Annotated in this window: 202 protein-coding genes, 1 tRNA gene and 1 pseudogene (2 of these 204 cut by a window edge); 120 read left to right on the top strand and 84 right to left on the bottom strand. The window is 60.4% G+C overall.

Features of this window, described 5'->3' with window-relative positions:
• On the bottom strand, positions 1–436 hold the 5' end (the start) of the coding sequence (locus F6X24_RS04100; RefSeq protein ID WP_151086749.1) for an ABC transporter permease. The gene continues 830 nt to the left of window position 1, outside the view; only the first 436 of its 1,266 coding nucleotides appear in the window; the start codon lies at positions 434–436; the stop codon falls past the left edge of the window.
• A gap of 192 nt (positions 437–628) precedes the next feature.
• Between F6X24_RS04100 and queA the strand changes: the two genes are divergently transcribed.
• Both queA and F6X24_RS04090 read left to right on the top strand, forming a co-directional pair.
• Positions 629–1,678, top strand: a complete 1,050-nt coding sequence (gene queA / locus F6X24_RS04095) for a tRNA preQ1(34) S-adenosylmethionine ribosyltransferase-isomerase QueA (protein WP_151089509.1) — start codon at positions 629–631, stop codon at positions 1,676–1,678.
• Between the two features lie 67 nt (positions 1,679–1,745).
• Positions 1,746–2,444, top strand: coding sequence for a 2-C-methyl-D-erythritol 4-phosphate cytidylyltransferase (locus tag F6X24_RS04090; protein WP_151086748.1), 699 nt, complete (start codon positions 1,746–1,748; stop codon positions 2,442–2,444).
• Between the two features lie 162 nt (positions 2,445–2,606).
• On the opposite strand, the gene F6X24_RS04085 is transcribed toward F6X24_RS04090, so the two are convergent.
• Positions 2,607–3,461 carry a hypothetical protein gene (locus F6X24_RS04085; RefSeq protein WP_151086747.1) on the bottom strand — a complete coding sequence of 285 codons (855 nt, stop codon included), beginning with the start codon at positions 3,459–3,461 and terminating at the stop codon, positions 2,607–2,609.
• 220 nt (positions 3,462–3,681) lie between these two features.
• Between F6X24_RS04085 and F6X24_RS04080 the strand changes: the two genes are divergently transcribed.
• The 4 genes from F6X24_RS04080 to F6X24_RS04065 all read left to right on the top strand — a co-directional run bounded on the left by F6X24_RS04080 (position 3,682) and on the right by F6X24_RS04065 (position 6,245).
• A complete protein-coding gene (locus F6X24_RS04080) occupies positions 3,682–4,338 on the top strand; it encodes a DUF4142 domain-containing protein (RefSeq protein WP_151086746.1) in 657 nt (218 codons plus the stop codon).
• Positions 4,339–4,399: 61 nt separating this feature from the next.
• On the top strand, positions 4,400–5,002 hold the full coding sequence (locus tag F6X24_RS04075; protein ID WP_151086745.1) for a DUF4142 domain-containing protein: 603 nt from the start codon (positions 4,400–4,402) through the stop codon (positions 5,000–5,002).
• Between the two features lie 77 nt (positions 5,003–5,079).
• Positions 5,080–5,550, top strand: coding sequence for a helix-turn-helix domain-containing protein (locus tag F6X24_RS04070; protein WP_151086744.1), 471 nt, complete (start codon positions 5,080–5,082; stop codon positions 5,548–5,550).
• On the top strand, positions 5,547–6,245 hold the full coding sequence (locus F6X24_RS04065; RefSeq protein ID WP_229725176.1) for an IS630 family transposase: 699 nt from the start codon (positions 5,547–5,549) through the stop codon (positions 6,243–6,245). The genes F6X24_RS04070 and F6X24_RS04065 overlap by 4 nt, the downstream gene beginning before the upstream one ends.
• A gap of 70 nt (positions 6,246–6,315) precedes the next feature.
• Here F6X24_RS04065 and ytxJ read toward each other — a convergent pair whose 3' ends face one another.
• The 5 genes from ytxJ to F6X24_RS04040 all read right to left on the bottom strand — a co-directional run bounded on the left by ytxJ (position 6,316) and on the right by F6X24_RS04040 (position 10,214).
• On the bottom strand, positions 6,316–6,669 hold the full coding sequence (gene ytxJ, locus F6X24_RS04060; protein ID WP_151086742.1) for a bacillithiol system redox-active protein YtxJ: 354 nt from the start codon (positions 6,667–6,669) through the stop codon (positions 6,316–6,318).
• Between the two features lie 82 nt (positions 6,670–6,751).
• Complete coding sequence (locus F6X24_RS04055) at positions 6,752–7,057, bottom strand: hypothetical protein (RefSeq protein WP_151086741.1); 306 nt, start codon at positions 7,055–7,057, stop codon at positions 6,752–6,754.
• Between the two features lie 38 nt (positions 7,058–7,095).
• On the bottom strand, positions 7,096–7,803 hold the full coding sequence (locus F6X24_RS04050; protein ID WP_151086740.1) for a hypothetical protein: 708 nt from the start codon (positions 7,801–7,803) through the stop codon (positions 7,096–7,098).
• Between the two features lie 51 nt (positions 7,804–7,854).
• Positions 7,855–9,873: an alpha-ketoacid dehydrogenase subunit alpha/beta gene (locus F6X24_RS04045; protein WP_151086739.1), complete on the bottom strand. Its 2,019-nt coding sequence runs from the start codon at positions 9,871–9,873 to the stop codon at positions 7,855–7,857.
• A 128-nt stretch (positions 9,874–10,001) separates the two neighbouring features.
• Positions 10,002–10,214: a hypothetical protein gene (locus F6X24_RS04040; protein WP_151086738.1), complete on the bottom strand. Its 213-nt coding sequence runs from the start codon at positions 10,212–10,214 to the stop codon at positions 10,002–10,004.
• A gap of 233 nt (positions 10,215–10,447) precedes the next feature.
• On the opposite strand from F6X24_RS04040, the gene F6X24_RS04035 reads away from it, so the two are divergent.
• Positions 10,448–13,234 (top strand): TonB-dependent receptor domain-containing protein, encoded by a 2,787-nt coding sequence (locus F6X24_RS04035; RefSeq protein ID WP_151086737.1) that lies wholly within the window; start codon positions 10,448–10,450, stop codon positions 13,232–13,234.
• A 6-nt stretch (positions 13,235–13,240) separates the two neighbouring features.
• Here F6X24_RS04035 and F6X24_RS04030 read toward each other — a convergent pair whose 3' ends face one another.
• Positions 13,241–14,893, bottom strand: coding sequence for an FAD-binding dehydrogenase (locus F6X24_RS04030; protein ID WP_151086736.1), 1,653 nt, complete (start codon positions 14,891–14,893; stop codon positions 13,241–13,243).
• 159 nt (positions 14,894–15,052) lie between these two features.
• Here F6X24_RS04030 and F6X24_RS04025 point away from each other — a divergent pair, with 159 nt between their 5' ends.
• Positions 15,053–16,291, top strand: a complete 1,239-nt coding sequence (locus F6X24_RS04025) for a M16 family metallopeptidase (protein WP_151086735.1) — start codon at positions 15,053–15,055, stop codon at positions 16,289–16,291.
• 140 nt (positions 16,292–16,431) lie between these two features.
• Here F6X24_RS04025 and F6X24_RS04020 read toward each other — a convergent pair whose 3' ends face one another.
• The gene (locus F6X24_RS04020) at positions 16,432–16,746 is read right to left on the bottom strand and encodes a hypothetical protein (protein WP_151086734.1); all 315 of its coding nucleotides are present in this window, start codon (positions 16,744–16,746) and stop codon (positions 16,432–16,434) included.
• Positions 16,747–16,890: 144 nt separating this feature from the next.
• A complete protein-coding gene (locus F6X24_RS04015) occupies positions 16,891–17,337 on the bottom strand; it encodes a hypothetical protein (RefSeq protein WP_151086733.1) in 447 nt (148 codons plus the stop codon).
• Between the two features lie 213 nt (positions 17,338–17,550).
• On the opposite strand from F6X24_RS04015, the gene pheS reads away from it, so the two are divergent.
• From pheS to rimO, 3 genes are all read left to right on the top strand, one after another.
• Positions 17,551–18,588: a phenylalanine--tRNA ligase subunit alpha gene (gene pheS, locus F6X24_RS04010; RefSeq protein ID WP_151086732.1), complete on the top strand. Its 1,038-nt coding sequence runs from the start codon at positions 17,551–17,553 to the stop codon at positions 18,586–18,588.
• A 41-nt stretch (positions 18,589–18,629) separates the two neighbouring features.
• A complete protein-coding gene (locus F6X24_RS04005) occupies positions 18,630–19,250 on the top strand; it encodes a Uma2 family endonuclease (protein WP_229725335.1) in 621 nt (206 codons plus the stop codon).
• 119 nt (positions 19,251–19,369) lie between these two features.
• Positions 19,370–20,686, top strand: coding sequence for a 30S ribosomal protein S12 methylthiotransferase RimO (gene rimO, locus F6X24_RS04000; RefSeq protein WP_151086731.1), 1,317 nt, complete (start codon positions 19,370–19,372; stop codon positions 20,684–20,686).
• A gap of 158 nt (positions 20,687–20,844) precedes the next feature.
• Here rimO and F6X24_RS03995 read toward each other — a convergent pair whose 3' ends face one another.
• Positions 20,845–24,189, bottom strand: a complete 3,345-nt coding sequence (locus F6X24_RS03995; protein ID WP_151086730.1) for a S41 family peptidase — start codon at positions 24,187–24,189, stop codon at positions 20,845–20,847.
• A gap of 184 nt (positions 24,190–24,373) precedes the next feature.
• Here F6X24_RS03995 and bshC point away from each other — a divergent pair, with 184 nt between their 5' ends.
• Both bshC and F6X24_RS03985 read left to right on the top strand, forming a co-directional pair.
• Complete coding sequence (gene bshC, locus F6X24_RS03990; protein ID WP_151086729.1) at positions 24,374–25,996, top strand: bacillithiol biosynthesis cysteine-adding enzyme BshC; 1,623 nt, start codon at positions 24,374–24,376, stop codon at positions 25,994–25,996.
• A 93-nt stretch (positions 25,997–26,089) separates the two neighbouring features.
• On the top strand, positions 26,090–26,680 hold the full coding sequence (locus F6X24_RS03985) for a 5-formyltetrahydrofolate cyclo-ligase (RefSeq protein ID WP_151086728.1): 591 nt from the start codon (positions 26,090–26,092) through the stop codon (positions 26,678–26,680).
• Between the two features lie 92 nt (positions 26,681–26,772).
• Here the strand turns inward: F6X24_RS03985 and F6X24_RS03980 are convergent, their stop codons facing one another.
• From F6X24_RS03980 to mnmD, 3 genes are all read right to left on the bottom strand, one after another.
• The gene (locus F6X24_RS03980) at positions 26,773–27,273 is read right to left on the bottom strand and encodes a GDYXXLXY domain-containing protein (RefSeq protein ID WP_191906451.1); all 501 of its coding nucleotides are present in this window, start codon (positions 27,271–27,273) and stop codon (positions 26,773–26,775) included.
• Between the two features lie 29 nt (positions 27,274–27,302).
• Positions 27,303–28,574 (bottom strand): DUF2157 domain-containing protein, encoded by a 1,272-nt coding sequence (locus F6X24_RS03975; RefSeq protein ID WP_191906450.1) that lies wholly within the window; start codon positions 28,572–28,574, stop codon positions 27,303–27,305.
• Positions 28,575–28,650: 76 nt separating this feature from the next.
• Positions 28,651–29,364 (bottom strand): tRNA (5-methylaminomethyl-2-thiouridine)(34)-methyltransferase MnmD, encoded by a 714-nt coding sequence (mnmD, locus tag F6X24_RS03970; protein WP_151086725.1) that lies wholly within the window; start codon positions 29,362–29,364, stop codon positions 28,651–28,653.
• A 23-nt stretch (positions 29,365–29,387) separates the two neighbouring features.
• On the opposite strand from mnmD, the gene F6X24_RS03965 reads away from it, so the two are divergent.
• The 3 genes from F6X24_RS03965 to rlmN all read left to right on the top strand — a co-directional run bounded on the left by F6X24_RS03965 (position 29,388) and on the right by rlmN (position 31,868).
• Entirely contained in the window at positions 29,388–29,810 is a 423-nt protein-coding gene (locus F6X24_RS03965; protein ID WP_151086724.1) for an acyl-CoA thioesterase, read from the top strand.
• Positions 29,811–29,871: 61 nt separating this feature from the next.
• Positions 29,872–30,756, top strand: coding sequence for an energy transducer TonB (locus F6X24_RS03960; RefSeq protein WP_151086723.1), 885 nt, complete (start codon positions 29,872–29,874; stop codon positions 30,754–30,756).
• A 35-nt stretch (positions 30,757–30,791) separates the two neighbouring features.
• Complete coding sequence (gene rlmN / locus F6X24_RS03955; protein WP_151086722.1) at positions 30,792–31,868, top strand: 23S rRNA (adenine(2503)-C(2))-methyltransferase RlmN; 1,077 nt, start codon at positions 30,792–30,794, stop codon at positions 31,866–31,868.
• 26 nt (positions 31,869–31,894) lie between these two features.
• On the opposite strand, the gene F6X24_RS03950 is transcribed toward rlmN, so the two are convergent.
• From F6X24_RS03950 to F6X24_RS03935, 4 genes are all read right to left on the bottom strand, one after another.
• Positions 31,895–32,641 carry a hypothetical protein gene (locus F6X24_RS03950; RefSeq protein ID WP_151086721.1) on the bottom strand — a complete coding sequence of 249 codons (747 nt, stop codon included), beginning with the start codon at positions 32,639–32,641 and terminating at the stop codon, positions 31,895–31,897.
• 30 nt (positions 32,642–32,671) lie between these two features.
• The gene (locus tag F6X24_RS03945) at positions 32,672–33,412 is read right to left on the bottom strand and encodes a hypothetical protein (RefSeq protein ID WP_151086720.1); all 741 of its coding nucleotides are present in this window, start codon (positions 33,410–33,412) and stop codon (positions 32,672–32,674) included.
• A 269-nt stretch (positions 33,413–33,681) separates the two neighbouring features.
• Positions 33,682–34,650 carry a YihY/virulence factor BrkB family protein gene (locus F6X24_RS03940; protein ID WP_151086719.1) on the bottom strand — a complete coding sequence of 323 codons (969 nt, stop codon included), beginning with the start codon at positions 34,648–34,650 and terminating at the stop codon, positions 33,682–33,684.
• A gap of 107 nt (positions 34,651–34,757) precedes the next feature.
• Positions 34,758–35,504, bottom strand: a complete 747-nt coding sequence (locus tag F6X24_RS03935) for a DUF3891 family protein (protein ID WP_191906449.1) — start codon at positions 35,502–35,504, stop codon at positions 34,758–34,760.
• A gap of 124 nt (positions 35,505–35,628) precedes the next feature.
• On the opposite strand from F6X24_RS03935, the gene F6X24_RS03930 reads away from it, so the two are divergent.
• From F6X24_RS03930 to F6X24_RS03920, 3 genes are all read left to right on the top strand, one after another.
• Positions 35,629–36,393: a TerC family protein gene (locus tag F6X24_RS03930; RefSeq protein WP_151086717.1), complete on the top strand. Its 765-nt coding sequence runs from the start codon at positions 35,629–35,631 to the stop codon at positions 36,391–36,393.
• Positions 36,394–36,710: 317 nt separating this feature from the next.
• Positions 36,711–37,928, top strand: a complete 1,218-nt coding sequence (locus tag F6X24_RS03925) for an MFS transporter (protein ID WP_151086716.1) — start codon at positions 36,711–36,713, stop codon at positions 37,926–37,928.
• A gap of 30 nt (positions 37,929–37,958) precedes the next feature.
• Positions 37,959–38,852 (top strand): alpha/beta fold hydrolase, encoded by an 894-nt coding sequence (locus F6X24_RS03920; protein WP_151086715.1) that lies wholly within the window; start codon positions 37,959–37,961, stop codon positions 38,850–38,852.
• Here the strand turns inward: F6X24_RS03920 and F6X24_RS03915 are convergent.
• Positions 38,849–40,150, bottom strand: a complete 1,302-nt coding sequence (locus F6X24_RS03915) for a hypothetical protein (protein ID WP_151086714.1) — start codon at positions 40,148–40,150, stop codon at positions 38,849–38,851. The genes F6X24_RS03920 and F6X24_RS03915 overlap by 4 nt on opposite strands.
• A 283-nt stretch (positions 40,151–40,433) precedes the next feature.
• Positions 40,434–41,426: an NAD-dependent epimerase/dehydratase family protein gene (locus tag F6X24_RS03910; RefSeq protein ID WP_151086713.1), complete on the bottom strand. Its 993-nt coding sequence runs from the start codon at positions 41,424–41,426 to the stop codon at positions 40,434–40,436.
• A gap of 118 nt (positions 41,427–41,544) precedes the next feature.
• Here F6X24_RS03910 and F6X24_RS03905 point away from each other — a divergent pair, with 118 nt between their 5' ends.
• From F6X24_RS03905 to F6X24_RS03890, 4 genes are all read left to right on the top strand, one after another.
• Entirely contained in the window at positions 41,545–42,618 is a 1,074-nt protein-coding gene (locus F6X24_RS03905) for a patatin-like phospholipase family protein (protein WP_151086712.1), read from the top strand.
• A 41-nt stretch (positions 42,619–42,659) separates the two neighbouring features.
• On the top strand, positions 42,660–43,277 hold the full coding sequence (locus tag F6X24_RS03900; protein WP_151086711.1) for a hypothetical protein: 618 nt from the start codon (positions 42,660–42,662) through the stop codon (positions 43,275–43,277).
• 46 nt (positions 43,278–43,323) lie between these two features.
• Positions 43,324–44,520, top strand: a complete 1,197-nt coding sequence (gene kbl / locus F6X24_RS03895; protein WP_151086710.1) for a glycine C-acetyltransferase — start codon at positions 43,324–43,326, stop codon at positions 44,518–44,520.
• A 189-nt stretch (positions 44,521–44,709) separates the two neighbouring features.
• Positions 44,710–45,354 (top strand): response regulator, encoded by a 645-nt coding sequence (locus F6X24_RS03890; protein WP_151086709.1) that lies wholly within the window; start codon positions 44,710–44,712, stop codon positions 45,352–45,354.
• A 106-nt stretch (positions 45,355–45,460) separates the two neighbouring features.
• Here F6X24_RS03890 and F6X24_RS03885 read toward each other — a convergent pair whose 3' ends face one another.
• Positions 45,461–45,727: a KGG domain-containing protein gene (locus F6X24_RS03885; protein WP_151086708.1), complete on the bottom strand. Its 267-nt coding sequence runs from the start codon at positions 45,725–45,727 to the stop codon at positions 45,461–45,463.
• A 391-nt stretch (positions 45,728–46,118) separates the two neighbouring features.
• On the opposite strand from F6X24_RS03885, the gene F6X24_RS03880 reads away from it, so the two are divergent.
• Positions 46,119–46,535 (top strand): STAS domain-containing protein, encoded by a 417-nt coding sequence (locus tag F6X24_RS03880; RefSeq protein ID WP_151086707.1) that lies wholly within the window; start codon positions 46,119–46,121, stop codon positions 46,533–46,535.
• Here F6X24_RS03880 and cdaA read toward each other — a convergent pair.
• Together cdaA and folP are read right to left on the bottom strand one after the other, a co-directional pair.
• The gene (gene cdaA / locus F6X24_RS03875) at positions 46,532–47,338 is read right to left on the bottom strand and encodes a diadenylate cyclase CdaA (protein WP_151086706.1); all 807 of its coding nucleotides are present in this window, start codon (positions 47,336–47,338) and stop codon (positions 46,532–46,534) included. The two genes, F6X24_RS03880 and cdaA, sit on opposite strands and share 4 nt — an antisense overlap.
• A gap of 124 nt (positions 47,339–47,462) precedes the next feature.
• Complete coding sequence (folP, locus tag F6X24_RS03870; protein WP_151086705.1) at positions 47,463–48,341, bottom strand: dihydropteroate synthase; 879 nt, start codon at positions 48,339–48,341, stop codon at positions 47,463–47,465.
• 132 nt (positions 48,342–48,473) lie between these two features.
• Here folP and F6X24_RS03865 point away from each other — a divergent pair, with 132 nt between their 5' ends.
• The 5 genes from F6X24_RS03865 (at position 48,474) to F6X24_RS03845 (ending at position 52,660) form a co-directional block, all read left to right on the top strand.
• On the top strand, positions 48,474–49,037 hold the full coding sequence (locus tag F6X24_RS03865) for a DUF1599 domain-containing protein (protein ID WP_151086704.1): 564 nt from the start codon (positions 48,474–48,476) through the stop codon (positions 49,035–49,037).
• 35 nt (positions 49,038–49,072) lie between these two features.
• A complete protein-coding gene (locus tag F6X24_RS03860) occupies positions 49,073–50,215 on the top strand; it encodes a BT_3928 family protein (protein ID WP_229725333.1) in 1,143 nt (380 codons plus the stop codon).
• A 108-nt stretch (positions 50,216–50,323) separates the two neighbouring features.
• Positions 50,324–51,385, top strand: coding sequence for an ABC transporter permease (locus tag F6X24_RS03855; RefSeq protein ID WP_151086703.1), 1,062 nt, complete (start codon positions 50,324–50,326; stop codon positions 51,383–51,385).
• 6 nt (positions 51,386–51,391) lie between these two features.
• Positions 51,392–51,955 (top strand): shikimate kinase, encoded by a 564-nt coding sequence (locus F6X24_RS03850; protein WP_151086702.1) that lies wholly within the window; start codon positions 51,392–51,394, stop codon positions 51,953–51,955.
• A 36-nt stretch (positions 51,956–51,991) separates the two neighbouring features.
• On the top strand, positions 51,992–52,660 hold the full coding sequence (locus F6X24_RS03845) for a sterol desaturase family protein (protein ID WP_151086701.1): 669 nt from the start codon (positions 51,992–51,994) through the stop codon (positions 52,658–52,660).
• Between the two features lie 90 nt (positions 52,661–52,750).
• On the opposite strand, the gene F6X24_RS03840 is transcribed toward F6X24_RS03845, so the two are convergent.
• Positions 52,751–52,939 carry a hypothetical protein gene (locus F6X24_RS03840; RefSeq protein WP_151086700.1) on the bottom strand — a complete coding sequence of 63 codons (189 nt, stop codon included), beginning with the start codon at positions 52,937–52,939 and terminating at the stop codon, positions 52,751–52,753.
• 155 nt (positions 52,940–53,094) lie between these two features.
• Here F6X24_RS03840 and galK point away from each other — a divergent pair, with 155 nt between their 5' ends.
• Positions 53,095–54,258, top strand: a complete 1,164-nt coding sequence (galK, locus tag F6X24_RS03835) for a galactokinase (RefSeq protein ID WP_151086699.1) — start codon at positions 53,095–53,097, stop codon at positions 54,256–54,258.
• Between the two features lie 88 nt (positions 54,259–54,346).
• Complete coding sequence (locus tag F6X24_RS03830; RefSeq protein WP_151086698.1) at positions 54,347–55,387, top strand: UDP-glucose--hexose-1-phosphate uridylyltransferase; 1,041 nt, start codon at positions 54,347–54,349, stop codon at positions 55,385–55,387.
• Between the two features lie 34 nt (positions 55,388–55,421).
• On the opposite strand, the gene F6X24_RS03825 is transcribed toward F6X24_RS03830, so the two are convergent.
• From F6X24_RS03825 to F6X24_RS03815, 3 genes are all read right to left on the bottom strand, one after another.
• Positions 55,422–55,841, bottom strand: coding sequence for a hypothetical protein (locus F6X24_RS03825; RefSeq protein ID WP_151086697.1), 420 nt, complete (start codon positions 55,839–55,841; stop codon positions 55,422–55,424).
• 156 nt (positions 55,842–55,997) lie between these two features.
• Positions 55,998–58,361 (bottom strand): sensor histidine kinase, encoded by a 2,364-nt coding sequence (locus F6X24_RS03820; protein WP_151086696.1) that lies wholly within the window; start codon positions 58,359–58,361, stop codon positions 55,998–56,000.
• Positions 58,362–58,831: 470 nt separating this feature from the next.
• Positions 58,832–61,885, bottom strand: a complete 3,054-nt coding sequence (locus tag F6X24_RS03815; RefSeq protein ID WP_151086695.1) for a CheR family methyltransferase — start codon at positions 61,883–61,885, stop codon at positions 58,832–58,834.
• A 220-nt stretch (positions 61,886–62,105) separates the two neighbouring features.
• Between F6X24_RS03815 and F6X24_RS03810 the strand changes: the two genes are divergently transcribed.
• The 3 genes from F6X24_RS03810 to F6X24_RS03800 all read left to right on the top strand — a co-directional run bounded on the left by F6X24_RS03810 (position 62,106) and on the right by F6X24_RS03800 (position 64,705).
• The gene (locus tag F6X24_RS03810; protein ID WP_151086694.1) at positions 62,106–63,143 is read left to right on the top strand and encodes a chemotaxis protein CheB; all 1,038 of its coding nucleotides are present in this window, start codon (positions 62,106–62,108) and stop codon (positions 63,141–63,143) included.
• Positions 63,144–63,248: 105 nt separating this feature from the next.
• Positions 63,249–64,403, top strand: a complete 1,155-nt coding sequence (gene lepB / locus F6X24_RS03805; RefSeq protein ID WP_151086693.1) for a signal peptidase I — start codon at positions 63,249–63,251, stop codon at positions 64,401–64,403.
• Between the two features lie 71 nt (positions 64,404–64,474).
• Positions 64,475–64,705 (top strand): transposase, encoded by a 231-nt coding sequence (locus F6X24_RS03800; RefSeq protein ID WP_151086692.1) that lies wholly within the window; start codon positions 64,475–64,477, stop codon positions 64,703–64,705.
• A gap of 251 nt (positions 64,706–64,956) precedes the next feature.
• Here the strand turns inward: F6X24_RS03800 and F6X24_RS03795 are convergent, their stop codons facing one another.
• Positions 64,957–66,759, bottom strand: coding sequence for a tail fiber domain-containing protein (locus tag F6X24_RS03795; RefSeq protein WP_191906448.1), 1,803 nt, complete (start codon positions 66,757–66,759; stop codon positions 64,957–64,959).
• A 120-nt stretch (positions 66,760–66,879) separates the two neighbouring features.
• Here F6X24_RS03795 and F6X24_RS18860 point away from each other — a divergent pair, with 120 nt between their 5' ends.
• On the top strand, positions 66,880–67,044 hold the full coding sequence (locus F6X24_RS18860) for a hypothetical protein (RefSeq protein ID WP_191906554.1): 165 nt from the start codon (positions 66,880–66,882) through the stop codon (positions 67,042–67,044).
• Between the two features lie 636 nt (positions 67,045–67,680).
• Here F6X24_RS18860 and F6X24_RS03790 read toward each other — a convergent pair.
• Positions 67,681–67,753: transfer RNA gene (locus F6X24_RS03790), tRNA-Met, on the bottom strand.
• A 195-nt stretch (positions 67,754–67,948) separates the two neighbouring features.
• Between F6X24_RS03790 and F6X24_RS03785 the strand changes: the two genes are divergently transcribed.
• The 13 genes from F6X24_RS03785 to F6X24_RS03725 all read left to right on the top strand — a co-directional run bounded on the left by F6X24_RS03785 (position 67,949) and on the right by F6X24_RS03725 (position 84,014).
• A complete protein-coding gene (locus F6X24_RS03785; RefSeq protein WP_151086690.1) occupies positions 67,949–68,434 on the top strand; it encodes a hypothetical protein in 486 nt (161 codons plus the stop codon).
• Positions 68,435–68,490: 56 nt separating this feature from the next.
• Entirely contained in the window at positions 68,491–69,744 is a 1,254-nt protein-coding gene (locus F6X24_RS03780) for a TCR/Tet family MFS transporter (protein ID WP_151086689.1), read from the top strand.
• Positions 69,745–69,880: 136 nt separating this feature from the next.
• Positions 69,881–70,246, top strand: a complete 366-nt coding sequence (locus tag F6X24_RS03775; protein ID WP_151086688.1) for a BlaI/MecI/CopY family transcriptional regulator — start codon at positions 69,881–69,883, stop codon at positions 70,244–70,246.
• 14 nt (positions 70,247–70,260) lie between these two features.
• Positions 70,261–71,574, top strand: coding sequence for a M56 family metallopeptidase (locus F6X24_RS03770; RefSeq protein WP_191906447.1), 1,314 nt, complete (start codon positions 70,261–70,263; stop codon positions 71,572–71,574).
• A gap of 590 nt (positions 71,575–72,164) precedes the next feature.
• Positions 72,165–75,656, top strand: coding sequence for a DUF4175 family protein (locus tag F6X24_RS03765; protein ID WP_229725332.1), 3,492 nt, complete (start codon positions 72,165–72,167; stop codon positions 75,654–75,656).
• Between the two features lie 183 nt (positions 75,657–75,839).
• Positions 75,840–76,277 carry an ATP-binding protein gene (locus F6X24_RS03760; RefSeq protein WP_151086686.1) on the top strand — a complete coding sequence of 146 codons (438 nt, stop codon included), beginning with the start codon at positions 75,840–75,842 and terminating at the stop codon, positions 76,275–76,277.
• Entirely contained in the window at positions 76,274–76,741 is a 468-nt protein-coding gene (gene ybeY, locus F6X24_RS03755) for an rRNA maturation RNase YbeY (RefSeq protein WP_151086685.1), read from the top strand. The genes F6X24_RS03760 and ybeY overlap by 4 nt, the downstream gene beginning before the upstream one ends.
• Positions 76,742–76,762: 21 nt before the next feature.
• Positions 76,763–77,479: a GNAT family N-acetyltransferase gene (locus F6X24_RS03750; RefSeq protein WP_229725330.1), complete on the top strand. Its 717-nt coding sequence runs from the start codon at positions 76,763–76,765 to the stop codon at positions 77,477–77,479.
• Between the two features lie 198 nt (positions 77,480–77,677).
• Entirely contained in the window at positions 77,678–79,546 is a 1,869-nt protein-coding gene (mnmG, locus tag F6X24_RS03745; RefSeq protein ID WP_151086684.1) for a tRNA uridine-5-carboxymethylaminomethyl(34) synthesis enzyme MnmG, read from the top strand.
• 54 nt (positions 79,547–79,600) lie between these two features.
• On the top strand, positions 79,601–80,536 hold the full coding sequence (locus F6X24_RS03740) for a class I SAM-dependent methyltransferase (protein WP_151086683.1): 936 nt from the start codon (positions 79,601–79,603) through the stop codon (positions 80,534–80,536).
• Positions 80,537–80,618: 82 nt separating this feature from the next.
• Entirely contained in the window at positions 80,619–82,292 is a 1,674-nt protein-coding gene (locus tag F6X24_RS03735; protein ID WP_191906446.1) for an Ig-like domain-containing domain, read from the top strand.
• Between the two features lie 687 nt (positions 82,293–82,979).
• Positions 82,980–83,474, top strand: a complete 495-nt coding sequence (locus tag F6X24_RS03730) for a DUF4385 domain-containing protein (protein ID WP_151086681.1) — start codon at positions 82,980–82,982, stop codon at positions 83,472–83,474.
• A 48-nt stretch (positions 83,475–83,522) separates the two neighbouring features.
• The gene (locus F6X24_RS03725) at positions 83,523–84,014 is read left to right on the top strand and encodes a hypothetical protein (protein ID WP_151086680.1); all 492 of its coding nucleotides are present in this window, start codon (positions 83,523–83,525) and stop codon (positions 84,012–84,014) included.
• Between the two features lie 240 nt (positions 84,015–84,254).
• On the opposite strand, the gene F6X24_RS03720 is transcribed toward F6X24_RS03725, so the two are convergent.
• Positions 84,255–85,658, bottom strand: coding sequence for an inorganic phosphate transporter (locus F6X24_RS03720; protein WP_151086679.1), 1,404 nt, complete (start codon positions 85,656–85,658; stop codon positions 84,255–84,257).
• Positions 85,659–85,943: 285 nt separating this feature from the next.
• Between F6X24_RS03720 and F6X24_RS03715 the strand changes: the two genes are divergently transcribed.
• The 11 genes from F6X24_RS03715 (at position 85,944) to F6X24_RS03665 (ending at position 101,653) form a co-directional block, all read left to right on the top strand.
• A complete protein-coding gene (locus F6X24_RS03715) occupies positions 85,944–87,455 on the top strand; it encodes a glycine--tRNA ligase (RefSeq protein WP_151086678.1) in 1,512 nt (503 codons plus the stop codon).
• A 55-nt stretch (positions 87,456–87,510) separates the two neighbouring features.
• The gene (locus tag F6X24_RS03710) at positions 87,511–87,759 is read left to right on the top strand and encodes a DUF433 domain-containing protein (protein WP_151086677.1); all 249 of its coding nucleotides are present in this window, start codon (positions 87,511–87,513) and stop codon (positions 87,757–87,759) included.
• Positions 87,760–87,824: 65 nt separating this feature from the next.
• Positions 87,825–88,181, top strand: coding sequence for a DUF5615 family PIN-like protein (locus F6X24_RS03705; protein WP_151086676.1), 357 nt, complete (start codon positions 87,825–87,827; stop codon positions 88,179–88,181).
• Positions 88,182–88,185: 4 nt separating this feature from the next.
• Positions 88,186–90,672 carry an efflux RND transporter permease subunit gene (locus tag F6X24_RS03700; RefSeq protein ID WP_151086675.1) on the top strand — a complete coding sequence of 829 codons (2,487 nt, stop codon included), beginning with the start codon at positions 88,186–88,188 and terminating at the stop codon, positions 90,670–90,672.
• 141 nt (positions 90,673–90,813) lie between these two features.
• Entirely contained in the window at positions 90,814–94,206 is a 3,393-nt protein-coding gene (gene ileS, locus F6X24_RS03695; protein ID WP_151086674.1) for an isoleucine--tRNA ligase, read from the top strand.
• A gap of 134 nt (positions 94,207–94,340) precedes the next feature.
• A complete protein-coding gene (locus F6X24_RS03690; RefSeq protein WP_229725328.1) occupies positions 94,341–95,030 on the top strand; it encodes a lipoprotein signal peptidase in 690 nt (229 codons plus the stop codon).
• A 30-nt stretch (positions 95,031–95,060) separates the two neighbouring features.
• Entirely contained in the window at positions 95,061–96,848 is a 1,788-nt protein-coding gene (locus F6X24_RS03685; protein WP_151086673.1) for an ABC transporter ATP-binding protein, read from the top strand.
• A gap of 193 nt (positions 96,849–97,041) precedes the next feature.
• Positions 97,042–99,540 (top strand): ribonuclease R, encoded by a 2,499-nt coding sequence (rnr, locus tag F6X24_RS03680; protein WP_151086672.1) that lies wholly within the window; start codon positions 97,042–97,044, stop codon positions 99,538–99,540.
• A 124-nt stretch (positions 99,541–99,664) separates the two neighbouring features.
• Positions 99,665–100,636 carry a polyprenyl synthetase family protein gene (locus F6X24_RS03675; RefSeq protein WP_229725326.1) on the top strand — a complete coding sequence of 324 codons (972 nt, stop codon included), beginning with the start codon at positions 99,665–99,667 and terminating at the stop codon, positions 100,634–100,636.
• A gap of 6 nt (positions 100,637–100,642) precedes the next feature.
• Positions 100,643–101,284: a rhomboid family intramembrane serine protease gene (locus F6X24_RS03670; RefSeq protein ID WP_229725324.1), complete on the top strand. Its 642-nt coding sequence runs from the start codon at positions 100,643–100,645 to the stop codon at positions 101,282–101,284.
• Positions 101,285–101,380: 96 nt separating this feature from the next.
• Entirely contained in the window at positions 101,381–101,653 is a 273-nt protein-coding gene (locus F6X24_RS03665) for a PLD nuclease N-terminal domain-containing protein (RefSeq protein ID WP_151086671.1), read from the top strand.
• A 108-nt stretch (positions 101,654–101,761) separates the two neighbouring features.
• On the opposite strand, the gene F6X24_RS03660 is transcribed toward F6X24_RS03665, so the two are convergent.
• The gene (locus tag F6X24_RS03660) at positions 101,762–102,409 is read right to left on the bottom strand and encodes a hypothetical protein (RefSeq protein ID WP_151086670.1); all 648 of its coding nucleotides are present in this window, start codon (positions 102,407–102,409) and stop codon (positions 101,762–101,764) included.
• Positions 102,410–102,509: 100 nt separating this feature from the next.
• Between F6X24_RS03660 and F6X24_RS03655 the strand changes: the two genes are divergently transcribed.
• On the top strand, positions 102,510–103,388 hold the full coding sequence (locus F6X24_RS03655; RefSeq protein ID WP_151086669.1) for a glycerophosphodiester phosphodiesterase family protein: 879 nt from the start codon (positions 102,510–102,512) through the stop codon (positions 103,386–103,388).
• A gap of 200 nt (positions 103,389–103,588) precedes the next feature.
• Entirely contained in the window at positions 103,589–103,975 is a 387-nt protein-coding gene (locus F6X24_RS03650; protein ID WP_151086668.1) for a helix-turn-helix domain-containing protein, read from the top strand.
• Positions 103,976–104,347: 372 nt separating this feature from the next.
• Here the strand turns inward: F6X24_RS03650 and F6X24_RS03645 are convergent, their stop codons facing one another.
• The gene (locus tag F6X24_RS03645) at positions 104,348–104,665 is read right to left on the bottom strand and encodes a DUF721 domain-containing protein (protein WP_151086667.1); all 318 of its coding nucleotides are present in this window, start codon (positions 104,663–104,665) and stop codon (positions 104,348–104,350) included.
• Positions 104,666–104,763: 98 nt separating this feature from the next.
• On the bottom strand, positions 104,764–105,891 hold the full coding sequence (recF, locus tag F6X24_RS03640) for a DNA replication/repair protein RecF (protein ID WP_151086666.1): 1,128 nt from the start codon (positions 105,889–105,891) through the stop codon (positions 104,764–104,766).
• Between the two features lie 76 nt (positions 105,892–105,967).
• Here recF and pdhA point away from each other — a divergent pair, with 76 nt between their 5' ends.
• The 15 genes from pdhA to F6X24_RS03565 all read left to right on the top strand — a co-directional run bounded on the left by pdhA (position 105,968) and on the right by F6X24_RS03565 (position 122,917).
• The gene (pdhA, locus tag F6X24_RS03635) at positions 105,968–107,140 is read left to right on the top strand and encodes a pyruvate dehydrogenase (acetyl-transferring) E1 component subunit alpha (RefSeq protein ID WP_151086665.1); all 1,173 of its coding nucleotides are present in this window, start codon (positions 105,968–105,970) and stop codon (positions 107,138–107,140) included.
• Positions 107,141–107,236: 96 nt separating this feature from the next.
• Positions 107,237–108,001 carry a tetratricopeptide repeat protein gene (locus tag F6X24_RS03630; RefSeq protein ID WP_151086664.1) on the top strand — a complete coding sequence of 255 codons (765 nt, stop codon included), beginning with the start codon at positions 107,237–107,239 and terminating at the stop codon, positions 107,999–108,001.
• 161 nt (positions 108,002–108,162) lie between these two features.
• Positions 108,163–108,639, top strand: coding sequence for a 6,7-dimethyl-8-ribityllumazine synthase (gene ribH / locus F6X24_RS03625; RefSeq protein ID WP_151086663.1), 477 nt, complete (start codon positions 108,163–108,165; stop codon positions 108,637–108,639).
• A gap of 189 nt (positions 108,640–108,828) precedes the next feature.
• Positions 108,829–109,212, top strand: a complete 384-nt coding sequence (locus F6X24_RS03620) for a TraR/DksA family transcriptional regulator (RefSeq protein WP_151086662.1) — start codon at positions 108,829–108,831, stop codon at positions 109,210–109,212.
• 172 nt (positions 109,213–109,384) lie between these two features.
• Positions 109,385–111,349 (top strand): pseudouridine synthase, encoded by a 1,965-nt coding sequence (locus tag F6X24_RS03615; RefSeq protein ID WP_229725323.1) that lies wholly within the window; start codon positions 109,385–109,387, stop codon positions 111,347–111,349.
• Between the two features lie 82 nt (positions 111,350–111,431).
• On the top strand, positions 111,432–112,190 hold the full coding sequence (locus F6X24_RS03610; RefSeq protein ID WP_151086661.1) for a type III pantothenate kinase: 759 nt from the start codon (positions 111,432–111,434) through the stop codon (positions 112,188–112,190).
• On the top strand, positions 112,177–113,499 hold the full coding sequence (locus tag F6X24_RS03605; RefSeq protein WP_151086660.1) for a hypothetical protein: 1,323 nt from the start codon (positions 112,177–112,179) through the stop codon (positions 113,497–113,499). Before F6X24_RS03610 ends, F6X24_RS03605 begins: the two co-directional genes overlap by 14 nt.
• A gap of 62 nt (positions 113,500–113,561) precedes the next feature.
• Positions 113,562–114,086, top strand: a complete 525-nt coding sequence (gene lptC / locus F6X24_RS03600) for an LPS export ABC transporter periplasmic protein LptC (RefSeq protein ID WP_191906445.1) — start codon at positions 113,562–113,564, stop codon at positions 114,084–114,086.
• Positions 114,087–114,179: 93 nt separating this feature from the next.
• A complete protein-coding gene (locus F6X24_RS03595) occupies positions 114,180–114,434 on the top strand; it encodes a hypothetical protein (RefSeq protein ID WP_151086658.1) in 255 nt (84 codons plus the stop codon).
• A 114-nt stretch (positions 114,435–114,548) separates the two neighbouring features.
• The gene (locus F6X24_RS03590) at positions 114,549–115,082 is read left to right on the top strand and encodes a SurA N-terminal domain-containing protein (RefSeq protein ID WP_151086657.1); all 534 of its coding nucleotides are present in this window, start codon (positions 114,549–114,551) and stop codon (positions 115,080–115,082) included.
• Positions 115,079–116,674 (top strand): peptidylprolyl isomerase, encoded by a 1,596-nt coding sequence (locus F6X24_RS03585; protein ID WP_191906444.1) that lies wholly within the window; start codon positions 115,079–115,081, stop codon positions 116,672–116,674. Before F6X24_RS03590 ends, F6X24_RS03585 begins: the two co-directional genes overlap by 4 nt.
• A gap of 162 nt (positions 116,675–116,836) precedes the next feature.
• Entirely contained in the window at positions 116,837–118,681 is a 1,845-nt protein-coding gene (locus F6X24_RS03580; RefSeq protein WP_151086655.1) for a tetratricopeptide repeat protein, read from the top strand.
• Positions 118,682–118,869: 188 nt separating this feature from the next.
• The gene (locus tag F6X24_RS03575; protein ID WP_151086654.1) at positions 118,870–119,298 is read left to right on the top strand and encodes a hypothetical protein; all 429 of its coding nucleotides are present in this window, start codon (positions 118,870–118,872) and stop codon (positions 119,296–119,298) included.
• Between the two features lie 1,035 nt (positions 119,299–120,333).
• The gene (gene recJ / locus F6X24_RS03570) at positions 120,334–122,211 is read left to right on the top strand and encodes a single-stranded-DNA-specific exonuclease RecJ (RefSeq protein WP_191906443.1); all 1,878 of its coding nucleotides are present in this window, start codon (positions 120,334–120,336) and stop codon (positions 122,209–122,211) included.
• 94 nt (positions 122,212–122,305) lie between these two features.
• Positions 122,306–122,917, top strand: a complete 612-nt coding sequence (locus tag F6X24_RS03565; RefSeq protein WP_151086653.1) for a 3'-5' exonuclease family protein — start codon at positions 122,306–122,308, stop codon at positions 122,915–122,917.
• Between the two features lie 62 nt (positions 122,918–122,979).
• On the opposite strand, the gene F6X24_RS03560 is transcribed toward F6X24_RS03565, so the two are convergent.
• The 3 genes from F6X24_RS03560 to F6X24_RS03550 form a co-directional block, all read right to left on the bottom strand.
• Positions 122,980–123,813 carry a TPM domain-containing protein gene (locus tag F6X24_RS03560; RefSeq protein WP_229725321.1) on the bottom strand — a complete coding sequence of 278 codons (834 nt, stop codon included), beginning with the start codon at positions 123,811–123,813 and terminating at the stop codon, positions 122,980–122,982.
• Positions 123,810–124,271, bottom strand: coding sequence for a TPM domain-containing protein (locus F6X24_RS03555; protein WP_151086652.1), 462 nt, complete (start codon positions 124,269–124,271; stop codon positions 123,810–123,812). Before F6X24_RS03555 ends, F6X24_RS03560 begins: the two co-directional genes overlap by 4 nt.
• Positions 124,272–124,413: 142 nt before the next feature.
• Positions 124,414–125,031, bottom strand: a complete 618-nt coding sequence (locus F6X24_RS03550; RefSeq protein ID WP_151086651.1) for a LemA family protein — start codon at positions 125,029–125,031, stop codon at positions 124,414–124,416.
• Positions 125,032–125,274: 243 nt separating this feature from the next.
• Here F6X24_RS03550 and F6X24_RS03545 point away from each other — a divergent pair, with 243 nt between their 5' ends.
• Positions 125,275–126,288, top strand: a complete 1,014-nt coding sequence (locus F6X24_RS03545; protein ID WP_151086650.1) for a sugar phosphate nucleotidyltransferase — start codon at positions 125,275–125,277, stop codon at positions 126,286–126,288.
• Positions 126,289–126,308: 20 nt separating this feature from the next.
• On the opposite strand, the gene panC is transcribed toward F6X24_RS03545, so the two are convergent.
• Positions 126,309–127,151 carry a pantoate--beta-alanine ligase gene (gene panC, locus F6X24_RS03540; protein WP_151086649.1) on the bottom strand — a complete coding sequence of 281 codons (843 nt, stop codon included), beginning with the start codon at positions 127,149–127,151 and terminating at the stop codon, positions 126,309–126,311.
• A 116-nt stretch (positions 127,152–127,267) separates the two neighbouring features.
• Here panC and F6X24_RS03535 point away from each other — a divergent pair, with 116 nt between their 5' ends.
• From F6X24_RS03535 to F6X24_RS03505, 7 genes are all read left to right on the top strand, one after another.
• Positions 127,268–128,083, top strand: a complete 816-nt coding sequence (locus tag F6X24_RS03535) for a glycogen/starch synthase (protein WP_151086648.1) — start codon at positions 127,268–127,270, stop codon at positions 128,081–128,083.
• A 219-nt stretch (positions 128,084–128,302) separates the two neighbouring features.
• Positions 128,303–130,138: a glutamine--fructose-6-phosphate transaminase (isomerizing) gene (glmS, locus tag F6X24_RS03530; RefSeq protein ID WP_151086646.1), complete on the top strand. Its 1,836-nt coding sequence runs from the start codon at positions 128,303–128,305 to the stop codon at positions 130,136–130,138.
• 151 nt (positions 130,139–130,289) lie between these two features.
• Positions 130,290–130,673: a RidA family protein gene (locus tag F6X24_RS03525; protein WP_151086644.1), complete on the top strand. Its 384-nt coding sequence runs from the start codon at positions 130,290–130,292 to the stop codon at positions 130,671–130,673.
• A gap of 96 nt (positions 130,674–130,769) precedes the next feature.
• The gene (gltX, locus tag F6X24_RS03520; RefSeq protein ID WP_151086642.1) at positions 130,770–132,317 is read left to right on the top strand and encodes a glutamate--tRNA ligase; all 1,548 of its coding nucleotides are present in this window, start codon (positions 130,770–130,772) and stop codon (positions 132,315–132,317) included.
• Between the two features lie 131 nt (positions 132,318–132,448).
• Complete coding sequence (locus F6X24_RS03515) at positions 132,449–132,862, top strand: hypothetical protein (RefSeq protein WP_151086640.1); 414 nt, start codon at positions 132,449–132,451, stop codon at positions 132,860–132,862.
• Between the two features lie 168 nt (positions 132,863–133,030).
• Positions 133,031–133,813: a TIGR00266 family protein gene (locus F6X24_RS03510; RefSeq protein WP_151086638.1), complete on the top strand. Its 783-nt coding sequence runs from the start codon at positions 133,031–133,033 to the stop codon at positions 133,811–133,813.
• 427 nt (positions 133,814–134,240) lie between these two features.
• Positions 134,241–135,155: a histone deacetylase family protein gene (locus F6X24_RS03505; RefSeq protein ID WP_151086636.1), complete on the top strand. Its 915-nt coding sequence runs from the start codon at positions 134,241–134,243 to the stop codon at positions 135,153–135,155.
• Between the two features lie 101 nt (positions 135,156–135,256).
• Here the strand turns inward: F6X24_RS03505 and F6X24_RS03500 are convergent, their stop codons facing one another.
• The 3 genes from F6X24_RS03500 to F6X24_RS03490 all read right to left on the bottom strand — a co-directional run bounded on the left by F6X24_RS03500 (position 135,257) and on the right by F6X24_RS03490 (position 137,025).
• Complete coding sequence (locus F6X24_RS03500; RefSeq protein WP_151086634.1) at positions 135,257–135,526, bottom strand: CsbD family protein; 270 nt, start codon at positions 135,524–135,526, stop codon at positions 135,257–135,259.
• A 65-nt stretch (positions 135,527–135,591) separates the two neighbouring features.
• Positions 135,592–136,245, bottom strand: coding sequence for a hypothetical protein (locus F6X24_RS03495; RefSeq protein WP_151086632.1), 654 nt, complete (start codon positions 136,243–136,245; stop codon positions 135,592–135,594).
• Positions 136,246–136,278: 33 nt separating this feature from the next.
• A complete protein-coding gene (locus F6X24_RS03490; protein ID WP_151086630.1) occupies positions 136,279–137,025 on the bottom strand; it encodes a hypothetical protein in 747 nt (248 codons plus the stop codon).
• A gap of 242 nt (positions 137,026–137,267) precedes the next feature.
• Here F6X24_RS03490 and F6X24_RS03485 point away from each other — a divergent pair, with 242 nt between their 5' ends.
• Positions 137,268–138,821, top strand: coding sequence for a hypothetical protein (locus F6X24_RS03485; RefSeq protein ID WP_151086628.1), 1,554 nt, complete (start codon positions 137,268–137,270; stop codon positions 138,819–138,821).
• An 88-nt stretch (positions 138,822–138,909) separates the two neighbouring features.
• On the opposite strand, the gene F6X24_RS03480 is transcribed toward F6X24_RS03485, so the two are convergent.
• A complete protein-coding gene (locus F6X24_RS03480; RefSeq protein ID WP_151086626.1) occupies positions 138,910–141,204 on the bottom strand; it encodes a hypothetical protein in 2,295 nt (764 codons plus the stop codon).
• A 147-nt stretch (positions 141,205–141,351) separates the two neighbouring features.
• Positions 141,352–142,962 carry an RNA polymerase factor sigma-54 gene (gene rpoN, locus F6X24_RS03475; RefSeq protein ID WP_151086624.1) on the bottom strand — a complete coding sequence of 537 codons (1,611 nt, stop codon included), beginning with the start codon at positions 142,960–142,962 and terminating at the stop codon, positions 141,352–141,354.
• Between the two features lie 171 nt (positions 142,963–143,133).
• Here rpoN and asnS point away from each other — a divergent pair, with 171 nt between their 5' ends.
• Positions 143,134–144,537: an asparagine--tRNA ligase gene (gene asnS, locus F6X24_RS03470; RefSeq protein ID WP_151086622.1), complete on the top strand. Its 1,404-nt coding sequence runs from the start codon at positions 143,134–143,136 to the stop codon at positions 144,535–144,537.
• A gap of 92 nt (positions 144,538–144,629) precedes the next feature.
• On the opposite strand, the gene F6X24_RS03465 is transcribed toward asnS, so the two are convergent.
• The 5 genes from F6X24_RS03465 to F6X24_RS03450 all read right to left on the bottom strand — a co-directional run bounded on the left by F6X24_RS03465 (position 144,630) and on the right by F6X24_RS03450 (position 149,444).
• The gene (locus tag F6X24_RS03465; RefSeq protein WP_151086620.1) at positions 144,630–145,967 is read right to left on the bottom strand and encodes an alginate O-acetyltransferase AlgX-related protein; all 1,338 of its coding nucleotides are present in this window, start codon (positions 145,965–145,967) and stop codon (positions 144,630–144,632) included.
• Positions 145,968–145,979: 12 nt separating this feature from the next.
• Positions 145,980–147,458: an MBOAT family O-acyltransferase gene (locus tag F6X24_RS03460; RefSeq protein ID WP_151086618.1), complete on the bottom strand. Its 1,479-nt coding sequence runs from the start codon at positions 147,456–147,458 to the stop codon at positions 145,980–145,982.
• 41 nt (positions 147,459–147,499) lie between these two features.
• The gene (locus F6X24_RS18855) at positions 147,500–148,243 is read right to left on the bottom strand and encodes a hypothetical protein (RefSeq protein WP_191906442.1); all 744 of its coding nucleotides are present in this window, start codon (positions 148,241–148,243) and stop codon (positions 147,500–147,502) included.
• Positions 148,244–148,430: 187 nt separating this feature from the next.
• Entirely contained in the window at positions 148,431–148,808 is a 378-nt protein-coding gene (locus F6X24_RS03455) for a hypothetical protein (RefSeq protein ID WP_151086616.1), read from the bottom strand.
• Positions 148,809–149,009: 201 nt separating this feature from the next.
• Positions 149,010–149,444: a hypothetical protein gene (locus F6X24_RS03450; protein ID WP_151086614.1), complete on the bottom strand. Its 435-nt coding sequence runs from the start codon at positions 149,442–149,444 to the stop codon at positions 149,010–149,012.
• Between the two features lie 560 nt (positions 149,445–150,004).
• Here F6X24_RS03450 and uvrA point away from each other — a divergent pair.
• Entirely contained in the window at positions 150,005–153,118 is a 3,114-nt protein-coding gene (uvrA, locus tag F6X24_RS03445; RefSeq protein WP_229725320.1) for an excinuclease ABC subunit UvrA, read from the top strand.
• A 172-nt stretch (positions 153,119–153,290) separates the two neighbouring features.
• Here uvrA and F6X24_RS03440 read toward each other — a convergent pair whose 3' ends face one another.
• Positions 153,291–155,969 carry a glycoside hydrolase family 3 C-terminal domain-containing protein gene (locus tag F6X24_RS03440; RefSeq protein WP_151086613.1) on the bottom strand — a complete coding sequence of 893 codons (2,679 nt, stop codon included), beginning with the start codon at positions 155,967–155,969 and terminating at the stop codon, positions 153,291–153,293.
• A gap of 456 nt (positions 155,970–156,425) precedes the next feature.
• The gene (locus tag F6X24_RS03435; protein WP_151086611.1) at positions 156,426–156,845 is read right to left on the bottom strand and encodes an OsmC family protein; all 420 of its coding nucleotides are present in this window, start codon (positions 156,843–156,845) and stop codon (positions 156,426–156,428) included.
• 77 nt (positions 156,846–156,922) lie between these two features.
• Here F6X24_RS03435 and F6X24_RS03430 point away from each other — a divergent pair, with 77 nt between their 5' ends.
• Both F6X24_RS03430 and lipA read left to right on the top strand, forming a co-directional pair.
• A complete protein-coding gene (locus tag F6X24_RS03430; RefSeq protein WP_151086610.1) occupies positions 156,923–157,771 on the top strand; it encodes a hypothetical protein in 849 nt (282 codons plus the stop codon).
• Between the two features lie 79 nt (positions 157,772–157,850).
• Positions 157,851–158,753 (top strand): lipoyl synthase, encoded by a 903-nt coding sequence (gene lipA / locus F6X24_RS03425; RefSeq protein ID WP_394349942.1) that lies wholly within the window; start codon positions 157,851–157,853, stop codon positions 158,751–158,753.
• Positions 158,754–158,833: 80 nt separating this feature from the next.
• Here lipA and F6X24_RS03420 read toward each other — a convergent pair whose 3' ends face one another.
• Positions 158,834–159,454 (bottom strand): DUF4136 domain-containing protein, encoded by a 621-nt coding sequence (locus F6X24_RS03420; RefSeq protein WP_151086607.1) that lies wholly within the window; start codon positions 159,452–159,454, stop codon positions 158,834–158,836.
• Positions 159,455–159,711: 257 nt separating this feature from the next.
• The gene (gene gcvP, locus F6X24_RS03415) at positions 159,712–162,636 is read right to left on the bottom strand and encodes an aminomethyl-transferring glycine dehydrogenase (protein WP_151086606.1); all 2,925 of its coding nucleotides are present in this window, start codon (positions 162,634–162,636) and stop codon (positions 159,712–159,714) included.
• A 140-nt stretch (positions 162,637–162,776) separates the two neighbouring features.
• On the opposite strand from gcvP, the gene F6X24_RS03410 reads away from it, so the two are divergent.
• Positions 162,777–163,991 (top strand): NAD(P)-dependent oxidoreductase, encoded by a 1,215-nt coding sequence (locus tag F6X24_RS03410; RefSeq protein WP_151086604.1) that lies wholly within the window; start codon positions 162,777–162,779, stop codon positions 163,989–163,991.
• A gap of 8 nt (positions 163,992–163,999) precedes the next feature.
• Here F6X24_RS03410 and F6X24_RS03405 read toward each other — a convergent pair whose 3' ends face one another.
• On the bottom strand, positions 164,000–164,899 hold the full coding sequence (locus F6X24_RS03405; protein WP_191906441.1) for an SMP-30/gluconolactonase/LRE family protein: 900 nt from the start codon (positions 164,897–164,899) through the stop codon (positions 164,000–164,002).
• Between the two features lie 120 nt (positions 164,900–165,019).
• Between F6X24_RS03405 and F6X24_RS03400 the strand changes: the two genes are divergently transcribed.
• The 4 genes from F6X24_RS03400 to F6X24_RS03385 all read left to right on the top strand — a co-directional run bounded on the left by F6X24_RS03400 (position 165,020) and on the right by F6X24_RS03385 (position 168,997).
• Positions 165,020–165,742: a methyltransferase domain-containing protein gene (locus tag F6X24_RS03400; protein WP_229725319.1), complete on the top strand. Its 723-nt coding sequence runs from the start codon at positions 165,020–165,022 to the stop codon at positions 165,740–165,742.
• A gap of 101 nt (positions 165,743–165,843) precedes the next feature.
• Positions 165,844–167,328 carry a hypothetical protein gene (locus F6X24_RS03395; RefSeq protein ID WP_151086601.1) on the top strand — a complete coding sequence of 495 codons (1,485 nt, stop codon included), beginning with the start codon at positions 165,844–165,846 and terminating at the stop codon, positions 167,326–167,328.
• A 36-nt stretch (positions 167,329–167,364) separates the two neighbouring features.
• Positions 167,365–167,763 (top strand): carboxypeptidase-like regulatory domain-containing protein, encoded by a 399-nt coding sequence (locus F6X24_RS03390; RefSeq protein WP_151086600.1) that lies wholly within the window; start codon positions 167,365–167,367, stop codon positions 167,761–167,763.
• 583 nt (positions 167,764–168,346) lie between these two features.
• Entirely contained in the window at positions 168,347–168,997 is a 651-nt protein-coding gene (locus F6X24_RS03385; protein WP_151086598.1) for a hypothetical protein, read from the top strand.
• Positions 168,998–169,034: 37 nt separating this feature from the next.
• On the opposite strand, the gene F6X24_RS03380 is transcribed toward F6X24_RS03385, so the two are convergent.
• Together F6X24_RS03380 and F6X24_RS03375 are read right to left on the bottom strand one after the other, a co-directional pair.
• Positions 169,035–170,150, bottom strand: coding sequence for a type III polyketide synthase (locus F6X24_RS03380; protein ID WP_151086596.1), 1,116 nt, complete (start codon positions 170,148–170,150; stop codon positions 169,035–169,037).
• Between the two features lie 150 nt (positions 170,151–170,300).
• Positions 170,301–171,452: an NAD(P)/FAD-dependent oxidoreductase gene (locus F6X24_RS03375; protein ID WP_229725318.1), complete on the bottom strand. Its 1,152-nt coding sequence runs from the start codon at positions 171,450–171,452 to the stop codon at positions 170,301–170,303.
• Between the two features lie 140 nt (positions 171,453–171,592).
• Here F6X24_RS03375 and F6X24_RS03370 point away from each other — a divergent pair, with 140 nt between their 5' ends.
• Positions 171,593–171,973 carry a T9SS type A sorting domain-containing protein gene (locus F6X24_RS03370; protein ID WP_151086594.1) on the top strand — a complete coding sequence of 127 codons (381 nt, stop codon included), beginning with the start codon at positions 171,593–171,595 and terminating at the stop codon, positions 171,971–171,973.
• A gap of 297 nt (positions 171,974–172,270) precedes the next feature.
• Here the strand turns inward: F6X24_RS03370 and F6X24_RS03365 are convergent, their stop codons facing one another.
• Positions 172,271–173,659, bottom strand: coding sequence for a sigma-54-dependent transcriptional regulator (locus F6X24_RS03365; protein ID WP_229725316.1), 1,389 nt, complete (start codon positions 173,657–173,659; stop codon positions 172,271–172,273).
• Between the two features lie 307 nt (positions 173,660–173,966).
• Here F6X24_RS03365 and F6X24_RS03360 point away from each other — a divergent pair, with 307 nt between their 5' ends.
• Positions 173,967–176,129: a T9SS type A sorting domain-containing protein gene (locus tag F6X24_RS03360; protein WP_191906440.1), complete on the top strand. Its 2,163-nt coding sequence runs from the start codon at positions 173,967–173,969 to the stop codon at positions 176,127–176,129.
• A 102-nt stretch (positions 176,130–176,231) separates the two neighbouring features.
• On the opposite strand, the gene F6X24_RS03355 is transcribed toward F6X24_RS03360, so the two are convergent.
• The 3 genes from F6X24_RS03355 to F6X24_RS03345 form a co-directional block, all read right to left on the bottom strand.
• On the bottom strand, positions 176,232–177,005 hold the full coding sequence (locus F6X24_RS03355; protein WP_151086592.1) for an exodeoxyribonuclease III: 774 nt from the start codon (positions 177,003–177,005) through the stop codon (positions 176,232–176,234).
• 66 nt (positions 177,006–177,071) lie between these two features.
• A complete protein-coding gene (locus F6X24_RS03350) occupies positions 177,072–177,443 on the bottom strand; it encodes a hypothetical protein (protein WP_151086591.1) in 372 nt (123 codons plus the stop codon).
• On the bottom strand, positions 177,433–177,792 hold the full coding sequence (locus tag F6X24_RS03345) for a carboxymuconolactone decarboxylase family protein (RefSeq protein WP_394349941.1): 360 nt from the start codon (positions 177,790–177,792) through the stop codon (positions 177,433–177,435). The genes F6X24_RS03350 and F6X24_RS03345 overlap by 11 nt, the downstream gene beginning before the upstream one ends.
• Positions 177,793–177,924: 132 nt before the next feature.
• On the opposite strand from F6X24_RS03345, the gene F6X24_RS03340 reads away from it, so the two are divergent.
• Positions 177,925–178,626, top strand: a complete 702-nt coding sequence (locus tag F6X24_RS03340; RefSeq protein WP_151086589.1) for a ComF family protein — start codon at positions 177,925–177,927, stop codon at positions 178,624–178,626.
• Between the two features lie 236 nt (positions 178,627–178,862).
• Here F6X24_RS03340 and F6X24_RS03335 read toward each other — a convergent pair whose 3' ends face one another.
• The 3 genes from F6X24_RS03335 to F6X24_RS03325 form a co-directional block, all read right to left on the bottom strand.
• Positions 178,863–180,137, bottom strand: a complete 1,275-nt coding sequence (locus F6X24_RS03335; RefSeq protein WP_151086587.1) for an SUMF1/EgtB/PvdO family nonheme iron enzyme — start codon at positions 180,135–180,137, stop codon at positions 178,863–178,865.
• A gap of 67 nt (positions 180,138–180,204) precedes the next feature.
• Complete coding sequence (locus F6X24_RS03330) at positions 180,205–181,251, bottom strand: PorP/SprF family type IX secretion system membrane protein (protein ID WP_191906439.1); 1,047 nt, start codon at positions 181,249–181,251, stop codon at positions 180,205–180,207.
• Between the two features lie 108 nt (positions 181,252–181,359).
• A complete protein-coding gene (locus F6X24_RS03325) occupies positions 181,360–183,453 on the bottom strand; it encodes an OmpA family protein (RefSeq protein ID WP_151086583.1) in 2,094 nt (697 codons plus the stop codon).
• Between the two features lie 136 nt (positions 183,454–183,589).
• Here F6X24_RS03325 and F6X24_RS03320 point away from each other — a divergent pair, with 136 nt between their 5' ends.
• Positions 183,590–184,786 carry a lycopene cyclase family protein gene (locus tag F6X24_RS03320; protein ID WP_151086581.1) on the top strand — a complete coding sequence of 399 codons (1,197 nt, stop codon included), beginning with the start codon at positions 183,590–183,592 and terminating at the stop codon, positions 184,784–184,786.
• A gap of 17 nt (positions 184,787–184,803) precedes the next feature.
• Here the strand turns inward: F6X24_RS03320 and F6X24_RS03315 are convergent.
• The 3 genes and pseudogenes from F6X24_RS03315 to F6X24_RS03305 all read right to left on the bottom strand — a co-directional run.
• Positions 184,804–185,436 (bottom strand): annotated as a pseudogene (locus F6X24_RS03315) (ABC transporter ATP-binding protein); the annotation flags it as partial.
• Positions 185,437–185,640: 204 nt separating this feature from the next.
• Positions 185,641–185,862 carry a DUF2795 domain-containing protein gene (locus F6X24_RS03310; RefSeq protein ID WP_068339058.1) on the bottom strand — a complete coding sequence of 74 codons (222 nt, stop codon included), beginning with the start codon at positions 185,860–185,862 and terminating at the stop codon, positions 185,641–185,643.
• Between the two features lie 75 nt (positions 185,863–185,937).
• Positions 185,938–187,257 carry a DUF349 domain-containing protein gene (locus tag F6X24_RS03305; RefSeq protein WP_151086579.1) on the bottom strand — a complete coding sequence of 440 codons (1,320 nt, stop codon included), beginning with the start codon at positions 187,255–187,257 and terminating at the stop codon, positions 185,938–185,940.
• 266 nt (positions 187,258–187,523) lie between these two features.
• Here F6X24_RS03305 and ettA point away from each other — a divergent pair, with 266 nt between their 5' ends.
• Positions 187,524–189,191, top strand: a complete 1,668-nt coding sequence (gene ettA, locus F6X24_RS03300) for an energy-dependent translational throttle protein EttA (RefSeq protein ID WP_151086577.1) — start codon at positions 187,524–187,526, stop codon at positions 189,189–189,191.
• A gap of 87 nt (positions 189,192–189,278) precedes the next feature.
• On the opposite strand, the gene F6X24_RS03295 is transcribed toward ettA, so the two are convergent.
• The 5 genes from F6X24_RS03295 to F6X24_RS03275 all read right to left on the bottom strand — a co-directional run bounded on the left by F6X24_RS03295 (position 189,279) and on the right by F6X24_RS03275 (position 192,310).
• Positions 189,279–189,788, bottom strand: a complete 510-nt coding sequence (locus tag F6X24_RS03295) for a DUF421 domain-containing protein (protein WP_151086575.1) — start codon at positions 189,786–189,788, stop codon at positions 189,279–189,281.
• Between the two features lie 2 nt (positions 189,789–189,790).
• Positions 189,791–190,333 carry an inorganic diphosphatase gene (locus F6X24_RS03290; protein ID WP_151086573.1) on the bottom strand — a complete coding sequence of 181 codons (543 nt, stop codon included), beginning with the start codon at positions 190,331–190,333 and terminating at the stop codon, positions 189,791–189,793.
• 231 nt (positions 190,334–190,564) lie between these two features.
• Positions 190,565–191,188 (bottom strand): helix-turn-helix transcriptional regulator, encoded by a 624-nt coding sequence (locus F6X24_RS03285; protein ID WP_151086571.1) that lies wholly within the window; start codon positions 191,186–191,188, stop codon positions 190,565–190,567.
• Positions 191,189–191,581: 393 nt separating this feature from the next.
• Positions 191,582–191,893 (bottom strand): hypothetical protein, encoded by a 312-nt coding sequence (locus F6X24_RS03280; protein ID WP_151086569.1) that lies wholly within the window; start codon positions 191,891–191,893, stop codon positions 191,582–191,584.
• Positions 191,894–191,905: 12 nt separating this feature from the next.
• Positions 191,906–192,310, bottom strand: a complete 405-nt coding sequence (locus F6X24_RS03275) for a carboxypeptidase-like regulatory domain-containing protein (protein WP_191906438.1) — start codon at positions 192,308–192,310, stop codon at positions 191,906–191,908.
• Positions 192,311–192,506: 196 nt separating this feature from the next.
• On the opposite strand from F6X24_RS03275, the gene F6X24_RS03270 reads away from it, so the two are divergent.
• The gene (locus tag F6X24_RS03270; RefSeq protein WP_191906437.1) at positions 192,507–194,594 is read left to right on the top strand and encodes a T9SS type A sorting domain-containing protein; all 2,088 of its coding nucleotides are present in this window, start codon (positions 192,507–192,509) and stop codon (positions 194,592–194,594) included.
• Positions 194,595–194,639: 45 nt separating this feature from the next.
• Here F6X24_RS03270 and F6X24_RS03265 read toward each other — a convergent pair whose 3' ends face one another.
• The 3 genes from F6X24_RS03265 to F6X24_RS03255 form a co-directional block, all read right to left on the bottom strand.
• Entirely contained in the window at positions 194,640–195,137 is a 498-nt protein-coding gene (locus tag F6X24_RS03265) for a GNAT family N-acetyltransferase (RefSeq protein WP_151086563.1), read from the bottom strand.
• A 123-nt stretch (positions 195,138–195,260) separates the two neighbouring features.
• Complete coding sequence (locus F6X24_RS03260) at positions 195,261–195,518, bottom strand: hypothetical protein (RefSeq protein ID WP_151086561.1); 258 nt, start codon at positions 195,516–195,518, stop codon at positions 195,261–195,263.
• 129 nt (positions 195,519–195,647) lie between these two features.
• Entirely contained in the window at positions 195,648–196,085 is a 438-nt protein-coding gene (locus tag F6X24_RS03255) for a hypothetical protein (protein WP_151086559.1), read from the bottom strand.
• A gap of 128 nt (positions 196,086–196,213) precedes the next feature.
• On the opposite strand from F6X24_RS03255, the gene F6X24_RS03250 reads away from it, so the two are divergent.
• The 17 genes from F6X24_RS03250 (at position 196,214) to F6X24_RS03180 (ending at position 215,339) form a co-directional block, all read left to right on the top strand.
• Complete coding sequence (locus F6X24_RS03250) at positions 196,214–198,256, top strand: M13 family metallopeptidase (protein WP_151086557.1); 2,043 nt, start codon at positions 196,214–196,216, stop codon at positions 198,254–198,256.
• Positions 198,257–198,340: 84 nt separating this feature from the next.
• Positions 198,341–199,732: a magnesium transporter gene (gene mgtE, locus F6X24_RS03245; protein ID WP_151086555.1), complete on the top strand. Its 1,392-nt coding sequence runs from the start codon at positions 198,341–198,343 to the stop codon at positions 199,730–199,732.
• 117 nt (positions 199,733–199,849) lie between these two features.
• A complete protein-coding gene (locus F6X24_RS03240) occupies positions 199,850–201,262 on the top strand; it encodes a carbohydrate porin (RefSeq protein WP_151086553.1) in 1,413 nt (470 codons plus the stop codon).
• Positions 201,263–201,511: 249 nt separating this feature from the next.
• The gene (locus F6X24_RS03235; RefSeq protein ID WP_151086551.1) at positions 201,512–201,745 is read left to right on the top strand and encodes a Uma2 family endonuclease; all 234 of its coding nucleotides are present in this window, start codon (positions 201,512–201,514) and stop codon (positions 201,743–201,745) included.
• Between the two features lie 6 nt (positions 201,746–201,751).
• Positions 201,752–201,901, top strand: coding sequence for a hypothetical protein (locus F6X24_RS18850; protein ID WP_191906436.1), 150 nt, complete (start codon positions 201,752–201,754; stop codon positions 201,899–201,901).
• Between the two features lie 71 nt (positions 201,902–201,972).
• Positions 201,973–202,758, top strand: a complete 786-nt coding sequence (locus tag F6X24_RS03230; RefSeq protein WP_151086550.1) for a S1/P1 nuclease — start codon at positions 201,973–201,975, stop codon at positions 202,756–202,758.
• A gap of 640 nt (positions 202,759–203,398) precedes the next feature.
• On the top strand, positions 203,399–204,154 hold the full coding sequence (gene pyrF, locus F6X24_RS03225; RefSeq protein WP_151086548.1) for an orotidine-5'-phosphate decarboxylase: 756 nt from the start codon (positions 203,399–203,401) through the stop codon (positions 204,152–204,154).
• An 88-nt stretch (positions 204,155–204,242) separates the two neighbouring features.
• Positions 204,243–204,866, top strand: a complete 624-nt coding sequence (gene pyrE / locus F6X24_RS03220) for an orotate phosphoribosyltransferase (protein ID WP_151086546.1) — start codon at positions 204,243–204,245, stop codon at positions 204,864–204,866.
• Positions 204,867–204,965: 99 nt separating this feature from the next.
• Positions 204,966–208,010 (top strand): phosphoribosylformylglycinamidine synthase subunit PurL, encoded by a 3,045-nt coding sequence (locus F6X24_RS03215; protein ID WP_151086544.1) that lies wholly within the window; start codon positions 204,966–204,968, stop codon positions 208,008–208,010.
• A gap of 48 nt (positions 208,011–208,058) precedes the next feature.
• A complete protein-coding gene (locus F6X24_RS19065) occupies positions 208,059–208,220 on the top strand; it encodes a phosphoribosylformylglycinamidine synthase subunit PurQ (protein ID WP_229725312.1) in 162 nt (53 codons plus the stop codon).
• Complete coding sequence (locus F6X24_RS03210) at positions 208,187–208,942, top strand: phosphoribosylformylglycinamidine synthase subunit PurQ (RefSeq protein ID WP_229725310.1); 756 nt, start codon at positions 208,187–208,189, stop codon at positions 208,940–208,942. The genes F6X24_RS19065 and F6X24_RS03210 overlap by 34 nt, the downstream gene beginning before the upstream one ends.
• 10 nt (positions 208,943–208,952) lie before the next feature.
• Complete coding sequence (gene purC, locus F6X24_RS03205; RefSeq protein WP_151086542.1) at positions 208,953–209,870, top strand: phosphoribosylaminoimidazolesuccinocarboxamide synthase; 918 nt, start codon at positions 208,953–208,955, stop codon at positions 209,868–209,870.
• A 92-nt stretch (positions 209,871–209,962) separates the two neighbouring features.
• Positions 209,963–211,255, top strand: coding sequence for a phosphoribosylamine--glycine ligase (gene purD, locus F6X24_RS03200; RefSeq protein WP_151086540.1), 1,293 nt, complete (start codon positions 209,963–209,965; stop codon positions 211,253–211,255).
• Positions 211,256–211,258: 3 nt separating this feature from the next.
• Entirely contained in the window at positions 211,259–211,855 is a 597-nt protein-coding gene (gene purN / locus F6X24_RS03195) for a phosphoribosylglycinamide formyltransferase (RefSeq protein WP_151086538.1), read from the top strand.
• Positions 211,856–211,924: 69 nt separating this feature from the next.
• A complete protein-coding gene (gene purF / locus F6X24_RS03190) occupies positions 211,925–213,421 on the top strand; it encodes an amidophosphoribosyltransferase (RefSeq protein ID WP_151086536.1) in 1,497 nt (498 codons plus the stop codon).
• Positions 213,422–213,596: 175 nt separating this feature from the next.
• Positions 213,597–214,694: an AIR synthase-related protein gene (locus F6X24_RS03185; protein WP_151086534.1), complete on the top strand. Its 1,098-nt coding sequence runs from the start codon at positions 213,597–213,599 to the stop codon at positions 214,692–214,694.
• Positions 214,695–214,715: 21 nt separating this feature from the next.
• Positions 214,716–215,339, top strand: coding sequence for a hypothetical protein (locus F6X24_RS03180; RefSeq protein ID WP_151086532.1), 624 nt, complete (start codon positions 214,716–214,718; stop codon positions 215,337–215,339).
• Between the two features lie 70 nt (positions 215,340–215,409).
• Here F6X24_RS03180 and F6X24_RS03175 read toward each other — a convergent pair whose 3' ends face one another.
• The 4 genes from F6X24_RS03175 to F6X24_RS03165 all read right to left on the bottom strand — a co-directional run bounded on the left by F6X24_RS03175 (position 215,410) and on the right by F6X24_RS03165 (position 218,039).
• Positions 215,410–215,889, bottom strand: coding sequence for an RES family NAD+ phosphorylase (locus F6X24_RS03175; RefSeq protein WP_151086530.1), 480 nt, complete (start codon positions 215,887–215,889; stop codon positions 215,410–215,412).
• A gap of 68 nt (positions 215,890–215,957) precedes the next feature.
• A complete protein-coding gene (gene parS, locus F6X24_RS03170) occupies positions 215,958–216,491 on the bottom strand; it encodes a type II RES/Xre toxin-antitoxin system antitoxin (RefSeq protein WP_229725308.1) in 534 nt (177 codons plus the stop codon).
• Positions 216,492–216,546: 55 nt separating this feature from the next.
• On the bottom strand, positions 216,547–216,786 hold the full coding sequence (locus F6X24_RS19300) for a hypothetical protein (protein ID WP_317132510.1): 240 nt from the start codon (positions 216,784–216,786) through the stop codon (positions 216,547–216,549).
• Positions 216,753–218,039 carry a nicotinate phosphoribosyltransferase gene (locus F6X24_RS03165; protein ID WP_317132509.1) on the bottom strand — a complete coding sequence of 429 codons (1,287 nt, stop codon included), beginning with the start codon at positions 218,037–218,039 and terminating at the stop codon, positions 216,753–216,755. The genes F6X24_RS19300 and F6X24_RS03165 overlap by 34 nt, the downstream gene beginning before the upstream one ends.
• Positions 218,040–218,142: 103 nt before the next feature.
• Here F6X24_RS03165 and F6X24_RS03160 point away from each other — a divergent pair, with 103 nt between their 5' ends.
• On the top strand, positions 218,143–218,832 hold the full coding sequence (locus tag F6X24_RS03160) for a DUF1345 domain-containing protein (protein WP_229725307.1): 690 nt from the start codon (positions 218,143–218,145) through the stop codon (positions 218,830–218,832).
• Between the two features lie 57 nt (positions 218,833–218,889).
• Here F6X24_RS03160 and F6X24_RS03155 read toward each other — a convergent pair whose 3' ends face one another.
• On the bottom strand, positions 218,890–219,804 hold the full coding sequence (locus F6X24_RS03155; RefSeq protein WP_191906435.1) for a DUF72 domain-containing protein: 915 nt from the start codon (positions 219,802–219,804) through the stop codon (positions 218,890–218,892).
• Positions 219,805–220,149: 345 nt separating this feature from the next.
• On the opposite strand from F6X24_RS03155, the gene F6X24_RS03150 reads away from it, so the two are divergent.
• Positions 220,150–221,142: a septal ring lytic transglycosylase RlpA family protein gene (locus F6X24_RS03150; protein ID WP_151086526.1), complete on the top strand. Its 993-nt coding sequence runs from the start codon at positions 220,150–220,152 to the stop codon at positions 221,140–221,142.
• A 370-nt stretch (positions 221,143–221,512) separates the two neighbouring features.
• Here the strand turns inward: F6X24_RS03150 and F6X24_RS03145 are convergent, their stop codons facing one another.
• The 5 genes from F6X24_RS03145 to F6X24_RS03125 form a co-directional block, all read right to left on the bottom strand.
• On the bottom strand, positions 221,513–221,749 hold the full coding sequence (locus F6X24_RS03145) for a hypothetical protein (RefSeq protein WP_151086524.1): 237 nt from the start codon (positions 221,747–221,749) through the stop codon (positions 221,513–221,515).
• 110 nt (positions 221,750–221,859) lie between these two features.
• Positions 221,860–223,434 carry a DUF1501 domain-containing protein gene (locus tag F6X24_RS03140; RefSeq protein ID WP_151086523.1) on the bottom strand — a complete coding sequence of 525 codons (1,575 nt, stop codon included), beginning with the start codon at positions 223,432–223,434 and terminating at the stop codon, positions 221,860–221,862.
• A 100-nt stretch (positions 223,435–223,534) separates the two neighbouring features.
• On the bottom strand, positions 223,535–225,253 hold the full coding sequence (locus F6X24_RS03135; protein ID WP_151086521.1) for a DUF1800 domain-containing protein: 1,719 nt from the start codon (positions 225,251–225,253) through the stop codon (positions 223,535–223,537).
• A 279-nt stretch (positions 225,254–225,532) separates the two neighbouring features.
• Positions 225,533–226,684, bottom strand: coding sequence for a S1C family serine protease (locus F6X24_RS03130; protein ID WP_151086519.1), 1,152 nt, complete (start codon positions 226,682–226,684; stop codon positions 225,533–225,535).
• Between the two features lie 102 nt (positions 226,685–226,786).
• Positions 226,787–227,383 (bottom strand): RNA polymerase sigma factor, encoded by a 597-nt coding sequence (locus F6X24_RS03125; protein ID WP_317132508.1) that lies wholly within the window; start codon positions 227,381–227,383, stop codon positions 226,787–226,789.
• A 113-nt stretch (positions 227,384–227,496) separates the two neighbouring features.
• Between F6X24_RS03125 and F6X24_RS18845 the strand changes: the two genes are divergently transcribed.
• Positions 227,497–227,814, top strand: a complete 318-nt coding sequence (locus tag F6X24_RS18845; protein WP_191906434.1) for a hypothetical protein — start codon at positions 227,497–227,499, stop codon at positions 227,812–227,814.
• Positions 227,815–227,911: 97 nt separating this feature from the next.
• Here the strand turns inward: F6X24_RS18845 and F6X24_RS03115 are convergent, their stop codons facing one another.
• Together F6X24_RS03115 and F6X24_RS03110 are read right to left on the bottom strand one after the other, a co-directional pair.
• Complete coding sequence (locus F6X24_RS03115) at positions 227,912–228,958, bottom strand: 5-methylcytosine restriction system specificity protein McrC (RefSeq protein ID WP_151086517.1); 1,047 nt, start codon at positions 228,956–228,958, stop codon at positions 227,912–227,914.
• On the bottom strand, positions 228,955–229,286 hold the 3' portion of the coding sequence (locus F6X24_RS03110; protein WP_191906433.1) for an AAA family ATPase. The gene runs 976 nt beyond the window's last position; 332 of the gene's 1,308 nt are visible here — the last part of the coding sequence; its start codon lies beyond the right edge, outside the window; its stop codon occupies positions 228,955–228,957. Before F6X24_RS03110 ends, F6X24_RS03115 begins: the two co-directional genes overlap by 4 nt.

Genomic DNA, 229,286 nt, shown 5'->3' with positions numbered 1-229,286 from the left:
CGCTCGATATCGTGCGGTAATCGTAGCTTACCCCTTCCAAAGCGCAGTCGCTCACCGAGTTGACGCCCGCCTTCAGCGTGTTGCCGTTTTTGGCTACGAAAATGGCAACTCCCTTCTGGCTGCTGGCCGGCAGCATCTTTTGCAGCTGCTGAAACTCGCGCAGCGTGGGCACGGGGCGGTTGAAGTACTTCCACCAGGGAAAGTTAGACTCGAATACCCAGGGCCACTTGTTGACGTAAATAACCTTGTCGCCCAGGAAGTTCATGCTGCTGCGCACGTTGGCTTCGAGCGAATCGACGACCATGAACACGGCTATAATCGAAAAAATACCCACCGTAACGCCCAGCAGCGACAAGATGGTACGCAACAGGTTAGACCGTAGCGCCTGCCAGGCAAAGGCAAAGCTTTCGAGCACCAGGCGAAAGGTTAGAAGCATAGGGATGAGGCGTAATCTTTAGGTAGTTGCCGACGGGCGACAACCCAAAACCACCCGAAAAGTAGTACGCAAGATGGCTTTTCCCTGAATTTGATAGCCTTAGCCCGACAAGTTTACCCTTACCCAAAAAAAATCCGTACCTTTGCCCCCCGAATTTTCGGTAACTTCCCCCTAGTACTGCCCATCATGGCGATGAAACTGCATGAGTTCAAGTTTGAACTCCCCGAAGAGCTGATTGCCAGTCACCCTGCCCGCCACCGCGACGAATCGCGCCTGATGGTGGTAAACCGCGCCACCGGCCAGATTGAACATAAGATGTTCAAAGATATTCTGGATTATTTTGTGGAGGGCGACGTTTTCGTGTTCAACGATACCAAGGTATTTCCGGCCCGCATGTACGGTCAAAAGGAGCGTACCGGCGCGCAGATTGAGGTATTCCTGCTGCGTGAGCTGAACAAGGAAGGCCGCCTGTGGGACGTACTGGTGGACCCCGCCCGCAAAATTCGGGTAGGTAATAAGCTGTATTTCGGCGACTCCGACATTGTAGCCGAGGTAATTGATAATACGACTTCGCGGGGCCGCACCATCAAGTTTTTGTTTGACGGCACCGACGAGGAGTTTCGCAAGGCGCTCTACGAGCTGGGCGAAACACCCGTGCCCAAAGACGTGCTGAAGCGCGAAACCGAGCCCGCCGATAAAGAGCGCTACCAGACGATATATGCCGAGAACATTGGCGCTGTGGCGGCTCCCAGCGCCGGCCTGCACTTCTCGCGCGAAGTGATGAAGCGCATGGAAATCAAGGGTGTAGAGAAGGCCTACATTACGCTGCACGTGGGCCTGGGCACCTACCGCAACGTGGACGTGGAAGACCTCACCAAGCATAAGATGGACTCGGAGCAGTTTTTCGTGAGCGCCGAGGCCGTGAAGGTGGTTAACAAGGCGATGGATGCGAAAAAGCAGGTGTGCGCCATTGGCACGACGACCATGCGGGCGCTCGACGCCTCGGTGTCGGCCAACAGTCGCATTAAGGTGACGCAGGGCTGGAACGACAAGTTTATCTATCCGCCCTACGACTTCAAAATCGCTAACTCGCTGCTCACCAACTTTCACCTGCCCGAAAGCACGCTGGTGATGATGGCTTCGGCCTTCGCCGGCTACAAGCTGCTGATGGAGGCCTACCAGGAAGCTATCAAAGAAAAGTACCGCTTCTTCGCCTTTGGCGACGCGATGCTGATTCTGTAGCGCCGCTTTGTGATAAGTAGCCGTCCGGCAGCCGTTGCTTGCCGCGCTCCACTTCGGTACGCCTCCCATGACAGACCCTTCTAAGCCAGTACGCTACGCCATTCTGGTGGCCGGGGGCACGGGGCAGCGCATGGGGGCCGACCGGCCCAAGCAGTTTTTGCTGCTGCGCGGCGAGCCGGTGCTGCTGCACACGCTGCGCCGCTTTGCCGAGCCGACGCTGGGCGTGGCGCAGGTGGTGGTGGTGCTGCCGTTTGACCAGCTTGCCTACTGGCAGTCAATATGCAAAAAATATAATATTACCCTGCCGCATACGCTGGTAGCGGGCGGCGCTACGCGCTGGGCATCGGTGAAAGCCGGCCTGGCTGCGCTGCCCGCCGATGCCGCCGGCGCGCTGGTGGCCGTGCACGACGGCGTGCGGCCGCTCGTCTCAACGCCCGTGATTGAGGCCGCTTACCAGGCGGCCGCTGCGCACGGCGCGGCCGCGGCCGCCGTGCCCCCCAAAGATTCGGTGCGGCTGCTGGGGGCGGCCGGCTCGTCGCCGCTCGACCGCCGCCGCTTGCGCCTGATGCAGACGCCGCAGACGTTTGACCTGGCGCTGCTGCGCCGCGCCTATCGCCTGCCCGAGCTGCCAACCTTCACCGACGATGCCAGCGTAGTGGACGACCTGCACCCGGTGCACCTGGTGGAAGGCGACTACCGCAATTTAAAAATCACGACTCCCGAAGACCTGCTGCTGGCTGAGGCGCTCCTGGCCCAGGCTGTCTGAACCGCGGATTACCCGGATTTTGGTGATGCCGCTTACTTTCCCAATCGTACCCAGCTATACCAGTCCCTGATAACAAAAAAGGCTGCTCAGGTGAGCAGCCTTTTTTGTTGATTCACTTCCAAGTAATCGTCACTAAAATCCGACAAATCTGCGGTTTAGCCATTACTTCAGGTAGATGGTGCGGGTATGGCCGTTTACGGTTACGGAGGCGATGTTGTCGCAGGCAGCCGTGTTCGTGGGGTCATAGTTAAGCAGCATTGCTTTTTCCTTGTCGTTGGTAATCTCAACGATGCCGGCTACGAAGTGCCGGGCGCATCCGGGGCTGAACTTCTTAATAAGCGGGCTCTGGATGGTGGCCGCGTAGGTAACATTGCGGCGGTTGGTGCCCGTGAGCGCGCCCGTAATGCTATAGACATCGTCGAGGATGCTGCGCGTGCCGAAGCCCGCCGTACGGGTATAGGTGCGCTCCGACGACCAGGAAGTAGTGCCGCCATTATTGGCGAAGATGATGCTGGCGTTCTGCACGCTCAGGTTAAACGAGCCATTGCCGAGGTTGGTGATGACGCGGGTGCCCAGGTGCTGGTTGTCGTTGACGAAGTAGTTGGTGCGGTTGATGGTAACCACCGCGCCAGCCTGGCGGTAAGGGCCGCTAAACACGGCCGTAATCTTACCCCGACGGTAGCGACCATCGGCGCACAGGCAGTTGGTAGGGCCAAAGTCGAGCGTGAGCGTGCGGGTGCTGGCATCGTAGGTGCGGGTGAGGCAGCCCGAAACCAGCGTTTTAAGCTCAGCAGGGTCAGACACAGTGGGGCTGGCCGAGTCGGTAGCATCCTGAGGAGCGGCGGCCTCGACAAGGTCGGTCGTGGTAGCATTTTCCTCGTCGCCCTGGCCCTGGTCTTCGGCCGAGGTTACGTCGTCGGCTACTACATCGGCACGGTGGCAGCTGGCAGTCAGCAACAGGCCGCTTGCCAGGGCGGCATAGGCTAAGGAGCGAAGGCTGGTAAGGTGGTAACGCATGGGTAAGTAAGGTAAGGGTGAAGTAGCCAGGGTTATAAAAAGCGTTTGTACTAGCTAAGAGCGACAAAGCCACCCAGAGTTTAATGACCGCCTGAAAAAATAATACTTGAACGGCAGTCTGCCAAGTATCCTTGTAGTCAGAAACTTAAAAAGTAAGTGCAACTTTCAGCTAATCTACTCGTATTCAACTACCTTTCTCATTCACTCTTTTTCACTTACCATGCTCCGCTCCACTTTACCCCTGCTGGGGGCCTGCCTGCTCGCTCTGTCATCGTGCGGCTCAAACACCGACACCAGCACTACTACCACCACTACTGCTGCCAGCCCCGATTCGGCTTCCACTGCTAAGGCAACGAGTGCCGATACGTCCAAAATGGCGATGTCATCGCCGGCGGGTGCTGCGGCTACTGCCGGCAAAGCTGACCCTAATGGCCCCACCGCGCCGCATGCCACCGATGCCGAGTTTATGATGTCAGCCGCGCACTCCGACCAGAACGAGATTCAGCAGAGCAAAATGGCGCTGGCTAAAGGCGTTACCGGCCCTGCTAAAGATATGGCTAACAAGATGATAGCCGACCACACCAAGAGCACGGCCGACCTCAAGACTATTGCGGCTAAAAAAGGTGTAAAGCTACCTACCGACATGGACGCCGAGCACAAAGCAATGGCCCCTGCTATGGAGAAGCTTTCGGGTAAGGCTTTGGAGGAAAAATACCTCAGCCAGATGGTAACTGACCACCAGAAAATGGCCAACACGATGGCCGCGCACCAGAAAATGACGAAGGATGCTGACTTGCAGGGTTTCATTACAAAGACGCTGCCCGTAGTGGAAAGCCACCTGCAAATGGCTACCCAGGACAGTCATATGAAGATGTAAGTCCGACCGCTTGGTCAGCCTGACAGAAGTAATACCCTCTTTATCAGCGAACACTGCTTTTATGAAATCTTTTCAGCTTAGTTTGGTAGCCGCTACGCTTTTGCTGGCAACCGCCAGCTGCAACTCCTCAACCGACTCGGTGAAGGAGGCGCAGAAAGTAAACGAGGCGAAAGCCGACAGCACCGTTCAGCCCACTGGGCAGGGCGCCGCTGTAAAAGATGATAAAAAAGATGACTCGGAGTTTATGACCAAAGCTGCCAGCGGTGGTCTGCTCGAAGTGCAGATGGGTACAGAGGTAGCCAAGCGTGCCCGGACGCCCGGCGCCCGGCAAGCCGCCGAGCAGATGGTGAAAGACCACACCAAAGGCAATGCCGAGCTAAAAGCACTCGCGGCCAAAAAGAACATTACTCTGCCCACCGTGCTGGGCGACGAGCAGCAGAAAGTGTACAATGATGTGCTAGCCAACAAGGATGTTTCGCTGGACAAGGAGTACGTCAAGCAGATGGTGAAAGACCATAAAGACGACATCAAGGAGTTCACGGATGGCTCGACCAAAGCCGGCGACCCCGAGGTTCGGGCTTATGCGGCCAAGAATATCCCGATGCTGCAGATGCACCTGGCCATGTTTGAGAAGCTTCAGGCTGAAATGGACGCCAAGAAGTAATTAGCTGTCGGGCAACCAGCTAGTGCTGCGTCAGAGGAAATAATTAACAAACCACTGTGCTCCGGGTTAGGGGCCTTATGTCTCGTCCCCTTACTCCCTTTGCCCTCCCGGCGGCTGACCAAGCTGCCCTCGAAAATTTCACGCGCACCGGTCGTCGGCCCGTACGAGCCGTGCGCCGCGCCCAGGCGCTGCTGGCCTTGGCGACCGGTATCGGCCAGCAGGCCGCCGGCCAAGCCGTTGGCCTGAGCCGCCAGGCAGTCAGCAAGATACGCCGCCGGTACGAAGCGGCCGGGTGGCAAGTCGCCTTGGCCGAGGCCCCGCGTAGTGGTGGGCCACGCCGCTTTGATGGTCCCCAACGCGCCGCCGTCACGGCGCTAGCCTGTACACCGGCCCCGGTGGGCCATAGCCGCTGGACCCTGCGCTTGCTGGCCGATAAGGCGGTGGAACTGTGCCTGGTGGACACTATTTCCCACGAAACGGTGAGCCAGATGCTCAAAAAAACGAGCTGCACCCCCACCGCCAGCAGCACTGGTGCCTCGGGGCGATGAATGCGGCCTTCGTAGCCCGCATGGAGGACGTGCTGGCCGTCTACGAGCGGCCTCACGACCCGCTTTTCCCCGTCGTCTGCTTCGATGAGCGCCCTTGTGTGCTCCACAGCCAGCCCGTCGAACCCCTGCCCCCGGTGCCGGCCCAGCCCGCCGTAGGCGAGCAGGCCGCTAGAGCCGGGCGCCCCCGCCGCGAAAGCAGCACCTACGTGCGCCAGGGCACGGCCTGCCTGCTGGTGGCGTTTGAGCCGGGCACCGGCCAGCGCCTGGTCGAGGTCTCGGCCCGCCGGACCGGGGCCGATTACTGCCGTTTTATGCAGGCCTTGGCCGCCCACTATGCGCAGGCCGAGAAAATCGTGCTCGTGCAGGACAACCTCAACACCCACACCGACGCCGTCTTCTACCAGCACCTGCCCGCCGCCCAGGCCCGCGCGCTGGCTGCCCGCTTCGAGGTGCACTACACCCCTAAAAATGCCTCCTGGCTTAACATGGTCGAACTTGAACTCTCGGCCATCGCCCGCCAGTGCCTGCACCAGCGCATCCCCACCCTCGACGAACTCACCGCCCACGTCGCCGCCTGCGTGGCCCAGCGCAATGCCGCCCAGGTTACCGTCCACTGGCAGTTCACCCTCGAAAAAGCCCGCGTTAAACTCGACCGCCATTACCAGAAAATTAGGGTAACTAATTCCTCTGACTGAGCACTAGTTGCATCAACAAAAAGAGCCGCTCCGGATTTCCCGGAGCGGCTCTTTTTGTTGGGCGGATTTTCTATTTGGCAGCCACTGCGGCCCCGGCTTCGCTGAGCCGGATGCTCATGTGCGAGGCGTGGTAGCGGCACTCACCATCCTGAATGAGCAGCAGCTGCGGCGACTGGTGCTGCACGCCAAACTCGTCGGCAATCTGACCCGAAAGGGGGCGAAAGCGCAGCAAGTCGAGGTAGTAAAGCGGCGTGTCGGCGGGCAGTGAGGCGTCGGGCCACTGGCGCTCAACCTTGGCCTTAGCCGCCGCGCTAATGGAACAGGTGGTGCTGTGCTTAAAAATGAGCACCGGATGCTCGTGCGATTCCTGCACAAGGTCGCGCAGCTGCTCAGGCTGGGTAAGTGGGAGCCAGGGGGTAGCCATAATGGGAAAGGCGGTTTTAATATAGTATTTTTTCTATATTTAACCAGCGGGCAGGCGCCGGTTAGTTCTTTTAACCCTGGAGCTAGGGCTTGGGTTCGCTTTTGGGGTGGCGGCGCAGGCCGGGAAATTTTGGCTCGGTAACATGCGGCGCGCCATCGCGGCCAAACCGGGGCTCGTTGGCCACGCGGGTGAGGGGCGCGCTTTCGCCGCGCCGCAGCGGCCGGTGCGGCGCATCGAGGTGACTGTCTTTGTAAGGCGCTTCGACCGTGTGAGCGGCCCGCCGGGCCTGGCGCTCGGCCGCCCGCTGGCGAGCCGGGCTCACGGGCTCTATCTGCGCCGAGGCGGCCGTAGCCAACCAGAGCAGGCCCAGCGGAAAATAACGAAGCATAAGCACAACGAAAAGAGTGGGAAAGGAAGCGAGCGAAATTACTGGCCCGGAGCCGGCTGCGTAGGGTCGGGCTTGGGCACCGGCACTTTTTTGGCCTTGGTTTTGGCGGGCTTGGGAGCGGGTGCCGGGTCGGGGGCAACACTGGGCTGGGTAGGAGCCGCAGCGGGCGGACCAGGGTCGGGGCCTGGGTCGAGGGCCGGGTCAACAGAGCCTTTCTGCTTGCCGGGCGCGGTATCGCCCCCTTTATCACCCTTGGTATGGCCGTGCTTGCGAATACGGCGGTTTTCGCGGCTGGCTTCGCGGGGCGTCAGCGGGCGGGTATCGTAGTGGTGCAGCTTGCGCCTGTTTTGCAGAATGCGCTCCAGCCAGCTCTTTTTAATGAGCAGGTGCTTATCGTATTTAACTTTGGTGCCGGTGGGCAGCTCGCTGTACGACATCGTTTTCTTCTTCTCTTCAGCAGGCGCGGCACCGGCGGGCGCAGCCGGGGCGCCGGGCTCGGCGCTGCCTGCACTACCACCCGCACCAGCCGCCTCGTCGGTGGTCGTTTCGGCCGGCTTGAGCGAGGTGCCTTTGTGGCGCGCTTTCTCCGCGGCCTTCACCTTCGCTTTGAGCTCGGGGTTCATCTTGGGCGTGGGCAGGCGGTGCGGATGAAAAATATGGTCGTACACCGCGCAGCTGCTCAGCAGCCCCAGCACGAAGGGCAGCAAAAAGACAACGCGAACAGGTAGCTTCTTTAAAAACTTCACAGCAAGATTATTGAGCCCGACTATACGCAAGATACAAGGCTGCCGGCCGGGCTAGTAGTCGCGCAACGCCTTAAGCTGCTCACGCAAACGCTGCTGGGGCAAAAAACCGGCCTCCAGCGGCGGCGCAAACGGCACGGCCGTATCGAGCGAAGCTACGCGCCGCACCGGCGCATCGAGGCTGCTGAAGCAGTGCTCGGCAATCCAGGCGGCCAGCTCGCCGCCCAGGCCGCCCGTGAGCGTGTCTTCGTGCAGAATGAGCACGCGGCCGGTTTTGTGCACGGTGCGGCTCACGGCTTCGGTATCCCAGGGTAATAGGGTGCGCAGGTCCAGAATATCGGCCTTGATAGCCAGCTCTTTGCAGGCAGCCAAGGCCCAATGCACACCCAGGCCGTAGGTGATAACGCTCAGCTCGTCGCCCTCCTGGGCCAGCGCCGCCTGGCCGATGGGCGTGGTGTAGTACGCCTCGGGCACCGGCCCGCTCAGTGAGCGATACAGCAACTTGTGCTCGAAGTACATGACGGGATTGGGGTCTTCAAAGGCCGCGCAAAGCAGGCCTTTGGCATCGTGCGGATTGCTCGGATACACCACTTTCAGCCCCGGCACATGGGTAAACCACGCCTCGTTACTTTGCGAGTGAAACGGCCCGGCGGCCGTGCCGGCACCGGTGGGCATGCGCACCACCACATCGGCGTGCTGGCCCCAGCGGTAGTAGCTTTTAGCCAAGTTATTGACAATCTGATTGAAGCCGCAGGTCACAAAATCAGCAAACTGCATCTCGACCATCGCCTTCTTGCCGCGGATGCTCAGGCCCAGGCCCGCGCCCACGATGGCCGACTCGCAAAGTGGCGTATTGCGCACCCGGCCCTTGCCAAACTCGGCCACGAAGCCTTCGGTAATCTTAAATACACCGCCGTACTCGGCAATGTCCTGGCCCATCAGCACTAGCTCGGGGTAGCGCTGCATGCTCTGGCGCAGGCCCTGCTGAATGGCATCGATAAAGCGGATTTCTTTAGTTGAAAGCTGCTCTTTTTCTTCTGCCGGTGCGGGGCTACCATCTTTTAACTCTTCTTTTTTCACCTGTAGCTGCGGAGCCGGCGCATACATGTCGGCCAGCTCGCGGGCATCATCGGCTACCGGGGCGGGGGCGGCCTCGGTTTCCTGCCAGCCTTTCTCTATCTCCTGCTTGATGGTTTCGCGCATTTGCACGCGGGCCGTTTCGCTGAGAATGCCTTCGGCCAGCAGCCACTTCTCGTAGTTCTCGACGGGGTCTTTGGCGGCCCATTCCTGCATCAGCTCGGCGGGCACGTACTTGGTACCGCTGGCTTCCTCGTGGCCGCGCATCCGAAACGTGAGCGCCTCCACCAGCACCGGGCGCGGGTTTTGGCGCAGGTCGGTCGCCAATGTATATATTTTATCATATACTTCGAGCACGTTGTTGCCATCTACCTGCACGGCTTCCATGCCGTAGGCGGGGCCTTTGTCAACAAACGACTTGAACCGGAACTGCTCATTGCTGGGCGTGCTGAGCCCGTAGCCGTTGTTCTCAATCAGAAATATAACCGGCAGCTGCCACACGGCCGCCACGTTGAGGGCCTCGTGAAAGTCGCCCTCGCTGGCCCCGCCATCGCCCGAGTAGGTGAGCGTGACGCGCGGCTTTTCATCTAATAAATCGGCCAGCGCAATGCCGTCGGCCACGGCCAGCTGGGGCCCCAGGTGCGAAATCATACCCACAATGTGGTGCTCGTTGGTACCGAAGTGAAACGAGCGGTCGCGGCCCTTGGTGTAGCCCGTGGCTTTGCCCTGCCACTGGGCAAAGAGCCGCCCCAGGGGCACGCCGCGCCCGGTAAACACGCCCAGGTTGCGGTGCAGGGGCAATATATACTCGTCGCTATGTAATGCCAGCGTACTGCCCACCGAGATGGCTTCCTGCCCGATGCCCGAAAACCACTTAGTTATCTTGCCCTGACGCAGCAGAATGAGCATCTTTTCCTCAATCAGGCGCGGCTTCAGCAGCTCGCGGTAGAGGCGCAGCAGCACGTCGTTGGGGTAGTCTTTGCGGTCGAATGTCATAGGGCAGCGGGGGCAGGTTGGGGTGGCAAAGGTAGCGGCCAAGCCCAGCCCGCATCACGCAAAAAGCCGGCCCGCCTTTCTGGATAGAAAAGCGGGCCGGCCCAGGCTATGCACCGAAGTGCTGGCAACTACTTTTTGCCGTGCTCTTCGGCGTGGCTCTTGCGCGCGTGGCCGGCATGCTCGGTAGCGTGCTCGGTGTGCGCAGCGGCGGTATGCGCGTGGTGGGCAGCCTTTTCGTGGTTGCCGGCCTCGTGGCTCTTGGCGGCCTCGGTGTGGTGTTTGGCGGCCTCCGTGTGGTGCTGGGCGGCCTGCTTGTGGCTTTCTGCTGCTTTCTTCGACATGGTCGTAAGGGTTAGGCGGGAAATTGTGAGGCTTGTACGAAGCGCAAAATCAATAAGTTACATGAGCTTTTAGTGTCGAGCTGATGAAGATGTATGGCTGATGTGGGCGGCCTGATATGCCCTCGCTAATTCGAGTAAAGCATTGCTCATCGCCTTTCCGCACAACGAGAAAAGCCTGGAGGCTAACATAAGCTGGCTGCTTAGCTTTGCCCCCAAGCTACCTACCTATTCTTATGAAGAATTACTACGCTGTACTTGGGTTGTTGGCAGCGCTACCCGTAGCGGCCCAAACTAGCTCTGCGCCGCTGACCGTGCCGGGCGATACGCTGCGCCCGCCGGTGCTGGGCGAGCTGCCCGATTCGCTGGCCCGTCTTGGCACGTTTCGCTTGCAGGGGCAGGAGCAGCCGGTGCGGCCCTTTCTCACGATTCAGGACCAGCTGCGCACGGTGGCGGGCGTGCAGGTGACGCCTTATGACGGCACGCCCGGCAGCGGCAACGTAGTACGCATCAGAGGAGCCAGTGTAACCCTGGGCCAGGCCCAGCCGCTGTATATCATTGATGGGCTGCCGGCGCTTAATGATGAGCTGACGCCCGACCAGCCGCTGGGGCCATTTACTGCACAAACTCCCAGTATGCGAGGCGATTACCTTTCAGTAGCTGAGCTGCATAGCGAGGTAGGTGGTAACCCCTTGCTGCTTTTGCCGCCAGAGAGCATAGAACGCGTGGACGTTCTGGCTGGGCCGGCCGCTGTGGCGCGCTTTGGGCCGCTGGGAGCCAACGGCGTGGTCAGCATTCGCACCCGACGGGGCCGCACAGGGCGGCCACTGCGCGTAAGCTACTCGGCCTACGCCGGCATTCAGCAGGTTCGGCAACGCTATAGTTTGTTAGATGCCAGCGAATTCGCGGCGGTTGCCAATGAAGCCGCTCGTCACTCGGCCGGGCCGGGCGCCACCCTGCCCTACCCCTCCACTGACCTTGGCACGGGTACCGACTGGCAGGCGGAAACCTACCAAACGGCAGGCTTGCAGCAGCATCAGGTAAGCCTGGAAGGCAGCTCCGCTAAAAGCACGTTTCTGCTTGGTGCCGATTATCGCCAGCAAAGCGGCGTGCTGCGGACCGCCGACCTCACCAGATATGGCTTGCGGCTGGCAATAGGCCACCAGGCTACCAGCCGGCTGGCCTTGCACGGCTCGCTAACAGCGGGTCAGACCGACCAACACCAGCCGTTTGCAACGGGCAGCGGGAGCGCCACCCGCGAGGCTCTACTGGCCCGGCCCACCCTCGCTGTGCGCACCAGCCAGGGTGGCTACAGCGGCTATACGGGAAGTTCGGCAGGGCTAATTTTTGCCAATCCGGTAGCGGTGCTAGCTTATACGTACCGCACTCCGCGCACCCGCCGCCTACTCGCGCAGGTAGCGGCCGATTATCAGCTAGGTGCTCACCTGACGATGCAGGCCACGGCCAACTTTCAGCGTACCTTGCTCGATGCGGATGCGTATGCGCCACTCGTAAATGGCCCCCTGGTAGCCCCCGAAAGCAGCTTGCTGTATGCCAACCAAACGTATCAGTCCAGCCAATGGGCCAGCTCGCTAGCCCTGCGCTACCAGCGGCAGATTGGCCAGCGGCAGCAGTTAGGGGCAGAATTAAATTACCAGTACCAGGGGCAGAATATGACCACTGGCTATGAAGTTAGCTACCAGGGCTTACTGAACCGGGCTACGCCCCCTTCCTACGCTTATGGGTACGTCACGGCAAGTCAATCGGCCAAAAGTCAGCTCTACCGGCCCTGGGCTCACCTTCGCTACGCCTTAGACAGCCTCCTGGAGGTAGAGGCTGGCCTAAGCTATGCGCATTTCAAAGATGCCACGGAAACCTTGTTTTACCCCAATGCACAGGTAAGCTGGCACCCCCAGCTTTCAAGCCGGCAACTGGCACCCACGCTGTGGCTGGGAGCGGCCCGCACGAGCACCTTCGGGTTCGGGTTTGGCACTTTTGGGCCACAACGCATTACTACATCCTCACCGGGCAGCCTGATTACCGCCGGTCATGTGCAATCGCCTCTTTACACCGACCAGGTCGAAGCCGGCCTGCGGCTGGGGCGTCCTACCAGCACCAGCCATTTTAGCGGCCAGCTTGTGGTATATCAGCGCCACACCTCCAATGCACTGATAGCTACCCAACAGCCGCTACCCAGCTCGGCGGGGGGCATTTATACCCAGTTTAATGAAGGCGACATTCGCAACCAAGGGCTGGAGCTGACGCTTACTGCCACCTGGCAAACCGGATATGTGCAAGGGACAACTCACCTGGCTGCCAGTGCCAACCGTAATCGACTGCAAGGCGACGAGTACGCCGTCAGGGCTACGCCGGTAGCCGACAACCAGCCCGTTGGCACTTTCTACGGCTACCAGCAGCAGGGGCTTAACTCCGATGGCTCGCTACACTTTGCCCAGCAAACTTACCTTGACCCTTATAGCGGCTCTCGAAATACGTATTACACCCAGGCTATACTGGGCAGTGGCATACCGGCGCAGCTGCTCAGCCTGAGTCAGCAGCTTTCGCTAGGCCGCCTGAGCCTCGATGCGCAACTCGACGGGATGTTTGGCTACCAGGTTCTTAACTACCAGCGGGCCTATCTGGATACGCCCACTGGCAACACCAATAATGCAACTACGGTGCGTGACCGCTGGACGCCCACGCATCAGGATACAACTATTCCAGCCGCCGGCGCCGCGTCTACCAGTCCGTTCAACCCGGCTCTTCAGGCATCAAACCGCCTGGTCGAAAACGGCACTAACGTACGCCTCTCGTCGCTCACGCTCACGTACCGCCTGCGCCAGATGGCCAGCCAGGAAATTAGTCTTTGGGCCGGGGTGCAAAACCTATTTGTGCTCACCAGCTACCGTGGGTATGACCCCAACGTGAGTAGCGGCGGCAGCGCGCCCTATGCCGCCGGCCAGGACTACGGGGCCGTGCCCATTCCGCGCACCTGGCTGCTGGGCGTGCGGGCAAGTATATAAAAAAACCTATACTACCCCTGCCGCGGCCCTCCCTGCGGCCCGACCCGAAAAAATACAGCCGCCTAGAAACGTGCCTTCCAGCGCCCGGTAGCCATGCAGGCCGCCCCCGCCAAAGCCGGCCACCTCGCCGGCCGCAAACAGTCCGGACACGGGCTGGCCGGCGGCATCCAGCACCCGGCCTTTCAGGTCGGTGAGCAGGCCACCAAGGGTTTTGCGCGTGATGATATGCAGGCGCACGGCGATAAGCGGGCCGTTGGCCGGGTCGAGCAGCCGGTGGGGCCTGGCCGTGCGAATGAGGCGGTCGCCGACGTACTGGCGGGCCCCGCGCACGGCCGTCAGCTGCTGGTCTTTGCCGTAGGGGTTGGTGAGCTGGCGGTCGCGGCTTTCAATTTCGGCCTGAATAGTAGCCAGGTCAAGTAATGGCTCGGGCGTAAGGGCATTCATGCCCGCCACGAGGTCGGGCAGGTTATTTTTAACCACAAAATCGGCTCCTTTTTCCAGAAAAGCCCGCAAGGGCGGGGTACCGCCGCCCCGTACCCGGCCCAGCGTTTGCCAAATACTTTTACCCGTCAAATCGGGGTTTTGCTCGGAGCCGGAAAGGGCAAATTCCTTCTCGATAATCTTCTGGGTGAGAATAAACCACGAGTGGTCGTGGCCCGTGGTGCGTAAATGCGCCAGCGTGCCCAGCGTATCGAAGCCGGGGTAGAGCGGCCCCGGCAGCCGCCGCCCCAGCGCATCGAACCACAACGACGATGGCCCCGGCAAGATGCGTATGCCGTGCAGGGGCCAGATGGGGTCCCAATTTTGAATACCCTCCGTGTAGTGCCACATCCGGTCGGAGTTAATCAGCTGCCCGCCCGCCTTTTCAGTAATGCCCAGCATGCGGCCATCGACGTGGGCGGGCACGCCCGAAATGAGGCTTTTGGGCGGCGCACCCAGCCGGGCGGGCCAGTTGCGCCGCACCAGGCCGGGGTTGCCGCCCAGGCCGCCGGCCGTTACGATAACGGCCCCGGCGCTTAACTCAAACTCGCCCACGGCCACACGGCTGCTGGGCGCCCCCCGCATTACATCTGATTTTTCTAATAGTTCACCCCGCACGCCGGTTACGGCCCCGTTGGTGAGCACCAGCTCATTTACGCGGTGGCGAAACCCGAACGTGAGCAAGCCCCTGGCCTCGGCGGCGCGGGCCTGGGCAATAAACGGCGCCACCACGCCCGGCCCGGTGCCCCACGTCACGTGAAAGCGCGGCACCGAGTTGCCGGGCCCGCTGGCGCCGTAGCCCCCGCGCTCGGCCCAGCCCACCACCGGGAAAAAGCTGATGCCGCGCGTGCGCAGCCAACTGCGCTTTTCAGTGGCGGCCCACTGCACGTAGGCCTCAGCCCAGCGGCGCGGCCAGGCATCCTCAGGCCGGTCGAAGCCCGCCGTGGCCAGCCAGTCGGCCCAGGCCAGCTCGTAGCTATCGCGAATGCCCAGCCGCCGCTGCTCGGGCGAATCGACCAGAAACAAGCCCCCAAACGACCAGAATGCCTGTCCGCCCAGGCTTTGCGCGGGCTCCTGGTCGAGCACCAGCACTTTTTTGCCGGCGGCGGTGGCTTCGGCCGCGGCCACCAGGCCGGCCAGTCCGGCCCCGATAATCAGGATATCGGCGTGAGTTTGCATGGGGCGTTTTTTGCTATGCTTGTTTGTTTTTCGTTGGCTGGAAGCAAATAACGCAGGCAGCCGGCCCGCAAGGGACATTCCGACCAGCTTTAACGTTAGGAAGTTATGACGTTCTTTGCTTGCAGCTACCAAAAGAACGGCTAACAGATAACGTGCTTTATGATTCACTTTCAGGAATTTACCCTAACCAATGGCCTTCGCTGCCTGGTACACGAAGACTTTACTACGCCGCTGGCCGTGCTCAATATCTTGTACGATGTGGGCTCGCGCGATGAAAGCCCAGACAAAACCGGCTTTGCCCATTTGTTTGAACACCTGATGTTTAGCGGGTCGGTAAACGTGCCGAGCTATGACGAGCCTTTGCAGAAGGTGGGGGGCGAAAACAACGCCTTTACCTCGCAGGACATTACCAACTATTACCTATCGCTGCCCGCGGCTAATATCGAAACCGGTTTCTGGCTGGAAAGTGACCGGATGCTCGACCTGGCTTTCTCCGAAAACGGCCTTGATGTGCAGCGTAAGGTAGTGGTCGAAGAATTCAAGCAAAGCTATTTAAACCAACCCTACGGCGATGTGTGGCTGAAGCTCAAGCCACTGGCTTACACCACTCACCCCTACCAGTGGAATACGATTGGCAAGGAAATCAGCCACATTGAGGAGGCCGAGATGGCCGATGTGCGGGCTTTCTTTCGCCAGCACTACGCCCCGCAAAACGCCATTCTGGTAGTGGCCGGGGCCGTGGCCTTTGCCGAGGTGAAGCGCCTGGCTGAGAAGTGGTTTGGCCCCATTGCGGGCGGCCCGCGCTACGAGCGCCAGCTGCCCCAGGAGCCGGCCCAGACCGAAGCCCGCCGCGCTACTGCCACCGCCCCCGTGCCCCTGAGCGCCCTCTACAAAGCCTGGCACATGCCCGCCCGCCTCGACCCCCGCTACCACGCCGTCGATTTGCTGAGCGACGTGCTCGGCCGGGGCAAGTCGAGCCGCCTGCACCAGCGCTTAGTGAAAGACTTACAGCTCTTTAATAATATATCCGCTTCGGTAACCGGCGCCCTGGACCCCGGCCTGTTTGTAGTGAGCGGCAAGCTCAACACGGGTGTAGCGCTCGAAGAAGCCGACCGCGCCGTAGAAGCCGTAGTAGCCGAGCTGCTGCGCGAAGAAGTACCCACCGACGAGCTGCAAAAGGTTAAAAACCAAGCCGAAGCAGGCTTGGTTTTTGGAGAGATTGAGTTATTGAACCGTGCCCTGGCCCTGGCCATCGGCAAGCTGCTCGGCAACGCTAACCTCGTCAACGAGGAGCCCGCCCAGCTGCAAGCCGTAACCCCTGCCGATGTGCGCCAGGCCGCCGAGCTGGTACTGCGCCCCGAAAATTGTAGTACGCTTTACTATCAGGCCGCGGAGTAGCGGCTAATCAGCACAGAAAGGTGCTGTACCCATTACGCAGCTTAGGTCACGTGTCAGCAGTAAGAGCCCCCACCAGAGCCGGCCGCGCTAACTCGCGCCCGGCTCTGGTGGGGGCTCTTAGGTCAGGTATACTTCACCCCTTATTTAGGGGTGGCCAGGGTAGTGTTGGTACGTCCGGCCGGCTTGGGCGCCGGGCCGTCATAGCCAGGAGTTTTCTTACCGTTGTCGGTTACGTTTACGGGTTCGCCGGGGGCGGCGTAGCCATTATTACCTTTCCCGTTGTCGTTGGTACCGCGCAGCGGGTCGGCGGCGCGGGCAGCGGGAGTGGTATTAGGTACCGTTCGCGGCGCTGGCTTGTGGGTCGCTTTAGCGTGGGGCTTGGTTTGGGCTACGGCCGGGAGGGCCAGCAGGGCCAGCCCTAGCAGCGGGAGGCAAAAAGTGCGGTGCGCGGGCATATTAAATGTGCGTAAGTAGCGGGTTAAAACAAAATCCAACCCTTCCCGCAGGAATAAGCTGATGCGGCTTTTACGCAAAGCGGCCACGAAAGGCTACCTTTCGTGGCCGCTGCCAGGCAGAAAAAGAAGCGAGAAAAGCAGCGGTTAGCGCCCGGCGGGCAGCGTGGTATTGGCCGCTGCGCGGTATATCGGGTGCCCATCATAATCGGTGCTCACGCCGTGGGTAACCTGGTTGATGGGCATGCCGGGCGCAACCGAAAGGTTCAGGGTAGGGCGGTGCTGGCCGTTGCCGATATCCTGGGCCTGCGACGTCGACTGGGGCAGGGGCTCGTTGCTCCAGCCATTCCAGTTGGCGCTGGCGGTGGGGCCGGCTACGGCTGGCGCCGGGGCAGCCAGCGCCGCCGCCTTGGCCGCCGCTTCGGCAGCACGCTGCTCACGGGCCGTGAGCACGCGGGGGCGGGCGGCTGGGTGCGCATACAGGCTGGCCGTTGGCTTGGAAACCGGCGAAGCGGTGGGCTGCGTTTGGGCCGAAGCCGCTTCGGTAGCAAGGAAAGCAAAACCCAGCAGCGGCAGGAGGAAACGGCGTAGCATTGGGAGTGAGGAAAAGGGTGAGAAGAGGATTGAAAGCTGAAAAGACTTTTGCAAAGGCGGTGCCAGCTTTTGAGAATGCCCGGGGTAGAGGCCGGCAAATTATTTTTACTTTTTATACTAAAGGTTGATAATCAAGATAATAATTTTCCTGAAATCACTGCGTATGCTGGTATTTTATAAGGGCTTGCTGCTCGCCGTACCTTTGCAGGCACCATGCAGGAATCTATTTTGGGCCTGGCTGCTGAAGTAGCCGCCGCCGACCTCAGCACCGCCGCCGCCCTCGACCAGTTTCGCCTTCTCTACCTGGGCCGCAAAGGCCGCCTGGCCGACTTGTTCGACCAGCTCAAAACCGTGCCCGCCGAGCAGAAGCGCGCCGTGGGCCAGCAGCTCAACGGCCTCAAGCAGCAGGCCCAGGCCCGCTTCGACGCCGCGCAGGAAGCGCTGGAAGCGGCCGCCGCCAACCAGCCAGCCGACGCTGGCTTCGACTACACCCTGCCCGGCGTGCCCCACGCGCTGGGCACCCGCCACCCCCTGAGCCTGGTACGCGAACAAATGCTGCGCATCTTCAGCCGCATTGGCTTTGCGGTGGCCGAAGGGCCCGAGATTGAGGACGACTGGCACAACTTCACGGCGCTTAACTTCCCCGAAAACCACCCGGCCAGGGATATGCAGGACACGTTTTTCGTGCCGGCCGTGGCGGGCGACGACCAGCCCAGCCTGCTGCGCACGCACACCAGCACGGTGCAGGTGCGCGTGATGGAAAACGAGCCGCTGCCCATCCGCCGCGTGATGCCCGGCCGGGTATATCGCAACGAGGCGATATCGGCCCGGGCGCACATGCTCTTTCATCAGGTAGAAGGCCTTTACATTGATGAGAATGTGAGCTTTGCCGACCTCAAACAGACGATTTACTACTTTGTGCGGGAGCTGTTTGGCGAGGATATCAACATCCGGTTCCGGCCCAGCTACTTTCCCTTCACCGAGCCCAGCGCCGAGATTGACATCACCTGCCTCATCTGCAAAGGCGCGGGCTGCAACATCTGCAAGGGCACCGGCTGGGTCGAAATCGGCGGCAGCGGCATGGTGGACCCCAACGTGCTCGAAAACTGCGGCATCGACTCGGAGAAATACTCGGGCTACGCCTGGGGCATGGGCATCGAGCGCATCACCATGCTCAAGTACCAGGTCAAGGATTTGCGCCTGTTTACCGAAAACGACGTGCGGTTTTTACGCCAGTTTGAGGCGCTGTAAGCAGCCGAACCAGCCAGTGCTCACTTTTTGTTTGTCTTGCCATGAGTATCATCCTGCCCTTTGCCCCCGACCAGGAGTTGGAGCCCAGCACGCACATGGGCATGGCCGAGCGTCTGCAGCGCATGACGGAAGCCGAGTTTTTCGCCTTTTGCCAAGCCAACTCGCAGCTGAAGTTTGAGCGCCTCGCCGACGGCACTATTAGTTATATGGCCCTTACCGGAGGCGACACGGGTCGCCGCAACAGCGAACTTATCGCAGACCTGACCATCTGGAACCGCCAAAGCCGCCTCGGCCGCGTGTTCGATTCCTCTACCGGCTTCCGGCTGCCCAGTGGGGCCGTGCGCTCGCCCGATGCGGCCTGGGTAAGCACCGCCGCCTGGCAGGCACTCTCTGAGAGCCAGCGCAGTAAGTTTCCGCCGCTGTGCCCCGAGTTTGTGGTAGAGCTATTATCCGCATCCGACTCGGTAGAGGAGATGGCGCTGAAAATGCAGGAATACATCGCCAACGGCTGCCGCCTGGCCTGGCTGCTCGACCCCAAAGCCGAAACTGCCCGCGTGTACCGCGCCGACAGCTCGGTGAGCATTGCCAAGAGCTTTGAAGAAACCCTGAGCGGCGAAGACGTGTTGCCCGGCTTCAGCTTCGCCCTGAGCTTACTACGCTAACACAGCGGCAGCTAAACAAGCTATTCTCCCTAAAATAACTTAAAAGAAAAAAGCATTGTCTGCTAGCGCCGTTCACAAACTCCGTGAAATCCGCTAAAATCCGTGCTACTCCGTGGTCTATGAAAGTTAGAACTCTTAAACAGAATAAAGTCAACGTTATCACGCTGGGCTGCTCCAAAAACCTCGTCGATAGTGAGGTGCTGATGGGCCAGCTCAAGGCCAACGACTTTCTGGTGACGCACGAGGCGAAGAAGTCGGATGCCAACATCGTCATTATCAATACCTGTGGCTTTATCGACAACGCCAAGCAGGAGAGCATCGATACCATTCTGCGCTACGCGGACGAGAAAGAGGCCGGAAAATTAGAAAAACTCTATGTTACGGGCTGCCTCTCGCAGCGCTACAAAGACGAGCTGGAGGTCGAGATTCCGCAGGTCGATGCCTACTTCGGCACCCTGGAGTTGCCCCAGATGCTGAAAGTGCTGGAGGCCGACTACAAAAAGGAGCTGGTGGGCGAGCGCCTGCTGACTACGCCCAAGCACTACGCCTACTTCAAGATTGCCGAAGGCTGCAACCGGCCGTGCTCGTTTTGCGCCATCCCGCTGATGCGCGGCAAGCACGTCGACCGCCCGATGGAAGACCTCGTGACCGAGGCCAGGCGCCTCGTGAGCATGGGCACCAAAGAGCTGATTCTCATCGCCCAGGACCTGACCTACTACGGCCTGCAAGCCTACGGCGAGCGCAAGCTGCCCGAGCTGCTGGAGCGCCTGAGCGACGTGCCCGGCCTCGACTGGATACGGCTGCAATACGCTTACCCGTCGCAGTTTCCGCTGGCGGCCTTGGATGTGATGCGCGAACGCGCCAACATCTGCCGCTACCTGGACATGCCCTTGCAGCATATTTCGGACAACATGCTGAAAACCATGCGCCGGGGCATCACCAGCCGCCGCACCAGGGAGCTGGTGCGCGAGATTCGTGACCGCGTGCCGGGCATTGCACTGCGTACCACGCTCATTGCCGGCCACCCCGGCGAAACGGAGCAGGACTTTGAGGAATTGTGCGAGTTCGTGAAGGAGTCGAAGTTTGAGCGGCTGGGTATCTTCACGTATTCGCACGAAGAGAATACCCACTCGCACACCCTCGTGGACGACGTGCCCGCCGAGGTGAAGCAGGCCCGCGCTGACCGCATCATGGAGATTCAGCAGCAGATTTCGCTGGACTACAACGAGTCGCGCGTGGGGCAGACGTACAAGGTGCTCTTCGACCGCCTCGAAGGCGGCTACTACGTGGGCCGCACCGAGTTCGACTCGCCCGAGGTCGACAATGAGGTGCTGGTGCTGGCTACCAACGACCTGCACATTCCGCAGGGCAGCTTTGCCCATGTGCACATCACGGGCGCGTCGGACTTCGACTTGTACGGGGAAGTAGTGCGCTAGCTCCTGGTACTGCTGACGCATTACTTTAAAGAGCGTCCTGCTGAGCTTGTCGAAGCAGCTCTACCACGCCGCTCGGGGGTCGTTTGGCAGAAATGCTTCGACAAGCTCAGCAGGACGCTCTTTATCAGTTATATAAATATTTTTATATTAGTCCCTTACTACTCCGCCGCCCGCGTCGGGTGCTGGACCGGAATGGGCAGCGGCTTAAACGACTGTTTCTGCAAATCGCTCAGAATAACTTCCACGGCCTTGGCGAGCTGCGGGTCGGCTCCGTTCTGCGTGTCGGCGGGCCGCACGTCTACTTCGATATCGGGCGGCACGCCCTGATTTTCGATTTCCCACTTGCCATCGGGGCTGTAGATGCCGAAGCTGGGTGAGGTGACGGTGCCACCATCCAGCAGCACGGGGTAGCCCGAAATGCCCACCAGGCCACCCCAGGTGCGCTTACCCACGATGGTGCCCAGCCCGCGCCGCCGGAAGAATGCCGGCAGCGCATCGCCGCCCGACCCGGCAAACTCATTCACCAGCATTACCTTAGGCCCGTAGATAGACGCTCCGGGTGAGGTAAATGCCTTGCCCTCACGCGGGGCCCAGTAGCTGAGCAGCGGCCGATTGAGCAGGTCGAGGATGTAGTCGGCCACGAAGCCGCCGCCGTTGAAGCGCTCGTCTACAATGACGGCTTCTTTATCGAGCTGACTGAAATAATAGCGGTTGAAGAACTCGTAGCCCTCGGCGCTGGTGTTGGGCAGGTACACGTAGGCCACCCGGCCGTGGGTCAGCTCATCGACTTTGCGACGGTTGCCCTCTACCCAGTCGATGCGGCGCAGGGTAGCTTCGCTGGCCACGGGCACCACCGTTACCTCGCGGGCCCCTTGCAGGGTGGGCTTGCTATTGACGGTGAGCGTGAGTTGCTTCCCCACGGTATTCTCAAAGAAGCTGTACACGTTGTCGGTGCCGTGCAGGGGGCGGTTGTTCACGGCCAGCAGGTAGTCGCCGGCCTGCACACTTACGCCGGGGCCGGTGAGCGGGGCGCGCAGACTGGGATTGAAATTCTCGCCGTTGAACACCCGCTTAAAGCGGTAGTGGTTGTCTACTACCTCATAGTCAGCGCCCAGCAAGCCTACCGGGTTAGCTTGCAGCGCGGGCATGTCGCCGCCGCTCACGTAGTTGTGGCCGACCACCATTTCGCCCATCATCTCGGCAAAGAGGTAGTTGAGGTCGGCACGGTGCGCCACGTAGGGCAGAAAAACGGCGTATTTCTTCCTGGTCGCGGCCCAGTCGAGGCCGTGCATGTTGGCATCGTAGAAGTAGTCGCGCTCCAGACGCCATACTTCATTGAACATCTGCTCCCACTCGTGGCGCGGGTCGATGTAAGCATCGAGGGCCGTCATGGCCAGCTTGCCATCACCAGCCGCGGGCTTACCGGCCGTTTCCACAATGCCGTAGCTGTCGTGCGGCGCCGAATAGAGAATTTTCTTGCCATCGGCGCTCAGCGAGTAGTCGCTTAGGTCCGACATAAATACCTCATCCTTACGCGTCTGCATATCAAACCGGTGCAGGCGCCTGGTGGGCAGGGGGGTCGCTGCGTCGGGCCCGGCCGCGGCACCAGCTGGCTGCTGCTCCATATAAAACAGCTTATCGCCATCGGCGGCCTGCACGGCGCTCAGGTCGCCCACGGCCGTGCCGGGCACTACCAGAATGCGCTGCCCCAGCCCGGCCGTGTCGATAACAACTTTTACGGCCGCCGGCTTCTGCGCCTTTGTCTCCTTCACGGCCACTTTCAGGTCTTGCACCGCCACTTTGGGCGTACGATTGCCGACGGGCTTGCCCACTGCAACCGAGTCGGGCTTGCTGGCCGCGCCCTTTTCCTCGTCGCTCTGGGGCGCAAAGGGTGAGGCATCCTGCTTATTGAGCACGGCCACGTAGAGCGTGCGCTTGCTCACGCGGTCGTAGGAAGTCATATCGAGCCAGGTAGTGCGCAGGCCTACATCGGTACTGGCCGTGAAAAACAGGTACTTGCCATCGCGGCTGAAAGCCGGCGTAGTTGCATCGCTGCGGCCATCGCTGATGGCAAAGCGCCGCCCGCTGGGCAGATGATACACGTACACCGTACGCAAGTGGTTGGGCATCAGCTGCGAGTAGGCTATCCACTGCGCATCGGGCGACCACGCCGGGGCCAGTGCGTCGTCGTTGGTGAGGGGGCCGTAGGTATCGCTGGCGATGCGCACGGGCTTCCTGCTGGCCAGGTCGAGGTACCAGAGGGTCAGCTTTTTATCGGTATAGGCAATTTTTCGGCTGTCGGGCGACCACCGCGGGTGGAAATAGAAAGAGGGCGGCCCCAGCGAATAGCTCTGGGCGGGCCTGGTGCCCCGCTGGTCCTGCACCATCAATTGGTATTCGCCGCTGGCATCGGAGACGTAGGCGATGCGCGTACCGTCGGGCGACCACGCCGGGTAGCGCTCGTGCGCGCCGTCGGAATGGGTTAGGTTGCGGCTCTCGCCCTTTTTGGCGGGTACCGTGAAAATATCGCCCCGCGCCTCCACCACAGCCCGCATGCCGGTAGGCGAAATGGCGGTGCTGCGTACCATCGGGGCCACGTTGCGGTACTGCGGGCGCAGGGCCAATACTTCCGGCGAGATGCTGATTTTCAAGTCATTTACCCGCCCATCAGTCGTATTGAGCAGATGCAGCCGCCCGGCCTGCTCGTACACCAGCTCGCTGCCGAAGCCGCTGAGCGCCTTCACGTCGTAATCGGAATGGTGGGTCAGTTGCTCCACTTTTTTCGTGGCCAGGTCGTAGGCAAACACGTTGTTGGTGCGCTGGCGGTCGCTCAGAAAATACACCTTCCCGCCCAGCCACAGCGGGCTGGTATCGGTCGCATTTTCGTGGGGTATCTCTTCCGTAGTCAGCGTTTGCAGGTCGGTAAGCCAGATGGGGCCGGTCTGGCCGCCGCGGTAGTGCTTCCAGGTGGTAGTAGGATTGGTGATATGCGTGTGCGCCAAGCGCTTGCCGTCGGGCGAATAGCTGCCTTTCTCGCCCATCAGCAGGGGCAGCCGCGTGGGCAGTCCCCCCGCCACCGGCACCGTAAAGAGCTGGAGCGACCGCGCGTACGCCTCCTGCGAGCTGCTGAAGAGGATGCTTTTACCGTCGGGCGACCAGTCGCGCACCACATCGGCCGAGGGGTGCCAGGTGAGCCGGCGCGGCTGCCCGCCACTCACGGCCACCACGTACACGTCGGGGTTGCGGTCGTAGTCGCCGGTGTAGGCCAGCCACTGGCCATCGGGCGAGAAGTGCGGGTTGGTTTCGACGCCCGGCCCCACCGTCAGGCGCTGTGGATTAGAGCCGTCGCGGTTGGCCAGCCAGATATCGCCGGCGTAGCTGAAGGCCAGCTTGTCGCGGCTCAGGGCGGGCTCGCGCAGCAGCAAGGTTTCGGCAGTGGGGGCCTGCGCATGTGCTGCACCGCTGCCAAGCAGCAACACCAGCCAAAAGTAAGGTTTGGACATAGAGCAAGAAAAAGAAAGCGTGGGGATAGCCAGCGGCCACCAAAATATTTAGGAGCTTACTCCTGAACGGCGGTAATTTACTATGTTCGCCCCGCTACTTCACTTTGTCCGCCGGCCTGCTTTCCAACTTTTCGGGCCGCGCCGGGTTTTGGGCTGAATTTCGCGCTCACTTTTCCCTGCGCTCATGGCCGCTGCCGACTGTACTACCCTCCCCTACGCTGCTACCGGCGCATTTTCGGGCCTGCTTACCGATTACCTGGCCCGCAAGCCGGCGCTGGCGCCCTTTTACCATCGCTTCCCCGAACTCACTGCTTTTCAGGCGCAAATCGAGGAAAAGCAGGCTGCCTACTCGCCCGAAGCCCGCCAGCGCCTGGTGGCCGACCTGCATGCCCAGTACGCCGAGCTTGGAAACTCTGCGCCCCCGGCCGTAGCCGCCAACCTCGAATTGCTAGCCCGCAACACAACGTTTACCATCACGACCGGCCACCAGCTCAATTTATTTACTGGTCCGCTCTACTTTATCTACAAGATAATTTCGGCCATCAAGCTGAGCCAGGAGCTGAAGGCTGCCTACCCGCTCTACGATTTCGTGCCGGTGTACTGGCTGGCTACAGAAGACCACGACTTTGCCGAAATAAATCACTTTCAGCTGTTTGGCAAAACCTATAGCTGGGCGGGGCCGGCCGGCGCAGCCAGCCTGGGCGGGCCGGTGGGCCGCCTGCCCCTCACGGGCTTCGAGGAAGAATTACTGAGCCAGCTGCCGCCCGAGGTACCGGCTGCCTTCCGCGAAGCATATGAAAATGCTAATACATTAAGCGCGGCCACGCGCCGCCTGGCCACGAGCCTGTTTGCCGACTACGGCCTGGTTTGTATTGATGCCGACCGGCCGGCGCTCAAGCAGGCCCTGCGCCCACTGCTCCGGCAGGAGATTCAGCAGCAGGCTTCCAACCAGGCCGTACAGGCCACTAACGCCCGCCTCACTACGGCCGGCTACAAGCCGCAGGTGTATTCGCGGCCGCTCAACTTGTTCTTTCTCACCGATGAAGGCAAGCGTGAGCGCCTGGAGCCCGACGCCGCGCCCGGTGCCGACTGCACCCAGGTAACGGTGCGGGGCACCGCCCGCTGCCACTCGCAGGCCGAGCTGCTGGCCCTGGCCGAAAGCGAGCCCGAGCGCTTCAGCCCCAACGTAGTGCTGCGGCCGGTGTACCAGGAAATGCTATTGCCCAATCTCGCCTACATCGGCGGCGGGGCCGAAGTGGCGTACTGGTTTCAGCTCAAGGACGTGTTTGCAGCCTTTGGGGTGCCCTACCCGATTGTGCTGCCCCGCAACTCGGCCATGTACCTGAGCCGCGCCAATGCCGGCAAGCTGGCCAAGCTGGGCCTCACCGCCCCCGACATCTTCAAGCCGCTGGCCGAGCTGAAAAAGCAGGTGGGCGCGCAGCTAGGCCAGGAGGAAATAAGCCTGGCAGCCCAGCAGCAGGCGCTGGCCGCCGCTTTTCAGCAGGTACAGGAGCTGGCCCAGCGCCTCGACCCCACGCTGGTAAAAACCGTCGCCGCCGAAGCCCAGAAAGCCGCCGGCAGCCTGGCCGGCCTCGAAAAGCGCCTCAGCAAAGCCGCCGAAGCCAGGCACGAAACGGCTTATGCGCAGCTTTCGGCGCTTAAAGACAAGCTGTTTCCGGAAGGCGGCTTGCAGGAGCGGACAGACAACGTGCTCAGTATTTTGATTAACAACCCCGGCTTTATCGAGCAGCTAATTACCTGCTTCGAGCCGCTGAAGCTGGAGTTTGCGGTGGTGCAGGAAGGGTAGGACTCGTGTGACTATACCAGTAGCGGCGCTCAAGGTGCAAGAGCAAGCCTTTTACTACTTCCGGCTGACCCTAAACGAGGCCAGCATAGACTTATGCCAACTAAAGCCGCCCTGCGCCGCGCCGCGCTAGCCCGCCGCCAGGCTCTGACGCCGGCCGAAGTAAGCCAGCGTAGCGAAGCGCTGCGCGACCAGCTTTTCCAAAATTTTCCGGTAGCTGAGTGGCGCTGGCTGCACCTGTTTCTGCCGCTGCTCAGCAAAAATGAGCCGGATACCTGGCTTATTATTCGCCAGATTTGGGACCAGAAGTTACGTCCGCGCTTAGCAGCGCCCGTAGTGCAGGCCGATAGTATTTCACTGAAGCACTACGAATTAACTTCTGAAACACGGCTACTTCCCAACCGCTGGGGCATTCCGGAGCCGCTGGCCAACCCAACTACCGAAGTGGTACCCGCGCAGCTCGACGCGGTGCTGGTACCGCTGCTGGCCTGTGACCAGCTGGGCCAGCGCGTAGGCTACGGCGGAGGGTTCTACGACCGTTTTCTGGCGCAGTGCCGACCGGGCACACTATTCATCGGGTTGAATATTCTGACTGAGACACCAGTGCCCGCGCTGGCCGACGTGCTGCCCACCGATGTGCCGCTGCACGCCTGCCTGACGCCGAACGGGGTGTGGAATTTTCGGTAAGGCAAGGCGCAGAATAAGTTTATTCGCAATGTTAAAACGGCTTCACGGTTAGCATACGTATTTTAACACTGAACTCTTGCCAGGAAAGCACGCTACTGCCGGAGCAGCCGCACCGACTCAATACGGGCCTGGCCCCAGGGCGCAATGCTGACCTGCACCCGCAGCGCGGGGCCGGTTTTGACGAGGCGCAGGGGGCTGTCGCCGGGCACGTAGTAGCGCTCCAGGTTGTAGCGCAACCCCAGCGTATGAGCGTAAACGTCGGTAACCCAGCCGCGCAGCACGGCCTGGCCGGCGGCGGGCCGCGGCGCAGTATCGTACACGCTGGCCACGGTGGCGAGGCTATCGGCCGCAATATTCAATAAAACATATATTCCTTGTCGAGGCCGCGGGGCGGCAGCTCCCTGCCAGGCCGTGAGGGGCACTTCGGCAGCATCGTAGCGCAGGCGCACGTAGCTCTCGTATGGTATGCCGTGCAAATCGACAGGCTTGGTAGTGAGGGCGATATGCTGGCCGTAGGCCGTGGTGGCGTAGCCGGCAGCGGCCACGCCCAGCACGTAGAGCACCTGCGCAGCCACCAGCAGTTGTAGCAGCAAGCGGTGAGAAGGAGTGTGGCGGCTAGGCATCAGGGCTGGGTTTCGGGGTTTGGGCTGGCGGTAGCAGCGCCGGCCGGCGCGGTTACCGCCGCTACGGTTTCGGCCAGGCGGCTGGCATTGCGACGGCGCAGGTACCAGCTCAGGCTCAGCAGCAGCACGCCGCCAATCAGGAAAAACAGCGACTTATCGAGGAAGGCCCAGGTTAGCTTGAAATAGGCTACCATGGTGGCGATGATAAACAGCACGGTGCCCACAGTCAGCTGCTCGGCATCGGCCGAGCGGTGGGCGCGGGCCAGCATGGAGCCGGCATGCGCATACAGCACCACCAGCGTGGCAATAGCCAGCGGCAGCCCGCCCGGCAGGTAAAAGCCGGGCAGCAGCAGCAGCCAGTCGGGCAGGGTGGCCAGCCGGCCCCGCACCTGCTTACCGGCCACTGATAGGGCCAGCACAGCCGCCAGGGCTCCCAGATACGCCAGCACGGGCGGACGCAGCAGGCCGGCGTACTGGTCGGTTTCGCCAAACAGCGCCAGGCCCAGCGCAAACAAATAGGCGGCTACCAGCGGAGGCCCTTTCAGGGCCCGGCTGGCGGCCGGGTCGGGGTGCCAGTCGCCGGCCGCGTACACGAGCATGGCCGGAATAAAAAACCAGGTAATCTTGGCGTGCGACAGCGCCACCCACAGCGCCGCCTGCCACAGCAGCCCCGCCGCCAGCACGGATGCCACCAGCGTATCGGGCCGGTGCCACCAGCGGTAGCCGCTGCCCAGCACTACCAGCCCCATTGTGGCGTAGCTGAATACTCCCAGCGCTTGCGTGCAATACGTCTGCACCGCCGCACCGATGAGAATGGGCAGCAGCGTCAGACTTTGGCTCTCGTACAAAAAGCTCAGCAGCACGCCTACTACCTCCCAGGCCAGCAGACCACTGACATCGTAACCCACCAGCTGATATAGCTGGCTCGTAAGGATGATGCTCGCCCCGAACGTGACCAGCCCCAGCCCGAGCAGGCCGTGGCCCACCCGCCGGTTGCCCCGCCGCAAAAAGTACTCGCCGCCCGCGTAGGCGGCCAGCAGGGTGCCCAGCAGCAGCCCCAGCCGCAGCGCCTCGGGTAGCGACTGCCAGTTGGCCGCCACCACGCTCAGCGCACTCAGGCCCACCAGAATACTGCCCAATAGCGGCAGCAGCCCCACCGCCTGCACCGCTTCTGATGGGTAGCGGGCCAGCAGCCGCTCGCGCTGGGCCTCCGTAATGAGGCCTTCGCTAACCCAGGCGGGACTTTCCGTTTCTAAAAATTTTCGGGACACTGGGCGTAGGCGTTGGCTTGGCGGGCTGATGGGCAGGGAGCCGCATAAAATTCACTCGTAACCGGCAAGCTACTGCTTAGCTTGGTTTTCGGGCCCGCGTCATCTCGCGCTTGCCGGGCGGGCCGGGCAGCTTTTCGGTGAGCCAGCCCGCGGCCCGCAGGTTGCGCCTGAACTGGCCCTGGGCGCAATAGCTCACCAGCACCGCGCCGGGCGCAGCCAAAACATATAGGTTTTTGAATATTTCTTCTCCCCACAGCTCGGGCTGCTTTTCGGGGGCGAAGGCATCGAAATAAAACAGGTTGTAGTACCCGGCTGGCAAAGCCGCCGCCTGCACTTCGGCCTGAATCTTAGTCAGCTCAAAGCCTTTGGCCAGCATTACCGGCACGCCCCAGGGAGCGGCGTGCAGCTGGCTGAAGGCCTGGCTAAGCACTGGCTCGGCTGCCCATTGCGGGGCTAGCGCTGCCACCATTGGCGGCGGCAGCGGCACGGTTTCGTAGCCAGCGTAGGCAATGGCCGCGCCGATATTTTGGGCGGCTTCCAGCGTCAGCAGGGCGTTGAGGCCGGTGCCGAGACCTACTTCCAGAATGCGTAGCGGCGGGCCGCCCTGGCCGTAGCCTGCCGCCAACAAGGGCCGCAAGCCGGCTTCAATAAACACATGGCGCGACTCCTGGGCCGCGCCGTGGCGCGAGTGGTAGTGCTCGTCGAGGGCGGGCACGTAGAGCGTGGGCGAGCCATCGGCCGTCGTGCGCACCTCTATTTTTGACGCTTCGCCCACTTGTTCGCTGCTCATCGCTAACTGCTCACTACTGAAATATGGCCCGCGTAAAAATAGCCCTGCCCGATGCCTTTTCCTTCGCTGCCACGCTGCCGGTACGCATTACCGACCTTAACTACGGCGGCCACCTCGGCAACGACGCCCTGCTGGGTATCCTGCACGAGGCGCGGGTGCAGTTTCTGGCCCACCTCGGCGCGGCCGAGTTTGACCCCGCTACCAAGCTGGGCTTTATTATGGTTGATGTAGCAATTGAGTACAAAGCCGAGGCGTTTTACGGCGATACGCTGACCATCGACATGGCCGCCAACGACCCCGGCAAGTATGGCTTCGATATTGTGTACCAAGTCAGAAACCAGGCGGGCAAGGAAATTACCCGCGCCAAAACCGGGATGCTGTGCTTCGACTACAACACGCATAAATTGCGGGTTCTGCCGCAGGAACTGGCGGGGCGGCTGAGTTAATTGTTGTTAAATCCACTACTTTGGTTTAAAACTTAATTTTTTTCATTTCCTAATTTTTTTCATGGCTTTCTACTTACATAACTTTTCGATAATAAGAAAATGTCTTTTTATTCCCTTTATACTGATTGCTGCGTCACCTGGTCACAGCCAATCCAGGTTGGCAGCCGAAGGGACAGCGACTTTATTTCACCCGCCTCAAATGCCTGGCAATGATGGAGATGCCGCGATTGTACGGGCTATCCAATTAGGCGTAAAGTATTCAAGGCAAGCGCTTCGGGACGAAGTTCAGGGGCAAGTACTGGTAAGCTTCGCCGTTTCGCCGGGCGGACAAGTATGCTTAATTAAAATAGAGCAAGGAATTCAGGCTGACTTAGACACGGCCGTGGTACAGGCAGTGCGCCAATTGCCACGTCTGCAACCAGCCACGCAGAATGGTAAGTCAGTAGCCTGCTTGCTGCGTGCACCCGTCACCTTTACCATCAGCGATTTACTGCATTCGCCCCGGCGACCGCTACCTGCAGCCGATTCAATTCAATTGTTCACCGCCGTTACAAGAATGCCCCTCTACCAAGGAAAAGTTGGTTATCAGCACTTAGCCGCCGACATAGCTGCCGAATATTTGCGAAGCAACGAAGGCAATGCCCATAGCTTACCTAAGTTCGGGGCGCAGATAGTGGTGACGGTAGAGCCTAGCGGCCGCCTCGATAGAGTGGAGCGTCTACCAGTTGACGAAGCTCAAAAAACGGCGCTGAATGCTCTGTTTGGCGACCAAGTGGCCCAGCGGGAAGAAAATGAGGAAGAAATTTATCAGTTGTCGGAAGCCAGCTTATTGCAGCTAGCTGCAATCATTCGCCGCCTACCCCGCCTAACACCAGCTTACGTGGCAAACCAGCCAGTGGCTATGCGCTTGATTCTGAAGCTCCGTAATCCTAATAGCCCGTATTAGGAACCCAAGCCCTTGAGCAATTGTATCTTTGCCCTATGCTTCTGGAACTTGAACTTGCCCCTGCCAAACGCGACATCCGCAAAACCTCGCCCGACGACCTCAAGGCGTTTATGGTGGCGCACGGCGAAAAACCGTTTCGCGCCAAGCAGGTGACGGAGTGGCTGTGGAAAAACACGGCCGGCTCGTTTGAGGAGATGAACAATATCTCGCTGGCCACCCGCGAGTTGCTGGCCCGGCACTTCGTGATAAACGGCGTGGCCGTGCAAAACCAGCAGCTCAGCAACGACGGCACCATCAAGTCGGCCTTCCGGCTGCACGACGGCAACATCGTGGAGGGCGTGCTCATTCCGCACGACACGCGCATGACGGCCTGCATTTCGAGCCAGGTGGGCTGTTCGCTCACCTGTAAGTTTTGCGCCACCGGCTACATGGACCGCAAGCGCAACCTCGACGCGGCCGAGATTTACGACCAGGTGGTGCGCATCCGCGAGCAGTGCGAGGCCCAGTACGGCACGCCGCTCACCAACATCGTGTACATGGGCATGGGCGAGCCGCTGCTCAACTACGCCAACGTAGTGGAAAGCGTGCGCCGCATCACCGCGCCCGATGGCCTCAACATGGCGCCGCGCCGCATCACCATCAGCACGGCCGGCATTGCCAAGATGATAAAGAAGCTGGCCGACGACGACGTAAAAGCCAACCTGGCGCTCTCGCTGCACGCACCCAACGACACGAAGCGCAACGAGATTATGCCCATCAACGAGGCCAACTCGCTCGCCGCGCTTAAGGAAGCTTTGCAGTATTATCACCAGAAAACAGGCCGCAAAGTCACCTACGAATACATTGTGTTCGAGAACTTTAACGATGGCCTGGAAGATGCGGCCGAGCTATATACCATCTCGAAGTGGCTGCCCTGCAAGATTAACCTCATCGAGTACAACCCCATCGAAAACGCCAGCTACCAGAACGCGGAGGCCGACAAAATCACGGCCTTCCACAAGTTTCTGGCCGACCGGGGCGTGCAAACCAACATTCGCCGCTCGCGGGGCAAGGATATTGACGCAGCCTGCGGGCAGCTGGCCGTGAAGGAGAAGAAGGAAGTAGTGGCCTAGCAGCGAGGTTACCCGCCACTGCCAGCTCAATGACCAGGTGGATTGGGCATGCCTTCGAGTAAAATCAGGTAGCGGGCGCAATCGGGTAGCTGACCCATCAGGCTCATAATTTTTTGGTCGAGCCGCCCGCTACGCAGCTCAGTGTCGATGCGGGCCGGCCCGTAGTAGCGCACCATGGCGTCGGTGTGTGCTTTAAATTCATTGTGGAGCACCTGCATGAACCGCTGGCGCCGCTGCCGTAGCGAAAGCTGGGCCAGTGGCGCGCGGGCGTTAGCGGCGGTAAGTCGGGAGCACATAGCTACTGCCAGCGGCAGCAATACGCGGCGCTCGGCCGGGGCCAGGGCCGGGGCGTGTGCGCTGGCATACTGGCGGGCGCCGGTGGTTTGCGAAAGCGAGGCCGCCAGTAGCCGGCCAGCCGGGCAGCTTTCGTAATTGGCACGCAGCACTTGCTGGTTAAGGCGTATTTCGGCGGCATCGCTTTGGTCATCCGGCTGGCGCTGGCTTTCGGCTACCAGCAGGCGCACGGCGGCCGTATCGGCCTGCAGCACAGTGCTATACTCGCGCAGCCCCAGTGCCTGCGCTGCCTCGGGGCTGAGCGCGGCCAGGGCCGTTTGGCGGCCACGGGCCGTGAGCTGCTGACAAAAAGCGCGGCTCAGGCGCCGCACGGTGGCAGCATGGCCGGGCAGCGTGTCGGCGCGGGTTGTTTGGGCCTGCACCTGACTCACCGGCATCAGGAAGAACAAGAAGCCCAGCCAGCAGTAATTATTTCTCATCAAAAAGGTAACTGTAGTTAGAGATAGGCATCAGGGCCGGTGAATGGGGCTCGCCTTCGGCGCTACCGGGGCCGGGTGGTCGCGGTTGAGCTGTAGCAGATACGCCGGACAAATTTCGAGCATAAGCAAGGCCACTTTTTCTCCAACCTGCTGACTGAGCGTGCTGTCGCGTGCCAGGGTTTCGCCATATTGCGCCAGCAGCGTTTCCTGGTTGCGATGGGCAGCATAGCGCATTGCGTCGCCGGTGAGCGCGGCCCGCTCAGCCGGACTAAGCTGCGCAAAGGGCCGCCGCACGGCAGTGGTATCGAGGCAGCGGCACGCCAGGCGCGCCACCGGCAGCAAAGTAAGTCGCTCGTCGTCGCCGATAGCTAGGTGGGCCTGCTGCTGGTTCAGATGAGCTATCAGGGTGCTAGCCAGTGGGCATTGCTGAGCCATCCGCAACACCGCGTCGGTGGTCAGGGCGTGCTTTAGCGCACGGCCCCGCGCCGGCCCCACGGGCTCTAGCAGCGCAGTCAATGCCGTGGCATTGTCAGCCGTCGCTCCCAGCAGCAGGCGCGCCATCAGCACCTGGCCCTGGGCGGGCGTAAGCGCCGTAAAGGTGGTATGCTGGCTCTCGGCTAGCAGCCGGGTGCAGAGGCTGGCGCTGAGCTGCTGCGTTAGGCGGGCCTGGCCGCGCACGGTGTCGGCAGGCCAGGCCGCAGGGGCCGGCCGGGCCACGCCAAATCGGTTCAGCACTACTACCGTGAGTAGAAAAAGGAAAAAGTGCTTCATCGCTCTAAGGTAGGGCAGGCGGTCAGCTCAGCGCTGCTACCGGCAGCAGTCGTGGAGCGGCCGGGGTCTTTTTTGGTAGCCAACTTAGCCAGAAGATACTTCCCTGAACTCGTTGCGCACGGCATAGACCCGGAGCTGCCCCTGCTGGCTGCGGGCATCGGCCGGCTTCTGGTTGCATTCAGCCAGGCCGGATAGCCAGCTGACTGATAACTTCGGCCGGCGGCAGCGCAGTAGTCGAAACTGCCGGTTTTTTTAGCTCCAACGGGCACCTACCCGCCCCAGCTGCCCGTGCTTGGCGGCCGGCCGGTAGCCTTGTCATTGGCCGACTCGCCGGGGGCTATTTCCTTCAGCTCGACGCGCACGGCGTGGGACTTGGGCTGCACTTTCTGGCCGTAGGCATCGGCAAACTCCTGGGTGAACTCGGCCCCGTAGAAGATGATGAGCGACGAGTAGTTGACCCATACCAGCAGCACGATGGCCGAGCCCGCCGCCCCAAAGGCTGAGCCTGGATTAGCAGTCGATATATACAAGGCAATCAAATATTTGCCCAATATAAACAGCGCAGCCGTGATGAATGCGCCAATACCCACATCGCGCCAGCGAATAATAGCATCGGGCAAAAACCGGTAGATGAGTCCAAACAGCAGCGTCGTCACGGCCAGTGACAGCACGAAGTCGATAAGCTTGATGGCAATCAGCCCTACTTCGGGAATGTAGTGCTGGAGCCAGCCCGTGAAAGTGGTAAGCACGGCACTGACCACGAAAGAGATAAGCAGCAGCAAGGCTACGCTCAAAATGAGCCCGAACGAGAGTAGCCGCTGCTGCAAATATTGCAAAACCCCTATACCTTCGGTTTTTACCTTCAGGTTCCAGATATCGTTAATGCTTTCCTGGAGCGTGACAAAGAAAGTAGTGGCGGCAAAAACGAGCGTACCCACCCCGATAGCCGTGGCCAGGCCACTTTTTTGCTCAAGCGTAAACTTGGCAATACTGTCTTGCAGAAACTTGGCCGACTCGGCCCCGACCAGCCCTTTGAGCTGCCCGTAAATCTGCCCCGTAAGCGCATCGCCGCCATAAATCGCGCTGGTTATCGTGATGACGATGAGCAGCAGCGGCGGCAGCGAAAAAATAGTGTAGTACGAGAGCGCCGCCGCGTGCCGGAACGAGTTGTTGTTGCCAAACTCGCCAGCGGCCGACTTGGCCACGGTAAATATATCGGAAAGCGTATAGCGGGCCATAACAGGTGGCTTGTGATGCGGGAGCAATACGGAGCAGGCAGGCGTTTTGCGCAAAAATGCGCAAAAAAATAATCCGGTGGCCTTTGAGTACCCGCCGGGTGGGCCGGCTAGCCGGCCTGTAGTATCCAGCTCAGGGTTTTGGTGGGCGCTTGGCGCAACGCCGCCGCCAGCTCAGCATCGTCATTAAACTGCAGCTGGTGCAGCTGCTGAGCTTCTACGCTTACTGCCAGCTGCTTGCAGGCAAATGGCCAGGGGCGCACCACTACTGCGGTGCCCGGCCCATCGGGCTGGCACACGTAGTGCGCCGCCCGCCCGGCAGCCAGCGGGGCGCGGTATATTTCCAGCTCGCGCCCCATCTCGGGCAGCTCCTGGCGGCACAGAATAAGCGACAGGCGGTCGCACCAGTGCAGCAGGTCGTAGGCTTGGCGGGCCTGGGTTTTAGTAAGGTGCAGCTCTTTGAGCCAGCGGCTCTGGCTGGCACGCAGCTCATCCAAAAACGCCGTAGTAGCGGGGTTACTACCCCGCAACGGCTCGTACAAGGTGCTCAGGTGCAGGCTGGTAAGCAAGCTGCGCCAGCGCCCCTGAAAGCGCGCCGCGTGCAATACCCCGGTGGCCTGCTCCAGCGAAAAAGCCACCTGCGTAAAGTTGGCCGGGGCGCCGGCGGGCGTGAGGCCGTGGTGCCCCCCGCGCCCGTGCCAGGCCGCCTGCTCATCGTCGTGCTGCATAATGGCCGCCAGCAGACCCACCCAGCGGTCGGCCGGCAAAAATGCGGGCCAGGCCCAGGCCAGCTGCGCCGCCAGCAGCGCGTGCGCCTGCTGGTAGATAACCTGCCAGCCGGTGGGAAGAGGGTTCACTATCATCCGAAAAACTTATCGTGGTTTTGGGAGCTTATTTTGGAGCCGCTTTACGAAAAATGCCGAATTTGGAATGAGGATTTCTAAGCTGGTGACTCCTTTTTCCGAGTAGCTTATTTTCTCTATGTACGCCCAGCTTCAAGATATCGTCGACCATCCGCTGCCCTCGCTGGCGGTAGTCGGCAACCTGATTATTATTGAGAGCCTGCTCTCCGTAGATAATGCCGCCGTGCTGGCTACCCTCGTGGGCGACCTGCCCCGCGAGCAGCGCAAGCAAGCGCTGCGCTACGGCATTTTTGGGGCTTATCTGTTTCGCGGGCTGTGCCTGGTGTTTGCCTCGTACCTGGTAGGCTTCTGGTTTTTGAAGCCGCTGGGCGGGCTTTATCTACTTTATCTGACCTTTAATTACTTCCACACGGCCAAGCCAGCCGACGACGAGGCGCCCGACAAGCAAAAAAGCTGGCTCTACCGCAGCACGCTGGGCCTGCTGGGGCCTTTCTGGGCTACCGTCGCCGTGATAGAGCTGATGGATGTGGCGTTTTCTATCGACAACGTGTTTGCGGTCGTGGCGTTTAGCAACAACCTGATTCTCGTACTCGTAGGGGTGTTTATCGGCATCCTGGCCATGCGGCTGGTGGCCCAGGCTTTCGTGGGGCTGATGGGCAAGTACCCGTTTCTCGAAACGGCGGCTTTCGTGGTTATCGGCATTCTGGGGCTTAAGCTGGTGCTGTCGCTGCTCCGGCACTTCGCGCCTGGCCACCCCGTCAGCGACTTCCTCGACAGTGATGCCGCCGATGTGGGCCTGACCGTTATCACCATTGCTACATTTGGCGGACCGCTGCTTACTTCGCGCCTGCTGGGCTGGCCCCGCCGCCTGGGCAGCCGGTAGCAATTAGTAGTAGCAGTTGGCTATTTTTACGGTACCGCCATCCTCAGTACTACTTCCTTACCCAGCGCCGGGAGTGCCGTTTCGCCATCAGGGGCCAGGGGCGCCGACAGTAGGGCAACTCCGAAAAAGCGCCAGGCTCAATTCACGCGGGGCGCGGCTATAGGGTGGGCTGGTAACTGCACGCAGGCTCTTGGTTGATTACAGCTTAAGTAGCGCACGAAAAAGACTGGCATATGATGGCCTTCCGGCAACTGTTGCCGCACTACTCCCGTCTTCTGCGGCGAAACCTGCTGGCTGCTTGCGTAGCTTTCTAACCGTTGCTTACCGCCTTCCGCTCGCTTGAGCACCGCAATTTTCGTCTGTACTACGCCGGACAGTCGGTGTCGCTCATCGGCACCTGGATGCAGCGGCTGGCCGTGAGCTGGCTTGTGTATTCGGCCACGCATTCGAGCGTGCTGCTGGGCGTGGTTATGTTCGCGGGCCAGATTCCGACGCTGCTACTGGCGCCTTATGGCGGCACGGTGGCCGACCGCTACAGCCGCTACCGCATTCTGGTTTTTACGCAAGTGGCCTCTTTTATTCAGGCCAGCCTGCTGGCGGGGCTGGTGCTGAGCGGCTATTACAACACCTGGGCCGTGGCCAGCCTGAGCCTATTGCTGGGCACCATCAATGCCTTCGACATTCCGGCCCGGCAATCGCTGCTGGTCGAGCTGGTTGATAACCCCACTTACCTGCCCAACGCTATTGCCCTGAACTCGACTATGGTGAACGTGGCCCGGCTGCTGGGGCCCGCCATTGCCGGCCTGCTGCTCACCTATCTGGGGGCAGGGACGTGCTTTGCACTCAATGCGCTCAGCTTTGGGGCCGTGATAGCCTCGCTGCTGCTCATGCGCCTGGTACCGCGCCCGCCGCGGGCACATCGCCCAGGCACCTGGGAGGGCTTGCGCGAGGGCTGGGCCTACCTACGCCAGGCCCCCGGCCTGCGCCGGCAAATCCTGCTGATGGCGGGGATAGCCTGTTGCGCCATGCCCTATGGCACGCTGCTGCCGGTGTTTGCCCGTGAGGTATTTCACGGGGCCGCAGGCACGTTTGGCTGGCTCAACAGCATGTCGGGCCTGGGCGCGCTCGCGGGAGCGCTGTTCCTGGCCTCGCGCCCGGCCGGCAGCCACCAGAGCCGTCATGTCAGCTACGCGGCGCTGGGGTTTTGCCTCGGGCTGCTGGGCTTTGCGCTGAGCGCCCGGCTGCCCGTAGCACTGGTATTTAGCGTGCTGAGCGGAACCGGCATGATGCTGTTTATCGCGGGCACCAACACTTTTGTGCAAACCCACGTGGACGACCGGATGCGGGGTCGGGTGCTGAGCTACTACGTGATGGCGTTTCAGGGCGTGCAGCCGCTGGGGAGCCTGCTGGTGGGCTGGCTGGCGCGGCAGCTGGGGGCTCCGCATACCGTGTTGCTGCAAGCCACGGCCGGACTGCTGGTAGTGCTGGTATTTTGGAAAAGCAAAAAGGCGCTGGCGCCAGCGCCAGCTGCCTAACCCCAGGCCGCGCCCCGCGTACGCTGACCCATGCCCGCTCCTGGTCAAACCAGTCTTACTTCCGACTACCAGACGCGCCTGCGCGTGCGCCTGCCCGATGGCCGCCAGCTGGGCCTGACGCGCTATGGCGACCCCGGCCACCGCCCGGTAGTATTTCAGCACGGATTTGGCACTTCCGGCCTGGCGCTGCCGCCTGTCCCGGCGCTGCTGGCCCGGTTAAAGCTGCAGCTAATTGCCCCCGACCGGCCCGGCGTGGGCCAGAGCGACGTGTACCGGCGCCTCTCGTTTCCGTCGTTTGCGGCCGATACCGTGGCCCTGCTCGATGCGCTGGGCATCGGGCAGCCGGTAGAGGTGATGGGGTGGTCGGTGGGCGGCGTACACGCGCTGGCGCTGGCCGCCCGCTACCCACAGCGGGTGGCGGCCGTGCAGCTGCTCAGCAGCTGCCTGCCCCTGGGCGAGCGGGCCAGCTACCAGCACTTGTCGCGCACCTGGAAGCTGCTGCGCTGGGGCCAGACGCGCTTTCCGTGGCTCAACCGCACTACGTTTTTGTGGCTGAGCCGGCAGTGGGCACGCCACCCCAACCGCACTATCGACTGGTTTATCCGGCTTATGCAGCCCGCCGAGCGGGTCGTAACGGCCGAATTCCGGGCCTTGCTGCGCGATGCGGCCGTGCAGGGCTTCACCCACGGCGGCCGGGGCGTGTACGACGATGCCCAGGCCTGGTGCCGCCCGCCCGGCTTTCGCATCGAAGACGTGCGCGCCCCCTGTACGCTCTGGCACGGCACCGCCGATGGGGTGTGGGGAGCCAGCCATCTTCCTTACCTGGCCAGCCGCCTTACGGCCGCGCACCTGCGCCTGCTGCCCAATCAGGGCCACATGCTCTATCTGGAAAACTGGGAGGAGATTTTGACGCAGCTTACTTAGTTATGGTTATGAGCCAGCTTATCGGGGTTGCGGCCCAGGCGGTAGCTTAGGCCCAGCCGCGTAGCCCATTTACCACCTAAAAAGTTATAGTAAAATATACCTGAATCATTATTACTACGGTATAGCTGGCCATCGATGCTAGCAGTGAAGCGCTGGTAACGCCAGCCCAGCATCAGGCCAGGAATGAGGGTAGGCGAGGCATAGGCATCGCCAGTGGTTTGGGGGTTGGTATTGCTGCTATTTCCCGGTGCCAGGTTTAGGCCCAGCACTTCATTATGCTCGAAGCTAAAGCCCACCATTAGCTGCTGGTCGTGCGGCCGCGGAATAAAGTAGCGCACCCCCAAACGGCCAGTAAGCAGCAGCGCCCGGTACTCGAATATACTATATTGTTGATTGCCATTTGCGTCGAAACCAAGGTAATACACGCCTTTGCTGTGAAACGGACTCAAGCTAAGCTCGCCGTAGAAAGCCGTAATGCGGCTGGGCTGCAGCAGCTCGGCGTAGAGCCCCCCAAACGGGTGAACAGCGCAGTCGGTGCACCCCTCCGTCAGCGACGAAGCCGGGCTTGCGATATTATTATAACGAGCCCCCGCCAGCACCCCGGCCTGGAACGCGCCCTTACGCCGGGGCGCCGCCTGGGCTAGCCAGCTTTGGGCCGACTGCTTGCCAGGGGTGCAGCTAACAGCATAAGCCTGAGCTACTTCGGCCAGGCCGGCCGCCGTGTAGGGGATTCTCTCCGCCAGGCTGGCGGCCGCCGGGCAATCGGCGAAGTACAGCCTCAGCTGATTGCGGTAGTTGTTGCCGTCGATTATCCTGTTTATATCCGGCCCATCGCTGAGGTAGTGGCGCTCGCTGAGGCTGAGGTCGGGCTGGCCGGGGCGCCGCAGCACAAATTGCGTGGCTCCGGGCCGCACCACCCGCAGCAGCTCAACCGGACCGCTCAGCAGCACTTCGGCCAGCACCGAATCGGGCTGCATATTCACATAGTTGCCCCGCTTGAGGTCCTGGAGCCGAACCTCGGCGGCACGGTCCAGGCGCAATACCTCGTGGCGAAAATACCGGCCGCCTTTAAAGCTGACGGCGCGCAGCTGGCGCGCCGGAAACAGCTCGCTCGGGCTCTGGGGCGTGCGCCGGTAACGGATAAACGTGGGTGGCTCCAGCCAGAAGCCGTTTTCGAGCTCGCCCCGCAGCGTATCGCCATTGGTGCGCACCAGCCAGCCCGGCTCGTAGGCCTGGGCCTGGGCATCGCTTGCGTAAAACGACAGCGTAAGCAGCAGGCAAAGTAGTCGTTTCAGCATCGGCAATAGCAATAGAATAAAGCGCAGCAAAAGTAGTCACAGGTATCTGCTTTCTGCGGTCTTTCTGCATCCTAATGCTACTTCGCCTTCCGGCATGAGTTCTTTATAGTTCCGGGTGCCTACCAGGGCTGGCCGAGCGAGCCCCGGCTCGCTTTCGGGGCGCATAGCTGCCATGTATCTATCCAGTAGCCGGTCACCACATACACCTAAAAATCGCCATTCAGGCTAGGCACCGTGCCTGGCCCGAATGGCGACTTGTTCCGGTCAAATGGTAAGCCCCGCGCTATGCCGTCACTGGCTGGCGCAGGTGGGCCAGCATGTCATGGGTCATTTTGGCCAGGTCGAACTCCGGCTGCCAGCCCCAGTCTTTTTGGGCCGCGCTGTCGTCGATGCTGGCGGGCCACGAGTCGGCAATGGCCTGCCGGCCGTCGGGCTTGTAAGTAACGTGAAAGCCCGGCATTTCCTGCTGAATGGCAGCCGTTATTTCTTTGGGCGAGAAGCTCATCGCGCCCAGGTTGTAGCTGGTGCGCACCTTAATGCTGGCGGCCGGCGCGTGCATGAGGTCGAGCGTGGCCTTGAGGGCATCCGGCATGTACATCATCGGCAGGTAGGAGTCTTCCTTTAGAAAACACTCGAAATCCTCACCCGCCACGGCCTTGTGGTAGATGTCAACGGCGTAGTCGGTGGTGCCGCCGCCGGGCAGGCTCTTGTAGCCGATGAGGCCGGGGTAGCGCAGGCTGCGCACGTCGAGGCCGTGGTGGCGGTGGTACCACTCGCACCACTGCTCGCCGGCTAGCTTGCTGATGCCATACACCGTGTTGGGGTTCATGATGGTGAGCTGCGGGGTGTGCTCGCGGGGCGTGTCGGGGCCGAATACGGCGATGGAGCTGGGCCAGTACACCTGCGGCACCTGGTACTGCACGGCCAAGTTCAGCACGTTCAGCAGGCCATCCATGTTGAGCTTCCAGGCAAACATCGGGTCCTTCTCGGCCGTGGCCGAGAGCAGGGCCGCCAGGTGATATATCTGCACCGGCCTATATTGTTGCACCAGCGCCTCCAGCCGGGCTTTATCCAGCACATCGAGCAGCTCAAACGGGCCACCGGCCAGCGCCGCGGGGTTGCGGGGCGGGCGCACATCGGCGGCCACAACTGCCTCGGGTGCGTAGCGCCGGCGCAAGGCGGCCGTCAGCTCCAGGCCAAGCTGGCCGCAGGCCCCGATAACGAGGACGTTGCCGGGTGTTCGAGGGGTATCGGATTCGCTGGGCGAGGTAGTCATGGAATACAAAGCTGGGTGAGGGGTGGGAAGGACAGGCTGCAAAGATACGGCCAGGGTCAGGGGCAAGGTTGGGCAGGCAGTGCCACGAGTAGCAGCTGCCCAGGTATCTTTAAGGTCTATGACTATTCGCTTACTCGTTATACTCAGTCTTTTGACCTTGCCCGGCAGTATCCAGCCTGTGCGCGCTCAGCTTCCTTCGCCGCCTTACCGCAACCTTATTATGAAAGGCGGCGGCATCCGGGGTATCGCCTACGGCGGGGCCTTGCAGGAACTGGCCGCACAGGGTATTCTGAGCCATATAACGCGGGTGGGCGGCACTTCGGCGGGGGCCATTCAGGCGGCGCTGCTGGCGGTTGGCTACTCGCCCGAAGCCATTATCGAAGTCATCAACCGCACGCCCGTGCAGCGGCTCAACGACGGGCGCTTCATCTTCGTGGGGGGTGGCAGCCGCCTGCTGCGCCAGTACGGCTGGTACCGGGGCGACCAGCTCACCAAATACCTCTGCGAGCTGGTGGGCCGCCAGACGCAGCGCCCCAACCTCACCCTGGCCGAGCTGCACCAGCTGGCCCAGGTGCAGCCCGGCCGCTACCGCGACCTCTACACCACGGGCACTAACCTTACGCTGCAACGCACCCAGGTATTCAGCTACGAAACCCACCCCGATATGCGCGTAGCCGACGCCGTACGCATCAGCATGAGTATTCCGCTGTATTTCCGGGCTGTGCTGCTCGATATCGACAATCACGTTATCCAGGGCAAGCCCAAAGCCGGCCAGCCCGTGCAGGTGCTCGTGGATGGCGGCCTGCTGGCCAACTACCCGCTGCATATGTTCGACCAGCCGCGCTACCTGCCCGCCGGCCTGCCACCCGGCAGCACCGCCAACCCCGAAACCCTGGGCCTGCGCCTCGACCGCGACGAGCAGATAGCCCTCGACACCCTGCCTACCGGCCGCCAGGCCCTCGCGCCCTACGACATCCGCGATTTCTCCTCCTACATCGGCGCTCTCTACACCGTAGCCCTCGAAAACCTCAACCCCGCTCTGCCCCCCGACTGGCCCCGCACCATCAGTATCAGCACCAGGGGCTTCGGGCCCAAGGTGCGGCGAATCTCGGCTGAGGAGAAGGAGCAGCTTATTGCAAGCGGCAAGCTGGGGGTGCAATTATTTATGGTACGTCAACGGGCCGACCGCTAAGCCGTTATAGTACTTTGTTAGCCTCCGTAAAACCGGGTTGCATGAGCCAGGATACCGTTGCTTTAATTGGATTGCTAGTAGTTGTAGTTGGCTTGCCGCTGGTGCTTGTCGTGCAGGAGCATTTTAAGGCTGGGAAGCTATCGCAGCCGGTAGTACGCTTTTCCTGTAACGGCTGGCAGGACATTAATTTGCTCTGGACCCTGCTTCAGGCTGCTTTCGGGTTAAGCCTGCTGCTGGTTGCCGGTGCTGCTATCGCAAAGATTGGTGTCAATCTTATGGTGTTGCTACTGGCTACCCTTATGCTACCGATAGCCTGGTCACAGTTTGCTGCCCTACGCCTGTACAGGACGTATTGGCGGCACGATGGACGTGCGCTTTTAGTATTTTATCAGGAGCAAAAGCTGGCAACCTATGTTAATCAGGAATTCAGCCTCAATTTTGCAGCCTCAGATGTAGTTTGCCTATCATTTCATTGCTCATTCCGAAGCCGGGCGGCTAGTGCGCAGTATAGTTATACAGTTATAAAACTTACTAAAGAACGTACACTCCTGGTCACTTCTCTGCTTTGCGATTATCGTAGCTTATGCCTTCTGCTACCTAAAGCCCAAACTGAAGTGGCGGAGCAGCGCATAGCCTGGCTGCCTGCCACTCATACTTAAAAGCTATCAGCCGATTCCTAGTTTACCAGTATTCCTACCCCACCCCATGTACGGCACCCTTCAATCCGACCTTCAGCAAACGCTTCAAGAAATAAAAGACGCGGGCCTCTACAAAAAAGAGCGCGTTATCACCTCGCCCCAGGGCGCCGAAATTGACACCCGGGAAGCCGGCGACGTGCTCAACTTCTGCGCCAACAACTACCTGGGTCTCAGCTCGCACCCCGAGGTAATAAAGGCCGCCAAGGCTACTATCGACTCGCATGGCTACGGCATGAGCTCGGTGCGCTTTATCTGCGGCACCCAGGATATTCACAAGGAGCTGGAAGCTAAGCTAGCCGAGTTTCTGGGCACCGAGGATACTATCCTGTACGCCGCCGCCTTCGACGCCAATGGCGGCGTATTCGAGCCGCTGTTTGACGAGCGCGACGCCATTATTTCGGATGCCCTCAACCACGCCAGCATCATCGACGGCGTGCGCCTGTGCAAGGCCCAGCGCTACCGCTACCAGCACAACGACATGGCCGACCTCGAAAAGCAGCTGCAAGACGCTGTGGCCAAGGGCACGCGCCACCGCATCATCGTGACGGATGGCTCGTTTTCGATGGACGGCACCATTGCGCAGCTGGATAAAATATGCGACCTGGCCGATAAATATAGTGCTTTGGTAATGATTGACGAGTGCCACTCAATGGGCTTCCTGGGCAAAACCGGCCGCGGCACCCACGAGTACCGCAACGTGATGGGCCGCGTCGACATCATCACCGGCACCCTGGGCAAGGCGCTGGGCGGCGCCATGGGCGGCTTCACCTCGGGCCGCAAGGAGATTATCGAGCTGCTACGCCAGCGCTCGCGCCCGTATCTGTTCAGCAATACCCTGGCGCCCGCCATCGTGGGGGCCAGCCTGCGCGTGCTGGAGCTGCTTACCGAAAGCACCCAGCTGCGCGACCAGCTCGAAGAGAATACGCAGTATTTCCGCCAGCAGATGACGGCGGCCGGCTTCGATATCACGCCCGGCGAACATCCTATTGTGCCCGTTATGCTCTACGATGCCAAGCTGGCCCAGGAATTTGCCGCCCGCATGCTCGATGAAGGCATTTATGTGGTGGGCTTTTACTACCCCGTGGTGCCGCAGGGCAAGGCCCGCATCCGGGTGCAGCTCAGCGCCGCCCACACCCGGCCCCAGCTTGATAAGGCCATTGCGGCCTTTACCAAAGTGGGCCATGAGCTGGGCGTGTTAAAATAGACGCGCCTTAGTATCAGGAATAAATACAATGTATTATTAATACATTGTACCGCTTACGCCCCGGCAAATCTGGCAAGCAGGCCGCATACGGCAACAGTCGGGCTAATCCTAACCGTTGCTTGACTCGTAGACATTTTTCTAGCCGGCTTCCCAAGGTTCTGTTACTTGTTGTAGCCGGCACCTTAGCTTATGACCCGCATTTTTCTGGTTGATGACCACACCATCGTGCGCGACGGGCTACGGGCGCTGCTCGCCAACGAGCCTGATATTGAGGTAGTAGGTGAGGCTAATAATGGCCAGGAGCTGCTCAACCGCCTGCCCGCTACCCCGGCCGATGTGGTACTGCTCGACGCCAACATGCCGGTGCTCGATGGCCTGGCCACCACTCAGCGACTGCACACCGAATACCCACAGATTCGGGTGCTTATTCTGAGTATGCTGGGCCACGAGCGCTATATCGGCCAGCTTTTCGATGCCGGCGCATCGGGCTACGTCCTCAAAAGCTCCGAAAAAGGCGAGATTCTGCTCGCTATCCAGGCGGTGATTGCCGGGCGGCAATTTTTGTGCAGCGACCTGGGCATAAGTATGTTACGCAAAGTGTTAGCTAAAGAAGAAGAGCCCGACGCAGCCACCAAGGTCGGCCGCCTCTCGCGCCGCGAAAACGAGGTGCTCCAACTTTTGTCCGAAGGGCTTACTACCAATGAGATAGCCGAAAAGCTATTTACCAGCAAGCGCACTATCGAAACCCATCGGCAGAATATCCTGGAGAAAACCCAGACCAAGAACACCGCCGCCCTCATCAAGCTGGCCGTAACGCAGGGCCTGCTAAGCTAGGGCCGCCTACGGCCTACGCAGGCATCAAAAAGCCCGGCTCCTTTCTTGGAGCCGGGCTTTTTGATGTAGACTCTTGCGCAACGTGCGCGGCCAGTGCCAGCTGGCTTTAGTTAGTTGTCTTGGATTTGCTGGTAGCAGCCTTTGCCTCACCAGCCGGGCGGCTGGGGCCCCGGCGGCTGGTAAGGCCGCCCTTGCGGCCCGCAGCCCGCGCTTCTTCAGCAGTCCACTTGTGGCCCTGGCCACTGGCGTGCGAGGCTTTGCCGCCTTCGCTGGCAATGCGACGCTGCTCGGCGGGGTCCATGCTGGCAAAGCCCCGGCGGCTGGTGCGGCTACCATCGCCGATGCGGGCGGCCGGGCGGGTTTTAAAGCCCATGGGGGATGAAGAAACCAGGGACGACGTATTCACAGCAGGCTTCATAGTAAAAGTAAGTAAGGGAAAAGAGGAATGAGACAGGCACCTAACTACTTCATTTTAACGATTAAAGCATGGCGTAGGATGGGAGTTTTCTTTATAAAGTGTCTGTTTACAAGATAATTACCAATTTATACGGAGCACCTATGCGTATTTGCGCAGCCCTTTCCCGGCCAGCTGCGAGAATATGCGGAAAACACGTAGCTAAACTATAGTCACTTGGTAATCTCCTTCCGCCGGGCACCGCTGAAAACAGGTATTAGTACGTAACCTAAAACCCATTTTCTATGCTATAATTGACTGACTTACACGCGTATATTTGCGGCACGCTACTACTCTCTACCCTTCTGCTATGAATAACGCTTTCTTTTTGTTGATTTTGCCCTCTCGGTCGCTTACCATTCATTTTGGTAGCCACCGGCAATGCGTGGGGCTGAGCCTGCGGGGCAGCTGCACCAGCACTACCGATGCCACGCACTTACTCAGCACGGTGCAGCAGCTGCTGGAGCGCCACCCCACCCAGGCCTGGATAGACACGCAGCAGCTGCACTCGCTAAGCCCGCTGGGCAGGCAGGCCCTGCTGCGGGCCGATGCCTGCTGCCGGCGCGCGGGCACCGAAGTATACTGGTGCGGCATGCCTTCACCCCTGGTAAAAAGCCTGCAAGTCAGTGGCCTGGCCCATAAGCTAAAGCTACGCCCAGCCACTGCCTTCAAAGGCCCCAGCTTTTTATTACCCGAGCGAAAAGCGATTGGCTTGTCGATAGCCTAAGCCGGCTGGGGAGCGGCCAGCAGCCACTCTTGCAGGCGGGCTTTGAGCTCGGTGGCGGCCAGGCCTCGGTATATTTCGCCGTGGCGCACGAGGCTCATCTGGCCGGTTTCTTCGCTCACCACCAGCACCACGGCGTCGGTGGCCTCGGTAAGCCCCAGGGCGGCGCGGTGGCGCAGGCCCAGCGCGGCGGGCACCTCGGGGTTCTGGCTCACGGGCAATATGCAGCGGGCCGCTACCAGCCGGCCTTGCGCTACTATCACGGCCCCGTCGTGCAGGGGCGAGGTTTTATTAAATATAGCAAGTAGCAAGCGCTTGCTGGCCTCCGCATCGAGGCGGTCGCCCGACTCGGCATAGGCGCTGAGGTCGGAAGTGAGCGTAAAGCAGATGAGGGCGCCGGTTTCCTTGCTGGCCAGGCTTTTGGCGGCCTCTACAAAGGCGCCCACACCGGGCGCGCCCGTGGGCTGGCCGCTGGGGCGCCGCCACCAGCCCAGCGGGCCGCCGCCTTCCATCGCTACTTTCCCCACATTCAGCAAAAAGCGCCGGATTTCCTGCTGAAATAAAATAATGCTGGCCAGCACTCCTACGCTCATAAACTGCCCCAGAATAGCCGTCAGCAGCCCCAGTCCCAACGCGCTTACCACCAGGTACACCAGGTACAGACTCAGCAGCCCGAGCGCGACGTTGAGTGCCACCGAGCCGCGCAGCAGCTTGTAGAGCTGGTACAGCATCCAGGTCACGAGCAGCACGTCGGCTACGTCGGCCAGCCCTACGTGTAAAAAGTAAAGGGGAAAAGGAAGGGACAAGTATCGCAGCTAAGAGATGAAAGGAGCAGAGAGGCGGGAGGAGCTTCCGCAAAAGTATTGCGCCTGCTAAAGAAAGCGCGTTTTCATTTTACTGCTTCTCTTGCTGCTTTTTATTTTCACTGCCTTACGCGCCCGTTACCAGCGCAATGGTTTGCCGCGCCTCGGGCACATCGTGCACGCGCAGTAGCCGGGCCCCGCCCTGCAGGGCCAGCACGTGCAGGGCGGTAGTGCCATTGAGAGCAGTTTCGGGGCCGAGGCCCAGCGGCTTATACACCATGGCCTTGCGCGAGAGGCCCACCAGCAAACCGTAGCCCAGGTGGTGCAGCTCGGGCAGGCGGCGCAGCAGCTCGTGGTTGTGGGCCGGCGTTTTGGCAAAGCCGAAGCCGGGGTCGAGCAGGACGTCGGGCAAGGGCTGGCCATTGGCCGCTTGGCGCAGGGCCGCGAGCTGGTCGCGGAAAAAGCGCAGCAGCGTCAGCACCAGGTCGTCTTCGTAGTGCGCCAGGCTACGCATGGTTTGGGGCGTGCCCTTCAGGTGCATAAGGCAGTAGGGCACCCGCAGGCGGGCCACCGTGGGCAGCATGCCGGCATCGAGGGTGCCGCCGCCAATGTCATTTATCAGGTCGGCACCGGTGGCCACGGCCTCGGCGGCTACGGCAGCCCGGAAGGTATCGACGCTGATAAAAGCCTGCGGAAACTCGCGCCGCAGGGCCGCTACCGCGGGCAGCAGGCGGCTTTTTTCTTCATCGGGGCTGATGTCGTCGGCGCCCGGCCGCGAGCTGTAGCCGCCCACATCGAGGGCGGCGGCGCCGGCTGCCAGCATCAGCTCAGCGCGGTGCAGCAGCGCCGCCTCCGAGCCGGCACCCAGCCGGGAGCCGGGGTAGAATGAGTCGGGCGTCACGTTGAGAATACCCATCACCTGAGGCTGGCGCAGGTCGAGCAGCCGGCCGTGAGGACTCTTCAGCGTAGCAGTGAACTGCTGGGGCAGTGCGTTTTGCAGCAACATAGGCGCGGGGTGGGTGGGCAGGGCAGCGAGAGCGAGGGGTTAAATATCCGGCGTTACGGGCGAACTTGCGGAGGTTTCCACTTTGCACAGGCAGTAGCTTGTGCCCAACTGCCTTCGCCCCAGCCGAAGCTTATGCCTTTAACTACCTCCGCGCACTACGACCTTATTCTGAGCCGCTGCCGCGAGCTGTTTCTGGCCAAGACCCACGACTATGGCACGGCGTGGCGCATCCTGCGCCTACCGTCGGTCACGGACCAGCTTTTTATCAAGGCCAACCGCATCCGCACGATTCAGGAAGCTGGCACGCAAAAGATTGCCGATGGCATCGACGAGGAGTTTGTTGCCATTATCAACTACTGCCTCATTGCCCTGATGCAGCTGCGTCTGCCCGCCGAGGCGCCCCTGGACTTGCCCCCTGCGCAGGTGGCCGCCGCGTATGACCACGAAAATGCCCTGAACCGCGAGCTGCTGCTGGCCAAAAACCACGACTACGGCGAGGCCTGGCGGCAAATGCGCGTGAGCAGTATTACCGACCTCATTCTGATGAAGCTGCACCGCATCAAGCAGCTCGAAAACATCGGCGGCGCGGCGCTGGTAAGCGAAAGCGTAGAAGGCGGCTACCGCGACATGCTCAACTACGCCGTGTTTGCCCTCATTTTGCGCGGCGAAGCAGCCCGCACCGACGCTCCCGCGTAAGGGGGCCGGGGCCTCATGACCTTTGTTTTAACGCTATGAAGATTTCGCTGCCAACGCCGATGCGCCAAGTTACCCGCCTGTGCTGGGCGCTGCTGGGCATTTTGTTTATTTTCTCGGGCCTTATCAAGCTCAACGACCCGGTGGGCACGGCCTACAAGCTCGAAGAATACTTTGAGGTATTCGCCGGCGATGTGCCCGCCCTTGGCTGGCTTTTCGACTACCTGCACGATGCCAGCCGCTTCCTGAGCATAGCCCTCAGCTCGCTCGAAGTGATACTGGGCACGGCGCTGCTGCTGCGCTGGTACCTGCGCCAAACGCTGTATGCGCTGCTGGCCCTGCTCGTGTTTTTTGCGTTTCTGACGTTTTATTCGGCCGCTTTTAATAAGGTAACCGACTGCGGCTGCTTCGGCGATTTTATCAAGCTCAAGCCCTGGACGTCGTTTTTCAAAGACCTGCTGCTGCTGGTGTTGTGGGCAGTGGTATTCTTCAACCAGCAGCACCTGCGCCATTCATTTTTGCGCGGCATGCCGGCCCTCATGGCCATGACTTTTGCCAGCGCCCTGGCTATCGGCATTGGCGTGCGGGCCCTGGGGCACCTGCCGTATTTCGACTTCCTGCCTTATAAAGTTGGCAACAACATTCCGCAGCTCATGAAGCCTGCGGAGGCGCCGCGCTACCGCTACACCTTTGAGCGCGGCGGCAAAACGCTCGAAACCGAGCAGTTTCCAACCGACTCGACCTGGAAGTACAAGAGCATGACGGTGCTCAATCCGCAGGCCTCGACGCCCGCCATTACCGACTTTGTCATCTCCGACCCCGACGGCAACGACGTCACCAAGCAGGTGCTGACCGGCAACAAGCTCATTCTCATTGTACAAAACACCAACAAGGCCGACCGCGAGCGCTTTGAGCAGTTCAACCAGCTGTTTGCCGCCGCGGCCAAATCGCGCAAGCACATCGACGTGCTCACCATCACGAGCACGGCGGCCGGCAAGTTCGATTCCTTCCGGCACGATGTAAACCTGGCCACGCCCTTCTACTTTGCCGATGCCACGGTGCTTAAGTCCGTCATCCGCTCCAACCCCGGCCTGCTGGTGCTGCACAACGGCACCGTTGTAGCTAAATACCATTACCACGATATTCCGGCCCTCTACCAGGTCGAGAAAGCGCTTCAGTAAGCTGTAGCGCAGACTCTGCGAGTCCGCGCGTTGGGTTATCGGCACTATCCGCTTCCGCCCTACCTTTCTCACGCGCCGACTCGCAGAGTCCACGCTACGTCATCAACCATGCTCTCCTTTCTTCTGCGCCGTCTGGGTCAGGGCCTGCTCGTGCTGGTGGGCGTGGCCACCACGGTTTTTTTTCTGTTTAATGTGCTGCCCGGCGACCCCGCCGCCCTGCTGGCGGGCCAGCGCTCGGACGTAGCCACCAAAGCCGCAATTTCGGCCGACCTTGGCCTCGACCAGCCGCTACCGGCGCGCCTGCTGGGCTATCTCAACGATGCTTCGCCGCTGGGCGTGCACCGGCGCGACTCGGCCGGCGTGGCGCGCTACGGCGGCGTGGCCCTGCTGCCGCTGGGCCGGCAGCGCGCCCTCGTACTGAAATGGCCTTACCTGCGGCGCTCGTTTCAGAGCAACCAGGACGTGCTTTCGCTGTTGCTCAACCGCTTTCCGGGTACGCTGTGGCTGGCCGTGGCGGCAATGGTGCTGGCGGCCGTGGGCGGCATCGGGCTGGGCGTGGCGGCCGCGCTGCGGCCGCAGTCGTGGCTCGACCGCACCCTGGTTACCACGTCGGTGCTGGGTATTTCGGTGCCCTCGTTTGTGGCGGCTATTCTTATCGCGGTCAGCTTCGGCTTTTACTGGAGCCACTGGACCGGCCTGAGCCTGACCGGCCAGCTCTACGAAACCGACCCGTTTACGGCCGAGCGCCACCTGGTGCTGCGCAACCTGCTGCTGCCGGCCCTTGCCCTGGGCGTGCGGCCGCTGGCTATCATTATGCAGCTCACGCGCTCCAGTATGCTCGATGTATTAAGCCAGGACTATATTCGCACGGCCCGCGCCAAGGGCCTGAGCCCCGGCCGCACGGTGTGGCGCCACGCCCTGCGCAACGCCCTGAACCCGGTGGTAACGGCCGTATCGGGCTGGTTGGCCTCGCTCATGGCCGGGGCCTTTTTTATTGAATATATCTTCAACTGGAAAGGCCTGGGTACTACCACCTTACGCGCCGTTGAAAACCTCGACTTTCCGGTGGTGATGGGCGCTACCTTGTTCGTGGCCGCCATCTTCGTGCTGGTTAATATTGCCGTCGATATGCTCTATGCGCTGCTCGACCCGCGCGTTAGGATAAATTAAGTAAGCATGCACCACCTCTACCTCATTGGCTTGCCGGGCTCGGGCAAAACCACGCTGGGCAGCCAGCTGGCGGCCCGCTACGGCCGGGGCTTTCTGGACCTCGATGCTGAGATTGTGGCGCGGGCCGGCCGGTCGGTACCCGCCATCTTTGAGGCCGAAGGCGAGGACGGCTTTCGCAAGCGCGAAGCGGCTGCCCTGCGGGCCGTGGCGGCCCGGCCCGAGGCCCTGGTAGTGGCTACGGGCGGCGGCACGCCCTGCTTTCACGACAATTTAGCGGTGCTGCGCAACAGCGGCTTTTTGCTCTGGCTCGATGTGCCGCTGCCCGAGTTGGTGCGCCGCCTGGCCGCCAGCAGCAACCGCCGGCCACTGCTGGCGGCGGCGCTTCAGCCCGCCCAAACGCCGGGCGCTGCTCTTTTTGCGCACCTACAGCGAACCCTGGCGGCCCGTGAGCGGTTTTACGGCCAGGCGCATCTGCGCCTGGCCGGCGTGGCCACGGCGGCGGCTACTGCGGCGGCGCTAACTCAGGCCGGCTTCGTACCCGGCCCAACTCAAACGCCGGACAGGGCGTAAATTTGCTGCTTGTTATCAGATACTATTCGCTTTCCTATGGAGATGAACACTGTTACCGACCGGCCCGCTAGGCCGGCTGCTGCGCCGGTTCGACCCAAGCATAAAGGCTCGGCTCAACTGTTTAAAAACCCGGTGCTGGAGCGGCTTTCGCACACCCACATCGCGCTGCCGGTCAGCATTTTCGTCCTGACGGCGCTTATCAGCCTGTACTACGGCTTCACGCACGGCTTTTTGTCGGGCGTGTCGGCACTGGGGCTGTTTCTGGGCGGCTGGTTTCTGTTCAGCTTCGTTGAGTACCTGGTGCACCGCTACGTGTACCACATTCCAGCCACCACGCCGGGGCGGGCCAAGTTTCAGTACACCATGCACGGCGTGCATCATGAGTACCCTAAAGATGAAACCCGTCTGGCCATGCCGCCCATTATCACGGTGTTCGTAGCCTCACTGCTGTTCTTTATTTTCCGGGTTGTCTTCGGCACCTGGGCTTTCGGTATTCTGGCCGGCTTCACGTTTGGCTACGCACTGTATCTGTTTGTGCACTACGCCATTCACGTATACGCTCCCCCGAAAAACTTCCTCAAGGTGTGGTGGACGCACCACGCCCAGCACCACTACCGCCAGGATGAGATTGCCTTCGGCGTAAGCAGCACGCTCTGGGACCACATCATCGGCACCATGCCGACCAAAAGGTCGGAGCAAGGCTAAATATTAAATTTTTTCTATATTTCAAAGCGCTTCAGCAAAAAGGCGCGGCTCCGTTCGGAGCCGCGCCTTTTTGTTGAAGTAGCCAGGCCGTTAGCTCGGGGTGTTGTTGCCGCCGCCCATTTTGCTAACCAGCCACCAGATAATGGCGACTACGATAAAGACGCCGATGGCGCCAATCCACATGCCACCTTTAAAAATATCGCCGGCAATCTGGCAGCCCGTGAGCGTGGAGGCCAGCATGGCAAAAACAAACAGCAGAGAAAGACGGGAAGTAGTCATGGAAACAAGCACAAGGTGAAAGATATAGTGCGCCTGGCGACCTGCCCGGCTTATGGCTGGCTTTACTAGATTGGCCCGAAAAGGTTGGCCGTGGCGGGCGCGGGCGCGTAAAGCCGGTGAGGCAACTTGCACTTTTGTCGCACTTTTGCAGCGCTATGAACTACTCCACCCTTTCCGCCGCCTTCGAGCGGCACTTTGGCGCGGCACCGGCCCTGGTGCTGCGCGCCCCCGGCCGCATCAACCTCATCGGGGAGCACACCGACTACAACGATGGCCTGGTACTGCCGGCAGCCATTGATAAGGAAATCCGCTTCGCGCTGCGCCTTACCGGCACCGACCGGATTCGGCTGCGGGCGCTTGATTTCGAGGCCAGCTATGAGGTGGCTGTGGCCGACGTTGCGCCGCTGCCCGGCGGGCACTGGGCCAACTACCAGCTGGGCGTAGTGGCGGGGCTGCTGAAGCGCGGGGTAAAGGTGCCGGGCTTCGACTGCGCCTTTGGCGGCGATATCCCGAGCGGGGCGGGCCTGTCGTCGTCGGCCGCAGCCGAATGCGGCATCGCCTGGGGCCTGAACCAGCTGCTGCATCTAGGCCTGGATACCATGACGCTGGCCCACCTCTCGCAAACGGCCGAGCACGAGTACGCCAAGGTAATGTGCGGGTTAATGGACCAGTTTGCCAGCTTGTTTGGCCGCGCCGGGCACGTAGTGGAGCTCGACTGCCGCTCGCTCGAATACGCTTATTTTCCGCTCGATACCACCCACGCGCGACTGGTGCTCTGCAACTCGGGCGTAAAGCACGCGCTCGGCGACTCGGAGTACAACACCCGCCGCCAGGAATGCGCCAGGGGCGTGGCGATATTGCAAAAGCACAAGCCGGCCATCAAGTCGCTGCGCGACGCGACCCTGCCCGACATTGAGGCCGCCAAAGCTGAGCTGGGCGAAGTAGTTGAAAAGCGCTGCCGCTACGTGGTGGAGGAAAACCAGCGCGTGCAAACCCTCACCGCCCGCTTGGTGGAAGGCAAGCCGCTGTCGGAGGTAGGCGAGCTGCTTTACGCCAGCCACGCCGGCCTGCGCGACCTCTACCAGGTGAGCTGCGCCGAGCTCGATGTGCTCGAAGAGCTGGCCCACCACGCGCCCGGCTGCTACGGCGCCCGTATGATGGGCGGTGGCTTCGGCGGCTGCACTCTCAACCTGGTGGCCGCCACCGAGGTCGATAAGTTTATCGCCTTCATGACCAGCGGCTACCAGGAAAAAGCAGGCCGCAAGCTGGATACGTACGTGACAAACCTCGCCGATGGCGTGGGTGAATTGAGGGGATAAAGCTGATTAAAATCGGTTGTCATTGCGAGCCTGCGAAGCAATGACAACTCTTCATTTCCTAATTCCAAATTCTACCTTATTAACCCCTATGGACCTCACCTCGCAGCCCCACCGCCGCCACAACCCGCTGCTCGATGAGTGGGTACTTGTATCGCCGCACCGCGCCAAGCGCCCCTGGCAGGGCCAGCAGGAAAAAAACGAGGTGGAAGTACGCCCCGCCTACGACCCCACCTGCTACCTCTGCCCCGGCAATACCCGCACCAGCGGCGCCGTAAACCCGGCGTATGAGCACCAGTTTGTGTTCGACAACGACTTCGCGGCGCTGCTGCCCGCGGGAGAGCCCGGCTCGTTTGCCGAAGGCGGCCTGCTGCGGGCCGAGGCCGAAACCGGGCATTGCCGCGTGCTGTGCTTTTCGCCCCGCCACGACCTGACGCTGCCCGAGATGCCAGTGGCCGAGATTCGCCGCGTAGTGGACGTATGGACCGAGGAGTTTCGCACGCTCGGGGCCGACCCGGCTATTAATTACGTGCAACTATTTGAAAACAAAGGCTTTGTAATGGGCTGCTCAAACCCGCACCCGCACGGCCAGATTTGGAGCGAGCGGACTGTGCCCGACCTGCCCGCCAAAGAAAGCCAGACTCAGAAAGCGTATTTCGAGAAAAACGGCCGAACGCTGCTCAGCGATTACCTCGCCATTGAGGAGAAAACCAAAACCCGCTTCGTGGTCGAAAATGATACCTGGGTGGTGCTGGTGCCTTTTTGGGCAGTGTGGCCCTTCGAAACGCTGGTGCTGCCACGCCGCGCCGTGCAGGACCTTACCCAGCTTACCGACCCGGAGCGCGACGGGCTAGCCGACATCCTGAGCCAGCTTACCATTCGCTACGACAACCTGTTTGAAATCAGCTTTCCGTACTCGGCCGGCTTTCACCAGCGGCCCACCGATGGCAAAGACTACCCCGAGTGGCACCTGCACATGCACTTTTTGCCGCCGCTGCTGCGCTCGGCCACGGTAAAGAAGTTTATGGTGGGCTACGAGCTGCTGGCCAACGCCCAGCGCGACATCACGGCCGAGCAGGCCGCCGAGCGGCTGCGGGCGCTGCCCGGCGTGCACTATAAGGCGAAGGCCTGATTTCTCCGGGCAACGACAACGACGCAGAGGGGCTTCAGCTGCCCGCTTGCCCTTCCATAAACTTGTGCGTGTGCGGGGTCGCCGGCACGGTTTCCTGGAGCAGCGTGGCCGGGCCCTGGTAGGCCGTGGCGGGCAGCATGGTAAGCAGCAGGTGCAGGCCGGTATCGGCCAGCTGGGTGAGCACCCCGGGCAGGAAGCCGCACCAGTAGATGGTGCGGCCAGCCACCCGCGCCTGCTGGCTGACGTTGAGAATGGCCCGCTGTGCCTGCCAGCTCAGATAAGCCAGGCGCTGGCAATCGACCCAGATAAAGGGCAGGCCGTAGCTCATAACCTCCGCAACCGCCTGCTCAAGCTGGGTGGCCGCGGCCGGCGTATCGCAGCGGCCGCGCAGGCTCAGGCCCACCGTGGCCCGGTATGTACTGATGTGAATAGTGAACGTAGCGCTTGTTTTCATAGTAGAAGAGAGTAGAGCAAGTTGATATTCTATAACCATTGGCCATAAAGCACCTTCTACAAAGCTACATCATTTTAATGCAATAAAACAAGCGAAAAACCCTGATTTGCGCGAGCTAACTCTCCGTATATGACCTACGTACTTCGCGCAGCTGCTTTAGGCGGCGGGCACCGGCAGCTGCAGAAAGAAGCCCGTGCCGCGGCCCGGCCGCGACTTGATAGTGAGCGAGCCGCCCAGCAGCCCCACCCGCGTACGAATGCCGGCCAGCCCGATGCCCGCCAGCGAAGCCGGGCCGCCGGCCTCAAACCCCACTCCATCGTCTTCCACCACGATGTATATCTGCTCGTCTTCCTGGCTTACCTCCACAAATACCTCCTGGGCCTGGGCGTGCTTCATGGCATTGTTTAGCAGCTCCTGCACAATACGGTAGATGGCGGTAGCCAACACGCTGGGCAGCGTCTGCGCCAGGCCCTTGAGGTTGAGGTCGACGGCCAGGCTGCCGGGAATGCGGCCCACCAGCTCCTGCAGGGCGGCCGCGAGGCCAAAGTCTTCGAGGATGGTGGGCGTAAGCTCAAACGAGATGCTGCGCGTGGCCTGAATGGCCTCATTGAGTAGCTGCTGGCCGGCGCGGGCGGCCTCGGAGGGCGGCAGCGTATCGAGGTGCAGGCGCGTCGCGTAAAGCAGCTGCCCCACGCCATTGTGCAACGCTTCGGCAATGCGGCGGCGCTCCTGCTCCTGCGTGGTGAGTATGGCCGAGAGCACTTCCTGCTGCTGGCGCAGCTTAAGCTGGGTAGCTTCTTCCTTCAGGCGCTCCGACTCGGTAATATCGAGGGCGAAGATGACTATTTCCTGCTTTTCCTCATCAAAAAACCCGAAGCACTGCAGCACGGCCGGCCGGCCCTGGTGCTCGATAGTCAGCACGTAGCTGTCGCTCCGGCCGGTGCGCAGCCGCTCGAAGTGCGCCGCCGTGGCCGGAAACAGGTCGGCCGCTTTCTGGCCCACCAGCTCATTGTCGGCCAGGCCCAGGCGGCGCAGCCCGTGGCCGGTTTGCTCGCGGTAGCACCCATCGGGGCCAAGCCGGCTGAACACTACGGGCATGTTGCTGAGGATGTTATACAGCAGGCGGTTCTTATAGTCAAGCTCTTCCTGCGCCACGCGCCGGCTCGTTACGTCGCGCACCAGCCCGGTAAGCCGCTGGGGCTGACTGGTGCGCTCATCGTAGCTGAAGCGGCCCATGGCCGACACGTAGGTGACCGTGCCATCGGCCCGCACCAGGCGGTGCTCAAGGTCGAATACTGCGTGCGTGCGCATGGCCTGGTCCAGGGCCTGCTGCACCCCCGCCTGGTCGGCCGGATAAATGGCCTCCTGTAAGCGGGCAAAGGGCAGCGTGTGGGCAGTAGGCGCGGTGCTGAGCCCAAATATTTGCTGGGCGCGGGCATCCTGCTGCAGCTGCCCGGTAGCCAGCTCCCAGCTCCAGACGCCGGTGTTGGCGGCGGCCAGCGCCATCTGGAGGCGGGCCTCGCTTTCGCGCAGCTGCTGCTCGCTGTGCTGGCGGGCCGTGATGTCGCGCCACACCACCGACAGCAGCGCCTGGCCCTGCACGAGCACCGGCGTAAAGGAAAGCTCGTCCCACACCGGCTCACCCGCCGCGTTGTAGCGCATCCATTCGAGGCGGCACCAGCCGTTGCTGCGCGCATGGCTCATGCAGTCGGTGAGCAGCTGAAGCGAGGGGCGGCCGTCGGGCTGCCGCTCGGGCCAGAACTCGGCCAGCCGCCGGCCCTTCAGCTGCTCGGCACTGGCCACGCCCAGCATGCGTAGGGCAATGGTATTGGCATCGGCAAAGGCAAAGCCTTCGAGCAGCAGCGCGGCATCGCGGCTCTGCTCGAAGGCCGCCCGGAAGCGGGCTTCGCTGGCAGCCAGCGCATCGGCGGCGCGGCGGCGCTCGGTTACGTCGAGCACCACCAGCCGACAGCTGGCGGGTGGCCGGTGCTCGTCGGGGCTCTCGGCGGCCACCCCTTCGAGCTGGGCAAAAAAGGTGGTGTGGTCGCGGCGCTGCATCATCAGCTCGCACGACTGCCGCTGGCCGGGCCGGGCCCACAGCCGGGTCATGAAGCTGGCAAACTGGTTGCGCTCGGCGGGTGCTACAAAGAGCGTCAGCCGGCGGCCCAGCAGCTGCTGGCGCTCGTGGCCCAGCTGCTGGCTCAGGCGCAGGTTTAGCTGCTCCAGGGTGGCATTGGCGGCCAGCGTGCAGTAGCCCACCGGGGCAAAGTCGTAGAGGTCGAGGTATTGCAGGCGGTTGTTTTCGGCCTGGGCCTGGGCCAGCAGCAGTTCCTCGTACTGCATCTCAAGCTCTATCTGGTGCACTTGCAGCTCCTGCACCAGGCGCTGCACATCGACCGGGGTTTCGGGCGGCAGGTTTGCCGATACCAGGCGGCGCCGCTCGGCCCGCGCGCGCAGGCTTTGCAGGGCCGCCTGCGGGTCGGCAGAAGCGGCAGGGTCGGTGGCATCGGGCTGGTTCATAGCGGAGAAGAGAAATAGGAAAGCACTTAGCCCCGAAAAGGACGGGCCCCGGCCGGGCCTACCCAGCCCTTACCAGCACACCTCAGCGCAGGTGGCCGCTTCGGATACCCGGCTCGGGCAACTGCCCTCGCGCCCGGCTCCTCGCCAAAAGGGCCGGAAGCCAGCCGACGGGTACCCCGGCCCAGCAACTGCGGGGAGCAATGGTAAAATCAGGCTAAAAATATTATATTTGTTAAATATAGTAAATATAATATATTTTGCACGTATCACTTCTCCCTTAGGTGGAAAGCGTGGGAAAAGGTAAAAAGAAAGCGTTAAAAATTCACGCACCTGATTTTTTAACGCTTTCTTTTTACCTAAAGCCGTTTCCCAATCGGGGTACCAGCCAAGCGCCCGGCCCGGCCGCTTACACTAACAGTCCGCTCTCTAGCCGCAGGCTAGTAGCTAGCGCAGCCCCTAGGCCCCGGCGGCTACTGGGCGGGGTCGAGCGCCCGCACGCCCAGCATCAGCTGGCTGGTGGGCTGCCCCTGCTGCTGCAGGCGGCGGCCGTAGAGCAGCACCCGGCACCGGCACCGGCCGGGCAGGTCGAGGATGAGGGTGAGGTCGCTAAACTCCGACACGGCGGCCTGGAGCAGAGCCCGCAGGCGCTCGAGCAGCGCGGGCTGGCCCCAGGCCCCGCCGTTGAGGGAAGTGAGGGCCCGGCCGTGCAGCGCCGCCAGCGGCTCGCCAAACGCCTCGGCAAAGGCCTGGTTGGCGCTAAGTACGCATAGCTCCGTATCGAGGGCCAGCTGGGGCTCGCGGCCGGTAGCCTGGAGGCTTTCCGAAAAGCGGGCTGTTTCCTGCAAGCGGGCTTCCAGCAGCTTCAGGGCCGTAATGTCGGTGAAGGTGATGACGGCCCCGTCGATGTAGTTATCGAGCGAGCGATAGGGCAGAATGCGCATCGTAAACCACTCGCCCTGGGTGGTCTGAATATTGGTTTCAATACTGGTGAGGCGGTCGAGCACCTGCTGCACGTCGCGCAGCAGGTGCTCGTAGCGCAGGCTGGAGGTAAAATGCGCCAGCGGCCGGCCCACATCGGCCGGCAGCAGGCTGATGATGCGGCCCACGGGCGGGGTAAAACGCTTTATTATCAGATCATTATCCAGAAATATAATAGCTATCTCGGTGGCATCGAGCAGGTTTTTCATGTCGTTGGCCGTCTGGCCCAGCTCCTCGGTTTTGGCCTGGTACTGCATGTTGAGAGTCATCAGCTCCTCGTTGAGGCTCTGCGTCTCCTCCTTGTTGGTCATGGCCTCCTCGTTGGTGCTTTGCAGCTCTTCATTGGCGCTTTGCAGCTCCTCGTTGGTGCTTTTCAGCTCTTCGAGGCTGCTTTCCATCTCCTCCACCGTGGTTTGGAGGCGGTGCTTGGTATACTGCAGCTCTTTGTCGAGGGCGGCCACTACGGCGTCGCGGTGGGCGTCGTCGAGGGCGGGGTTATGCCTGGCCTGGCGCACCCGACGCGTAGTAGGCTGGTCTTCGAACACGACCAGCAGCAGGCCGGCCAGCTCTTCGGGCCCGGCCAGGTGGCGCACCGAGAGGCGTAGCACCTGCAAACCGGTATCTGTGCGCACGCGCACATTGTCGACTACCACATCTTCGCGGCTTTGGGTAGCCCGGTGCACAGCCCCGCTTATCTCAAAGTTCAATTCCTCGCGAGCCATCTCAAAGAGGTTCATGCCGCTGAGGCCGGGGGCCGGCTTGAGGTACTTGCCGGTGCGGCCGTTCACGTAGAGTATTTCTCCCTTAGCATCAATTACTACGGCGGGGGGCACGTAGGCTTGCACCAGTTTTTTTTGGATGAGGGCAGCAAACGAGCTGTTTTGACGGTGGGTAGAGGCAGAGGCAGACATAAGGGCCGTGGGCGGCGGGACAGTGTGCCGCGCCTGCGAAAAGGGAAACTTGATAAGGTGGGGCAGCGAGGCCGCCTGGCTGCTACGCCGCGAAATCTTCCACTTCACGTCAAGCGGCTGAAATAAGTCGTGGTAGCCGTTAATGTTTTCGCTGGGTCCCAGAAACAGCAAGCCCTGGTTGTTCAGGGCATAATGAAACACGGGCAGCAGGCTTTTTTGCAGCTCGGCATTGAGGTAGATGAGCAGGTTGCGGCACACCAGCAGGTCGAGCTTGATAAAGGGCGCGTCCTTGTTGATGTTGTGCAGGGCAAACACCACCACGTCGCGCACTTCCTTTCGAATCTGGTAGCCGCTCTCAGTTTTCTGAAAAAAGCGCTCCAGCCGCTCGGGGCTTACATCGGCCACGATATTTTCGCCGTATTGACCCACGCGGGCCACGGCAATGCCCTCGGCCGAGATGTCGGTGGCAAAAATCTGCACCTTCAGGTGGTGGCCAGGCTCCAGCGCATCCAGGCACTCCAGAAGCGTCATGGCCAGCGAGTAGGCTTCCTCGCCGGTCGAGCAGCCGGGCGCCCATACCCGCACGGTAGCGTCGGTTTCCTTGGCTGCCAGCAGCGGCCGCAGGTGGTCTTTGAGGCTGGCAAACGCCTCGGCATCGCGGAAAAACTTCGTAACGCCAATCAGCAGCTCGCGAAAGAGCTGCTCTACCTCGCTGGGGTTTTCCTGCAGGTAGCGCACGTAGTGGGTAAACTCCTTGATTTGGTGGGCGTTCATGCGCCGCTCGATGCGCCGAAACACCGTATTGCGCTTGTAAAAGCTGAAGTCGTGCCCCGTTTGGGAGCGGATAAGCAAAAAGATTTTCTGCAGCGCGTGGCTGGGTCGGCTGGGCGAGTCGGCCAGGCGGGCGGCGCGCACCTCCAGGGGGCGCCCTGCGTAGTCGAGCAGCTGAGCCGGCATTTGAGCCGGCGGCAGCACGAAATCAACGAACTCGGTGGCCAGGGCCGCGCGGGGCATGGCATCGAAGAGGGCCGTTTCGGGCTGCTGCACCATCACCATGCCGAAGCTTTCCATCACGAGCTTCAGGCCGATGGTGCCATCGGCTCCCAGCCCGGAGCAGATAATGCACACGGCGCGCTCACCCACATCCCGGGCCAGGGTTTGCAGGAAGAAGTCGATGGGCATACGCCGACCGGCCGGCTGGGTCGGCTTGAGCAAAAACAGGCTGCCGTGCAGCAGGCTCAGGTCGTGGCTGGCCGGAATAAGGTACACGTGGTTGGGGCGAACGCGCTGGCCATCCTGAGCCTCGGCCACGGGCATGGGGGTGAAGCGCTGAATAACCTGCACGAGGGCTATACCCTGCTCGGGGCTGGGGCTAGGGTCGGGGAGGCGGTGCAGCACCAGCACAAAGGCCAGGCCGGTTTCGGCCGGCAAGTGAGCGAAAAACTGCTCGTAGGCTTCGAGCGCACCCGCCGAGCCGCACAGGGCCACTACGGCAAACTTGTCGCTGGGGCTGCCCAGGCTGTCGCGCAGCCAGGCCACGCTTTTCGCGGCGGCCGCGGCGGGCTTGGTTGCTGGTGGCGGCGCCCCCGGGGTTTCTAAGCGGGGGGCATCTTCCTGCTCAGCATCAGACATCATAGTGGTAAATGCTTGATAGCGCGCACCTAGCCTGAGCGAGGCACCAGGCCCCGACACCACAACTCAGGCGTAGCGCCAAAAAAAACTGACAATAGGTAACCAAGATAAGGCGCAGGCTGCCTTATCCGCTTTGAAGCCGCTGCCGTACACTCTTTGCCTTGGGCCCGCCGGAAGCACCGGCGGCTCACGTCATTACTTTACTGCTTTTTGCTTTACCGCTGTGGCTAGCCTCACTTACCTTATTGTTATTGGCACCTCGGCCGGCGGCATGCCCGCGCTTACGCGGCTGGTAGCCCAGCTACCCGCTACGCTGCCCGCCGCGGTGCTCGTGGTGCAGCACCTGGCCCCCGACTCCAATGCCGAGGTGTTGGTAAACCGGCTCGCTCAGCACACGGCCCTGCACTGCCAGCTGGCTACTAATAATGCCCCGCTCGAAGCCGGCAACCTCTACCTGGCCCCGCCCGACCGCCACCTGCTGGTAAAAGACACCCAGCTGCTGGTGACCAAAGGGCCCCGTGAAAACGGCTACCGCCCCGCCGCCGACGCGCTGTTTCGCTCGGCGGCCGTCGCGTTCGACTCGTACACGATAGGCGTGGTACTTACCGGTATGCTGCACGATGGCACGGCGGGCCTCGACTTCATTAAGCGCTGTGGGGGCACGGCCGTGGTGCAAGACCCGGCCGATGCTGAGTTTTCGAGCATGCCCGAGAGCGCCCTGCGCAATGTGGCAGTAGACTATGTGGTACCCCTCGACGCAATGGGGGCGCTGCTGACTACCTTAGTGACCTCCTCCGGCAGCTCCTCTTCCGGCAACATGGCCCCTGCTATTCCTCCCGATTTAAAACTAGAAGCGGCTATTGCTGAGCGTGTTGTGGGAACCACTGAACAAGTAGCGCAGCTGGGATACCAGGTGCCCCTCACCTGCCCCGGCTGCGGGGGGTCGTTGTGGGAGCTGCGGCAGGGCAGCGTGCTGCGCTACCGCTGCCACACGGGCCACGCTTTCACGGCTGATGCCCTGGCCGAAAGCTCGCAGCACACGCTGGAAGAAACGCTGTGGGTAGCCCTGCGCATGATGGAGGAGCGGAAAAACTTGCTCGCCAGCATGGCCAGCCACAGCGATAGCAACCTGAGCGTGCACCAAGCCGAGCGCGTGGAAGAAATGAAGCGCCACATCAACCGCCTGCGTGAGTTTATGCTCAACGGCGCCGAGCGCGCCGAGCCAACCGTATCGGGCACCGACGAAACGGGAAAGGGCTAAGGAAAGGGGCTAAGGATAAGAAAACAAGCTGCTTTTACGTTGGGCTTCGTCAGGATTCTTCTGGCGAAGCCTTGCTATTTTTCATCACCTCATTTTCTTCACCCTATGGCTTTCTTTTCGCGCCGGCGGCCCGGTGCCGCACCTGCTCCGGCTCCCAGCCAAGCCCGCGAGTGGCTTCATTCGCTACTGTTTGCCGTAGTGGCAGCTATGCTGCTGCGCTGGTCGGCCGTCGAGGCCTACGTTATCCCATCCGAAAGCATGGAGCACTCGCTGCTGGTGGGCGACTACCTGTTTGTGAGTAAGCTGCACTACGGCCCCATTACGCCCCAAACGCCACTGCAAGTGCCGCTTACGCACCAGACGCTGCCGCTGCTGGGCCTCAAAAGCTACTCCGCCCTCATTCAGCTGCCTACCTACCGTTTCCCAGGCTTCAGCTCGGTGCAGCGCAACGACGTGGTGGTGTTTCATGTGCCGCACGAGCAGCAGCGCCCGGCCGACCTGCGCACCTTTCTTATCAAGCGCTGCGTGGCCATCGCCGGCGACACCCTAACCATTCGCCAGGGCCAGGTATTTGTCAATGGCCGCCCCGAAGCCATTGCCGGCCAGCCCCAAACCACTTATTTCCTGGCCGTGCCCCAGCCCAACGACGAAGTACGCCAGGCCCTGCACGACCAGGGCGTAGTAGATTATACCCAGCCCGACGGCACTCCGGCGATGGGCACCAACCCCGATACCGGCCAGCTGGGCTACCTCATCAGCTGCCCGGCCAGCGTGGCTGCGTACTTTAAAAAGCAGCCCTACGTGCAGTCGCTGACCGTGGTAACGCCTACTGCCCAACTTTTCCCCGATGTGGCCGATTATCCGGTGTCGGGGGCCAGGAGCGCGGTGCCGCGCAAATGGCAGCTCGACGATTATGGCCCGCTGCCGGTGCCGAAAAAAGGCCAGACCATTACGCTAACGCCCGCCAATGCCGCTATTTACTATAAAATCGTGAGCCAGTACGAGCACAATCAGGGCATCAGCTGGCAGGATGGCATGATTCAGCAAAACGGCCGGCCGCTCACCAGCTATACTATCAAGCAGAACTACTACTGGATGATGGGCGACAACCGCCACAACTCCGAAGACTCGCGCTTCTGGGGCTTTGTGCCCGAAGACCATGTAGTGGGCAAAGCCGTGTTTGTGTGGCTCTCACTAGACCCCCACGCCGATTTCTGGCACCGCGTGCGCTGGAGCCGACTGCTGCAACCCGTGAGTTAGCGCTGGCTCAAAATGCTGGACAAAAGAAAAGGCCGTTTTCACTAGGGTGTGAGGACAATTAGCTTTGTGGTATGGGACTTGAAGGCGGCGGATTGAGTGCGGGAGCCTGGGAAAAGCTCGCCCCACATTTGGCGGGCAAGGCCGGGGACGTCGGCTGCACGGCCGCCGATAACCGCCTGTTTTTGAACGCAGTGCTCTGGGTCATGCGCCACGGCGGCACGTGGCGTATCCTGCCCCAGCGCTTCGGCAAGCACGATTCGGTGCGCAAGCGGGCCTTGGGCTGGGCGCAGAAAGGAACTTGACAGCGCCTGTTCACCGCCGTGCGCCTGCCGGAAGTAGAAGCGGTGCTGCTGGACTCGACGATTAGGCGGGCGCATCAGCGAGCCAGCGGGCAGGTTAAAAAAAGCGCCTCGGTCACGAGGCCCTCGGCCGCAGCCGGGGTGGGCTGACGAGGAAGCTCCACGCCGCCGAGAATAAAATAGCCCCGGCCTGGGTAGGTCGGGGCTATTTTATATCACTTGAGAGGCGACACAGACGCTAGCCTGTGTAAGAACTAGCGCTGTACCTGGGCCGTGCCCGCTTCCAACCGCCGCAGCCGGGCCTCGAAGGTTTCTAAGGTGGCCGTGGCCTGGGCCTTGTCGGCGGCAGCTTGGGCTTTAAGAGCAGCGTTCTGCTTTTTCAGCTCCTCTATCTGGGCCTGCTGCTCCTGAATGGCCTGGGTGAGCACCGGCACTAGGGTGGAGTAGGACACGGTGTAGAACTCCCGTCGCTCGTCGGCGGGCTTTTCCACGGCCTCGGGCACCACTTGCAGCAGGTCCTGGGCCACGAAGCCCAGGGCCCGCACCGGCTTATCGTCGGGCAGAAAAGTCACCTGCCCGTCCTGGAGGCGGCGACTGGTGTGGAAGTCGTAGGACACCGGGCGCAGGGCCAGCACCGTGCGCAGGCCCTGGTCCAGCGGGGCGATGTTGGTTTTCACTCGCCGGTCCGACAGAGTCGTGTACACCCCGGTGCTGCCGTTGATAAAGGCAATGTTATTGCTGGTAGTGGGCGTGCCCGTGCCCCCCACCGAAAAGAAGCGGAAGCCGCCGCTGCCCGAGCCCCGGTAGTTGTAGAACTCACTTTCGCCCGCATTCACGTTCACCGCGTTCCAGCCCAGGCCCGTGGCGTTGACGGTGGTGGGTACCGTGCCGCCGCCCACCAGGGCAATGCCATTCACCTGCAGCTTGGCGCCGGTCACGGGCGTGGCAACGCCGATGCCCACGTTGCCGTTGGCCAGCACCCGCAACAGCGGAGCGCCCGCCACGTCCTGGGTAATTCCCTGGCTTACGTCGAGGGCGGCGGCGGTGCCAGTGGCGGCTATTTTGACGGCTAAGCCGTTCGAGTTGGCCGCCGTGCCGGCGTTGTAGAACATGCTCGCATAGCCGGCTTGGTTGGCGGCCCAGGTCAGCGAGCCGGGGTTGCCGCCGGCACCATCGCTGCCGATGATGTTAGTGGCCGTGTTGGCCAGCTGTGAGTAGGGCGTGGTGGTGTTGATACCCACCGCGCCCGCGCTGCTAATGGCAATGCCCGTGCTGCCGCCGTTGCCTACCAGGTAGTACGGGCCCAGGTTGAAGTTGCCGCCGGCTGCCGTAACGGGCGGCAGCGACTGCCACTTGCCGTAGCCGCTGCCGTCCGAGGTCAACACCTTGCCCGCCCCCTGGGTGCCATCGACGATGCGAATGGCCGAGCCGGTGTTGTTGTAGCCCGGGTTCTGGCAGATGCCCACCCAGCGCAGGGGCGTGGTGGTGCTGCCGGCCGAGAAAAAGCCTGCCCACCCGCCGCCGCGGTAAGCCGTGGCCCAGATGCCGAAGTCGTTGGCCGTGGGGGTGCCATCGGGCAGCTTGCCGTAGCCCGAGAGCATGGCGCGCGTGTACTTCGCCCCGAAGGTGCTGCGCGTGATGAGCGCGGCGCTCTGCGTGCCCACGCTGGCGTTAAGCTCGACCTGGGCGGTGGAGTCACCCAGGGAGGTGCCCACGTTGCCCAGCAGACGCTGCGAGTTCAAGTCGAGGGTTTGGGTAGCGGTGTGGTTGCCCAGGTTATCGGCCCCGAGGCGCACCCAGGTCGCGCCGTCGTAGGCGTAGAGGCCGGGGGTGTTATCGGTCTGGTAGATAACCAAGCCCGGCACCGGCGGGGCGGTGCTGCTGCTGGTGAGGGCCGTGCGCTGCGCCAGCGTCAGGCGCGGCAGCAGCAGGCCCTGGCTGGTGCTCTTGATTTCGAGTGCCGCCGAAGCGGTGGGCGTGGTGGTGCCGATACCCACGCTCTGGGCAAAAGCGTAGACGGGAGCAAGTAGTAGAGTGCTGAGTAGAAGTGTTTTCATGTTTCGTAAAGGTATGGAGCAAACGAATCTCCAAGTTACGCCGCTTTCTGCACAGCCTGCCGGGCTTCTCCCTCTTTTACCCATTTCTGGCTCCGTGGGTACACCCGCTACCCTTGCGGCATGGTTCCACTAAACCCCTGTTCCGTCATGGCCAGCAACAAAACCACATCCGCCAAAATGGCTAGCCTCGCCAGCCGAGTGCTCAACGACCCCGACTCCTCAGGTATCGCCCGGCGGCTAGCCGCTACGGCGCTGGCACAGGCGAAACCCAAGAAGCGTGGGTAATGAAAAAGCCCCGCTGGCGAGTGCTGGCAGGACTTTCTATTTAGTTTGCCATCTGTTCAGCGTAGATAGCTAGGCACTTGCTACACTTTACCAGTTCGACTATTGGCCAGCACTGTACATCTTCTGAACTGCCATCTGGCACTCTTATGATAACTGTATGCACCGTATGTGCCTCGCAACGCACAGGGTTGTCATTAGGTCCGTAGTAGTAGGTACTGCAGTAAGAGTATCGTCCGGTCGCGTCGTAAAGATGCGGGTCGCAGCATATTGGAGAATATTTGGTAATTGGGGGCAGTTTTTGCATAGGACTGTTTAGACTACAAAGCGAAACCGTATCGCTCTCCAAGTCAGGAACAGCTCTGCCAGCAAACTGTAAAAACTACTCTCTCAGTTGCTTTGCTAAGCATGACTAGTAAGCCACAAAAAAGGGCCGCCCGTCTTTCGACATAGCGGCCCTTACCGTAGGTTGAGCTGGCAACTACAAACCTTTCGGCTGGGCCAAAGGTACGCGGCGCCTACGTTCAAGCTGAGTTTGCTAACTGTCCTGCGCAGAAAGCCAGTCGTCACATTTTGTCCTAAAAACTGTCCTATGGATAAAAGAAAAGGCCGTTTCTGAATCAGAAACGGCCTTTTTAGTAGCGGGGACTGGACTCGAACCAGTGACCTTTGGGTTATGAGCCCAACGAGCTACCAACTGCTCCACCCCGCAATGTTTGAGAGTACAAAGGTAGCTAAAAAATGTGCCCCCGCAAGCAGCCGCTGGGTAAAAGACCCGGATTTGGGCTGGACTACCTGACAATCAGGTTTAAATTTTTTAGCGGGTTGCTCACTAAATCATTGTTCGTGCCGTCAGAAACCAGCGTCCGCGCGGGCCGGCCATCTACCTTTTGCCCAGTGCCGGGTTATGGCACCGCTTAGCCGCAACGGGGCGGGCGGGTATCTTTGCCCGGCCCGCCGGGCTGCTTTTATGGACCCTACTCACCTCGACGATTTTCTGGCTATCAGCTACCGGGCCGACCTCGACGTGCTGGTGGCGCGCTGGCTGCGTCCCATCGAGCTGGCCGAGATGGCGCGCGGCTACGAGGCCCTGCTCGACGCGGCGGCCTCGGGCCGCCACCGCCGCTGGCTGCTCGACGTGCGCCGCCGCCTCAACACCCATCAGATTGGCGCACAGTGGATGGTGAGCACGCTGCTGCCGCAGCTGGGGCCGCGTCTGGGCGGCCATACCCGCCTGGCGTACCTGCTGGCCCCGCTGTACCTGCGCGATACGGCAGCCGACGCGGCGTTTCCGCCCCCCACTTACTTCGCCGATAAGCCCTTCGTGGCCGACCGCTTCGTGGATGAGCAGCTGGCCATCGACTGGCTGCTGGCGCCCGACCCGCGGGCGTGAGCGGCCGACCGGCCCGGCCGTTTCTTATTTCTGCTTTCTCCTTACTTACGCAGTATATGTCGCCCAAACGCCCGGCCGCGCTGGCCTTCATCTTCGTCACTATTCTCATTGACGTTATCGGGCTGGGGGTTATTATCCCGGTGTTGCCCACGCTTATTGAGCAGCTCACGGGCGAAGGCGTGAGCCGCGCTTCGCAGTACGCCGGCTGGCTGTCGTTTGCCTACGCGGCAGCACAGTTTGCCTTTGCGCCGGTGATTGGCGGGCTGTCCGACCGCTTTGGGCGGCGGCCGGTGCTGCTGGCTTCGCTGCTGGGCCTGGGCTGCGACTACATCTTTCTGGCGCTGGCCCCGAGCATCGGCTGGCTGTTTGTGGGGCGCACTATTGCCGGCATCACCGGCGCCAGCTTTACCACGGCCACCGCCTACATTGCCGACGTGAGCACCCCCGAGAAGCGCGCCCAGAACTTTGGGCTGGTGGGCGCGGCGTTTGGCCTGGGCTTTATTATCGGGCCGGTACTGGGTGGGCTGTTTGCGCATTTCGGGCCTCGCGTGCCCTTTGTGGTAGCGGCCGGGCTAAGCTTATGCAACTTCCTCTACGGCCTGTTTCTGGTGCCCGAGTCGCTGCCCCTGGAGCGCCGCCGGCCTTTTGAGTGGGCGCGGGCCAACGCCGTAGCTTCGCTGATACGCCTGGGCAAATATCCCAAAATATTAGGCTTGGTAGTGGCCCTGGTGCTCCTGTATCTGGCTGGCTCGGCCACGCAGTCGGTCTGGACTTTCTACACCATCCTTAAGTTTCATTGGAATGAGCGGCTTATCGGCTACTCGCTCGGCGCGGTGGGCCTGGGTGCCCTCGTTGTGCAAGGCGGCCTGGTGCGGGTGCTGATGCCCCGGCTGGGCCCGGCGCGGGCAATCGTCATCGGCCTTGTTTTTTATATTATAGGTTTTTTACTATATTCGCTCGCCTCCCGGGATTGGATGATGTTTGCTATCACGGGCATCTACTGCCTGGGCGGACTGGCCGGGCCGGCTTTGCAGGGCAGCATTTCGGGGCAGGTGCCGCCCAATGAGCAGGGTGAGCTGCAAGGCGCGCTCACCTCGCTCGTCAGCGCCACCGGCGTAGTGGGGCCGCTGTTTATGACGAGCTTGTTTGCCTGGTTTACGCGGCCCCGGGCGCCGCTCTATTTTCCGGGGATGCCGTTTCTGGTAGGAGCGGGGCTCTCGGTGGTGGCGCTGCTGGTGGCGGCCGGGCCCCTGCGGCGGCTGCCGCCGGCTATCGCCGCCCCGGCTGCTCCTGAGGGTAGTGGTCATTGAAAAATATTTTTTTATAAAAAAAGCCCTTGCTGGTTGCTGCGAGGGCTTTTTTATGCGCAACTGCTAAAAATAGTCCGGGAAAATAGTTTCTTATTACGAATTATTCGTAGCATTACGAAAAATTCGTAATAAGCTTATGGAACGACTCACCCAACCCGAAGAAGACGCGCTGCGGGCGCTCTGGCACACCGGCCCGGCCTTTGTAAAAGAAGTGCTGGAGCAGCTGCCCGCGCCGCGCCCCCCTTACACCACCCTGGCTTCTACGCTACGCAACCTGGAGCGCAAGCTGTATATAGGTGCCGAAAAGCTCGGGAATTCCTTTCGCTACTCAGCCCTGGTAAGTGCCGAGGACTACCAGCGCCGCTCGCTGGGCGCGCTGGTACGCGAGCACTTCCGCGACTCATACAAGGAGCTGGTTTCCTTTTTTGCAAAGGAGGAAAAGGTCAGCGCCGCCGATTTGCAGGAGATTATCCGCCTTATCGAACAGCAAAAGCCCGAGTAGTGATGGCCAGTCTGATGCTTTATCTGCTGAAAGCCAACGTGGTGCTGGCGCTGTTTGCGGCGGCCTACTATGGGCTGCTGCGCCGGCTCACCTTTTTTGGGCTGAACCGCGCCTATCTACTGCTGGCGCTCTTGTTTGCGGCTGCCTACCCGGCTTTGCCGATGCCTGCGCTGCTGCCGGCCGGGGCCGTGCAGCCGCTGGCCGGGCCCATTAGCCCTGACGCTATAGTGGTGGCAAGCAGCCTGCCAGCAAGCGCTGGCATTGGCTGGCTTAACATAGTATTTTATGCATATTTAGCCGGAGCAGGTTTTCTTTTGCTGCGGCTGCTGGGGCAGCTGCTAAGCCTGGCGCTGGTAGCCGCACGCAGCCGGCCAGGTAGGGTAGTGGGCCAGCCCGTACGAATACTGGCCGGCGCGGCGGGCCCGTTTTCTTTCGGCAGCACCATCTACCTGAGCGAGGCAGCGCTGGCTGATACGGCCGGCCTCCCCGCAGCCCTGCACCACGAGCAAGCCCATGTGCGCCAGTGGCATACAGCCGACGTACTGCTGACGCAGCTTTTTACCGCCCTGGCCTGGCCCAACCCGGCCGCCTGGCTGCTGCGCCGCGCCGTGCTCGACAACCTCGAATACCTGGCCGACCGCGCCGCCCTGCAAACCGGCCTCGACCGCCGCGCCTACCAGTACTGCCTGCTGCGCCAGCAGGCGGGCGGCGTACCGGCCCCGGCGCTGGCTTTTCACTTTTCCTTTCTCACCCTCAAAAACCGGATTACCATGCTGAATCAACCTGCTTCTACTACCCGCCAGCTGGGCCGCTACCTGCTGGCCGCGCCCCTCGTGATGGCGCTGGCGCTGGGCTACACCGGGGCACGGGCCCAGGTAGCGCCTACCCCAGTGCCGGCCCAGAAGCCGATGACCAAAAATGTGACGTATTACCTTGATGGTAAGCTAACAACTCAAGCAGAATTTAACAAAATAAATCCTGACGACATTCAAAGCATGGATGTAATAAAGAATGCAGCACAGCGTAAAGCGTTGGGTTTAAGCAATTCTTCTTCGGATGGCATAGTATCAGTCATAACGAAGGCCAATGTCAACTCACCCGACGTGGCAGCTTTCAACAAGCGCGTGCCGCTGATACCCGCAACTACTGCCCAAAACGCCAGCGTTGCGGCAGTAACCGCTTACGTCATCAAAAACTATCCCAATGCCAGGTTGGAAACCGTTTCAATTGTTAATGGGGAAGCCGACCGTTACAAAGCTATTTTCATAGAGAACAGCCAACGAATGCAGCTGCTATTTGATGGCAAAGGCCAACCTGTGAAGCAGTAGCGCCAGCAGCGCAAACCAACTTAAACGCTCACCGGGCTGCTACCTTCGTAGCAGCCCTTTTTCCTATGGATTACTCGTCGCCCACCGAATTGCTGCACCTGTCGTATCGGGAGGACTTAAAAATTCTTATTGGTCGCTGGGGCTACCAGCCCGCCCCAGCCGCGCCCCCCTCCCAGTACGAGCGCCTGACGGCGGCAGCGCTGGCGCATAGTGCCCGGCACTGGCTGCAAGATATCCGGCGGCGGTCGCTCAACGACCCGCTGATTACGCAGTGGCTTCTCACGGAGTATCTTCCCCGCTACGGCGCACCGTTTGGATGGTCGCCTTTGCGTAGCCTAGCTGGTGGGCCCGGACCTGCATGCGCTTATGATGGCCCAGTTGGGCTTCACATCGGTCGAATCGTATACGGGCCGGCCTTTTGCAGTAGCTTTCTTTGGTGAGGAAGGAGCCGCCGACTGGTTGCAGTCGCCGTAGAGCAGTAGGGTCGCCTTGCTCGCCTGGTTTGGGCCGGCGAACCAAGTAGCACGCCCGGCTCGTTACCCGGCCAGCCGTAACTTGGCTGAACTCGCCCAAAAACGAGGCTATTTTCTATGACAATGGTAGCGGACCGGCCGGCTGCGGCAGCCGGGGTTTCCCCAAACGACTTTCCGGCCCTCGCCCAAGTGCGGGCCGAGCTGGAGGCCTACAAGCGCAAGTTTTACCTGAGCCTGCTGGTGCACGGCAGCCTGGTAGCGGCGGCTTTGCTGCTGAGCCTGTTTGTGGTGTTCAACACCCTGGAGTACTTTCTGTACCTGCCCACGGTGGTGCGGGCGGGGCTGCTGTTCGGCTTTCTGGCGCTGGCCGTGTATGCCATTGGCCGCTGGCTGTGGCAGCCGCTGGCCGCGCTGGCCAACCTGCGCCGCCTACTCGACGACGAGCAGGCCGCCCGACAGGTAGGAAAGCTGTTTCCGCAGGTGCAGGACCGCCTGCTGAACGCGCTCCAGCTGCAAGGTCAGGCGAGGGGCAACGAGCTGCTGCTCGCCAGCCTCGAACAGCGCGCCGCGCAGCTGCAGGGCGTGTCGTTTGCGCAGGGCATTGATATTCAGCAGCAAAGCCGGCCGCTGTGGAAGTATGTGCTGCCGCCGCTGGCCGTGCTGCTGCTGGCCCTGGCGTTTTTCCCGAGCTTTATTACGCAGCCGGCCAGCCGCATCTGGCACTACAAGCGCCAGTACTCGCGGCCCGCGCCGTTCGATTTTATCCTGAAAAACAAGGAGTTGAAGGTGTTCAAAGGCGAAAGCTTCACCCTCAACGTTGCCGTGGCCGGCCGGGCGCTGCCCGCCGCGCTTACCCTGTTGGTGGCCGATGGCAGCGAGCGGCCCCTGACCAGGGTGCCCGGCCACGCCGATGAGTTTCGCTACACCTTCGAGCAGCCGAGCCAGGACGTGACGTTTCAGCTCAGCGGGGCCGGGTTTGTGTCGGATGAGTACCACTTGGTGGTGCTGGAACGGCCCGACTTACGCGATTTTACGGTGCATGTAACCTATCCGGCTTATACCGGCCGCGCCGCCGAAACCATTCGTAACGGCGGCAACCTGACCGTGCCCGAGGGCAGCGAGCTGCGCTGGGAGTTCAGTACGGCGGCCACCGAGGCCCTGACCCTGCGCTTCGACAATCCGACAGAGCTGCTACCGGCTACCCGGCAGGCCGACAGCTTTGTGGCCGAGCGCCGGGCCCGGCGCTCGCAGCCCTACCTGGTGCAGCTGCGCAACGCGGCCAGCGCCAATGCCAACCCCATCAGCTACCAGCTCACGGTGGTGCCCGACGCGCCGCCCAGCCTCACAGTGGAGGCCTTTTCGGATACGACTTCGCTGCGCTACCTGGCCCTGGGGGGCACGGCCACCGACGACTATGGCCTGACCGCGCTGCGCCTGCACTACAGCGTGTACCGGGGCAAGAGCAAAGTGCCGCAGGCTACCAGCCAGAAACCTTTGGCGCTACCTAGCGCGGCGGGTGGAACGTACTCGTACACCTGGAACCTGGCCCCGCTGGCTATGCAGCCCGGCGACCGACTCGAATACTTTGTAGAAGCCACTGATAACGACGGCATTAACGGACCCAAAAGCACGCGCTCGCGGCCCCTGGAGTTTCGCCTGCCCAGCCGGCGCGAGCTGGATAAGCAACTGGCTTCGCAGGCCAACTCGGTAGCCAGCCAGCTGAGCTCGGCGGCCAAGCAAAGCAAGCAGCTGGAGCGCGAGCTGGCCCAAAGCCAGGACAAGCTCAAAACCAAGCGGGATATGAGCTTTCAGGACCGCAAGCAGCTCGAAGATATGCTCGACCAGAAGCAGCATCTCGACCAGCAGGTGCAGCAGATGCAGAAGCAGTTTGAGCAGCTGCAAAAGCAGCAGGACCAGCTCGACCCCAAAAGCGAGGAGCTGGCCAAGAAGGCGGAGGAGCTGAAAAAGCTCATGAACGACCTGCTCGACCCCGAAACCAAAAAGCTTTACGACAAGCTGCAGAAGCTGCTCGACCAGCAGAAGCAGCCCGATGCCGAGATGCAAAAGCTGCTGCAACAGCTCGAAAACAAGGAAAATACCCTGCAAAAAGAGTTGGACCGCGCCCTCGAGATGTTTAAGCAGATGCAGTTTGAGCAGAAAGCCGAGCAAACGGCCGACCGCCTCGAACAGCTGGCCAAAGAGCAGGAAAAGCTGGCCGAGAGAACCGCTCAGAACGACAAGAGCAACCCCGAAAACCAAAAAAGCGCCGAGCAGCAAAAAGCTGATAACCAGCAATTGCAAAAGGAGCAGGCCGAAAAGCGACAGGAGTTTGAGGAGCTTAAAAAAGACCTCGCTGACCTCAAGCAGCAGGACAAGGAAATGGGAGACCAGAATGAGCTGGACGAGCAGAAGCCCGAGCAGCAGCAAACCGACCAGGACATGCAGGACGGCGAGCAGCAACTGGGCAAAAACCAGAACCAGAAAGCCAGTCAGAGCCAGAAATCGGCGGCCCAGCGGATGCAGAAAATGGCCAAGAAGATGAAGGACCAGATGAGCGACGATGAGCAGCAGAAAAAGCAGCAGAACATCGACGACCTGCGCGATATTCTGGATAACCTCGTTACGCTCAGCTTCGACCAGGAAAAACTGATGAAGGATTTTCGGGCTGTGGACCAGACCGACCCGCGCTTTGTGCAGCTCGGCCAGACGCAGCGCAAGCTGCGCGACGATGCCCAGATTATTCAGGATTCGCTATATGCCCTGGCCAAGCGGGAAACCCGCATTCAGAGCTTTGTGACCCGTGAGGTAGGCGAGATGAACGGCCGCATGGATGAGTCGTTTACCCATATCAAGCAGCGCGACGTGGCCCGCGCCACTGCCACCCAGCAGCAGGCCATGACCAGCATCAACAACCTGGCGCTCATGCTCTCCGATGCCCTGAAGCAGATGCAGCAGGACATGCAGCAGATGCAGGGCAAGGGCCAGCCCCAGAGCGGCAGCGGCAAGGGCAAGAAAAAAGGCAAAGGCGGCTCGCCCGGCCCCGGCAGCCTCGGCAAAATGCAGCAGCAGCTCAACGAGCAGATTCAGCAGCTGCAGCAGAGCGGCAAAACCGGCCGCGCCCTCTCGCAGGAGCTGGCCCGCCTGGCCGGCCAGCAGCAGCTGCTGCGGCAGGCAATGCAGCAACTCGGCAATATGCCGGGCGGCGATAAGCCCGGCGGCAAAGAAGGCGGCAAAGATGGTAAAAACGGCCTCAACGGCCCCGACAAAACCGGCCAGGGCGGGGCCGGCAACGCCGCCGAAATGAAGAAGCTGATGGAACAGACCGAGACCGACCTGGTCAATAAGCGCCTCACCGAAGAAACCATCCAGCGCCAGCGCCAGATACTGACGCGCCTGCTCGAAGCCGAGAAGTCGGCCCGCGAGCGCGACCAGGATACCAAGCGGGAGGCCCAGGCTGCCCAAAATCATCCACCGGTTTTCCCGCCGGCCTTTGAAAAATATAAAGCGGCCGCTCCCAGCCAGCAAACAGAAATACTGCGTCGACAGCAACCTACGCTAACGCCTTACTATCAGCAGAAAGTAAGCGAGTATTTCCAAAAGAGCAAGTAACTTTTTTGCAACCCGCCTGCCCTCGTTACGTAGAGGCCGGTTACTGTCTTCAAACTTCGGATTGGGTTGTGCCAAGTGGCCGAAAACCACCCTGCTACGGCCTCGTCTGTTTTTTGGCTATCGTTTTCTACTTTTGCCCTTCTTTTTTGCCGCGTCGCTCTCTTTATACTTTCGAAACCCCTTATGAAGCAGGTTAAAATTCAGATTCCATCGCTCGTGGAAAATATCCGCGTCGTGGAGAGCTTCATTGATAACTCTAAAGACACGTTCCAGATTGAGGACGATATCTATGGCAATATCATGGTGGCCGTTACGGAAGCTGTGAATAACGCTATCCGGCACGGCAATAAGTTTGACAAGGACAAGAACGTGTACCTGTCGCTGTATGTGAACCCCGACCAGCTTAAGTTTGAGATTGAAGACGAAGGCACCGGGTTTGACTACAACAACCTCGACGACCCGACGGCACCCGATAACCTTGAAAACCCGGGCGGCCGCGGCATCTTCCTCATCCGCCACCTGGCCGATGAAGTGGAGTTCAGCAAAGAAGGCCGCCGCCTTGAGCTGACTTTCGCCCTGCACGCTGGCACTAACGGTACTTCTGAGCAAGCCGCGGCATGAGCCTAGCCTCCGTCGCCGGCGTGCGCTACTTTGAGGCCCCCGGCATTGAGTTTGTCGTCGAAGACGTGCCCGAGTTTGGCCTGCGCGATGCCGAGGACCTCGTGGCCTGGATTGAACGCATCGCGGCGGTGCATGAGTACCGTATTGCCCAGCTCACGTTCATCTTCTGCTCCGATGAGTACCTGCACAAGCTGAACATGGAATACCTTAACCATGACACGCTTACTGACATTATCACCTTTGATAATGCCGACGACGCGGAAGTACTGGAGGGCGATATCTTCATTAGCGTGGAGCGCGTAGCCGACAATGCTAAAGACCTGAACCTCAGCTTTCGTGATGAGCTGCACCGCGTCATGATTCACGGCGTGCTGCACCTGCTGGGCTACCACGACAAAGACCTGCTGAGCCAGACTGCCATGCGCCGCAAGGAGGATTACTGCTTGTCGCTGCGCACATTTTAGGGCGCGGAGCGTTTTGCTGGCATGAGTGTCGCGCTATCCCGCCTGCCCGGCGATTTCCTGGATTATTACCTGGGGCAGGGCTATTACCGCATGGGGCAAAACCTGTTCACGTGCGAATTTTTACCGCTCGAAACCGGCCTGTATACGACCCATTGGCTGCGCCTGGTAGTGAGCCGCGTAACTTATGGCCCCAAGCAGCGCCGCTTATTTCGGCTCAACGAGCGGTTTAGCGTTGCCAGCCGGCCGTTTCGGCTCACGCCCGAATACGAGGCGCTGTACGCCCGCTATCACCAGTCGATTGACTTTGAAGCCAATCCTTCGCTGGCCGACCTGCTACTCGAGGGTGGCGCGCACAACGTATTCGATACGAGCATTATGGAAGTGCGCGACGGCGAGCAGCTGATTGCCGCCGGCGTTTTTGACCGCGGTACCGACAGCATCGCGGGCATCGTCAATTTTTATGACCCGGCTTACCACCGGCACAGCCTGGGCAAATACCTGATGCTGCTCAAGCTGGAGCACGCCCGCCGGCAGCAGCTGGCCTACTATTATCCGGGCTACCTGGTGCACGGCTACCCCAAGTTCGATTATAAGCTATTTGCCTGCGCGGCCGCTACGGAGGTTTTCAATGCCCGCACGCACCAGTGGCGGCCTTTCAGCTGGGAGGAAGTAAACCGGCAGGCCGCGGCGCTGCTGGCCGAGCGCCAGGAGCGCGACCAGGCCAGGGAATATAATTAATATTTTTATATATTAATTTTTACTTGTAGAATAGAATACCGCTCCCTTTGGCATTGAACGAGTTGCTCGCTCACCCAGAAAAGCGCCACTCCGTTTTACAGCAACCGGCAGCTAGCCATTTTATAACGAACTTTGTAGCCTGTTTTTGTTGTCCTGAGGAGCAATTGTTCTATCAGGCAATTTTTAGCGCTAGCTCCTATGTTCTCCGATACTGAATACGACCTCATTGTGGTGGGCGCGGGCCACGCGGGCTGCGAAGCAGCCGCCGCGGCTGCCAACCTCGGCTCGCAGGTGCTGCTGGTAACGATGAACCTGAACACCATCGCCCAGATGTCGTGCAACCCTGCCATGGGCGGTGTGGCCAAAGGCCAGATAGTGCGCGAGATAGACGCCCTGGGTGGCCAGTCGGGTATCATTACCGACCGCACCATGATTCAGTTTCGGATGCTGAACCGCTCGAAAGGCCCCGCCATGTGGAGCCCGCGCGCCCAAAGCGACCGCATGCGCTTTGCCGAAGCGTGGCGCCTGACGCTGGAGCAGATTCCGAACGTCGATTTCTGGCAGGAAGCCGTGACTGGGCTTATTGTGGAGAACGACGTCTGCGTGGGCATTCGCACCGCACTGGGCATTGAGTTTCGGAGCAAAACGGTGGTGCTTACCAACGGCACCTTTCTTAATGGCCTGATTCACATTGGCGAAAAGAACTTCGGGGGTGGCCGCGCCGCTGAGAAAAACAGCCGGGGCATCACCGAGCAGCTTGTGGAGCTGGGCTTTGAGGCCGGGCGCATGAAAACCGGCACGCCGCCCCGCGTCGATGGCCGCTCGCTCGACTACTCGAAGATGGAAGTGCAGGACGGCGACGCCAACCCCAGTCGCTTTTCGTACCTCGACACGCCGCCGCTCACGGGCCAGCGCCCGTGCTATATCACGTATACTAACGAGCGGGTGCATGACATTCTGCGCGAAGGGTTTGAGAAGTCGCCCATGTTTCAGGGGCGCATCAAGGGCCTGGGGCCGCGCTACTGCCCGAGCGTGGAAGACAAAATCAACCGCTTTGCCGACAAGGACCGGCACCAGATTTTTGTGGAGCCCGAAGGCTGGAGCACCGTCGAATGCTACGTGAACGGCTTCAGCAGCTCGCTGCCCGAAGATGTGCAGTACCGGGCCCTGCGCGAAATTGCGGGCTTCGAGAAGGCCAAGATGTTTCGGCCGGGCTACGCGATTGAGTACGACTTCTTTCCGCCCACGCAGCTCACCAGCACCCTCGAAACCAAGCCCGTGCGCAACCTCTGGCTGGCCGGCCAAATCAATGGCACTACCGGCTACGAGGAAGCGGCCTGCCAGGGCCTGATGGCGGGCATCAACGCCCACCAGCGTGCCCACGACAAGCCGGCCTTTACGCTGCGGCGCGACGAGGCCTACATTGGGGTGCTCATCGACGACCTTATCAACAAAGGCACCGACGAGCCTTACCGCATGTTTACAAGCCGCGCCGAGCACCGCATCCTTTTGCGCCAGGATAATGCCGACCTGCGCCTGACGCCGCTGGGCCACGCCCTGGGCCTGGCCAGCGACGAGCGCCTGGCGCGCGTGCGCCAGAAAGAAGCTGACACGGCCGCCGTGCTGGACGTACTGCAGGGCTTCGGCATTGAGCCGGCCGCCATCAACGGGTTTTTAGCCGAGCACGGCTCGGCCGAGATTCACGAAAAAACCCGGGCTCTCAATTTGTTGCGCCGGCCTACTATTGAGCTTCCGGCTTTGGCAGCCGCTTTGCCCGCGCTGGCCGAAAAGCTGGCGGCCTTCAGCGTCGAAGCGCAGGAGCAGGCTATCATCCAAACCAAGTACGAGACGTATTTGCAGAAGGAGCAGCAGCAGGCCCAGCGTATGCGCGAGCTGGAAAACTTCGTGATTCAGGGCCGGCTCAACTACGGGGCTATGCCCGCGCTCAGCCACGAGGCCCGCGAGAAACTACTTAAGATTCAGCCCGAAACGTTGGGGCAGGCTTCGCGCATCAGCGGCGTGAGCCCGGCCGACGTCTCGGTGTTGATGGTCTATCTGGGCCGGTAGGCTTCGCAATCGTCCAAATACTGCGAACTTTGCCGCGCTACTTTTTTCGTTATTGTGCCGTTAGAATCTCTCAATACCAGCGAGTTATTAGGTAAATGCCCGGTATGCTCCAGCCCCGATTTGCAGGCCCGGCTTCAGGTCCAGGACAAATCGGTGAGCCAGGAAACGTTTACCATTCAGCAATGCGGTGGCTGCGGCCTGCAGTTTACCAACCCCCGCCCCACGGCCGCGCACATTGGGCGCTACTATGAGTCAGATGCGTACGTTTCGCACAACAGCAAAGCGCAGGGTATAGTAAACCGGGTATATAAGGCGGCTCGCTTTTTCACGGTTCGCCGCAAGGTGGCGCTTATCACGAAGCTCAATGGCGGGCAGGTGGGCCGGCTGCTCGACTACGGCTGCGGTACGGGGCATTTTCTGGCCCGGGCCAAAAGCGCCGGCTGGCAGGTAACGGGTATCGAACCCAACCCGCGGGCGCGGCTGGATGCCGCTTCCCGCGTGGGCCAGCCTATTCTGGATGCTTCGGCGCTCGCCACCTTACCCGCCGCCAGTTTCGAGGTGATAACGCTGTGGCACGTGCTGGAGCACGTGCATCTGCTCAACGAAACCCTTCGCCAGCTATTGGCGGCCCTGAAGCCGGGGGGCCGGCTGCTGGTGGCCGTGCCCAATCCCGAAAGCCTGGATGCGCAGCACTATCGCCAGGACTGGGCTGCGTACGATGTGCCGCGCCACCTCTACCATTTTGTGCCGGCTACTATGCAGGCGCTGCTGAGCCGGCACGGGCTGCGCATCAGCCAGACCGTGCCGCTTTCCCTGGATGCGTATTATGTAAGTATGCTAAGCGAGCGCAACCTGCCGGCCGAGCGGGGCGGGGGGCCGCTGGCCGTGCTCAAAGCGGGGTATCGGTCTAACCAGTACGCGGCCCAGCACGGCGGGCAATATTCGAGCTTGCTCTACGTAGCCGAGCGGACTCTGCCCGCCGCCAGCTAGCCGGCTCACCGGAAGCGGCCTATTTTTACCGAGTTTTTCCGCCGCTATATTGCCGATGAGTTTTCGCGCTGCTTTTTATTTTTTGTTGATTAGTAAATCAAAAGCACGGGCCGGCCGGCGGAGCCGGGGAGCCGAAGCACTACTGGCGCTGACCCTGCTGCTGGGCCTGGGCAGCTGCGCGGCCATCAGCTCGCCGCAGGGCGGCCCGCGCGATAAAACGCCGCCGCGGCTCATTGCCACCTCGCCCGACAGCGCCGCCCGCAACGTGAAGCAACAGTTTATCCGCCTCACGTTTTCGGAGCCGATTCAGGTAAAGGACTTGACTAAGAATCTGCTTATTACGCCCCAGCTGCGGCCCGACAACTCGTACTCGGTGCGTACCGACCGCGACGCCGTATCGCTGCTGTTCAAAAAACCGCTGGAAGCCAATACTACGTATTCGTTTAACTTCCGCAAGGCCATCTCGGATGCGACGGAAAGCCAGCCCGCCAAATACCAGGCCCTGAGCTTCAGCACCGGCGCCACCCTCGATTCGGGCGCGGTGCGCGGTAGTGTATCGGACCTGCTTACGGGCCGCCCGGCCAACGACGTAGTGGTGGGTCTCTATCGCACCAGCGATACCGTGACCGTGCGCCGCGGCCAGCCCTACTACCTTACCCGCACCGACGATAAAGGGCAGTTTCAGCTCCGTTTTATTCGCGTAGCGCCCTACCGGGTATATGCCTGGACGGATAAAAACAATAATAACCGCTTCGACGACGGCGAGAAAATCGCCTACCTGCCCGCGCCGCTCCTGGTAAGCGATACCACCGCACCCCGCGTGCTGAAGCTGGTGCGGCCCGACCGCCTGCCGCCCCGGCGAACGGGTATCGAATCGACTGCCACGCAGGTGCGCATACAGTTCAACGAAGGCCTGCGCACGGCTACCCTGGCGCCGCTGGTCCCGGCAGATGCGGCGGCCACGGCCGCCGTACAGGCCGCTACCCAGCTGGCCGACTTCGGGCATACCCTGGTTATATATAAAACTCCTGCTATTAGCGATGGGCGCTACCTGCTGGCTACTGCCGACAGCGTGGGCAACGAGCACCGCGATACCCTGAACATTCGCTTTCCGGTGCCGACGGCGACTGGCAAAAAGCAGGCCGTGGCCGGCACTACGCTGGCCGGCAACCCGCGCACGGTGTACCGGCAGGGCCAGCTGAGATTCCGCTTTCCGGTGCCGGTGCAGCTGGTGGCTGGTAAAGCCCCCGGCACGCTCACCGAAGACTCGGTTAAAAGCCACCCGTTGCGCGTGCCCGCCGAGGCCACGCTCAGCCCGAACCGCACCGAGCTGGTGGTTAATATAGATACCAAAGCACTGAAGTACATAGAAATTCGACTGGATACTACGGCTATTCTGGCCATCACCGGGCAGTCGCTGGGCCTGAAGCGGGCGGTGCGTCTGCCGGTAGTAGAGCAGGACCCCAGCGGGGTAATTACCGGCCCCATCCAAACCAGCGTGAAGTCGTTTGACTTGCAGCTGCTCGATGAGAAGTTTTTGCTGGTGGCGCAGCTGCACAACCCGCGCGGCACGTACCGCTTCGACCACCTGGCTCCCGGCAAGTACCGCCTGCGCGTGCTCATCGACCAGGATGGCGACGGCCACTGGCGGGGCGGCGACCCCAAGCTGCTCCTGCCGGCCGAGCCGGTGTTTCTCTACCCCAAACTGCTGGAAGTACGCGCCGGCTGGGAAGCCGAAGAAAAGCTGAGCTTTTAAACAGCGGCTTGCGCCTGGCTGCCCAGCCGCCAACCAGCACTGGCTGGGCCTAAACGGTCTCAATCCACGGGTTGAGACCGTTTTTAGTTGGTAGCGGTGGATAACTAAGCTGCGTTTGCAGTTACTGAGGCTGGCTTTCACCATTTATGCACGAGTTATCCACCGGGTTATCCACGCCGGGTGGTAGCCGGGCGCTTTTCTGTGGAAAAGTGTGGGGAAAGCTCCCCGGCACTGGTGGATAAAATGAGCACAAGTTTTTTTGGTAATCCGGGTCGGCTGGCAGCTAAGCCGCGCTGTGGATAAGCGTTGATAACTCGGCGGGCTCACAAACACTATTCACACGGGGCCTACCCTGTGGATTGTGAATTCGTGGATAACCCGTGTGAATAGTGAATAACTAGGATAAATATCTCATAAACAGTTAAATGATATACACACTGCCTGTGAATACCCACTGTATAAGTCCGGAGTTACCCACCGGTTATCCACGCTGTGGACAACTCACCGGGCTTATCCACTTATCCACTGCCCTGATGGATGAAAACAAAAAGGATTTTTTAAAAAGAAATTAATTCATCTTTTAAACTTGTGGAAAACTTCGGCCGGCCAAAGCTTTCGTTCAAGAAGCCACCTCAACCCGGCCCGGCCGGCTGCCGTTGAAAAAAGCCGAACCCGCAAAACGAGCGCATGCCTTTCGACTACAACCTGGATTTTACGCGCACCGACTTCCGGGCGCACCCCGAGCTGTACCGGGTGGGCAGGGGGGAGCAGGGCGTGCTGCTGGTGCAGCCTTACAAGGGCGAAATCCTGCCGCACTGGCGCTTCAAGGATGCCGCCGCGGCCCGGGCGTCGGCGGCGGCCATTTGGGCGCTCTTCGAGGCTTATTTGCAGAATGACGACTTTGTGGGGGCTGACATGGCCCGCAAGTTTTTGCAGATGGGCTTTACCCGCGCCCGGCGCTATGCCAATCATACCGGCGGTAAAAAGTACGCGGGCCCCGTGCCGGCCGATAAAAAAGGCCAGAGCGGGGCCCACGGCCGCCCCGAGCTACCCCGCACCGCCCGGCCCGATGCGGATAAAGTAGAAGCCGCCGCTATTTTTAAGCAGAAGTGGGACGAGGCGAAAGCCCAGCCCGAGTATCAGCGTCAGAAAGCCGCCTTCGAGGCCCGATACGGGAAGTAGTCACTGCCCAACGGGCTACCTTTGCACCAACTTCAACATCCTATACGCATGAGCACCCCTAGCACCACTCCCAGCAGCATCGAGGAAAACGAAATTATCCTGGGCACCGGCATGGGCCCTTTGCGCTTCGGCACTACCATGGACGAAGTGCGCACCCTGGTGGGCGAGCCCGAGGAAATCGATGAGTCGGAAGACGAAGACGAATTTGAGCACCAGGCCTGGAACTACTACGAAGACGACCACTTACTTTCGCTGTATTTCGACCGCGAGGACGACTTCCGCCTGAGCTGCATTGAGACGGATAATCCCAACCTGCGCTTGTTTGGCGAAGCTATTCACGGCCGGCCGCTCGATCAGATTAAGGCCCTTATGCAGCGCAACGGCCAGGCATCGCCCGAAATCGAAACCATGGAAGGCGGGGAGGTTCGGCTCTCCTACGAAAAGTCGATGATTGATATGTACTTCGAAGAGGGCCAGTTGCAGTTTGTCAACTTTGGCGTCTTCATCAACGACGACCTGGAAGTGCAGTGGCCTAAATAGGCCACCTGCCGGAAAGCCTGAAACTTCCCGGCATTGTCCAGTATCTGTCCTGGCAAGTTAAGAGTTATCCACAAAAAAGGCGTTTTTTAGTGTGGATAAGTTGATAACTCGGTGAACCTGGGATTATTCCCAGGTTATCGGGAAAAAACTTAGCCAAGTTACCTAGCAAAAAAGCCAACCCTAACCGGGTTGGCTTTTTGGGGTAAACAACGCCGGTTGGGGCCACAGTGGCTGAGCTATTTACCCGCTGATAGCGCGAAAAAGCAGGAACAAGCCACCGGCCAGCACCATCGTCACGGGTAGGGTAAGTACCCAGGCCAGGGCGATGCTGCGCACCATCTGGGGGTTGATGTTCTTAACGCCGCGGCTGGCTACCATCGAGCCGGCGATAGACGAGGTCAGCACGTGGGTAGTGGAGGTGGGCAGGCCAAACTGCGTGCTTACCCCAATCATCGCGGCCGCCACGAGCTCGGAGCTGGCGCCCTGGGCGTAGGTGAGGTGCTCTTTGCCAATGCGCTCGCCGATGGTTTTAACGATGCGCTGCCAGCCAATCATGGTGCCGCAGGCCAGCGAAAGTGATACCATCAGCAGCACCTGCCAGGGCGCGTAATCGGTAAAGCCCTTCATGCTTTTTACGGCATCGTCGTAGGTATTGCGGTCGGCAGTACTGAGGCTGATATGCTCGGAGCCGAGGAGTTTTTTGCCACGGTTGGCCAGTAGCAGGATGTCGCGCCGAATCTCGAAGCGCGCGTTGGTGGGCAGGTCTTCCACCTTATTCTTGCCTGCAAATACCCGGTCGAGGTCGGCCGTTTGGGCGCGTACTTCCGTGAGCAGCTTCTGGTCGGCGGTGGTTAGCTCGGCGGCGTTCACGCGTTTGATGACGTATTCGACTTTGGCAAGCGAGTCGCGCAGGTCAAGCGGATTCTTCGAATTGTCGAGCGCAAAATGAATAGGCACAATGCCAATGAGAATCAGCATGATAAGTCCTACGCCCTTCTGCCCATCATTAGAGCCGTGAAAAAAGCTCACCAGCGTGCAGGTAGTAATGAGGGTAAGGCGGATAAAGAGGGGCGGCGGCTTGCGCTTGTGCGGCTCCTTAAAAAGGGCTTTGCTCGGCGAGAAGCGCTTGAGCAGAAACATCATCAGAATAGTGAAGCTAAAGCCCAGGATGGGGCTGAGCAGCAGCGCCATGCCGCTTTCGCCGGCCTTGCTCCAGTTCACGGCCGCGCCCTTGCCACCCGGTAATAGCGAAAACGCTATACCTACCCCGAGAATGGAGCCGATAAGCGCGTGTGAGCTCGACGACGGAATGCCGTAGTACCAGGTGCCCACGTTCCAGATAATGGCCGCCACGATGAGCGCGCCCACCATTGCAATGCCGTGGTACACATTTTGGTCGACCAGGCTTTCGACGGGCAGCAGGTACACAATGCCCATCGCGACGCCGATACCGCCGGCAAAAACCCCGATAAAGTTCCAGAAAGCCGACCAGACCACGGCTACCCAGGGCCGCAGCGTGTTGGTGTAGATGACGGTGGCCACGGCATTGGCCGTGTCGTGGAAGCCGTTGACAAATTCAAACGCGCAAGCGGCCAGCAGGCACAGGGCTAGTAGCAGCAGCACATGGGGTTCAAGTCCGAACATAAGGGGAGCCGGAGTGGGAAACCGGCGCACAAAATTAACCCGGTATCATGCTAGCGTCATGTTACCGAATTATGACCACGGATTAGCGCGGATTTAATCGGATTCCACGGATTTTGTGGGCGGCTTTGGGCGGCTTTGAACGCGCTGACTTGCCGGCCGTGCGCCCGATTCGGCTCATGCCACCCACTGTTGGGAACGGCTTGTACGGTGCAGAACCGGTGCCGTCCACAAAATCCGTGGAATCTGATTAAATCCGCGCTAATCCGTGGTCTACCTTTGCTGCTTATGAGCAAGCCCACTACTGCCCCCGAAAGCACCCAGCTAAAAGATATCGTTGCCCACGCCAAGGAATACGGCTTCGTGTTCCAGTCTTCGGAAATCTACGATGGCCTAGCCGCCGTGTACGACTACGGCCCCAACGGCGTGGAGCTGAAAAACAACCTCAAGCGCCTGTGGTGGGAAGCCATGACCCAGCTGCACGGCAACGTGGTAGGCCTCGACGCCGCCATCTTCATGGCTCCGCAAACCTGGGAGGCCAGCGGCCACGTAGCGGGCTTCAACGACCCGCTCATCGATAACCTCGACAGTAAGAAGCGCTACCGCGCCGATGTATTGCTCGAAGAGAAAGCCGCCGAGTACGAAAAGGCCGGCGACCCGGCGCGGGGCGCCGCCCTCACCACCGAGCTGGGCCGCCTGCTCACCGCCAACGACCTGGCCGGCGTGCGCCAGCTCATCATCGATGAGAAGATTCTGTGCCCCGTTTCCGGCACCGGCAAGTGGACGGAAGTACGCCAGTTCAACCTGATGTTTTCCACGCAGGGCTCGGCCGTCGACTCGGACGCGCCGCCCGTGTACCTGCGGCCCGAAACGGCCCAGGGTATTTTTGTTAACTTCCTGAACGTGCAGAAGTCGGCCCGGATGAAAATTCCGTTCGGCATTGCCCAAATCGGCAAGGCCTTCCGCAACGAGATTGTGGCCCGGCAGTTCATTTTCCGGATGCGCGAGTTCGAGCAGATGGAGATGCAGTTTTTCGTGCGGCCCGGCACGGAAGGGGAGTGGTACGACACCTGGAAGGCCGCCCGCCGCCGCTTTCACGAGGCCATCGGCCTGCCGGCCGACAAGCTGCGCTTCCACGACCACGACAAGCTGGCCCACTACGCCAAGGCCGCTGTGGACATTGAGTACGAGTTTCCCTTCGGCTTCAAGGAAATTGAGGGCATCCACTCGCGCTCTGACTTCGACCTGACCCAGCACCAGCACCTGAGCCGCAAGAAGCAGCAGTATTTCGACAACGACATCGACGAGGCCACCGGCAAGCCCTACGGCAACTACGTGCCCTACGTAGTTGAAACCTCAGTAGGGGCTGACCGCCTGTTTCTGGCCACGCTCTGCCAGGCGTTCCAGGAAGAAACCATCACGGAAGGGGAGGGCGACGCCCAAACCACCAAGCAGCGCACCGTGCTGAAGCTGCACCCGGCGGTGGCACCCATCAAGGCGGCCATCTTCCCGCTGGTGCGCAAGGACGGCATGCCCGAAAAAGCCCAGCAGATTTTCGACGACCTGCGCTTCGACTTCCGCCTGGTAATCGAAGACAAGGATGCCATCGGCAAGCGCTACACCCGCCAGGACCTAATCGGGACGCCCTTTTGTATTGTAGTCGATGGCCAGACCCTGGAAGACGATACCGTGACGGTGCGCCACCGCGACACCCGCGCGCAAACCCGGATGCCCATCAGCGCCTTGCGGAGCTACATTGGGGACGCCGTGAGTTTCAAGACGGTGTTTGCCAAGCTGTAGGGTGCACCTTCTGCCCCTGAGCTACGTTACGCTTCATTCTTAGCTGTTTCTCATTATGCTGCGCTACATTCACGACCGTATTACCGTTCACCCCGACTTGTGCGGGGGTAAGCCGACCATTCGAGGCAAGCGCCTTACAGTGCAGACTGTGTTGGAGTTTCTGGCGGCTGGTGATAAGCCGGAGGAGATACTAGAGGACTATGATTTTCTGGAACTGGCAGATATTGAGGCATGTCAGCATTTTGCTTTGAAAACTGCTCTTGAAGCTTTACACCATCGCGTCTATTTGCCAGCTGCGGCTTGAATTCTTCTTGCGGGTGCAGTAACGGGCTCGGCAAAGAAGGCGTATAGGTTGTAAATAACAGATAAATGCCTGAATTTCTGATTGATGCTAATCTACCCAAGCGGTTGCGCTTCTGGCATAACGAATCCTGTATCTTTCTGCCTGATGATGAATGGCACAACAGCTTAGTGTGGAACTATGCTCATGCACATAACTTAACCATCGTAACCAAGGACGGCGATTTTGAGAAACTGGCTTTAGTCAGTGGGCCGCCGGTTGTAATCATTTTGTGTGTGGGTCGGGCCTCACGCCAAGAAATGTGGAGCATTTTGCAACACTGGTGGGCCGCCGCCCGCGATGCTAGCAGGCAGCCTGACTGCCGCTTGGTACGCATCTTTCCCGACTGCATTGAAGTAGTTGAATCTGCTTCGCTAATCTTCTAAGCTTATGTGGGGACATATCGCCCTCTGTATCATCAAGTACCGGCAGTGGCTGCTGGGCCTGATTGCCGTGTTTACCGTGTTTATGGCCTGGGAGGCCAAAGATGTGGAGATGACCTACGACTTTGCCCAGGTGGTGAGCCCGAAGGACCCCGACATGGTGTACTTCCAGCAGTTCAAAAAGACTTTTGGCGAAGATGGCAACATTCTCGTGCTCGGGATGCAGGACAGCTCGGTGTACCAGCTGGCCAAGTTCAACCAGCTGCACCAGCTCACCGATACGTTGGCCAAAGTGGAAGGGGTGAGCGGTGTGCTCGGCATAACGCGCCTTATCCAGATTGAAAAGGATACGGTCAATTCGAAGTTTGTGACCACGCCCATCTTCAAGGCGGCGCCGCGCTCGCAGCACGAGCTCGACTCGCTGATGCGGGTGGTCAACAGCATCGAGTTTTATAAAGGGCAGATTATTGCCCCGCGCACCGGCGCCACGCTGCTGGCCGTCACCCTCGACCCCAGGTACCTGAACTCCAACCGCCGGCAGGCCGTGATGAACCATATTCTGGGCCACGCCGAGCGGTTTGAGAAGAATACCCGCATCAAGATGCACTACGCCGGCCTGCCCTACGTGCGCTCCACGATGACGAGCAAAGTGGCCGGCGAGATGAAGTTCTTCGCCATGCTGGTAGTTATCGTGATGGGTATCACGCTGTTTCTGTTCTTCAGAACGTGGTCGGCCGTGGTTTTTCCGCTGCTGGTAGTTGTCATCGTGATGATTTGCTGCGTGGGGAGTATAGTGCTTTTAGGATATAAGATAAACCTGCTTACGGGCCTCATCCCGAGTATTCTGGTGGTAATCGGGGTGCCCAACTGCACGTACCTGCTCTCGCGCTACCACTACGACTACCGCAAATCGGGCAACCAGATACTGGCCATGACGCGGGTAATCCGCAAAATCGGCCTCATCACGCTCATGAATAATACGACCACGGCCATTGGCTTCGTGGTATTCACTTTTACCGATATTGCCATTCTTTACCAGTTTGGCATGGTGGCGACGATTAACATCTTCATCGCCTTCATCATCAGCTTTATCATGATTCCGGCGGTGTTTACTTATCTGCCGCCGCCTACCGAAAAGCAGCTCGAACACCTCGACTCGAAGCCCTTGCTGGGCATTGTCCACTTTCTCGACCACATTGTGCTGCACAAGCGCGGCACGATTTACCTGGCAGCGCTGGGTTTGCTCGTTATCGCGGGCGTAGGTATTCGTAAGATTGAGGCCGTGTCGTTTATGGTGGATGACCTGCCCAAATCCAGCTCGGTCAATACCGATTTGGATTTCTTTCAGGCGCACTTCAGCGGCGTAATGCCGCTCGAGTTTGTGGTAGATACCGGCAAGCCCAAGGGCCTGCTCAAGCTGCCCAATCTGCAGAAAATCGACCAGTTCGAGCGCTTCCTGCGCACTCAGCCCGAGCTTTCGCCGCCCATCAGCATAGTTACCTTTATCAAGGCGGCGACCCAGGCATTCTACAACGGGCAGCCCGAGTTTTACCGCCTGCCCAATAATGATGATAAGAACTTCATCCTGAGCTACCTGGCCAACTCCCAGGGGAGTACAGCCAAAGCTAGCCCCGACTCGACCAAAACCACGGCCGCCCAGGGCACGGCCGGCAGCTCGATGAACAAGCTGCTCAACAGCTTCGTCGATAAGAACTCGCAAAAAGCCCGTATCAGCCTCAAAATAGCCGACATTGGCTCGCACAAGCTCGATACGCTGATAATGCGCCGCATTGAGCCGGCCATGAAGCGCATCTTCGCCAATTCGGGCATGAAAGTGACGCGCACCGGCACCACGGTCATCTTTACCAAAGGCAACGAGTACGTTATCGGCACGCTGCGCGAAAGCCTGATGTGGGCCTTCGGGCTGGTAGCGGTGGTGGTACTGCTGCTGTTCCGCTCGTTTCGTACCATCTTTTATGCCCTCACGCCTAACCTGTTTACCCTGGCCCTCACGGCCGGCATTATGGGGTATTTCGGCATCGCGCTCAAGCCTAGTACGGCCCTCATTTTCGTGATTGCGCTGGGTATTGATGGCGATAACTCCATTCACCTGCTGGCCAAGTTCCGGCAGGAGATGGCCATGGCCGGCCGCACGGTTACCGATGCCATTACCAATACGCTGAGCGAGGCGGGTACCAGTATGATATACACCAGTATTGTGCTTTTTATTGGCTTTAGCATCTTCGCCTTCAGCGAGTTTGGCGGCACCAAGGCGCTGGGTGTGCTCATGGGAGCGTCGCTGCTGATAACTAATTTCTCCAACCTCGTGCTGCTTCCCGCGCTGCTCGTGACCTTTGAGCACGGCAAGGACGAGAAAATCCCGGACAACGCCCCTATCCGCCACTACGACGATAACTACCACGAGGAAGACGACGACATGGACCAGAATCTGCAACGCCTGAGCGTAGAGCGGGCCAAAGTAAAAACGACTTAGCACTACCTGAATTAAAGCAAAAAGAACGTCATGCTGAGCTTGTCGAAGCATCTCTACCACGCCGTTAGGGTCACTAATCCAACGGCGCGGTAGAGATGCTTCGACAAGCTCAGCATGACGGGCGATGAATAGCTGATAGCAATGACTTACCCCGAATACAAGCAGCCGCTCGACTACGCCAAGCTCGCCACCGATGTGCGGGCCTATTGGGAAGCCAACGGTATCTTTGAGAAGAGCGTGAGCAGCCGCGAGGGCCAGCCCACGTTCGTGTTTTACGAGGGCCCGCCCTCGGCCAACGGCCAGCCCGGCATTCACCACGTGATGGCGCGGGCGGTGAAAGACATCTTCTGTCGCTACCAGACGCAGCTCGGTAAGCAGGTGCCCCGCAAGGGCGGCTGGGACACCCACGGCCTGCCCATCGAGCTGCAGGTGGAAAAGGAGCTGGGCATCACGAAGGAGGATATCGGCCACAAAATCAGCGTCGAAGAATACAACCAGCGCTGCCGCGAAACCGTGATGCGCTTCAAGGCGCAGTGGGACGAGCTGACCCAGCAAATGGGCTATTGGGTGGACCTCGACGACCCCTACATCACCTTCGAGCCCGAGTATATCGAGAGCTGCTGGGCCTTGCTCAAGAAGCTCTACGACAAGGGCTTGCTCTACAAAGGCTACACCATTCAGCCCTACTCGCCGGCCGCTGGCACCGGCCTCAGCTCGCACGAGCTGAACCAGCCCGGTACGTACAAGGACGTGAAAGACACGACCGTGGTGGCGCAGTTTAAGGTGGTGCGTGATGAGAAGTCGGAATGGTTATTTAAGTCAAACCAAGATGACGTACAACTCTCTGGTGAACAATTCCAAACGCCAATCTATGTATTAGCTTGGACGACCACTCCCTGGACTCTTCCAGCTAATACTGGGCTAGCTGTTGGGAAAAATATCGTGTATTATCTGGTTGATACAATCAACCCATACACAAAGGAGAGAATCTATGTAATTCTGGCGAAAGCATTGTTTGATAAATACTTTGCTCATGGTGCAGATGCGCGTGATTTGAAGGGACGTATTGGCACTTGGTTTATCGAAGCCGAATTTACCGGTGCCGACCTAGTAGGCATTCACTACGAGCGCCTGTTCGGCCCCGAAGCTGGTTTCCCGCACTTCGAAGGCGAGGAAAACGCCTTTCGCGTTATCCCCGGCGACTTCGTGACGACGGAAGACGGCACCGGCATCGTGCACATCTCGCCTACGTTTGGCGCCGACGACTTCCGGGTAGCGCAGCTCAACGGCATCCCCGCGCTCATGGTGCCCGACGACCAGGGCAAGCTCGGGCCCATCGTGGACCGCACGGGCCGCTACGTGGCCCAGATGGGCGAGTTTGGCGGCCGCTGGGTGAAGAACTACGACGGCCACGACCAAAGCGGCGCCGACTATAAAACATTGGATGAGAGCATCGCCATCCGGATGCGCACCAACGGCACGGCCTTCAAAACCGAGAAGTACGAGCACACCTATCCGCACTGCTGGCGCACCGATAAGCCTGTCCTTTATTACCCCCTCGACTCGTGGTTTATCAAGACTACGGCCGTGAAAGACCGGCTCATCGAGCTTAACAAAACCATCAACTGGAAGCCCGAAAGCACCGGCACCGGCCGCTTCGGCAACTGGCTCGAAAACCTGGTCGACTGGAACCTCAGTCGCTCGCGCTACTGGGGCACGCCGCTGCCCATCTGGCGCACCCAGGACCGCACCGAGGAACTTTGCATTGGCAGCATCGCCGAACTGAAGGCAGAGATTGACAAGGCCGTAGCGGCCGAAGTCATGACTCACAACCCTTACGCCAACGGCGAAAAAATCGACCTGCACCGCCCGTATGTCGATGATATTTTCCTCGTTTCGCCCAGCGGCCAGCCCATGTACCGCGAGCCCGACCTCATCGACGTGTGGTTCGACTCGGGCGCTGTGCCGTATGCGCAGTGGCACTATCCGATGGAAAACAAAGCTATTTTCGAGAAGAATTTCCCCGCCGACTTCATTGCCGAAGGCGTGGACCAGACGCGCGGCTGGTTCTTCACGCTGCACGCGCTGGCCGTGATGCTGGAAGACTCGGTGGCCTTCAAAAACGTGATTGCCAACGGCCTGGTGCTCGACAAGAGCGGCAACAAGATGAGCAAGCGCCTCGGCAATGCCGTGGACCCGTTTGCCACCATCGCGCAGTACGGCCCCGACGCCACCCGCTGGTACATGATTGCCAACGCGCCACCGTGGGACAACCTCAAGTTTGACCCGGCCGGCATTACGGAAGTGCAGCGGCGCTTCTTCGGCACCCTCTTCAATACGTACTCCTTCTTCGCCCTCTACGCCAACCTGGACAGCTTCCGGCTGGGCAGCGCGCCGAGCGTGCCCGTAGCCGAGCGCTCCGAGCTCGACCGCTGGATACTAAGCAAACTGCAGAGCCTGCTGGCCGAAGTGCGCGGCCACTACGACAGCTACGACCCCACGAAAGCCGCCCGCGCCATCCAGGATTTCGTGACCGACCAGCTTTCCAACTGGTACGTGCGCCTGTCGCGCCGCCGCTTCTGGAAAGGCGAGCTAATCACCGATAAGCAAGCTGCTTACGAAACGCTGCACGAATGCCTGAGCACCGTGGCGCAGCTCATGGCGCCCATCGCACCCTTCTTTGCCGACTGGCTCTACGGCAACCTGACCAAAGGCCAGGTCGCCGCCGAATCGGTGCACCTGACCTACCTGGCCGAGGCCGATACCTCGCTCATCGACAAGGCCTTGGAAGAGCGCATGGAGCTGGCCCAGCGCATCAGCTCCCTTACCCACTCGCTGCGCAAGAAGTCGGTGCTGAAAGTGCGCCAGCCCTTGCAGCGCATCCTGGTGCCGGTGCTCAACGACACGACCAAGGAGCAGGTGGGCAAGGTCGAAGACCTGATTTGCGCTGAGGTGAACGTGAAGCACATCGAGTTTCTGGACGACACCAGCGGGGTGCTGGTGAAGTCGGTGAAGCCCAATTTCAAGCGCCTCGGCCAGGTATATGGCCCGCGCCTGAAAGCCGTGGGTGCCCGTATCCAAACCCTGAGTCCCGACGAGCTGAGCCAGCTCGAAAAGCAGGGCGAGCTAGCTGTAGAGGTGGAGGGCGAACCCCTCACGCTGCACCTCGACGAAGTTGAAATCCGGACCCAGGACCTGCCCGGCTGGCTCGTGGCTACCGACGGCCCGCTCACCGTGGCGCTCGACGTGACCCTTACCGATGAATTGCGTCAGGAAGGTTTGGCCCGCGAGCTGGTCAACCGTCTCCAGAACCTGCGCAAAGACTCGGGCCTGGAAGTGCAGGACCGCATCGATGTTGCATTGGCCGCCACGGCGCCCGCCGAGCTGCAAGCGGCAGTAGCCTCGTTTGGCGACTACATCCGCGAAGAAGTGCAGGCCCAGCGCCTGGAATTCGTGCCGGAAGTAGCCGGCGGCGCAGTGCTGGAGTTTGACGACTTCTCGGTGCCGGCCAAGGTAACCGTAGTAACTACCTGAGTGTAAGAGGCCCGGCTGCATCGGAGGATGCGGCCGGGTTTTCTTTCGTACAAAGCCAATTTTTCGCCGCTTTTAAAGGTTTTGAAACCTTCTAATTCGGTATAAAACAGTACAAAGCAACCCGAGTTTCACCTGTGCCGACCGACTTATCCGTGGATTCCTCTTATCAGCCCCCGCACTACCCGGCGCGCCGGGGTAGCGTTTTGCCTTTTTTCCTGCTGGCGTTGCTGGTTATTGGCCTCGACCAGCTTTCTAAATATCTGGTGCATAAGCATATGCAGCCGGGGCTCGCCGGCGAGATTTCGCTCATCGGCCACTGGTTTAAGCTGCACTATACGCTTAACCCCGGTATGGCTTTCGGGGTCGAGCTGCTGCCCCCGCCCTACGGCAAGCTGGTGCTCACGGCGTTTCGGCTGCTGGCGGCCGGCGGCATCAGCTATTACATCGTGTATTTGTGGCGGCATCGGGCGGCTGCGGGCTTTATTGCCTGCATGGCGCTTATTCTGGGCGGGGCCGTGGGCAACGTAGTCGACTCGGTTTTCTACGGTGTTATCTACCATAATGCGCCCTTTGGCTCGCCCACGCCCTGGTTTTTCGGGCAGGTTATCGACATGATTTATGTCGATATCTACGAGGGCTTTCTGCCCGCTGCCTGGCCGCTGGTAGGAGGGAAGTACGTGTCGCTCTGGCCTATCTTCAATTTGGCTGATTCTTCTATTTTCATCGGCGTGGCACTGATTCTGCTGCTGCAAGGCCGGTTTTTCAAGCAAACGCAGGCGCAAAATGCCGTAGTGGCCCCGGTCGATACTACAGAATTTATATAGAATATTTATTATATAATAAAAATACGCTAAATGCCGCTCCTCTCCGTTCAGGACCTCACCATCGACTTTCATTCGCAGCGCGGCAGTACCCGCGCCGTGGCGGGCGTGTCGTTTGAGGTGAACAGGGGAGAGGTAGTAGCGATTGTGGGCGAGTCGGGCTCGGGCAAGTCGGTAACCTCGCTGGCGCTGCTGGGCCTGCTGCAAAAGCCGGCCGCGCATATCGAAAAGGGCAGTGCCCGGTTCGAATCGGAAAAGCTGGGTGAAGTGGACCTGCTCCAGCTCAGCGAAGCGCAGCTGCAGCAGGTGCGGGGCAACGACATCAGCATGATTTTTCAGGAGCCCATGACCTCCCTGAACCCCGTGCTGACCTGCGGCTACCAGGTGGTGGAGGCCCTGCTTTTGCATACTTCACTGAGCAGGAAGGAGGCCGAAGCCCGCACCATCGAGTTGTTTACCGAGGCGCAGCTGCCGCGCCCGGCCCAGATTTTTAAAGCCTACCCGCACGAAATAAGCGGGGGCCAGAAGCAGCGCGTGATGATTGCCATGGCCATGGCCTGCCGCCCGGCGCTGCTCATTGCCGATGAGCCGACCACGGCGCTCGACGTGACGGTGCAGGCGCGCATCCTCCAGCTTATCCGCGACCTGCGCCGCGAACACGGCACGGCGGTGCTTTTTATCACCCACGACCTGGGGGTAGTGGCCGAGATTGCCGACCGCATTCTGGTGATGTACCGTGGCCGGGTAGTGGAGCAGGGAACAGTACTCGACCTCTTTACCCAGCCCCAACATCCGTACACGCGGGGCCTGCTGGCGTGCCGGCCGCGTCTGTCGATTGGCTGTAGCCGCCTGCCGGTAGTAGCTGATTTTATGGTGGTTGATGCAGCCGGTAACCTGGTAGCCAGAACTGCCGGAGCAGCCCCGGAGGCCCTGCAGCCCGGTGTGACACAGTTACGAAGCAATTCTGACACTGCCAAAGCGTTCCCCGTGGAACAAAATCTATGTTCCACGGTCGCCGCGCCGCTTCTGCAAGTCGAAAACCTACGCGTGTATTTCCCCGTGCGCAAAGGCTTTTTCTCGCGCACTACCGAGTTTGTGCGCGCCGTTGATGATGTCAGCTTTACTATCTATCCGGGCGAAACGGTGGGCCTCGTAGGCGAGTCGGGCTGCGGCAAAACCACGCTCGGGCGGGCCTTACTACGCCTCACGGAACCAACCGCGGGCCGCATCCTGTTTGAAGGCACTGACCTGGCCCGCCTGCCGGCCGGCGAATTGCGTCACCGTCGGCGCGAGTTTCAGCTCGTGTTTCAGGACCCGTACGCGGCCCTGAACCCCATGCTCACGGTGGGTGAAGCCATCCTGGAGCCGCTGCGGGTGCACGGGGTAGGCGGCAGCCGCACCGAGCAAAAGGCCAGGGTGCGCGAGCTGCTGCGCACGGTGGGCCTGAGCGACGATGCCGAGCAGCGCTACCCGCACGAGTTCAGCGGTGGGCAGCGGCAGCGCATCTGCATTGCGCGGGCGCTGGCGCTGCGCCCCAAGCTCATTGTGTGCGATGAGTCGGTGTCGGCCCTCGATGTGTCGGTGCAGGCGCAGGTGCTCAACCTGCTCAACGACCTCAAGCGCGAGCTGGGCATCACCTATCTCTTCATTACCCACGACTTGTCGGTGGCCCGGTTTATGAGCGACCGGCTGCTGGTGATGAGCCAGGGCAAAATGGTGGAGAGTGGTCCCGCCGCTGAGGTGTACGCCCGGCCGCAACACCCGTACACGCAGCAGCTGCTGGCTGCGATTCCGAGCGACGACCCGGCGCGGGTAGGGTAGTAGCGGGGCTTATTTCTGTCTGGCCGCTTGCGCTGCACGGTCTGGTTTAAGCTCGTCTTCCAGACCCTGCGAACATCCTTTATCTATCGCCGTTCATACGGTGAGCGGAGATTAAGTCCCGCTTCTACATTTACCCACGCGTCGCCTTCGTCAATCTTACCCCAAGCTGTCCGGCGGCCGTCTTTTTTACCCCATGAAAAACCCCCAAGACCCCGCCGCCCCCCGCGCCGCTCGCGCGAAGGCGGCTCCCGCTGCCGCGGCCAGCATCAGCCAGGAAATTGTGTACCGGCAGTTTGCCGATAACCCCGGCAAGGTGCTGGCTTACCGCCAGCTTTCGCGCCGCCTCGGCATTACTACCAAAGACCAGCGCGAAGAGCTGTTTGCCCACCTCAAAACCCTGCGCAAAACCGGCCGCCTGGAGCTGCTTCAGAACGACGAATACCGCCTGGCCAACCCAACCGACCTGCAAGTAGCCGCCAGCGCCGCCAAGGGCCGGAAACCGGCTAAAAAAGCGCCAGTTGCCGCCATAGTGCCCGACGATGAGTTTGGGCAGGACCCTATTATTCACCGCCGCCGCTCGGCGGGCTTCGACCATCCGGGCGATGGCCCCGACCGGCGCCCGGTGCGCGATAGCAATACCGTAATCGGCACAGTTTCGTTGGCTACCCCGCGCTTTGCCTTTGTGGTGCGCGAAGATGGGCAGGGCGACGACATCCGCGTGTTTACCGACCAGCTGCGCTACGCCCTGGATGGCGACCTGGTACGGGTGCGGCTGCGCGGCATGCGCGACGGCCGCCTCACCGGCGACGTAGTGGAAGTGCTCAAGCGCCAGCGCTCCGAAGTGGTGGGCCGCCTGCAGGTGCAGGGCTCCATTGGCTTCGTGAAGCCCGATAGCCGCAAGGCGTATTTCGACGTAATGGTGCCACCCCAGGAGCTGCACGACTCGCGCAACGGCGACAAGGTGCTGGTGCGCATCACCGAGTTTCCCGAGCACGAGGGGCAGGGCCGCAACCCGGTTGGTACCGTCATTCGCAACTTCGGCGCGGCCGGCCAGAACGAGGCCGAGATAAACGCCATCATGGCCGAGTTTGGCCTGCCCTTCGAGTTTCCGTCGGCAGTGGAAGCGGAAGCGGATGCCATTCCGACCGAAGTGACCCAGGAGGAAATTGCCCGGCGGCGCGACTTCCGCGCGATTACCACCTTCACCATTGACCCGGCCGACGCTAAGGACTTTGACGATGCCCTAAGCCTGCGCACGCTCGAAAACGGGCATTATGAAGTGGGCGTACACATTGCCGACGTAACGCATTACGTGCGGCTGGGAACCGAGCTGGAGCGCGAAGGCAAGAGCCGCGCCACTTCGGTGTACCTGGTAGACCGCGTGATTCCGATGCTGCCCGAGAACCTCTCCAATGGCCTCTGCTCGCTGCGGCCCAACGAGGATAAGCTAACGTTCTCGGCCGTGTTTGAGATTGATGAGAAAGGCAAGCTGCACGAGTCGTGGTTTGGCAAAACCGTCATTCACTCCGACCGCCGCTTCAGCTACGAGGAAGCCCAGGAGCGCATCGAAACCGGCGAGGGCGATTACGCCGAAGAAATCAACCTGCTCAACCGGCTGGCCAAAAAGCTTTCGGCCGAGCGCTTCCGCAAGGGCGCTATCAGCTTCGAAACCCAGGAAGTGAAGTTCAAGCTGGGTCCTGATGGCAAGCCCCTCGGCGTGTACGTGAAGGAGCGCAAGGACGCGCACAAGCTCATCGAGGAGTTTATGCTGCTTGCCAACAAGCGGGTGGCCGAGTTCGTGTTTGGTCTCAAGAAAACCAAGCCGCGCTTCACGATGGTGTACCGTACCCACGACGCGCCCGACCCCGACCGCCTCGAAAACTTCGCGCTTTTTGCTCAGAAATTCGGCTACAAGCTCAACCTGGCTAATCCGAAAAAAATCAGCACCGAGCTTAATAAGCTCAGCGAAGACGTGGTGGGCAAGGCCGAGCAAAACGTGATTCAGGGCCTGGCCATTCGCTCCATGTCGAAGGCCATTTATACTACCGAGCCGCTGGGGCACTTCGGGCTGGCCTTTGCGCACTACTCGCACTTCACCTCGCCCATCCGCCGCTATCCCGATATGATGGCCCACCGCCTGCTGGAACACTACCTGGAAGGCGGCAAGAATGTAGCTGTGGAGCCCGTGGAGGAAGAGTGCAAGCACTCCTCAGCCCGCGAGAAGCTGGCCGCCAATGCCGAGCGCGCCAGCATCAAGTACAAGCAGGTCGAGTACATCGGCACGCACATCGGCGAGCAGTTTACCGGTGTGGTATCGGGCCTTACCGAGCGGGGCATCTACGTCGAGATTGAAGAGAATAAGTGCGAGGGCATGATTCGCATCTCTGATATTCCGGGCGATACCTGGGAGCTGGATAAAGAAAACTACCGCATAGTGGGCCGCGGCTCCAAGCGCATCATCCAGTTCGGCGACGAGCTGCAGGTTATCGTGACTTCGGCCAACCTGCTCGACCGCACCATCGACATGGAGCTGGTCGATAACCGCCCCGAAAGTGTGAAGCAGCGCGAGCGCGCCGAGCGCGAAGCCGGCCGCGGTGGCCGCAGCGCCCGCAACCGCGACGGCAACAGCAAAGGCGGTAGTTACAAAGGCAGCAAGGGTAGCGGCCGTGAGCGTAGCAAGCCCCGTCGATAGTTTGAACAGGTCATAGCGAGCGCAGCGCGGCAATCGCGCCTGAACGAAGTTCATGTGAGCCGTTCAGGCGCGATTGCCGCGCTGCGCTCGCTATAACAAATATGTATAAACGACCTTTGCCCCCGTGCAACCCGACCTCTCCACTCTCCTGGCTACGGCCCTGCGCCAGCTCGATTATGGCCAGCAGCCGGCCACCCTCTACGACCCCATTCGCTACATCATGAGCCTTGGCGGCAAGCGCCTGCGGCCTCTGCTCACGCTGCTCGGCGGTCAGCTTTTCACCGACGACCTGGTGCCGCTCGTGAAGCCGGCGCTGGCCACCGAAGTCTTTCACAATTTCACACTGCTCCACGACGACCTGATGGACCAGGCGCCGCTGCGGCGCGGGCAGCCTACGGTACATGAGAAGTGGAACGCGAACGTAGCCATTCTGTCGGGCGACGTGATGCTGGTGCGGGCTTATGAATTGTTATTCGAAAACGTACCGCTGCCGCTGCTGCCCCAGGTGCTGCGCCGCTTTTCCCAAACTGCCGCCGAGGTGTGCGAGGGCCAGCAGTGGGACATGAACTTTGAGACTGATACCAGCATTACCATTGCGCAGTATCTCGACATGATTCGGCTGAAAACGGCCGTGCTGCTGGGCTTCGCGCTGGAGCTGGGAGCCGTGCTGGCCGGCGCCTCGGCCGAAGATGCCGAGCACCTGCGGCAGTTCGGCACCGACATCGGCCTGGCTTTTCAGCTGCGCGACGACCTCCTCGATGTTTATGGCGACGCGGCGACCTTCGGCAAGCGCGTTGGCGGCGACATTATCTCTGATAAGAAAACCTTTCTGCTGCTGACGGCCCAGGCCCAGGCCAACCCGGCTCAGCAAGCCACGCTGGCGCGCTACCTCGGGCAGCCCCTGGCCGATGCCGATGCCAAGGTGCGCGCCGTGCGTGGCATCTACGACGAGCTCGAAATCCGCCCTCAGACCGAAGCCCTCATCAACGACTACTTCCAGGCTGCTTTGCAGCATTTGGAGCGCGTGGCGGCCCCTGCCGCGCGCAAGCAGCCCCTTCATCATCTCGCGCTCCAGCTCATGGACCGCGAAAGCTAAGAACCCGTGCTCAACCCCATTCTGATTCTTATCGGCCTCACGGTCGCCATCTCGGCCTACGCCTGGTCCAACGCCGACCTCATGCGCGCCTGGATTATGCAGCCCTACCTGATGGCCCGCTCCAGCGGGCAGTGGTACCGCCTGCTTACCTCCGGCTTCCTGCACGCCGACTGGGCACATCTGCTTTTTAATATGTTTGCCTTTTACTCCTTTAGCCCCGTGGTGCTGGCCACGCTGGCGCAGCGGTATGGCACGGGCGCGGGTTTGGGCTTGTTTCTGCTCCTGTACCTGGGCGGCATTGTTGTGTCGGATGTGCCCACCTACTTTCAGCACCGCGACGACCGCGACTACCGCAGCCGCGGGGCGTCGGGCGGGGTAGCGTCGGTGCTGTTTGCCAGCATCCTGCTTTTTCCGGTAAATACCCACGGCGGCGGCATCATCATTTTCCCGATTCCGGTGCCCATTCAGCCCTTTCTGTTCGGCTTGCTCTATCTCGCTTATTCCTACTACATGGGTCGGCGGCGGGCCGATAACGTCAACCACGACGCACACTTTTACGGGGCGCTCTTCGGGGTGCTTGTTATCATTGCGCTGGTGCCTGGTGTTTTACCCAATTTTTTCCAGCAAGTAGTTGCTTACAGATTTTAAGCGGCTGATAGTCAGTAAGTGGGGTAAATAGCATATCCATATGAGGGCCTGGCGCGTAGAAATCCCACATTCTTTCACCAAACGCCTTTCTTTCACATGAAATCCCTTCGTTCCTTTTCCGAGCGCCTGCCTCTGCTGGCCACTCTCTTGCTGCCACTGCTGTTGCTGGCTACCAGCTGCAACCGCTTCAATGCTAACGGCGGCCTTGCTCCCTGGGGTATTCTATTACTTATTCTGGATATATTAGCTATTTTCAATGTATTTGGTAAGTCCTGGGACATTGGCAAGAAAATAATCTGGGCGGCCATCATCTTCTTCTTCCCGTTCGGCGGGCTGCTCATCTACTACATCTTCGGTCGCAATAGCTAGGCTGCGACCCTATTTCATCAAAAAAGAGTCCCCTGCTTGTTGGCGGGGGACTCTTTTTTTGCGTCTGGCGCATTCAGTGCCAGCGGGCGATTGACTGTGCTTCAGCCGCTATTGGCCGCCCAGCAGACGGTTCTTCTCCAGCCGGGCTACGTACTTCACCAGCTCGCCGGTATTGGTAATCTGCTTGGCCTGCCAGTGGCCATCAGGCTCTTTCAGCAGCTTTACCTCAACTACCATAGTGGTGTCGTAGCGCGGTTGCGTAAACTCCAGGCCAACCAACGCCTCATCGCCTTTATCAGTCGAATACTTCACGCCCTTAAACTTGCTGTCGGGGCTGAACAAGTGACTCGCCAGGCCAAGAAATGAGATACTGACCAGCCGCTTGGGAGCCGCTGCCTGCGCCGCTTCCAGCGAGCCGGTCGCTACGTAGCGCTGTACTTCCTTGTGTGCTGCCTGGGCCAGCTGTGGCTTAAGCAGCCCCAGGCCGCCGCGTAAGGCCAGGCCGCCACCCGGCACCAGGGCAGTCAGCAAATTGCTTTGGCTGGCCACATCGTCTACCAAATGACCCGTCAGGGCATCTACATCCACGTAGCGCTCGAAGGCAGCCAGGTCATGCGTTTGCGTCGCGTTTGCTGCCTGTATCAGCGCGTATTCGGGGCCTTTGCGCAGGGCGCTGAAGTAGTAATAGCCACCCGCCACCAGGGCCAGCAGCGCTACAAGTAGTAGCAGTCGCTTCATATAAACAGGAGTAGCCACGGGCTAAAGCTGGCACGTTGCCAGGCAAGCCAGGTGTGCTAGCTCCTGCAAATTTACTTCGGCGGCTGCCGCCTTTGCCCGGCCTGCGTACAAAGTGCTTATGCAGTTTCCACCTTACCCAGTCGCTCTTTCCGGGGCCGCTTTTCTCGAAGTCCACGGCCATCGCGGGTGCCGGGGCCTACTGCCTGAGAACACCCTGCCGGCCTTTTTGCATGCCTTGGCGCTGGGAGTAGATGTGCTGGAGCTCGATGTGGTTATCTCGCACGACAACCAGGTAGTAGTCTCGCACGAGCCCTGGCTGTCGGCCAGCCTGGGTAGCGGCCCCGCCGGCGAAGCCATCGACCCGCGGCAGCCGCAGCAATTCAATCTCTATAAGCTGACTTATGCGACCATCCGGGAGTGCCGCGTGGGCGAGAAGCCGCACCCCGACTTTCCTTCTCAACAGCCAGTGCCTGCTTACCGGCCGCTGCTACGGGAGGTGTTGCAGGCGGTCGAGCTAGCCTGCCACACCCTTCGGCGCCCTCCGGTTGGCTATTCTGTCGAGGTGAAAAGTAGTCCGGCCGGAGACGATATTTTTCATCCACGGCCGGCCTTTTTCGTCGATTTGGTAGTGGCTGAGCTGGTCGCGGCGCAACTGCTTTCACGTACTACGCTGCTCAGCTTCGACCCGCGCGTGCTACAGTATGCCCGGCAGGCTGCGCCCTTGCTCAGGCAGTGTCTGCTTGTCGAAAGGCCTGCGCAGTCTTTACTCGTTTGCCTCCGGCAGCTGGGCTTTATACCCGATACCCTTGGTCCCGATTTCACGCTCCTGTCGGCGGCGATGGTACAAGAGCTGCGGCTCGCTTATCCGGGCCTGCGCCTAGTGCCCTGGACGGTAAACTACGTGGCTGACTTACGGCAGGTAGCCTGCTGGGGAGTAGATGGCATCACCACCGACTACCCCAATCGCTTGTTGCAGCTGTTGGGTAGAAGTAAATAATGTATGCCCTGGCGTTACAGTCGTGTGTAATACGACCTGTTCGTTACACTGTATCGTACATTTTTTATATGATACGCGGTAACGTTACAGTGCCCGCTTCTCACTGATTCTCTCTTCGCAATAATTAGTGTAAGACAAATTTGGTTTGCAAGGTTACGAATTACATCTTTGCACTGTAACTCATCTAAGCTATACACTTCATGCCGCATCAGGGCGAAATACTGCAGGAAGCCATCAAAAACAGCGGTATTTCCATCACGCGTATCGTGGAAGAGCTCGGCATTACACGTCCGACTATCTATCGTAAGTTTAAGGATGATACACTGGACGCCAATTTTGTAAAGAGCATTGGTCAAATTATTGGGCACGATTTTTCACACGACTTTACGATTGCTGAACAATCTTCTCTGCCATTTGTAACACCTATTGCTCGTTCAAGTGTTACACATAATGTTACACATCGTGTAACACCCGCTCAAAACCCCGATTCTGACCCTTCTAAGCAGCTTTTAGCTTTGCAAACGAAGTATATCGCCTTGCTGGAGGCCTACAATGAGCTTCTGCTAAAAGTGTATGGCCCCAAGTAACAAAAATGTTTCACGTGGAACATTTTTGCCCGAACATGAATCACAGTGTTAAAAACAGCACCTACTGAGCAATATCAGCATCCAGAAACGGCCAGCGGCTGTCAGCTTACGGCTGATGCCTGTTAAGCCAACTGTAAAGCTGAAACGGAGGGCTAGCACAGTACTTGCTTCCTGGGCCCGGAACAAAAGAAGCCTAAGCCAAAGAGGTGGCGCATCATCTTCTCTGGCCGACCCTCCTGCAAATTCTCAAGCCGCCAGCAGGTAGGTGTACGCAGCCAAGCCGTAGGCCAGCGGCCTGCTCTTAGGAAGAACAAGTGGCGCGAACGATGAGCGGACAGCCAAGCCGGCAGTACGCTACGCGCACCAACTCCACTACAGGAAAACAACTTCGGTCACGGTCTGGGCGCCGACTTCAGCGTTAAGCATTTCCAGTACCCGCGTTTTGGCCATGACGAGTTCATGCTTGAGCGGAGCCGAAGTGAGCCGAACGAATAGCTTGCCTTTACTCACGTACACCTCCTTTGTTTTGAGGGCAACGGCCTTGCCCATCACGCGCTCCCAGCTGGCTACTACCGTTACCTCGTTGAGCTTGCCGCCCAGGCGGTAGGCCCGCACTAAAGCCTCCAGGCCCTCCTTCAGCGGGATAATATCGGCCCGGCGTGCAGTGGGAGAGAGGCTGGGCTTTTTCACGAGTGACTAGTAAAATGAGGCGCAAAAATGCCCGATGACCCGGCGGTAATGCTACCTCAAAAGTACGCTCGCCAGCCTCCTAAAAGAGCTTTTCAGTGCTACAATGGCGCGACATTACCACCCTCCACTCGGAAGCGCCGGACATCGCTGCTTACGCCTGCCAAAGCCTGGTCAGTGCGTTCAAGGTTGGTATCAGTGAGGAATACCTGCCCAAAGGTCTGGTCAGCTACCAGCTGCAGCAGGCGGCCAATGCGCTTGTCGTCGAGGCGGTCGAATATGTCGTCCAGCAGGAGAAGCGGCTTGGCCGGAGCTAAGCCACTCGCCGGCTGACGGGCAGCCAGCAGCTCAAACTGGGCCAGCTTCAGAGCGATGGCGAATGACTTTTGCTGGCCCTGAGAAGCATACGTTTTGACGGGCAGCTCATCCATTAAAAATACGAAGTCGTCGCGGTGCGGACCCACCGTGCTGCGCTGCAGTGCCAGGTCACGCCGCTCGTTGGCTAAAAGCAGGTGGCGGAAATTCTGGCCTGGCAGCTGGCTCTTATAAGCCAGCGTAACGGCTTCGCGGCCCTCCGCCAGTTGGTGGTAATGGTTTTGGAACACCGGAATAAACAGCGACAGGAACTCGGCCCGACGCTCCGACAGGCTTTCCCCCAAAGGAGCCAGCTGGTCGTCGAGGGCTTGCAGGTAGAGCGCATCAAACCCATGGCTGCCGCTGCCCTGCTTGAGCGTGGCATTACGCTGCCGCAGCAAGCCATTGTACTGAATAAGCAGTTCCAGAAAGTCGTGGTCGAGCTGCGACTGAAGACTATCGAAGTAGCGCCGACGCTCTTCACTGCCCTGGCGAATCAGGTCGGTGTCGTAGGGCGAGATGAGCACCGCCGGGTAGCGGCCAATGTGGTCGGCCAGCCGGTCGTAAGGCTGCTTATCATGGGTAATGATTTTTTTCTGGCCCGCTCGCAGACTTACCTGAATGGTCTCGGTCTTTTCGGCCAGGGCCGCCGAAAAGCTGCCTTTCACCACAAAGAAGTCAGCTCCTTGCTTAATCGCCTGGGCATCGGCCGCGTTGAAGGCACTCTTGGCCAGCGCCAGGTAGTGAATGGCGTCGAGCAGGTTGGTTTTGCCACTGCCGTTATCGCCGATAAAGCAGTTGATGCCGGGGCCGAATGCCAGGCTGGCTTCGTCGTAGTTTTTGAAAAACAGCAGGTGGAGCCAGTCGAGCGTCATTAGGAGCAGCGGAGTGGGAGTACGGTTGGTATTACGTAATTTCGCCCTCCCAACGCGAAATTATATACCCCGAATTATGGCGGAGTCGAAAGTAAAGGATGCCCCGAAGGCCGGCGCGAACGGTAGCAGCAACCAGACGCCGAAGGTAGCGGATGCTACCACGGGTGTCGAGACCGTGCAGCAGCCGGCCGTAGAAGAGTTACCGGACGCGCACAAAGGTGGCAACCCCGGCAATGAGCCGGTAGCCACCTCACCTGACCAGTTAGAGTTTTCTAAAGAGGTATATATAAATTGGTATGAGCAAATGCAGCTCATGCGGAAGTTTGAGGAGAAGGCCGGGCAGCTTTACGGTCAGCAAAAAATAAAGGGCTTCTGCCACCTCTACATTGGCCAGGAGGCGTGCGTAGCCGGCGCCGTGTCGGCCCTGGAAAAAGGCGATAAGTATATCACGGCTTACCGCGACCACGCTCACCCGCTGGCGCTGGGTACCTCACCCAATGCCATCATGGCCGAGCTGTTTGCCAAGGCCACCGGCTGCTCGAAAGGCAAAGGCGGCTCGATGCACATGTTTGACAAGGAAGTTGGGTTCATGGGTGGCCACGGCATTGTGGGCGGCCAGATTCCGATGGGAGCCGGCATTGCATTTGCCGAGAAGTACAACAAGACGGGTAAGCTTTGCATCTGCTACATGGGCGACGGCGCCGTGCGCCAGGGCGCCCTGCACGAAGCCTTCAACATGGCCATGCTCTGGAAGCTGCCCGTGATTTTCGTGGTGGAGAACAACGGCTACGCCATGGGCACCTCGGTACAGCGTACTTCCAACGTGACCGACCTGCACATCATTGCTGAAGGCTACCAGATGCCCAACGAGCCGGTGAATGCCATGAACGTGGAAGACGTGCACCACGCCGTAGCCCGCGCCGCCGCCCGGGCCCGCAGTGGCGAAGGCCCTACTTTCCTGGAGTTCAAAACCTACCGCTATAAGGGCCACTCCATGAGCGACCCCGCCAAGTACCGCACCAAGGAAGAAGTGGAAGAGTATCGCCACCGCGATACCATTGAGGCCGTGCGCCACACCATTCTGACCCACCAGCTGGCTACGGAAGAAGAGCTGGCCGCTATCGACGAGCGCATCAAGGCCCAGGTGCAGGAGTCGGTGGAGTTTGCCGAAAACTCGCCGTACCCGGATGCCGCCGAGCTTTACCACGACGTGTACGTGCAGGCCGACTATCCGTATATTCACGATTAAGTTTTTATCTTTCATCCCGGCCCCTTGCCTTTGTGGCCGGGTGGCCCCCGCGGCGCGGCTTGGTTCAAGAGCCCTGCCGCCGAGCTACCTCTCCTAATGTCTAAGATTCCTTACACCGGCAAAACGCCGGGTGCCCGCCAGCCCATCCGCCCCGTGTCGTCTGACCCGCTGGCTCCAGCCGAAGAAAGCTACGTGACCCAAAATCCGTTGCTCGAAGACCCCGATGCGCTCGCCGCTCGCCTGGCCGAGTCGGAAGATTTCGTACGCCGCAATCGCAACTTGCTGCTGGGGATTCTGGTAGTAGTGGTAGCCGCCATAGCCGGCGCATTTGGCTACAACTACTGGCGCACCGAGCAAAACACGCAGGCCCAGAATGCCATGTTCAAGGCGGTGGATTATTGGGAAGCTGATTCGCTGGGCAAAGCCACCAAGGGCGACGGCAAGCATCCGGGCCTCGATAAGGTAGCCACGGAGTACAGCGGCACCAAAGCTGGCAACCTGGCCAACTTCTACGCGGGCGTGGCCGCCCTGAAGCAGGGTAAGTTTCAGGATGCCTACAATTACCTCGACAAGTTTAGCTCGGATGATTACCTGGTGCAGTCGCGGGCATATGCGCTCATGGGCGACGCCAAGCTGGAGCTGAATCAGCCCAAGGATGCGGCCGAGCTGTATGCCAAAGCGGCCGACCACAACCCGAATGAGCAGTTTTCGCCCGGCTACGTGCTGAAGCAAGGCATTGCGCTCGAAACCGCCAAAGACAACGCCGGCGCGGCCAAAGCCTACGACCGTATCATCAACGACTACGCAACCTCGCCCGAAGCAGCCGAAGCCCGCCAGCGCAAAGCAGCGGTCGGCCAATAGGCTATTCAGCCAGGCTTAGCTACGCACAACGGCGCTTTCCCGCAACGGGGAGCGCCGTTGTTGTTTACTAAAGCCGAACCAGCTTCTAACACACCCGCAACGCACCAAATCAGCTCGGCCCAGGCTGGCACAATCCGCATTACCTGCATACTCTGCGCTTTATGGCAACTTCTCTCCAAAACCTCAGCACTTACGACAGCTCCGGGTTCATCAACATCAGCGAAAAGCGCTTTGGCCTGGTTGTGGCCGAGTGGAACCGGGAGCTGACCGATACGCTCAGCAATGGTGCCTACGAAACGCTGCTTAAGCACGGGGCCAGGCCCGAAAATATCTTTCGCAATATGGTGCCCGGCAGCTTTGAGCTCACGCTGGGGGCGCAGCTGCTGGCCCAGCACGAGGAGATGGACGCCGTTATCTGCCTCGGCGTTGTGATTAAGGGCGATACCAAGCACGACGACTACATCTGCCACGCAGTGGCGCAGGGCCTTACTACAGTGGGGCTAAAATATAACAAACCCGTAATATTTGGCCTGGTAACCACCAATACGCTTGAGCAGGCCTGGGACCGCGCCGGCGGGCGGCACGGCAACAAGGGCGTAGAAGCCGCCGTGGCCGCCATCCAGATGCTGGGCTTCTAGGCCGAAAAGCCCCTTGGCGAAGCAAAGCCGCTGAAACTAATTACCTTTGCACTACCAGACGATAAGAAGCCGGCAACCGCGACAAGCAAACGCTTGAATTGATGCTAAACTTTTTGGGGCTGCGAGGCGTTGGCCTGCCAGGCCAGCTTAATTGGTGTAACTATCTACTATTCTTTTACCTGCTTTTCGATGACCGAGGAAAACCTCCGCTACTCGCGGGAAGACCTGGCTGAGTTTGACCAGATTATCCAGGAAAAGCTCACCGCAGCCCGCAAAGAGCTTTCTTTTATTAAAGAAACCCTGACCCGCAATAATGAGTCGGGCACCGATACAACGGCCGCTTCCTTGAAAGTGCTGGAAGACGGCGCCGAAACGGCCGAAAAAGAAAGCCTGAACCAGCTGGCCTCGCGCCAGATGAAATTTATTCAGCAGCTTGAGAATGCGCAGCTGCGCATTAAAAACGGGACCTATGGCGTGTGCATCGGCACCGGCAAGCTCATTCCGAAAGAGCGCCTGCGGGCCGTGCCGCACACCCAGCACTCGATAGAGGCGAAGCTGGCCCGGCGCGACTAAGCACGGCAGCCGATTACTACCCGGACCCGTACCCAACGCCTCGGCGGCGGGAGTACGGGTCCGGGCTTTTTTTACCAACTGCCGGCGGTCTGCCGCCCGGGCAGCTAAGAGCACTCACCAGCGCCGGCGGCGCGGGACTATAAGCCAGCAACCAGATAACGTATAAATTCAGATGGGCAAGCAACATTTTTCGGAGGATAAGCCAGGCCGGCGCGGTGCGGCTGGCGGCGCAGGGCGGCCCGGCAGCGACTCGCGCGGGGGCAATTCGCCCCGCAGCAGCGGTGGCTACAAAGGCAGCCGCCCCGATGGGCGCAGCGAAGGCTATTCGCCTTCCCGGCCCACATTTGGGCAGGGGGGTGGCCACCGGGCCGGCGGCCGGCCCGGTGGCAGCGGTAGCTTTGGCAAGCCGGGCTTTGGTGACAAGCGCAGCTTTGGCAGCGGCGACCGCCCCGAGCGCGGTGGCTTTGGTGAGAAACGCAGCTTCGGTGGAAGTGACCGCCCCGAGCGCGGCGGCTTTGGCGAAAAGCGGAGTTTTGGCGGAGGCGACCGGCCAGCCCGCGGTGGGTACGGTGACAAGCGCAGCTTTGGCGGCGACCGCCCCAGCTATGGTGAAAAGCGCAGCTTTGGTAGCAGCGACCGCGAGGCGCGCCCGGCTCGCAGCTTCGATAAAAGTGGGGAAGGCAATGAGCGCCGGGGTAGCGAGGAGCGCAGCGAGCGGCCTGCCTACCCACCCAAGCCCATCTGGCAAGGCCAGCCCGTGCGCTACGAGGGCCTGCCCACGGTGCCGCGCGGCACCAAAGGCGAGCGCAACCGCAAGTTTATAAAAACCAACCCCGACGGCACCCCGCTGGAGGGTGGAGCACCGGCCGATGCGCGCCCGGCCTACACGGGCCGCGATGAGCGCCGCTCGTTTGAGGAGCGGGGCGCGGGCAACCGCCCCCGGCCCGAAGGCGGCAGCTTTGAGCGCCGCGACGAGCGGCCGGCCCGCCGCGAGTTTGGCAGCCGGCCCGGTGGCGAGGAGCGCCGCGGGAGCTTTGGCGACCGGCGGCCGGCCGCCGGTGAGGGCGGCGAGCGCCGCTCCTTTGGCAACCGGGAAGGCCGGCCTTCGGAGGGCGGGCGCGATGAGCGCCGCAGCAGCTATGGCAACGACCGGGGCCCTGGCCGCGAGCGTACCGAAGGCGCCTTTGGCAAGCCGCGCAGCTACGGCGAGCGCCCCAGCAACACCAGCAGCGGCACCTTCCGCGAGCGCCGCGAGGCCCTGCGGGCCGCCGAGAGCGGCCCCCGCTCCAGCACCGGCTACGGCCGGGCCGATAAGCCGAAGTTTGGCGAAAAGCCGGGGGAAGCGCCCGACTACAAAAACCTCAAGCACTACGAGCAGGACAAGACGCGCGGCAACAAGCGCCGTCTCAACGAGGAAGACTTCGGCAATGAAGAGCTTCGGCTAAACCGCTATATAGCAAATGCAGGTATTTGCTCGCGCCGCGAGGCCGATGCCCTGATTGCCGCCGGGGAAATCCGTGTAAACGGCGAGGTTATTACCGAAATGGGCTACAAGGTGCAGCCCACCGACACGGTGCAGTACGGCAAAACCAACCTCAACCGCGAGAAGCTGGTGTACGTGCTGCTGAACAAGCCCAAGGACTTCATCACGACCACCGACGACCCCGAGGGCCGCAAGACGGTGATGTCGCTGGTAGCAACGGCTTCGAAGGAGCGTATTTTTCCGGTGGGCCGCCTCGACCGCAATACCACGGGCCTGCTGCTTTTCACCAACGACGGCGAAGTAGCCCAAAAGCTTTCGCACCCGTCGCACAAGAACAAGAAAATCTACCAGGCCGAGTTGGATAAGCCCCTCACGGCCGAGCATCTGGCCGAAATAACGGCCGGCGTGGAGCTGGAAGACGGCAAAGCCGAAGTAGATGACGTAGCCGTGGTGGCTGGCAATCCGCATTTTGTGGGCATTGAGCTGCATATCGGCCGCAACCGCATTGTGCGCCGCATATTTGAGCACCTTGGCTACGATGTGGTAGCGCTGGACCGGGTGCAGTACGCCGGCCTCACCAAGAAAGACCTGCCCCGCGGCAAATGGCGCTTTCTGAGTGAGCAGGAGGTTATTCGCCTGAAATACTTTATGTAACGAAGTACTGGCTGGTAAGCCGGCCGGAAGTTCGGAATTGCGAAGCCTCCGGCCGGCTTACCAGCCGCTTCACTGGCACACTATGACCAGCCTTGCGCTCGACCTTGGTAATACGGCCTTGAAGTACGGCGTATTTGGGCCTGAAGGCCTGCGCGAAAGCGGCGCGCTGGCCGCTCCGGCCCAACTGCGGGCGCTGTGGCAGCTGCACCAGCCAGCGCACGCCATTCTGGCGTCGGTGGCCGATGAAGCTACTACGCAGCCCTGGCTGGCTGAGCTGGCGGCGGCCGATGGGCTGGGGCGCATTCTGCCGTTTCGGCCGGGCTTTACGCCGGTGCCGCTGCGCAATGCTTACGCCACGCCCCAGACGCTGGGAGCCGACCGGCTGGCGGCGGCGGTAGGGGCGGCCAGCTTGCGGCCGGGCCAGGATACGCTGCTCCTTGACGCCGGCACGGCCCTCAAGCTGGACCTGGTAACTGCTGATGGCACGTACCAGGGCGGCAGCATCGGACCGGGCCTGCGCATGCGCTTGCAGGCCCTGCACACCTTCACGGGCCGGCTGCCCCTGCTCGAATTGCCCGGCCCGGCGGAGGCAGTGCAACTAATAGGCAACACCACGGCCTCTTGCTTGCTGCGCGGCGTGCTGCGCGGCACCGCCGCCGAGGTGCGCGGGCTGGTAGCCGACTACCGCCGGCAGTACCCCCGGTTGGGAATACTGCTGACGGGAGGCGACGCGCCGTACCTTTCGGCAGCGCTGTCCTCGTCGGCTGGCTGTATCTTTGCCGTGCCAGAACTGGTGCTGCTGGGCCTGGATAAGATTTTACGCTATAATGTTGACAACTAAAAAACTATCCGGGGCCCTGCTGACGGCCGCTGCCACCCTGCTCGCCGGTTCGGCGCTGGGGCAAGGGCTGGGCAATTCGCCGTACTCGCGGTTTGGCCTGGGCGATAACACGGGCAACTACGGCGGCGTGCGGCAGCTGGGCATGGGCGGCACGGGTCTGGCCGCGCCCAATACAGTTAACGTCAACGAGTTAAATCCTGCTCTGCTTACCTATACTACCCGTACCACCTGGGAGGCGGGTTTTAACGGGCAGGTCCAGACCGTGCGCAACGCTACCTCGTCTAACCGGGCCGGCTCGGGTACGATTGGCTACCTGGCGCTGGCAGTGCCCCTGAACAAGCGCTGGGCCGCCGCTGCCGGCCTCAAGCCCTACAGCTCGGTTGACTACGAGGCTACCCAGCTGGTGCCCGTAAATGGCGACCCTACATCGCGCGGCTATGCAAAATACACGGGTAGCGGGGGGCTGTCAGAAGCGTATCTGGCCAGCGGCCTTCACGTATTGCGCGACCTCAACCTGGGCGGCAGTGCGGCCTATTTGTTCGGCACTATCAACCAAGGCCAGGGGCTGGCTATTATTGCGCCGAATATTGCCACCCAGCAGCTGGTAGTAGCCAATGAGCAGCTGCGCTATTCCGACTTTCTGTTTCGGGCAGCGGCGCATTACCGCCATCAGCTAAATAAAGACCTGACGCTGAACCTGGCGGCGGTACAAACCTTTCAGGCCAACCTGAAAACGAATCGCCTGCGCACCACCGAGCAGCAGGATGCCAATGGCGCGGTAATCAACGGTACCGTGCAGCTCTCCAACGATAACGGCACCTCAACCTTGCCCGCACTCTCGCAGGTGGGCCTGACCGTGGACAATGGCCGTAACTGGACGGCCAGCTTCGATGGCTCGTACCAGCAGTGGTCGAAGTATCAGCCGTTTAGTCTTCTCTCTACCCAAACCCTGAGCAATACCTGGCGGGCGGCCGCCGGCGGCGAGTTTACCCCCGACCCTGGTTCGGTAGAGCACTACTTTCAGCGCGTGACCTACCGCGTCGGGCTAAGCGTGGCGCAGATGCCTTATGCGCCCCTGGGAACCCGTCTCTACGACCGGGCCGTGCACTGGGGCTTCTCGTTCCCGCTGCCCACGGCTACCCCCTTGGAATCGACCACGATGAGTGTGGCCTTTATCTATGGCATACGTGGCAACACCAACTACCTCTATGGGAGCGGGGGCGAAAGCAATGTGCAGGAAAACTACCTGCGGGTGCAGGTAGGGGCCACTCTCAGCAACCGCTGGTTTATCAAGCGGCGGCTGCAATAGCGGTGGGCGTGGGGTGCTTGAAGCCAGGGCCGGCCCGGAGAGCCAGTATGCTGCTGGCAGGCTTGCTGCTTGCGCTGGCCGGCTGCCAGCAAAAGGATGCCGGGGCAAAGCGCATTGCCTACACCGGCCCGCTGCTGGAAACCGACAACGTTGTCACGCTGCTCAGCGACTCGGCCCGGCTGCATATCCGGCTCACGGCCCCGCTGGAGCAAAGATTTGAAAATAGTGATATTCTTTACCCCAAAGGCGTTTCGGTGACGTTCTACGATAAGCCGGGTAAGCTGGTAATTAATACGCTGAATGCCAGGTGGGGGAAATTTGACAATGCCAAGCAGCTCTATATTATGCGCGGCGCCGTGCAGGTAGCCAACGTGCCGCAGCAGCAAACCCTTCATACCGAAGAGCTGTTTTATAACCGCGCGCAGCAAAAAATATATACTGACAGTGCTATGTTTGTGCGGGTGCAGACGCCCACTGAGGTGCTTACCGGCTACGGCCTCACGGCCAACCAGGATTTTTCACGCTACGGCATTCACCGGCCCGTTGGTACGTTTACCCTCGACCAGGCCCAGACGTTGGGCAAGTAAGCCGGGTAGCTTTAAAGGCGCAAAACGAGTTGTAGCGCCGCCCGCCGGCCACCGGAGCGTTGCTTTGGGCGCGGCCAGACGATTAAATCAGCTATGAAATTCGACAAGTCTCTGCTGCGCACCATCCTCTTTGCCCTGGGCGTGGTGTCGTTCGTAATCGGGGTGTACCAAACGGTGCTGCAAAGCGACCTGGGCCGTAATTACTGGATATTTATGGTGTCGCTGGCGTGCTGGCTGCCCCTCAACTACTGGCGGCAGCAGGATGCCCGCAAGGCCAAGGAAGCCGAGGTAGCCCGGCAGGTGGCCGAGCTAAACAAGCCCGCCCGAAAAAATAAGAAGCGCCGCTAAGGCCGGGCAGGCTGATTTGGGCGGGGTTGGCGGGGCAGCTACTTGATAGTTCGGGCGATTCGTGGTTATTTTGCGCCTCTTTTTGGCTCCGTGCCACCGCATTAGAATTTAGTAATGGCTTTAATTAACACGATTCGGGAAAAGTCGGGGGTGGCCGTGGGCGCCGTCGCCGTCGGGATGCTGCTCTTTATAGTGGGCGGCGACCTGGTAGGAGGGAAGAACCGCCTCTTCGGCCGCGATGGAAACGTAGTGGGCGAGGTAAACGGCAGCAAGATTGAGCTGCCCGAGTTTACGGCCGCCCTGGAGCAAGCCAAGCAAAACTTTGCCAACCAGCAGGGCCGCCAGCCCGACGAGCAGGCGCTCGGCTACCTGCGCGACCAGACCTGGAACCAGCTGCTGTACCGCCGGGCCTTCCAGCCCCAAATCGAGAAGCTGGGCCTGGCCGTGGGCGACGATGAGATGGTGGATATGGTGCAGGGCGACAACCCGAACCCCGCCATTAAGCAGGCCTTTACCGACCCCAAGACCGGGCAGTTTGACAAAGCCCGCCTGGTAGAGTACCTGCGCAACCTCGACAAGCTGCCCCCGAAGCCCAGGCAGCTTACCACAATTTCGAAGCCAGCCTGCGCGAGTTTGACCGGCCCGTGAGCAAGTACAATGCCCTGCTCAAAAACTCGGTGTACGTGACCACGGCCGAAGCCCGGCTGTTTGACCAGGGCCAGAACGCGAAGACGAACTTCCGCTACCTGTTTGTGCCCTACACCAGCGTGTCGGACTCGGCCTTCAAGCCCACCGATGCCCAGCTGCAAGACTACCTCGACCGCCATAAGGGCCGCTATAAGGTAGAAGATGGCCGCAATATCGAGTACATCGTGGTGCCCGAAACAGCGACCAAGGAAGACAGTGCCGCCCTGCGCCAGAGCGTAGCCGGCCTGGCCCAGCAGTTCCGCACTGCGCCTAATGACTCGCTGTTTGTGCGCTCCAACTCCGACCAGCCCTACAACCACGCCTATCTCTCGCCGGCCGACCTGCCCGAGAAGCTGCGCCAGCAGCTGCCCCTGAAAGTAGGCGAGGTGTACGGCCCCTATGTTGAGAATAACTCACTGGCTATCTATAAGGTAACGGGAGCCAAGGCCGGCGCTAAGCCCGCGGCTCGCGCCAGCCATATCCTCATCAAGCCCGCCGGCACTACGCCCGAGGCCAAAGCGGCTGCCAAAGCCAAAGCGCAGGATATTCTCAATAAAATAAAAGCCGGTGCCGACTTTGCTACTATGGCCCGGCAGTTTGGCACCGACGGAACCAAAGACCAGGGCGGCGACCTGGGCTGGTTTGACGAGGGCCGCATGGTGCCGGCTTTCAGCAAGGCGGTATTTGCGGCCAGCGGCCCCGGCCTGCTGCCTAACCTCGTGGAAACCAGCTTTGGCTACCACATTGTGAAGGTGACGGCTCCGAAAACCAACCAGACCTACCAGATAGCTGCCGTAGTGAAAAACGTGCAGCCCAGCGATGCCACCCGCGAAGCCGCCTACAACAAGGCCGAGCAGCTGCAAGCCAGCGCCAGCAGCCTGGAGGCTTTCCGGGCCCTGCCGACCAAAGACAAGACCCTGCAAAAGCAGGAAGCGAAGTTTGTGACCCGCGACGCGCAATCGGTCAATAACCTGCCGGGCTCGCGCGAGATTGTGCGCTGGGCATTTGGCTTCAACCCCGATGGCGGCTCCGAAACGAAAGTGGGTGATGTGCGCAAGTTTGACATCGGCGACCAGCACATCATTGCGGCCGTTACGGATGCGCGCAGCAAAGGCACTGCTACTATCGAAAGCATTCGCCCCGAGCTAACCGCCGCCGTGCGCAATGAGCTGAAGGCCAAGCAAATCATCAGCAAGCTGCAAGGCAAAGCCGGTTCGCTCGAAGACCTGGCAAAGGCCGTCGGCAACGGAGCTGTAGTGCAAAATGCCGAAGGGGTATCGCTCAACCAGGGCACCATTCCGAACGTGGGCTTCGAGCCCGAGGCCGTGGGCCGCGCCTTCTCGCTGAAGCCGGGCCAGAAATCGGCGCCCATTCAGGGCGAGCAGGGCGTGCTGGTAGTAGAGTCTACCGGCGTGTACCCCGCCACGCCCAGCGACCTGAAGACGGTGCGCCTGCAGCTGGCGCAGCAGCGTCAGCAGCGCCAGGATGGCCTCATCTACGAAGCCATCAAGGGCCAGGCCAAAGTGAAGGACAACCGCTCGAAGTTCTTCTAAGCCGCCGCGCCCGCCGAAGTGCCAAGGGGCTGTACCTTCGGGTGCAGCCCCTTCTTGTTAGGGCAGTGGCTGTGATGGGCGGCGCGGGCACGGCTCGTGGCCGGGCCATTGAACAAACCAGCTGACCCAGGGCGTTGCCAGGGTATGAAAATCGTGTTTCGTATGCGCTATTCTTTATTGCTGCTGGCAGCTGGGGGGCTGGCCCTGCCGCTGCACGCTCAGCCTACGCAAAGCGGCCCGCCCCGGACGGGCGTCTGGGCCCCGATTGACGCGCCCACCCTGGCCCGCGACTACGCCCGGCGCGGCGAATATGAGAAGGCCGCCTTTCTTTTTGAAAAGCTCAAAAGCGACGAGCAAACAACGCCCGCAGTGCTGCCCGACTACGTAGCCACCCTGCAAGCCCTAAAGCGCTACAAAGACGCCGAAAAGCTGCTAAAGCGCGCCAGCAAGCAGCACCCCGACGAAGGCAGCTACGGCGTGACGCTGGGGGCGGTCTATGCCGCTGCCGGCGACCAGCCCTCGGCCGATAAGCAGTACCAGCGCGTTGTGGGCCAGCTTACCCCGGCGCAGGTAGAGCCGGTCGCCGCCGAGTTTCAGAAGCGCAGCCTGCCGGCCTGGGCCGAGCGCACCTACCTGCGCGGCCGCGAGCTGGCCAAAAACAACACGGAATATGCCCCGCAGCTCATTCAGCTTTATACCCAGAGCCAGGAACAGGACAAGCTGCTGGCCGAAACCCTGCACCTGGTGGAGCGCGACCCGCAGCAGCTGCCCTTTGTGCGGAATATGCTGCAAAACGCGCTGCATGAGGAAAAGGACTTCGATACGCTCGAAAAAATATTGGTAAGCAAGGTGCAGGCCCAGCCCGATGTGAGCGCCTACAGCGAGCTGCTGCTGTGGCTGCAGGTGCAGCGCCACGACTTTGCGGGGGCCCTGGTGCAGGTGCGCGCCCTCGACCGCCGCACCAATGCCCAGGGCAGCCGGGTACTGAGCCTGGCTGGCATTGCGCAGCGCAACCGCGACTATGCCACCGCCATTGCGGCCTGTGAGTATGTGGTGCGCGAGTACCGCACCGGCCCCAACTATGGCATTGCCCGGCAGCTGCTGCTCCAAACCCGCGAGGCCCAGGTGCGCGATACCTATCCCGTGGACCAGGCGCAGGTGCGCGCCCTGGCCGCCGATTACTCGTCTCTGCTAACCGAGCTGGGCCATACGCCCGATGCGGCCCCGGTGATGCGCCAGCTGGCCAACCTCTACGCCTTTCAGCTCGACGATAAGCCAAAGGCCATGAGCTTATTACAGGCAATAATCGAGATGCCCCGTGCCTCGGCCGATGAGGTAGATGAGGCGAAAACCACCCTCGGCGACTTATTCCTGCTGAAAGGGGAGCCCTGGGAGGCTACCCTGCTCTATTCGCAGGTCGAAAAGGCCCACCCCGAAGCGCCATTGGGTTACGAAGCCAAGCTGCGCAATGCCCGGCTGAGCTATTTTGCCGGCGACTTTAAGCTGGCCCAAAGCCACCTCGATATTCTGAAGGAAGCCACCACCCGCGAAATCGCCAACGATGCCATGCAGCTCTCGCTGCTCATTCAGGAAGGTACGGCCGTAGATACCCTGGGCCTGGCTCTAAAAGACTACGCCGCGGTCGAAGAGCTGGTATTTCAGAATAAGATTCCGCAGGCTGAGGCGGGCCTCGATGCGCTGCTGCGTAAGTACCCCGGCCACGCGCTCACCGACGATGCCCTGTTTTTGAAAGCCAGGCTCCAGCGCCGCACCGGCGACTACGCCGCCGCAGTCACTACCCTCGGCCAGATTACAGCCAACCCGAAATACGACGTACTGAGCGACGACGCCCTGTTTCTGACTGCCGAAATCCTGGACGAAAACCTCAACGATAAGCCCAAGGCCCAGGCGCTGTATCAGCAGCTGCTAACCAGGTACCCCGGCAGTATCTACGTGGCCGAAGCCCGCAAGCGCTTCCGGCGCCTGCGCGGCGACGCCGTGCAATAGGAATTGTTTATGACAGTAAAAGTAGGAAATCACCTGCATTTAGTATTAATAAATCTGAATGTATTTGAAAGAGCGGGTTTATAACGTTTGCTGAACGTTCGTTTAAAAAATGTGACAAGCTCATCTATAACATTAGTCCATCCCTACTAGGTCAAAAGTGGGATTCCGTTGAGCTCTACCTTTGTTAAGTGACTAAGCTTTATTTAGATATCGACGGTGTGCTGCTTACAGCTAAGCATACCCAGGCAGCCCCAGGAGTGGCGGAACTGGTTGACTTTGTGACGAAGTATTTTGACTGCTACTGGTTGACTACGCACTGCAAGGGAGACCAGGCCACCACAATACGATACCTCGCATCGTACTTGTCACCCAGCACCTTAGCTCAACTCGACCACGCCGTGCAGCCCACGAATTGGGATGCGTTGAAAACGGAGGCTATCAACTTAGCAGAAGAATTCTATTGGCTGGAGGACCGACCCTTTCAGGCTGAAATCGCCCAATTGGAGGCGGCAGGCGTAGCGAACCGATTGCTAGTAGTGAATCTTGATGTGCCTCAGGCATTGAGCTTGATTCAAGCCACCTTACAACAGGTACTGTCTAATGAAAAAAGTCATTAGCAAATAGGATTTTTGGTAAGGTAGTGGTCGGCTTCTTTCTCCTTTGGTTCCTTGGAATAGTTGATTAACGTAACATCTCGTCGAAGACACTCCTCGGAAAAGTGGCAGTTTTTGGCCTCCTTCCGGGGCGCGGCCGGCGTGGTACTTTGGATTACCTTAGACCCACCTCTCCGACCAAATTCGACCATCTATGCTTTCCCGCTTGCGCGTCCTCTTTGCCGCGCCACACATTGATGCGGCCGGTCACCGAGTGCTGGTCCTACCTCGTTTCTTTGGCCTACTTGGCGTAGCTAGCGCCGTGGGCGGCGCGACCATTCCCCTATCCGTGCTAGCCTCACCTGGGGCAGTCCACGTCGGGCTAGCTTGGCTGGGCCTACTGTTTTTCACCGTGCCAGGGCTCTATTTGGTCCTCGGTACGTATGTGCACCGCGTCACGCTGACACCAATGGGGCTGCAAGAGCGGGGCTGGTTCGGCGGCGTGACCACATTGCGTTGGGCGCAGTTGCAGGCGATACATTTCCACGCGTTGAGCCAGCGGTTAATCCTATCGGATGGCCGTCACAGGGTGCACTGCCACGTGTACTTACTCGGATTCGAGGTGCTCGGGCAAGCCTTGAGGGACCACCTAGAGCTAACTGGTGAGGATTTTGCACTCCCGTGGCATCGCTTGCCGACTGAATGAGTTTAGCTAAACGGTCTTCCAAATGAGATAAAGCCCTTTTACATTCTGTAAACGACCGTTTCCAATACGTAAAAGCTATAATGCTCCTCAAACACTGCCTTACTCCTGAACGCAGGAATCAGTCAGGAATAGGGAGTGAAGCAGCCGTCGGGCTTATAGCTTAGCTGAAAAAGGTAAACATGAGGGCCAGCGCCACGATGAACACCAGATACATCAAGCCATCGGACAAAATATACTGGCGGTAGCGCTGATAAAACTCGCGGAGGCGATGCATAGGACCGGGGAAGGGGCCCGCCGAAGGTACGTCGGCTAAATTTTGCGTACTTTTGAGGCTATTCCTGTTCGATAAATTAATGGCTGTTATACCGCTCAAGCGCTGGATTTTTGCGCCCTCGCCCGACCCCGCGGTGGTGGCCGGGCTGGGGCAGGCGCTGGGCCTCAGCCCGGTACTGGCCCGCCTGCTGGTGCAGCGCGGCATTGAAACCCCGGCTGCGGCCCGCGATTTTTTTGAGCCCGACCTGGCTAAGCTGGCCTCGCCCTGGCTGATGTGTGACATGGACCGCGCCGTGGCCCGCCTGCGCCAGGCCATTGACGGGGGCGAGAAGCTGCTGGTGCTGGGCGACTACGATGTCGATGGCATTACGTCGGTAGCCCTGATAATCAGCTACCTGCGCCCACTGGTAGATGCGCCCCATACCCCCGAAGAAGAAAGCCGCCTGCAACCCTACATCCCCGACCGCCACCGCGAAGGCTACGGCATCTCGATGCAGGCCGTAGACTATGCCCGGCAGCAGGGTGTAGGGCTGATAATTGCGCTCGACTGCGGCGTCAAGGCCGTGGAGCAGGTAGCGTATGCCAATACGCTGGGTATCGACTTTATAATCTGTGACCACCACCTGCCGGGCGAAGAATTGCCGCCCGCCGTGGCGGTGCTCGACCCCAAGCGCCTGGATTGCAGCTACCCGTACCCCGACTTGTCGGGCTGCGGCGTGGGCTTTAAGCTGTTGCAGGCGTTTACCGAGAAGCTCAACCTGCCGCTTGCCCCACTTTATGCCCAGCTCGACCTCGTAACGGTGAGCATTGCGGCCGATGTAGTGCCCGTAACCGGCGAAAACCGGATTCTGGCCGCTCACGGCCTGCGCCGCTTCAACGTAACGCAGGCCGCGGCCTTTGCCGTGCCGCAGGCCTCGGCCCTGGCCTCGGCCGATACCCTCGACGGCCCCGCCCCGCTGCTGAGCTTACTGTCTGCTACCGCCAGCGAAGGGTTGCGCCCTGGCCTGGCGGCGTTGCACGAGCTGGCCACCCCGCGCCAGGGGCCGTTGAGCCTTAGCTCCCTGGTGTTTGGGTTTGCGCCGCGCATCAACGCTGCCGGGCGCATGGGCGATGCCCATCGTGCCGTAAATATGCTGCTGGCCTCTACCCAGCAGGAGGCCCGCTACACGGCCGAAGTCGTAGACCACATGAACCAGGAGCGCCGCCTCTCCGATGCGCGCACCACCCAGGAAGCCCTGGCGCTGATTGCCGAAGACCCCGCCGGGCCTACGGCCCCCGCCACGGTGCTTTACCAGCCGCACTGGCCGCAGGGCGTGCTGGGCATTGTAGCCTCGCGCTGCCTCGACCAATACTACCGGCCCACCGTTATCCTCACCGAGCGCGACGGCCTGGCTACCGGCTCGGCCCGCTCCGTATCGGGGTTTGATGTGCACGAGGTGCTGGAGGCCTGTGCGCCGCTGCTCCGGCAGTTTGGCGGGCACAAGGCGGCGGCCGGCCTGGCGCTGCCCATCGAAAACGTGCCGGCTTTCCGCGAGCAGTTTATGCGCGAGGTAGCGGCCCGGCTGCCCGTGGGCCAGCTGCCGGTACGCCCCGTTGAAATAGATGCGGAGGTAGATTTTACGCAGCTTACTGAGGAGTTTCTGGGGCAGCTGGGCCGCCTGGAGCCCTACGGGCCCGGCAACCCCGCGCCCATATTTGCCAGCTACGGCGTGCGGGCCGTGCCCGGCTCGGTACGGCCGGTAGGGCAGGCCGGCCATCTTAAAATCAGGCTGATGCAGCCGGGCAAGTCGCCGGGTATGGTGCTCGAAGCTATTGGATTTGGGCTGGGCCACTACCTAACCCGCCTGCTCGAAACCCCCGATACCGAGATTGGCGTGTGCTATACCCTGGAAATGAATGAGTTCAGAGGGCAGCGCACCTTGCAGCTGCGCCTGATTGACCTGCGCTGGGGAGAGTAAATCGATGGTTAATTCGTAAATGGTTAATGATTAATAGGCGTTAAAACACATAGCTATATTAACTATTAATCATTACCCAATTACCCATTAAAAAATGCGCTACCTCTCGCTCGACCTCGAAACCAGTGGCTCCGACCCGCTTCGCCACCAGGTATTAGAGCTGGCTGCCGTAGTGGAAGACACCCGCCGCTCGGCCACAACGCCGCTGGCCGAGCTGCCGGCCTTTCGCCGGGCGCTGCGTTACCGCGAGCTGACGGGCACGCCCGGCGCCCTGGCCCTGAATGCCCGCCTGCTACAAGAGCTGGCTGATAAGGGCAACGCCGGGGCGGCCGACATCTGCCAACCCGAGGAGGTACTGGCGCAGCTGCGGGAGTTTCTGCTGGCTAATGGTTTCAAAACCAATAAGCAGGACTGCGTGAGCGTCACGCTGGCCGGCAAAAACGTGGGCACCTTCGACCTGCTTTTTCTGCGGCAGCTACCGGGCTGGGGCACGCTGGTAAAAGCTGAGCCGGCCGTACTCGACCCGGCCGCATTTTACCTCAATTGGCACAAAGACTCGCGCCTGCCGAGTATGCTCATCTGCCAGGCCCGCGCCGGCGATGCCGAGCCCCACGTAGCCCACGAGGCCCTGGCCGACGCGCTGGAGGTAGTGCGCCTGTTGCGACCCTTCTACGAGCGGCCAGCTTATAAAATGGGTAATGAGTAATGAGAGCAATGAGGGTGCTGTCGTTCCGCTTTATTAAACGACACTACCCTCATTACTTATTTCTACCAGCTGCCGCTGGCGCCGCCGCCGCCACTGCTGCCGCCCCCGAAGCCGCCAAAGCCACCCCCGCCTCCTCCACCACCGCCGAAGCCGCCCCCGCCGCCAAATACGCCCCGGCCACCGGAGAAGTCACCGAAGATGATGGGCGCAATGAAGCCGCCGCCCCGACCACCCCGGCCGCCGCCACCCCGCGAGCGCAGAATGAAAAACAGCACGAGCACCCCGATAATTATCCAGAACCCCGGCCCGGAGCCCGAGTTATCGCGGCTGCCGCCCTGGCGCTGCGCATCGGCCGGGTCGGCCTTGTACTCGCCTTTTGCCAGGGCAATAAGCTGGTCGGTGGCCCGGTCGAGGCCCGCGTAGTAGTTTTTCTGCTGGAATGCCGGCACCAGCGTATTGCTGATGATACGCTTGGCCAGCGCGTCCGGAATGGCCCCCTCCATGCCGTAGCCGGTTTGGATGCGCGCATCGTGCTCCTTAACGGCAACCAGCACCAGCACGCCATTGTCTTTGCCCTTGCGCCCAATGCCCCAGCTTTCGTACAGCTTCTGGGCATAGTCGGCAATGTCGTTGCCATCGAGCGTCGGCACGGTAACTACGGCAATCTGCGACGACGTGCTGTCGTTGTAGGCTACCAGCTTTTGCTCCAGGGCCGTTACTTCCTGGGGTTGCAGCAGCCCGGCCAGGTCATTTACCAGGTGCGGCGGGTCGGGGCGGGCGGGCACGTTCTGAGCATGAGCGCTCAGGCTTAGTGCCAGCCAGAACAAGAGAAGCCCAAGCCCGGCTACCAGGCGCGAGGCAAGGTGCCGTGGCTGCATAATAAGCAGAGAGTTCATTGGCCTGGGGTGGATGGAATATCGCTTCCGTAAGATATATCGTCGTCGAGCTCATTGACATCGGTAGCCGCATCGTAAGGAAATAGCTGCCGCAGCTGCTCGCCCACCAGCCGGATGCCCCGCTCGAGTCCGGTTACGTATTGCTCCTGCCGAAAATGGCCCACCACGGTTTCCTTCACGTCTTCCCAGAAGTCGTCGGGTACCGACGAGTTGATGCCCGCATCGCCCACCACGGCAAACTGCCGCGTTTGCCAGGCCAGGTAAAACAGAACCCCATTGCGGAGCTTGGTGTGGTGCATCTTCAGCTCGGCAAATACCTGCGCGGCCCGGTCAAGGGGTTCCGGCGTCGGGCATTTGTCTTCCAGATGGAGCCGTATTTCGCCCGAGGTGCGCAGCTCAGCGGCCTTAATGGCGGCCACGAGTGCTTTTTCCTGCTCGGGAGTAAGGGGATGAGTCATGGCAGAGAAATAAGGTAAAAGTTAGGAGTTATGAGTCAAAAAAGTAAAAGTTAAGAAGCTGGCGGGAGGGGAGTTGGCAAAGAAATTCTTGGTTGCCTTCTCTGCCCGCAGCTGCTTAACTTTTAACTCACAACTGTTAACTCTACTTGCTGCCGGCCGGCGTGTTGCCGCCGCTCATGTCGCCAAAATCAACTTTGGGCGCCTCCTTGGCGGCAGGGTCGGCCTCAAAATAGCCTTTGGCCGGGAAGCCGAACATACCCGCAAAGAGGTTGTTGGGAAACGAGCGGGTGAACGTATTATAGTCGTTTACGCTCTCGTTGAACTTGTTGCGCTCTACGTTGATGCGGTTTTCGGTGCCTTCAATCTGGGCTTGCAGCTCCTGAAAGTTGGCATTGGCTTTCAGCTCGGGATAATTTTCGGATACCGCCAGCAAGCGGCCCAGGCCGGAGGAAAGCTGGCTTTGGGCGGCCTGAAACTTCTGAATATTCTCGGGCGTCAGCTGGTCGGCCGACAGCTGCACGCTCGTCGCCTTGGCCCGCGCCTCCATAACCCCTTCGAGGGTCGACTTTTCGAAATTAGCGGCACCCTTTACCGTATTTACGAGGTTAGGAATAAGGTCGGAGCGTCGTTGGTAAGCGCTCTGCACATTGGCCCACTGGGCTTTAACGGCCTGGTCGCGCTGCACCATGCCGTTGTAGCCGCACGATGACTGCGAGAGCAGCGTGACCATGGCGGCGAAGTAGAGAAGAAGGCGTTTCATAAGAGAAAGAAAGAAGTGAGGGAAAAAGAACAAGTATCTTAGCCGGCTGTGGCTGCCAACCTGCTGCCAGCGCCGAACTCCGGCCGCCGCTGGTAGTTTAGTAGCTAGCGGCCGGCCAAAGTACGCAAGCTCACCTTTACCGTTGTGCTAGCGGCGGTTTCATGCCCATCTTTCAGCCGGCTTACGCGGGCTTTGGCCCGGTACGCGCTAGCTATTTATCGTCTTTTCTCCGTTTTCCCTCTAGTGAAAGCCATTATTCCTGTTGCTGGCATTGGCTCGCGCCTGCGCCCCCACACCCACACCCAGCCCAAGAGCCTGGTACCGGTGGCTGGCAATACCATTCTGGGCCACATCATCGACCGCCTACGTGGGGCGGGCCTCACCGAGTTCGTATTTATTATTGGCTACCTGGGCGAGAAAATCGAGCAGTACGTGCGCCGCAACTATCCCGAGCTCAACTCCACCTTTGTGGTGCAGGAGCCGCGCGAAGGCCTGGGCCATGCCCTGTGGGTAGCCCGCGAAACCTTCCGCCACGACCCCGACGGTGTGCTCATCATGCTCGGCGATACCATTGTCGATATTGATTTGCGAGCGCTACTTCGCCAGCCCGGCTCGGTGCTGGCCGTGAAAGAGGTGAAAACGCCCAGCCTGTTTGGCCTCGTCGAAACCAACGCCGCCGGCGAGGTCAGCCGCGTAGTGGAAAAGCCCCGCATTCCGAAGTCGAATTACGCGCTGGTGGGCCTCTACAAGATTGCCAATGCCGAAAAGCTGGCCGAAGCCCTGGAGTGGCTGCTCAGCACCGGCCGCCGCACCCATGAGGAGTACCAGCTTACCGATGCGCTGATGCACCTCATTGAGGAAGGGGAGCCCATGCGCACGGCCGCCGTCGATAACTGGTTTGACTGCGGCCGCAAGGAAACACTGCTCGAAGCCAATGCCCGGCTGCTCGACCAGCCCGAGTTTCGGCAGGTGCGCGAGTATCCCGAGTTTCCCGACACGGTCATTATTCCGCCGGTGAGCATTGGCGTAGGCTGCCGCATCGAGCACGCCATCATCGGCCCCAATGTGGCTATCGGCGACCGCACCATTATCCGCCACACCATCGTCAGCGACAGCATCATCGGCTCGTATTCCGAGCTCAGCTCGGCCGTGATGAGCGACTGCATTGTGGGCTCCGACGCCTCGTTCAGAGGGTTGAACCACAGCCTCAATCTCGGCGATAACACCGAAATCGATTACAGCCAGGCCCGGCAGTAGCGCAAAGCGCCGGCTTTGCGCTACACCACTACATTGTCAATCAGCCGCACACCGTCCAGGTGGGCCGCCACGCACAGCACTACGGGGCGGCCGGCCTCATAGTGAGCAAGCGGCTGCAATGTTTGAGCGTCAGCCACTTCAAAATACTCGGTATTGAATTCTGCTGACTGCTGCAACTCAGTATATGCGTTAGTCTGGACTTCGGTTGGCGCCACGCCTTGCCGCACTTGCTGAGCAGCGGCTTGCAGCACTTGATAAAGTACTGGCGCCACAGCCCGCGCCTCGGGCGAGAGGCGGCGGTTGCGCGATGACATAGCTAGCCCGTCGGCCTCGCGCACGGTGGGCGCCACCACTAATTCCAGGTCAAACGACAAGTCAGCAATAAGCTGACGCACAATAGCGACCTGCTGAAAATCCTTCTGCCCAAAATACGCCCGGTGCGGTCGGGCCAGGTGAAAGAGCTTGCTGACCACCGTGGCTACGCCATTGAAATGGCCAGGGCGGTGGGCGCCTTCCATCACGCGCTCCAGGGGCCCAAAATCGAAGCGTAGCACGGTGGGCTGCGGATATATTTCGGCCACGCCGGGCATGAAGAGGGCCGCGCAGCCCGCGCCGGCCAGCAGGGCCGTATCCTGTTCGGGCAGGCGCGGGTAGAGGCGCAGGTCGTCGGGGTTGTTAAACTGCGTCGGATTAACAAAAATGCTGGCGATAACCTCATCGCACTCAGCCGCTGCTGCTTGCACCAGCTGCAGGTGGCCAGCGTGCAGGGCGCCCATGGTGGGCACCAGGCCCAGGCGTCGGCCCGCCCGGCGGTTGGCCTCCGCGTAGGCCCGCAGCTCGGCGGCGGTAGTAAAAATATGCATCAAGCTAAGAGATAATACGATACATCTGAGCGAATTTTATTGAAAATTCGGGAAAAAATGCGTAATTTTGTGGAGCCAATCTATGGCCTGTTACCAAATCCTTTAGTCAATCCGTTATGTCGAAGTTGCGCATTCTGTACGCGGCCACCGAAATAGACCCCTTTCTCCAGACTACGAAGGTAGCGGAGCTGCTGCGCCGCCTGCCGGCCGGAATGCAGGAGTCAGGAGCTGAAATCCGGATTTTTGTGCCGCGTTTTGGCATCATCAACGAGCGCAAGAATCGGCTGCACGAAGTGGTTCGCCTCTCGGGCATCAACATTGCAGTTGGCGACGACGAAAAGCCGTTGGTAATTAAGGTGGCATCCATTCCGACTGCGAAGCTACAGGTTTATTTTATCGACAACGAAGATTACTTCCACCGCAAATCGGCGCTGGTTGATAAAAACGACAAGTTTTACCTCGATAATGACGAGCGCGCCATCTTCTTCTGCAAGGGTGTGCTCGAAACGGTAAAGAAGCTCGGCTGGTCGCCCGACATCGTGCATTGCAACGACTGGATGACCTCGCTCATCCCGCTCTACCTGAAAACGACTTATAAGAAGGACCCGGTTTTCAAGGATGCCAAATCGGTATTTACAGTATACAACAACGAGTTTCTGGACAAATTTGAAGGCAATCTGGTCGAAAAGGCCAAGATGCTCGACATCGACGACCAGATGCTCACCGCGCTCAAGTCGGCCGATTTTTCGGGCTTCGTAAAGCTCGGCATGGAGTACGCTGATACGGTGGTACGCTCCGACGAAGATTTTTCGGATAACCTCAATGGCCTGTTTAAGGAATACGCCCTCAACAACCGCCTGAGCCAGGTAGCGGCCGACGAAAATCTACTGTCCTCGTATCAAGCCCTCTACGATGAATTGGCTGCCAATTAAGCAGTAAGCCAGCTGGCTGCTGGTTGAGCGGCTCCGTCGTAACTTTGTTATCCCCACCGGCCGCTGGCCTCGCTTTGGGCGGAGCCAGCGGCCGGTAGCGCTTTATTAAATCAGCGGAGGTTAAAGGCCAGCCTGGTTTTGAAATTGCCAGACACCCGCGAGTTGGCTGGTACCGGCGAAAAAACTTTATCTTAAACTTACATTTTTGTTCTCCTGCACATGTGCGGTATTGTAGCATATCTGGGTCATCGTGAGGCCTGCCCTATTATCCTCAAAGGACTACACCGCCTCGAATATCGCGGGTATGACTCGGCCGGCGTGGCGCTGCTCAACGGCGACTTGAGCGTGTATAAAAAGAAGGGTAAGGTAGCCGACCTCGAAGCCTTTCTGACAGATAAGGACACGCACGCTACGGTGGGCATGGGCCACACCCGCTGGGCTACCCACGGCGAGCCCAACGACGTAAATGCCCACCCGCACTACTCTACCTCGGAGCGGATTGCCATTATCCATAATGGCATTATTGAGAACTATGCGGCGCTGAAAACGCACTTGCAGAAACAGGGCCACGTATTTCACTCCGATACCGATACGGAGGTGTTCGTCAATCTCATCGAAGATATTCAGACGAACAATGCCTGCTCGCTGGAAGAGGCTGTCCGGCTGGCGCTCCACGAAGTAGTTGGGGCCTACGCCATCGTAGTGCTAAGCAAAGATGCCCCCGACCAGCTTATCGCAGCCCGGAAAGGCTCGCCGCTGGTTATCGGCATCGGCGAAGGCGAATTTTTTGTGGCCTCCGATGCTACGCCAATTATTGAATATACAAATGAGGTAGTATATGTAAATGACTATGAATTGGCGGTGATTCGTGATGGCCAGCTGGCCATTCGCTCGCGCGAAGACGTAGTGCAGACGCCCTACATCCAGCGCCTGGAGCTGGAGCTGGACAGCATCGAAAAAGGTGGCTATGAGCACTTTATGCTCAAGGAGATTTTCGAGCAGCCTCGTTCTATCCTCGACTCCATGCGTGGCCGCCTGGAGCTGGGTGGCAGCCATCTCAACATGGCCGGCTTCCGGGCCTATGAGCAGAAGTTTGTGAATGCCCAGCGCATCATCATCGTGGCCTGCGGTACGAGCTGGCACGCCGGCCTGGTGGCCGAGTACCTGATTGAAGACCTGGCCCGCATTCCGGTAGAAGTAGAGTACGCGTCAGAATTCCGCTACCGCAACCCGGTTATCTCGGAGCGCGACATCGTGATTGCCATCTCGCAGAGCGGCGAAACGGCCGATACGCTGGCGGCCCTGGAGCTGGCCAAGAGCAAAGGCGCTACAATATTCGGTATTTGCAATGTAGTAGGCAGCAGCATTGCCCGCGCGACCGATGCGGGCGCTTACACGCACGCCGGCCCCGAGATTGGCGTAGCCTCTACCAAGGCCTTTACGGCCCAGGTAACGGTGCTGACGCTGCTGGCCATGTGCATGGGCCAGCGCCGGGGCACGCTCTCCGATACCAAGCTGCGCGAGCTGGTAACGGAGCTGCACAACATTCCGACTAAAGTGGAAAAGGCCCTTAAGCTCGATGCCGAGATTCAGCTGATTGCCGAAACTTTCAAGGATGTGCCCAACTTCCTGTATCTGGGCCGGGGCTACAATTTCCCGGTGGCGCTGGAAGGGGCACTTAAGCTAAAGGAAATCAGCTACATTCATGCCGAAGGCTACCCCGCCGCCGAGATGAAGCACGGCCCCATCGCCCTCATCGATGAGAGCATGCCGGTGGTGGTTATCGCTACCAAGGATAGCTCGTACGAGAAGGTGGTAAGCAACATTCAGGAGGTAAAAGCCCGTAAGGGCCGCATCATTGCCGTCGTAACGGAAGGCGACACAACCATTCCGGCTATGGCGGAGTTTGTTATTGAGGTGCCCGCAACCTCGGAAGTGCTGATGCCGCTCGTGTCCGTTATTCCGCTGCAGCTGCTGAGCTACCACATTGCCGTGCTGCGCGGCTGCAACGTAGACCAGCCCCGCAACCTCGCCAAGTCGGTGACGGTAGAGTAGGCTTATTAATGTGAAAATGCGGGGAATGTGGAAGAGGTGAAAATATTTTGGCATAGTTAGCCAGGCATTTTCGCTTCCACATTCCCCTTTTTGCGTTTCAGCCGGGCATTTTCACCTCTTCCGCATTCCCCATATTTTCACATTTCCCAAAATGTCTCACCAAGTTATCCTCACCGACCAGGCGCCCGCGCCTATTGGCCCTTACAGCCAGGCTATTAAAGCCGGCAGCACCGTGTATGTATCGGGCCAGATACCACTAAGCGCCGCCGGCCAGCTCGTGGGCGAAGGCGACGTAGCCGCCCAAACCCACCAGGTGCTGCAAAATCTCACGGCCGTGCTAAAAGCCGCCGGGCTGGCGCTCACCGACGTAGTAAAGTGCTCCATCTTCGTAAAAGACCTGAGTAACTTCGGCACTATCAACCAGATATACGGCACGTATTTCGACGAAGCCACCGCCCCGGCCCGCGAAACCGTAGAAGTGAGCCGCCTGCCGCGCGACGTAGAGGTGGAAATCTCCTGCATCGCGGTAGGGTAGGCTGGGCAGTAAGCTTTAGCCTGCCGTTGGGTTGGTAACGGACTATTCGACCGGCGGCAAGCTAAAGCTTACCGCACAAGCTACCTTTGCGGCATTATGAGTAACCGACCTGTCCGGGTGCGCTTTGCCCCTTCGCCCACCGGGCCGCTGCACATTGGCGGCGTCCGCACGGCGCTCTACAACTACCTGCTGGCCCGCAAGCTGGGCGGCACCATGATACTGCGCATCGAGGATACCGACCAGAATCGGTTTGTGCCCGGCGCCGAAGACTACATCCGCGAGAGCCTCGAATGGGTAGGCATTGAGCTGGATGAAAGCCCCTGGAAGGGCGGCCCGCACGCGCCCTACCGCCAGAGCGAGCGCAAGCCCATGTACCGCGAATACGCCGACCAGCTTATCCGCGATGGCTACGCCTACTACGCCTTCGACACCCCCGAGGAGCTGGACGTGATGCGCGAGCGCCTGCAGGCTGCCAAGGTGCCCAACCCGCAATACAACAGCATCACGCGCGCCCAAATGCGCAACTCGCTCACCCTGCCCGAAGACGAGGTAAAGCAGCTGCTGGAAAGCGGCGCGCCCTACGTTATTCGCCTCAAGGTGCCGCGTAAGGAGGAAGTGCGCTTTCAGGATATGATTCGGGGCTGGGTGGTGGTGCACTCGTCGGCCATCGACGACAAGGTGCTGATGAAGTCGGATGGCATGCCTACCTACCACCTGGCCAATATTGTGGATGACCACCTGATGGACATCTCGCACGTTATCAGGGGCGAAGAGTGGCTGCCCTCGGCCCCGTTGCACGTGCTGCTGTACCGCTACCTGGGCTGGGAAAAGACCATGCCGCAGTTTGCCCACCTGCCGCTGCTGCTCAAGCCCGACGGCACCGGCAAGCTCAGCAAGCGCGACGGCGACCGCCTGGGCTTCCCGGTATTCGCTCTGGAGTGGCGCGGCACCGACGCCGAAACCGGCGAGCCGACCCTCAGCAAAGGCTACCGCGAGGAAGGCTACCTGCCCGAGGCGCTGGTCAATTTTCTGGCCTTCCTGGGCTGGAACCCCGGCACAGCGCAGGAGATTTTCTCGATGCAGGAGCTGATTGAGGCCTTTTCGATTGAGCGCGTGAGCAAGTCGCCCGCCAAGTTTGACCAGGCGAAGGTAAAGTGGTTCAACGAGCATTACCTGCGGGCCAAGTCCGACGCCAAGCTGGCACCTTATCTGCTGCAAGCATTAGCCGAGCACGATATTGCCTGCGACCGGGCCAAAGCCGAGCAGATTGTGGGCGTGATGAAAGAGCGCGTCAGCTTCCCGCACGATTTCTGGCAGGAAGCCAAGTACTTCTTCGATGCTCCGATGGAGTATGACCCGGCGGTGGTAGCCAAAAAGTGGAACCCGCAGGTGAGTGCTGCCCTCCTTGCCTATGCCGATGCACTGCCCGCCAACTCGGAGCCCAGCGCCAATGCGGAGGTGCTGAAGGCATTATTTAACCAGACGATGGAAGCCCAGGCGCTGAAGCCCGGCCAGGTGTTGCAGGCCCTGCGCGTAGCCGTGACCGGCGCCGCCGCTGGACCCGACCTGTTCGAAACGCTGGCAATTCTGGGTAGCGGCGAGGTAGCCGGCCGCTTGCGCATGGCCGTGGAGCGCTTGGGATAAGCCCAGGGGTTGGCTTCGGCCAAAAACCTTTGTTGGAGGCCGCGCCGTATGCGTATACGGCGCGGCCTTCTGTCGTATAAGGCGGTGCTTGCTTTCACCGGTAATTCGTTAACCGCTCTCCGTATTCTGTTATGGCCAAAAAACCCACTAAACCCAAGCAAAAAGCCCCCGAACCCGAAAAAAAGGCGCGCGTCCATAAAGAGCTGGAAGGCTTCGAAATTGGGGTAAATCCGCTGGGTGAGATAACTTCCAACTACTCCATCGAGCAGATAAATCAATTTCTGGGCCGCCACGTGCGCGACAAAAAAATAGTGCACCGCGAAGGTCAGTTTGGCGAAGACGCTCAGGCCAAAACTGCCGCCGAAGCTGCGCGCCTGGCGCAGGAGGACGATGAGGTATTCCCCGTGGCAGATAGCCAGCAGGACGAGCCCGAAGAAACCGACGAGGACTTCATGAAGCGCACCAGCCGCGAAGCCAAGCGCAAAAAGACAGTCGGCAACGAAGCCGATGAAGCCGCCGAAACCCGCCTTGAGTTGCCCGAATAGGCTATAAAGAAGGTGTTTCGCTAGCGTACTAAGCAGCCCGCTCTTCACCGGTTTCTGTGGCGTCTCTGTAGACACTGGGCGGCCATTCCAGCAGGTTCCTATGTTTGCGGGCTCCTACAAATTGGGTGAAGCGCTACATTTGCGCTTCATCCTAACTTGCTTGTACCCGTGCGCTCCCACGACGTTGACTACCGTATTCTTGGCTCCGATATTCAAGTGCTCGAAGTAGAGCTGGACCCGCAGGAAACCGTTATCGCCGAAGCCGGCGCCATGGTGTACATGGAGGAAGCGATTGCCTTTGAAACCAAGATGGGCGACGGCTCAACGCCTGACCAGGGCTTGCTGGGTAAGCTGTTTTCGGCGGGTACCCGGCTCATCACGGGCGAAAGCTTGTTTATGACCCATTTTACGAACCGTGGCAACTATGGCAAGTGCCGGGTTGCTTTTTCGGCCCCTTATCCGGGCACTATTATTCCCGTCGACCTGAGTACCCTACCCAATGGCCTCATTGTGGAGCGGAGCGGCTTTCTGGCCGCTGCCCGGGGTACTCAAATCAGCGTGCATTTCAACCAGCGGCTGGGCGCGGGCTTTTTTGGCGGCGAAGGCTTTATCCTGCAAAAGCTCACCGGCGATGGCAAAGCCTTCGTGCATGCCGGCGGCACCATCATCGAGAAGCAGCTTCACAACGAGCTGCTGCGCGTTGACACGGGCTGCATCGTCGCCTTTGAGCCCGGCATCGAGTTCAGCGTGGCCCGCGCCGGGGGCTTAAAGTCGATGATATTCGGGGGTGAAGGGCTGCTGCTGGCGACGCTACGCGGCACGGGCCGCGTCTGGATTCAGTCAATGCCCGTCAAAAAGCTCATTCAGGCCCTGGCTCCCTGGGGTGGCAATGCCAAAAAAGAAAGCGGCACCGTATTGGGCGGCCTCTTCGGCAGCCTGCTCGACGAATAACGGGCGCTACTTAATACTAACCAGGTAGGCTGCCACTACCACACCAGCTACTAGGGCAATGCTTAATAGGACGATAATCAGCAGGATACGTCGAGCGGGAGCTCGCGCGGCCTCCAGTTGCTTAGCGCCGTTGAAAGAGGAGCGCCGGTAGCGCCGGTAGCGCCGGGAGCTCCGCTCAGTTGATTTGAAGTAAGGAGAGGCCATTGAGGCGCAGTAAGCAGGTGAGAAAAATCCTAAGCAAATGACGGTTAAGTTTAAACTACGGAATAGGTGTAAAACCGGATGGTAGTTGTAAGCTAATGAGCTAGCTTATTGCCAGATGCTTGCCCTATTTAATCGGATTAAAGCCTGCTTTTGAACAGTACCGGGTACTTATGTTAACTTCAGTATAGTACTATTTTTAGCGGTAGCACCGTTTTACCCACGTATGCACATTGCTTTTGCTGCTGATTATGTGCTGCCGCTGCCGCCGGGCCATCGGTTTCCGATGCTAAAGTATGAGCTTTTACCTGAGCAGCTGCTACATGAGGGCACGGCTACTGCTTCCGATTTTTTTGTGCCCGTGCCGCCACCCCTGGCCGATGTGCTGCTGACGCACGAGGCCGACTATGTGCAGCGCTTGCTGCACGGCCAGCTGACGCGCCCCGAAGAGCGGGCCAGCGGCTTTCCGTGGTCGCCGGCGCTGGCCCGGCGCGAGCTGATACTGCTTGGGGGTACCATTGGCTGTGCGCAGCGGGTGCTGGCGGCGGGCGGGGGCGTGGCACTCAATATCGCCGGTGGTACGCACCACGCGTTTGCCGGCCGGCCCGAGGGGTTTTGCCTGCTCAACGACCAGGCCGTGGCGGCCAACTGGCTGCTGGCCCATGAGCCGACGCGGGTGCGCCAGATACTCATTATCGACCTTGATGTGCACCAGGGCAACGGCACGGCCGCTATTTTTCGGCACGAGCCGCGCGTATTTACGTTTTCAATGCACGGGGCCCGCAACTTCCCGGGCCGTAAAGAAGTGTCGGACCTCGACCTGCCGCTGGCCGATGGCACCGGCGATGCAGTATACCTTGCCCGGCTGGCCGATGTACTGCCGCGCCTGCTCGACGAGCAGGTACGGCCCGACTTTGTGTTTTACCTCAGCGGCGTCGATGTGCTGGCTACCGACAAGCTGGGCTACCTCGCCCTCACGCGGGAAGGCTGCCGCCGGCGCGATGAACTCGTGCTGGCCGCCTGCCACCAGCGCGAGCTGCCCGTAGTGGTATGCATGGGCGGCGGCTACTCCGAAAAAATAGCTGACATTGTGGAAGCCCACGCCAATACCTATCGCGTAGCCGCCAGCCTGTGGGATTGAGTGTAATTTTAATATATATTAAAATTTAAATATATTGTATACTAAAGAAGCCCCGTCCTACCCAGGACGGGGCTTCTTTAGTATGAGCCGCAAGCTATTTGCTAGCTACGGTTCTGGTTCGACGTGTTGGTGGTGTTCGTATTGCTGTCCGAGCTGAAGGTGTTGTGAAACCAGCTCTTGATGTCGTCGATGGCGTGGCCGGTTTTCTGCTGGAGCTGGCCGAACCACTCGTCCTGCTTGCCTTCTTGGTAGGTCAGGTCGTCGTCGGTGAGGTTGCCCCACTTCTGCTTGGCAGCCCCTTTAATCTGGTTCCAGTCGCCACGAGCGCGCAGCTCAGTCTGGTCGTTGAGGTTATTATTGTTGAGGTCCATGGGTGAAATGTGGAAAAGGATGGGATGTGCGTCTTGTACGCACCGCCCGCTCAGCAGGTTTTGGCTTAATGGCTCAGGCTCGCCAGCAAGGCCGCGAAAAGTACTACGTATACCCCCGTAGCAGTGCCATAGCCGGCCCAGGTGCGCCCGCGCTTACTGCGGTTGGCCTGCTGCTGGTAGCCGTGGGCATAGTCGGCATCGGCGAGCAGCGGCGGCGCAGCCAGGTTGCGGGCGCGCACCGGCACGCTGCTGATGCCGATGGTAGGCGCCAGACCCAGCAGCGGCCCTAAATAGAGGGTGGTGCCAAATGCTGCCCAGTACGGGCCGCTTTGGTGATAGTAGCGTTGGGCATCGAGCCGGCCCAGCTGCTGCCGCTGCGCCCTGCTGAGGCCCACCAACGGTTCGGTGCCCGGCCGCACCGAAGGGCTGTGCGTAGCCAGCACTTCGTGGGTGCCATTGGCGTAGCGCACCAAAAAAACCGTTGCCACGGGCAGGCGCAGGGTATCGGGCCGGGCGCTGGCCGGGCTTACGGAGTCGGGCCGCGGCAGGTAGCTCACCTCATCGGGCGTAATGGTGAGCACCCGGCCCCGGATTTCCTGGCCGCTGGTAAGCAGAAGTACATCGGTGGGGAGGGCGGGCTGCTGGGCCCGGGAGAAGCGAGCCGCCAGCAGCAGGCTGGCGAGACAGCTCAGGAAGAGAAGAAGATTGCGCAGGCTCATGCGAGTAGTGGTAAGGTAAAACCCGGTCGGTTATTAATTGCGCCGGCTGTTGAAGCCAAAAAGCAGGCTGATGCGCGCCCCACTGTGGCCGGGCACCACGGCCAGGTTGACCGGAAAATTGATGCCATTGGAGTGAAACGACGTGCCCAGCGCCAGCACGATATCGGCCCCCATCGGAGTCAGGTTGGGCCCCAGCCCAAACTCAAAGCCTTTGGGCCCGCGCAGGCCCAGTATCCCGCTCACGCTCGGAATAAACAGGCCCTGCTCCAGGCCCCCTACCAGCGGCACGAACTCGACCAGTCCGCTCGTGCCATTGGGCAGGCGAAACAGCCGCGACTCGAACTGCCAGCCAAACTGCGTCAGGAAGGGGCTGAGGCTGCCTACCTGGTCGCGGGCGTGGCTTAGCACCCCATCGGTGAGCACCGTGAAGCCCAGGCGTGGGCCGCTCAGGTGCACGGGCTCGGCCGTCTGCTCGTCGCCGGGCACGGCAGTAGGGTACCCACTGGCCGGGTTGGGCGGCAGATAGGCGGGCGCCGGTGGGCTACCCAGCTCCTGCGTGCCATTGGCGTAGCGGATGCGAAAAACCTCCGTCTTGCGCACGCTGATGAGCGGCCCGTCCGGATTGTCGGTGCGGCGGTACTTTACCAAGTCGGGGGTTATTTCAACCACCTTCACCTGAATTTCGGTGCCGTCGGTACGGGTAAGCAGGTCCTGGGCCCCGGCTGGGTGGGCAAACAGGGCGGCGAGCACCAGCAGTGCCAGGCGTAGCAATCGGTTCATGGCGAAAGGGCTAGCGGTAAAAGAATAAGCCGAAGCTAGCAGCTTCACCCCAGCCCCTGCCAGCCGACTTTTCACTTTGTCAGACTTTAGCTGGAAGGGCTGCTGTTGATTAATTTTCTGTATATTAGATGATTGTGTTAAGTCGAATTAGATTTTGATAAAAGAATATTGCCCTTCTCGACGCCGCCCGGCGCCGGAGTGTATTTTGCAGGGCTGCGGCCCGTGTAACCCGCCCTTTTTTCATGGATGACCTTCGCCTTACCCTCCAGACCCTGGCCTCCGACGACCGCCGCGACCTGGTGCAATTCATTCAGTGGCAGCGCCGCCGGGCTACCGGCCGGCAAGATTTACGCCTGCTCAGCCTGCTGCTGCACGCCCAGGAATACAAGTCGGACTACCTGATACGCAAGCTCTACCCCGATGAGCCCAACCCCGTGGCTTACTATGCCTTGCGCAAGCGGCTGTTTAAGCACCTTACCGAGTTTTTGCTGCTGCGCCAGCGCCAGCACGATGCCACGGCCGCCACTCCGGTGCGGGGGCAGCTCACGCTGGCCCAGTACCTGTTTGGAGCCGGCGTGCCGCGCCTGGCCTGGAGCGTGCTCCGCAAAGCCGAAAAGCTGGCCCTCGACAACGAGCAGTATGAGTTGCTGAATGCGGTGTACAATGTGCAGATTCAGTACGCGGGCCTGCCCCACGCCGAGCCGCTCGATGCCATTATCGAGCGCCGCCACCGCAACAAGAAGGCGGCCGACGAAGAAGAGCGCGCCGGCATTGCCGATGCGCTGCTGCGCCAGCGCCTACGCCAGGCGCGGCTGCACGGCCGGGGCGCGGTACCCGTCGATGAGCTGGTGCGCAACGTGCTGAAAGAGTATAGCTTGCAGGAGGCATTTGCCCGGTCGCCGTCCCTGCTGTGCCGGCTCCTGAGTATTGCCCGCCACGCCATGCTGGTGCGCGGCGACTTCGCCGCGTTTGCGCCCTTTATCGAGCGCTGCTACCGCCTGATGGAGCGTCGCCACGGCTTTGCACCGGCCCACCGCGAGTACCAGCTGCGCCTGCTCTACATGCTGGCGCATGCGCTTTACCGTGCCCGGCGCTTTGCCGACTCGGTAGTGTACCTGGAGCAGGGCCAGGCCATTCTGGCTACTGCGCCGGGCCGGCAGTTCAGCGACCTGGCCCCGCGCTTCACCTTTCTGCTGGCCGCCAACTACGCTTTTCTACACCGGAATGCGGAGAGTATTCAACTTCTTGAATGTATATTGCGGGCTAAGCCGGCCCTTCTACCTGCGCATCAGCTTACGGCGCGCTTGCAGCTTACTTTTCATTATTTTGCGGAGGGCAACTTTCACAAAGCCAGCCAGACGCTCATCAGCCTCGACCGTACCGACCATTGGCTGGAGCAGAACATGGGGCTGGAGTGGCTGCTCAACCACAATATCGGCGAGCTGCTCATCCAATTGGAGCTCGGCAACCTGGACGTAGCTCTGGTGCGGCTGCGGGCCATTATGCGGCGCCTGCACGAGCAGTTCCCGGCTGCTGAGGCTACCGCCGATACTCCTGCGGTGCCCCTGGGCGGCCCGTACCACGCGGTAGTATGCTACCTGGAGCTGGTGCACGAAATTATGGATGACCCGGCCGTAGTGAGCACCCCAGAATTTGCCGGGCGCGTGGCCACCATGCCCGCGTTTCTTTCCGAAGAGCGCGAAGACCTGCAGGTACTCAGCTTTTTTGCCTGGCTGCGGGCGCGGGTGCTGGGACGACCCTACTACGAGGTGCTGCTGCAGCTGGCTGCGCAATAGCACTACCTAGCAGTTGAGTAGGGCATTTTTACCTGATAAACCCATTTAGGAAGTTGTGAAAACCAACGAAGCTTAGCTCCGCAGCGCCTCACTGGCCTAGCGGATAGCCATTCAGAACCAGCTGGCCTTGCGCGGTGCGCCAGTACACATCCGTATGCAGCGGGCGCACGAGCAGGTCGTCGGCCAGCAGGTCGTGGCCATCGTACAGCACTTCGAGGCGGTTGGCAGTGGGTGGGCGGTGAAACAGCACGGCCACGCGTACCCAATCGCCCTGGATTTCGGTCGTAACTCTGGCATCGGCTACTTGGTGCTCAAGCTCTTCGGTGTCGTGGTAGAGCTTCACTTGCAGGTTGCCCAGGCCATAGGCCGTGGTGGCGTTCACCCACACCGAGGCTTCGTAGCGGCCCGTATCGGCGGGCATGGGCAAGGGGCCATCGTAGAGCGTAGAAAACTTTTCCCGGGGCTCGTAGAAAGCGCCTGGGGCCAGCCGGCCCCGACGGTCGGGGCGCTGGTCGAAAGGCAGGAGCAGCACGCCGCTGGCCGTGGTGGTATAAAGGCCATCGTGCGCCGTGAGCGTGGGCAGCAGCGCCGCCGCTTTGGCCCGCTCGGCGGCCACCGACGTAGCGGCCAGGGCCGCCAGAGGCAGCTCATACAGGCTCACCTCGGGCGTAGCCTTGATGAGGTGGGCCAGGCTCACCAGGCGCTGCTCGGCCGGGTTCAGGCCGGCAGTGACCACCAGCAGAATGGGTTTATTGGAAGGCAGCTTTGCCAGCAAATCCTTGGCTATCAGCGGGCTGCTTAGTAGCTGAGTGAGGCGTAGCGTCTCGCTCACCGACGAGCGCGACATAAACGTAGTAAGGAGCGGCAGGTGCAGATTGAGCGACGCTTTAAAAGCCTGGTAGTGGGCAGCGTCGGTGCCGTCGATGGCTATTTTATCGGTGCCTATGGAAAAATACGGAAGCGGCAAAATGGCCTGAAAGCTTTCCGGCCGGTAGCTGGTCCAGCTCAGCAGCTGGCGGTAGTTACCTTCTTCCCCCACAAAAGCCTCTGCGCCAGGGTTGGCCTCGATAGCCGCCGCTACCGGCTGGATATGCCAGTAGCCCTCGGCCGCCCATAGCAGCAGCAGCGGCGCGAGCCAACTCAGCGCAAAGGCCGGGGCCTGGTGCTGCCGCAAATAGCGCCACAGCCGATAGATATAATATGCTGCATACGTAGCAAATACGTAGTAAAATGGCCAGGCAAAGCGGCCCAGCGCCCGAAACTGCTTGAGCGGCCCCAGCAGCCAGACGAAGTCGCGCAGGCCGGGAATATAAAACGGGTAAGCCATGGCAAAAAGCAGCAGCAGCGTAGCCGCCCACAGGCCCGCCCGTAAGGGCGCCGGCAGGTGGGGTCGCAACACGCTGCGCCACCGGCCGTGGGCCAAGTAGCGCAGCGCCAGCAGGGCGCTGCACACCAGCACCAGTACCCCTACCGTACCCACGTACGTCGAGCCTTCCCAGGCCGGGTCGGTGCTCGGGAAAAAGTACCGCCATACCTGCTGCATTGGCGCATCGCTGGGCGAAAACACGCCCGTGAAGCTGCTGCGCGCAATAAGCAGGCCCCAGGGATTAGGCGGCCGGTCGGTGATGGGGTCGGTAAGCTTCAGCCAGACCCAGAAAACGGCCATGGGCACCAGGGCCGTAGCAGCCAGCCGCGCTAGTAGCGGCGCGCTCCGCCGCCAGCCCTGCTGCCAGCCCAGCACCGGCACAAAAGCCAGTAGCCAAAGGCTGCCAATGCCCAGGTGATACGCCGCCAGCAGCCCCACCAGTAGATTAAATACCCCAAGCACTATATACCACCGCGCCAAGCGCGGAGCGGCCAGAATACGCAGGATACAGTACCATTGCACCGGCACAATGCACGCGTAGCTCAGCGACATGTGCGCCTGAAACCGGGCTATCTGCGGGGCCATGAAGGTGATGAGCAATGCCCCCAGCCCCGCATACCACGCCGGCAGCGGCAGCCGCCGGAGCACCAGGTACAGCACCACGGCCGCCAGCACCAGCGCCAGCAGCATCCCAAAGTTGATGAAGCCGATGCTGTGCGCGGCGAGTGGCAAGCCGGCTTCGCGCGCCCAGGCCAGGGGCACGGCCAGCAGGGGCTGCATATCGGGATAGTTGATATGCTCGCCGCGCGGATAGTTCATGCCCGTAAATTGCTGGCCGCTATCATAGCGGGCATAATAGGCGGCTACATAGTAGTTTTTGATGCCATCGCCCGTTGCATTCAGGTAGGCGCCGGGATGACGCGCCATGCCCGGAAATAGCTTGAGCAGCAGGATGGTAGCAGCTAAGCCTACGAGCAGCGCTCCAACCCAGAGTCGTGGCCGACGTTGACGCAACATAGCTTCTGCTTTTAATCAGGTGAAGGGATAGTTTGGCCGTAAAGCTACTAGGCGCCTGCCTTATGAGGTGGTGCCTGATAGCTTTACGGCCTACTAAACCCAGGAGCCAAAGCCCGGCCGGCCCTGACGGTGCTGCCTAAGACAGCGCTACAACTCCTTGCGCAGCCGGGCCACCGGAATGTTTAGCTGCTCGCGGTACTTAGCCACGGTGCGGCGGGCAATGTTGTACCCCCTGGCATTCAGCATTTTCTCCAGCTTATCGTCGCTGAGCGGGTGGTCTTTTTTCTCGTTGCCAATGAGGTCGCGCAGGATGCTTTTCACCTCGCGGCTGCTGGCATCCTCGCCCGAGTCGGTGGCGATACCTTCCGAGAAAAAGAACTTGAGCGGGTAAATGCCGTGCTCAGTCTGAATGCTCTTGGAGTTGGCCACCCGGCTCACCGTCGAGATGTCCATGCCGATGGCCTGGGCGATGTCCTTAAGAATCATGGGCCGCAGCCTGGAGTCGTCGCCGGTAATAAAAAACTCGCGCTGGCGCTCCACAATGGCCGACATGGTGCGCAGCAGCGTGTTTTGCCGCTGCCGGATGGCGTCGATAAACCACTTGGCCGAGTCCAGCTTCTGCTTCACAAAGCTCACGGCCTCCTTCATCTTCTGGTCTTTCTTGGCGGCCTTGTCGTAGGTCTGCAGCATCTCGCGGTAGTCGCGGCTCACGCGCAGCTCGGGGGCATTGCGGGCGTTCAGGGTCAGGTTCAGCTCGCCGTTGTCGTTGGTGAGAATAAAGTCGGGCATAAGGTACTGTGCCCCGCCCGCGCTGCCCTTGCTGCCGCTCACCGGCCCGCTGCCGCCCGGCTTGGGGTTCAGCTTCAGGATAACGGCCACGGCTTCCTTCAGCTCGTCATCTTCCAAGTCCAGCTTTTGCTGAATACGCGGGTAGTGCTTCTTGGTAAACTCCTCAAAGGTCTCGGTCAGAATGCGTTCGGCATTCTGGGTGGCCTCGTCCTGGGGCCGGCGCTCGAGCTGCAGCAGCAGGCACTCGGGCAGGTCGCGGGCCGCAATGCCCGGCGGGTCAAACTGCTGCACTACGTGCAGCACGGCCTCAATCTGGGCCTCACTCACCTCGATATTCTGGCTGAATGCCAAATCGTTGGCAATGGCCGCCAGGTCGCGCCGAATGTAGCCATCCCCATCAATGGAGCCGATAAGCTGCTCCCCGATAGCCTGTTGCAGCTCATCGAGCTGCGCAAAGTGCAGCTGGTCGAGCAGCGAATCCTGCAACGAGCCGCTGGTGTCGGCCAGCGGCATATCGCGCTCCTCTTCATCGCCGGGGCCATCGCCCTGCATCTTGTAGCCCGCTATCTCATCGTCGTTGACGTAGTCGCTGATGTCGATTTCGTGGTTGTCATTGTCGATACCCAGGGCCTCGGCTTCGGCGGCCGGCTCGGGGCGCTCGTCGGCGTAGTCGTCGAAGCCGGGGCTGTCGTCGGCCGGCTCGCCGGCGCTGAAATCCTCCTCCAACGTGGCGTCGTCGCTGTCGAGCGAGTCGTTGGGGTCGTCGGCCTCGGGGGCTTCGTCATCGGGGTTCTCGTCGCGCTCGTCAGCGTCCTCACTATCACCTTCTTCAAGAGCAGGATTTACCTCCATTTCCTCTTTAATGCGGGTTTCCAGCTCGGCAGTAGGAATTTGCAGCAGCTTGATAAACTGAATCTGCTGAGGCGAGAGGCGCTGAGAAAGAAGCTGCTTTAAATCAAGGCGTTGCATAGAGTAGTGCGAGAAAAGTAACCTGGTGGTGGCAACGGGCGAAACAACGTAATACGGCGTAGCTCATGCAATGGTCATGCGTTACTACTGGCAATTTCCCGTTGGGGTTAGCGGTGCTGCCTGGGCGAAGGCTTTACCTTTGCAGGCTCCACTGTCTTTTGCAACCCGCTTATGCCTGCCGACCAGCTCCGCCGCACCCGCATCCAAGACCTGCTGCAAAGTACCGACCTCAACCGCGAAGTTCTCGTCAAAGCATGGGTTCGCTCGCGCCGGGGCAACAAATATGTGCAGTTTATTGCCCTCAACGACGGCTCCTGCCTCGCCACGCTGCAAGTAGTGGCTGATGCCGAGAAGTTTCCCGAGGAAAGCCTGAAGGACATCACTACCGGCTCGTGCATCGCCGTGCGCGGCCAGCTGGTGGCCAGCCAGGGCAAAGGCCAGTCGGTAGAGGTGCAGGCTACTGAAATAACCGTGCTCGGCACTGCCGACCCCGAAGCCTACCCGCTGCAAAAGAAAGCCACTTCGCTGGAGCACCTGCGCGAAATTGCCCACCTGCGTCCCCGCACCAACACGTTTGGGGCGGTACTGCGCATCCGGCACGCCCTGGCGTTCGCGATTCACCAGTATTTCAACGACCACGGGTTCTACTACGTGCACACGCCCATCATCACGGGCTCCGATGCCGAGGGTGCGGGCCAGATGTTTCGGGTAACCACCCTGCCCCCCGAGCACCCGCCGCGCACCGAAGACGGCTCGGTCGATTTCGGCCAGGATTTCTTCGGCAAGCAAACCAACCTCACCGTAAGCGGGCAGCTCGAAGGCGAGCTGGCGGCCCTGGCGCTGGGCCAGGTGTACACCTTCGGCCCCACCTTCCGGGCCGAAAACTCGAACACGCCCCGCCACCTGGCCGAGTTCTGGATGATAGAGCCCGAAATGGCGTTTTATGACCTCGCCGACAACATGGACCTGGCCGAGGATTTTCTCCAAAGCCTGGTCAAGTATGCCCTGGAGCACTGCGCTGCCGACCTGCAATTCCTGAACGATACCTACGACAAGGAGCTGCTGGAACGCCTCCGGTTCGTGACCGACAATGCTTTCCAGCGCCTCACCTATACCGAGGCCGTGGAGATTCTGAAATCGGCCAAAAAGAAATTTGAGTTTCCCGTCGATTGGGGTACCGACCTGCAAAGCGAGCACGAGCGCTACCTGGTGGAAAAGCACTTCCGCAAGCCGGTTATCCTGACGAATTACCCGAAGGAAATCAAGGCCTTCTACATGAAGCTCGACGACGACGGCCGCACCGTGCGGGCCATGGACGTGCTGTTTCCGGGCATCGGCGAAATCATCGGCGGCTCGCAGCGCGAAGAGGATTTGCAAAAGCTGCAAACCCGCATGGCCGAGATGCACGTGCCGGAAGACGAGCTGTGGTGGTACCTCGACACGCGCCGCTTCGGCACCGCGCCGCACGCGGGCTTCGGCCTGGGCTTCGAGCGCCTGGTATTGTTCGTGACGGGCATGACCAACATCCGCGACGTGATACCGTTTCCGCGCTTCCCCAAGAACGCTGATTTTTAATAATATCTTATAAACGATATATTTTGCAAAAAAGGCGGCTCCCGCACCGGGAGCCGCCTTTTTTATGAGGATGCTAGGAGCTGACGGCCGGGCTAGCGCTGGCGGTCATGCATATAGGCGGCATCCTGCTGGATAATTTCATCCAGCGACTTGTTGTTGTCAGCGGCTTTTTGTGCCAGCCGGGCCAGCCAGTCAGGGTTGCGCCGGATAGTAGCTTCAATCTCGGCGGTTTGCGCCCGGTCTTGGTCCGTGAGCGGACAAAAGACATTAAAGGCTTGGTCAATAAAGTTATAGCCAAGCTTATGGAGGTTTTCCTCATTGGCAACCAGTAGCACCAGCTGCCGGCTGCGTAGCTGCTGGCTTAGGTTCAAATCGGCAACGTTGCGGCTCTCGCCGGGGGTCTGCTCCGGCCAGTAAACGTGCTCATTGTAGTTCCAGTAGCGGGAGGCCGGCGTAAACAGAGTTTGATAGTACGGGTAGAAGCCGTAAAAGCTCTGCGCAAAGCTATCGCCGATAATGAGCGCGTTGAGGCGTTGCTTACCTGCCGGCGGGGCAAATACCACGTTGGGATAAGCCGTGGGGTAGGGCGGAATATCATACAGCAGATTGATAAGCTCGCCCAGGTCGTTATCGGTATAGCGCAGGTCGGCCGTATGGGTGACTACCACGGGCTCACCACGCTGCGTAAAATCAGGCAGGTCGCGGCCAGTAAGGGCCTCAATGCGGCGAAAGAGCGTGTCGGCAACCTGGGCCACCGCGTAGCCGCTCCAATGCGTGCCCGTGCGCGTAAAAAGTGGGTAGCGGGCTCCCTGGTCGCGCCAGCGCGCCAGCAATGCGCTGGCATCAAGGGTATTAACCCCATACTTGGCAAACTGCTCACACACGGTGGCGTAGTTGGTGGGGCCGGGCCAGTGGCCAGCTCCGCAGCTATCGGGCAGATACTGCGGCAGAATGCGCGGCTTGACGGGTGCCAGCAAAAACAGCAGCTGGGTGCCGTGGGCTTGCAGCGAGTCCTGCACGCGGCGCAGGCGGCGGGCGCGAAAAGCTATCTCGTTTTCGCCTAAGTAATGGCGGCCCAGGTAAGCATCAACGGTGCCGCTTTGGTAAAGATTCTGGTCTTTGCCTACAAAAATGCCACTGGCTAGCACCTGGTGCCAGCCGGAGTAAGCCAGTTGATTACGGAGTCGTACCAGCCAGGGCCGAAATCCAAGGTGGTCGTTAACATAGCGCTCTACACTGAGCTGGAAGGAGTTATCCCAGAGCGTAGAGAAGCGAAGGCGAGGCGAAGAAACTTCGTCGGTAAAGCCCCCCAGCGGGCGCACGGGCACCAGCGGCCACAGGGCCTGCAACGGTGGCAGCACCAGTAGCAGCAGCAGTAGGCTAAGTAGCAGCCGCTTACCTAAAGCAGTAGTCCTTGCGGGTGTTGGCATAGGAGCTGCCGGCTAGAAGCGGAAATAAATGAACGGATTGAAGGAGCTGCCAACGATGGAGCTCGCGCTGAGCAGAAACAGCAGCGCGGTACCCAGCGTCAGTACCAACGATTGGCGCAAGGAGTGCGTATGCGCCGCGTAGAGATTCAGATTGCGCCGCTCTAAGGCAGGTAGCGCATTCATAAAGGCAAAAAAGGCCCCCAGGGCCAGCAGCAGCCAGAACTGGCTGCCGAACTGGTGCCAGTCCATGACGGGTACAGTCGGCGGCGGGGCGGCCACCCCTTCCCAGCTTACTACCCGCCGGGGGTGAAACTGTCCCAGCATCCGCCCAATGTAGGCCACTGCCTGCGTTAGGGTTTCGGCCCGAAAAAGTACCCAGCCCACAACGGTAATAAGAAACGTGGGCACAATATTCAGCGCCCCGGCGCGCCGGTACAGGCGCAGCAAAAACAGGCGGTCCAGTATAAGCCAGAAGCCGTGGTAGGCGCCCCAGACAATAAACGTCCAGGCAGCGCCGTGCCAGAAGCCCGACAAGATGAACACCGTCCAGAGGTTGATATAGAGGCGGCTGGTATTAACCCGATTGCCGCCCAGCGGAATATAAAGGTAGTCGCGCATCCAGCGTCCCAGCGTAATGTGCCAGCGCTGCCAGAACTCGGTGATGGAGCGCGAAACGTAGGGCGAGTTGAAGTTTTCGGGAAACTGGAAGCCCATCAGGCGGCCCAGGCCTACGGCCATATCGGAATAGCCCGAAAAGTCGAAATAAATCTGAAAGGTGTAGGCTAGCGCCCCCAGCCAGGCCTGCGCTACCGGCAGAGTAGTGGGGTCGAGGGCAAAAATGCGGTCGGCCTGCTCGCCCAGCACGTTGGCAATCAGCACCTTTTTTGATAAGCCGATAATAAACCGGAACATCCCGGCCAGTTTCTCGTCCACGGTATCAAAGGCCCGGCGGTCGGTGAGCTGCCCGGCTATCTCGTGAAAGCGTACGATGGGACCGGCTATCATCTTAGGGAAAAGCATGATATACAGCATGAAATCCCAGAATGAGCGCAACGGCTTATTCACGCCCCGGTACACGTCAATGGTGTAGGTCAGCTTTTCAAAAGTGAAAAACGAGATACCAATCGGTAATACGACCTTTTCCCAGGTGAGGGGCGGGCCCCCGAAGTAGCTGCGCACCGCGCTGGCATTGTCGAGAAAAAAATTGGCGTACTTAAAATAGAACAGCATGCTGACATTAAGCAGAATGCTGATTATCAGAAATATTTGTTGCTTCCAACGCTCGGCCGAAGCAGCCATGCCCCGAATGAGGAAGAAGTTGACAACTACCGAAGCTAGGAATAAAGCCAGGAAGCTCAGGCCACCCCAGGCGTAAAATAAGAGGCTGGCCAGCAGCGCCACCGTATTCTTGAAACGGACCGGAACCAGCCAGTAAAATCCCAGAAACGCGGGTAAAAAGTAGAAGAGAAAGAGCGTACTACTGAAGACCATACCTAAAAAAGAAGCTGCCCCGGCCGGGGGCAGCTTCAAAACTACAAAGAGAAAAGCAGTTGCTTACCGGTGCCCGTGGTCACCGCCCCGGTTGCCACCGTGGTCGCCGCCGGGGCCTCTTTGGCCACCCTGGCCGGGGTTGCCACCCCCGAAGCCACCCCGATTACCGGGCTGCATCTGAGGCTGCCCCCGCCAAAGCCGCCGCGCTGCACCTGGGGCTGGCCACCGCCGAAACCCCCGCGCTGCACCTGGGGCTGGCCGCCCCCAAAGCCACCCCGGTCATCGCGGCGGCCTTCTAGGTGGGGCTGCTCGACGCGGTAGTCGCGGCCCCGGTCAAAGTCGCGGCCCCGGTTGCGGTCGTAGCCATACACGCGGCCTGCGCCGTAGTCGTGGCCGTAGTACTGGCCACCGCCGCCGTAGCCGCCGCGCCGAAACACGGTAACATACTGCGGATAACGGCTGCGGTAGGTATTGATGTAGAGCCAGGGCTGCGGGCCGGCGTAGCTTATCGGTACTGGGTGGAAATAGTAGGGGTCGTAGCCATCGAGGTAGGGCGTCTGAATCCATTGCCCGTCCTGAAATACAATATATACCCCGTTGTAGATGTCGTAATAGCCGTCAATCTCCGGGATGTAGTAATACTGCGTGCCCTGCGGCACGGGCGGTCCCCAGGCAGGTAAGCCAATGTTTACGCCCAAACTTACTTGCGCCTGGGCGGCGATAGGAGCAGCGAAAGCCAGGCCAGTGCCCAGCGCGAAAGCAAGAAAGCGGAGGTGGAGTTTCATGACAGAAAGAAAAAGTGGGTTGGGTTGCCTGCTACCCACTAGGCAAGTAGAGTGCCGGAATTTGAGTTTGCCGTTATACGGAACATGTTTGCGTACTGACTGGCCAAATGTACCGACTAAGCCCGCCATAGTGCATAAAAAAAGCCCCGCCGGGTAGCGGGGCTTTTCAACCTTGCAGGCATAGTGCTTAGCGACGACCTCTGTCGTGGTCGTGGCGCATGTCTGCCGGGCGGTAATAACGGGCATGGTGGTCGCGATACTGCACCCAGGGCTGCCGGCCGCGATAGTCTACTACCACCGGGTGAAAGTTGGCCGTGTTATAGCCCGGCACTACAGCCATCGGCACCCAGCGGCCATTGCGCTGCACAATGTAGTTGCGGGCAGCCAGGTCGTAGTAGCCATCTATCTCGGGTACGTAGTAGTACTGCGCACCAGCGGGCACGGCGGGCCCCCAGGCGGGGTGGCCAATCTGCACATTAACGCCAACCTGGGCGTGGGCAGCCGGAGCAGCCAATGCGGCGAAAGCGCCAAATACAAAAGCAAAAATCTGCGGGCGGTAGTTCATGGTGGAAATGGGGGAAAAGGTTGAACAGAATACTTGTGTCACAACAAAATGGATGCCTGAAGGCACGCAGATTCGATAAGTCTGGCTATTTTACAGACTAAGCATTTCATTCTGCCGACCAGCTAGGCCAGTCATCCGCTACCAAAAAAAGCGCCTGATGGGCGCTTTTTGAGACTATACAACACGTAAGCTAACGCTTGCCTAGTCGTGGTCGTGGCCCCGGTCGTGGTCTTTGCCGTGGCCATGGTCGTCATCGTGGCCGTGGCCATCACCGTCGCGATACATTTTCTTCGCCTGGCCGGGGGGCAGGCCGTGGGGGTTGCCTCCCCGGTTGTACGTCCAGGGCGAGTCGCCGCGATAGTCGATGTACTGCGGGTGGAAATTGCGCGAGTCGTAGCCTTCGAGGCGCTCGTGGCGCTCCCATTTGCCATTGCGCTGCACGAGGTAGCGGCGGCCCGGCACATCGTAATAGGCATTGGCTTCGGGAATGTAGTAGTACTGAGCGTTGGCCGGAGCCCCAACTACCACCGGCGGGGCGGTGTTGATGTTGACGTTAATCTGCGCCTGTGCCGGGGCGGCGGCAAAAGCCAGGGCGCTCAGCAGGCCGAGCGAAGCCGTTTTGTGAAGTAAGTTCATGAGAAAGAAAATCCAGGTGATGGCGCTGGCCTGGCAAGGAGGCTGCCAGGAAAAGAACATGTGGCTTATACGTAGCCGCCCAGCTTTTGACCTTGCGCAAGAGGTAGCGGAGCAGGTGACGGACTGATTAAGGCCATCTTATATAGTAGCCAGCTTCCGGCCAGATGCCGATAAGCTACTCCAATTCTGCTTGATAAGCAGGCTGTTGTGTTGCAGTTGCGCCCGGTGCTTATCATTGGAAGGGTTAGAGACTCTCTCCAGCGTAATCTCCGATTTGCCTTGAAAAGCCAGCGCTGGCAGTTGCGCCAGCGAGCCAGTAGGATGGCGGGCGAAGCCAAAAAGGAAAGCGCATAAGTGAGGGAAAAGCAGGAAGCAGGCGGTCCGGGAAGAGCTGGCGCCAGCGGCGCAATAAAGAAAGAGAAAAAGCGCCGCACCAAACACCGCCTAAGCTTGTTAGCAGCAATCGGCCTGCCACTCGGGGGCGGGAAGGAAACTTTCGGGTTTCTGCCACCCCCGGCTAGCCGTTCGCGTACCTTTGCTTGTTCCTCCGATTTGCCCGCATGGCTAAAAAAACGGCTGCCGCTCCCGTGGCCCCTGCTCCGAAAAAACCTAAGGCCGCTCCTAAAAAAGCCGCTAAACCGGCCGCCGACGCGGCCCAAGTCCTGACCTCTGCTACCGAAGATAAGCTAGTAGAAGTGGCTGAAAAGCAGGCGGCCGACCTGCGGCACAACCTGCCCGTGGGCCAACTGCCCGCGCCCGCCGGCCTGGCCGTGGCCGAGGTGCATCAGACGCCCGCCGCCTTGCCACCTGCTGCCAGCGCCCCCCTGGTGGGTGCCGAGGCCGAAGCGCCGTTCATTGAGGTGTATGGGGCGCGTGAGCACAACCTCAAAAACGTGTCGGTACGTATTCCGCGGGGTAAGCTGGTGGTTTTCACGGGTATATCGGGTTCGGGCAAGTCGAGCCTAGCCTTCGATACTATTTATGCCGAAGGCCAGCGGCGCTACATGGAGACGTTTTCGGCCTACGCCCGCTCCTTCATGGGCGGGCTGGAGCGGCCGAATGTTGATAAAATCGAAGGCTTGTCGCCGGTAATCTCCATTGAGCAAAAAACGACCTCGCGCAACCCGCGCTCCACGGTCGGCACCATTACCGAGATATACGACTTCCTGCGCCTGCTGTATGCCCGCACTGCCGAAGCCTACAGCTATGCCACCGGTAAGAAGATGATTAGGCAGAGCGATGACCAGATTATCAACTATATCCTGCGGCATTTTGAGAACCGCAAGCTGGTGGTGCTGGCCCCGGTAGTGAAGGGCCGAAAAGGACATTATCGCGAAGATTTTCAGAAGATTGCCAAGCTGGGCTTTACCAAGGTGCGCGTCGATGGCGAACTGCTCGACATCACACCCAAGATGCAGGTCGACAGATATAAAATTCACGATATTGAAATCGTGATTGACCGGCTGGTGGTGAAAGAAGAAGACCGGTTTCGCCTCTCCGGCTCGGTGCAGAATGCGCTCACGCACGGCAAGGGTACCATGCTCGTGCTCGACCCCGACGCGAAGGGCGAGAAGGGCAAGCCGCAGTTTTTTTCACGCTTTTTGATGGACCCCGAAACCGGTATCGCCTACGACGACCCGGCCCCTAACACGTTCAGCTTCAACTCGCCCTACGGCGCGTGCCCACACTGCGCCGGCCTGGGCGAGGTGCAGCAGATAACTGAAGAAACCGTTATTCCGGACCCCAAGCTGAGCATCAGCCGGGGCGCCATCGCGCCGCTGGGGGAGTATCGTGACATTTGGATATTTCAACAGCTTCAGCTCATTCTCAAAAAGCACAAGGCCAGCCTCAACACGCCCATCGAGAAGCTCGATGCGGAGCTGCTGAAGCGCCTGTTGCACGGCATCAGCCAAGACGATGCCGATGATGCCAAGGCCGTTTATACTGAGCCGTTCGAAGGTATTATTCCCTTCCTGCGCCGGCAGATGGACTCGGAGTCGGACAACATCCGGGAGTGGATTCAGCAGTACACCCAGGCCCAGACCTGCCCGGTGTGCGAGGGCTACCGCCTCAAAAAGGAAAGCCTGCACTTCAAGCTGGGCGACCGGCACATCGGCGAGCTTTCGGTGCTGGATATCAACGAGCTGGCGGCCTGGTTCGTGGGCCTGGAAGACCGCCTGAGCGAGCGCCAGAACCTCATTGCCCGCGAGCTGCTCAAGGAAATCCGCAAGCGCATCGGCTTTTTGCTGGAAGTGGGGTTGGACTACCTTAGCCTGCATCGCTCGGTGCGGACGCTCAGCGGGGGCGAGAGCCAGCGCATCCGGCTGGCTACCCAGATTGGTACCCAGCTCGTGGGGGTGCTCTACATCATGGACGAGCCCAGCATCGGCCTGCACCAGCGCGATAATGAGCGCTTAATCAAAGCCTTGCAGCACCTGCGCGACATCGGCAACTCGGTGATTGTGGTGGAGCACGACAAGGATATGATACTGCACGCCGACCATGTGCTCGACATCGGCCCCGGCGCGGGCATCCACGGCGGCCACATCGTGGCCGAGGGCACGCCCGAAGCTATCTTCAACTCCGGCTCGCTTACCTCCGACTACCTGAGCGGCAAGCGCAACATTGAGCTGCGCAAAAAGAAGCGCGAGGGCGAAGGCAATTTTCTGGTGCTGAAAGGTGCCAAAGGCCACAACCTCAAGAATGTAACGGCTAAATTTCCGCTCGGCAAGCTCATCGCCGTCACGGGCGTGTCGGGCTCGGGCAAATCGTCGCTCATTCACGACACGCTGTATCCAATTCTGAATCAGCACTTTTTCAATGCTCACCGCGAGCCCCTTGCCTACGGCAGCCTCGAAGGCCTGGAGCTGATTGACAAGGTGATTGAGGTCGACCAGTCGCCCATCGGCCGCACGCCGCGCTCGAACCCCGCTACTTACACCGGCGTGTTTACCGAAATCCGGCAGCTGTTTGCCGAGATGGCGGAGGCCAAAATTCGCGGTTACGGGCCGGGCCGCTTCTCGTTCAACGTGCGCGGGGGGCGCTGCGAAACCTGCGAAGGCGCGGGCATCCGCACCATCGAGATGAACTTCCTGCCCGACGTGCACGTGCCCTGCGAAACCTGCAAGGGCCGCCGCTACAACCGCGAGACGCTGGAAGTGCGCTTTAAAGGCAAGAGTATTACCGACGTGCTCGATATGACGGTGGAAAAAGCGGTAGAGTTCTTTGAGTTTCAGCCGCGTATCCTGCGCAAAATCAAGACATTGGCCGATGTTGGGCTGGGCTATCTCACACTGGGTCAGCAGGCTACTACGCTCTCGGGCGGCGAAGCCCAGCGCGTGAAGCTGGCCACCGAGCTGAGTAAAAAGGACACCGGCAAGACCTTCTACATCCTCGACGAGCCCACCACCGGCCTGCACTTTGAGGATATTCGCCACCTGGCCGACGTGCTGCACAAGCTCGCCGACAAGGGCAACACCGTGCTCATCATCGAGCACAACCTCGACCTCATCAAGGTGGCCGACCACGTCATCGACATTGGCCCCGAAGGCGGTGCGGGCGGTGGCACCATCGTGGCCCAGGGTACACCCGAGCAGGTGGCCAAAGCCGGCAAAGGCCACACCAGCCGCTTCCTGGCCGAGGAGCTGAAGACGAGCAAGTACGCTAGCGCGTAGTTTGTAGGCCCTGGCACCCCTGGGGTTGTTGTGCTAAGCTTGCGAAGCATCTTATCACGTTTGAACGAATCGTTCTGCGGCGATAAGATGCTTCGCAAGCTCAGCATGACAGGCGGGATTGGCAGTAGCGCGCGCTACTGCCAACTGTCCACTAACCCCAAAACCCCTCTAATTAATCAATCAGCACGCGCTGGCCCGTCAGCGCCAGGTTGGCTTTCAGCACTTTGCCGGCAGCTGCCTCAGCGGCCAGCGGCTGGCCGCCGCCCACAAAAAGCTGCACCTGCTCGGCCAGCTCCACGCGCCGGGCCTGAGCATCGAGGCGCGAAAGCTGCCGCGGCGTCAGCGTAAACTGCACCGTCTGGGTTTGGCCGGGAGCCAGGCTTACGCGCCGAAAGCCGGCCAGCGCGTGCAGCGCCGTGCGGCCCTGGCCGTCGGGGTGCCGCACGTACAGCTGCACCACCTCATCGCCGGCGCGCGGGCCGGCGTTCTGCACTTCCACGCTTAGCGCGATGGGCTGGCCGGTTTGGGGTTTGGATAATATAGTAAATTTACTATATTTAAACGATGTGTAGCTCAGGCCGTAGCCGAAAGGGTAGAGCGGCACGCCCTTGAAATAGCGGTAAGTGCGGCCTTCCATGCTGTAGTTGTCGAAGGCCGGCAGCTGGCTTTCCGACTTGTAAAACGTCACCGGCAGGCGGCCAGCGGGGTTGTAGTCGCCAAACAGCACGTCGGCCAGGGCCGTGCCGGCGGCCTGCCCGCCGTACCAGGTATTAACGATGGCCGGCAGGTTGGCAGCTTCCCAGGGGCAGGCGATGGCGCTGCCGGTCATCATGACGAATACTACTGGCTTGCCCGTGGTATGCAATACTCTCATCAGGTCGGTTTGCACCCTGGGCAACGCAATGCTCGTGCGGTCGCCGCCGCTGAAGCCGGGCACATCTACCTTCATTTCCTCGCCTTCGAGCCGGGGCGAGATGCCGCCCACGAACACGATAGCATCGGCATCTTTTACCTGGGCCAGGATGTTGGCCGCGTTCATCGGCACCACGTGCGCGCCCGTGAACCTGAGGATGCTGCGGCTCACGTTCTGCACGTACTCCAGCTTGACAGCCAATGACTTGCCGGCCGTCACGGGCAGCACGTACTGGTTGGTCGACACCCCGCGCCCGTTCCAGGCATCAATTACCAGCCTGCCATCAATAAACAAGCGGTAGCCATCGTCGCCGGTTATTTGCAGGGCTAGCTGCTCGGTTTTCTCGGGCGTAAACGTGGTGAGGTAGCGCGCTGAGATATTCTCGGAAGGCAAGCCCTTCACAATCTCCATTTTCACGTTGGCCAGGTAGCGGTCGAGGCCGGCTTCCTGCTGCGTGGCCACCGGCGGGCCTTCCAGGTTGGGGTTTTTAAAGTATTCGGCCCGGAAGCCGGGCTGCCCGTTATAAGCCAGATTCTTGTTGATATCGAGCGGCTCATACACCGTATTGCTGGCGTAGTCAACGCCCTGGATGTACGTTACTATCGCGTTCTGGCCCAACTTGTTGCGGATGCCTTCGAGCGGCGTTACGGGGTGGGTAGGGAAGCCGTTATAGTTGCCGAGCTGCACGCTTTCGTTGTCGGCATTGGGGCCGAGCACGGCTATTTTCTTCAGGTCTTTGCGTAGCGGCAGCGTGTGGTTGTCATTCTTGAGCAGCACCACCGACTCACGCGCCATTTTCAGGGCGTGGGCCTGGTGCGGCGCGCTCTCGACCACGCTCATCGGAATTTGGGCGTACCTGACGCGCTCTACCGGGTCAAACATACCCAGCTGAAACCTGATTTTGTAGAGCCGCTTCACCGATACATTCAACTGCTCCTCGGTAATGAGCTTCTTCTGCACCGATTCGAGCAGCGAGTTATAGGTGAATAACTTTCCCGTAGCGCACTCAATATCAGTGCCGTGCAACACGGCGTTGGCGGCGGCAGTCGCCGCGTCGGGGTCGGTCTTGTGGTGCTGCCAGAAGTCGTTGAGCCCGTCGCAGTCGGAGGTGACGTAGCCCTTAAACTGCCATTTCTTATATAAAATGTTGTTCATCAGGATGTCGCTGCCGCAGCACGGCTGCCCGGCGTAGGCATTGTAGGCGCACATCACGCCGGCCACCCTGGCATCCACAATCAGGTCGCGAAAAGCAGGCAGGTACGTGTCCCAGAGGTCGTAGTCGCTGATTTTGGCATCAAATACGTGGCGCAGCTGCTCGGGGCCGCTGTGCACGGCAAAGTGCTTGGCGCAGGCCGTGATTTTCAGGTACTTCGGGTCGTCACCCTGAAAGCCCTTCACCAGTGCCGAACCCAGCTGGCCGGTCAGGTAGGGGTCTTCGCCGTAGGTTTCCTGGCCCCGGCCCCAGCGCGGGTCGCGGAAGATATTGATGTTGGGCGTCCAGAAGGTAAGGCCCTGGTAGATACCGCGCTCGCCGCGCCGCACGTATTCCTGGTGCACGGCCCGCGCCTCATCCGAAGTGATAGTTGCCATGGTCAGCATCGCGTCCTTGTCGAAGGTAGCCGCCATGCCGATGGCCTGCGGAAACACCGTCGTTTTCATACTTGTGCGGGCCACGCCGTGCAGCGCCTCGTTCCACCAGTTGTAGGCCGGAATGCCCAGCCGGTCGATAGCCGGTGAATTATTCAGCATCTGCGATACCTTCTCGGGCAGCGTGAGGCGGCCCACCAGGTCATCAACCCGCTGGTCGATAGGCAGGTCGGGGTTCTGAAACGGAAATTCGGCGGGCCGGGCAGGTAGCGGCACCATCGAATGGACCGCCGGCAGCGTACTGCTGCCCGTGAGTAAGAGCAGGCCGAGAAGGGCGTGGGGGAGTTTCATAGGGGTGAAGAAAGCGAAACCAAACACCCGCATAAGCTCGGAGCCAGCCGGGATACGACTAAAAGTAAGGCGAAACTCCTGCTTGCAACTAATTGTAGGTTAAATAAATGCCCTAATCCAATGCGAAAACGATTGTGATAGCTGATAATAGTGGAATCGTAGTAAATGCCCGGCTGGCCGCACGTAGCAAGTGGGATAAGGCCCAAAAAAGCGCGGCCCGCCTGCCAGGCGGGCCGCGCAGTAGCGGCTGAAAGCCCCGGTGCTTTGCCCGGTGGTTGGGGCAAAGGCGCTCGGCAAGTATAGTTCGGGCGCCACGGCGCTGAGGTGCCGGCCAGTGAGGTGGGGCCCCGGCTTTGTTGCGCCGGGCTAAGCAAGCAGAAATGATTCGGGACTTCTACGCCGGGCAAGGCGCGGAAATCACGAATCATTCATCTTTACCCGTTAGCTATTAACGAGTTACTCGTACACAAACCGAACCTCTTGCCGTATTTCCGGGTTCAGGCTCAGGGCAACCGGGCAGGTGTGCGCCGTTCGCTCCATCAGGGTGCGGTCGGCGGGGCTGAGGGCAGCGGGCAGGTGCAGCTCAACATTGAGCTGCGCAATGCGGCGCGGCGGCTCAGGGCTCATAATTTTTTCCATCTTAAACGAACTACCTACCAGATTTAGCTGATGGCGCTCGGCCACGATAGCCATCGTCGTCAGAATGCAGGTGCCCAGGGCAGTACCCACGAGGTCGGTCGGCGAAAACGCTTCGCCGCGCCCGTGGTTATCAACCGGGGCATCGGTTTGGATAACGGTGCCCGAAGCAGTATGCGTAGCTTCGGTGCGCAGGTGGCCCTCGTAGCGGGCGGTAGCGGTGGTGTGGGACGTGCTCATACTACAAAGCTACCCCGGCAGCGTTAGCAAAGCGCATGGTGGCGAAAGCTGCCCGACAAGGTATTTTTGATTCCTCTATGAACAAGACGCACGTCATTGCCGCTGCTTGCCTGGCGCTCGGTACCGCCTGGGCTCGCCAGGCTCACGCCCAGGCGCCGGCCACTACTACGCCTCGACCGACGGGGCCTGCTATCGAGGCTGCTCCGCAAACCATGCCCTCCGATGAGCAATCATATACAAAAGAAACTATATACGGAATAAATTTTAACACCCAGGGCGGCCTTATTGGCGGCGTGAGTGTGCGCGTGGCCCGGGTGCTCGACGAGCGCTGGCTGCGCTTCTGGAGCCTGGAAGGCGTATCGCTGAAAAACCCCAAGGAAGAAAATTATACCAATGGCGAAACCGGCGGCAGCTTTAAGCGCTTCAAGGCCAACTACGCCTTTGTGCTGCGGCCTTCGGTGGGCATCCAGCGCATCCTGTTTCGCAAGGCCGCCGATGCCGGGGTGCAGGTAAACGGGCTGCTGAGCGCCGGGCCTTCGCTGGGGCTGCTCATGCCCTATGTTATCAGCTACGACTACGATGCGAAGCGCAACGGCAGCTATGGCGTAAATGATGTGCTCACCGATGAGCCCTACGACCCGGCGAAGCACGAAGCCGACAATGGCCGCTGGATATACGACCGGGCGCCGCTCTTCAGCGGCATTGGCCAAACCAAGATTGTGCCGGGTGCACACATCCGGGGCGCCCTCAGCTTTGAGTATGGGCGCTACCGCGATGCGGTGGCCGGAGCCGAGGTGGGGTTTCTGCTAGAAGGCTTTACCCAGCGCATGACTATTCTGACGCCGCCGCTGGTAGACCCCAACACGCTCAACAGCCAGTTTTTCCCCTCCGTTTACCTGACGCTGTACCTGGGGCACCGCAACTGAGGCTGGTGAGGGCTGGCCTGCCCTTCCCTGACCGGCTTCATCCTGAATTCCCAGTTAACTTTACTGTATGGATACCCTGCTGCTCTCTCTGCCCATTATTCAGGCCGAACCAATTGCGCCCGTGGCGCCGGCCCGCCTGCGCAAGCCCGACTGGCTGCGCGTGAAGCTGCCCATTGGCCCCGACTACGCCGCCGTGCGCAAGCTGGTAGATGAGCACAAGCTGCATACGATATGTGAGTCGGGCAACTGCCCCAATATGGGCGAGTGCTGGGGCGCGGGCACGGCCACGTTTATGATTCTGGGTAATGTGTGCACCCGCTCGTGCTCGTTTTGCGCCGTGGCCACGGGCCGCCCCACCGAGCTCGACCTCGACGAGCCCCGGCGCGTGGCCGAAGCCATTGCCCTTATGAAAGTAAAGCACGCCGTGCTTACCTCCGTAAACCGCGACGAGCTGAAAGACCGCGGGGCCAGCGTGTGGCGCGATACTGTCGTCTTCACCAAGCAGCTGAGCCCCGAAACCACCATCGAAACGCTAATCCCCGATGTGAAAGCCAACTGGGAAGCCCTCGACGTGATGATTTCGGGCGGCCAGGAAGTGATTTCGCACAACATGGAAACTGTGGGCAGCCTCTACCGCCTGGTGCGCCCCCAGGCCAAGTACGACCGCTCGCTGGAGCAAATCCGGCGCACCAAGCTGGCCGGGCACCGCACCAAGTCGGGCATTATGCTGGGCCTGGGCGAGAAAGCCGACGAAGTACACCAGGCGATGGATGACCTCGTAGCCAATGGCCTCGACATTCTTACCCTGGGCCAGTACCTGCAGCCCACCAAGCGCCACCTCGAAGTAGCCGAGTTTATCCACCCCGAAGTATTTGCACAATACAAGGAAGAAGGCCTGCGGCGCGGCCTGAAGTACGTCGAAAGCGGCCCGCTGGTACGCTCGTCGTACCACGCCGAGCGCCACGTCAACGTGCCGATTTAACGGGCCGTAGTCAACCTGGCAAAAGCAAAGAAAGCCCCGTCATTCGACGGGGCTTTCTTTGCTTTTGCCAGGTTGACTGCTTAGCGAACGGCCGCCGGGCGGCGCACATCGGTGGGCGGATAGTTGCTCAGCACGCTGTTGACGATGCGGTAGGTTTCCTCCTCCGAGATGCTGTTCTGGTTGAGCTGGGCCTGGCCCGTGCCGCGCCACGCCAGCTCTTTGCGGCGGGCATCCACGATGTCGATGATGACCGTGCCGGCCTTGTAGTTATAGGCGCCCCCACCGTAGGGGTAGCCGCCAAAGCCGCCGTAACCATAGCCGTAGTAGGGGTAGCCGTAGCCACCATACGGATAGCCCGATACCTGCTGCTTGTTCTCGACGCGCACGCTGTAGGCTACGTACACATCGGGGTTGCTCGTTGTTTCGGTCAGGCCCTTGGCCGTGAGGTCTTTGCTCACCGCATCGCGGATGCGCTGGTCGGTAAACGACTCGTAGCCTTTGGCCGGGCCGCCTTCGGTATCGTTGGTTTGCTTGGGGTACCAGGCCCAGGTGTGGTAGTTACGGAAGTTGACAGCGTGGTCGAAGTCGCTCGACACGCCCACGTTGGCGGTAGTAGCGCAGGAGCCCAGTGCGAGGGCCAGCGCCAGGCCCGTTGCCGCAAGTGCAGTCGGCCGGGCCAGAAAACGAGTGATGCGGTTCATAATGCTAAAAAATAGAGAAATAAAACCCTTGCGTGGGAGTATCAGGCTAACGCGGGCGAGCGGGGCAATGTTCCAAAAAAAGTAGGCAAGCCGACTACCTGCGTTAGCTAATCGCCCAACACGCCAAACGCCCGGCCGAGTCGCTTTCGCGTGCTCAGCCGGGCGTTTTTTTGGGTAGCCTGGACTCTGCGAGTCCGCGCGTGGTAATATTAAACAACGTTCCCACGCGCGGACTCGCAGAGTCCACGCTACGGCGCTTAGTACGATGGGCCTTTGTCGGTAGCTACCAGCTGCTCGGCTTCGTCGGCGTATTCTTCCATGGGCGTGCAGCTGCAAATGAGGTTGCGGTCGCCGTAGGCCGAGTCGATGCGGCTCACGCTGGGCCAGAACTTGGCCAGGCGCACGTAGGGCAGCGGGTACACGGCCTGCTCGCGGGTGTAGGGGCGCGTCCAGGCCTCGGTGAGCACCACGGCGGCCGTGTGGGGGGCGTGCTTGAGCACGTTTTCCTTCTGGTCGGCGCGGCCGGCCTCGACTTCGGCAATTTCCTTGCGAATCGAAATCATGGCCTCGCAAAAGCGGTCCAGCTCCTGCTTGCTCTCGCTCTCCGTGGGCTCTACCATGAGCGTGCCGGCTACCGGGAAGCTCACCGTGGGCGCGTGGAAACCGTAGTCCATCAGGCGCTTGGCAATGTCTTCGACCTCGATACCCGCCTTCTTGAAGTGGCGGCAGTCCAGAATCATCTCGTGGGCGCAGCGGCCCTGGTGGCCGGTGTACAGCACCGGGTAGTGCTCCTCCAGGCGGGCCTTAATGTAGTTGGCGTTCAGAATAGCCAGCTCGGTAGCCCGCGTAATGCCATCGCCGCCCATCATCGAGATGTAAGCATAGGAAATTGGCAATATACTGGCCGAGCCGTAGGGCGCGGCCGATACGGCCCCGTGGTTGCGGCCCTCCACCGGCACTACGGCGTGGCCGGGCAGGTAGGGAATGAGGTCGGCCACCACGCCGATGGGACCCACGCCGGGGCCGCCGCCGCCGTGCGGAATGCAGAACGTTTTGTGCAGATTCAGGTGGCATACATCGGCCCCGATGGCGGCGGGCGAGGTGAGGCCCACCTGGGCATTCATGTTGGCACCGTCCATGTACACGCGGCCGCCGTGCTGGTGAATGAGCGCGCAGATTTCGATAATCGTTTCCTCATACACGCCGTGCGTGCTCGGGTACGTCACCATGAGGCACGAGAGGCGGTCGGCGTACTGCTCGGCCTTGGCGCGCAGGTCGGCCACGTCGATGTTGCCGTCTTCGGTGCTTTTCACCACTATTACCTGCATGCCGGCCATAACGGCCGAAGCCGGATTGGTGCCGTGGGCCGAAGCCGGAATGAGCGCCACCGTGCGGTGCGTATCGCCCCGGCCTTCGTGGTAGCCCCGGATGGCCAGCAGGCCGGCATATTCGCCCTGCGCCCCCGAGTTGGGCTGGAGGCTAACGGCCGCAAAGCCGGTTACCTCGCACAGCCAGGCTTGCAGGTCTTTGATAATCTGCTGGTAGCCCAGGGTCTGGTCGGCCGGCGCAAAGGGATGTAGCTGGCCGATTTCGGGCCAGGTCACGGGTATCATCTCGGCCGTGGCGTTGAGCTTCATGGTGCACGAGCCCAGCGGAATCATGCTGTGCGCGAGGCTCAGGTCCTTGTTTTCGAGGTGCTTCATGTAGCGCAGCATCTCATGCTCGGCGTGGTGCGAGTTAAAGACGGGGTGCGTCAGGTACTCGCTGGTACGCTGAAGGCTGGTAGGCCAGCTCAGCGTCAGCTCGGCTTCAACGGTGGGCGCGGTGGAGGTTGCTACTTCTTTGCCGAGCACTTTGGCAAATACATCCACGATGTCGCGCACGTCGTCAAACTCCACGTTCTGGTGCAGGCTGATGCCGACCAGCGTGTCTTCGTAGTAGCGGAAGTTGAGGCCGGCGGCCTCGGCCTCCGTCTTCAGGGCTTGCTGCAGCTCGTGGCTTTCGAGGCGCAGGCTCAGCGTGTCGAAGTAGTTGGCATTCAGCTGCTCTACGCCCAGGCCTTTTAGCTCGGCTTCGAGAATCTGGGTGAAGAGGTGGGTGTTTACGGCAAACTGCCGGATGCCCTTCGGCCCGTGGTACACGGCAAACATGCCGGCCAGCACGCTCAGCAGCACCTGCGCGGTGCAGATGTTACTCGTCGCTTTTTCGCGCCGGATGTGCTGCTCGCGGGTTTGCAGCGCCATGCGGTAGGCTTTGTTGCCGGCCGCATCCACGCTCTGGCCGATAATACGGCCCGGAATGACGCGCTTAAACTGGTCTTTGCACGAAAAGAAGCCCGCGTGCGGACCGCCAAAGCCCATGGGCACGCCAAAGCGCTGCGACGAGCCCACGCACACATCGGCCCCCAGCTCGCCGGGCGAGGTGAGGAGCGTCAGGGCCAGCAAATCGGCGGCCATCACCACAAACAGGTCGTGCTGGTGCGCCGTGTCGATAAATTCCTGGTAGTCGAAAATCGTCCCGTTGGCCCCCGGATACTGCACGATGGCGCCAAACAGCGCCTCGTCGCTCAGGTCGGCGGTGCGGTGGTCGCCCACTACCAGCTCAATGCCCAGCGGGGTGGCGCGGGTGCGCAGCACGTCGATGGTCTGGGGCAGCACCTGCTCCGACACGAAAAACTTGCTGGCATTCTTCTTTCTGGTTTGCGAGTGCAGCATGTGCAGCGCCTCGGCGGCGGCCGTGGCCTCGTCGAGCAGGCTGGCGTTAGCAATGGGCAGGCCGGTGAGGTTGATTATCAGGGTCTGATAATTGATGAGCGCTTCGAGGCGGCCCTGGGCAATCTCGGCCTGGTAGGGGGTGTAAGCCGTGTACCAGCCCGGGTTTTCCAGAATATTGCGCTGAATAACCGGCGGCAGCGTGGTGTCGTGGTAGCCCAGGCCGATATAGCTCTTGAACACCTTGTTTTGGCCGGCAATCTGCTTGAAGCGCTTCAGAAACTGGCGCTCGGTCAGGGCCGGAGGCAGAGCCAGGCCTTTCGAGAGGCGAATGGCAGGCGGCACCGTTTCGGCGATGAGCTGGGCCACTGACTCGGCCCCAACGGCTTGCAGCATGGCTTGCTGGTCGGCTTGGCTGGGCGCGTTGTGGCGGGTTTCAAACACGTCGGCGGGCTTGAATCTAAACGACATAAACGTGGGCTGGGGGAGGGGAGAAGAATGCGACTTTTTCCTTAACAAAGGTAAGCCCGGTTTGGTCGGGGTGGGAGCGTACTTTTGAGCCAAACCTACCTATTCTGTCATTGCTGCGCTTGCAAATGACAAACCATGTTATGCCTTTTCCCACCCTGCTTGGCCTGCTGCGCGAAGGCCGCACGCCGCCCGACCGCCGCGTGGCGCTCACCCCTAAAAAATGCGTGGAGCTGCAAGACACCTACCCCGGACTGCGGGTGCGGGTGCAGCCCAGCCCGCACCGCGCCTTCGCCGACCAGGAGTATCGCGACCTGGGCATCGAGGTCAGCGAGGATATGGCAGGCTGCGAGGTATTGCTCGGTGTAAAAGAGGTGCCCGTATCGGAGCTGATTGCCAATAAAGCCTACCTCTTCTTTTCGCACACTATCAAAAAGCAGCCCCGCAACCGCGAGCTGCTGCAAGCTGTTCTCAACAAGCATATTACCCTGATTGATTATGAGCTGCTAACTAACGCAGCCGGCGAGCGCGTAGTGGCTTTCGGGCACTGGGCGGGCATTGTGGGCGCGTATAATGGCCTGCTTACCTACGGCCGCAAGCACGGGCTATATCAGCTTAAGCCGGCCTGGCAATGCGTTGATATGGAGGATATGCAGGAGGAGTTTTTTAAGGTAAAACACCTGCCGCCCATCAAGATTGCCGTAACCGGCACGGGCCGCGTGGGGCGGGGCGCGGTGGAGGTGCTGGGCCGCATGGGCATCCGGCGCGTGAGCGTGTACGACTACCTGTACCTCAATTTTAGCGAGCCGGTGTATACCCAGCTGGGCAGCTCCGACTACAACCGCCGCCGCGACGGCCGGGTGTGGGACACGGCCAACTTTCACCACGAGCCCGCAGCCTACGAATCGGCGTTTGCGAAGTTCATCCCGGTTACCGACCTGCTCATTGCCTGCGCGTACTGGCATCCGGCCGCGCCGCGCTTGTTTTCGGAGTCCGATACCCGGCAGCCGGATTTTAAGCTGAACACTATTGCCGACGTAACCTGTGATGTCAACGGCTCTATTCCGCTCACCAAGCGCAGCAGCACTATCGAAGAGCCGGCTTTCGACTGCAACCCCAGCACCGGGGCTCTGGAACCGCCGTATTCACGCGCCGAAAACATCACCCTGATGGCCGTCGATAACCTGCCCTGCGAGCTGCCGCGCAATGCCAGCCGCGATTTCAGCCGCCAGCTGCTCGACCAGGCGCTGCCGCCACTTATGAACGGCGACCCGGCCGGCGTGCTGGCCCGCGCCACTATTGCCGCGGCCGGGCAGCTGTGCCCGCGCTTCGCTTACCTGCGCGACTACGTAGCGTAAAGCCGATGTTATTGCTTGGCGGCCGAGCCGATAACCTTGGAATTTCTAACCGAGTCGATAACCGCCGTGTCGGCCGAGTTGGTGGCCGTTGGAGTGTTCGCCAGCGTAGATACCTGCCCGGTTGGGCTGATTTTGCGCAGCGTGCCACTGCCGGTATCCGTCACATATACGGCCCCCGTCCCATCAGTCGCCACGCCCGCCGGAAACTTAAAGCCTTCGGCCAGCAGCGTCACCTCGCCGGTCGGGCTCACCCGCCGGATGCAGTTGCTGTAGGTGTCGGCTACCAGTACCCCGCCATCGGCTTCTACCGCCAGGCCACGCGGGTGGTTAAAGTCATCGGCCAGCAGATGAACCTGGCCGGTAAGACTGATTTCCCGAATAGTATTATTGTCGGTGTCGGCCACGTATACGGTGCCGTGCGCGCTCACGGCAATGCCGGCCGGCTTGTTGAGGCCGCTGGCCAGCGTGCTGATTCCCCCGCGCGGGGTTATTTTTTGCACCGAGCCGGTATTAGGCCCTGCCCCGGTGTCGGCCACGTACACATTGCCTTCGGCATCGACGGCCACGGCGGCCGGATACACCAGGCTATGGCTCTGGACCAGCGTCGTTACCTTACCGGCTGCGCTTACCTGCTTAATGCTGTGGCTGCCGGCATCGGCCACGTACACCAGACCCGTGGCGCTAACGGCCACGCCGGTCGGGTAAGAAAGGTCGGTATTGACTACGAGCGATACTTCCCCGGTCGGGCTTACCTTTTGCACGGCGCCGTTGTCGGTATCGACTACGTACACATTGCCCGCCGCATCGACAGCTACCCCGTCGGGGTAACTGAACGATGGCGGTGCCGCTGGCCGGCCGGCGGTCAGGCCCGCTGCCAGTAGGGCACTCATGAGTAAAGACGTCTTCATAGTCAGGAAAGGATGAGCAAGTAACCACTCCAAAGATACTGAACGTTCCATTCAATTTGCTATTATTTATCACTTTAGTACAATAAGGTGAAACCTCCTGCGTTTCATGCCACATTTTTTATGAACCTGACCGCCCGCTCCACCGCTCCCGAGCTGATGGATGACCTGACCCTGGCTACCGAAGAGCTGCGGCAAAACCTCGACGAGCTGGAAACTATCAATACCTGGCTGGGCGGCTACCAGCCGGTGCTGGGGGCGCTGGCGCGGCTGCGTCCGTGCTTCCCCGCCGGCCGCCCCCTGCGCCTGGCCGACCTGGGCAGCGGCGGCGGCGATACCCTGCGCCACATAGCCCGCTGGGCCCGCCGCCGGCAGGTGCCCGTCGAGCTTACGGGCGTCGATGCCAACGAGTTTATGCTCGGATACGCTACGCAAAAGAGCGCCATCTACCCCGAGATATTGTATAGTAATTTCGATATATTATCGCCCCAATTCACCGCGCAGGAGTATGATATTCTCACGGCCAGCCTGTTCTGTCACCATTTCACCGATGCCGAGCTGATAGGGTTGCTGCGCAGCTGGCAGCAGCAGGCCGGCCTGGCCGTTGTTATCAACGATTTGCACCGCCACCCGCTGGCCTACTACAGCATCAAGTACCTCACTAGGCTGCTGGGCGGCTCGCGCCTGGTGCAAAATGACGCGCCGCTCTCGGTGGCTCGCGCCTTTTCGCGGGCCGACTGGCAGCGGCTGCTGGCCGAGGCCGGCATTACGCGGTATGAGTTGCGCTGGTGCTGGGCCTTTCGCTGGCAGGTAATAATTTATAATAACGATGTCTGCAATGCGTAAGCGACGAATGTGCTGCAAAATTAAAAAAATGTTTAATATAATTTGCAGATTGTATTTTATATTTGCTAAACAAGAGTCTGTTTCTAAAATATAGAACGCGTATGATTTTTTCTACTCACCCCTTGCGAAAGGCTTGGTTGGTACTTTTAGCTGTCTTGGCGCAAGCCTGCTCGCGGCACGAACCTGTGCCGATGGCAGCGCCTCAGATATCTCCTGTCAGCGTTGGTGACGCACAAAAGTGGTATCAGGCCACTTATCCAGCTGCCATCCCCAGTAGTACCCGCCTGCTTTGGCAGCGCGCCGTGAGCATAGGGCAGCATGCTAACCAAGTCCTGCTCGTGCCGATGGCCTACGACCCAGGGGTATTTACTGGCAATCCCTGGCAGGGTTCCCGCTACCTCTTCGTAACGAAAGGTAGCAGCCAGGCCTTACAAGGAAACATAGCTGAGCTATTACTGCAGCCTGGTGCCACGCCACTCGATACCACAGCGCTATTGGCTAGGCTCTACCAGGGCTACCAACAGCAAAGCCTGGCCACGCCGGCGCAAACGGAGGGGATATTTCTGCTTTATTCGGCAAGCTACCACTACCTGGCCGGCCGACGGTTTCACGCTGGACAGCTGGCGCCGGGCCAGGTGCGGCTGTGGTTTCAAGGAGCAGAAAACAATGCGGCTAAACCTACAGCCGGCAGTCCTAAGCAGAAGAGAGCGAGTACTCAACGCATCAATAGTTGCATTTTTTACTATAATGCTATCAGCGGAGAATACTTAGGCTCTTCGGCTGGCTGCGGGCTATCCGATGATAATGGCGGCTATGACGGCGACACTGGCTCACCGACCGGCCCTGGTGACTATGGCGGTACTCCTGGCAATGGGGGCAATAGCACTAATGACCCAGGTAGTGGGCCCCAAGGACCCGCGAGTGGGCCTACAAATAATCTCGTTATCAATACCGCACAGTTGAAGCCATGTGAACTATTGGTAATGAATAATTTGAAAGGATTAACAGGAAATCCCTTACTTACCAATTTGCAAAAACTAGCCGGAAATACCCCAGGTTATAATTGGACAGTAAAAGATGGTCATCTCGCTCCCAACAGCAATGCTTTTACCTCATCTGGATATGACATCAGCACCAATTCTGTTATTACTACTTTCGATTTGCAAAAATTCCCTGATATTACAGACTTAAGTATGGCAAGGACAATGCTCCATGAATCGTTCCATGCTTATTTGGTAGCCTATTTCGCTAATGACCGTAACCTTGCAAATGCAGAATATAGTGCAATGGTTGATGCTTATCAAGTCCAGCATCAAGATATACAAGATATTCATCACGTTGAAATGACTTTTTGGGTGGCTAATATTGCTGATGCTCTTATGCAGTATGGGCAAAGTAAAGGTTATAATCTGCCTGGTCAATTCTATTTGGATATGTCTTGGGCGGGACTGGAGGGAACCCAGGCGTATAAAAATTTGCCGGCTGCTGATAAGCAAAGGATACAAAATACTATTGTAATCGAATTAACTGGACAAGATAGTAATGGCAACAGTGCCACTCAATCCGGTAAAAACCCTGGGTGCTAAGAGAGTGCAAATTTTTGTTATTTAAATTAATCCACAATGGATTATAAAAAAAAGGTAAGCGTCGCTTTTCTTCTTTTATTAATGCTGACAACAGCTTGTATGAAAGTTCCTGCGCGACTTCCTAGCAGCAAGTATATCATTAAGGTATTCCCTAAAAAATATACAAAGAGTAATCCTATAATCTCGGGCCATACTGACGAGTTATATCCGGATGGGAGTTACCGTCCCATTGGCCTAGCTTATATCTCAGTAGGTAAGCAAGGTGTGAAATCGGATAATGATGGAAATTATTCAGCCAGGGTATCACCTGGCAAATACGATGTTTCTGTCAGGATTATAGGTTATCAACCTATAGTAGTGAAAGATGTGCGAATCAGCAAGAAGGATTCCGTCAGAATAGACTTCCACCTTTCGGCAGATACTACAAAACTATGAAGCTGTTTAGGAAGTAGTAAATTAGGACTTACGCAAAAACGTTTGTCCTTGCGAGCGCAGCGCGGCAATCGCCCCAGAACGAGTCGTGCGGGTGTCGTTCGGGTGTGATTGCTTCGCAGGCTCGCAAGGACAAACGATTTTGCGTAAGTCCTATTAAAAAAGGAACGTCATGCTGAGCCTGCGAAGCAGCTCGCTCGCGCCGTATGAATCGTTCAAGGAGGTGGTAGAGATGCTTCGCGGTTTTAAATAGCCTCATAGATAAGACTGTGTTAAGTATTGTCTTTTTATGTATTGGCCTGCTAAATTAATATTGCTACCTGTTTGGTTGGTACTTACCTGCCTGCTTGGATTTACCAAGGAAGCGATAGCACAGCAAGTTGTTATTCGCAAAAAATACGTGTTGCTGGCGTCAGCCCGTACCCGCATTACGCACATCCAAACCGCGCGTACCCGGCTAGGTAAGGTTGAGCACGTAGATATTCTTAATATACTCGCCGACAGCAATTACTTCGCTCACCGCCCTAGTGATAGTAATGGTGAGAGGTTAAACGGCTTTTACGACACCGATAAATTGCTAGTAACCATGGCCGTACTGCCCGATGAGCAGACCGGGCAGGTAACATGGCAGGCAGTTGATGTCGACACCATTAACAGCCGGATAAAGCTTCCTTTGGAAGCGGTGCTGCAGGATGGGGTCACCAATCTTTTGGCGTACAAAAGGCAGCTGCCAAGGATTATCTTTCTGACGCGCCGCCTGGGCTGGCAGCCCGTCATTAAGCGCAACGGCCGCTACTGGACCACTCAGAATGAGGTGCTGACAGAATACTTTTTGGTGCGCACTCAGCCCCTGTGGTTTGCCGCCTTCGCCGACAACGTGACGCTGAACTGCGGAGCCCAGCCCTTTTCGCCGGCCGACCTCGTGGCCCTGCAAAAACGGGTTGCGGCGGCCTTTCCCAATCCAGCCACCAGGCCTAATGTAGCCTTTGAGGTAGCCGGGGCCAAGCTGGTGCTGGCTAGCAGCGCGCAGCAGGTTTATACGTTTTGGTCTATTCCTGTAGAAGTGTTTGATGCGGCACCGGAAATTTTGTACACCGGGGCCGTTGAGCTAAAGTTCAAGCCCGGCGTAGGCGTAATATCAGGGAAATACCCGAAGCATTTTCATATGAGCAACGACAATGGGTACAATACTTTTTTCGATACGGTAAGCACAGAAATTATAAGCAGCCCAAAGTAAGAGGAATGCGCTTAGGGATGCTGTAGCAGCTGGCAGTCTACTCACAAGCGATTTCCAGCAGCATCGCCTCCATCGTCAGCCCAGGCCCGAAGGCGCAGCTGAGCACGGGCGCCCCGTTATCGGCGGGCGTGGCGGCGGCCAGCAGCTCGCGCAGCACAAAAAGCACCGTGGCCGACGACATGTTGCCGTAGTCGCGCAGCACCTGGTAGGCGTAGCGATTGTCGTGCTTGCTCAGGTGCAGGGCCTGCTCGATGGCTTCCAGAATCTTACGCCCGCCGGGGTGCAGGGCGAAATGCTTGATGTCTTCGCGCCGCACGGGCAGGTCTTTTAGCAAATCGGCCGTGAGCTGCCCGATACCGCGCTGAATCAGCGCCGGCACGTAGCCCGAGAGCGTCATCTCAAAGCCGAAGTCGCCGATGTGCCAGGCCATATCCTTGGTGCCTTCGGGCGCAAGGCCGCAGTGAAAGGCCCGCAAAGCCAGGCAGGGCGCGGGGCCGGGCAGCGGCTCGCCCAGCACCAGGCAGGCGGCTGCCCCGTCGGCAAAGAGCGCGTTGCTAACCAGGTGGTCTTCCTCCTGGCTTTTCTGGAAGTGCAGCGTACATAGCTCCACGCTCACCACCAGCACGCGGGCGGCCGGGTCGGCCCGGCAGATGCTATCGGCGAGGCGCAGCGCATTGACGGCCGCGTAGCAGCCCATGAAGTTGACGCAGGTGCGACGCACGGAAGCCGGCAGGCCCAGCGCCGCCACCAGCTCAATATCCAGGCCGGGCGCGTACATGCCGGTGCAGCTGACCGTAATGAGGTGCGTCAGGCTGGCGGCCTCCACGCCGGGCGCCTGGCGCAAAGAATCGTGGGCGGCAGCCAGGGCTAGTGGCAGCGCCTCGCGCCGGTAGGCAGCCATGCGCTGGCTCACGCTCGGAAAAGGCTCCAGGCCCGGCGTATTCGGAAAAAAGTCGTAGTCGCCGTTGGCCCGGCCGTAGTCGGCCAGCACGGAGTGGCGGTGCTCGATGCCCGACACTCGGTACAGCGCCCGAAGCTTGCGGGTGCCACCCTCATCCAATGCCAGGGCCCCGGCCATAAAGTCGGCTATGGTGGGCTGGGCGAGGCGGTGAGCGGGCGTGGCGGTGCCAATGGCACCCAGGTAGCTGGGCATTAGGGGAAGGTTAGAAACGCAAGTTTACACACTGGCAGCACGGCCCCAATTGGGGCTGAGAGAATTTCACTGTTGATACGCCGGGCCGCTTACGTACGATTACCAGGCGTATTCGGAGTGCTCCGCTTTACGGACGGGTCCGGGTCGGGTTTAGGAGAAGGGCTTGCCGTGGGTCTGCCGCATCAGCGTGCGTACGGCCGCGGGCCAGTGCCGCAGGCCGCCTACTGCCAGCTCGCTCAGCACCGGGCCGCCAAATAGCCGCTGCACCGCCCGCCCCACCCGCAGCCGGGTGCCAAACTGCTGCCGCCACGCGCGGGCATAAGCAGCCTCCAGCGCCGGGCGCGGCAGCTGGCCGCGCAGAAAGCGGTCGGCCAGCGGGGCGGCCAGCGCGGCGCCGTGCAGTGCCATGGCCATGCCATTGCCGCAGAGCGGCGTAATGAGCCCGGCCGCGTCGCCCACCATCAGCAGGTGCTGCTCCACGGGCTGCTTGGGCGCAAAAGAAATCTCGTTGATAACCTCGGGCTGCGAATATAGTTTTTTTGCATTATTCAAGATGTCGGCCAGGCGCGGGTTGCGGGCCAGCACCTCGCTTTCAAGCGCCGCAATGGTGCCGCCGGCGGCCTTTAAGTTGGCGCGGGTGGTGAGGTAGCAAAAGCAGAGCTTATCCGCCTCAATGGCCGAAATGCCGGCGTAGCCGTCGCGAAAGTTGTGGAGCTCAATTACATCGCGGGCAAAGCCGGGCAGCTGCAAGTGATATTTTACGCCGAGGTAAGGCGAGCGCTGCCCAAAAAATGGCCGGCCCAGCTGCCGGTCGAGGGCGCTGCGCTTGCCGTAGGTGCCCAGCACGAGCCGCGCCCGCAGCTGGCGCCCATCGGCCAGGGTTACGGTGTGGTGGTCGGCAGCCGCGTCAAACGCCACATCGGCCACAGTGGCAAACAGAAACTCCACGCCCTGGGCCAGGGCCCGCTGGTATAAAAAATGGTCGAGCTCATAGCGACTTATCCCAAAGCCGCCCAGGTCGAGCGGGCTGGCCAACATTCGTCCGACCGGCGACGAAAGCCCAAACCGGCGAATCCCGGCGGGGTTCAGGCTGGCCGGGTCGGCCCCGAGCCGGCGCAGGTAGGGCAGCACCTCATTGCTCACATACTCGCCGCACACCCGATGAAAGGGATACGGCCGCCGCTCTACCACTACCACGCGGTGGCCGCGGCGGGCCAGGTCGAGGGCGGCCACCAGCCCGGCCAGGCCGCCGCCCACGAGCAGCACCGTAAGGCGCGAGGCGGTATAATCGATTGAAATCACAGGTTTACCCGGAAAAAAATCCGGTTTAGAATAAGTAGACGTATAGTAGAACAAAGACAGACGTACTTTTGCGAAACCAAAATACAGGTTCGTCGTTAACTTTTATCCTACCCGGCTACTGTGTTCAGGTTGATAGTATTATGAAAAAACCCTTACTTTTTATTTTTCTGTGGGTTGCCAGTCTGGGCATTATGATGGGCGGCCTTACGCCTGCCCGGGCTATTGGTATTACGGGTGCGCATCAGGCTATTATTCGCCCGGCCCTCGACGACCATACGCTGGTTGTTTATCCGAACCCCAGCACGGGTATTGTACACCTCACCATCAGTGGCCTCGAAGGCCGCAGGGTAGAGGTAAGCGTGCTCAACGTTATCGGCACCGTTATGTACCACGAAACGCTCACTGAGCTCAACGAGCGCTATACCAAAACTCTGGACCTGAGCCGGTTTGCTAATGGGCTTTATTACGTAAAGCTCGAAGCCGATAATTCCAGCCAGCTCTGCAAGCTGGTTATCCGGTAGCTTGAGTAAGAAATAGCGGAGGTTCAGAACAGAAAAAGCAGCCTGACAGGCTGCTTTTTCTGTTCTGGGGCCCGGCTGTAGGCCCTAGGCTGCCGCGTGCGCGGGGCTCACCATGTTACGAACCCGGCGGGCGGTATCCATGGCCAAAAGAGCAGTAGCTACTACGAGGGCAAAAAATAAGAAAAACATAGCGGTAAAAGTAAAAGTCAGGTGAAATGAAAAGTCCGGGCCAGCAGCCAGGGCCACGAGTCTTTTAACCGGCGCAACGCAAGGAGGGTTACACTAAAATTCGGGCATTTAGCCGCGCCCGCCCGGTGGCAGGTGCAAATGCCCGCTCTGAATGAGGCGATAGAGCGTCGAGCGGCCCACTCGCAGGCGGTTGGCGGCCGCCACTACGTCGCCTTGCATCGAGTTGAGGCAGCTTTGCATGATAGCCAGCGTTTGCTCGCGCAGTGAAGGAAATACCAGGGCAGTCTGGTCAGCAGCGCCCGGCAGCCCGGCCAGCGAGCCTACGGGTACCCGCAGCGGGATGTCGCTGGGTTCGAGCATCTCGCCATCGGCCAGCACGGAAGCCAGCTCTACCATCGCTTTCAGCTCGCGCACATTGCCCGGAAAGTCATAGCTCAGCAGGTGCTCGCGGGCCGCCGGGCTGAGCGAGCGCAGCGGCAGCTTATTCAACAGGCTGAACGACTGCACAAACGACTCGGCCAGCAGCAGAATATCCTCGCCCCGACTTCGGAGCGGCGGCAGCTCGATGGGCATCCCCAGCAAGCGATAGTACAGGTCTTCGCGAAAGCGCCCGGCCTGCACCTCGGCGGCGAGGTTGCGGTGGGTGGCTACCACCAGGCGGGCATCGAACGCAATGGCCTGGCTGCCGCCTACCCGCATCACGGCGCGCTCCTGAAGCACGCGCAGCAGCTTGGCTTGCAGCCCCAGCTCCAGGTCGGCAATCTCGTCCAGAAAAAGCGTGCCGCCATTCGCCTCCTCGAAGCGGCCGATGCGCCGGGTAGCTGCCCCGGTAAAGGAGCCCTTCTCATGGCCAAACAGCTCACTTTCGAGCAGCTCGCGCGGAATAGCCGTCATGTTGATGGCAACGAAAGGCTGCCCGGCCCGCGCCGATTGCGCATGAATGGCTTGCGCTACCAGCTCTTTGCCCGTGCCGGTCTCACCCGTTACCGATACGGTAATGGTCGTGCGGGCGGCCTTGGCAATGAGCTCGCGCACCTGCCGGATGCTGGCGTGCCGCCCCAGCAGCTGGCCATCCGGTCTTAGCTCGGCCGTGGCTGGAGGTGGGAGAGCCGGCTGGTGCCGGGCCTGGGTCATCGCCTGCCACAGCTGCTCGGGGCTGCCGGGCTCTTTAGCCAGGTAGTTTGTAATACCCTGGCTTTGCAGCTCGGCTTTCTCTTCTATAGTAGGCTGGCTGGCCACAATGTAGCAGTGGGCCGTTGGCAGCCGCTCGCGGAGCTTACGCACCAGCCGCAGGGGTATCCCTTCCGGCCCGTCGCCATCCAGGATAAGCGCCCCCGGTGTTGCCGCGGTGGGCGGCCGGTAGGCCAGCGCCTGTGCCACCGTTGTGAAGCGCCGAACTACATGGTCCGGGTTCAGGCTCAGGCGGTGGCACAAGCGCATTATATAATTGCTATCGGGCGCAATCAGCCAAATATGAAAAGAGCCAGATGCCGTCATATGCAGGTTAAAGTTAAGAGCAAAGAAAAGACCGGCAATTTGGACAACAATAAAATATTGGTAAAATTATAAATCATACTTGCCTGAACTTTGAATATTTCCTGTAAAATTCCGAGAGAAAGTTTACAGTCAGGCTATTTACGAGCAAAAAATGCAAAATGGATTGCTTTTTTTATTAAAACAGGAATCTTTCCTGGATAACATTATAACATTTGAATTATTATACATTATTAATAATCAGTAATTTGTAAAAATGGCCTTTGACTTGTACTACTCAGCGCATGCTCAACCTTTACAAACTGATGTTATGCTTACTCTCGAAATAATGAAATTTATCCGCATGGCGCGGAGCATTTCAAAAGCTGCTGTATTAGTAGCCCTTTTGCTGGCTTTTTCGTTTGTGAAACAGCAGGCGCACGCGGCCGCCTACTACTCGACAGGTGCTCCTAAAACCTACACGCCGCTGGTTTGCGCAGTAGGATGCAGCGGTGTCAATACCAGCGTGACCACCCCCGCCACTAGCATTGCACTATCGGCTGAGGTGAATATTCCGGTGGCCGGCCCGGCCCGGTTGAAGTATCAGCTCAACGGCGTGGGGCAGCCAGGCTACCGCGCTGGCATTCTCCTTTCGACTACCAGCACGCTGCTCGGGGGCAATGCCCTGGGTACGGTTACCATCCGCACTTACCTAAGCTCGGGTCCCACGCCCACGGTGCCGCAAGACCAGCAGGTGATAACGGGGACGGCCGCTCAGGCACAGCTACTGGCGGGCAAAGGCAGCCCCTCGCAGCTGGAGCTGATTGCGACGGCTCCCTTCGACCAGGTAGAGGTCGAGTTCGGCTCGGCAATCAGCCTGGGCAGCAAGGTTGATATATACTATGCCTACGGTATCGGCCCGAACACGGCCACGCAGGTAACCGGCCTCACGTCAAATTCCAACAGTGCGGCCACTACCAGCCCGTATAGCGTAACCGGCTGCACCGATAAGGTAAGCAACGCCGGCCAGGCCGCCGACAGCGACCCCACGAACTACGCTACTTTCAGCAGTCTGCTTTCGGTAAGCTGCCCGGCCCAGCTCACGGTGGGGCTCAACGGCACGGCACCCGGCAGCTATCAGGCCGGCTTCGTTATCGGGCAGGATAACACGCTGCTCGATGCCAGCGTGTTGAGCCACCTTACCCTGAAAACCTATAAGAATGGCGTGCTACAGGAAACTGCCTCGGGGGCTTCGCTGCTGAGCCTGGGTTTGCTGCCCGATAGCAAGTCGCTGGTAAGCTTCCAGGCAACGATGCCTTTCGATGCCGTATCGATTGAGCGTAGCGATGCCGCGTCGGCCCTCGATAACCTCCAGCTATACTACGGCGTGGGCGTCGCCTCCACTACGCCGCAGCAAACGCTCTCCAGCTTTGCTAGCCCTACTGGCCACTATGCTGCCTCGTCCAGCGGCGTTTGCGTAGCCTGCTCGGTCACCTCACCCGCCAATGCGGCCGGCGACCCTAACTCGGCCGCCAGCATCAACGTGGGGGTAGGAGTAGCCAATTGGGCCGGCCTGCAGCTCGACCTCAATGGTCAGGGCCGCGCCGGCAACCGGGCCGGCATGGTGATTGGCAGCAACACGCCCCTCGATGTTGCCGCGCTCAGCCGCATGACCCTGGTAACCTACGACGACAACGGCAACGTGCTCGAAACGGCGTCCGGCTCGTCGCTGCTCAGCCTGAACGTACTGCCCGACGGCCGCCAGACGGTGAGCTTCAATACAACCAAAGACTTTTCCAAAGTGGGCATTCAGATGGGTGGCCTGGCCACTGCTGCGAGCAGTACCAGCGTCTACTATGCGTTTTCTGACAGTTCGAACGGCTCGCTGAAGATAGTGCCCCCCACCGGCCCGCTGCCCGTAACGCTGCTAAGCCTGGCCGTGCGCCGGCTAGCCGGCACGGGCGCCGCCGAAATAAGCTGGACTACCGCCACTGAGCTCAATAATGCGGGCTTTGTGGTGGAGCGCACGGCCGACCCGGCCACCAGCTTTGTGGCCGTGGGGCAGGTGGCCGGCGAAGGCACCAGTGGCAGCCAGCACAGCTATAAGCTGGGCGACGAGGCTGCTGCTCAGGCTACTGGCACCTTGTACTACCGGCTGCGTCAGCTCGATACCAACGGTCACGCCACGCTCTCGCCGGTGGTAGTGTTGGCCCCCAGTAATGCCCCGGTTAGTTTCTCGCTCTACCCCAACCCGGCCACTACTACTTCACAGGTAACGCTGGGTAGCAGCTCGGCACTTGTGGCCGGCACTTCGGTAAATGTCTATTCGAGCCTGGGGCAGCTGCTAAGCAGCCAGGTACTAAGCCCCGACGCGGCCGCCAGTCCGGTTCATATCTCCACTACTTCGCTGGCACCGGGCCTGTACCAGGTAGTGCTGCGCAGCGCAGCGGGCCTGGCATTGACGACGCAGCGGCTGGTAGTAGCCGGGCAGTAGCCGATAAGCACAAACGTCACCCTTTCTGTAAAAAGTTGAGCCAACAAGCCCCGCCGCTTTCCAGCGGCGGGGCTTGTTGTTAGTAATGAAGCCCAGGCCAGCCTAGGCTCCCAGCTCCAGCCAGGCCGGGCAATGGTCGGAGTGACTGACATCGGGCCAGAGACCGGCACCCTGCAGCCGGGGTAGCAGCGCCTGGTCGAGCAGCAGATGGTCTAGCCGCCAGCCTACGTTGCGGGCCCGCGAGCCGGCCCGGTAGCTCCACCACGAGTAGTGCCCGGGCAGCTCGGGGTGCAGCTCTCGAAACGAGTCGGCAAAGCCATCGGCCAGCATTTCCCGAAACCACTGGCGCTCCTCGGGCGTGTAGCCGGGGCTGTGCTGATTGGCTTTCGGGTTGTGCAGGTCAATCGCCGCCGGGCAGCAGTTGAAGTCGCCGCCAATCACGAGCGGCGGCACGGCCGCATCTTGCCGCAGCGCGGCTACATAGGTCCGGAACCAGTGCAGCCAGGCAAGCTTAAACGCTTGATGCGCCGGCCCGCTCGTGCCCGAGGGCATATACGTGTTCAGCACCGATACGCCTTCAAAATCGAGCCGTAGCACCCGGCCTTCGCAGTCGTAGAGCGCCTCACCGCAGCCCACCACGACCGCTTTAGGCTCGGGGCGGCTAAACGTTGCCACGCCGCTGTAGCCAGGCTTTTGGGCCGGATGCAGATAGGCGCGGTAGCCCAGCGCCGCCAGGCCGCTCACATCGAGCGGAGCGGTGCCGGCCTTTATCTCCTGCACGCACAGCACGTCGGGCTGGGCGGCGGCCACCCAGTCGAGCAGCCCCTTCCCCAGGGCCGAGCGCAGCCCGTTGAGGTTATACGAAACGATTTTCATAAAAAGTAGTCACGCAGGGGGTGGTCATAATATAGTATTTTATATATATTATGGCCGCTCCCTACCTTATTCATCGAGCGAGTCGAAGTATTCCAGGATATGCCATTTCAGCATGCGCTCCTGTTCCTTGAGGTTGGCAAACGGCACCGGCGTAAGCAGCTTATAATGAGGCCAGCCTTCCTCATCGGTGCGCTCCAGCGCGTAGTGCCCGCTGAGGCTGAAGAGCTTACAGGTGGCAATGTGCATCAGGTCCTGCTTTTGCTCCTTGGTAAACTCGGCCACGCCCTGCCCCAGCTCCTGCACCCCAATAAGCAGCAGCAGCGCATTGAGGTCGGGCCGCCGGCCAAAGCGCTCCTGCATCGCGGTCAGCAGCTCGTCCCAGCGCTGGTTGAACTCGGCTTCGCCCTCGCCGGCACCGGCTGGCAGCTTAATGCTCATGGGGAGGGTGGGTTGTGGTTTTAGCGGCCGGGGGGCCAGCCAGGGCCGCCTCGGCCCGCAGCACTTCCCAGTACTCCACAGCCCGTCGAAAATGCGGAATCACGATGCTGCCCCCGATGAGGTTGGCAATCGAGAATACCTCAAATACCTCTTCGTCGCTCAGGCCTTCTTCGTGGCACTTGCCGAGGTGGTATTTCACGCAATCGTCGCAGCGCAGCACCAGTGAGCAGGCCAGGCCCAGCATCTCCTTGGTTTTTACGTCGATGGCGCCCGCGGCATATGTGTTGGTGTCGAGGTTGAAAAAGCGCTTGATAACCTTGTTATCGTAGGCCAGCACGCGCTCGTTCATGCGCTGGCGGTAGTCGTTGAAGTCGGTGGTAAGAGACACTTTAGCGAAAGAAAATGTAAAAAAGATGAAGTAAAAAAGAGGATTTGCCCGTCAAGGGCGAACTTACGGCTTCCTAACCGCTTTGCCTCCGAAATGATACTTTCCCCGCTGCTGGCCGACCTGGCGGCTCTGTTTTTTCCGCGCCCGTGTCTGGCCTGCCGCGAGCTGCTAGTGAGCGGTGAAGCGCACCTCTGCACCAGTTGCCGCGCCGAATTGCCCTACACCGACTACCACCTGCTGCCCCCCGGCCAGAACCCGCTGGCCCGTCGGTTCTGGGGCAAGCTGCCCGTGCAGCATACGCTGAGTTACCTGGTCTTTCTGAAGAATGGCCGTGTGCAGGAGCTGCTGCACCAGCTCAAGTACCGGGGCCAGCAGCAGGTGGGCAGCGCGCTGGGCCAGCTATACGGCGCCGAGCTGGCCGCCGCTGGCCTGGGCCCGGAGTTCGACCTGGTGGTGCCCGTGCCGCTGCACCGGCGCAAGCTGGCCCGCCGGGGCTACAACCAAGCCGAAGCCTTTGCCACTGGCTTGGCTGCCGCATTGCCGTGCCCCTGTGCCGCCCACGCGCTGCGCCGTACCGAGCATACGGCCTCGCAAACCCGTAAAGGACGCGCCGCCCGCTGGCAGAACGTAGCCACGGTGTTCGAAGTAACTGAGCCTGAACGGGTAGCCGGCCGCCATATTCTGCTGGTTGATGACGTACTCACGACGGGCGCCACCCTCGAAGCCTGCGCAACGGTGCTGCTGGCCGCCGGTGCCCAGGCGGTAAGCATCGCCACCATCGCCTGCGCCGAATGACCAAGGATTAGCTCGGATTTTAGCGGATTGCCCGGATTTTGTGGTCGGCGCGGCTGGCGCTGGTTTATTGTTCCTTGTTGTCCCTGCAAACTACTCATCGCTATTCGATAAGCTGGCCGCCTTTTGCCGGCGATTTCCAGATAGCATGAAAAAACAAAAAAGGCTGCCCGGAGGCAGCCTTTTCCGGCGTTCACAAAATCCGTGGAATCCGCTAAAATCCGAGCTAATCCTTGGTCTTACTTGTTCGTGCCAGCGTTAATCATCGCGCAGCGGAAACCGATTGTGGACGTAGCTGAATCTTCGGCCAGGAAGCGGCGGGTGCCCGGCGACAGCCAGTAGGCTACATCGCGCCACGAGCCGCCTTTGTACACGCGAACGTGGTCGTTGATAAGGCTCTGGTAGCCTTTCGTGTCGTAGCCTTTGGCATCGTCACCCACGCCGTTGCGGCGGAAAGGGTTCAGGTCCTCCACGTCCTGGAACGAGAGCGGACGGTAAACGTCCTGCACCCACTCGTTCACGTTGCCCGCCATATTGTACAGGCCGTAGTCGTTGGGCGGGTAGGCATATACGTACTCCGTAATCATGGCGCCGTCGTTCAGGCTGCCCGCAATACCAGCGTAGTCGCCCCGGCCCCGCTTGAAGTTAGCCAGGAACTGGCCCTGGTTTTTGCCGTAAGGATTGCGGGTTGCGCGGCCATCCCAGGGATAAATCCGCTTTTGCTCCTGGTTTTCATTGCCTACTTCCTGGGTACCAATCAGGGCCTGCGCAGCATATTCCCACTCCGCTTCGGTTGGCAGGCGGTAGTTGGGTACCGAGTTGCCATTTTCGATGGAAGCCCCACCTTTGCCATCGGCCAGCGCCCCGGCACCGGCACCGGTTTTGCCACCTTCGGCGGCAGTGCCGGCGTCACCTTTTTTATCTTTCTTCTTGAACAGGCCGCCTTTGCTGCTGCCGCCACCGCCCTTGGCCAGGTTTTCGTTTACTTTGGCCGTGCGCCAGGCGCAATAGCTATCGGCCTGCAACCAGTTAACGCCCACTACCGGGAAGTAGCGGAAGCCCGGATAGCGCAGGTAGTACGTCACGTATGGGTCGTTGAACGACAGGTCGCGGGCCCACACGGTGGTGTCGGGCAGGGCCGCCTTGTATTTCTCTTCCGAGGAATCTTTGCGTAGGAAGTGTAAATATTCAAGCCAGTGAATGTTTGCCACTTCGGCTTCGTCCATGTAGAACGAGGCAATGGTAACGGTGCGCTCGATGTTGTCGTGGTTGTTCGTCACATCTTCCTCCTGCGAGCCCAGCACCGTGCGCCCGCCTTCGATGTACACCAGGCCGGGGCCGGTCGGGATTTTCTTGAAGTTCGCCACCTTCATGCCTTCGTCGGTATTGTACTCAATACCAGTCGTGGACGACGCCTTGCCGGGGTTGGTAGCCGTTGGCGCGCCCTTGTGGCCGCAGCTGGCCAGGGCCAGCGTGCCGGCTGCCAGCAGGCTCAAATAGTTAGTAAATCTCATAACAAAGGAATTTGCCGAAGGCGCTAATAGATTATGACAAGCAATTTGGTTGCAATATTACGAAGAATCAGAAGCTAGGACAAGGGGCCAGGGGATAATTACGACGTTTCAGGCGACGAAACGCGCTTTCTACTCTGTCAAACGCACGTAGCGTTAAAGTTATTTCGTGTGCCCCACCCAAATCGCTGGCTAATTGGCTCACTCCCACGTCGTAGCTGTAGCCAATTCGCAGGTCGCCGAAGGCGATGCCCGCCACTACTGCCACTACGTGCTGGGTACCCAGGTCGGGGCTGCTGAGGTTGCGGTACAGCGCGCCCAGCGTAACGGGGTCGGCCAGAAAATAGGCCCCGGCTTCGGAGCGCTGCGAGCCCCCCTGGCGGGTGTAGCTCAGGGTCGGCGTAAAGCTGATTTCGTGTACCTCGCCCTTGCCCGCGCCGGCCGCCTTTTGCAAAAAAAGCTTGTAGCCGCCATTAACCGACAGCCGCAGCGGCAGGCCGGCCTGGGTGCTGAAGCCTAGGTCGGGCCGATTGAGGTGCTGGCCCGACACGCTCAGCCAAGCCTGCTCAGCATAAAGCACGCCGCCTACGCCCACCGTCACATAGTTGACGGGTGGAAAGCCGGCCAGGCTTTCGGCGCTGGCGCCGGTGTACGTGCCATCGGCGCTGTACTGGTCGCCAAAGGTGAGGTTGTCGTAGCCCACGCGCTGGCGGCCGTAGCCCAGCTGCGCGCCGCCGCTCAGGGCCAGCGTGCGGGTGAGGCGCGTGTGGTAGGCATACTGCGCCGTAGCGCCAAAGCGGGTATAGCCCACGGTGCCGGCGCGGTCCTGGCTGATGAGTACCCCCAGCGCGTGGTGCAGGCCGGGCCGGGGCAGGCGCCAGTCGGTGGCCAGCTGCACGGTTTGGAACGAACCGGCCAGCTGCGGAAATTGGTCGCGGTAGCTCAGCGTGGCGCTGTAGTCGTCCAGCATGCCGGCCCAGGCGGGGTTGTCGGCCTGGCGGTTGGCATAGGCCTGCGAAAAGTACACGTCCTGAGCCCGCGCGGTGCCAGCGGCCAGCAAGGCCACGCTAAGTAGGCCAAGGGGCGACTTCTTACCCAGAAAAAAAACGTTTGTCATGCTGAGTTTACGAAGCATCTTGTCGGATAAGAACGAAGCGTTGGACTGAAAATTCTAACGGCGCGAACGTGATAAGATGCTTCGCAAGCTCAGCATGACAAACAGCTATTACTTCTTAGTAATCGTAAACTCTACCCGGCGGTTGAAGCGCCGGGTTTCTTCCTGCTCATTGCTGGCAATGGGCTCGGTGCCGCCGAAACCCTGCGTAGTAAGGCGCTTGGCGTCAATCCCTTTGCTAACCAGGTATTTCTTCACCTCGTTCACCCGGTCTTCGCTCAATTTCAGGTTTAGCGCGGGGTCGCCCTGGTTGTCGGTGTGGCCGCCAATCAGAATCTCTACCGTGGGGTAGTCGCGCAGGATGCGCACCAGGCGCAGCAGCTCGGGAAAGGAGCTGGGCTGCAGGTAATACTTGCTCTGCGGGAAGAAGATATTGTTGAGCTTGACTTTCTGACCTACTTTGAAGGGCACCAGAAACAGGTCCTGCTGCTTTTCCGAATATTTGTCAGAGGTAGTGGCGTCGAGGCTGGCATTTTCGGCGATGTAGTCGGCCGCTTCGGCGCGGTAGCCGTACTGCACGCCGGCCGGCAGCACAATGGTGTAGGAGCCATCGACCGGCGATGATTCGGCCACGCCGATTTCCTCGCCCGTAATCAGGTTTTCGTAGTGAATGAGCGCCCGGATGGGCTTTTTGGTCACGGCATCCAGCACCTTGCCCTGCACCAGCGTCACCACTTCGGGCTTGAAGGCCGGCGCCAGGGCAATGCGAAAAATGTCTTTCGAGCCGTCGGTGCCATTGCGCGACGACACCAGGTAGGCGTTATCGCCGGCCGCCGACACGGTGTAGTAAGCATCAAAATCGGGCGAATTCACCACCGGCCCCATGTTGCGTGGCGTGCTCCAGTGCGTCCAGGTGCTGTCGAGGCGCTTGGAGTAGAATATATCACTTTTACCATATCCGCCGTGCCCGTCGGAGGCGAAATACAGCGTCTTATTATCCGAGGCCAGGAAGGGCGCAAAGTCGGCCCCCGGCGTGTTAATGGTAGGCCCCAGGCTGATGGGCTTGGTCCACTGCACCGGCTTTTTGGGGTCGTACTGCTCGCCCACGGGCGTGGGCTTGGGAAAACTCACGAAAATATCCTGCCCGCCCTGGCCCTCGGGGCGCTCCACAGCCATGAGCAGCGCCTTGCCCGAAGTTGCCAGGAAGCCGTCGAGGTGCTCCTTGTCGTCGTTGCGGTAGTTGTCAATCTGCACTTTCTGCGGCACGCTCCAGCCACCTGGCGAGTGCCGGCTCGTGCTGAAGCCCTTGGGCTCCATAAACCCATCGACGTACACGCCAATCAGCAGCGCCACCTGGCCGTTGGCCGATACCGAAGCCAGGCCATTGGGGTCTTCGGGGCCGTTGGGCGGCGAGCCCAGGTTGCGGGCCAGGCTCCAGGTCTGGTTTTTGCCGCTCGTCAGCTTCGAGTACCAGATATCCTGCGGGTCGCGCGAGCCGCCCACGTTGCCGGGGTGGCCCTGGCGGGCAAAAAACATGGTGCGCCCATCGGGTGAAATTACCGGATGAGTATCTACGTAGCGGCTGTTGATGTTGGGTCCCAGGTTCTTAAGAGTCGAGTCCATCTGCACCGTCTCGACGTCGGAGCTGGCCGGATTCTTGAAATCCTGCTTCACAATCTGCACGTCCACGTTGGCCACGCCGATAGCATCAATCTGATTGACGCCCGTCACTTTGGCCGTATTCATGGTTACGCGGGCCCCGATAGTGCGATATTTCTCGGGCTTAAACTTGACCTGAAGCGTGCGAAAGGCCTCGGGCAGCGGGCCGGGGTTGGTATTGGTATATACCTGGTGGTGCTCACCCTTGGTGTCAATGAGCTCGATTTTGGTGACGGAGCCAGGGTTAAAATTTTCGATAACCGTTACCTGCTGGGCCTGCACCGAGCGGGCAAAGCGCACCTCAATAAACTCGTTGGGGCCGTCCTTGGCCGGAATCCAGGCCTCGTTGTTGATTTGGCCAAGGGGCTGGGCATTGGGTTCGCCCAGTACTTTTTCGGGCGAAAACGGCTCCTTGCCCTTCGCTTTTTGGGAAGAAACTGCTTCTACCTTGCTGGCCCAGAGTACAGTTTGGGCTTGGGCGGTCGGGGCGGCCAGCAGGCCAGCGGCCACGGCCGGTATAAAAAGTAGCGCCGGATTCAGATTCATACTTCAAGTCAATGGGCTAGTCGAGGAAAAGCACCGGAAAATACTAAAATAGTGCAGCCTAAGGCTGGGCATAGAGTTACTACTACGAACCTAACACTAAATTGGCAAAGCATGTGCCCGGCTGCATCTTTGTGCCATGCCTGAGCCTCCCGATTTTTTGCCAACCCACGACTACCTCATCGTTGGGGGCGGGGCGGCGGGCCTGAGCCTGGCGTACCACCTGGCTCAGGAGCCGCGCCTGGCGCACAAGCGGGTGCTGCTCATCGAGCCCGAGGCCAAAAACGAGAACGACCGTACCTGGTCGTTCTGGGCCAGTGAGCCCACTCTTTTCGACGGGCTGGCTGTGGGCGAATGGGCCAAGATTGCGTTTCGCAGCCCCGGTTTCGAGCGCGTTTTTGCGCTCGGCAAGTACCGCTACCGCACCATTCGCGGCTTGGATTTTTACCAATTCGTGCACCAGGCGCTGGCCGCCCGCCCGGCGCAGTTCACGGTAGTACGCGGCCGGGTGGCCTCAGTCGAAAATCTGCCGGCCGGCGCACGGGTCACTACCCAAGAGGGTGTGCTGTTCAATGCGGCCTATGTGTTTGATAGTCGCCCACCACGCATGCAGCGGCAGCCCGGTAAGCACCGCTATTTGCTACAGCATTTCGTAGGCTGGGAAATCGAAACCGAGCGCGATGTATTCGACCCGCAGGTGGTGGAGTTCATGGATTTTCGGGGCAAGCAGCAGCACGAGGCGCGGTTCATGTACGTGCTGCCCTTCGGCCCGCGCCGGGCGCTGGTCGAGTACACGCTCTTTTCGGGGCAGCCCCTTGCCAAGGAAGAGTACGAGCGCTATCTGCTTGAGTACGTAACGAATACCTTGCAGCTGAAACCCGGCGACTACCAGGTTATAGCGCAAGAGCAGGGGGCCATTCCCATGACCGACCACCCGCTGCCGGCCCGCACCGGGGCGCACGTTATCAACCTGGGGACCCGGGCCGGGCGCGCCAAGCCCAGTACCGGCTATGCTTTTCAGCGTATTCAGGCGCATTCGGCGCGGCTGGTGGCAGCGCTGGCAGCTACCGGCCACCCCCCGCCCGACCCAACCGGCGACCGCTGGCAGTTCCGGCTGTTCGATACGCTGCTGCTCGATATTATGCAGCGCCAGGGCGAAACGACCCGCGACTTGTTTCGCCAGCTCTTCGAGCGCAACCCGGTAGAAAGAATATTTCGGTTTCTGGATGAGCAAACGTCCTGGGCCGATAACCTGCGCATTATGAACTCAGTAGCGCCGGGGCCGTTTATGCGCTCCATTGCGCAGGTGCTACTCGGCCGGCCGGGGCAGCGCTAACGGCGCGCGGCCGCGCACTACCAGGCGCGCGTCGCTGGCTGCTCCAGAAATTCGCGCTCCAGCCCCACGCTTTCAGCGCTGATGGGCAGCAGCTGCGGCTCGGGGCGCGACAAGTTCAGCAAAAAGCCGGGTAAAGCGGGCAGGCTGTCGAGGTCGTGGGTGCTGCACAAAATGGTACGGCCCTCGTCGGCGACCCATCTATGCAGCAGCGAGAATATACGCCGCCGATGATATACGTCGAGCTGCTGGGTGGGCTCGTCGAGCAGATACAGCGGCGCGTCTTGCAGGCTAAGCTGCGCCAGCCACACCAGCTGCTGCTCACCGCCCGAGAGCTGCCGAAAATCCTGCCCGGCCAACTGCCTAGCGCCTACGGCTGCCAGCGCCGCGTCGGCGCGGGCATAATCGGCCGCAGCGTAGGTGCTGAACAGGCCGTGGTGGCGGTAGCGGCCCATCACTACCAGCTCGCGCACCGAGAGGCTAAAGTCGAGGGCTCCGCGCTGCGGCAGGTAGCCCAGGCGCCGGGCCAGGGCCGGGCTGCGCAGGGTGCGCAGCTCTTCGGGCCCGCCCAGCCGTACCGAGCCCTGGTAGGGCAGCTGCCCCGTAAGTACCCGAAAGAGCGTGGTTTTGCCCGCGCCATTGTGGCCCAGCACGGCCACAAAGCTGGGCGTAGCAGGTAGCTGCAACGAAAAATCGCGGAGCAGCACCCGGTTGGGGTACCCCGCGATTAAATTCTCAATGAGCAGTGAGCAATTTGCAGTTATCAATTCCGAAGTAGCCTGTTTGCTGGATGATATGCCAGCCGCAAGTGCTTAACAAGCAATTGATAACTGCTCATTGATAACTGATAACTGACCCTAGTACTCGTCCTCATTGAACATAAAGTCCTCCTTGGTCGGATAGTCGGGCCATACTTCTTCAATGTTCTCGTAAGGCTGGCCATCGTCTTCCAGGCCCTGGAGGTTTTCAACTACTTCCATCGGGGCCCCCGAGCGGATAGAAAAGTCGATGAGTTCGTCTTTGGTGGCGGGCCAGGGCGCATCTTCCAGGTAGGAGGCGAGTTCGAGGGTCCAGTACATAGTAAAAAGGGAAGGCGTGAAAAAAGGTTGCTAAATATAGGCTGCACCGGCGCAACGTAAGCGCCAGGCTAAAGGTTAGCCAGCCAGCGGAAGCTGAAAAAGGGCAATTAACTCGGTTTTAGTCTGAATCTTTCGCTCAAAGGTGCGAATCTTTCCTTGCAACAGCTGCCGAAACTGGTCGTTGGCGGCCGAAGAGTTGAGCTTGCCCAGGTTGTCTTGCAGCACGGCCAGCTCCTGGCGGTCGCTCTCAATAAATTTGCGCAGGGCCACCGTAGCGGCCTGGGCGCGCTCGGCGGGCGGCAGGGGCGGACTGCCCTCGGCCTGGCGCTTGCGCAGATAATAATCAAGGGCGCTCATCTCAAATACCTTGTCGCAGGCCAGCATAAAGCGCTGCCACAGCTGGTCCGACTCGGGGCCGCGCACCGCGCCGCTCTGTTTCCACTCGGCTTGCAGGCTTTTAGCCTGCGTTACGCCCTGGTTGGGCGGCAGGGCAATGAGCGCCTCGGCGCGGCGGGCCAGCTCGCGCTTGCGCAGCAGGCTTTCCTCGGGCGAGCCGGGCGCTGCGCCGGGGCGGACCTCGGCCGGGCGCTGGGTTTCGATATGCTTTTTGAGGCGCTCAAAAAAGTGGTTGTTGGCGGCCCGGAACTTGGTCCACAGCTCGGCCGCCTGCTTTTTAGGCAGCGTGCCATTGATTTCGCGCCAGGCAGTCTGAAGTAGCTTAAGCTGGCGCGAAGTAGCTTCAAACTGGTCAGAGTTTTTCAGGGCTTCGGCCTGGTTCACGAGGTCGCGGTAGCGCTCCACCGTGCGCCGCGCCATGTTCTTGCGGTCGGTCTGGAAGGCTTTACGGCGGTCAAAAAAATTCTGCACGGCACCGTGAAAGCGGTTTTCCAGCTCCTCCGTCAGCGCTTTGTCAACGGGCCCGGTCTTGAGCCAGGCCTGGCGCAGCTCTTTCACGGTTTCGCTGGCCGAAATCCACTCCACCGTATCGCGCAATGCCTCAGCCTGCGCGATAAGGCTGATTTTGGTAGCCAGGTTTTTTTCGCGGTTGCGTGCCACCGATACGTTGAGCTGCTCTTCCGCCTCTTTGAGGCGGCGGTGCAGCGTTGCGTAGTCGCCGAGGCCGTCGTGCTGCTTGGTCTGCTCCTGCAGGTGTAGCAGCTTCATCAGAAAAGACCCCTGGTTGTCGGCCGCTTGCAGCCGCTGAAGCAGCTCATCGATTTTAGCCCGAAAAGCCTCGTAGCGGTGGCCAAAGTAGCGCAGCGCATCGTCGTCGGTGTCTTTAACCTGGCCAATGCGGCGAGCGGGCTGGCCCATCGTCGGGCGCAGCCACACGCCCCCGTCTTCCACGTAGCCATAGCGGCGGGCCTCCGTGAGCGGGTGGTCGGTGAGTTCCATTGGGAAATGGGAAAGATAGAGTGAGGCAAAAACGTCGGAAGGCGCGGCAGCCGGCCCCGAACGTGGACAGGGAATGAAGTACAAGTTTACGCGGAAAATCGGTTTGCCGCCCACTACCTGATACGTGGTACTCGGAATTTAATAACAGGTTTCTGCTTTAAGTCGCCGACATTTGTTGCTTGTGCAGTAACTACCACCCAGGCGCTACTTGGTTTACTAATCAAAATACCCCGTCGCTATTTTTCAAGCCCCAGGCACTACTCCCTATGTCCGACCAGCCCACCATTATTTTTAGTATGGCGGGGGTAAGCAAGATTTACCCGCCGCAAAAGCAAGTTCTCAAAAATATCTACCTTTCTTTTTTTTACGGCGCCAAAATCGGGGTGCTCGGCCTCAACGGCTCGGGTAAGTCGAGCCTGCTCAAAATTATTGCCGGCGTCGACAAGCAGTTTCAGGGCGAGGTGGTGTTTTCGCCGGGCTATTCGGTGGGCTACCTCGAGCAGGAGCCCCAGCTCGACCCCGCCAAAACCGTGCGCGAAGTAGTAGAAGAAGGCGTGGCCGAAACCGTCGCCCTGCTCAAGGAGTACGATGAAATCAACGAAGCCTTCGGGGCCGAAGACGCCGATTTCGACAAGCTGCTCGACCGCCAGGGTAAGGTGCAGGAGCGGCTCGACCAGCTCGACGCCTGGAACCTCGACTCGAAGCTGGAGCGCGCCATGGATGCCCTGCGCACCCCGCCCCAGGAAGCCGTGATTGGCAACCTCTCGGGTGGCGAGAAGCGCCGCGTGGCCCTGTGCCGCCTGCTGCTGCAAGAGCCCGACGTGCTGCTGCTTGACGAGCCCACCAACCACCTCGACGCCGAAAGCGTGCTCTGGCTGGAGCAGCACCTGCAGCAGTACAAGGGTACGGTTATCGCCGTCACGCACGACCGCTACTTTCTCGACAACGTGGCCGGCTGGATTCTGGAGCTCGACCGTGGCAGCGGCATTCCGTGGAAGGGCAACTACAGCTCGTGGCTGGAGCAGAAAACCGACCGCCTGGCCAAGGAAGAGAACTCGGAAAGCAAGCGCGCCAAGACCCTGCAGCGCGAGCTCGACTGGGTGCGCATGTCGCCCAAAGCCCGCCAGAGCAAGGGCAAAGCCCGCCTCGCCAACTACGATAAGCTAGTGAATGAGGAAGCCAAAGACAAAGAGCAGAAGCTGGAGCTGTTTATTCCCGATGGCCCGCGCCTGGGCGCCCAAGTAATTGAGGCTGAAGGGCTGCGCAAGGCGTTTGGCGACAAGCTGCTGTTTGAGAACCTGAGCTTTGCGCTGCCGCAGGGCGGTATCGTGGGCATCATCGGGCCCAACGGCGCGGGCAAAACCACGCTCTTCCGGCTGATAACTGACCAGATGAAGCCCGACGCCGGCACCTTCGTAGTGGGCCCGACCGTGCAAACGGCCTACATCGACCAGCAGCACGATTCGCTGGACCCCGCCAAGTCGGTGTTCGACACCATCACGGGCGGCACCGAAACCATGCTGCTCGCCGGCCGGCCCGTCAACTCGCGGGCTTACGTGAGCAAGTTCAACTTCGGGGGTGGCGACCAGGAAAAGAAGGTGGGTACGCTCTCGGGCGGTGAAAAAAACCGGGTGCACCTCGCCATGACGCTCAAGCAGGGGGCCAATCTGCTGCTGCTCGACGAGCCGACCAACGACCTGGATGTGAATGCCATCCGGGCCCTGGAAGATGCTTTGGAAAACTTTGCGGGCTGCGCCGTTATCATCAGCCACGACCGCTGGTTTCTGGACCGGCTGGCCACCCATATCCTGGCTTTTGAAGGCGATTCGGAGGTGGTGTGGTTTGAGGGTAATTTCTCGGACTATGAGGAAGCCAAGCGCAAGCGCCTCGGCGACGTGGAGCCCAAGCGGGTGCGCTACAGAAAGCTGGCTTAAAGGCCAAACGAGCTGCCTGCGCTTGCGCAGCTGCCGGGACTTCTGAAAAAGAGAAGCAGCAATAGGCAGATTCTATATAGAATCTGCCTATTGCTGCTTCTCTTTTTTTACTACGCTGATGCTGCCATCGCGCTCCAGGTATATGGCCTCGGCCTGGTCGAGGTGAGCCAGGTTGGCATTGGTGTGCAGGCCCTCAAGCAGGTCTTTTTGGCTGAGGTAGGCCTGGCTTAAATGCTCAGGGATGGGACGGCCCTGCTCGGCTAGCAGCAGCGCTTCGCCCTTTACCAGCTTGCCCACCCATTCGCTGTGAAATGACGCCCAGGCCAGCAGCCGGTGCAGGGCCACCAGCACAAAGCTGGCCAGCAGGGTGCCACCGAAGGGCGAGGCGGCCACCACGGCCCGGCTCAGCACCGCGCCCAGCATAATCTTGACCACCATATCGAAGGCCGTGCTGCCGCCAAATGTGCGCTTGCCCGACAGCCGCAGCAGAGCCAGGGCCACAAAAAACACTATAACCGACCGCGTAGTCATTTGCACCGCCGTAATGGTGTGCGAGTCGACCGTAAAGCCTATCAAAAAATCCAGTATATTTTTCATGGCTATTTAGTGAGCGGCTCAAGCATGGCCTGCGCCAGCAAGGCGTGCGCCCGGTCGGGGCCGACGCGCCGCAGCACCCGGATTTCACCACCTTTCACTTCGTTGTAGGAATGGAAGAAGTGCTCTACCTCGTGCAGCATATCGGGCGCGAGGTCGGTGATGGTGTGCAGCGCTTTGTGCTCGCGCGAGTTGGCTGCCACGGCCAGCAGGCGGTCGTTGCGCTGCACGGTGCCATCAGGTTCGCGCTGCTCAATTTCGAGAGCCCCGAGCAGGCGGGCCTCTACCACGCAGCCCGGAAACACCGGCTCATCGAGTAAGAGCAGCACATCGAGCGGGTCGCCGTCTTCGGCCTTGGTTGAGGGCACAAACCCAAAGTCGTAGGGAAAGCTGTGTCCCTCGGGCAGCACCCCTTTGAGCATCAGCACCTCTAAATCAGGGTTAAAGGCTATTTTATTACGGCTGCCTTTAGGCGTTTCAATTACGACGTGAATGCGCGTGTGCGAGTTAGCCACGTGGGCCGGCAGTAAGTGCAGCGGAAGAGCCATAGCAGAAAAGACGCGCGTTTTCGGCTTTCTACGGGCCAGGGGCGGGTCAATGTTATGCCAATGTTACGTATGGTTGAGGCTAATCAGAGTATAGCGAAAATCATATTAATAGTGCCGGCCTTGTTGAGCCAGGCTATAGCCGGCTGCCCGCTACACGCACTAGCATGCCCGCTGCTCCGGCGGTCCTTTTTTGCTTGCCAGGGCATTACCATGTTATTTCCAGAAAATTTACTAGGCCACCCAGCCCTCGCGCACGGCCCGGGCGGCCAGCCCGACGAGCGTGCGGGTGCCGGCTTTCTGCAGCAGCATGCGGCGGTGGCTTTCCACGGTGCGCACGCTGATGTAAAGGCGGGCGGCAATCTCCTCGTTGCAGAGGTCGTCTACTACCAGCCGAAGCACTTCCAGTTCGCGGGCGCTGAAGCTGCTGGCCAGGTCTGGCCTGCGGGTGCGTGCGGGCGGCGGCTCGTTGTCGGGGGCGGGCACCAGCCAGGGGCCAAGCGTAGCCGCCAGCGCCGCGGGAGGGGCCTGGCGCGAGAGTTGCAGCCGCGTGCCGGGCCAGCCCCCGAGGCAGTTGGGCGTCGTCGTCCGGCGCGGGTTGGTCAGCACCACCAGCCGCTGGCCGGGCCGTACCTGCTGCAGTCGGGCTAGCAGGTTGGGAAGCGACAGGCCCGGCAGGGCGTCATCGAGCACAACTACCCTGAAAATGCGGTAGGTAATCAAGTCGGCAAGCTGAGTAGCATCGGCAGTAAGCGTAAGCAGGGCCTGGGGCCAGCGCTGGCGAAATAAGGCCAGTAATCCCTGCCGAAAAATAGTTGGTGCCGCTGCTACCAGCGCAGTAGGGCTAACGCTGCTCATGGCCCCGGCCCCGAAAAAATACTACGATAAAGTGCCCGCCGTAAGCAAAGCCCGACATCGGGCAGGCGTTTAAAGGAGAGGGTATCTGGTGTTTCATAGCCGTAAAAAGACAGTGTGAGGCAAACAGCAGAAGGGCAGCGACCGCCAGCAAACCAGGCAGGCGGTTTACCCAGCGGGTAGGCAGTGCGAAGACCGGCCGCGGCCGGGCAATGGGGAAAGGCAGGCTGGCAGCCGCGCTCCAAGGGCGCGGCCTCCTGCCTACGGTATCAGGGCGGGCAGGCAGTGCGCGGGCTCAGCATAAAGCAAAGCCAGCGGCAGCAAAACGCCCGCACGCCTTTTTTAACTCCTTGACCACTATACTTAAAAGTGATACCAAGGTACATGTTTTTTTTGCTAATGCAAGTATTCAGGCATGTTAGTTAGTAACTCCAGCCACGAACCGATAGCAGGTAGCTTGCCGAGGTCAGCATCGAGCAGCAGGGCCCGTGCCGCGGGCTGCCCGGCATAAGCAATTTCTTCTACAGTAGCCACGAGCAGCAGGGGCGGTGCCGCAGGGCGATGCAGCCGTAGCGCCACCTCTGAATGCAGGGCAGGCGCTGCCAGCCACGCCGGCTCGGGCGCGGCTGGCAGCACCAAAAGGCCGAGCCCCGGCACCCGCCAGCTGGAGGCTATACCAAACGCGTCGGGCACAGTGGGGGTAGCCACGCGGCGGGTGGCTTAGGAGCCCGTTTTCATAATGAAGCCCTTGCGCTTGCCGTGCTGCTTGATGCGCGTGCCCGGCAGTAGCTGCATTTCCACCGTTACGGGGGCGCAGGAGGTATAGGTGTGTTCCTCGGGGCCGTAGCCGGCCGCACTCACCGAAAGAGTCGGAAACTGCGTGACCTGAGCTGGCAGCGTAAAAAAGCCCTCTTCGTTGGTAATAAGAATAATAGAGGTGCCTTTAACAAAAACGCTGACGCCCGCCAGCGGCTTATCGTTGGCCATAACCCGGCCGCTAAACGTATTGCACGGCTGCACTGGTGCCGCAGCTACGCTGCGCGGAGCCGGCCGCACTTGGGCAGTGGCATATTTAGTGGGCGCTAATAATAGGCTTAAGCTGATGTATAACAGAGGGTTTCTCATATAGTAAAGTTCGGCTCGCCCTGGGTAGGGCCGAGGGCGGGCCAGCGAGAGGTGGGGAATAGATGAAGGGTAATACGCAAACAGGTACGAATAGCTTATGTCTTTTTCATAAAGTGTGCCGCAAACACCGCCCGGCCAATACGGCTGTGGCAGCCGGCCGGGCATGAGTTTGACGCCGGCCGGCCTATTTTCGCAAATGCGCGTCTTTATTTACCTGCGGAGCTGGCTGCTGGGGCTGGCTTTTGCCATCAGTGCCGGGCGCGGAATGGCCCAGTCGGCCCCCTTGCCTTGCCTGCTGCTGCCGCTGCCCGCGGCCGAGCGAATGCAAGCCGCCCGCCTCGTGGTAGAAGCGGAAGTGCTGGATGCTCAGGGCGAATGGGACGCTGCCCACCAGCATATTCTCACGCGCCAGCGGCTGCGCGTATTTCGCGTGCTAAAGGGGGCCCTGCCCGATACCCTGGCCCTGCCGCTGCTGGTAGAGGGCGGGCAGGTGGGCCTGGCCCGGCAGGAGCTAACCAATACCCTGCATCCTTTGCCGGTAGGGCAGCAGGGAATTTTTTTTCTGGTGCGGGCACCCTGGCAAGGCGTGGCGCCGGGCTACGCGGCGTTTGCATCCAGCCAGGGTGTCATTACCTATGACTTAACCGCCGGTACGGCCACCGAGCCGGCCCGCACCTATGCCAGCTGGGCCGAGGCGCGGCAGCAAACCCAGCAGCTAAGCGGGCAGGCTCCGCAGGAGCTGCAAGCCAACCGCCGGCTGCTGGCGGCGCTGCCGCGGGTAACTACGCCGGTTGCCCAGCGGGTGCAGGCTGCTGTTATCACGTCGTTTAGCCCCGCTCAAACCACGGCTGGCACCGGGGCGGTGCTTACCATAGAAGGCAGCGGCTTTGGCAGCAGCCAGGGCAGCGGGGGCGTCGATTTTCGCAATGCCGACGATGGCGGCGCTACCACCACCCGCGCCCTCGCCCGCGACTACCTGAGCTGGAGCGACACCCGCATTCGGGTGCGGGTACCCTCACTGGCCAGCAACGGCCACCCTGCCGGCTCGGGCCCGGTGAGCATCACCACTGCCGATGGCACGACCGCCCAAACCGCTACCGCGCTGACGATAGTATATGCTTTAAGCAATATTGATGACGTTACCGGAGCCTTTGTTGACCGGCCCAACCACGTAGCAACTAATGCTACGGGCGGAATTACGTTTCACTTCGGCCCCAATTTTCGAAGCAATGCGGCGGCCGTGGCGGCCTGGCAGCGGGCGCTGGCACAGTGGCGCTGCACCAGCGGCATCAATTGGGAGTTCGGGGCCGATGCCACTACCAATACGATTGCCGCTGATACCAACAACGTCGTGGCTTTCGACGATGGCTCGCTGCCCGCGCGGGTGTTGGGCCGCACAACTTCCTACTACCAAGGGTGTTACAATCCACAAGGCGAGGTAGTATTTTACGTTTCCGAAATCGACCAGCAGTTTTCCAGCAGTCTGCCGTTTGCGTTCGGGCCGGCCAGGCCGGGCGCCGGGCAGTACGACTTTGAGTCGGTGGCTACCCACGAGCTGGGCCACGCGCAGCAGCTGACGCACCTCATCCGGCCGGGGGCCATTATGCACTATGCCGTGGCGCCAGGGGCAATTTTGCGCGTGCTCGACCCGACCTCTGATGTAGCCGGCGGCCGACTGGTGTTGCGCACGCGCAGCTTTCACAACCGGGGCTGCGGCGGCCCGGCTATGTTGCCGGCTCCGCTCACAGCGCTCGCGGCCGGGGGCAATCCGGCCGTGCCCAGCCTGGTTTTTACTACCCGTGCCGAATGCTTTGTAGCAGGCTTTGTGCTGGAGCGCAGCGCCGGCATCGACACTACCACTGCGGGCGGCGGCTGGCAGCCGGTAGCTACCACGGCCGCCCAGGCCAGCGGGCAGTATACCCTGGCCGACCCCCAGCCCCTGGCCGGCCTGCATTACTACCGGCTCGGGCTGCGCCGCCCCGACGGAACCACCGACTATGCGGCCCCGCTGCCCTTTACCACGGCAGCCTCGGCCGATGTGCAGGTTTTTCCTAACCCCATTACTGGCAATGAGCTGCAGCTGGCTTACCCGGCCCCGGCGGCCGGGAGCCTCGTGCTGCGCTTTTACGACGAACTGGGCCGCTACCTCCGCGGGCAGCGCGTAGCCGTGCAGGCTGGCCTCAATGTGCTTACCCTCGAGGTAGCCGACCTTCGGCCGGGCTTCTACATTCTGCAGCTTTCCACCGACCAGGGTAGCCGCAGTGTGCATATAGTAAAGCTATGAGGCGGCCGGGGGCGTACTACTTGCTGTCGTCCACCTGCCTTGCTTTTAGGCTTGCTCGCCCGTTTTTATTTCATAAGCGGCCAGGTCTTCGGCGCTGAGATTACCGTTGAGCCAGTCCGATTCGAGGGTAGCACCGAGCTTTTTGTAGAAGCCAATGGCCGGCTCGTTCCAGTCGAGTACCTGCCATTTCATGCGCTGGGCCCCGGTGCGCTTCGCTTCGGCCACTACGGCGTCGAAGAGCCGGCGGCCATAGCCGCCGCGCCGGGCAGCTTCGGTTATTACCAAATCTTCCAGGTAAAGCATCCGGCCTTTCCAGGTAGAGTAGGCGGTGTAAAAAAGCGCCAGCCCGAGCAGGTCGTCGCCGCTTTCGAGCACGAAAAAGCCGAAAATCGGCTCTGGCCCAAAGCCATCGCGCTGCATCATGGCCAGGGTGTTGGTGACGGCCTCGGGGGCACGCTCATACACTGCCAGCTCCTGAATGAGGGCCAGCACGCGGGGCAGGTCGGTTTCCTGGCCGCGGCGCAGTACGGGAGAATTAGTCATAGTGAAAGGGCCAGGCATGCAAAAACCTGTGCCAATAAGCTGGTAAAACCGCTCATTGGCACAGGCCAGTATTCCCAGCTAAAAAAACTATTGGAGGCTATAAAGTCAGCGAACAGCTGCGAGTTACATCTGCGGCTGCATCTTTTTGATATCTTCCACGGCGTTGGGCGCAGTTAGCTCACGGTTGATGCTGTTGGCAGCGGGCGCGGGGGCCTTTTTGCCACCCGTGGTATCTACGGCAGCCGGCACCGGCGGCAGCGGAGCCGTGGCTATGTCGTCTTCGGTCGAAGTGGGGTTGCCGTCGGGCGAGCTGCAAGCGGCCAGGGTCAGCGTGAGGGCCGCTGAGGCCAGTAGCGCGGGCAGGAAGCGTTTCATCATCATAGGGAAAGCCGGATTTAAGGCCGCAAGTTACGGGTGAATGCGGAATAGGTGCCAGAAGCAGGGAGCAATGAATGCAGTACGACGGCTTGGCGGAAAGGGGTGAGTCGCGAGATTCTATTATATTAAAAATCATATATTATACAAAATCCACCCAAGCAGGCTGGCCCGGGCGGTCCAGGCCAGGGTGCGCAGCCAGTTGGTACGCACGAGGCCATCGAGGGCCACGTAGTCGTAGCCACCGGCCGCGAGGCGGTTGTGGAAAGGCACCGAAATCCAAAACGTAGCGGCCCACACCACCACCACCAGGGCCAGCTGCCCGAGGGCCAGCCCGACGCCCCAGGCCGGGTAAGCCACCCACGCCAGCCAGGTGGCCAAAGCCAGCTCCAGCACCATGGGCGCGGCTACTACCCAGCCCATGCCCCGCGTGTGGGCCGCGTGGTAGCGGGCAAATTCTGCTCGCCCCACCAGCATCAGCGCCGGGTATACTACCAGCTGCACTACCCAGATAACGCCAGTGAGGTAAAGCGTCAGCGCCACATTGAGAAAGAGTAGATGGTAATGCGACATATAGAAAAAATACAATGTTTGGAGTGTGCAACGTTTGGCCGCAAAGTTTCGCCCATGCGGTAATAATTCAACCTTCGGCTTACTATTGCATGGCAAAGCTGGCACTCGGCTGGTCATCTGTTTTTTACATGAAAAAATACGCGTACTTATCGCTGCTCGCGGCCTTGGGCACCGCCTGTCACTCATCATCGACCTCCACGGCCAGCAGTGGCCGGCCCGATATTATCAAGGCGGCGCTCGATACGACGGTAGCGCCCGGCGACGACTTTTTCAGCTACGCCAACGGCAGCTGGCTGAAGGCCCACCCCATTCCGGCGTCGGAAAGCAACTCAGGTATTGGCATTGAGGTACAGAAAGAGGTATATGCGCGCCTGCGTCAAACCAGCGAAGAGGCCGCCAAAGCCAAAGCGGCGGCGGGCTCTAACCAGCAGAAAATCGGCGACTTCTGGGCCGTGGGCCTCGACTCGCTGAAGGCTAATCAGCTGGGGTACACACCTATCAAGCCCGAGCTGGACCGCATCGCGGCCATCAAAACGGCGGCTGATGTACCGGCGGTGGTGGCCCACGAAATTCAGCTGGGCGTGCGGGCCCTCATTGGCCCACGCGTGGGGCAAGACGAGAAAAACAGCGACAAGATGGCGCTGTACCTGCACCAGAGCGGCCTGGGCCTGCCCAACCGCGATTACTACTTCAACACCGATAACCGCACCAAGGGCATTCGCCGCGCCTACGTGCGCCACATGAGCAACATCTTTAAGCTGCTGGGCCAGGACTCGACCACCGCCAACGCCAGCGCCGCGAAGGTAATGGCGCTGGAAACCACCCTGGCCAGGTCGTCGCGCAAGCTCGCGGACTTGCGCGACCCGTACAAGAATTACAACAAGATGACCCTGGCCCAGCTCGACAAGCTGACGCCCGGTATCGACTGGAAGTCGTGGTTTGGTCAGCTGGGTGCCACCAGCGTCGATACCGTGATTGTAGGCCAGCCGGAGTTTTACCAGACCGTGGCCCAGCTGCTGAAAACCAGGCCGGTGGACGACTGGAAGGCTTACCTTACCTGGCAAGTGGCCCGCGAGTACGCCCCAACCCTCAGCCAGCCCTTCGTAGAGGAGAATTTCAAGTTTTACGGCACGCAGCTGCGCGGCGCCAAGGCCATGCGCCCCCGCTGGAAGCGCGTGCTCGATATGGAGGAAGACGCCCTGGGCGATGCCCTGGGCCAGCTGTTCGTGAAGGAGTACTTCAAGCCCGAGGCCAAGGCCCGCTACGATACCCTGGTGAAAAACGTGATGTCGTCGTTTTCCGAGCACATCAAAAACGTGGACTGGATGAGCGCACCTACCAAGGTAGTGGCCCAGAATAAGCTCCACGCCATTATGCCCAAGGTGGGCTACCCGAATAAGTGGAAAGATTACTCGAACCTGCAGATTGACCGCAGCTCGCTGGCTGCCAATGTAATGCGCGCCAACCAGTGGCAGTACAACTACCAGCTGCATAAGCTGGGCAAGCCCGTAGACCGCACCGAGTGGGGCATGACGCCCCAGACCTACAACGCCTACTACAACCCCAGCAACAACGAGATTGTGCTGCCCGCTGCGGCCTTTGCCATCCCCACGTTGCTCGACGCCGACGCCGACGATGCGCTGGTGTATGGCTACGCCGGGGCCAGCACCATCGGCCACGAGCTGACCCACGGCTTCGATGACCAGGGCAGCCAGTACGACGCCCACGGCAACCTGCACGAGTGGTGGAGCAAGGCCGACCGCCAGCGCTTCAACCAGCGCGTGGCGGGCATCGTGCGGCAGTTCAACAGCTACACGCTGCTCGACAGCATGCACATCAACGGCAAGGCCACGGCCGGCGAGAACATTGCCGACCTCGGCGGCATTGTCATCGGCCTCGATGCGTTCAAGAAAACCAAGCAGTACCAGGAAGGCAAGAAAATCGGCGGTCTTACGCCCATTCAGCGCTACTTCCTGGGCTATGCGCTGGGCTGGCAGATGCAGGTGCGCGACGAAAGCCTGGCCTCGCAGCTGCTGACCGACGTGCATTCGCCGGCCCAGTACCGCGTAAACGGCCCGATGGCCGACGTGCCAGCTTTCTACGATGCCTTTGGGGTGAAGCCCGGCCAAAAAATGTACCGGCCCGATTCGGCCCGCGTGAAGATTTGGTGATTTAAAGGTTGGTAATCTGCCAGGTACGGCGATTTGTGGAGGAGTTGCGTATTTGCGGGCGAAATACTGTTTTTGCCCGCCCTTATGGCTCCTGCCTCGACTCTGACTACCGCCGATAAGCTCCGGGAAATGCTCGCCGCGCGCGACTTCCTGGGGCTTAAGACCTTGCTGCCCAGCCTGGCCGCCCCCGACCTGGCCCACCTGATAACCAACCGACCCGAAGCCGAGCTGCTGATTTTGTTTCGGCTGCTGCCGCTGCCGCAGGCCACGCGGGTGTTTGAGTACCTCACCCCCTCGGCCCAAAACCGGCTGCTGAGCCACCTGGCGCCCGAGCAGCTCACCGACATTCTCAACCATATGGCCCCCGACGACCGCACGGGGCTGTTTGAGCGCCTGCCGCCCGAGTTTGTGCGCACCCAGGTGGAGCGCCTCGGCCCCGAGCAGCGCCGCGTGGCGCTGGAGCTCATGGGTTTCCCGCACGACAGCGTGGGCCGGCTGATGACGCCCGACTACATTGCCCTGCGCGAAGACTGGAGCACCGAGCAGGTATTCGACTACATTCGGCAGCACGGGGCCAGCGCCGAAACGGTGACCATGCTCTATGTGATTGACGATAAGGGTGTTTTGCTGGACGATATTCACATTCGGGAGTTTCTGGTGGCTCCACGCACCGGGCACGTCCGCGATTTCATGGACCGGCGCTTCGTGTGCCTGCGGGCTCAGCAAAACCAGGACGATGCGCTGGCCGACTTCCGGCGCCACCAGCGCGTAGCCCTGCCCGTAACCGATGCCCACGGCGTGCTGCTCGGCATTGTGACCCTCGACGACATTGTGGCGCTGCGCGAGCGCGAAGACACCAAGGAAATCCAGAAGCTCGGCGGCTCCGAAGCCCTCGACGAGCCGTATCTGCAGATTCCGCTGCTCAAAATGGTGCAGAAGCGCGCCGGCTGGCTGGTGGTGCTGTTTCTGGGCGAGATGTTTACGGCCACGGCCATGGGCTTTTTTGAGGGCGAAATCGAAAAAGCCGTGGTGCTGGCCTTGTTTGTGCCGCTGGTTATCAGCAGTGGCGGCAATGCGGGCTCGCAGGCTACCTCGCTCATTATCCGGGCCATGAGCCTGGGCGAAGTAAGCGTGAGCCGCTGGTGGCAGGTGATGCGCCGCGAGCTGCTGGCGGGCCTGGCCCTGGGCGTCATTCTGGGTATTGTGGGTACCATTCGCATCGCGGTGTGGCAGGGCCTGCACCTGCGCGACTACGGCCCGCACTGGGTGCCGCTGGCCCTGGCGGTAGGCTTTGCGCTGGTGGGCATCGTGCTCTGGGGCTCGCTGGCCGGCTCCATGCTGCCGCTTATTTTGAAAAAGGTAGGCTTTGACCCGGCCACCTCGTCGGCCCCGTTCGTGGCTACGCTGGTCGATGTGACCGGGCTGGTTATCTACTTCACGGTGGCCTATGCTTTTTTGCACGGCACCTTGCTTTAGCTTCTGCCAAAAAATATGAAAGTAGCCTCTGGGTAAGTAAGCCGCAAAGCTGCTGTCAGGCAGGCAGGAGGGCTTATCTTTGCCGGCCGTGCACTTTGCGGTAATTTCTTGGATTTGATGTTACGCTACTCTTTACGCCCGTTGGGCCTTGCTGCCTGCGGAGTACTACTAGCTGGGCGGGCATTTGCCCAAGGGCAGGTTACCCCGCCGGCATCAGCTACGCCGGCGCCCAGCCAGGTGCCGGCCGCATCAGCCCAGGAGCCGATTCACCGCGAGCAGGAAAAAGATGAGAACTGGAGCGTACACTTTCAGCAGACCATCATTCAGCAGTGGCACAACGACCTGAGCCCCAGCTACGAAGGCCCTTTTAGCCTGAAAGCCCGCGAAAGTGCCAAGCTGTCGCTTACGACCACGCTCTTTATCGGGCGGCGCTTATGGAAGGGAGCGGCAGTTTATTTCAACCCCGAGGTAGCGGGCGGTAGTGGCCTAAGCGGCGCTACCGGCATCGGGGGCGCGCCCAACGGGGAGACCTTTCGGATTGGCGACCCTTCGCCGCAGGTGTATCTGGCGCGGCTTTTTCTCCGCCAGGTGTGGGCGCTGGGCACTATTCGGGAGCAGGACGACGACGACTTCAATCAGCTCAAGGGCAGCCGCCCGGCCCGCTACCTGGCCCTGAACGTCGGCAAATTTGGTATTGCGGACTACTTCGACCAAAACAGCTACTCGCACGACCCCCGCACCCAGTTTTTCAACTGGAGCCTGATGAGCGCCGGTGCCTGGGACTACCCCGCCAACGTGCGCGGCTACACTGCCGGGGCAGTGGTCGAGTACGTAACCCCCGGCCTGGCCCTGCGCGCCAGCTCTTCGCTGATGCCAACGGAAGCCAACGGCCCCATTCTGGATTTCAACGTTCGGAAGGCGCACTCCGAAACGCTAGAGCTAACCAAAGTCTATAAAATGCGCGGCCATACCGGCACGCTGCGCCTGCTGGGCTTTCGCAACCAGGCAGCAATGGGCAGCTATACGCTGGCCGTGCGCGAGGCGGGCCTGGCGCAGCCCGACGTAACGGCCACCCGAACGGACGGCCGCACCAAATACGGCTTTGTGGTCAATGCCGAGCAGGAAATCAGCAAAGAAGTAGGCCTCTTTGGCCGCCTTAGCTACAACGATGGCCATAACGAAACCTGGGCTTTTACCGAAATCGACCATAGCCTGAGTGTGGGCGCTACCAGCACCGGTGCCCGTTGGCATCGGGCCACCGACCGCCTCGGCGTGGCCCTGGTGGCCAATGGCCTTTCGCCCGAGCACCGCGCCTACCTGGCCGCCGGCGGCTCGGGCTTCATTCTGGGTGACGGCCAGCTGGACTATGGTTTGGAATATATAGGAGAAATATATTATAGCATCGATTTTCCTCGCTACCACGCGGCATTGAGCCCTGATTACCAGGTTATTCTTAATCCGGGCTATAACACCAGCCGCCTGCCGGGGCCGGTGCACGTGGTGGCCCTGCGGGTACACGTCGAGTTTTAGCGCCTACGGGTATCCTTACGTCAGTACCATTTGGCGCTCGCTATGGAACCCATCACGCAGTTTTCGCAGCTCGACCTTAATAAGACGTATACCTACACCGATTAGCTGACGTGGAAATTTGACGAGTTTGTCGAGCTTATCAAGGGCAAGGTTATGCGGCCGCTGGTGGGGCCGAACCGATTACATCAGGCATATTCTGGGAATGTATTCAGTACAATTCACCAATATTGACGCCGTAAGCCTTGCCAGGTGTACCACGCTCCTTTGGATGTGCGGCTGGTAAGGTGTGGGGCCAACGGTGACCAGCAAATCCGCAGCGTAGTGCAGCCCGGCATCTACGTGGTATGCGACCCAGCCAAGCTTGATGACCGAGGCTGCTTGGGCGCCCCCGATTGGATTATCAAAATCGTATCGCCTGGTAACACCAGCCGCGATACGAAAACTAAGTTCGACCTCTACGAAGAAAACGGTGTGCAGGAGTAGTGGATTGTGTATCCCGGCCTGAAGACGATAACGGCTTATGTACTTGAAAAGGAGAAGTATAAGCTGGCCGGCGAATGCATCGAGCCCGGCCCTATCCCGGTAGCTGCGCTGCCCGGCCTGGCCCTGGAGCGGGCTGATATTTTTACGGAAGACTAAACCGGCCTTCGGCATACCTTTGCAACCCCCTGACCGGCAAGGTGTCCTTGCCGGTCTTTTATTACTACCCAATGAACAAGATTTTGCTTTCGCTGGTCGTGCTGGCCGCCCTGCCGCTGCGCCTCTGGGCGTGGGGCGTGGAAGGCCACCGCGCCATCGGCAACATTGCTGAACACCACCTTTCTGAAAAAGCCCGCCGCCAAGTAGCCGACCTGCTCGGCACGCAGACGCTCACGCTCGTTAGCACCCAGCCCGACGAGATGCGCTACCTGCCTCAGTATAAGGAAACCGGCCCCTGGCACTACGTGAATACCCCGCTGGGGCTGGCCCACGACCAGTTTATTACGACGGTGAAGGCGCAGACGGAGGCTAATGCCTATAACATTCTGCTGCTGAAAATCAAGGAGATGAAAGACCCGGCCAAAACCCGCGAGCAGCGGGCCGAGGCGCTCATCTTCGTAGTGCACATCGTGGGCGATGTGCACCAGCCCATGCACGTGAGCCGCGCCGAAGACAAAGGCGGCAATGATATTAAAATGACGTACCGGGGCAAGGATACCAACCTGCACAGCCTCTGGGACAGCGGCCTGCTCGACTACCAGGGCCTGACCTACACCGAGATGGGTCAGCAGTATAGTGTAATACCCGAAGCCCTGCGCAAAAACTGGCAGGCTACTGCCGACCCCGCCGAGTGGCTGTTTGAATCGTACACCTTGGCTACTCAGCTCTACGCCGAGGCTGCTCAGAACCCCAACCCCGATTTTCGCTACTTCCCGGCCCACGCCGATATGATGAAGCAGCGCATTCAGCAAGCCGGTATCCGGCTGGCGGCCGTGCTCAACGAGGCATTTAAATAAGTGCTTCAGACCATAATAAGACCGGAAGCCTCCGCCTGGCATTCTATACAAAAAGCTCGCTGCCTCAGACTGAGGCAGCGAGCTTTTTTGTGCGCAATTCACTAAGCGTGAAGGAGTAGCCAGCTGGCCACTTATGCGGAATAAAGAGCCAAAGTTACGGCAGTATTAGGTGCAGGTGCAAAGCCGCTGGGGAAGACAACTTTTTTTAACTCGGCGGCCAGGGGCAAAAATGCGCTAAAATCCTGGCGCAGCGCAGAAAAACACTTTTGTAAAAAGGTGAAAAATAGTTTTTGCTGAAAAGTTAGCCTTGCCCCCCAAAACAGTGCTTGTAATTTTGCAGTGTGAACACACTCAACCACCAGTGGATGATGCGCGGAGCTGGCCAGCCGGCCGTTCTGTGGAAAATCCGGAAGGCATTTGCCACCGTTTTTTCTTCGTTTACTGTTTCGTTTTCTTCATTTTTCCGATTCACCGCCCCAAGTAGTTGAGGCGGTTTTTTTGTGCCCGGCCGGCGCATAAGGCTTTTGTTTTTACCCGGTTTTAAGCAGCGTGGACGCTGCGAGTCCGCGCGTGAGAACGTGGTTCAACGAAGCAACGCGCGGACTCGCAGCCTCCACGCTACCCCCACTCAGCACCTACTATGCAAAAGCTCCTCACCCGCGTTGCCCAGGCCAATACGCTGCTCTGCGTAGGCCTTGACCCTACCGGCTCCGACGAAGACGTGACGCGCCGCTTGCCCCAGGTAGTTGCCGAAACGGCGCCCTACGCCGCCGCCTTCAAGCCCAACCTGGCCTTTTTCCTGAGCCGCGACAACGGGGTGCAGCTGCTGCGCCAGACCATTGCGAGCGTGCCCGCCGGCATTCCGGTTATCCTGGATGGCAAGTTTGGCGATATTGCCAACACGGCCATGCACTACGCGCAGTTTGCCTACGACGTGCTCGGGGCCGATGCCGTGACGGTGAACCCCTACATGGGCGCTGATGCGGTGGTGCCCTTCGCCCGCCCCGGCAAGTTCGTGTTCGCCCTGGCCAAGACCTCCAACCAGTCGGCCGTGCAGGACGCGATTTTGCAAACCGGCGAGCCCGTGAGCGACTTCACCGCCCGGATGCTGGCCGACCTCGACGCCACCCACCACAACATCGGCCTCGTGGCCGGCGCTACCAACGCGGCCGCGCTGGGCCGCCTGCGCCAGCTCTGCCCCACGCAGTGGTTCCTGGTGCCCGGCATCGGCGCGCAGGGCGGCGACCTGGCGGCCGTGCTGAAAGCGGGCCTGCTGGCCGCTGGCGGCGGGCTGCTGATTAATGCCTCGCGCAGCATCTGGCAGGCGGAAGACGCCGGCGCGGCGGCGCGGGAACTGATGAATGAGATGAACGAACACCGAACGATAACCGCCTAACGTAGCGCGGACTCTGTGCGTCCGCGCGTTGCATCGTCCGAGCCTACCCACGCGCGGACTCGCAGAGTCCACGCTACACTTTTCAGACATGACTACCATTCTCACCCCTGGCCTGCCCGCCGCTGAAGTCGCCACCATTCTTGAAGCGCAATTGCGCGCCGAAGGCGCGCTGCTGAGCGGCCACTTCAAGCTCTCGTCGGGGCTGCACTCCGATACCTACGTGCAGTGCGCCCGCTTTTTGCGCAAGCCCGAGTTGGCCGCGCCCGCGATGGCCGAGCTGGCCAGCCGCCTGCGCGAAGCTGGTTTGGTGCCCGATGTAGTAGTAGGCCCCGCGATGGGCGGCGTAGTAGTGAGCTACGAGCTGGCCCGCCAGCTCGGCGTACCCTCACTTTTTACGGAGCGTGACGCCAATGGCGAAATGACGTTGCGGCGTGGTTTTACTCTGACCCCCGGCGAGCGGGTAGTTATTGCCGAAGACGTAGTTACAACTGGCAAGAGCACCCTCGAAGTAGCACGGGTTTTACAGGAAATGGGGGTAAAAGTATTGGCAGTGGTATCATTAATTGACCGCACCAATGGTGCCGCGCAGCTTCCGTTCCCGAACTTTGCGTTGTTGCCGGTGCAGGCGGCCGTATTCGCGGCCGATGCGGTGCCGCAGCACCTGGCCGGAATTCCGGCCGTGAAGCCCGGCAGTCGGCCGGACTCCAAGTAGCGCGGACTTTATAGTCCGCGAAGGAAATTGAATGGGTCGTGGGTCGAAAACCTACGCTACATAACGTTTAACGGGCGGCCCCAGGGTCGTCCTTCCCGTTTGGAAACCAACCAGCATTCCATCCTCCTTACCCTCCAGCCCGGCCGGCACGACGGCGACGGCCAGCGCGTGGCCGCCGACGCGGCCCGCCACCTGGGCCTGCGCACCGGCCAGGTGCGCAGTGCGGCGCTCTACGCCGTGCGCTACCCCGGCCTGAGCGCCCGGCAAGTGGCCAACTTCGCCGCCGCCTGCCTGCAAGACCCGGTGCTGCACACCGTGGCCATCGATGAGGTGGCCGCGCCCGCGGGCTTCCACAGCTACATTCTGGTGGCCAAAGGCCCCGGCGTGACGGACGACGAAGGCACCTCGGCTCAGAATGCGCTCAGCGATTACCTGAACGAAGCCATCGACACCCGCACCCAGCACATTTTCTCGAAGCGGCTGTTTTTCGTGGAAAACGAGCTGCCCGCTGCCGACCTGCGCCGCCTGGCCGAAGAGCTGCTGGGTAACAAGCTGATTAATAGGTTTGAAGTGGGCGCGGTAGCCGACGGCATCCGCGACTACACGCCCCGCCCCGGCGGCGGCGCCGACGCCCGCACCGAAACCATCGTGCTCGGCGGCCTCAGCGACGAGCAGCTTTTGCAATTGTCGAAAGACAACGTGTACGCCCTCAACCTGCCCGAAATGCAGGCCATCCGCGACCACTTCGCCCAGGCCAGCCTGCGCGAGGAGCGGGTAGGGCTGGGCCTGCCGGCCGACCCCACCGACTGCGAGCTGGAAATCCTGGCCCAAACCTGGTCGGAGCACTGCAAGCACAAGGAGTTCAGCGCCGTTATCAAGTATAAGAACCTGGAAACGGGCGCGGAGGAAGAGATTGACGGCCTGTTCAAAACCTTTATCAAGGGCGCGACCAGCGAGGTAGACCGCCAGCTGCGGGCCAACGGCAACGACTGGCTCATTAAGGTGTTTTCCGACAATGCCGGCGCGGTGCGCATCAACCCCGAGTCGCTGTTCGTGTGGAAGGTCGAGACCCACAACTCGCCCTCGGCCATCGACCCCTACGGCGGGGCCATCACCGGCATCCTGGGCAACAACCGCGACCCGCTGGCCACCGGCATCGGCGGCGCGCGCTTGTTGTTCAATACCAACGTATTGTGCTTTGGTAATCCTGATTATCAGGGCGAGTTGCTGACCGGCCAGCTGCACCCGCGCCGCATTTTTGAAGGTGTGCGCAAGGGCATCGAGGACGGCGGCAACAAGTCGGGCGTGCCGACGGTGAACGGCGCCATCATCTTCGACGACCGCTACGCCGGCAAGCCGCTCGTGTACTGCGGCACCGGTGCCGTGATGCCCATGCAGCTGGCCGGCCAGGACAGCTGGGAGAAAATCATCCTGCCCGGCGACCGCATCATCATGGCCGGTGGCCGGGTGGGTAAGGACGGCATTCACGGCGCGACCTTCAGCAGCATCGAGCTGGACGAGGCCGCGCCCGCCACGGCCGTGCAAATCGGCTCGCCCATCACCCAGAAGCTGGCGATGGACTTCCTCCTCCTCGCCACCCGGCGCGGCCTCATCCGGTGCAGCACCGACAACGGGGCGGGCGGCCTCTCGTCCAGCATCGGCGAGCTGGCTACCATCTCGGACGGCGCGGTGGTCGAGCTGGAAAAAGTGCCCCTGAAATACCCCGGCCTGCGCCCCTGGGAGATTTTCCTGAGTGAGTCGCAGGAGCGTTTCACCCTCGCCGTGGAGCCCGCCAAGCTCGACGAGCTGCTGGCGCTGGGCCGCGAGATGGAAGTGGAGCTGACCGATATCGGCTTCTTCAACGCCGAGGGCTCGCTCGACGTGCTGTTTGATAACCAGCCCATTGCCGGCCTTTCGCTGGAGTTCCTGCACAACGGCGTGCCGCGCAAAACCCTGCTGGCCGAGTACGTGAAGCCCGCCGCCCAGGAGCCCGCGCTGCCGGCCGCGCTCGACTACAACGAGGTGCTGCGGCAATTATTAGCTTCTTTGAATATTTGCTCGCGCGAGTCGGTCATTCGCCAGTACGACCACGAAGTGAAGGGCCGCACCATCGTGAAGCCGCTTATGGGCGCCACCGGCCAGGCGCCGCAGGATGCGGCCGTGGTGCGCTTCAACTTCGAGAGCTGGGAGGGCGTGGCCGTGAGCAACGGCATCCTGCCCCGCCTGGGCGACCTGGACGCTTACCAGATGTCGGCCGGCTCGTTTGACGAGGCCGTGCGGCAAATTATCTCGGTGGGTGGCAAACTGCCCAACCTTACGCCCGGTGACGGCATTTTCTGGTCGGTAAACGACAATTTCTGCGTGCCCGACTCGGTGTACGACCCCACCAGCAACCCCGACGGCAAGCAGAAGCTAGCCAAATTGGTGCAGATGTGCCAGGCCCTGCGCGATGCCTGCGCCGCCTACTGCATCCCGCTCACCTCGGGCAAGGACTCGATGAAGAACGACTTCAAGGCTGACGGGGTGAAAATCTCGGTACCGCCGACGGTGCTGTACTCGATGACGGCCAAGGTCGAAGACGTGCGCCGGGTAGTTACCTCCGACTTCAAGCAGGCCGACGACGTGATTTATCTGCTCGGCGAAACCTACGACGAGCTGGGCGGCTCGGAGTTCTACCAGCTCTACAACGAGCTGGGCGCCAACGTGCCCAAGGTAGACTTTGCCAAAGCCAAGGCGCTCTACACGCTCGTGGGTGAGGCCAACGACCAGCAGCTCATCCAGAGCAGCCACGACCTGAGCGACGGCGGCCTGGCCGTGGCGCTGGCCGAGTGCACGTTTGGCCACGAAGGACTGGGAGCCGCGATTGAACTGCCCGAAAGCGGCTTGTCGCCGGTGGCGCAGCTATTCTCGGAGTCGCACTCGCGCTTTGTGGTGAGCGTGGCGCCCGAGGATGTCGAGGCTTTCGAGCGCCTGCTGAGCACGCGCGCCACGCGGCTAGGAGTCGTGACGGACGATGGCCAGCTACGCGTGCGGCGCGGCAGCCATGAGCTGCTGCACGCCGCCACCCACGACCTGCGCGCCACCTGGACCAACGGGCCGGTAAACCAAACGATTGGCCTGGAGGCGGCCACGCTGTTAGGGTAGGGGATACAGGTTAACAGTTATCGGCCAGTGAGGCACTTGACAATGGCAATGCACGAACAACGAACAACGAGCAACGAACAACTCCTTCCCAAAGCCCTCATCCTGACCGGTTTCGGCATCAACTGCGAAGAGGAGATGGCCGCGGCCTACCGCCTGGCCGGGGGGCGCCCACCATCGTGCACCTCAACGAGGTGCTGCACGGCCGGGTGAGCATCCACGACTTTGATATTCTGAATTTTCCGGGCGGCTTTTCGTTCGGCGACGACCTGGGCTCGGGCGTGGTGCTGGCCAACAAGCTGCGCTACCGCCAGACCGGCGCCGCCGGCCGCACGCTGCTCTCGGACATGCGCGAGTTTGTGGCCGCCGGCAAGTTCGTACTCGGCATCTGCAACGGCTTTCAGGTGCTGGTGAAGCTGGGCCTGCTGCCCAACCTGGGTGGCAACTTCGAGCCCGAAGTGACGCTGACGCACAATGCCTCGGGCCGGTATGAGGACCGCTGGGTGCGCCTGGTGGTGAACCCGCGCAGCCAGACGCCGTTCCTGCACGGCCTCACTACCCTGGAAGTGCCCGTGCGCCACGGCGAAGGCCGCCTGGTAGTGCCCGACGCGGCCACCCGCGAGCGCCTCGTGGCCCAGGGCCTCAACTGCCTGACCTACGCCGGCCACGACGACCTCGAAACCGGCACCTACCCGCTCAACCCCAACGGCGCCGACCTCAACTGCGCCGGTCTGACGGACCCGACGGGCCACATTTTCGGCCTCATGCCGCACCCCGAAGCCTACCTGGCCGGCTGCAATCACCCCGATTGGGGAATGAAAAAGCGCCGCGGTGAGCTGAAGGACGAAGGGGAGGGCCTGGCCATTTTCAAGAACATAGTCGCGCATCTGCAGCATCGGGCGCAGGAGGCTGGCGCATCCGTCTCCCACGCTTAAGTTACTTGTTATGAATACGCTTCCGTATTTCGCTACCCCCCAGCTTCAGCTTTTGCACCGCGGTAAAGTCCGCGACAGCTACCGCATCGACGACCACACGCGCCTCATCATCGTCACCGACCGCCTCTCGGCCTTCGACTCGGTGCTCGATACGGCTGTCCCTCACAAGGGCGCGGTGCTCAATGGCCTGGCTAACTTCTGGTTTGAGAAGACCGCCTACATCATCCCCAACCACGTCAAGGCGCTGGTCGATGCTAACGCCATGCTGGTGAAGGAGGCGCAACCGATTAAGGTAGAGATGGTGGTGCGCAACTACCTCACCGGCTCGATGCTGCGCGGCTACCAGCAGGGCCAGCGCACGTTCTCGGGCGTGACCGTGCCCGACGGCCTCACCAAGCACCAGCGGTTTCCGGCGCCCATCGTAACACCGACTACCAAGGAAGAGTCGGACCGCGAAATCACCCCCGCCAACCTCGTGCGGGAGGGCTGGGTAAGCCAGGAGCTATACGATAAGATGGCCGAGAAGGCGCTGGAGCTGTTCAAAGTTGGCTCCGACTTGCTGGCGTCGCAGGGTATCATTTTGGTCGATACCAAGTATGAGTTTGGCCTGCTCAATGGCGAGCTGATGCTGATTGACGAAATCCACACGCCCGACTCGTCGCGCTTCTGGAGTGCCGCCGACTACGCCCAAAACCCCGAAGGCGCCGAGCAGATGGACAAGGAGTACATCCGTCAGTGGCTCATCGCCAATAAGAAAGACGGGGCCTACCCCCGCGCCCTCACCCCCGAAGTAACCCAGGAAGCGGTCAACCGCTACCTCGATATTTACCAGCGCATCGTGGGCCAGCCCCTGGCCACGGCCGATGACAAGGAGGACGTAACCGAGCGCCTGACCCGCAACCTGGTAAAGGCCGGATTACTAAAGTAGCCATATCGTGCAGAGCTAAGAGCGAAAAAAGGGAAGTTTACGGCTTTCCTTCGGCTACTCTGTGAAACTCCTTTTTCTCTCTTTTAAACGCTGTGCGAACTTCCACCACCCAACTCGTCCTCCTCGGCTCCGGTGCCCGCGAGCACGCCCTGGCCACCAAGCTCCGCCAGGATGGCGCGACCGTGCACGTGCTGCCCGGCAACGCGGGCATTCCCGGCAGCGTGGCTAGCATCAGTGCCACCGATTTTCCGGCCATCCAAAACTTCTGCCAGGAGCACGGCATCAAGCTCATCGTAGTGGGGCCGGAGGCGCCGCTGGCGGCCGGCGTGGCCGATTATTTCCTCAATACCGATATCCGCGTGTTCGGTCCGCGCCGGCAGGCGGCTACCCTCGAAAGCTCGAAGGTGTGGAGCAAGGACTTTATGCGCCGCCACGGCGTGGCCACGGCCCGCGCCTGGAGCTTCCGCAGCGACCGCCTGGCCGAGGCCCAGGCCAGGGTGGAGGAGCTGGCCGGCCAGGTAGTGGTGAAATACGATGGCCTGGCCGCCGGCAAAGGCGTGTACGTGTGCAGCTCGGTGGCCGAAGCCACGGCCGCGCTCACTGAGCTGCGCGAGCTGCACGAAGGCTGGTTTTCGGTGCTGCTCGAAGAAAAGCTGACCGGCCCCGAGGTCAGCCTCATTGGCCTGACCGACGGCAACCGCATCCGGCTGCTTGCCCCGGCGCAGGACCATAAGCAGCTGCTGGCGGGCGACGAAGGTCCCAACACCGGCGGTATGGGGGCCTACTGCCCGGTGCCGTTTCTGGACGATAACTGGCTGGCGGCCATCCGCAAGGATATCATCGACCCCACGCTGCGCGGCCTCCAGGCCGAGCCGTTCGACTTCATTGGCTTCCTCTACTTCGGCGTGATGCTGACGCCCGATGGCCCCAGGCTGCTCGAATACAACGTGCGCCTCGGCGACCCCGAGGCCGAGGTGATTTTACCCGCCCTGGAGTCGAGCCTGCTCGACCTCATTACCGCTACCCTGGATGGCAGCCTGGCTCAAACGGTGGTGAAACAGCGTTCCGGCGCGTTTGTGGGCCTGGTGCTGGCCTCGGGCGGCTACCCGGCGGCGCAGTTTCCGACCGGCTTTCCCATTCACGGCATCGGCAATCAGGGCCGGGGTGCGCAGGTGTTCGTGGGCGGCGTGAAGCCGGGCGACAAACCCGGCGAATTGCTCACCAACGGCGGCCGGGTGGCGGTGCTCGTAGCGCACGGCCCCGACCTGCCCACCGCCGTGCAGCTCGCCTATGCCGAGGCCGAGCTCGTTTATTTTCAGGATAAATACGTGCGCCCCGACATCGGCCAGCGCCCCACGCCGCAGCTCACAACGAGCGCTTATTAACTGATGGCCCAACCCCTTGCTCGTCTTGCCATTCTGCTCTCCGGCCGCGGCTCCAACATGCTGGCGCTGGCCGAAGCGGTGCGCACGGGCCCTTTAAAAGGGCTGGCCGAGATAGCGGTAGTGTTCAGCAACGACCCGGCCGCGCCCGGCCTCGCCGCCGCCGCCGCCCTGGGCCTGCCCACGGCCAGCCTCAGCTCGCGCGGGCGGCAGCGCGTAGCATTTGACGAAGAAGTAGTTGAAATATTAAAAAATTACCATATTAACTACGTGCTGCTGGCCGGCTACATGCGGGTGCTGTCGCCAGCCTTCGTGCGGGCCTTTGCGGGGCGCATTCTCAACATCCACCCCGCCGATACGCACCAGCACCAGGGCCTGCACGCCTACGAGTGGGCCTTCGATAACCACCTGGCCGAAACCAAGATAACCGTGCACCTCGTGGATGAAGGATTGGATACCGGCCCCATTCTGGCCCAACGCGTTGTAAATTTGAGAGGTGCCGTTACCCTGGCCGAAGTGCAGCGCCGCGGCCTGGCCGTAGAGCACGCTCTATATGCCGAGACCCTGGCCGATTTAATCAGGAGTACGACTCTTCCCAACTGACCTCTTAAATATTTTATTCTGCTGGCCCTTCCCGGCTCGTAACTTTAAACTCATAATTTCTAACTAGATATGTGTGGCATTGTAGGTTTTCACGGCCCCGAGCGGGTAGTAGCTGATATGATTATCGGCCTCACCGCCCTGCAGCATCGGGGGCAGGATGCCGCCGGCATTGCCACCTTCGATGGCGATGCCTTCCACTTGCACAAGGGGCAGGGTTTGGTGAACGACGTATTCAAGCCCAAGCATATCAAGAAGCTGACCGGCAATACCGGCATCGGGCACGTGCGCTACACTACGCAGGGGGCCAACGACTCCGATCTGGCGCAGCCCTTCACTACCAGCTACCCATTTGGCCTGGCAATGGTGCACAACGGCAACGTCATCAACTTCCGCGACGTGGCCAAGCTGCTGCACGAGAAGTACCACGTGCTGCCCAAAACCACCAACGACCTGGAGCTTATCATGTACACCTTCGCCTCGGAGCTGCGCGTGAAAGACCTCGACCGGCTGTCGGTAGTCGATATTTTTGATGCTGTAGAGACAACCCAGGAGCTGGTAAAAGGAGCCTATGCCACCGTTACCATTATCGCCGGCCACGGCCTGCTGGCGTTTACCGACCCGCTGGGCATCCGGCCGCTGGTGCTGGGCCGCCGCGATACGCCCGCCGGCCCGGTGTATGCGTTCGCTTCCGAAAGCACCTGCTTCGACTACCTCGACTTTGAGTTTGTAGAAGACGTAGGTCCCGGCCAGGCCGTGTTCATTGATAATGAGTTCAAAGTTCATTACAAGAATAAGAATACGGTCCCCAAAGCATTCTGCGTATTCGAGCAGATTTACTTTGCCCGCGAAGACTCTACCATTCACGGCCGCCTGGTGGCCCGCGAGCGCGTGCGCCTGGGCAAAATTCTGGCCCGCAAGGTGGCCGATGCCGGGCTCAAGCCCGATATGGTGATTGATGTGCCGTCATCGGGCTACTTCTCGGCCTCGGGCCTGGCCGAGGCCATTGATGTGCCCTACCGCCGGGCGCTGGTGAAAAACAACCACATGGGCCGCTCGTTCATCGTGCCCACCCAGGCCGGGCGCGAAGATGTAGTGAAGAAAAAGCTCAACCCCATCCGGGCATTCGTGGAAGGCAAGAAGGTGGCGGTGGTCGACGATAGCATCGTGCGCGGTACCACCTCGCGGCGCATCGTGCGCCTGCTGCGCGAGGCCGGTGCCACCGAAGTGTATTTCATTTCGAGCGCGCCGCCCATCGTGTCGCCCTGCATCTACGGCATCGACATGGCCATGAGCACCGAACTGATTGCGGCTAACTATTCGGAAGAAGAGATATGCCGCTACATCGAGGCTGATAAAGTTATCTACCAGGACTTGAGCGACTTGCAGGACTTGTTTGCCGAGGAGCGCGGCCACGGTGGCTCGTGCTTCGCCTGCTTCACCGGCAAGTATCCGACCGGCGACGTAACCCGCTACCTGCGCCACATTCAGGAGGAGCGCCAGAGCCACCGCCCCGCCAAAGCGGCCGCCTCGGTGAGCGCCAAGGCCCCCGCGCCGACCGAGCATTAAGCTAGGGATGAAACGTCCTTACGGGCGCCTCACCCCCGGCCCCCTCTCCAAAAAGGAGAGGGGGAGCCAGCCAGTTTTAAATTATAAGTAATTAACCCTATTACCCTACGCCGTCTGGCTCCCCCTCTCCTTTTCGGAGAGGGGGCCGGGGGGTGAGGCGCCCCGCACGCTCCGCATGAACAACGCCCAAACTCCCGACGCCGGCTATTCCATCGACCTCGGCAATGCCGCCTCGAAAAACGCCTACAACTGGTCGAAAAAAACGTTCGCTACCCGCGCTGGCCTGCCCGGCGAGCCCGCCCGCGACCTCGACGGGGGATTTAGCAACGAAATCCGCTTCGGCCAGGAGCGCCTGGGCATCAGCTCGGATGGCATCGGCACCAAAATTGAGCTGGGCGAGCGCCTCGATAAGTACGACACACTCGGCTACGACCTGGTGGCCATGACCGCCGACGACCTCATCGCGGCCGGCTTCGTGCCCACCAACCTGTCGAATATCATCGACGTGAACACCCTCGACTACGACGTGGTGGACGAGATGATGCGCGGCCTGCACGACGCCTGCCAGTTCGCGAAAATCGCCATCACCGGCGGCGAGATTGCCGAGCTTGGCTCACGCATCGGCGGCTTCCCCGGCGCCCGCATGAACTTCAACTGGTGCTCCACGGCCATCGGCGTGCTGCACCCCAGCCTGGAGCAGCCGCTGAGTGGCGCTCACGCCCAGGCCGGCGATGCGGTGGTGGCCCTGCGCTCACCCTCGTTCCGGTCCAACGGCTACTCGCTGGCCCGCAAGACCTTGCAGCGCCTCTTCGGCGACAACTGGCACACGCAGCCCTACGACGGCCCCGACGCCGACCAGTACGCTACCTGGGGCGCGGCCCTGCTAGCCCCCTCCCTCATCTACTCGCCCGCCCTCACGGCGGTGCTCGACGCGGGCCTGCCCCTGCGTGGCGCGGCCCACATCACGGGCGGCGGCGTGGCCGACAACTTCAAGCGCGTGCTCAAAAACGGCCTCGGCGCGGTGCTCGACAACCTTTTCGCGCCCTTGCCCGCCATGCAGCGCCTCTGCGAAATCGGCGGCATCAGCCCCGAAACCGCCTACCTCTACTGGAACATGGGCAACGGCATGCTGCTCGTCACGGCCCCTGAAGCCGCCGAAGCCCTCGTGCAGAAGCTCGCCCAAAGCGGCTACCAGGCCCAGCTAGCCGGCTACCTCACCGCCGAGGCGGGCGTGACGCTGCGCGTCGCGGCGGGGGAGTTGAAGTACGTTTAGAGTTTTGCTTACATTGCGAGCATGTTTACAAAAGCACTGCTCTCGTTAATTCTGACGTTTTCAGTAATTAGTACCGCTAATGCTCAAGTAATAGCTGGTAGTAATTCTCTTTTCAAATTGTTAGCCGGAAAAATCGATTATGTAATGCTAAAACCAATTAATCCTAAAGAATGGGGAGACCATTGGTTGATACCTGATGATACTATAAGTCATTCGGATGACCGATATGGATATAAGCCCTTTGAGAAATTAGGTGTTGGTGTTAAAATATTACGAGAGATGCTGGCTAACAGTCAGCAGGTTGATACTACGGAGTGGACATTGCAAGAACTTGGTAATGTAGTGTTAATTGAGAGGCGCGATGCCTATTTAAGTATGCGGCAGGTGCTTGCAAACCTTACGCTTGCTAATAAGGCAGAAGTCAAAGATTACCGTAGGCTTATTCGCCGTTTTAATAATACCAATTCTCCCGACCGCGATATTTATCAGGTTTCAAGACCTGTTTTTGATAATTCAGGACGTTATGCAGCCGTGATAGTAAGCCACGGAGCCTCAGGACTTAGCGGTGGTGGGAGATTAGTTATTTTTGAAAAAAAGCAGGATGGTTGGTATCAAATAGGGATGCCCAAGCGCTGGGCATACTAGGTATTTTTCTACGCCGGCCGCACCGGCCGCTTCGCCAGCATGAGCTGCGTGCGGAACTCGTAAAACGATTCTACGGCCGTAACCGCTCATCAAATATTAGTGGCGCCACCGGAACTACCTGCACCTGCGGCATCAATGGGTGCTGCGGGTTGAGCAGGATGTTGCGACTAGGTGAGTTGGGTAATATCACAGAGGGCACGGAGAAGCCGACGTAGGAATTTCCGGGTTGCAGGCGCGGCAGCAGGAAGAGGGCTAATTCTGTGGGGGCGGGTTGTTGCTGCCAGTCGGGTGGTAGGTCGGCTTCAGCTATTACTTCGATGGCTGCATCGGGTACGGAGATGGTAATCAGTACGTAGGGCGGCAGGTCGCTGAATGGCGTGCCATCGAGATGCACCAGTACTTCGAGTAGCGCTAGTTCGGGCGAAGCGGAGGTGTACACCAGCGGTACACCTTCGGGATTCCAGCGGCCGCCGTATAAGCGGGCGCCTTCGCCGCTAAGGGCGGAGGCGGCAAAGCGTTGCGTTTGAATGCGGTAAACGTGCTGCGGCATTAAGCAGAGTAGATTCTACTCAAAGGTAGGTGGTCTTTTTCAGCCGCTTATTTGATGCTGTTAGCTGTCTAACTATACACACCATACGCTATACGCCCCAATAATTGGTCTACTACCCGAAAGCCGGTTACGGTATCCAGCAGCTGCAAAGGCGACTGCTGTTGCAGCAAGGGTAGTGGCCGACGTAGCCAGCGGTTGAATTTACCCTGGTCTTCAAATACCTCTACCCCGTGGTTGGTCAGGGCTTGTAGCAGCAACAACCGCTCCGCCTGGGCTTTGGTAAAGGCCAGCGTTTTCTCAGAGGGCTTGGCACTGAGCTGCCGGGCAAAAGTCCGCTCGGCCGTTGCCAAAACCAGTGCCATTTCGTGCAGCGTCATATCCAGCTTGGCCGCCAGTTGCCGCACATGCTGTTGCCCGGCCTCCAACGACCACCCGGTGCGTACCTGTTCCACAAAGCGCACGCCGGTAGCAGTAGCTACGGGTATCGACGTGACCGTATCGCGTACTGCTGGGGTAGCAGCGATGCGATTATCTGGCTGTGAGCCAGCATGGCCGCCTATAGATGCAGAAGCTCCGCCAATGTGATGCATAGTCTTTGCCAATTAGCGCTAAGGTAGCTGCCAATTGGCAATACAACGCTGACCACTGGAAGATAGTTTACGCCAGCCGCACCGGCCGCTTCTCCAGCATCAGCTGGGTGCGGAACTCGTGGAGCGATTGTTCTAAGCCAACCGGGTAGGTGTGCGGGTTGAGGTAGCGGCGGATGCTGGGGTCGAGGCTGGCCACTTCCTGGCGGGCGTGGGCGCGGCTTTCGGCCAGGGTGGGCAGGGGCTGCACGAGGCGGCCCTGGCGTAGCACCGAGGTTAGCAGGTCGCGGAAGGGGGCGCCGGGGTGCACGGGGCGGCGGCGCGTGAGGTCGGCGGGGTCGATGATGGTCGGGGCGGGGGGAGTGCTTCGGCGGCCACGTTGTAAATCATGTCGGCGCGGGGCTGGCCTGCCTCGCCCAGGTAGCGGCGCACCTGCAAGATGCCGGGGATGCTGGTTTTGGCCTGCTGCTCGGAGAGCTTGATGGTGAAGTCCCAGCCCTGGCCGTCGGCGGTGCGCAGGGCGGCTAGCTTGTACACGCCCCCGAGGGCGGCCTGGTTGTAGGCCGTCACGAGCTGGGTGCCCACGCCCCAGGTATCGATGCGGGCGCCTTGCTGCTTGAGGTTGAGGATGAGATTTTCCTCCAGGTCATTGCTGGCTACGATGCGCACCTTTGTCAGGCCGGCGGCGTCGAGCAGCTTACGCGCCTCTTTCGATAAATAGGCCAGGTCGCCCGAGTCGAGACGGATGCCGCCCAGCTCGTGGCCCTGCTGCCGCATTTCGAGGGCTACTTCGATGGCGTAGCGCACGCCGTCGAGCGTGTCGTAGGTATCGACCAGAAATACCGAGTCGTCGGGAAAGGCGTCGGCGTAAGCGCGAAAGGCGGCTACTTCGCTCTCAAACGTCATCACCCAGCTGTGGGCGTGGGTGCCGCGCACCGGGATGCCGTAGCGCTGGCCGGCCAGCACGTTGCTGGTAGCATCGGCCCCGCCGAGGTAGGCGGCGCGGCTGGCGCCGAGGCCGCCATCGGGCCCCTGGGCGCGGCGCAGGCCGAATTCCAGCACGGCATCGTCGGGGCCGGCGGCGTCGCGCACGCGGGCGGCTTTGGTAGCGATGAGCGTCTGAAAATTGACCAGCGTAAGCAGCGCCGTTTCCACCAATTGCGCTTGCAGCAGCGGGCCCTGCACGCGCACCAGCGGCTCGTTGCCAAAGACTACCGTGCCCTCGGCCACCGCGTCGACATCGCAAGCAAATATCATGTTTTTAAGATATTCGAGGAAATCGTCGGGAAATAGCCGGCTGCCCTTGCTGCCAGTCAGGCTGGCCAGGTAAGCAATGTCGTCGTCCGAGAAGCGCAGATTTTCCAAATAATCGACGGCCAGTGCCAGGCCCGCCGCCACGGCGTAGCCGCCATTAAACGGTGCCTTGCGGAAGTAGAGGTGAAACACGGCTTCACGCTCGTGCAGGCCCTGCTTCCAGTAGCCATAGGCCATGGTTAGCTGGTAAAGGTCGGTGAGCAAGGCCAGCGAGGGCTGATAAAGGCCGGAGAGGGGCGCGTCGTTCATGAGCGCAAAGCACGGCTAAAAATCGCAACTAAAGGCCGGGTGCAGGGCCTGCCGCTACCAACTGCTCATCTCGTTGCCACGCCTTGCACCTTAACTTGGCAGCGTGAATACTTCTTCTAATTCGTGGTCGCTGCTGCGTTGGATAGGCCACCTGCCGGCAACCGGCCGCCTGTTGGCCGCGCTGGTGGTGGGCGCAATAGCCTGGGGCGTAAGTCCGCTCCAATTCCATTCCTTGGCCCGGCTCGTAATAGGATGGGACGCTTTCGGCCTGACTTCCCTGGCGCTCATCTGGATGGGCATGTACACGGCCGATGCTGACCGCATCCGCGCCGTAGCCGCTTCCGAAGATTTGAGCCGCGCCGTGAGCTTTGTGTTTGTGCTGGTAGCCGCCGGCGCTAGTCTATTGGCCGTCATCGTGTTGCTCAGCACCAGCCACGGCCTGAGCCCGGCTGCGCTGGCCCGGCACATTGCCCTTAGTAGTGTGGCCGTAGCCGTTTCGTGGCTGCTGGTGCATACCGTGTTTACGCTACGCTACGCGCATATTTACTACGATGCCAAGCCCGATGGCTCCGATGTGGGAGGGCTGCTCTTCCCCGGTGACGACCAGCTGGAGCCCGACTACCTCGACATGGCCTACTTTTCGTTCGTAGTAGGTATGACGGCCCAGACCGCCGACGTCAGCATCAGCGGCCGGGCACTGCGGCGGCTGGCGTTGCTGCACGGCCTTATCTCATTTGCCTTCAATACGGCATTGATAGCCTTGGTAATCAGTGGAGTAGGTGGGGTGCTTTAGGGATTGCCGGGAGTAATGTCGTTTTGTTGCCCGAACGTCATTACTCCCGGTACTCATTCAAAACAGACTGCCCTGCACCTGTTGCGGAATAAGCTTGGGCGGCGCTACCGCAAGGCCGGTTAGCTCGTGCATACGGGCCAGAAAGTGCTGCGCCCAGCTAGGAGCGTGGCGCACATCTTTTTGATGGATAAAAACATAGGCCGTGCGTAACCCTTGCGCGTACCACGCAGCCAGGCACTCGGCCCAGGCGTCGGCGCGGCTGTAATCGCTGGGTATCAGCCCGTGCCCGTTGAAGCGAAGCAAGGCTGTGGGAGTAGTGAGGCGCTGACGCAGCACGTCACGACGGCCAGCCACATCGGTCATAACCAGCGTCTTGCCCAACGCTTCCAGCGTCGCAAATACGGAGTCGGCCAGGGCCAGGTCCGAAAACCAGCGCGGGTGGCGCAGCTCTACCGCCAAGGGCACTTCGGTGGGCCAGTCGAGCAGAAAGCGCTCCAGGCGTGGCAGCAGCTCGGGGCCAAAATGGGGTGGCAGCTGTAGAAAGCAGGTACCCAGGTTGTCGCCCAGCTCCTGCATGGCGCGGGTAAACGTGAGCGTGAGCGCGTCGGTATTGTATAGCTCGCGCTCGTGGCTGATGCTGCGCGGCACCTTAGGACAAAACTTAAAATCGGGTCCTACTGCCTCGCGCCAGCGCCGCACGGTGGCCGCATCCGGGATGCGATAGTGGGTGGTGTTCAGCTCAATGGAGTTGAACTGCTGGGCATAGTAGCGCAGAAAGTCAGGCTCTTTAGCGCCTAGCGGAAAGTAGGAGCCCAGCCACTCCTTATTGGTCCAGATGGGACAGCCTACGTAAAGTCTGCGGGTAGCGGGCGGCTCCGCTTGGGCCCGCGCCAGCACCAGCGTCGTGTCGGGGTGGGAAGGGGGAAGGCGAAAGTCAACGTAGCGAAGGTCGGGCAGGCGGCCAAAATCCATACCCGAAGGTAAGGCGAAATGTGAAAGTCGTGCGGGCGCGATATACAATAGAGTTAGCATTTCTGCAAACGCCGACTACTTTATGGTTCAGGCAAAATGACAAAATCTTATACCCGCCGGATAATCTAATTTTCATGCGATACTTAAAAAAGTGCAATAACCAGCCATAATGTGCCTTCACTAAACACAATTGCAGGTTAACGCGAAGGCTTGTGAGCAGGACAAATACAACTCCTCTTAAAAAAGTACAATCACTCGTAAATGGTAACGTATTTAGTAAGAAGTGGATGCGGTTTTTAGCTGGTCACGCCTTACATTCGGTTTGTTCACCATCTACCCAAGCGCATGACGCTTACGCGACCAACCTTTCTCTCTACCTCTTTTCTGCTACACTGCCTTTGCTGGCTGGTGCTGGGGGCTGGACTGGTATTGCCGGCAGCCGCCCGTACGCACCGCGTGCATGCCCTGCATCATCGTCACCTGCGTCGTCACATCTACATTTCCCGGATGTTGCCGACCATCATTCCTATTGCCCGTGAGGGCTTTACGACCGTATTACGGGGCCGGGCCTCGTGGTATAGCCGGCGCTTTCAGGGGCGGCGCACCACCAGCGGCGAGCGCTACAATCGCCACGAGTACACCTGCGCTCACAAAACCCTGCCTTTTGGCACCCGTTTGCGGGTAACCAACCTGAATACCGGGGCGTCGGTCGTGGTACGCGTTACCGACCGCGGGCCTTTCCGCCACCAGCGGATTATGGACTTATCAGAAGTAGCGGCCCGGCCGCTGGGTATTGTAGAGGCTGGCGCGGTTACCGTAGTGGCTGAGATAGTGTCGGCCGCCACGCCGCTGGGCGTGGCCGAAACGCCCGATAACCTGGCTGCGCTGCGCGGCAGCGACCCGCACCCGGAAGCCCCGTTCACTGCCTACCAGCTCGCGCAGCCGGCAGCCGCAGCCCCTGCCGCGCTGGCTGCCAGCGCCGCGCCAACTACCGAAGCAGCCTCCGCTAGCCAGCCGGCCCCCCACTTTGTAGTGCAGGCCGGCACGTTTGCCGACGCGGCCAATGCCCGTGCGGTGCAAGCCCATATCTTGTCGCTCGACCAGACCCTACCGGCCCAGGTAGTAACCGAGGTAATTGACGGTCGCACGCTCAGCCGGGTTATCATTGGCCAGCTCGACAGCTGGCTGGCTGCCGAAACCGTGCGCCGCAACCTCCAGCTGTGGGGCGTTGCCGGGCTCGTACGCCAGGTATCATCGCCGGTTAACGACGTTACTGCTGCTACGGGTAGTTCTATCGCCAGCGCTGCTCCGGTTGCCGTTACGGCGCTCCAACACTAATTCGTAAATAGTTGCGGCAGCCAATTTGCTGTTTGCTATGCGGTTAGCACGTGCCTGCTAATGCCTTTCAGCACAGCCGTACAGTAGTCCCCAAGTCGGGGTAGGGGGCGGGCTATCCGCTCGTCGGGCGCGCCAGTTGTTCTTAAGAAGAGCAGCCGGCCCAAAGGCGGCAGCCCGCACCAGCCGACCTACGAACCATTCTGGCTTTGTCAGGCTTGCGGTAATATATGAAAAATAATATATTTTGCCAGTGACGTTTGCCCGTTGCTAAGGTTACGTACCTGGCGGCCTCCATCCAACACAAAAGGGAGTCATTTTCTACATAGAAAATGACTCCCTTTTGTGTTGGGAAACCCAGGATTTCGGCCAATTATTCTTCCGAGGCGCGGTTAATGACCACAATGGCCACTACGGCCAGGGCTGCCACGCCGAGAACCAGCTGAGTAGGCGTAAAATTTTTGGATGCCTTGCGCAGCAGGGTGCCGCCATTTTTGAGCAGGTCATCCATGTGTTCCGATTTGCCCTGAAATACATTCACAGCCGCTTCAAACGTACGGGCAATGTCTTCGGGTAGGATTTTTTCGATTTGTTGCAGCTGGTCAGCCATGAGAAAAGCGAGTGAGTGGTGAGTTGGTTGGCACGGCCGGTATTCAGCCGTTAGGAGCTTCTACGGAAAAAGCCGTTGGGCGTTCCTGTGTAGCTTACTAATTACTTAGCTTATTCTGCCACTACCAGCACCAGCGAGCTGCTGCGGCTGCCCTCGCGCACTACGCAATGATAAGCGCCGGGAACCAGGCCGCGCACTACTACCGGCAGGTGCTGAGGCCCGCGGCCCAGCGTACGGCCATCAACCACGCGGCTTATCTCGCGGCCCAGGCCGTCGAGCACTACCAACTGCACCGGCTCGCCCTGGCTCTCGAAAACGACGGTAGCCTGGTCGACGGCCGGGTTGGGATACACACTGAAACCCGCCACCGGATTAGCACTGACTGTGGCCAGGGCATTTGACTTGATAACCGGCACGTAGGGAAAGCTCTGACCAAACAGTTGGTTGAGCGTAGTGGGCGTTACCTGAAACCAGTCTTTGAGAATACTGGTGTACACGCTACGGAAGTCGACCTGCATGGGCACGTTGTCGTTGACACCGGCGTTGGCGGGTAGCTGCGGATTGGGGCCATACACGATGGGATTGGCCTGCGAGCCAAACACAATGAGCGGCGCCGCCGCGCCGTGGTCGGTACCCAGCCCCGAATTAGCCTTGATGCGCCGGCCAAACTCTGAAAAAGTCATCCCGATTACCCGGTCTTGCACGCCCAGCCGCCGCAGGTCGTCCTGGAAGGCATTAATGCCATCGGCCAGCTTGCCCAGCAGCGTGGCGTGCGCGCCGGTAGTGGTGCTGCCCGTGGCCGGCACCTGTAGCGAGTGAAGGTCGAAGCCGCCGAGCTGGCACACATAAATGCGGGTGCTAAGGCCACCGGCTACGAGCTGCGCCACTATTTTAAGCTGGTCGGCAAGCGTATTCTGGCCGGTAGCCGGGTAGAGTGGCGATAGGTTTTTGGCTTTGGCGGCCGCGGCCTGAATGGTAGTAGTGTACAGTTGCGTCTGGCTCACTACCTCGCGGATAAATGCCAGCTCGTGGCCGGCCGAGGTTGGGGGCACGGCATCCGTGCCCCCGCTAAGGAGCTGATAGAAGCTGGTGGTGCTGGCAATGGCCATGCCCATGTTTACCGTGGGGCCCTGTACGCAGTTGCTCACGACCGAGCCAATGCTCACAGCCAGTGGGTCGGGATTCTGCGCGCTGGGGTAGCCAGTGGGGTAGTTTGGAAACTCGCCGTCGAGGTAGCGCCCGCCCCAGCCGGTAGTCCAGACCACATCGGAGCTGGAGCCCGACGTCCAGATGTCAGTGGCCCGAAAGTGTGAAAAGTTGGGATTAGGATAGCCCACGCTTTGCACCACACCCAGCTGGCCATTCTGAAAAAGCTGCTGCGCCGTAGCCATCGCCGGGTGAATACCCGTCGCGGCTGTCAGGGGTAGCACCTGGTTTTGGGGTAAGGCCAGGTTGGGCCGCGCCGCCATGAGGGCCGGGTACTGGTCGACGGGGATAATCATGTTCAACCCGTCGTTGCCCCCTTGCAGCTGCACGATTACCAATACCTTATCAGTAACCGTAGCGGCATTGGTAAGGGCTGCCAGCTCGGGCGAGTAGCCGTAGGCTCCGATAGGAAAGCCGCTGAGCAGGGCTACGCCCGTAGTGGCAGCGGTAGTAGTATGAAGAAAGTCGCGGCGCTTCATAAAGTAGGAGGTGGGGCTGGCCCCCGCCCGTCGCTAAAACGGTTAAATGGAACGACACTCAGCCGGGTCATTCGCGCGGCCGGGCGGGGCAAGCCACGCCCTACGATAGTTGATACTCAGCCAGGCCAGCGAGCGCCCGCGCCATGGCCGAAAGCCGGCCCGCCACGGTGTTACGCTTGACCGTATTGGTAGGAGCGGCCAGGTACTGGTTCCACTCACTGGTCCACTCAAAATCGGGCAGGCCAGGCAGAAGCGCACTTTTCAGAAAATCCAGCTGATTGGTCGTGAGCACAATAGGAACCATGAGCTGGGCAAACTCGGCAATGACGAGGTTGGGGTTCTGGGCTGTGGCGGCCGGCAAGGCCTGCACCCAGGCTACCAGGTCGGCCTTGAGGGTAAAGCCATTGCGGGTGTAGCCAGCGGTGCTCAGGAAAAGGTCGGTGGCCTGGTTGCGGCGGGGCAGCGTCACGGCATTTATCCACAGCTCGTGGTACTGCGGCGTCTGGTAGTAGGCAGCCCAGCCCGCTACGTTGGGCGGGTCGCCGAGCGGCTGCTGTTGCAGGTAAGCCGTTGAGTACAGCTGCTCCCACATGCCGTACTGGGCTATCGGACTACTAGCTGGTGGAAATGCCAGCTCAAACTGCCGGCATACCCCGACGGTAAAATCCAGCGGGCTTTTAATCAGGCAGCCCACGTTAGCCACATCAAAAAAATGCTGCGAGCCGAGCAGCGCCCGCAGCACCGGAGCAACGTCGAAGTTATTCTGCACCAGCAGTGTAGCCAGGGGCTGAATGATGTCGCTTTCTGTCTGCGCATCAATAACATAATAAACAAACCAGCGGTAGAGCTTGCGTACCAGGAACGCGGCCGTCGAGGACTGGAGGAAAATCAAGTCAATCAGGTCCTGATACTCTGAGGCGCCGTTGGGGGTAATGCGGGCGTTGCCGAAGGCGCTGCTGAACTGCTTGGTGCTGGTATCGTGGCGGCTGGCCGTAAAATAGCCGGCTACGGTGGCAGGGTCGTCGCGCCAGCCGGTCAGGACTTTAGCCGCCGCCTGCACGTCGGCTTCGGTATACGTGGTGTAGTTGCCGGCGCCAATAAGCGGCCCTTTGCCTAGCGTAAACAGCTCCATTAGCTCGCGGGCGAAGTTCTCGTTGGGCGCGCTGGCGGTGCTGGCGTTACCATTAAGGTAGCGCAGCATGGCCGGGGTGATGGTAATAGCTTTCGTAAGCTGCCGGATGTTGCCCAGCGCGTGCTGCCGCAACAGGCGTACGTACTCGTAGCCATACTGTGCGCTGTTGATGGTACTAAACTCGATAACGAAGTGGTTGTGCCAGAATAGCGTCATCTTCTCGTTTAGCGACACCCCCTGCATAAGCTGCTGGCCCAGCCACCAGTCGCGCAGCGACGTTCGGCGCGCGCCCTCCAGCGTCTGGTCGAAGCTCTGCCCCACCCAGGTTTGGCCGATGGGTACAGTGGTGTCGAGCGCATTCACGTTGAGCGGCGCGGCGGGCGCAGCCGGCACAGTCAGGAGGCCATCGAGCACCAGCGCCAGCGTCGAAGCCGCCGCTGCCTGGATTTCGCCCCGCGTCGGCCCAAACAGGCAGCGGCGCAGCAGATGCGCGGCCTGGTCCGGGCCCCAGGCCCCGCTATAAGGGGCCAGCGTAGAGGAAGTAGTGCGAGCCGGCAGCTTTTTATTGGCAAACGGGCTAACGGTTTCGGGGGGGCGGCAATCAGGGCTTCGGCCGCAGAAGCTGGGTCTGGAAGCGGCGAATGTTTTCGGAGAAAAGCTCGGCGGTTCATAAGCAGCGGCGAACATGCGTTTACTGCCTAAAGATACTGGCGACGGTTGAGGGTTTAATCGCTGACTAACAATTTTTTATTTGCCCGCTAGAATGCCCGCGCCCGGCACCCCTGGTGAGGAGAAGCCGAAGCACTCAGGCAACTGAGTGCCCTGGCTCAGCCAGCTTCGGAAGGCCGGCTCCATCGGTAGTGTTACCGCGGTGGCGCCGACCACCGCATTCATCGAATAATACAGCAAAAAAGCCTCACCAAAAGATGAGGCTTTTAGTAACCAGCAGAAAAAAGAGAGAAAAGGTTATTCGTACACTTTTACCACGAACACAAAGTCCTGCAAGCGCTTTACTTGCTGGGCGCGGGCCGCTCCGGTCAGCTGGTTGGTGCGGGGCAGGTGGTAGGGCTGCACGGGCTGCCGGTTTTTGAGCGAATCGACGAGGCGCACCAGGTACGACGACTTGGTAGCGAAGGCGGCGCTCTGAGCGTCATCCTGCCGGCCACTGACTACCCCGATAAGGTTGCCGCGCTCGTCGAGCAGCGGGCCGCCCGAGTTGCCGGGGTTTACCGGAATACTCACCTGGTAGAAAGCCGTGTCGCCGTTGAAGCCCGAGCGGGCGCTAAGCGCACCCTCGCCGTATACCACGTCTTCGCGGGGGTAGCCCAGTGTATATACCTTTTCGCCTATGTCTGCCTGGCCGCCCTTGAAGGTGTAGGGTAGACGGCCAAAGCCATCGAACTTATCATCCTTGATGCGCAGAATGGCCAGGTCGTGCTTCACGTCGGAGTACACCGTTTCGGCGTGGTAGCGCTGGTGGTCGCGGCCTTCAACCAGCAATGAGTCAGCTCCTTGAATAACGTGCGAGCTGGTAACGATATAGCCATCAGCCGTAAGGGCGAAGCCCGTGCCGCTGAATTTATTTTCCCTGACCGCCGCTGCCGGGGCTCCGCCCAGCTTGGCCGTGATATCGCGCTGGCCCTTCTTCAGCTTATCAATCTCGCGAGTCAGCACGGTGTAGCCATACTGTGAGGGCCGCACTTGGGCAGCGCGCCACCACTCCAGCCCCAGCAGCGTGCTGAATACCGCCAGCACGGCCACCGAGGCTGCCACGCCTACCGTGGCGCGGTGCCCGCCCCAAAACTCGCGCAGCTTGCGCTCGGTGCGCGAAATGCGCAGCATTGGGTTTACTGAATGCGTGAGTGGCGCGGCAACCTCGGCAGCCGGAGTAGTTTCGGCGGCCAGCATGGCCTCGTGCAGGGCGCTGATTGTCTGGCGGGTGCGGCGGCGCTCGCCGTAGGCATGCAGGGTGCCCGTCAGCTCCACATACTCGGTGTAGAGCTGCTGCAGCCGGGGCTCGGCCCCAAGCCGGGCTTCCAGGCTGGCCCGCGCACCAGCCGCCAGCTCACCGCGCTGATAAGCTTCGAATAAGGCGTAGTAATCGGCTTCGGTTTGCATTAGGTGGTTGTCAAGTGCCAGCTGTCCGTTGTCCGTTGTTGGTTATTGGTTTCTGAGTTCTGCGAAACTGGTAACCGACAACTGATAACGAGCAACTAACAATCAAGCTTCTTTATAGCTAGCAAAAAATAACTTCTTCAAGCGTGCTAAGCACTTGTATTTCTGGGTTTTGGCGGTATCGGCGTTGGTATAGCCGTGCTCCGCCGTAAGGTCGAGCATCGATTTTTCGAGCAGGTAAAAGCCTTCGAGCAGCGAGCGGCAGGGCTCACCCAGATGAGTAAGCGCCTCGCTCATGGTGGCAAAGCGCCGGTCGCGCTCTTCAGCTTCCTGCAAGTCGTCTTCGGCCCCGGTGTTGAGGTAAGGGCCGTACTCTTCCTCGTCGAGCAGGCGCACACCGTGCAGCCGGCTCTTGGTGGTGAGGCGCTTGAGCCACAGGCGGCGGCACACGGCGTAGAGGTAGGTTTTAATCTGGCAGCTCAGCTCCAGCGAGCCCTCGCGTACCTTCTCATAAAAAACCATCACGCCTTCCTGATACACGTCCCGGGCATCGTCTTCCGAGCCGCTGTTTTGCAGCACGAAATGCGACACCATCGGCCAGTGCAAGCGGTAGAGCTGACTAAGGGCCCGCTCATCGCCACCCTGAATGGCTCGGATGAGGTGGGCATCGGCCGCCAGCGCCGTAGTGCTATCCATGTTCATTCGCTTCGGGGGTTAATGCCACAAGCTGGCATTTGTAACCCAACATAAATTTTTAAAATTTTTTTCGAATGCCTGGGTTACCTGGCAGCCGTTCGAGGATAAAGGGCAGATTTTTGTTAAATCCCTTTCAAATTTACCCCAAGATGAACAACCTGCTGAAAGTATCTGCCCTGTTCCTGGCTGTAGGCCTGGCTTCGTGCGAGTCGAAAACCGCTACGACCGAAACTACTACGACTCCTGCTACCACCGAGGCTACCTCGACCACCAGCACCGACTCGACCGCTACCACCACGGCTCCCGCTGCTGGCGCTGATGCTACTGCTGCTCCTGCTGCTGGCGCTACCACCACTGGTGCTGCTACCACGGCTCCTGCTGCCGGCGCTGCTACCACTACTGGCACCAGCACCACCACGACTGAAGTTAAGAAGTAATTACGGCCGGGCTTAGCCCGGCGTAGTTTCTGGTTTGAAAGGCCTGCGCAGCAATGTGCAGGCCTTTTTTCTGTTGAGTAAGAAATTTTTGCTCAACTCATTCTTCCTGGATGAGCCGCAGCAGCGCGGCCGCTATGGCGGGCCAGGGCTCGTGCAGATTGAGGGTAACAATTCGGACCGGGTGGCCGCCCAGCGTGTAGCGTACATTGACTACTGCTGTGGGAGCGGGACCGGCAGGATAAAGCAGTATGCCTTCGAGCTGTTGGCCAGGGGCTGGCTGCAGGTTTTGCAGATAGGCATAGAGCTGGTATAAATGAGGGGCAATAAGCCGCTGCTGGTCGTAGCGTGGGCGGAGCGCGGCGGCGTAGTACTTGGTATCGAGCACTATTTTGCGGCTAGGGCTATCCAGCGTAGTGTCGGTGAGCATGGTGGGCAGCAGGGCCAGGTCGGGCGTATGGGCCGCTTCGGCCTGCCACCCGATGGTTTCGGCAAACACCCGGTAGCGGCGCTGCTCGCGGCGGTAAAAATTGCGCACCGCCTGCTCAAAAATGCGGGCCATCAGTCGCTCATCGCGGCGAAAATCGGTGAAGCGGCCCCGGCTCCCCGCAGCCGGAGCCGGCAGAGAAGTATCATAAATCAGCTCGCAGATATGCAGTAAAAATGCCTCGGCCGAGGCCAGCCGCTGACGGCGTAACGCCGGAAACAGCGCCGCCGACGGAGCCAGAGGCTGCACGCTCGCCGGCAGGCGGCGGCGTACCCGGCTCACCTCGCGGCGCAGCGATAGCGCCAGGCCGGGGTGCGGGGCCAGCTGCGCCAGCGTGCCGGCGAGCAGCTGGTACACCGGCTGGTTGGCGCTTAGCTCGTCGTAGCTGCACACGGCGCGGCCCTGAGGCAACAGCCCCCGTCCGAGCGTCGGAGCCAGCTCGATGCGCCCGCGCAGCTCACTTACTTCCTGCTGCGTAGTCGTAAATGCCAGCGGCAGGCCGGTGCGCAGCAGTTGGCGGGTGGCGTGCAGCAGCATTTGCGTGAGCAGCTCCAGCGGGCGATGAAAGGGCGCCGCCTCGCTGGCTTGCAGCACGGCCGGCTCGGGCAGGCGCTGCCAGGCGTAGCAAAGCAAGTAATAGAGGGTGGCCAGCGGAATCATGCGGGCAGAGGCCAGTCGTGCAGCAGCTTACGCAGCTGAGTAGCGGCTTTGTCAGGCTGCTCGCGCCAGTAGTCGGCCAGCAAGGGGCCGATTTCCTGCTCAAAAATCAGTCGCAGCCACTCGCTGGCCTCGGCAGGCTGCCTGGGCGGGGTACAGAAATAGCTGTGGCCTACCGCAAAGTCGGGGCCTAGCTCAGGGTCGGTGGCAATCACCTGGTTGAGAGCGGCCATGCGCTCAGTAAGCAAGTCGATAAGGGTTTTCGGAATAGCTGCTTTTTCTACTATACGCCGCAGGGCCTCCCCAAACTGCGGCTGCATGGCCACAAAGG

The organism is Hymenobacter baengnokdamensis (assembly GCF_008728635.1).
Classification (GTDB): Bacteria; Bacteroidota; Bacteroidia; order Cytophagales; family Hymenobacteraceae; genus Hymenobacter; species Hymenobacter baengnokdamensis.
This window is presented reverse-complemented; position numbering and strand designations above follow the sequence as displayed.

What these genes read in the sequence shown, in the direction of transcription:
- F6X24_RS03920 (WP_151086715.1), top strand. Translation starts at nt 37,959, where the DNA reads ATGCCCGCTCCTGGTCAAACCAGTCTTACTTCCGACTACCAGACGCGC.
- recJ (WP_191906443.1), top strand. Translation starts at nt 120,334, where the DNA reads ATGGCTGTTATACCGCTCAAGCGCTGGATTTTTGCGCCCTCGCCCGAC.
- F6X24_RS03180 (WP_151086532.1), top strand. Translation starts at nt 214,716, where the DNA reads ATGTTTACAAAAGCACTGCTCTCGTTAATTCTGACGTTTTCAGTAATT.
- F6X24_RS03885 (WP_151086708.1), bottom strand. Translation starts at nt 45,727, where the DNA reads ATGGGCTTTAAAACCCGCCCGGCCGCCCGCATCGGCGATGGTAGCCGC.
- F6X24_RS03240 (WP_151086553.1), top strand. Translation starts at nt 199,850, where the DNA reads ATGTTACGCTACTCTTTACGCCCGTTGGGCCTTGCTGCCTGCGGAGTA.
- F6X24_RS03480 (WP_151086626.1), bottom strand. Translation starts at nt 141,204, where the DNA reads ATGTTGCGTCAACGTCGGCCACGACTCTGGGTTGGAGCGCTGCTCGTA.
- F6X24_RS03395 (WP_151086601.1), top strand. Translation starts at nt 165,844, where the DNA reads ATGATTTTTTCTACTCACCCCTTGCGAAAGGCTTGGTTGGTACTTTTA.
- panC (WP_151086649.1), bottom strand. Translation starts at nt 127,151, where the DNA reads ATGCATATTTTTACTACCGCCGCCGAGCTGCGGGCCTACGCGGAGGCC.
- pyrE (WP_151086546.1), top strand. Translation starts at nt 204,243, where the DNA reads ATGACTACCATTCTCACCCCTGGCCTGCCCGCCGCTGAAGTCGCCACC.
- glmS (WP_151086646.1), top strand. Translation starts at nt 128,303, where the DNA reads ATGTGCGGTATTGTAGCATATCTGGGTCATCGTGAGGCCTGCCCTATT.
- F6X24_RS19065 (WP_229725312.1), top strand. Translation starts at nt 208,059, where the DNA reads ATGCACGAACAACGAACAACGAGCAACGAACAACTCCTTCCCAAAGCC.
- bshC (WP_151086729.1), top strand. Translation starts at nt 24,374, where the DNA reads ATGGCCGCTGCCGACTGTACTACCCTCCCCTACGCTGCTACCGGCGCA.
- ybeY (WP_151086685.1), top strand. Translation starts at nt 76,274, where the DNA reads ATGAGCCTAGCCTCCGTCGCCGGCGTGCGCTACTTTGAGGCCCCCGGC.
- lepB (WP_151086693.1), top strand. Translation starts at nt 63,249, where the DNA reads ATGGCTTTCTTTTCGCGCCGGCGGCCCGGTGCCGCACCTGCTCCGGCT.
- F6X24_RS03590 (WP_151086657.1), top strand. Translation starts at nt 114,549, where the DNA reads ATGGCTTTAATTAACACGATTCGGGAAAAGTCGGGGGTGGCCGTGGGC.
- F6X24_RS03270 (WP_191906437.1), top strand. Translation starts at nt 192,507, where the DNA reads ATGCGCGTCTTTATTTACCTGCGGAGCTGGCTGCTGGGGCTGGCTTTT.
- F6X24_RS03710 (WP_151086677.1), top strand. Translation starts at nt 87,511, where the DNA reads ATGCTGCGCTACATTCACGACCGTATTACCGTTCACCCCGACTTGTGC.
- F6X24_RS03340 (WP_151086589.1), top strand. Translation starts at nt 177,925, where the DNA reads ATGATACTTTCCCCGCTGCTGGCCGACCTGGCGGCTCTGTTTTTTCCG.
- F6X24_RS03275 (WP_191906438.1), bottom strand. Translation starts at nt 192,310, where the DNA reads ATGAGAAACCCTCTGTTATACATCAGCTTAAGCCTATTATTAGCGCCC.
- F6X24_RS03555 (WP_151086652.1), bottom strand. Translation starts at nt 124,271, where the DNA reads ATGACTCATCCCCTTACTCCCGAGCAGGAAAAAGCACTCGTGGCCGCC.
- F6X24_RS03785 (WP_151086690.1), top strand. Translation starts at nt 67,949, where the DNA reads ATGGCACCGCTTAGCCGCAACGGGGCGGGCGGGTATCTTTGCCCGGCC.
- F6X24_RS03940 (WP_151086719.1), bottom strand. Translation starts at nt 34,650, where the DNA reads ATGGCCCGCTATACGCTTTCCGATATATTTACCGTGGCCAAGTCGGCC.
- F6X24_RS03365 (WP_229725316.1), bottom strand. Translation starts at nt 173,659, where the DNA reads ATGACGGCATCTGGCTCTTTTCATATTTGGCTGATTGCGCCCGATAGC.
- F6X24_RS03355 (WP_151086592.1), bottom strand. Translation starts at nt 177,005, where the DNA reads ATGAAAATCGTTTCGTATAACCTCAACGGGCTGCGCTCGGCCCTGGGG.
- F6X24_RS03115 (WP_151086517.1), bottom strand. Translation starts at nt 228,958, where the DNA reads ATGATTCCGCTGGCCACCCTCTATTACTTGCTTTGCTACGCCTGGCAG.
- F6X24_RS03410 (WP_151086604.1), top strand. Translation starts at nt 162,777, where the DNA reads ATGCCTTTTCCCACCCTGCTTGGCCTGCTGCGCGAAGGCCGCACGCCG.
- folP (WP_151086705.1), bottom strand. Translation starts at nt 48,341, where the DNA reads ATGTTGCTGCAAAACGCACTGCCCCAGCAGTTCACTGCTACGCTGAAG.
- F6X24_RS03430 (WP_151086610.1), top strand. Translation starts at nt 156,923, where the DNA reads ATGAACAAGACGCACGTCATTGCCGCTGCTTGCCTGGCGCTCGGTACC.
- F6X24_RS04075 (WP_151086745.1), top strand. Translation starts at nt 4,400, where the DNA reads ATGAAATCTTTTCAGCTTAGTTTGGTAGCCGCTACGCTTTTGCTGGCA.
- F6X24_RS03765 (WP_229725332.1), top strand. Translation starts at nt 72,165, where the DNA reads ATGACAATGGTAGCGGACCGGCCGGCTGCGGCAGCCGGGGTTTCCCCA.
- F6X24_RS03385 (WP_151086598.1), top strand. Translation starts at nt 168,347, where the DNA reads ATGGCCGTACTGCCCGATGAGCAGACCGGGCAGGTAACATGGCAGGCA.
- F6X24_RS03685 (WP_151086673.1), top strand. Translation starts at nt 95,061, where the DNA reads ATGCCGCTCCTCTCCGTTCAGGACCTCACCATCGACTTTCATTCGCAG.
- F6X24_RS03965 (WP_151086724.1), top strand. Translation starts at nt 29,388, where the DNA reads ATGGCCCGCGTAAAAATAGCCCTGCCCGATGCCTTTTCCTTCGCTGCC.
- F6X24_RS03715 (WP_151086678.1), top strand. Translation starts at nt 85,944, where the DNA reads ATGAGCAAGCCCACTACTGCCCCCGAAAGCACCCAGCTAAAAGATATC.
- kbl (WP_151086710.1), top strand. Translation starts at nt 43,324, where the DNA reads ATGTACGGCACCCTTCAATCCGACCTTCAGCAAACGCTTCAAGAAATA.
- F6X24_RS04090 (WP_151086748.1), top strand. Translation starts at nt 1,746, where the DNA reads ATGACAGACCCTTCTAAGCCAGTACGCTACGCCATTCTGGTGGCCGGG.
- F6X24_RS03855 (WP_151086703.1), top strand. Translation starts at nt 50,324, where the DNA reads ATGCTCTCCTTTCTTCTGCGCCGTCTGGGTCAGGGCCTGCTCGTGCTG.
- F6X24_RS03560 (WP_229725321.1), bottom strand. Translation starts at nt 123,813, where the DNA reads ATGAACTCTCTGCTTATTATGCAGCCACGGCACCTTGCCTCGCGCCTG.
- F6X24_RS04065 (WP_229725176.1), top strand. Translation starts at nt 5,547, where the DNA reads ATGAATGCGGCCTTCGTAGCCCGCATGGAGGACGTGCTGGCCGTCTAC.
- rpoN (WP_151086624.1), bottom strand. Translation starts at nt 142,962, where the DNA reads ATGCAACGCCTTGATTTAAAGCAGCTTCTTTCTCAGCGCCTCTCGCCT.
- F6X24_RS03830 (WP_151086698.1), top strand. Translation starts at nt 54,347, where the DNA reads ATGGACCTCACCTCGCAGCCCCACCGCCGCCACAACCCGCTGCTCGAT.
- F6X24_RS03595 (WP_151086658.1), top strand. Translation starts at nt 114,180, where the DNA reads ATGAAATTCGACAAGTCTCTGCTGCGCACCATCCTCTTTGCCCTGGGC.
- F6X24_RS18855 (WP_191906442.1), bottom strand. Translation starts at nt 148,243, where the DNA reads ATGAAACTCCACCTCCGCTTTCTTGCTTTCGCGCTGGGCACTGGCCTG.
- F6X24_RS03525 (WP_151086644.1), top strand. Translation starts at nt 130,290, where the DNA reads ATGTCTCACCAAGTTATCCTCACCGACCAGGCGCCCGCGCCTATTGGC.
- asnS (WP_151086622.1), top strand. Translation starts at nt 143,134, where the DNA reads ATGCCTGCCGACCAGCTCCGCCGCACCCGCATCCAAGACCTGCTGCAA.
- F6X24_RS04055 (WP_151086741.1), bottom strand. Translation starts at nt 7,057, where the DNA reads ATGCTTCGTTATTTTCCGCTGGGCCTGCTCTGGTTGGCTACGGCCGCC.
- F6X24_RS03405 (WP_191906441.1), bottom strand. Translation starts at nt 164,899, where the DNA reads ATGAAGACGTCTTTACTCATGAGTGCCCTACTGGCAGCGGGCCTGACC.
- F6X24_RS03615 (WP_229725323.1), top strand. Translation starts at nt 109,385, where the DNA reads ATGGGCAAGCAACATTTTTCGGAGGATAAGCCAGGCCGGCGCGGTGCG.
- mnmD (WP_151086725.1), bottom strand. Translation starts at nt 29,364, where the DNA reads ATGAGCAGCGAACAAGTGGGCGAAGCGTCAAAAATAGAGGTGCGCACG.
- F6X24_RS03610 (WP_151086661.1), top strand. Translation starts at nt 111,432, where the DNA reads ATGACCAGCCTTGCGCTCGACCTTGGTAATACGGCCTTGAAGTACGGC.
- purC (WP_151086542.1), top strand. Translation starts at nt 208,953, where the DNA reads ATGAATACGCTTCCGTATTTCGCTACCCCCCAGCTTCAGCTTTTGCAC.
- F6X24_RS03535 (WP_151086648.1), top strand. Translation starts at nt 127,268, where the DNA reads ATGTCGAAGTTGCGCATTCTGTACGCGGCCACCGAAATAGACCCCTTT.
- F6X24_RS03390 (WP_151086600.1), top strand. Translation starts at nt 167,365, where the DNA reads ATGGATTATAAAAAAAAGGTAAGCGTCGCTTTTCTTCTTTTATTAATG.
- recF (WP_151086666.1), bottom strand. Translation starts at nt 105,891, where the DNA reads ATGACGCTCGACTGGCTCCACCTGCTGTTTTTCAAAAACTACGACGAA.
- F6X24_RS03795 (WP_191906448.1), bottom strand. Translation starts at nt 66,759, where the DNA reads ATGAAAACACTTCTACTCAGCACTCTACTACTTGCTCCCGTCTACGCT.
- F6X24_RS03750 (WP_229725330.1), top strand. Translation starts at nt 76,763, where the DNA reads ATGAGTGTCGCGCTATCCCGCCTGCCCGGCGATTTCCTGGATTATTAC.
- pdhA (WP_151086665.1), top strand. Translation starts at nt 105,968, where the DNA reads ATGGCGGAGTCGAAAGTAAAGGATGCCCCGAAGGCCGGCGCGAACGGT.
- pheS (WP_151086732.1), top strand. Translation starts at nt 17,551, where the DNA reads ATGCAGGAATCTATTTTGGGCCTGGCTGCTGAAGTAGCCGCCGCCGAC.
- mnmG (WP_151086684.1), top strand. Translation starts at nt 77,678, where the DNA reads ATGTTCTCCGATACTGAATACGACCTCATTGTGGTGGGCGCGGGCCAC.
- F6X24_RS03580 (WP_151086655.1), top strand. Translation starts at nt 116,837, where the DNA reads ATGCGCTATTCTTTATTGCTGCTGGCAGCTGGGGGGCTGGCCCTGCCG.
- rlmN (WP_151086722.1), top strand. Translation starts at nt 30,792, where the DNA reads ATGCTTCTGGAACTTGAACTTGCCCCTGCCAAACGCGACATCCGCAAA.
- F6X24_RS03800 (WP_151086692.1), top strand. Translation starts at nt 64,475, where the DNA reads ATGGGACTTGAAGGCGGCGGATTGAGTGCGGGAGCCTGGGAAAAGCTC.
- F6X24_RS03950 (WP_151086721.1), bottom strand. Translation starts at nt 32,641, where the DNA reads ATGAGAAATAATTACTGCTGGCTGGGCTTCTTGTTCTTCCTGATGCCG.
- F6X24_RS03865 (WP_151086704.1), top strand. Translation starts at nt 48,474, where the DNA reads ATGCCTTTAACTACCTCCGCGCACTACGACCTTATTCTGAGCCGCTGC.
- F6X24_RS03330 (WP_191906439.1), bottom strand. Translation starts at nt 181,251, where the DNA reads ATGACAAACGTTTTTTTTCTGGGTAAGAAGTCGCCCCTTGGCCTACTT.
- F6X24_RS03325 (WP_151086583.1), bottom strand. Translation starts at nt 183,453, where the DNA reads ATGAATCTGAATCCGGCGCTACTTTTTATACCGGCCGTGGCCGCTGGC.
- F6X24_RS03460 (WP_151086618.1), bottom strand. Translation starts at nt 147,458, where the DNA reads ATGGTCTTCAGTAGTACGCTCTTTCTCTTCTACTTTTTACCCGCGTTT.
- purN (WP_151086538.1), top strand. Translation starts at nt 211,259, where the DNA reads ATGGCCCAACCCCTTGCTCGTCTTGCCATTCTGCTCTCCGGCCGCGGC.
- F6X24_RS03310 (WP_068339058.1), bottom strand. Translation starts at nt 185,862, where the DNA reads ATGTACTGGACCCTCGAACTCGCCTCCTACCTGGAAGATGCGCCCTGG.
- F6X24_RS03150 (WP_151086526.1), top strand. Translation starts at nt 220,150, where the DNA reads ATGACGCTTACGCGACCAACCTTTCTCTCTACCTCTTTTCTGCTACAC.
- F6X24_RS03145 (WP_151086524.1), bottom strand. Translation starts at nt 221,749, where the DNA reads ATGGCTGACCAGCTGCAACAAATCGAAAAAATCCTACCCGAAGACATT.
- F6X24_RS03450 (WP_151086614.1), bottom strand. Translation starts at nt 149,444, where the DNA reads ATGAACTTACTTCACAAAACGGCTTCGCTCGGCCTGCTGAGCGCCCTG.
- mgtE (WP_151086555.1), top strand. Translation starts at nt 198,341, where the DNA reads ATGGCTCCTGCCTCGACTCTGACTACCGCCGATAAGCTCCGGGAAATG.
- F6X24_RS03910 (WP_151086713.1), bottom strand. Translation starts at nt 41,426, where the DNA reads ATGACTACCTCGCCCAGCGAATCCGATACCCCTCGAACACCCGGCAAC.
- F6X24_RS03465 (WP_151086620.1), bottom strand. Translation starts at nt 145,967, where the DNA reads ATGCCAACACCCGCAAGGACTACTGCTTTAGGTAAGCGGCTGCTACTT.
- F6X24_RS03345 (WP_394349941.1), bottom strand. Translation starts at nt 177,792, where the DNA reads ATGAACGAGCGCGTGCTGGCCTACGATAACAAGGTTATCAAGCGCTTT.
- F6X24_RS03230 (WP_151086550.1), top strand. Translation starts at nt 201,973, where the DNA reads ATGAACAAGATTTTGCTTTCGCTGGTCGTGCTGGCCGCCCTGCCGCTG.
- F6X24_RS03260 (WP_151086561.1), bottom strand. Translation starts at nt 195,518, where the DNA reads ATGATGATGAAACGCTTCCTGCCCGCGCTACTGGCCTCAGCGGCCCTC.
- F6X24_RS03915 (WP_151086714.1), bottom strand. Translation starts at nt 40,150, where the DNA reads ATGCTGAAACGACTACTTTGCCTGCTGCTTACGCTGTCGTTTTACGCA.
- F6X24_RS03140 (WP_151086523.1), bottom strand. Translation starts at nt 223,434, where the DNA reads ATGAAGCGCCGCGACTTTCTTCATACTACTACCGCTGCCACTACGGGC.
- F6X24_RS03650 (WP_151086668.1), top strand. Translation starts at nt 103,589, where the DNA reads ATGCCGCATCAGGGCGAAATACTGCAGGAAGCCATCAAAAACAGCGGT.
- F6X24_RS03400 (WP_229725319.1), top strand. Translation starts at nt 165,020, where the DNA reads ATGAACCTGACCGCCCGCTCCACCGCTCCCGAGCTGATGGATGACCTG.
- uvrA (WP_229725320.1), top strand. Translation starts at nt 150,005, where the DNA reads ATGGCTAAAAAAACGGCTGCCGCTCCCGTGGCCCCTGCTCCGAAAAAA.
- ettA (WP_151086577.1), top strand. Translation starts at nt 187,524, where the DNA reads ATGTCCGACCAGCCCACCATTATTTTTAGTATGGCGGGGGTAAGCAAG.
- F6X24_RS03370 (WP_151086594.1), top strand. Translation starts at nt 171,593, where the DNA reads ATGAAAAAACCCTTACTTTTTATTTTTCTGTGGGTTGCCAGTCTGGGC.
- F6X24_RS03350 (WP_151086591.1), bottom strand. Translation starts at nt 177,443, where the DNA reads ATGAGCATTAAGCTGCCAGCCGGTGCCGGCGAGGGCGAAGCCGAGTTC.
- F6X24_RS03630 (WP_151086664.1), top strand. Translation starts at nt 107,237, where the DNA reads ATGTCTAAGATTCCTTACACCGGCAAAACGCCGGGTGCCCGCCAGCCC.
- F6X24_RS03770 (WP_191906447.1), top strand. Translation starts at nt 70,261, where the DNA reads ATGCTTTATCTGCTGAAAGCCAACGTGGTGCTGGCGCTGTTTGCGGCG.
- pyrF (WP_151086548.1), top strand. Translation starts at nt 203,399, where the DNA reads ATGCAAAAGCTCCTCACCCGCGTTGCCCAGGCCAATACGCTGCTCTGC.
- ytxJ (WP_151086742.1), bottom strand. Translation starts at nt 6,669, where the DNA reads ATGGCTACCCCCTGGCTCCCACTTACCCAGCCTGAGCAGCTGCGCGAC.
- F6X24_RS03290 (WP_151086573.1), bottom strand. Translation starts at nt 190,333, where the DNA reads ATGGCTCTTCCGCTGCACTTACTGCCGGCCCACGTGGCTAACTCGCAC.
- F6X24_RS03845 (WP_151086701.1), top strand. Translation starts at nt 51,992, where the DNA reads ATGGAGATGAACACTGTTACCGACCGGCCCGCTAGGCCGGCTGCTGCG.
- F6X24_RS03135 (WP_151086521.1), bottom strand. Translation starts at nt 225,253, where the DNA reads ATGTTCGCCGCTGCTTATGAACCGCCGAGCTTTTCTCCGAAAACATTC.
- F6X24_RS03295 (WP_151086575.1), bottom strand. Translation starts at nt 189,788, where the DNA reads ATGAAAAATATACTGGATTTTTTGATAGGCTTTACGGTCGACTCGCAC.
- F6X24_RS04020 (WP_151086734.1), bottom strand. Translation starts at nt 16,746, where the DNA reads ATGCCCGCGCACCGCACTTTTTGCCTCCCGCTGCTAGGGCTGGCCCTG.
- F6X24_RS03165 (WP_317132509.1), bottom strand. Translation starts at nt 218,039, where the DNA reads ATGAACGACGCGCCCCTCTCCGGCCTTTATCAGCCCTCGCTGGCCTTG.
- F6X24_RS03995 (WP_151086730.1), bottom strand. Translation starts at nt 24,189, where the DNA reads ATGTCCAAACCTTACTTTTGGCTGGTGTTGCTGCTTGGCAGCGGTGCA.
- F6X24_RS03985 (WP_151086728.1), top strand. Translation starts at nt 26,090, where the DNA reads ATGCCAACTAAAGCCGCCCTGCGCCGCGCCGCGCTAGCCCGCCGCCAG.
- F6X24_RS03620 (WP_151086662.1), top strand. Translation starts at nt 108,829, where the DNA reads ATGACCGAGGAAAACCTCCGCTACTCGCGGGAAGACCTGGCTGAGTTT.
- F6X24_RS03655 (WP_151086669.1), top strand. Translation starts at nt 102,510, where the DNA reads ATGCAGTTTCCACCTTACCCAGTCGCTCTTTCCGGGGCCGCTTTTCTC.
- F6X24_RS03360 (WP_191906440.1), top strand. Translation starts at nt 173,967, where the DNA reads ATGCTTACTCTCGAAATAATGAAATTTATCCGCATGGCGCGGAGCATT.
- gltX (WP_151086642.1), top strand. Translation starts at nt 130,770, where the DNA reads ATGAGTAACCGACCTGTCCGGGTGCGCTTTGCCCCTTCGCCCACCGGG.
- F6X24_RS03880 (WP_151086707.1), top strand. Translation starts at nt 46,119, where the DNA reads ATGAATAACGCTTTCTTTTTGTTGATTTTGCCCTCTCGGTCGCTTACC.
- F6X24_RS04025 (WP_151086735.1), top strand. Translation starts at nt 15,053, where the DNA reads ATGATTCACTTTCAGGAATTTACCCTAACCAATGGCCTTCGCTGCCTG.
- F6X24_RS03485 (WP_151086628.1), top strand. Translation starts at nt 137,268, where the DNA reads ATGGATGACCTTCGCCTTACCCTCCAGACCCTGGCCTCCGACGACCGC.
- F6X24_RS03725 (WP_151086680.1), top strand. Translation starts at nt 83,523, where the DNA reads ATGAGCACCCCTAGCACCACTCCCAGCAGCATCGAGGAAAACGAAATT.
- rnr (WP_151086672.1), top strand. Translation starts at nt 97,042, where the DNA reads ATGAAAAACCCCCAAGACCCCGCCGCCCCCCGCGCCGCTCGCGCGAAG.
- F6X24_RS04005 (WP_229725335.1), top strand. Translation starts at nt 18,630, where the DNA reads ATGAGTATCATCCTGCCCTTTGCCCCCGACCAGGAGTTGGAGCCCAGC.
- F6X24_RS03130 (WP_151086519.1), bottom strand. Translation starts at nt 226,684, where the DNA reads ATGCAAACCGAAGCCGATTACTACGCCTTATTCGAAGCTTATCAGCGC.
- F6X24_RS04015 (WP_151086733.1), bottom strand. Translation starts at nt 17,337, where the DNA reads ATGCTACGCCGTTTCCTCCTGCCGCTGCTGGGTTTTGCTTTCCTTGCT.
- F6X24_RS03250 (WP_151086557.1), top strand. Translation starts at nt 196,214, where the DNA reads ATGAAAAAATACGCGTACTTATCGCTGCTCGCGGCCTTGGGCACCGCC.
- F6X24_RS03255 (WP_151086559.1), bottom strand. Translation starts at nt 196,085, where the DNA reads ATGTCGCATTACCATCTACTCTTTCTCAATGTGGCGCTGACGCTTTAC.
- F6X24_RS03665 (WP_151086671.1), top strand. Translation starts at nt 101,381, where the DNA reads ATGAAATCCCTTCGTTCCTTTTCCGAGCGCCTGCCTCTGCTGGCCACT.
- F6X24_RS03890 (WP_151086709.1), top strand. Translation starts at nt 44,710, where the DNA reads ATGACCCGCATTTTTCTGGTTGATGACCACACCATCGTGCGCGACGGG.
- F6X24_RS03720 (WP_151086679.1), bottom strand. Translation starts at nt 85,658, where the DNA reads ATGTTCGGACTTGAACCCCATGTGCTGCTGCTACTAGCCCTGTGCCTG.
- F6X24_RS03705 (WP_151086676.1), top strand. Translation starts at nt 87,825, where the DNA reads ATGCCTGAATTTCTGATTGATGCTAATCTACCCAAGCGGTTGCGCTTC.
- F6X24_RS03780 (WP_151086689.1), top strand. Translation starts at nt 68,491, where the DNA reads ATGTCGCCCAAACGCCCGGCCGCGCTGGCCTTCATCTTCGTCACTATT.
- F6X24_RS03825 (WP_151086697.1), bottom strand. Translation starts at nt 55,841, where the DNA reads ATGAAAACAAGCGCTACGTTCACTATTCACATCAGTACATACCGGGCC.
- F6X24_RS03900 (WP_151086711.1), top strand. Translation starts at nt 42,660, where the DNA reads ATGAGCCAGGATACCGTTGCTTTAATTGGATTGCTAGTAGTTGTAGTT.
- ribH (WP_151086663.1), top strand. Translation starts at nt 108,163, where the DNA reads ATGGCAACTTCTCTCCAAAACCTCAGCACTTACGACAGCTCCGGGTTC.
- F6X24_RS04040 (WP_151086738.1), bottom strand. Translation starts at nt 10,214, where the DNA reads ATGTCGAAGAAAGCAGCAGAAAGCCACAAGCAGGCCGCCCAGCACCAC.
- F6X24_RS03840 (WP_151086700.1), bottom strand. Translation starts at nt 52,939, where the DNA reads ATGACTACTTCCCGTCTTTCTCTGCTGTTTGTTTTTGCCATGCTGGCC.
- F6X24_RS03285 (WP_151086571.1), bottom strand. Translation starts at nt 191,188, where the DNA reads ATGAGCAGCGTTAGCCCTACTGCGCTGGTAGCAGCGGCACCAACTATT.
- F6X24_RS03605 (WP_151086660.1), top strand. Translation starts at nt 112,177, where the DNA reads ATGTTGACAACTAAAAAACTATCCGGGGCCCTGCTGACGGCCGCTGCC.
- F6X24_RS03850 (WP_151086702.1), top strand. Translation starts at nt 51,392, where the DNA reads ATGCACCACCTCTACCTCATTGGCTTGCCGGGCTCGGGCAAAACCACG.
- F6X24_RS03565 (WP_151086653.1), top strand. Translation starts at nt 122,306, where the DNA reads ATGCGCTACCTCTCGCTCGACCTCGAAACCAGTGGCTCCGACCCGCTT.
- F6X24_RS03380 (WP_151086596.1), bottom strand. Translation starts at nt 170,150, where the DNA reads ATGCCCAGCTACCTGGGTGCCATTGGCACCGCCACGCCCGCTCACCGC.
- F6X24_RS03550 (WP_151086651.1), bottom strand. Translation starts at nt 125,031, where the DNA reads ATGAAACGCCTTCTTCTCTACTTCGCCGCCATGGTCACGCTGCTCTCG.
- F6X24_RS03335 (WP_151086587.1), bottom strand. Translation starts at nt 180,137, where the DNA reads ATGAGATTTACTAACTATTTGAGCCTGCTGGCAGCCGGCACGCTGGCC.
- queA (WP_151089509.1), top strand. Translation starts at nt 629, where the DNA reads ATGAAACTGCATGAGTTCAAGTTTGAACTCCCCGAAGAGCTGATTGCC.
- F6X24_RS03435 (WP_151086611.1), bottom strand. Translation starts at nt 156,845, where the DNA reads ATGAGCACGTCCCACACCACCGCTACCGCCCGCTACGAGGGCCACCTG.
- F6X24_RS04045 (WP_151086739.1), bottom strand. Translation starts at nt 9,873, where the DNA reads ATGACATTCGACCGCAAAGACTACCCCAACGACGTGCTGCTGCGCCTC.
- F6X24_RS03420 (WP_151086607.1), bottom strand. Translation starts at nt 159,454, where the DNA reads ATGAACCGCATCACTCGTTTTCTGGCCCGGCCGACTGCACTTGCGGCA.
- F6X24_RS03495 (WP_151086632.1), bottom strand. Translation starts at nt 136,245, where the DNA reads ATGAGCCTGCGCAATCTTCTTCTCTTCCTGAGCTGTCTCGCCAGCCTG.
- F6X24_RS04085 (WP_151086747.1), bottom strand. Translation starts at nt 3,461, where the DNA reads ATGCGTTACCACCTTACCAGCCTTCGCTCCTTAGCCTATGCCGCCCTG.
- rimO (WP_151086731.1), top strand. Translation starts at nt 19,370, where the DNA reads ATGAAAGTTAGAACTCTTAAACAGAATAAAGTCAACGTTATCACGCTG.
- F6X24_RS03905 (WP_151086712.1), top strand. Translation starts at nt 41,545, where the DNA reads ATGACTATTCGCTTACTCGTTATACTCAGTCTTTTGACCTTGCCCGGC.
- F6X24_RS03320 (WP_151086581.1), top strand. Translation starts at nt 183,590, where the DNA reads ATGCCTGAGCCTCCCGATTTTTTGCCAACCCACGACTACCTCATCGTT.
- F6X24_RS03305 (WP_151086579.1), bottom strand. Translation starts at nt 187,257, where the DNA reads ATGGAACTCACCGACCACCCGCTCACGGAGGCCCGCCGCTATGGCTAC.
- F6X24_RS03760 (WP_151086686.1), top strand. Translation starts at nt 75,840, where the DNA reads ATGAAGCAGGTTAAAATTCAGATTCCATCGCTCGTGGAAAATATCCGC.
- gcvP (WP_151086606.1), bottom strand. Translation starts at nt 162,636, where the DNA reads ATGTCGTTTAGATTCAAGCCCGCCGACGTGTTTGAAACCCGCCACAAC.
- F6X24_RS03125 (WP_317132508.1), bottom strand. Translation starts at nt 227,383, where the DNA reads ATGAACATGGATAGCACTACGGCGCTGGCGGCCGATGCCCACCTCATC.
- F6X24_RS03860 (WP_229725333.1), top strand. Translation starts at nt 49,073, where the DNA reads ATGAAGATTTCGCTGCCAACGCCGATGCGCCAAGTTACCCGCCTGTGC.
- F6X24_RS03775 (WP_151086688.1), top strand. Translation starts at nt 69,881, where the DNA reads ATGGAACGACTCACCCAACCCGAAGAAGACGCGCTGCGGGCGCTCTGG.
- ileS (WP_151086674.1), top strand. Translation starts at nt 90,814, where the DNA reads ATGACTTACCCCGAATACAAGCAGCCGCTCGACTACGCCAAGCTCGCC.
- F6X24_RS03515 (WP_151086640.1), top strand. Translation starts at nt 132,449, where the DNA reads ATGGCCAAAAAACCCACTAAACCCAAGCAAAAAGCCCCCGAACCCGAA.
- F6X24_RS03490 (WP_151086630.1), bottom strand. Translation starts at nt 137,025, where the DNA reads ATGAACCGATTGCTACGCCTGGCACTGCTGGTGCTCGCCGCCCTGTTT.
- F6X24_RS03730 (WP_151086681.1), top strand. Translation starts at nt 82,980, where the DNA reads ATGCCTTTCGACTACAACCTGGATTTTACGCGCACCGACTTCCGGGCG.
- purF (WP_151086536.1), top strand. Translation starts at nt 211,925, where the DNA reads ATGTGTGGCATTGTAGGTTTTCACGGCCCCGAGCGGGTAGTAGCTGAT.
- F6X24_RS03945 (WP_151086720.1), bottom strand. Translation starts at nt 33,412, where the DNA reads ATGAAGCACTTTTTCCTTTTTCTACTCACGGTAGTAGTGCTGAACCGA.
- F6X24_RS04035 (WP_151086737.1), top strand. Translation starts at nt 10,448, where the DNA reads ATGAAGAATTACTACGCTGTACTTGGGTTGTTGGCAGCGCTACCCGTA.
- F6X24_RS03155 (WP_191906435.1), bottom strand. Translation starts at nt 219,804, where the DNA reads ATGGATTTTGGCCGCCTGCCCGACCTTCGCTACGTTGACTTTCGCCTT.
- F6X24_RS04030 (WP_151086736.1), bottom strand. Translation starts at nt 14,893, where the DNA reads ATGCAAACTCACGCCGATATCCTGATTATCGGGGCCGGACTGGCCGGC.
- F6X24_RS03815 (WP_151086695.1), bottom strand. Translation starts at nt 61,885, where the DNA reads ATGATGTCTGATGCTGAGCAGGAAGATGCCCCCCGCTTAGAAACCCCG.
- F6X24_RS03960 (WP_151086723.1), top strand. Translation starts at nt 29,872, where the DNA reads ATGGCTTTCTACTTACATAACTTTTCGATAATAAGAAAATGTCTTTTT.
- F6X24_RS18860 (WP_191906554.1), top strand. Translation starts at nt 66,880, where the DNA reads ATGGTTCCACTAAACCCCTGTTCCGTCATGGCCAGCAACAAAACCACA.
- F6X24_RS03185 (WP_151086534.1), top strand. Translation starts at nt 213,597, where the DNA reads ATGAACAACGCCCAAACTCCCGACGCCGGCTATTCCATCGACCTCGGC.
- F6X24_RS03175 (WP_151086530.1), bottom strand. Translation starts at nt 215,889, where the DNA reads ATGCCGCAGCACGTTTACCGCATTCAAACGCAACGCTTTGCCGCCTCC.
- F6X24_RS03440 (WP_151086613.1), bottom strand. Translation starts at nt 155,969, where the DNA reads ATGAAACTCCCCCACGCCCTTCTCGGCCTGCTCTTACTCACGGGCAGC.
- F6X24_RS03265 (WP_151086563.1), bottom strand. Translation starts at nt 195,137, where the DNA reads ATGACTAATTCTCCCGTACTGCGCCGCGGCCAGGAAACCGACCTGCCC.
- F6X24_RS04080 (WP_151086746.1), top strand. Translation starts at nt 3,682, where the DNA reads ATGCTCCGCTCCACTTTACCCCTGCTGGGGGCCTGCCTGCTCGCTCTG.
- F6X24_RS04070 (WP_151086744.1), top strand. Translation starts at nt 5,080, where the DNA reads ATGTCTCGTCCCCTTACTCCCTTTGCCCTCCCGGCGGCTGACCAAGCT.
- F6X24_RS03820 (WP_151086696.1), bottom strand. Translation starts at nt 58,361, where the DNA reads ATGAACCAGCCCGATGCCACCGACCCTGCCGCTTCTGCCGACCCGCAG.
- F6X24_RS03930 (WP_151086717.1), top strand. Translation starts at nt 35,629, where the DNA reads ATGTACGCCCAGCTTCAAGATATCGTCGACCATCCGCTGCCCTCGCTG.
- F6X24_RS03700 (WP_151086675.1), top strand. Translation starts at nt 88,186, where the DNA reads ATGTGGGGACATATCGCCCTCTGTATCATCAAGTACCGGCAGTGGCTG.
- F6X24_RS03500 (WP_151086634.1), bottom strand. Translation starts at nt 135,526, where the DNA reads ATGGACCTCAACAATAATAACCTCAACGACCAGACTGAGCTGCGCGCT.
- F6X24_RS03505 (WP_151086636.1), top strand. Translation starts at nt 134,241, where the DNA reads ATGCACATTGCTTTTGCTGCTGATTATGTGCTGCCGCTGCCGCCGGGC.
- galK (WP_151086699.1), top strand. Translation starts at nt 53,095, where the DNA reads ATGAACTACTCCACCCTTTCCGCCGCCTTCGAGCGGCACTTTGGCGCG.
- F6X24_RS03455 (WP_151086616.1), bottom strand. Translation starts at nt 148,808, where the DNA reads ATGAACTACCGCCCGCAGATTTTTGCTTTTGTATTTGGCGCTTTCGCC.